Origin of the sequence: Streptomyces sp. NRRL S-455 (assembly GCF_000717875.1) — a bacterium.
Classification (GTDB): Bacteria; Actinomycetota; Actinomycetes; order Streptomycetales; family Streptomycetaceae; genus Streptomyces.
The window spans coordinates 452,230-679,003 of the sequence record NZ_JOCT01000004.1 but is presented as its reverse complement, the minus strand read 5'-3'; the positions used below and the strand labels follow the sequence as shown (position 1 = coordinate 679,003).

Sequence of the window (226,774 nt, the reverse complement as noted above, 5' to 3'; positions counted from 1 at the left end):
CTTGGCCAGGGTGGTCTTCAGGAACTTCGGTGACCGGCCGCGCAGCACCGACTCGTACGTCTCGTAGCCCTTCTCCACGTCGATGACGAAGGTGGCGTGCTTCTCCGCCGCGTACCGGACGAAGAGCCGTTGCCCGTCCTCCAGGTTGTCGAAGGCGAAGCTGGACGCCGCGCAGGCCCTCAGCAGTTCGTCCGTGGTCAGGTCAAGGCCCGGCCGCAGGATCGCGCCCTGCGCGTCCGAGACGCCGAGTCCGATCGCCCGGCCCTGCCCCCACCGGCCGCGCTCGTAGGGCAGGAAACCGGCCGGTTCCAGCCCCTCGTACACCACCGCGACACGTGCCTGCGGCCTCACCAGGCCCACGGCATCGGTGAACTCCGGTTCCATGAAAGGGTTGCGCGGTGCCACCGAGGCCGCGCGCAGCGCGCGCCAGCGCTCCCTTTCAACCTCGCCGAGCTCCCCGGCCCCGGCCACACGAATGCGCCCACTGCTCAACCTGACCCCCCGATCAAGTCCCCCCTGGACACTTGGAAGGTACCGCCCGAGACGGCCCCTCGGGTAGGTAGCGGACCATGTTGTTGCCAACCGGTGCAGAGGCCGTGCGGCGGCCCTCAACCGGGCAATCGGCGCCCGCCGGGAGGTGAAACGAACCGGCGTGGTGTCCGTATTCTCTGATCATGGCCGCACCCCTCGCATATGCACTCATCGCCACCGACCTGGACGGGACGCTGCTGCGCGGCGACGACACCCTCTCCGACCGGTCCCTCGCCGCGCTCGGGCGGGTGGCTGACGCCGGTGCCCAGCACCTCGTGGTGACGGGCCGGCCGGCGCCGAGGGTGCGGCCGCTCCTGGACGACCTCGGAACCACGGGGCTCGCGGTGTGCGGGCAGGGCGCACAGGTGTACGACGCCGGCGCGGACCGGCTGCTGTGGTCCATCACCCTGGACCGGGAACTGGCGGAGACCGCCCTCGGCAAGATCGAGGCCGAGGTGGGTGAGGTGTACGCGGCGGTCGACCAGGACGGGGTGGACGGGCTCACGCTCATCGAGCCGGGCTATCTCATGCCGCACCCGACCCTGCCCGCGGTACGGGTCGACCGGCGTGACGACCTGTGGGGCGAGCCGATCAGCAAGGTGCTGCTGCGCCACCCCAGCCTGACGGACGACGAGCTGGCGGCGACGGCCCGCTCGGTGGTCGGCTCACTGGCGACCGTGACGATGTCGGGGCCGGGCACGGTCGAGCTCCAGCCGTGCGGCGTCACCAAGGCGACGGGCCTGGCGCTGGCCGCCGAGCACCTGGGGCTCCGGCCGGCGGACACCATCGCCTTCGGCGACATGCCCAACGACATCCCGATGTTCGACTGGGCCGCCCACGGTGTCGCCATGGCCAACGCCCATCCCGAACTCAAGGCGGTGGCCGACGAGATCACGCTGTCGAACGAGGACGACGGCATCGCCGTCGTCCTCGAGCGACTGCTGGGCCAGTCGGCTCAGTACGGGCCGTTGACGTTGTCGATCGAGCCGTAACGGTCGGCCGCGTAGTTGCAGGCCGCCGTGATGTTGGCGACCGGGTCGAACGGGTCGTAGGGGGTGCCGGGCACGTGGTAGGCGGCGAACGTCGGGTCGATCACCTGGAGCAGGCCCTTGGACGGGGTGCCCTTGGCGGCGTTCGAGTCCCAGTTGTTGATCGCCTGGGGGTTGCCGGACGACTCACGCATGATGTTGCGGTAGATGCCGTCGTACGACCCCGGAATGCCCTTCTGCGCCATGATGTCCAGCGCCTCGCGGATCCACCCGTCGAGGTTGTTCGCATAGGTCTTCGCGGAGGCCTGGGTGGCCTGGGCGACGCCGGCGGGCTTCGCGGCCGGCTTCGCGGGCGCGGACGACTTGGTCGCCTTCTTCTGCGCGGTGGCGGCCTCGGTGGTCTTCACCTTCAGCTTCAGACCCGGGTGGATCAGCTTCGGGTCGTCGCCGACGGCGGCGCGGTTGTCCTTGTAGAGCTGCTTCCAGCCGCCCGAGACGTCGTACTTCTCCGCGATGCCGTAGAGCGTGTCGCCCTTGGCCACCGTGTACGTGACGGACTTGGCGGGCGGGTTCGCCTGCGGTACGGCCTCCGCGGCGGCGCTCGCGTGGGTGGCCCCGAGGAGCGGAAGGGTGAGGGCCGCTCCGCCGGTGCCGACGGCTACGGCACTCCGGATCAGCGGGTTGGTTCTGGGGCGACGGTGCTTGCCTCGTCCGGGCATGGTGATGTCCTCTCCGGCGCCTGCGAGGTGAGCTGTCGGGTTCGGGCCGGGAGGTGCCCGGCCGCGTACGGCGGCGCTGTGCTGCCGTACGCGGCTTCACCCCGAGCCGTTCCGCTGTGCGGACCGGCGACGTACCTGGGTCCCCCGCTCCTGCCCTGCGTGGATGAGTCGGTGTGTGGGGAGTCCGGGCGGTGGCAGGATTCGGCGTCCGCCGGACAGGCCGGGAACGTATGCGAGAGCACATGCCGGGAACAAGCACCGGAGTCACATATCGCGCCGGTTGACCTTGGTCTGGGCGTTATGGACCGCTTGATCCTTCGCGGGAGCCAAGGCTCAACTGTCTTTCGGCGGAAGGGGGTACGGGCCGGTGCCGCGAGGGGGCGCCAAAGGGGTTAACGTGACTGAACTCACTGATCAAGAGCCTGTGGGGCAATATGCACCAAGGGGAATTTGCTTATCAAATATGGCAAATCGTGTATATCTAGCTACCTCCCGGTTAGTCGATATATGTCTGTTCTTATGGGCTGATCGAAAACATGGAGGTCGTGATCGGATACCACCCGGCCTGTAATCATGGGCGCTGGCGGTGATCGAAACGTGACCGGATACGCTGACTCGAGTGATGGCAGCGACCTATCGACAAACCGCGTAATCACCGGCAGACACAGCAGACAGGAGACCCCTCGTGACCGACGTCGGGCCGTTCGGGCTGAGCGTGCGGGACCAGGCTCTGGAAGCCGATGTCCAGGCCGGGTTGGCGGCTGTCGAGGAAGGCTTGTTCGAGGCCACCAAGAGCGAGGTGCCCTTCATCACGGAGGCCGCCCAGCACCTGGTGCGGGCCGGCGGCAAGCGGTTCCGCCCGCTGCTCGTGATGCTGTCCGCCCAGTTCGGTGACCGGCACGCACCCGGGATCGTGCCGTCGGCCGTGGTCGTGGAGCTCACCCACCTCGCCACGCTCTACCACGACGACGTGATGGACGAGGCCTCCGTGCGCCGCGGGGTGGCCAGCGCCAACACCCGCTGGGGCAACTCCGTCGCGGTCCTCACCGGCGACTTCCTCTTCGCCCGCGCCTCGCACATCCTGGCCGACCTCGGCCCGGAGGCGGTCCGGGTGCAGGCCGAGGCGTTCGAGCGGCTGGTCACCGGGCAGATCCTGGAGACCGCCGGACCGCAGGACGGCCGGGACCCCGTCGAGCACTACCTGGACGTGCTGGGCGGCAAGACGGGCTCGCTGGTGGCGGTGTCGTGCCGGTTCGGCGCGATGATGTCCGGCGCCGACGAGTCGGTCGTGGACGTCCTGACCCAGTACGGCGAGCGGCTCGGCGTCGCCTTCCAGCTCGCGGACGACGTCCTGGACATCGCCTCCGACTCCCACGAGTCCGGCAAGACCCCCGGAACCGACCTGCGCGAGGGCATCGCCACCCTGCCGGTGCTGCGGCTGCGCGAGCGGGCGGCCCGGCTCGGGCTCGCGGACGACGTCGCCCTGTGCGAGCTGCTGGACTCCGACCTCACCGACGACGCCCGGCACGCCGAGGCCCTGCGCCTGCTGCGAGCCCACCCGGCGCTGGAACACGCCCGCCGGGACACCGTCCGCTACGCCCAGGACGCCCGCTCGGCCCTGGCACCCCTGCCGGAGTGCGCCGCCAAGGCGGCCCTCGTGGAACTGTCCGACGCCGTGGTGCACCGGGCCGGCTGACCGCTTGCCTCCTCCCGCGACCCCTACGGGTCGGGGGAGGAGCCGTCCTCCCATGTCATACCGCAGCAGTACGCGGAGTTGAGCCCGAGGTCTGACGTATCTCCGTGGCCGATTTGGTCAGATAGAGACCACGGAAAAACACCACTCCTCACCTGTTCGGGTGAGAATGGCGGCTCAGGGACGAGTGCGTGGACGACACGGACAGCCGCCGCCGACCACGGAGGTAGGGCACACATGGCACCGTACGCATCCGACGACAACACGACCGCCGGGGAGGCCGACGAGCAGGGCTCCGGGCGGCGCAAAGCCGCGCGGTACGTCGTCCCGGTCACGGTGATGGGGGTGGCGGCCGCGACGATCGGCCTGGTCCCCGCGCTCGCCGACTCCGGTGACCCCGACCTCCCGAAGATCACCGCGCAGCAGCTCATCGAGAAGATCGGGAAGTCGGACGTCCAGCAGCTGTCCGGCACCGTGAAGATCAGCACGGATCTCGGACTGCCGGACCTCGGCGGGCTGGAGAGCAGCCTGATGTCCGGTGCCGCGAGCCCGGACGAGGACGGTTCCTCCGCCGACCCGACGGCCAAGCTCACCCAACTCGCCTCCGGCACGCACACCCTGCGCGTCGCGGCCGACGGCCCGGACAGGCAGAAGCTGTCGCTGCTGGAGAACGCCGCCGAGTACAGCATCGTCCACAACGGCAAGGACGTCTGGGGCTACGACAGCAAGTCGAACGAGGTCTACCACGGCACCGCCCCGGAGAGCCCGGAGCACGAGAAGCGGCAGCCGCCGGCCACGCCGAAGGACTTCGCCGAGGAGGCCCTGAAGGCCGTCGACGACACGACCTCCGTGACCGTGGACGGCACCGCCCAGGTCGCCGGCCGGGACGCCTACAAGCTGCTCATCAAGCCGAAGCAGTCCGGCTCGACGGTCGGTGCGGTCACCGTCGCCGTGGACGCGAAGACCGGCATGCCGCTGAAGTTCACGCTCACCCCGGCCGCCGGCGGCGCCGCCGTCGTCGACGCGGGCTTCACGCAGGTCAGCTTCGCCAAGCCGGCCGCGTCGACCTTCGACTTCACCCCGCCGAAGGGGGCGAAGGTCACCGAGGAGAAGGACGTCCCCGCCGACGTCCCCGCCGACGTCCCCGGCAAGGCGGACCGGGCGCCGGAGCGGGCTCCCAAGTCGGGGAAGGACCTCGGCAAGGACCACGACGGCCACGAGGGCCCCGACGGCATGAAGACCATCGGCGAGGGCTGGAGCACCATAGCCACCTTCGACACCGGCGGCGAGGGCATGCCCTCGGGCGAGGCCGGCGGCGACCTCGGCGGTTTCGTGAACTCCCTCGGCGACAAGGTCACCGGCAAGTTCGGCTCGGGCACGGTCTTCTCGACCCGCCTGGTCAACGCCCTGATGACGGACGACGGCAAGGTCTACGTCGGCATGGTCACCAAGGACGCGCTGGTGAAGGCGGCCAACGCCGCGAACTAGGTCCCGTATCCGTACGAGACCTCGGAAGAACGAGGAAGCCGATGGGTGAACCGTCCGCCGCGGAGCCGGAGCAGCGGGGCGAGCAAACCGGGGAGCCGGTCATCGCCACCCGTGGGCTCACCAAGCGCTACCGCGGCGGACAGCTCGCCGTCGACGGTCTGGACCTGACCGTCCCGGCCGGCAGCGTCTTCGGCTTCCTCGGACCCAACGGTTCCGGCAAGACCACCACCATCCGCATGTTGATGGGCCTCATCGAGCCCACCTCCGGCACGGCGCGGGTGCTCGGGCAGCCCATGCCCCGGGCCACCCGCGCCGTGTTGCCGCACGTCGGCGCCCTCATCGAGGGTCCGGCCCTCTACGGCTTCCTCTCCGGCCGCGACAACCTGATCCGCTACGACTCCGCCGACCCGGCCGCCGACCCGCGCACCCGGCGGACCCGGGTCGCCGCCGCCTTGGACCGGGTGGGCCTGACGGCCGCCGCCGGCAAGAAGGCCAAGGCGTACTCACTGGGCATGAAACAGCGCCTGGGCCTCGCTGCCGCGCTGCTCCACCCACGCAGGCTGCTGGTCCTCGACGAGCCGACCAACGGCCTCGACCCGCAGGGCATGCGCGAGATCCGCACCCTGATCCGCGAACTGGCCTCGGACGGCACGACCGTGTTCCTCTCCTCCCACCTGCTCGACGAGATCGAGCAGGTCTGCACGCACGCGGCCGTGATGGCGCAGGGCCGCCTCATCACCCAGGGCGCGGTCGCCGAGCTGGCCGCCGGAGCACGCGGCCGGCTGGTGGTGACCACGCCGGATCCGGCGGAGGCGGCCCGGGTGCTCAAGGAGCAGGGCGTCGCCGATGTCGTCGTCACCGACGACGGGGTGACCGGTGAACCACCGGACCGCGACCTCGCCGACGTGAACGCCGCGCTGGTCACGGCGGGAGTCCGGGTCCGCGGCCTCACGGTCGAACGGGCCTCGCTGGAGGACGCGTTCGTGGCGCTCACGGGGGAGGGCTTCGATGTCGCGGGCTGAAGTCGTGCGGAGCGCACGCCCGTCGAATCCGCTGTGGACCTTCGGGCTGCTGCGCAACGAGCTCGTCACCACCTTCCGCCGCTGGCGCACCCTCGCACTGCTGGCCGTGCTGGCGGGCGTGCCGGTCCTGGTCGGTATCGCCGTCAAGATGGAGACGGGCGACGGCTCGTCACCCGGCGGTGGCGGCGGAGGACCGGCCTTCGTCTCGCAGATCACCAACAACGGCCTGTTCCTCGTCTTCACCGCCCTGGCCGCCACCCTCCCGTTCTTCCTGCCCATGGCGGTCGGCGTCGTCGCGGGCGACGCCATCGCCGGGGAGGCGAACGCCGGCACCCTCCGCTACCTGCTGGTCGCCCCGGCCGGCCGCAGCCGTCTGCTGCTCACCAAGTACGCGACGGTCGTGCTGTTCTGCCTGGCCGCCACCCTGGTCGTCGCCGTCTCGGCGCTGACGGTGGGCGCGTTGCTGTTCCCCCTGGGCGATCTGACGACCATCTCCGGCACCCGGATCGGCTTCGCCGAGGGCCTGGGCAGAGCCCTGCTGATCGCCCTGGTCGTCGCCGCGTCACTGATCGGCGTCGCGGCCCTCGGCCTGTTCGTCTCGACCCTCACCAGCAGCGGCATCGCGGCCATGGCGACCACGGTCGGCCTGCTGATCACGGTCCAGATCCTCGACCAGATCCCGCAACTGCACGCCCTCCAGCCGTACTTCTTCTCGCACTACTGGCTGTCCTTCGCCGACCTGATGCGCGAGCCGGTGTACTGGGACGACCTGACGAAGAACCTCGGCCTGCAGGCCCTGTACGCGGCGGTGTTCGGCTCGGCGGCGTGGGCGCGCTTCACGGCGAGGGACATCACCGCCTAGAAAATCCTCGGGCTCACTCCTCGTACAGGAAGCGGGCGAGCGGAGCCTCCTGCTCGAAGAACGTCTTCGCACGGGCCAGCGCCTCGGTGTCGTTCAGCACGTCACCGGGCTTGCTGCCGTTGCCGAGCAGCACGCCGCCGAAGCGCATCCCCATATACGCGGCCGAGTTGTTGAGGGTCCCGACCAGCGGGTCGGCCACCACCTGCTCCGTGTGCGCGAGCGCGGTGACGCCCCACAGGGTGCGCCCGGCCAGGGTCGCCTTGAAGTCGAGGCCGGGGGTGCGCAGCCAGCCGGACCAGTGGTCCAGGTAGCGCTTGGTGTGCGCGGAGACCGAGTACCAGTACAGCGGCGAGGCGATCACGATGTCCGTGGCCGCGAGGGTGGCGTCGAGCAGGAGTGCCAGGTTGCCCTCGGTGGGCCGGACGTGGTCGCTGTCGTGCCGCAGGTCCTCGAAATCGGGAATCGGGTGCTCGGCGAGGTCGATCCACTGCTGTTCGACGTCCGGCGGCAGTTGCTCGGCGGCCCGGCGGGCGAGGAGTTCGGTGTTGCCGTCGGAGCGGGCGCTGCCCAGGACGAAGAGGAAACGGCGGGCCATGGGATCCCCCAGAAGATAGGCGCACATCAATTACACGCGCTTGCATCATATGCGTACGCATGCATCTTCGCCAGGGGTCCGTTCAGTTCTCGACGTGCGCCTCCGCCTCCCGGGCCACGGCCAGCAACAACGCCTCCCGCCCGGGTGGCGCCACCAACTGCAGCCCGGCCGGGCAGCCATCACCGCCGAAGCCCGCGGGGAGGCTCAGCGCCGGATGCCCGCTGAGGTTGAACGCCCAGGTGAGTGAGGTGGAGTAGCGGTCGCCGGGCCCCTCGTGGCCGTGCGGCGCGGTGGGTGCCGTCGGCGTCAGCAGCAGCTCGGCACCGGCGAACAGCCCGGCCAGTCGCCGGTCGTTCTCCTCCCGGACGCGGTGGGCGCCGGCCGGATCGGCACCGGGTGTGCGCAGGGCGAGCCAGGCGGGCCCGGCGTCGATGAGCCGCAACGGCACCTCCGGCCGTACGAGGCGCACGACACCCGCCGCCTCGAGCCGTTCCACCGCCGCCCGGGCGAGAGCCACGGGCTCCGGGTCGGGCTCGGCGAAACCGAGGTCGGGGGACCACAGGGCGGTGACGGGAAGGGGCGTGCGGGGCGCCACCGCCTCCCGCGACACCACCTGCCACCAGCTCGTCGCGTCCGACGCCGAGCGGGCGAGCACGCCGGGGACGGCAAGGCCCGTACGGTCGGCGGAGGGCAGTCGTCCGCGCGTCGTCTTCAGACCGACCACCCCGCACCACGCCGCCGGGATCCGCACCGACCCGGCGCCGTCGCTGCCCGTCGCCAGCGGCACCAGCCCGGCCGCCACCGCCACCGCGGCCCCGGCCGACGAGCCGCCCGGCGTACGGTCGGCCCGCCACGGGTTGACCGTCCGGCCATGGGCACCGAGCCCCCAGGTCTGCCAGGGCGTTCCAGGCCCGGGCACGGAAGTCGCTCCCACGGCGACACAGCCGGCCGCGAGCAGCGGCCCCGCCGCGCGTAGCCCGTGCCGCCCCTTCACGGCGACGGGAACGCCGGCCAGCGGCAGCGACCCGCTTCCCACGGGACGCGCGGCCTCCCTCGTACGAGTGATATCCCGGGGCACCACCCCGCGCCCGCCGAAGCTCTCGGCGCCACGCTCGTGAGGGACGGCCCCGGAACGCCGATCCAGTCGCGCGTCCACCTCACCCGCCCGCCGCAACGCCTCCTCGCGCCACACCTCGACGAACGCGCACAGCTCCCGGTCGGCCCGCTCGATCCGCTCCAGCGCCGCCGCGACGACGTCGACCGCGCGCAGCTCCCGGGCCCGTACTCCCGCCGCGATCTCCCCGGCCGACGGAGCCGCGGCCGTCAGCGCGACGCTCCCGTCAGGCGGGCCAAGTCCGCGGTCTCGCGCGGCGGACGGCCCAGCTCACCGAGCCGCCAGGACGGCACCCACGGCACCCGGTACACGTCGACCACCGACTCCAGGGACTTGACCCGCTGGGCGAGCGGACGCGGCAGGCGGCCCGGAGCGTCCGCCACGAGGACGACGCCACCGAGGTCGAGCCCCGGCGGAGCCTGACCACGCCGGAAGATCTCCACCGCGCCGGCCACCGCGTCCAGTCCGGCCGCGTGCGTCCGCGCGACCAGCAGCACCGACGGGGGACCGCCCGCCCCGGGCCAGGCGCGACCGCTGTCATGGCCGCCGTACACCGCGGCGAGGGTGGAAACGCCCGCGCCGCCGTGCGTGCCGACCCAGGAGAAGCGCCGTGCAGCGGCGTGGGCAGGGGCGGGTGACGGCGGTGGCCCCGGCTCCGGGCCGGTCACCGGTCCGCGGAGCCAGATCTCCGGTCCGTGTCGCATGCCTGTGCGCATGCACCTCTCCTCCCTCGTGTTCCCGATCTTCATGCAGTACGGAACGATGGCACGGGGCATACGGCCCTTGGGACGAGCCTGTGACACCGCGGTGACGTGAGAAACGGAAGCGAGCGGACACACTCGACCGTAGGTGTACGACGCCGAGTGAGGGGACGATGTCTCGACTCAGCCGCGAGAAGAAGCGGGAACAGAAGCAGGCCGCCCACGCGGCGACCCCGGCGGCGCCGATCGACGTCCAGGTAGGGGGCGCGTCCGACGGGGCGTCGGTCGGCGGTGTCCCGGTCTTCGCGGCTCCCGGCGAGGAGATCCAGCAGGCCGTCCTGAACCGCCTTCACCACATCGCCCTCGCCACCGGCCACCCCGTCCTCGCCACGGTCCACGACGAGCGCATCGGCTACGTCGTCCCGCTCCAGGTCGACCCGGACGGCTCCAGCCGCTTCACGGCCGAGCCGGTCCGTACGGCACCGCCGGAGGACGCTGTCGCCGCCGCACGTCCGCCCGCGGCGGATCCGGTGCCGGAGCCGCCCGCTCCGGCGCCGGGGCCCATGCCGCCCGCCTCGGAGCAACAGCACCCGCAGAGCGACAGGGCCACGCACATCCTGCGTCCCGTAACGGAGTCGGGCCGTGGGGCGTCGTCTACCTTCCCGCTGCGTGCGGTGTCCGAGTCCGAGCCGGAGCCGGTCGACGGGCCCGTACCGACGTCCGAGCCGCGAGCCGTACAGGAGCCGTCGGAACCCGCACCCGAAGCCACGCCCCCGACCCGGGGCGCACCCTGGGCCCCGGTCGCGCCCACCGGCGCGGACATGCCGCCGGGCGCGGGTTCGCCTCCCGGTACGGGTGCATCGGCGGGGACAGGTGCGTCGGCGGGTACGACCGCGTCCCCGGACCCGGCCACACCATCCGGCCCGGCCACATCCCCAGGCCCGTCCTCGTCATCCGGCCGGCCCACGCCACCCGGCCCGCCCACGCCACCCGGCACCGTCGCGCCGCCGACCGGCCAGTTCGGCCCGCCTCCGCCCATGGACGCGCAGCCGCTGCCCGTCCCCGAAACCCGCCCGGCGCCGAAGGGCCGCCCGGCTCCCGAGCCGCTGTCCGAAGCGGAGCTGCTCACCGCCGACCCCGACCCCAAGCCGGCTCCGGTCCGCGGCTTCGACGCCGTCGCGGAGGCCGTGCTGGGCGACGAACCGTTCGGCGCCCCGGGCGACTCCACCGCACCGCCTCTCCTCGCGGAGCCGGTCGCCCGGATCGGCGAGGCCGTCAAGGAGGGCAGGATCGACGCGGCCGCCGGACTGGCCGACCAGACCCTCGCCCAGGCGTCGGGGACGCTGGGGCCGGAGCACCCGGAGGTGCTCCGGGTCGGTGAACTGACCGCCTACGTCGCCTACCTGGCCGCCGATCCGGTCCGTGCCTTCCGCCTGTCGCTCGACCTGGCCGGTGCCCACCACCGCGCGGGCGACGCGGAGGCCGCCTACGGCAACGTGCAGAGCGCGGCCACCGCCTGGCGTGCGGTCCGTGACCCGGCGCTGGGACTGGAGCTGGGCCACGAGCTGATCGGCCTGTGGACGGACCTCGCCGCCGGGGACGGCCCCGCCGCCGAGGAGATCGAGCGGCTGGAGGCGGCCCGCGCTCGCATGGGCCGCCTCACCGAACGCGCCCGCACCCGGTAGGTCCTAGTCCGACAGCTCCCACACCGCGTACGCGAGGGCGTCGCTGTTGCGGTCGAGGGCCGTGTCGTTGATGTTGGCGGTGGTGTCGCAGGAGGAGTGGTAGCAGCGGTCGAAGGCCTGCCCCGCCGTACCGCCCCACTTGGCCACCTGGGCCGCCGTCTTGGCGCGGCTGGCCCCCGTGAACAGGCCGCCCACCGGCACACCCGCGCTCTTGAAGGGCGCGTGGTCGGACCGGCCGTCGCCCTCGGTCTCGATCTCCGTCGGGACGCCGATGCCGCTGAAGTACTCCTTGAAGGTCTTCTCGATCGCCGGGTCGTCGTCATAGACGAAGTAGCCGGCGTTCGGGGAGCCGATCATGTCGAAGTTCAGGTAGGCGCTGATCCGCGAACGGTCGCCGGTGGCCAGCCGGTTGACGTAGTAGCGGGAGCCGACCAGACCGAGTTCCTCCGCGCCCCACCAGGCGAACCGCAGGTGCTTGGTGGGCTTGTACTGCGCCCGGGACACCGCGAGGGCCGCCTCGAGGACGGCGGCCGAGCCGGACGCGTTGTCGTTGATGCCGGGCCCGGAGGAGACGCTGTCGAGGTGCGAGCCGGCCATCACGACCTGGTTCGCGTCGCCGCCGGGCCAGTCGGCGATCAGGTTGTAGCCGGTGCGGCCGGAGGCGGTGAACTGCTGGACGGTGGTGGTGTATCCGGCCGCGTCCAGCTTGGCCTTCACGTAGTCGAGGGAGGCCTTGTATCCGGCCCGGCCGTGCGCGCGGTTGCCGCCGTTGGCGGTGGCTATGGACTGGAGTTGGGAGAGGTGGGCCTTGACGCCCGCCAGGGGTATGTCGGGCGCGGCGGCGGCTCTCCGGGGAGTCGACGCGGCGTCGGCCACGGCACCGCCGGCCAGCAGCATGGTGGTCGCCATGCCGGCTGCCGCCAGGGCTCGCGCGGAAACGGGGAGCTTCATGTGGGGGCTCCGGATTCCTTCGGGTGGCCCGTGGGGGTGGCCACGGGCAGCCCACAGTGAATGGGGTGCCTGGATGGTGAAGCTGCTACTGACTCTCCGTCAAGCCTCTTAATCGGCCAGGGCGTTGTGAGGGGCCGCCCCGTGTCATTGCACGCAGAACTCGTTCCCCTCCGGGTCCGCCATCACGACCCACTCGCCGCCCTGCTCCGCCACCCGCCGCAGCACACTCGCCCCGAGCCCCTCCAGCCGGGCGACCTCCTCCTCGCGACGTCCCTCGCCCGCGTGCACATCGAGATGGAGCCGGTTCTTCCCCGACTTCGCCTCCGGTACCCGCTGGAACAGCAGCCGCCGCCCCAGCCCCGTTCCGCTCTCCTCCTCGAACGGGTCCTCCGGGTGCCGTACGGCGATCAGGTCCCGGAAGGCGCGACGCCCGTGGAACTCGACGGTGAGCTCCTCCGGCACGGCGCCGAAGCCGAGCAGCTTCTCGACGAGCGCGCTGTTGTCCTCGACCTCGTACCGGAGGGCGGCGGCCCAGAAGTCGGCCTGCGCGTGCGGGTCGTTCGCGTCGATGACGATCTTCCAGTGCAGCGGGGCGGGTTGCGCCGGCGTCTGTGTCATGTAACCACTTATACTGGTTAGGTGAGTGGACGCGCAGGAGAAACGCCGGACCGAACACCCGGGCTGACGCTGGTCTCGTCCCAGGGGAAGTCGTTCCGCTTCGATCCCGGCGCCCTGTGCCTGGAGTTGCTGACGACCGGCGGCCCGGGCGCCTTCGCGCGCTGGGAGATACTGCACGAGCCCGCCGACCTGATCGCCTGGGCCGGACGCAGCCGTCTGCCGGACGGGCTGGATCTCGCCGTCTCCGTCAAGGAGCTGGAGCAGGTCCGCACCCTGCGCGACGCCCTGTTCCCGCTCGCCGCCGACCGCGCCCACGACCGCCCCCTGCGGGCGGCCCACCTGGACGTCCTCAACGCCGCCGCGGCAGGGCCCCCGCTCGTCGCCCGCATCGCACCGGACGGCACTCGTGCCTGGGCCCCGGGCGCCACCGGCACCCACCTGCTCGCCACGGTCGCCCGCGACGCGATCGACCTCTTCACCGGGCCCTACGCCCACCGCGTCCGCGAGTGCGGTGCCCACAACTGCTACCTGCTCTTCGTCGACACCTCCCGCCCGGGCCGCCGCCGCTGGTGCTCGATGGGGCACTGCGGGAACCGCGAGAAGGCCCGGGCGCACCGGGCACGGCAGGAGCTCTAGGAAGCCGTAGCCTTCGCGGTCGGCGCCCCGCGGGCGTCTACGCGGTACGGACCGCCGCGATCTCGCCCTGGCGCACCTCCGGGCAGGTCGCCAGGGGCTGGAGCCCTGGCCGGAGGGCTGCCGCACACCGCCACGCAGTTCGGCGCCGCGACCGGCATCTCGGCGGTGGCCGCGGTCTACGGCCTGGCGTCCACCGGGTCCGGCCCCGGGGCGACGTTCTCGGCGTCCCGGCCGGCGCCGGGCGTACCGGTCGCCCTGGTGGTGCCGGGCACGCTGATCTCGTCGGTGAGCGCACGGGAGGCCCGGCGGGCGGTGCGCAGGGCGTCCCAGGTGAGCAGTGCCAGCGCCAGCCACACCAGCGCGAATCCGGCCCAGCGCTCGGGCGGCATCGCCTCGTGGAAGTAGAGGACGCCGAGCAGGAACTGGAAGACCGGCGTCAGGTACTGGAGCAGGCCGATCGTGGACAGCGGCACGCGGATGGCGGCGGCCCCGAAGCAGACCAGCGGCAGTGCGGTGACGATCCCGGCCGAGGCGAGCAGCGCCGCGTGCCCGGCGCCCTCGGTGGTGAAGGTGGAGCCCCCCTGCGCGGTCAGCCACGCCAGGTAGGCGAGCGCGGGCAGGAACTGGACCGCGGTCTCGGCGGCCAGCGACTCCACACCGCCGAGGTTCACCTTCTTCTTCACCAGCCCGTACGTGGCGAAGGAGAAGGCGAGGGCGAGCGAGATCCACGGGGGCCGGCCGTAGCCGACCGTCAGCACGACGACCGCCGCGCAGCCGGTCCCGACCGCCGCCCACTGCACCGGCCGCAGCCGCTCCTTGAGCAGCAGTACGCCCATCGCGATGGTGACCAGCGGGTTGATGAAGTACCCGAGTGAGGCCTCGACGACGTGCCCGGAGTTCACGGCCCAGATGTACAGGCCCCAGTTGATGGTGATGACCGTCGCCGCGATCGTGATGAGGCCCAGTTTGCGCGGCTGCCGCAGCAGCTCACCGGCCCAGGCCCAGCGGCGCAGCAGGAGCAGGGCGGCGCCGACGAAGACCAGCGACCACACCATCCGGTGAGCGAGGATCTCCACCGCCCCGGCGGGCTTCAGCAGGGGCCAGAACAGCGGGACGAGCCCCCACATCCCGTAGGCCGCGAAGCCGTTCAGCAGTCCTATGTGCCGCTCACCCCTCGGCTTGCCGGTCACGGGCGCCCCTCCTCCGCATATGTCGTTCCGCGGCCTCGACGGTAACGCCGGGCACCCCCGGCTGTCATGCCCGTATCGGCATACGGTCATGACAGCCGGGGGTGGGGTGGCTCAAGGGCCCGCCGGGGGAGTTCAGCCCTTGAGGGCGGCGGCGATGGCCTCGGAGAGCGGAGTGGTCGGGCGGCCGGCCAGCCGGGAGAGGTCGCCGGTGGAGACGACCAGCTCGCCCTTCTCGATGGAGGCGTCCACGCCGGCCAGGATCTGGGCGAACGGCTCGGGCAGGCCCGCGCCGGTCAGGATGCCGACGAGGGCGTCGGGGGAGACGGGGCTGTACGCGATCTCCTTGCCCGTCTGCCGGCTCAGCTCGGCCGCGTACTCGGCGAAGCTCCACGCCGTGTCGCCACCCAGCTCGTACGTCTTGTTCTCGTGCCCCTCGCCGGTCAGCACGGCGACGGCGGCGGCGGCGTAGTCGGCGCGGGAGGCGGAGGAGACCTTGCCCTCACCGGCGGCGGCGACGACCGCGTTGTGCTCCAGCACCGGGGCGAGGTTCTCGGTGTAGTTCTCGTGGTACCAGCCGTTGCGCAGCAGCGCGTAGGGCACGCCGGAGTCCAGCAGGATCTCCTCGGTGCCGCGGTGGTCGTCGGCGAGCGCGGCGGTCAGGCTGCCCGGGGCGCTGGTGTAGGCGAGCAGGGCGACCCCGGCCGCCTTGGCGGCGTCGATGACGACCTTGTGCTGCTGCACGCGGCCCTTGTCGAACTCGTTGCCGGAGATCAGCAGCACCTTGTCACCGGCGGAGAAGAGGCCGTCGAAGGACGCGGGAGTGTTGTAGTCGGCCGTCGCGATCTTCACGCCGCGGTCCGCGAAGTCCGCCGCCTTCTCCGCGTTGCGGACGACCGCGGTGATCTGCTCGGCGGGGACCTTGTCCAGCAGCTGCTCCACGACGTGGCGGCCGAGCTGTCCGGTGGCTCCGGTGACGATGATGCTCATGGGATTGGCTCTCCTTGTGGGGTTCGATGTCACTAACCCTAAGGGAGGCGCTAACTCTTGGAAAGTACCCACTTTGAAGTAAGGTACTGGCATGGGAGTAAGTGATGCTGAGGCCCTCTGCCCGTACCGGCTGGTGCTGGAGCACGTCACCAGCCGCTGGGGTGTTCTGGTCCTGATCGAGCTGCTGGACCGCCCGTACCGGTTCAGCGAGCTGCGCCGGGCGATCGGCCGGTGGGGCGGCCGGGGTGTCAGCGAGAAGATGCTCACCCAGACGCTCCAGACCCTGGAGCGCGACGGCCTCGTCCACCGCGACGCCAAGCCCGTGATCCCGCCCCGCGTCGACTACTCCCTCACCGACCTGGGCCGCGAGGCCGCCGAGCAGGTACGGGCCCTGTCGCAGTGGACGCACGACCGCATGGACGACGTGGAGAAGGCCCGCCGCACGTACGACGAGACCCGGGCCGCCGCCTCCTAGCGGACCCGGGCCTCGGGGTGTGCCGTCCGGAAGGTCAGCCGACGACCGTCCAGGTGTCGCCGCCCGCCAGCAGCGCGGCCAGATCGCCCTTGCCGCCCTGCTCGATCGCCTGGTCCAGCTGCTCGGCCATCTGGGTGTCGTAGACGGGCCGGCCGACGGAGCGGAGGACGCCGATGGGGGTGTGGTGCAGGGTGTCCGGGTCGGCGAGGCGGGACAGCGCGAACGCCGTGGTCGGGGACTCGGCGTGCGCGTCGTGGACGAGCACCTGGTCCTCGTTCTCCGGCGTCACCGCGACCACCTTCAGGTCACCGGTCACCTGGTCCCGTACGACACCCTTGGCCAGGTCGCTGCCGAAGCGGATCGGCTTGCCGTGCTCCAGCCGGATCACGGCCTCCTCGGCCTGCTGCTTGTCCTTGAGGGCGTCGAAGGCGCCGTCGTTGAAGATGTTGCAGTTCTGGTAGATCTCGATCAGCGCCGTGCCCTCGTGGGCGGCGGCCTGGCGCAGCACCTCCGTCAGGTGCTTGCGGTCGGAGTCCACCGTCCGGGCCACGAACGACGCCTCCGCGCCGATCGCCAGCGACACCGGGTTGAACGGCGCGTCCAGCGAACCCATCGGCGTCGACTTGGTGATCTTCCCGACCTCGGAGGTCGGCGAGTACTGGCCCTTGGTCAGGCCGTAGATCCGGTTGTTGAACAGCAGGATCTTGAGGTTCACGTTGCGGCGCAGCGCGTGGATCAGGTGGTTGCCCCCGATGGACAGCGCGTCGCCGTCACCGGTGACGACCCACACCGACAGATCCCGGCGCGAGCTGGCCAGACCGGTGGCGATGGCCGGGGCACGGCCGTGGATGGAGTGCATCCCGTACGTGTTCATGTAGTACGGGAAACGGGACGAGCAGCCGATGCCCGAGACGAAGACGATGTTCTCCTTCGCCAGCCCCAGCTCGGGCATGAAGCCCTGCACCGCGGCGAGGATGGCGTAGTCGCCGCAGCCCGGGCACCAGCGCACTTCCTGGTCGGACTTGAAGTCCTTCATCGACTGCCTGCCCTCGGCCTTGGGGACCAGGGAAAGCGCCTCGACGGTGCCGGTGCCTTGCGTGGACGTCTCAGCCATCGATGGCCTCCTTCAGAGCCGCGGCGAGCTGCTCCGCCTTGAACGGCATGCCGTTGACCTGGTTGTACGAGTGGGCGTCGACCAGGTACTTCGCCCGGATGAGCGTGGCGAGCTGCCCGAGGTTCATCTCGGGGATCACCACCTTGTCGTAACGCTCCAGCACGGAACCCAGATTCCGCGGGAAGGGGTTGAGGTGGCGCAGGTGCGCCTGCGCGATCGACTCCCCGGCCCTGCGCAGCCGCCGCACTGCCGCCGTGATCGGCCCGTACGTCGAACCCCAGCCGAGGACCAGGGTCCTGGCACTGCCCGGGTCGTCCACCTCGATGTCCGGGACGTCGATGCCGTCGACCTTGGCCTGCCGGGTGCGCACCATGAAGTCGTGGTTGGCCGGGGCGTAGGAGATGTTGCCCGTGCCGTCCTCCTTCTCGATGCCGCCGATCCGGTGCTCCAGACCCGGCGTGCCCGGGATCGCCCACGGACGGGCCAGGGTCTGCGGGTCGCGCTTGTACGGCCAGAACACCTCGGTGCCGTCGTCGAGCGTGTGGTTCGGGCCCTGCGCGAACCGCACCCTGAGATCCGGCAGCTCCTCCAGGTCCGGGATCCGCCAGGGCTCGGAGCCGTTGGCCAGGTACCCGTCGGAGAGCAGGAACACCGGCGTGCGGTACGTCAGCGCGATCCGGGCCGCCTCCAGCGCGGCGTCGAAGCAGTCCGCCGGCGTGCGGGGCGCCACCACCGGCACCGGCGCCTCACCGTTGCGCCCGTACATCGCCTGCAGCAGGTCCGCCTGCTCCGTCTTGGTCGGCAGACCGGTCGACGGGCCACCGCGCTGGATGTCCACGATCAGCAGCGGCAGCTCCAGGGAGACCGCCAGGCCGATCGTCTCCGACTTCAGCGCCACACCGGGGCCGCTCGTCGTGGTCACGGCCAGCGAACCGCCGAAGGCCGCGCCCAGCGCCGCCCCGATACCGGCGATCTCGTCCTCCGCCTGGAAGGTCCGCACGCCGAAGTTCTTGTGCTTGCTCAGCTCGTGCAGGATGTCCGACGCCGGAGTGATCGGGTACGAGCCCAGATACAGCGGCAGATCCGCCTGCCGGCTCGCGGCGACCAGCCCGTACGACAGGGCGAGGTTGCCGGAGATGTTGCGGTAGACACCCGGCGGGAACGCCGTCGCCGCCGGGGCGACCTCGTAGGAGACGGCGAAGTCCTCCGTGGTCTCGCCGAAGTTCCAGCCGGCCCGGAACGCGGCGATGTTGGCCGCCGCGATGTCGGGCTTCTTCGCGAACTTCGACTTCAGGAATTTCTCCGTGCCCTCCGTGGGCCGGTTGTACATCCAGCTCAGCAGACCCAGCGCGAACATGTTCTTGCTGCGCTCGGCCTCCTTGCGGGTGAGGTCGAACTCCTTCAGCGCCTCCACGGTCAGCGTGGTCAGCGGCACGGGGTGGACCTGGTAGCCGTCCAGCGACCCGTCCTCCAGCGGGGAGGTCCCGTAGCCCACCTTCTGCATCGCCCGTCTGGTGAACTCGTCCGTGTTGACGATCACCTCGGCGCCGCGCGGCAGGTCGCCGATGTTCGCCTTCAGCGCCGCCGGGTTCATCGCCACCAGCACGTTCGGCGCGTCACCGGGCGTCAGGATGTCGTGGTCGGCGAAGTGCAGCTGGAAGGACGACACACCCGGCAGGGTTCCGGCGGGTGCCCTGATCTCGGCCGGGAAGTTCGGCAGCGTCGACAGGTCGTTGCCGAACGACGCGGTCTCCGAGGTGAAACGGTCGCCGGTGAGCTGCATACCGTCACCCGAGTCCCCCGCGAACCTGATGATCACCCGGTCCAGACGGCGGACGCCCTTCGCGTCCCCCGCTTCGCGCTGCTCTCCTGCGACTGCTCCGTCGGCGTGCTCCGCTGGGCTACTGACCTGGCTGGTCACTGAACTGGACCTCCCTAGAGGCGGCTGTCCGGGACAGGCCTTCCCACAGGCCCTCCCAGATCAACCCTACGACCGCGAGGGTCGCCTTCTGCGGGTCATTCGCATGTTGGACACGACTTTGGGACGATCGAGCACCCCGACTCGTATGCCGGGAATTTCAGGAATTGAGGTAGGTCAGCACGGCCAGGACCCTGCGGTGGTCCCCCTCGCTCTGGGACAGCCCGAGCTTCAGGAAGATGTTGCTGACGTGCTTCTCGACCGCTCCGTCGCTGACCACGAGCTGCCGGGCGATCGCCGAGTTCGTCCGCCCCTCGGCCATCAGCCCCAGCACCTCCCGCTCGCGTGGAGTGAGCCCCGCGAGCACGTCCTGCTTACGGCTGCGGCCCAGCAGCTGCGCCACCACCTCCGGGTCCAGGGCCGTACCGCCCCCGGCCACCCGCACCATCGCGTCCACGAACTCCCGCACCTCGGCCACCCGGTCCTTCAGCAGATAGCCGACGCCCCGGCTGGACCCCGCGAGCAGCTCCGTGGCGTAGCGCTCCTCCACATACTGCGACAGCACCAGCACACCCAGATCCGGGTGCGCCTTGCGCAGCCGCACCGCCGCCCGCACGCCCTCGTCGGTGTGAGTCGGCGGCATCCGCACGTCGGCGACCACGACATCCGGCAGCAGAGCCTGTGCGTCCAGCTCCGCGATGGTCTTGATCAGCGCCTCGCCGTCCCCGACCCCGGCGACGACCTCGTGCCCCCGGTCGGTCAGCAGCCGGGTCAGGCCCTCCCTGAGCAGCACTGAGTCCTCGGCGATGACCACCCGCACCCTGTCCTCCACGATGTTCCGGACCCCCACAGCCCCACGCCGCCCGTCCGCAGGCCACAACGGCTCCGCGCCCACCCGTGCGACGGGTCCAGCATTTCAGGATCGGGGGGTGGATGGGGGAGGGACCGGCTTCTTGTTCGACCGTGTCGGGTGGTGGACGGGCGAAGGCCGGGGCCCAGGGGGAGCCCCGGCGGGGTCACAGGGCCAGAGACCCCGCACCAGCCCCCGACCGGAGGTCACCGCACATGAGCCCCACGCCAAGGCAACTCCGCGGTCACCCGGGTAGGCCCCCCGGCCGGAGAGTCCACCACCAGGATCCCGTCCACCGCGTCGAGCCGCTCAGCGAGCCCCGCCAGCCCGGACCCCTGGGACACCTCGGCCCCACCCACACCGTTGTCCACGACCTGCAGCATCAGCCGGTTCTCCGTCCGCCACACCTCCACGCCCGCCCAGGTCGCCCGCGCGTGCTTGCTGATGTTCTGCAGGAGCTCCGACACCGTGAAGTACGCGATCCCCTCGATCGCCGGCGCCGGCCGCTCCGCCAGGTCGACCTCGACCCGCACCGGCACCGTGCACCGCGACGCCACCGCCGACAGCGCCGCGTCCAGCCCCCGGTCCGTCAGCACCGCCGGATGGATCCCCCGGGCCAGGTCCCGCAGCTCCTGAAGCGCCGTCTTCACCTCACCGTGAGCCTCGTCCACCATCCGCACCGCAGCCTCGGGATCCTCCTGGAGCTTCTCCTTCGCCAGCCCCAGATCCATGGCCAGCGCCACCAGCCGCGCCTGCGCCCCGTCGTGGAGATCCCGCTCGATACGCCGCAGGTCGGCCGCTGCCGTGTCGACGACGACTCCACGGTCCGACTCCAGCTCCACCACCCGCGAGGCCAGCCGCGACGGCCCGAGCAGCCCGTGCACCAGCAGCCGGTCCACCATCGTCAGCGCCCGCACGATCCACGGCGTGGCCATCGTGAACAGCAGACCCACCAGCGCCGTCACCGTGATCTCGAAGGGGTTGTCGAGATAGACGCGGTGTGTCTCGTCGCCGTAGAGCTGGATCCCGTCCTGCCCGGCGTACATCGGGAACACCCAGAACCACAGCGGGTACGTCAGCAGCCCCCAGCCCAGCGCCCACACGTTCACGGCGACGACGAACGAGAACACCGCCCAGGGCAGATGCAGCACCGAATACAGCAGGGCACGCCACGAGGCGCCGCTCTTGAGGACGGCACCCATCCACGCCATGGCGCCCGGCTTCCTCATCCGCAGCGGCTCGGGATCGGCCACCTCCAGGCCCAGCAGCGCCCGCGCCCGCATCCGCTCCAGTGCCCCGAAGCCACGGCACCCGGCCAGCGCCGCCGCCAGCACCGGCACACCGAGGAACGTCACCAGCAGCCCCGCCCCCAGCGACACCATCGTCACCGCGTAGGTGAACAGCAGGATGCTGACCGGCAGGCCGATCAGCACGTGACCCAACTCGCGCCACGTGCGACCCTCGACCGGCGCCCGCAGGACGGCGGGCAGCCGGTGCCGCCGCTCGTCGCCCCCGGCGAACCCGGGCCCGCCGTCGAACCCGTACCCCTGTCCGTACTCCGTGGCCATCGGCGTCGTCCCTCTCCTCGTCCCGCGGCTGTGCTCTCGTACCCCCACCCTGCTCCGCCGCAGGTCGGCGGACCATGGAGTCCGTCGGTGTCCTGAACGGGGGGTTTTCCCTACCCGGGGACCTCGGACCGGTCGCGCCAGGGCAGCTCCGCCGTGACCGTCGTCGGGCCGCCCTCGGGCGACTCGAGGACGAACACCCCGTCGACGGCGTCCAGCCGCTCGGCCAGGCCCTTCATCCCCGTACCGCCGTCGAGACTCGCGCCCCCGCGGCCGTCGTCCCACACCTGGATGAGCAGCCGGTCGGCCGTGCGCCACACGTCCACCGACGCCGACCTCGCCCCACTGTGCTTGCTGACGTTCTGCAGCAGCTCCGAGACGGTGAAGTAGGCGATCCCCTCGATGGCCGCGGCCGGCCGCGTAGGCAGGTCGACCGTCACCTTGACCGGGACCGTGCAGCGCGTGGCGACCGAGGACAGGGCCGCGTCCAGCCCCCGGTCCGTCAGCACCGCCGGATGGATACCGCGCGCCAGGTCCCGCAGCTCCTGCAGCGCCAGCTTCACCTCGCCGTGTGCCTCCGCGACCATCGCCGCCGCCGCGTCGGGGTCCTCCAGCACCTTCTCCTTGGCCAGGCCCAGCCCCATCGCCAGATTGACGAGCCGGGCCTGCGCCCCGTCGTGCAGATCCCGCTCGATGCGCCGCAGATCGGCCGCGGCCGTGTCGACCACGACCCCGCGGTCCGTCTCCAGCTCGGCGATGCGCCGCTCCAACTCGTCGGAGGGCGACAGCAGCCCGCGCACCATGGCCCGGTCGGCGTTGGCCAGGCCCCGCGCGATGAACGGCAGCACCGGCCACAACACGAACAGCGAGGTCAGCGCCACGGTGAAGGTGATAATGCCCCACGGCAGCCGTATGAACTCATAGAGCACCGCACGCCAGCTCACCGGGTCCTTCAGCGACATCCACAACCGCGGCAGGAAACCGCCCGAGCCGCGCAGCGGCAGCCGGCTCGGCTCGTCCACCCGCACCCCGAGCAGCGCCCTGGCCCGCGCCCGCTCCATCCTGCCCAGCTGCCGCGCGCCCATCAGCCCCCCCGCGAGCAGCGGGAACCCGACCACCGTGACGGTCAGCCCGAAGCTGGTGAACAGCACCGTCACGACGTAGGTGAAGCCGAGCAGCGAGGCCGGAAGGTTCGCCAGCAGGTGCGCGATCTCCTTCCAGGTGTGCCGGTCGTAGGCGAAACGGGGCGGCGGCGGGCGGTCGTCCTGCCCGGCCGCCGGCGCGGCCGCGCTCGTGTCGGGCGACGGGATACGTTCGGTCATACGCGTCAGCGTGCCCGGCGGCGGGCGGCCGCGCCATGAGGCGGACCGGCCAGGATCGACTGAGGAAAACCCCACCCCCGCACGCCCGCACAGGACGGGCTGCTTACCCTGCCTTTATCAGGGCCTAGACTCCCGTGCGTACAGATCGTCGAACAGCGGCGTCCGTGGTACCCGACCGGACCAGGGAGCCCCGCTGGATCGCCGCAAGGGCCAGTCCGAGTTTCAGGGAGCGAGGGACGGACGTGCCGGAACCGACCGTCGTCACCACGACCGTCGTCGCGGCGGACTACTTCCAGTCCTACTCGGTCGTCGGACTGCTCGCCGTCGTCGGCGTGCTGTTCGTCGCCGTCGCCTTCGGGGCAGGCCGCCTGCTGCGGCCCGTGGTCCCCACCCCCGAGAAGCTCCTGACGTACGAGTGCGGCGTCGACCCCGTCGGCGAGGGCTGGGCCCACACCCAGGTCCGCTACTACGTCTACGCCTTCCTGTACGTGATCTTCGCCGTCGACTCGATCTTCCTGTTCCCCTGGGCGACCGTCTTCGCCGCACCCGGCTACGGCGCGGCCACCCTGGTGGAGATGTTCATCTTCCTCGGCTTCCTGGCCGTGGGCCTGCTCTACGCATACAAGAAGGGCGTCCTGGCATGGACGTGAACCCCTCGGTGTCCGAGCCCGTTCTGCTGCCCGAGCCGAAGCGGCTCGGCGCCCTCGCGCGCCTCGCGCCCGAGCCGATGAAGGTGATCCTCAACTGGGGCCGCCGCTACTCGCTCTGGGTCTTCAACTTCGGCCTCGCCTGCTGCGCGATCGAGTTCATCGCCGCGTCGATGGCCCGCCACGACTTCATCCGCCTCGGCGTCATCCCGTTCGCGCCGGGCCCCCGCCAAGCCGACCTGATGGTGGTGTCCGGCACGGTCACGGACAAGATGGCGCCGGCGGTGAAACGCCTCTACGAGCAGATGCCGGAGCCGAAGTACGTCATCTCCTTCGGCGCGTGCAGCAACTGCGGCGGCCCTTACTGGGACTCGTACTCCGTCACCAAGGGCGTCGACCAGATCATCCCGGTGGACGTGTACGTGCCGGGCTGCCCGCCGCGCCCGGAGGCGCTCCTGCAGGGCATCCTCAAGCTCCAGGAGAAGATCGCCCGCGAGTCGCTGGGGGAGCGGTACGGCACGGGCACGACCCGCCCGTCCGCCGCGGCGTTGCAGAGCGGCCTGGTGCAGCCGCCGGCCCCGGCCCCCTCTCAGGCGCCCGGCACCCACTCGCCGGGGGAGGGGCGATGACCGCCGTCGGCTGGCTGCCCGCCGATGTCGAGGAACTCTTCGGCACGGACGCCGCGGCCGAGCAGTCGTACGAGGTCCTGACGGTCGACGTACCGCCGGCGACCTGGATCTCCGCCCTCGAAACCGCCCGCGACCGGCTCGGCTGCACCTACTTCGACTGGCTGAGCGCGGTCGACGAGCCGGGCACGGGCTTCCGCGTCACGGCACACGTCGCCGCACTGTCGCCCCTACGCCGTCTCCTCCTGCGCACGACGGTCCCGCACGAGGCCGCCGCGCTGCCCTCGGCGGTCGGTGTCTACGCGGGCGCCGCCTGGCACGAGCGCGAGACCTACGAGATGTTCGGCATCACCTTCGAAGGCCACCCGGCGCTGGACCACCTCCTCCTGCCCGAGAACTTCGAAGGCCACCCCCTGCGCAAGGACTTCGTCCTGGCTGCCCGCGTCGCCAAGGCCTGGCCCGGCGCGAAGGAACCCGGCGAGCCGGAACACGGCGGCCCCAAGCGCCGCCAGATGCTCCCGCCCGGCGTCCCCGACCCCAACGAGTGGGGCCCCCTCAAGGGCCAGCTCCCTCCGGCCCCGGCCCGCCCGGCCCGAGGCGCGGGACGCGCGGCGGGCGAACGCCCGGCCCGCCCGGCGGGGGAGCGCCCCGTGCGGCGCACTCGCTCAGCGGCGGAAGGCTCAGCCAGCCAGACCACCACCGGCGACGAGCCCACTCCCGCCCCAGCAGCCCCGCGCCGTACCCGGACGGCCGCGGAAGGGTCGGCGAGCCAGTCCGCGTCCGGTGAGCCGGCTGCTGAGGCTCCGGCGGCTCCGCGCCGTACCCGGACGGCCGCGGAAGGGTCGGCGAGCCAGTCCGCGTCCGGTGAGTCGGCTGCTGAGGCTCCGGCGGCTCCGCGTCGCAACCGATCGGCAGCACAGGGGTCGGCCAGCCAGGCCGCGACCGACGACACGACGACCTCGAAGCCGACCACCCCACGGCGTGCCCGCACAGCGGCGGATGGCTCGGCTAGCCAGCGTGCCACCGACGACGAGTCCCCGTCGGGTGACGCCAAGTCCCCGTCGGGTGACGCCGAGTCCACGGCGAACGGTTCCGACTCGGCAGCGACCGGGGCCGAGTCGCCGCCGAGCGGTCCCGGCAGGCCTTCGCGAACCCCGCGCAGCTCGGACGCCCCCTGGCACCACGCTCGCCCGGCCTTCGAAGAGCCGGAGCCCGAACCGTCGCCCGGGGCCGGACCGGTCCCTCCCCCCGCACCCGCAGCTGACTCGGGAGCCGAGGAGACCCCTGGGCCCCGCGACAACCCCCAGTCTCAGGACACTCCCCACACTCAGGCACCCGACACCGGGGCAGCTGACACCCCCGAAGACCCCGCAGGAGGCCCGCGGTGAACGACGCGCTCGACGTCACCCTGCGACTCCTGGTCGTCTTCGTCGTCTTCCTCACCTTCCCCCTGGTCATCGGCCAGACCGAGCACAAGGTCATGGCCCACATGCAGGGCCGCCTCGGCCCCATGTACGCAGGCGGCTTCCACGGCTGGGCCCAGCTGATCGCCGACGGCGTGAAGTTCGCGCAGAAGGAGGACGTCGTCCCCGCGGGCGCCGACCGCCGCATCTTCCAACTGGCCCCCGCCGTCGCCCTCCTGCCCTACCTCCTCGTCCTGCTGGCCATCCCCATCGGCCCGGACGAGGGAGCCGTCGGCCAGGTCATCGACGCGGGCGTCTTCTTCGTCCTGGCCGTCATGGGCGTCGGCGTCCTCGGCTCACTCATGGCCGGCTGGGCGTCCGCGAACAAGTTCTCCCTCCTCGGCGGCCTCCGCACCGCCGCCCAGCTCCTCGCCTACGAACTGCCGATGCTGCTGACCGCCGCCTCGGTGGCGATGGCGGCCGGTACCGTCTCCCTCCCCGGCATCCTCGAGGCCTTCGAGTGGTGGTGGCTGCCCTGGCAGATCGTCGGCGCGATCGTCTTCTTCGTGGCCGGACTCGCCGAACTCCAGCGCCCGCCCTTCGACATGCCCGTCGCCGACTCGGAGATCATCTTCGGCGCGTACACCGAGTACACCGGTCTCCGCTTCGCCCTGTTCCTCCTCGCCGAGTACGCCGGGATCGTCGTCCTGTGCGGTCTGACCACCGTCCTCTTCCTGGGCGGCTGGCACGGCCCCTGGGGCGCCGACGGCCTCGGCTGGGTCTGGACCCTGCTGAAGACCGCCGTCCTCGCCTTCCTCGTGATCTGGCTGCGCGTCACGTACCCCCGCCTCCGCGAGGACCAGCTCCAGAAACTGTCCTGGACTCTCCTCGTCCCCCTCTCCCTCGCCCAGATCGCCCTCACCGGCATCGTCAAGGTGGTGATCCAGTAACCATGGCCCCCATCCCCGGCTCGGGCCTGGCCAAGGGCCTGGCCGTCACCCTCCGCACGATGACGAAGAAGTCCGTCACCGCGCAGTACCCCGACGCCCAGCCCGACCTCCCGCCCCGCACCCGCGGCGTGATCGGCCTGTTCGAGGAGAACTGCACGGTCTGCATGCTCTGCGCCCGCGAATGCCCGGACTGGTGCATCTACATCGACTCCCACAAGGAGACGGTCCCGGCGGCGACCCCCGGCGGACGCGAACGCAGCCGCAACGTCCTCGACCGCTTCGCCATCGACTTCGCCCTGTGCATGTACTGCGGTATCTGCATCGAGGTCTGTCCTTTCGACGCCCTGTTCTGGTCCCCGGAGTTCGAGTACGCCGAGACCGACATCCGCGACCTCACCCACGAGCGCGACAAGCTCCGCGAGTGGATGTGGACCGTCCCGGCCCCGCCGGCCCTCGACCCCGGCGCGGAGGAACCGAAGGAACTCGCCGCGGCCCGCAAGACCGCCGACAAGCTCGCCGCCCAGCAGACCCCGCCGGCCACCGAGCCGCATGCCGACGAGCAGGCCCGGGCGTCGGAAGAGCCCACCCGCCCCCAGGGCGACTCCAAGCAGCAGACTGACCAGCCGGAGCCGGGTCAGGAGGGCCGGGGATGACCCTCGCCGCAACCGCCGGCCTCCTCGCGGCAGGCCCGGTCACCGGGGCCGCCGCCGAGACCCGCGGCTTCCTCTCCCCGACCGGCGTCGAGATCGCCTTCCTCCTCGTCGGCCTGGTCACCTTCGGCGCCGCGATCGTCACCGTCACCACCCGGCAGCTGGTGCACGCGGCCCTGTGGCTGGTGGTGGCCCTCGGTGGTCTGGCCGTCGAGTACCTCCTGCTCACCGCCGAGTTCATCGCCTGGGTGCAGGTCCTCATCTACGTCGGCTCCGTCGTCGTCCTCCTCCTGTTCGGTCTGATGCTCACCAGGGCCCCCATCGGCCGCTCGCCGGACGCCGACTCCGGCAACCGCTGGGCCGCCCTCACCGTGGCCGTCGCCGCGGCCGCCGCCCTGGTCTGGGTCGTCGTCGACGCCTTCCGCACGACCTGGATCGACCTGGACGGCCCCGCCGCCGGTTCCACCGAGGCCACCGGCGCGAGCCTCTTCCAGAACTGGGTCCTCCCCTTCGAGGCCCTCTCCGTCCTCCTCCTCGCCGCTCTGGTCGGCGCGATCGTCCTGTCCCGCAAGGCGAAGGCCGAGGCCGCGACCGCGGCCGAGAGCAGCCCGGCCACCCGGAGCGAGAAGGAAGGGACCCGCTGATGCACCTCGCCTATCCCGCCGTGCTCTCCGCCCTCCTCTTCTGCACGGGCCTGTACGGGGTCCTCGCCCGCCGCAACGCGATCCTGGTCCTGATGTCGGTCGAGCTGATGCTCAACGCCGTCAACCTCAACCTGGTCGCCTTCGACGTCTGGCTGAGCAAGACCGCCGAGGAAACCCTGCACTCCGGACAGGCCCTGACCCTGTTCACCATCGCCATCGCCGCCGCCGAGATCGGCATCGGCCTGGCGATCGTCCTCGCCGTCCACCGCAACCGCGGCACCTCGGACGTCGACAAGCTCCGCGACACCGCCGAACGGCACGACCCCGACGGTGACGACACCGACGGCCCCCACCACGACGCCCTCACGGCCGAAGAGACCGAGAAGGCTGAGGCCACCGCGTGACCACGACCACCCTCGCCGTCCTCGTCCCCCTCCTGCCGTTCCTCGGCGCCGTCGCAGGCCTGCTCCTGGGCCGCACGGCCCCCGGCTTCGTCCGCCCCCTCGCCGTCCTGCCGACACTCACCTCCCTGGTGCTCGCCGCGCTGGTCGCCGCGCGCCAGGGCGGTGACGCGGCCGTCAACGCGGCCACGGAACTCACCCCCACCGGCTCCGTCCCGATCGAACTCGTCCTGCACATCGACGGCTTCGCCGCCCTCGTGGCCGTCCTGGTCGGCCTCGTCGCCACCTGCGTGCAGATCTACTCGACGGGCTACCTGCGCGACGACCCGCGCTACCCCTCATACGCCGCCCTCGTCTCCCTGTTCACCTCCGCGATGTTCCTGGTCGTCTACTCCGGCGACCTGATCGTGCTGCTGGTCGGCTGGGAAGTCATGGGCATCTGCTCCTACTTCCTGGTCGGCCACTACTGGGAGACCCCGGAGGCCCGCGCCGCCTCCCTCAAGGCCTTCCTGGTCACCAAGCTCGGCGACGTGCCCTTCCTGATCGGCTTGTTCGCCCTCGCCACCGACGCCGGCTCCTTCCGCATCACGAAGGTCCTCGGCGCCGTCGCCAGCGGCGCACTCGACCACCCGACGCTGATCGCCCTGCTGCTCCTCGCGGGCGTGGCCGGCAAGTCGGCGCAGTTCCCGCTGCACACCTGGCTTCCCGACGCGATGGCGGGCCCGACCCCGGTCTCCGCGCTGATCCACGCCGCGACGATGGTCGCCGCCGGTGTCTACTTCATCGCCCGCCTCCTCCCGGTGTTCGAGGCCTCCCAGGCCGCGATGGTGGTCCTCGCCGTCATGGCCGCCGTCACGATGGCCGGCTCTGCCCTCGCCGCGCTCGCCCAGGACGACATCAAGCGCGTCCTCGCCTACTCGACGATCGGCCAGCTCGGCTACATGACCGGAGCCCTCGCCGTCGGTGACCGCGGAGCCGCCGTCTTCCACCTCCTGTCCCACGGCGCCTTCAAGGCGCTGCTGTTCCTCGCGGCCGGCGTGATCATCCACGCCGCCGGCACCAACTCGCTCGCCGCCATGTCCCGCATGCGGAACCTGCGCGACCGCATCCCGGACGCGTACTGGACGATGACCGTGGCACTGCTCGCGCTCGCCGCCATCCCGCCCTTCAGCGGCTTCTTCTCCAAGGAGGCCGTCCTCGGTGCCGCCGAGCACGTCGTCACCGGGCACACCGAGCACGCCCCCGCCGCCGCGGGCTGGATCGTCCTCGTCGCCGGTCTCGTCACGGCCCTGCTCACCGCCGCCTACGCGACGCGCCTGTGGCTGCTCGCCTTCCGCGGCCGGGGCGCCGAAGCCCCCGACCACGGCAGGCAGCCGCTGACCATGACCGTCGTGCTCTGGGTGCTGGCCGCCCCCTCCCTGGCCTTCGGCGCATTCGCGTTCCGCCTGCTGCCCGACTGGTTCGACGGCCGCGACCTCGGCCCGACCCTCACCACCTCCGTGCTCGGCACGGGCGTGGCCCTGGTCGGCGGCCTCGTCACCTACGGCGCCTGGCGGCACACCACCGCGCTCGCCGCCCGTGTCCCGCTGGGCGCGGTCGCCGCCCACCCCGAGGGCGACGCCGCCCAGGTTGAGGCGGAGGCCATCGCCACCCACGAGCCGGCCTACGGCGACATCGCCTACGCCCCCGATCCCGCCGACCCCGGACGGCTCCTGCTCGGCCCACTGCACCGCCACGCGGCCGCCGGCTTCCACGTCGACGCCGTGTACACGGCCCTCTTCGTCCGCCCGGTCCAGGCCGGAGCGAGCCTCGTCCGGTTCCTCGACCGCGAGGTCGTCGAGACCTACGTACGCGGTGCGGGTGCGCTGCCCCGCTGGCTCGGCGCCGCCGTACGCAGCGCCCAGACCGGCAACGTCCAGACCTATGTGAGCGCGCTGCTCGCCGGCACCGTCGTCCTCGTGGTCGCCGCCGTCCTCGTCGCCACGGGAGCGTGAGCAGGCGTGATCGATATCAGCGAGTCCGTGATGCAGTTCCTTCTGGCATTCATCGTCGTCGGCCCGCTCCTCGGCGCCGTCGCGGCTCTTCTGCCGGCCCCGCCCGGGCTGAAGGGGAAGTCACCCGAGCAGGCCGTGCTCCGGCACGGCGTCACCGTCACCGGCGCCGTCCTCATCGCGGCGATCGTCCTGGCACTCGGCTTCGACCACGACCAGCCGTCGAAGATGCAGGCCAGCACGGACATCAGCTGGATCCCCGCACTCGACGTGCGCATCCACCTCGGCATCGACGGCATCTCCCTCCCCCTTCTGGTCCTGACCGCGCTGCTGACCTTCCTCTGCGCGCTCTACTCGTACTTCAAGATGCCTGCGGGGCCGGGCCCCAAGGCCTTCGTCGCCCTGCTGCTCGTCCTCGAGTCCGGCACGCTGGCAACCTTCGCCGTCCTCGACCTGCTGCTGTTCTTCCTCGCCTTCGAGATGGTCCTCATCCCGATGTACTTCCTCATCGCCCGCTGGGGCGGCGAGGGACGAGGCCAGGCCTCGTGGCGGTTCATCCTCTACACGCTGCTCGGCTCCGTGGTCATGCTGCTCGGCCTGCTCCTGATCGGAATCAAGGCGGGCACGTTCGACATGATGGCACTCGCCACTGACAACGGCCGGTCGCTGACCGCATCGGTGCAGGTCATCGCCGTTCTGGCGATCGGCCTCGGGCTCGCGGTCAAGACGCCGATGTGGCCCCTGCACAGCTGGCTGCCCGACGCCCACACCGCCGCGCCGACCGTCGGCTCGGTCCTCCTGGCCGGTGTCCTGCTGAAGATGGGTACGTACGGATTCGTCCGGATCCTGCTCCCCATCGCGCCGGACGGCTTCCGCACCTTCGCCCCCTACCTCGCGGCTCTCGCCGTCGTCGGCATCATCTACGGATCCCTCGCCTGCCTGGCCCTCGCCAAGCAGGGCGCGAAGGGCGACCTCAAGCGCCTCATCGCCTACTCCTCCGTCGGCCACATGGGCTTCGTCCTGCTCGGCATCGCCACCATGACCCCGACCGGTGTGAACGGCGCCCTCTTCGCCAACATCGCCCACGGCCTGATCACCGGCCTCCTCTTCTTCCTGGTCGGCGCGCTGAAGGACCGCACCGGCACCACCGACCTGGAGACCCTCGCCGGGGAGACGGGCGCCGCCCTCTACGGCAAGGCCCCGCGTCTCGGCGGCCTGCTCGCCTTCGCCGCGGTGGCCTCGCTCGGTCTGCCGGGCCTGGCCGGGTTCTGGGGCGAGATGCTGGCCCTGTTCGGCGCGTTCCAGCCCGCAGAGGGCCTCAGCCGCCCGGCCTTCCTCACCTTCATGGCGATCGGCGCGTTCGGGACGCTGCTGACGGCCGCGTACCTGCTGATCGTGGTCCGCCGCGTCTGCATGGGAGCCCTTCCCCCAGACGCCCCGGCACTCCCGGACGTCCGCTCGTACGAGTTCGCGGCCTGGACCCCGCTCGTCGCCCTCACCGTCGTCGGGGGTCTATGGCCCAAGGCCCTGCTCGGCCTGAGCGACCCGGCCGTCCAGCAGCTCCTCGCAGGAGGCACCCGATGAGCTCCCCGGCTCAGCCCCTGGCCGCGTCACTGGTCCAGTCCGTCGACTGGCTCGCGATCGCGCCGCCCACCCTCGCGGCGGTCGTCGGACTCGTCGTCCTGGTGGCCGACCTGTTCGTCGCCGAGCACCGGAAGCCGCTGCTCGGCTGGACGTCGGTGGCGGGGCTCGCCGTCGCCACAGCGCTGCTGCTGCCCCTCCTGGACGGCGACCGCAGCACCTTCTGCCTGACCGGCGACGCCGCCGTCTGCAGCTACACGGCCGACCGCTTCACCCTGGTCATCCAGTTCCTGGTCCTCGGCGGCGCCCTCCTCGCCGCCCTCCTCTCGGTCACCGCCCTGAAGGACGCTCGCAAGGAGCTCCCCGAAGGGGAGTACTGGTTCCTGCTGCTGTCCTCCGCGGCCGGCGCCGCCCTGCTGCCCGCATCCCGCGACCTCGCGACCCTGATCGTCGCCCTCGAAGTGGCGTCCCTTCCGGCCTTCGCCCTGGTCGGCCTCAGGTACGGCGACCGGAAGTCCTCCGAAGCGGCCCTGAAGTTCTTCCTGTCCTCGGTCACCGCCACGGCGGTCAGCCTCATGGGCATCAGCTTCGTGTACGCCTCCACCGGCACCCTCTACCTCACCCAGGTCGCCGACCGCATCCAGACCGTCGACGGGCAGCTCGACACCCTCGCCCAGACCGGCGTCGTCCTCACCCTCGTCGGCTTCGCCTTCAAGACGGCCGCCGTGCCCTTCCACTTCTGGGTGCCCGACACCTACGTGGGCGCGCCCCTCCCGATCGCCGCCTACCTGTCGGTCATCGGCAAGGCGGTCGGCTTCAGCGGTCTGATCCTCGTCACGGTCGTCGCCCTCCCCTCGTACGCCGACGTCTGGGGACCCGCCCTCGCGGTCCTGGCCGCGCTGACCATGACCGTCGGCAACGCCGGAGCGCTGCGCCAGCAGGCCACGCGCGCCTACAGCGCGGTCCGCCTGCTCGCCTGGTCCTCCGTCGGCCAGGCCGGCTACCTCCTGGTCCCCATCGCGGCCGCCGGGTACTCCGGGGACGCCGAGAAGTCGATCGGCTCCACCGTCGCCTACGCCCTCATGTACGGTGCCGTGAATCTGGGCGCCTTCGCCGTGGCCGCCCTCGTCGGCCGGACGAAGCCCCTCAACCGCGTCGCCGACTACCGGGGCCTGTACGCGTCGAGCCCTGTGACCGCACTGCTCCTGGCGTTCTTCCTGCTCTGCCTCGCCGGACTGCCGCCGGGCATCATCGGCCTCTTCGCCAAGGTCACCGTCTTCTCGGCCGCCGTCGACGCCGGCCTCGGCTGGCTGGCCGTGATCATGGCCGTCAACGTCGTGATCGCGCTGTTCTACTACCTCCAGTGGACGGCGCTGCTCTTCCGCGCCGCCCCCGAAGGCGAACCGGAGAAACACCCCGTCCCCGCCCCCCTCACCGCCGCGATCGCCCTGACCGGCGTCCTCGGCATCGCCCTCTCGGGCGCACCCCAGCTGGTCCTGCGCTTCACCGACACCGGGCTCTTCTGAACAACCACACACGCTTCTGGCGAGCCGGCGCCACGGCACACCGGCCGCTTTCACCACGCGCGCGTGGGGCACTCGCCTCCCACGCGCGCGTGCCGCTTCCCGGCGCCGTCACCCGTAAGGGCCCACACTCCGCGCCGCGCGCACAAGGGAACTAGAGCCTCCCGCCTGGCGTTGACCAGTACGGGAGGGTCCACCGGACGTGACACCACGGCACCGGTGGCACCGCAGATCAGCAAGCGAGGGTCCCCTGCCGCACCACTTGGAGGGCGTACCGTGCACCGCCGGCACAACGGGCTCAGGACCGCAGTCCTCCTCGGGGGACTGTCCGCCGTCATCATCGTCATCGGCAGCTTTTTCGGCCGCATGGGGCTCGTCATCGCCGTACTGGTAGCACTGGCCACCAACGCGTACGCGTACTGGAACAGCGACAAGCTGGCACTCCGCGCGATGCGTGCCCGCCCGGTGAGCGAGTTCGAGGCCCCGGCGCTGTACCGCATGGTCCGTGAGCTCTCCACCCAGGCCCGCCAGCCCATGCCCCGCCTGTACATCTCGCCGACCGAGGCACCCAACGCGTTCGCCACGGGCCGCAACCCGCGCAACGCCGCCGTGTGCTGCACAGAAGGCATCCTGCGACTCCTGGACGAACGCGAGCTGCGCGGGGTCATCGGACACGAACTCAGTCACGTCTACAACCGCGACATCCTCATCTCGTCGGTCGCCGGCGCGCTCGCGTCCGTGATCATGTTCCTGGTCAACTTCGCCTGGCTGATCCCGATCGGACGATCCGACGACGATGACGGCCCCGGCCTGCTCGGCATGCTGCTGATCATGATCCTGGGCCCGCTCGCCGCCTCGCTCATCCAACTGGCCATCAGCCGCTCCCGGGAGTACCAGGCGGACGCGTCGGGCGCCCACCTCACCGGCGACCCACTTGCCCTGGCCAGCGCCCTGCGCAAGCTCGAACTCGGCACCAAGCAGCTGCCGCTGCCGCCGGAGCCGCGCATCGAGACGGCCAGCCACATGATGATCGCGAACCCGTTCCGGCCCGGCCAGGGCCTCTCGAAGATGTTCTCCACGCACCCGCCGATGGCGGACCGCATCGCCCGGCTCGAGAAGATGGCAGGTGGGAACCAGTGAAGACTGTCCTGAACGTCATATGGCTCGTCCTCAGCGGCTTCTGGCTGTTCCTCGCCTACATGGCCGCGGGGCTGCTCCTCTGTATCACCATCATCGGCATCCCGTTCGGCGTCGCGGCGTTCCGTATCGGTGTCTACGCCCTGTGGCCCTTCGGGTACACCACGGTCGAGCGGCGTGACGCGGGTGCGCCGTCCTGCGTGGGCAACGTCCTGTGGCTGGTGCTCGCGGGCTGGTGGCTGGCCCTCGGCCACATCGCCACCGGCCTCGCCCTCTGCATCACGATCATCGGCATCCCGCTCGGCATCGCCAACTTCAAGCTCATCCCGGTCTCGCTGCTCCCGCTGGGCCGCGACATCGTACGGACGGACGAGCCGTTCGCCGTGCGCTGACGGCGGGGCGACGCTGCCTGCTTCCAGAGGGCAGGCACCCCTGGTTCTCCACAGGCCGGGGTTTATCCACAGGCCGGCACGGCTGTCAGCGGTGGCCTGCATGATGAACCCATGACCGCGACCGAGCAGTTGCCGACACGAGTAGCGCCCGAGACCCTCAACACCCGCGCTCGTGGGAGGGTTTCCCACCTACGGCGAGGACCGGGCAGAAAGCCCGGAAGGTGCTACGCCCTCCCACCCCCGGTCGGTGCCCACCGCCGCCGTACCCCGTACGCCACCGCCCCCAGCACCAGCACACCCGCGCCCACGACCACCGGAACCACCGGCAGCGAGAACGCCAGGGTCACGCACCCGACCAGCCCCACCACCGGCACCACTCGCGCCGCCGGCGCCGAATCCAGCGTCCAGGCCGAAGCGTTGGCCACGGCGTAGTACGCCAGCACACCGAAGGAGGAGAACCCGATCGCGCCCCGGACGTCCACCGTGGCGGCCAGGACCGCGACCACCGCACCCACGGCCAGCTCCGCCCGGTGCGGCACCTGGAACCGCGGATGCACGGCCGCCAGGGCGCCCGGAAGATGCCGGTCCCGGGCCATGGCCAGCGTGGTCCGCGAGACACCCAGGATCAGGGCGAGAAGTGACCCCAGCGCGGCCACGGCAGCACCGACCCGCACCACCGGCACGAGCCAGGGCGCCCCGGCCTCTCCCACCGCGTCGGCCAGCGGCGCCGAAGCGTCCCCGAGCCCCTCGGGACCGAGAACCGAGAGGACGGCCACCGCCACGCACGCGTACACCACCAGCGTGATGCCCAGTGCGAGCGGGATGGCGCGCGGAATCGTGCGCGCCGGATCCTTCACCTCCTCGCCGAGCGTCGCGATCCGGGCGTACCCCGCGAACGCGAAGAACAGCAGACCGGCCGCCTGAAGCACCCCGCCCGCACCGTCCGAGACCCCGATGTCCAGCCGGCCGGCGTCGGCCTCACCGGACACCAGACACGCGACCACCACGGAAGCGAGGACAGCCAGAACCACAGCCACGATCACCCGCGTCAGCCACGCGGACTTCTGGATACCGCCGTAGTTCACCGCGGTCAGCCCCACCACGGCCGCGACCGCCACCGCGTGCGCCTGCTCCGGCCAGACGTACGTGCCCACGGTGAGCGCCATCGCCGCACAGGAGGCCGTCTTGCCGACCACGAACGACCAGCCCGCGAGATATCCCCAGAACTCCCCGAGCCGCTCGCGCCCGTACACGTATGTCCCGCCCGAGGCCGGATACAGGGCGGCGAGGCGAGCCGACGACATGGCGTTGCAGTAGGCGACCACGGCGGCGACGGCGAGCCCGAGCAGCAATCCGGACCCGGCCGCATGGGCCGCGGGCCCGAGGGCGGCGAAGATCCCGGCTCCCACCATCGAGCCGAGTCCGATGACGACGGCATCCCCCACTCCGAGGGTGCGGCGCAGTCCTGAACTGGAGGCTGACATGCCTCGCACCCTACTGATCAGTGCAACCGCCGGGCGCAGCCAGGACGTCCTCCCCACCAACACGGCGTGAACGCGCGCGGTCAGGGCGACGCACGCGGGCGCCCGACGTACGACGCACGAGCACGACCCGCCGCAAGCAAGATCACACGGCCGGACAGTGCGGGCACAGCGTGAAAGGGCAGGTTCACGGCATGACCATCATCAGCTGGATCATCCTGGGACTGTTGGCCGGAGCCATCGCGAAGTTCCTGCTGCCGGGGCGCGACCCGGGCGGCCTCATCGGCACGACCCTGATAGGCATCGCGGGCGCGTTCATCGGCGGCTGGATATCGGCCCGTTGGATGGACCACCCGATCACCAAGGACTTCTACGACGGCACGACCTGGGCCGCGGCGATCGGCGGGTCGCTCGTCCTCCTGATCGCCTACCGCCTCCTGTTCGGCCACTCGCGCGACTGACCGCGCCACCGACCGCGTGCGTCAGGACCCACCGACCGCAGCCGACAGCCGAGAAGGGCGGGCACCAGCAGGTGCCCGCCCTTCGTACCGCGTGCGGATCGGGAGCGCGGAGGCCGATGGGCCTACCGGTAGTTCACGAACTGCATCGCGAAGTCGTAGTCCTTGCCCTTCAGCAGCGTGATGACGGCCTGCAGATCGTCACGGCTCTTCGAGCTGACCCGCAGCTCCTCGCCCTGCACCTGGGCCTTCACGCCCTTGGGGCCCTCGTCGCGGATGGTCTTCGCCACCTTCTTCGCGTTCTCCTGGGAGATGCCCTCCTTGATCGACGCGAAGATCTTGTACTCCTTGCCGGAGAGCTGGGGCTCGCCCGCGTCCAGAGCCTTCAGCGAGATGCCGCGCTTGATCAGCTTGGACTGGAAGACGTCGAGGACAGCCTTCACCCGGTCCTCGGAGTTCGCCTCCATGAGGATCTGCTCGCCGGACCACGAGATCGAGGCACCCACGCCCTTGAAGTCGTAGCGCTGCGAGATCTCCTTGGCGGCCTGGTTGAGTGCGTTGTCGACCTCCTGCCGCTCGACCTTCGAGACGATGTCGAAACTGGAGTCGGCCATGTCCTGTGGCTCCTTGTATCAGGGTGCGTATCGTGCGTACCGGCGTACGTGGCGGCCGCCGGGCCCGTTCAGGTCCCTGGCCGCATCCGGACAAGCCTAGCCACCCCCCGCCGTCCGGGCGCCGATCAATCGGGTGGCGAAGCACCCCTCCGCATCAGGTATTGTTTACGTCGTTGCCACGGAGCACCACCGCAAGGCGGTGCGTCAGGCAGCAACCCAGGCGGTGTGCCCGAGCGGCCAAAGGGAGCAGACTGTAAATCTGCCGGCTCAGCCTTCCCAGGTTCGAATCCTGGCGCCGCCACACTGGGTAAGTTGATTCGAGACCCCCTCTGACCAGGGATATAACCTGGTCGGAGGGGGTTTCTCGTTGATCACCTCTGTTCGACTTGCTGTGGACGGGGCGTGGACGTGTCTCACCTCGTACCGCCCACATCCCACCGTTGATCAGTGCGTGTCCCCCAGGCGTCCCCCGGCGGTGAGCATGATCACTCGGGCTCGTTCCACTCCCGTAGGGCTGCGTCGATCCGGTCGTTCGCCCGCTCCCGCGTCTGGTCGAGCACCTTGGCGTACACCTTGTGCAGCACCGCGATGCTGTGCCCGGCACGGCGGGCGCACTCCATCGCATCAACCCCGGAACTGATCCAGAAGGACACCCCTGCATGCCGGAGGTCGTAGGGGCGGCGGGCCAGCAGTGAGGCCGTTTCCGCCTCACTCAGCGCGTCCTTTCGGGCCTTCGCCCACACCTCCCCATAGCCGGTCTCCTGTAGCAGGCCATCGCGGTTCGTTCGGAAGAGCCGGCCGTCGGATGCCGTGCCGTGCGTGGCGATGTGCTGCCGAGCAGGCGGACGAAGTGCGGCGGGATCGGCACCGGACGGGAGTCGTTCTTGGCACGGGCTTTGAGATGGCGCGTCTCATGCGCCGTCCCGTCATCAGTCCAGCTCCGACCGGCCCGGACGACCCCTTGCCGCAGGGTAAGCATCCCCCACCCCGTCTCAGGAAGGTGGCACTGGCTCACCCGCAGTCCGGCAGCCTCAGCGGGACGCATGGCCGCGTAGTACAGGCACCCGAAGAACGCTTCCAGATGCCGCCCACGCGGGCCCTGCTCACGCACCCCGGCCAGCAGCGAAGTACTGCTCTTCCACGGCGAGCCCGAGAACGTCACTCAGGCAGGCTCGCTTGCGCTTCGCGGTGCGCGGCGATGCCTCCTTGCCGTCCATCCGTAGGGACAGCGCGTCAAGGGCGAGACGTACGGTCGCCGGGTCCTCCAAGGCGGACACCGGCATGGAGTGCTTGGAGATCCAGGCGAGGGCGCGAGCCACATCGTCCGGCGGGGTCGCCTCCCAGCGGTTCCGGTTGTACGCCCACCCGTACAGCGCGCGCCGCATCAGCGCGGGGTCGGGCATCCCTGTCTTCGTCTTCACGAGCGCAGGGGTGATTGTCGCCAGAGCATCGGCATAGTTCTTCCGCGACTTCGCCGGCGCCAGTGCCCACTTGCGGTCGATGTACGCGCGGCTGTGCTCGTACCACGTGATGGAGCCCTGCTTAGCTCGCAGCTCGGATACGGGCAGGCCGGTCTCTTCGTCGAACTGGTCGCCACGTCGCACGGCGGACATAAGTTCAGAGCGGCGTCCCTCGGCCTGCACTTTGAGTTTGTAGCTCTTGGAGTGCTTGCGTTCCCCGACCAGCCAGCGCACACGGTAGGGCTTGGGGCGGTCCTTGCGGACCTCGATGGAGTAGAGCCGAACGTCGTAGGTCAGTGCCATATGAACTCCAGGAGGGCCCGCCGGAAGCGGGCCCTCGTGTCTCGTATGCGGGAGGCGGTCAGGCGGCGTCTTCCATGGACGACCACCACGCGTCGAGGTCGGCGCGGCGGCAGCGGAGTTGACCGTTCGGGAGCTTGATGAGCTTGGGGGCCTGGCCACGGGCGCGCATGCGGTAGAAGGCCGCGCGGCTCCTCGATCTCTTCGAGGACTTCGGGGAGCTTGAGTATCTTGGTGCCAGCCAAGGTGATGACTCCTTCTCGGGTGAGGCGTCCAGGGGCCTTCTAAGGGCCGCTACTTCCGCTACCCGCCGCTACCGCGCAGGTCAGAGGCCTGTGCGAGGTAGCGGGAAGGGGTAGCGGTAGCGGATGGGTAGCGCGTTTGTGCTGGTCAGGCTGCCTTTTCGGTGCCGGGTAGCGGAGGTAGCGGACTTTCCGGGGGAGGGGGGCAGTAGCGGGACCATGCATCCCGGAGATCGGCGGCGTAATAGCCCTTGAGCACGCTCCCTGCGGCCTTGATGTTGCGGGAGGTGATGGGCTCGTTGTCGGCCGTCATGTACTCGGCGAGCATCCGCGACAGGCGCCGGGTGCCGAGCGGCTTGCCATACAGGTCCGCCAACGGGGCGTCGTCGAGCGCGTTGAGCCGGTCGAGGATGGCGACGGTGGGCAGCCGGTCGATACCGACCATGACGTGGTCGCGCAGGTCGGTCGGTCAGCAGCCGAACGCCCAGACTGCCCCTTGTCGTTGGCCTTGGAGGCGGTCACCAGCGTCACGCAGGCCGCGCGTGCCCGCTCGGGCCAGTCCCCACCGACAGCGTCGGCGACGGCGAGCAGCGGTTCCCACACGTCTGCCGGCCGGTCGCTCACCCCGTCCGGCATATAGGGCCACGCCCCCAAGACGAACCCGCGTGCCTGCTCTGCCCACGTGGCGAGCCGGTCACGGAGCTTGCGCTACTACGAGCGTCTCGGCTTCCGGCACGTGCGAACTGAGACGCCGTCACACAGGCGCTCGGGATGGCTTGCCCAACGGCCGGTGGACAAGCTCGTCATGCCAGACGATCCGTTGCTGGTTCTTCCCGGCGAGGGGGAGCACGGAGACGCGGCCTCACGCGCCGGGTTACCGGTTCAAAGGCGAGAGACGCAGCCTGAGCGCCCTTGATCCCCCATGTGCCCCCGAGAGTGGCCTTAAGGAAGGAAAGCGCAGCTCAAAGTTGCCGAACCCGTCCCTCAGTAAGTCTGCCAAGGCACTTCGACGGAAGGTCTCGCTGAGAGTGAGGAGGTCACCGACCCCGGCGTTGGAAGCCGGGGCGGTCCGGTACCGGTCCACCTGGGCATGTTTCCGCCCGGCGTTGGGGCAGTGGCTCAGCAGCTCGGAGAGCATGGCTGGTTGTGTCGATTGGGATGCCTACCGCTGGCCGTCCTGCATCCAGGACAGAACTCGCAGGGACTGTACGAGGGCCGCCCGATGTATCTCGGGGTGTTTCGCGGCCAGCTCGCGGCGGAGGGTGACGGCTTCCTCGATGGCGGTCAGTGCATCCTCACGCCGCCCCAGCTCCCCGAGCCAGACGGAGAGGTTGTTCAGGCTGCTGGCGAGGTCGGGCAGGAAGGCGTCGGGACGTGCCGCGGCCAGCTCGCGGTAGAGGGTGACGGCTTCCTCGATGGCAGTCAGTGCATCCTCACGCCGTCCCAGCTGCCACAGATCGGCGGAGAGGTTGTTCATGCCGCCCCAGCTCTCCCAGATCGGCGGAGAGGTTGTTCAGGCTGCCGGCGAGGTCGGGCATGAAGGCGTCGGGACGTGCCGCGGCCAGTTCGCGGTAGAGTCATGCCGCCCCAGCTCTCCCAGATCGGCGGAGAGGTTGTTCAGGCTGCCGGCGAGGTCGGGCATGAAGGCGTCGGGACGTGCCGCGGCCAGTTCGCGGCGGAGGGTGACGGCTTCCTCGATGGCGGCCAGTGCATCCTCACGCCGCCCCAGCTCCCCGAGCCGGACGGAGAGGTTGTTCAGGCTCATGGCGAGGTCGGGCAGGAAGGCGTCCGGTCGCGTGGCGGCCAGCTCGCGGTAGAGGGTGACGGCTTCCTCGATGGCGGCCAGTGCATCCTCACGTCGCCCCAGCCCCCCGAGCCGGACGGAGAGGTTGTTCAGGCTCGTGGCGAGGTCGGGCAGGAAGGCGTCGGGTCGCGTGGCGGCCAGCTCGCGGTAGAGGGTGACGGCTTCCTCAATGGCGACCAGTGCATCCTCACGCCGCCCCAGCTTCCCCAGATCGACGGAGAGGTTGTTCAGGCTGCCGGCGAGGTCGGGCAGGAAGGCGTCGGGTCGTGTGGCGGCTAGCTCGCGGCGGAGGGTGACGGCTTCCTCGATGGCGGCCAGTGCATCCTCATGCCGCCCCAGCTCCCCGAGCCGGACGGAGAGGTTGTTCAGGCTCGTGGCGAGGTCGGGCAGGAAGGTGTCAGGAGCGGTAGCGGCCAGGGCGCGGTGGTGGTCTGCGAGTCGCTGAGCGAGGTGGGCGGCTGTCTCGGCGAGGTTGTGGCTCGAGTATGGGAGCCGGTTGGAGAGTTGCCGCAGGGTGTCGAGAGCCGTGTCGGGAGCATCGGCAATCCGGGCCAGGGCGTGCAGGAGTGGGGTGGGGGTTTCGGTCTGGGTAGCGACCTCGATCGCTGCTGGCACCAGGGTGTCAGGGTTGCGAAGGCACAGCTCGGTGAGCAGAGGGGCAAGCGAGCCGCGCAGGGGTGGGTGGGCTACGGCCCGCGTGGACACGGTCAGCAGTTGTCGGGCCTGGGCCTCGGTAGCACCGGGCAGGAGGCGATCGGGCAGGTCGGGGTGGGCCAGCAAGTGGCGGCCGGTGAAGCGCTCAGCGAGCCGGTCCGGACGAAGACTGTCCCACACGCCGCCATCGGCCGGGGGATACAGCGCGGTGATCCAGCGGTGCACGCTGTTGCGACGGTCCTCGCTCTGATCAGTAAGCCCAGGAACCTTGGCGAGCAGCCTGTCAGCTTGTTGCCGGTCGCGCGCTCCGAGCAGGAATGCGGCAACCAAAGCATCAGTGAGAGTGTCCATGGTGAGCGCAGGATGAAGGGCCCGCGCGACGGCGGAGTTCTCCCAGTACCGCCTTTCGTGGCGCAGCAGTCGGTCTTCCACACCCGAAGCCGGTCTGCCACTTGTCGCGACATCGGCTGGTTGGGCTGCGTCGAGAAGGTCGGCCAAGGCGGTCATGTGCAGGGTCAGAGCCGTGCCCATGCCCTCCCTGTCGATCGCCGCTGCTGAGATAGTCCGGGAGAGCCGGTGGGCCAGTGCCGGCCAGTCGTGGTGTTGCCAGCCTTGGACGAAGGGGAGTTGCCCGGCGAAGCTGTCGGCCGCCTCCCGGTAGCCGTCCAGCCGGTTCTCAGACCTCGGCTCCAGGGCATCCAGATGGGTGACGGGTGTGCCGTCCAGCAGTTCTTCGGCTGCGGGCGTCTTGGCCTGCAAGGTCTGCCACCAGTCGCCCGCGTTACGGGCCAGCAGTAGGACTTTCACCGCCGTGCCAGTGCCCATGCCGATGTCGTGCCGGGCCAGGGCCTGGCAGAGGGCGGTGAGCTGGCTGGTGCGGGTCTCGGCGTAGTCCACGACGATCAGTGCAGGCCCCGTCGTGGCGGCCACCACGTCCAGGGAGCCGTCGGAGACGTCGGCGCGCAGCCACAGGACGGCCCACGATTTCTGGCTTGCGAGCATGGTGGCGAAGTGGTGGGCGAGGCGGGTTTTGCCCTGCCCGCCAGGGCCGTGGACCAGCCACGCTCCGAAGCCCGGCTGACCAGCCCATGAACACAGTTGGGTGAGCAGGTCCTCGCGTCCGCGGAAGGGGACGACCGACCGCCGGGCCCTCAGCAGTGCTGCGGGCGTTGAAACCGTTCGAGAGCTGGTGGCGTTGAGCGTGTCGGTGTGGTCCGCCAGCCCTTGCAACTCGACCGGCTCCATGCCCGTGCCTGTCTCCGGGGCGTGCAGGGCCAGCGTGTCGCGGAAGGCCTGGTCGTGAAGCAGCACGTACAAAGGAACGGCATGCAAGCCGGCATGAGCCAGTCCTGCCAGGTCGGCAGCGATCACCCCGGTGAGCAGGTTCCCGCAGAAGACAGCCGCGCCGGACAGGCCACCCCAGGGACTCACGTCCGTGGACCGAGGCGGGTGCTCGCCAAGGGTGACGACATGCCGGTTGTCGACACGGCCGGTGACGGGATTGATCGTGCCGGTGGCCTGCCACAACTCCGCCGGCTTCTCGGATCGCTGGACCATGTTCGGCACACCAACGGTCTGGCAGGCGATTCCGGGCCTGCTGGTAACGAGCCGGCCCCACCGGACGGCAGGACTCTGGACGGGTTGCCAGGCCGGGTCGTCTATGAGGAGTAAGGCGGCATCATCCCGGCCGCCCGGAGTGCCGCGCCACACCACTCTGGCCGAGTACTGCAGCGTGCGGCCAGGCTGGAAGAACTCGGCTGACTCACCCAGAGCCGGTGCGACATGAGCCGAGGTCAACACCAAATGATCACTGATCAGATAGCCCGAACCCGGCCCGTCGGCACCGTCGACAGCCACCACGCGTTCGCGATCCATCCCCGCCCCGATATGTCCCATGCCATGGTCAGGCCCAGGATGAAGTCAGTCTTCGATCCTGTCTTCGACGCTTCCCGGGCCCTGCTGCCGATCCGGACGGCCATGAATGAGCAGATCCCCACCCTCCAGCTTCTTCGGAGTCAAGGCGATCTTCACCCGGTGCGTTCGCCCCCGCGCCATTCCGGCCTCCGTATCCGCCGACACCACCCAGGCCTTGAACCCAGCCTTCACCTTGGCGTCAGCCCGCAACTCCACTGCGAACTCCATCTCCACCGGCCCGACTTGGAAAGCTAGATCCTGCCCCGCACCCCGCGCCGCAGCCTCCAACAGCTCATCCCGCAACGCTGCGACCGCATCCGCCAGCTCAATCTCCATACGCCTGCCCTCCGGTCCAAGCGGCACGGCGCCACCGGCCACACCGTCGCATCGCGCCCCGTAGGGCATTGCCCACTTAGAGGGACCACCATCCCACCGCATCAGTTCCACCTGTCACCCAAACGGAGTACGAGCTGCAAGTGATCCCGTACAGCACAGACGGCACGCGACGTAGTAGCGGCTGCCCTTCGTCGCTCGGGGCGGGGCACCGGGTCCCAGACGTCCCCCAGCACGGCCAGGAATGAGAAGAATGCCTCTCAGGCCGACCGTCACCAGCCCGCTGTAAATCTGCCGGCTCAGCCTTCCCAGGTTCGAATCCTGGCGCCGCCACACGGGAAACGAAGGGCCCGTGGCCTGCGATTATCGCAGGCCACGGGCCCTTCGTCATGCGGTCGCGAGATCAGCCCACTGTCTCACTGTGTCTCGTGATCGACCGCCCTTTCTCGGGCTGTGTGGACGGGGCGTGGACGGCGTCCACGGCGATCAGCCGTGCCCGTTCAGGCGCGCTGAGATCTTGGCGTTCGCTGCCTCATCCCCGTCCTTCAGGAACTTGGCGTATACGCGGAACAGCACGGCCACGCTGTGGCCGGCCCTCTCGGCGACAAGCTGAGGCTCGACGCCGGAACTGAGCCAGGTGGACACCGCAGCGTGGCGAAGATCATAAGGGCGCTTGGCCAGCACCGAGTCGAACTCGGCGGCGGTTAAGGCTCGTGTGCGAGCTTCGGCCCAGACCTCGCCGTAACCGGTGTCCTGGATCAGCCCGCCGCGCATTGTCTGGAACACGCGGCCGTCGGGTGCCGTGCCGTATGCCATGAGATGCCATCGCAGCAGGGCGACCAGTTCGGGTGGGATCGGTACGCGTCGCACTGCCTTGCGCGGGCGGTGCTTCAGTCCCCGCTTCTCGTGCGCTTCTCCACTGTCTGTCCAGGCAGTGCCGGAGCGGGGGCGAGTCTCCCGGAGCCGGAGCAGGCCCCATCCGCGGCGCGGCAGGTCACAGTCTTGAAGTCGCAACCCGATGACTTCCGCCGGACGTGCGGCTGCGTAGTACATGCAGCCGAAGAAGGCTACGAGCCGGCGACCGCGCTTGCTCTGGTCTCGAACGGCGTCCAGAAGCTTTGCAGCTTGCGCAGGGTTCGGCACACACGCCGGGTCCACCTCCTCTACGACCTGCTCCGGTGCCTTCCACTTGATGCGGTCAAGTGGGTTGTCGGAGAGCAGCTCGGCGTCCACCGCGTATTCGAGCGAGTTGTAGAAGATCGCACGCTTTCGGCTGATCGTTCCCGCTGCTGCGGGCTTGCCGTCCAACTTCTTGGAGAGAGCGTTGAGGGCGGCCCGAACAACCAGGCGGTCAGACAGTGCGGACACGGGAAGTGACTTGCGCTGGAACCAGTCCAACACCTTGGCCACGTCGGGAGGTACTTCCGCGTTCCAGCGGTTCTTGTTGAACGCCCAGCTATAGAGGGCGCGCCGGACGGTCCTGGCGTCCGGCATCCCCTTGGTGTCCTTCACGAATGCGGGCGTCACGGTGGCCATGGCCTCAGACAGCGTGCGACGCGTGTTGCCGGGGGAGTCGTCCCACTTCATCTCGATGTAGTTGCGCGCGTGTTCGTACCACGAGATATCGCGCTCCTTGTCGACCATGGACTTCGGCAGGCCGCTGTCCACATCGAACGGCTCACCCTCGCGAGCGGCGGTAATGAGCTGGGCCCGGCGACTCTCCGCCAGGCCCATGGTCAGGAACGACTCCGAGTGAGGGCGGGTGCCCACCTTCCAGCGGAGTTGGTAGGGCTTCCGGTAATCGCGCTTCCGGATAGCCCAGATCTTGACGGTGTAGCTCCAGTCGGTCACGCGGCTTCCAATTCGTCCTTGAAGGCGTCCAGGACACTTCGGCGTACGCAGATGCGGCCGGACGGCGTGCGCCGTGCCTCCGGTGCGTAGCCCTGGTTGCGCCACCGGTACCAAGTGGCGCGGCTGATGCGGAGTTCTTCCAGTGCCTCACTCAGGGGCACCAGTTCGTCCTTCGGCGGACGGCGCCGACGGGTAGGGGTGCTCATGCGGAGATCTCCTTGGGGTGAGGAGAGCAGGGCTCGGGTGTGGTTGGCGTCACAATGCTGTGGGTCGCGACCCATCGCGGCCCAAGCCTGTGACCTGCGGTTTTGCTTGGGGGTTTTGCGGCCCATCGCGGCCCATGCTGTGCGTCGGGCGGGCCGCGATGGGCAGCCGTGACCGGTGCGGAAAGGTGCAGGTCAGGGGTGGTGGGCCGCGATGGGCCGCGACCCGGGAGATTCTGGGGTCAACCGGTGACGGCGATCCCGTGGTACGTCGCGATCCGCTCGCCGGAGGGCGCCCGGGGGCGGGTCCGGTTGAGCTGGGGGACGACGGAGAGCAGGTTGCGGCCGAAGACCTGCTTGGTTCCGGGCTTGACGTTGTTGTCCTCAGCCCACTCCCGCCAGACGGCCCACAGGGTGTCTACGGGCACGGTGCACGCGGGTCCGGTGGTGCAGCGTTCGCGGATGAATGCGCTGGTGGGTGAGGCGGTGTCGCGCATGGTGGTGATCGCTTCGCGGCTGGTTGCCGGTTCGGTGATGCGGCCGGCGCGTTCCAGGCGGGCGAGTCCTTCCAGGGCCCAGTTGATGATGCCGGGCATTTCGGCGATGAGCCGGTCGGTGAGGGTGGAGTCTTCCTTGCCCAGCCACGACAGGCGGGTGCTGAGCAGGATGAACCGGTTGGCGATGACGCCGGAGGAGTCGCCGAAGTGCGGCAGTTCGTTGGACAGGATCATCAGCCGGGTGGGCAGCTTGCCCGTCCAGACCGCGCGGTACTTGCGGTCCACGTCGATCGTGTCTTCACCGGAAATCGTCAACAGCCGCTCGACTACTTGGCTGTTGTCGTTGCCGGACAGGCGAGCGTCGGAGATCACTGCGAGGGGTTTGCCGACCAGGGTGGACAGGCCGAAGTTCGTCCCGAGTCCGGCGAGGGTCGGTCCGGCGAGGTTCTCCTTGCCGACCAGCGCTTTCAGTACGCGGGCGATGGTGCCTTTGCCGGAGCGGGAGGGGCCGACCATGAGCAGGATCTTCTGCTGGTCGGTCCGGCCGGAAATGACGTAGCCGAACCACTCCTGAAGTGCGGTTAGGGAGTCGGGGTCGTCCGGCCAGAGCTGCGACAGGAACCCTTCCCACGTCGGTGCGGTGGCGTCCGGGGCGTAGGAGAACGGCACGGAGACGTGGTTGAAGAACTCCGGGGTGTGCGGCAGAAGCGTGCGGTCCCGGATGCGTAGCAGCCCGTTCTGGCAGGCCACGATGGGGCCGTGGTCCTGTCCGGTGTCTCCGTGGTCGTCGATCCAGGCGGGGGCGTCTGTGTCGGTGGGCAGGAGGGTGATGGCGCTCATGGCGTCGAGCAGGTTGCTGATCTTCGGTTTCGTGGGTGCCCAGTCGCGTTCCTCGGTCTCGCCGTCCTTGCCGGGTGCCTGGTAGACGGCGTGCTCAAGCCGCTCGTACAAGGTCTTGCGGACCTGGGCTTCGTCCAGCTCGCGCCAGCAGGTGCCGTTCCAGCGCATCCATGACCCGCGCCAGCGCCGGACGATCAAGCGTCCATCGGCCTGCCAGGCGGGCAGGAGTCGCCGGGCGACGGCGAGCGGGTTGGAGGGTGGGGGCAGTTCTTCCGTGCCGGTCATGCGGCGGGCCTCCCTTCCTGGGAGTTGCGGAGCGGGCAGGTGTCGCGGTGTGCTGCGTGGTCTTCGGTCAGGGCGAGCACGCGGCGTTGGCCGAACGCACGCAGGTGCCGGCCGCACTCGCACGTGGACAGGGCGCTGGGCTGTGCGCCGTACGGGGCCCTGATGTGCAGCCACCCCGTGATGCGGCGGTTGTCCTCCCGCTGCGGGTCAGGGCGAAGAGCAGTTCGGACGCCCTTGCGGGCGGCCCCTTTCGGCTCGCCCACGGCCGTCGCGTCCGCAGGCTGTGGAGCGGCGATCGGCTGGGAGGTGGCGGCGGTGAGGCTCTTAGTGGGCGGGGGATTGGTCATGCCGCTCGCCTGCCGGAGGGGTTGTGGGCGATGGACCAGTCCAGGCCCCGGCTGATGACGTCGTCGTAGTAGCGCTGGGACTGGGTGGCGTTGCCCGCTGCCGCCCTACTAAGAGCCTGCTCAACCTCCGCCCGGTCGAGGTCGCCGGACGCGACCAGCCGTCCGAGTGCGCGTGCGGCCCGCAGGAGTGTGGCGTTGCGGGTGCCGTCGGCAGCCGTGGCGACGTTGTGCACTTCACCGCGCAGCGCGGCGGCGGCGTACCCGTCCGCACGGGCCACGATGGGCCCTGCGGGGGCCCGTGTGGGCCGCTGAGGGGGTTTCAGGGCCTCGTGCAGCCAAACGGGCAGCGGTGCGGGGTTACGGTCGTCCAGGACGGTGTACGTGCCGTCGGGGGTGGTGCTGCCGGGGGCGACGACGTACCCGCCCCAACCCCGGGTATCGATCTTCTTCGCCAGCCGTCCGGCGGTGTTGTGCAGCCGGGCGCCGGGCGGTTGGGTGAAGTACAGGTGCTCGCCACCGCGTGCGGTCCGCACCCGGTAGGTGGCGGGGACGGTCTGCCTGGCGCGCTCGCAGAGCGCTTGGAAGTTGGCGGCGCCGTCAGGCGTCCCTTTCGGCTCTTGGGGCTTGAGCGTGTCGAGGTCGACCACGAGCAGCCCGGACGGGCCGGTAGCGATCCCGACGTTGTACGGCTGGTGCGCCCATGCGGCGATGAGCAGCTCGGTGTCCGTGGTGGCGCGCTGCTCGGGGGTCTTGTGCCCGTCGGCGCAGCGGCCGGTGCCGGGGCAGAGCCGTTCGGCGTGGCCGGCGGGCCGCTTGTCCATGGGGCGCAGCGGAATGACCGCCCAGTTCCGGCGGGTGGCCTCCAATGCCCAGGCCAGCAGGCCCAGCCGGGTCAGGTCGGTGCTGGGGAGCATGGTCACGCGGCCACCTCCAACGCGGGCGCGAGGGCGGCGAGGTAGGCGCGGCCGATCCACTCGGTGTAGGCGGGAGGGAGTGCCTCCCGCAGCCGAAGGTGGTCGGTGGACCAGTCGATGCCCTTGGCCGCGCGGATCTCGTCCACGGTGGCCTTACCGCCGCCCTTGCCGTACGCGGCGACGTAGGGGCCGTCGAAGTACTGGCCGTGTCGGTAGCCGCGCACGCGGCCCCGGTGCTGAGGGTGGAACGGCTGTAAGGCTGTCCAGCCGCCCAGTTCGAAGTAGCGGTGCATGATCACGGAAAGTCCGAACTGTTCGCCGCACAGGCGTATATCCTTGCGGACTTCCGAGCCGGCCACGTTCTCGATCACGTACGGCCGGCCGGTGGCCTCCAGCGCTTCGCGGGCGGGACCGATGAGGCGGGGATAGGTGCGACCGATCGCTGCGTTACGGGCCTTGTTCGTGCCCTTGGTCGGGGCGCCCTCGCCCTGGCAGGGCGGGGAGATGTGGATGAAGTCGAACTCGTGGCCGTGGGCGCGGATGAACTCGATGGCGTCGCCCTGGTGGAAGGCGTCGCCCCGGTAGTCGGGTTGGGGCTCGATGTCCACGCCGGTGATATGGCAGTAGGGGCCGAACGCGCGCCGGTATCCCTCGGTGCCGCCGCCGATGCAGCAGCACCCGTCCAGCACTCGGAAGGGCCGGGCCGGGGTGAGTAAGGCGAGCGCTCGCCGGATGTCGGTGGGTTGCGTCATGCTGGTAGGCCTCCAACAGGTCTGATGAGGACGGGTTGGACAAGGGCGGCCCCGGATCTTTGGCGAGATGAGGGGGCCGCCCTTGGCGTAGCTAGAAGGGCGGTTCGTCGCTGTAGTGGGACGGGGTGCGGCGGAACCAGTAGGGCAGGGGCAGCAGGACCCAGCGGCGGACGTCGTCCCAGCAGGTGCAGGGCTCCCAGTTGGTGCCGGCGTACTCGCCGGTCTCGGGGTCGCCGTAGTGGTGACCTATGCCGCCGTCACCGTCGCACCGCGGGCACTTCGGGTTGGGAGTGTCGGTCAGGACGAGGGCCCGGCGGGGCCAGTGGGTGAGCTGGACACGCAGTCGCATCACGGTCTCCCTCAGCTATGGAAGTGGTTGCGTTTGAAGACGGCTTTGCGGATGTTGAAGGTGTTGTCGCCCTTGTTGCTGCTCGCGGTGAACACCTGCACGGCGATCCAGCCGCCGAAGATGACGGCGGCGAGGGTGATGAGCTGGGTGACGAGTGCGGTCAGGGCGGTGATGAACGTGGTGAGCAGCAGCAGGCCGCCGCACACGGCGAGGAATCCGATGCCCCCGAGGGCGACGTTCACCGCCGCGCGGGAAACCGGCGGCTTGGCGGCGACCCGTTCGGGCTTCGCGGGCTCGACGGAGTAGCCGGTGACGATGCGGCCGTCGGGCAGGACGACGCTCGCCACGGTGGGGATGGTGCCTGGCTGCACGGGCACGATCGGGGTGGGGTGGTGGACTTCCACGGCGGCTGTCTCGTGCCTGGCCGGGCGGTTGTAGGCGGTGGGTTCGTTCACGGCGGGTCTCCTCAGTTGCCGAGGGCGGTCAGGGCGTCGGCGGATGCCTGCACGAGGTTGTGGATGGGCTCGTAGGCGCCGGTGCCAGCGGCGAAGAAGCCGAACAGGAACAGGACGATGGCGGCGCCGCCGCCGGCGGACTTGGTCTTGACGGCGAGGAAGGACGCGGCGCCGAACAGCAGCACGGCGGAGATGTTGAGCATCATCGGGTGCCTCCCGGGCGGGGGGTGTCGGTGCCGGCGCGGTAGATGCGCGCCCAGCGGTTGTAGAGCCAGCGGCCGGCGCGGATGCGCTTGCCGGTCGCCTTGCAGCGGCGGCAGTCCTTGCCGCGCTTGAGTCGCCCTTTGCGGTCGTGCTTGAGGGCGTGGCCCATGCCACGGCACTTGCGGCAGTCGCCGAACGGCGAGGCCGCACACAGCCCGCCGTAACCGACTGTGATGGCTATCAGGCAGGCGATAGTAAGGAGAGTGGGGGTCATCTGGGGCCCTCCGGGCGGGTTTTCGGGGGTTTCCGCAGGTGGGGTGCTATCCGCTAGTGGGCTGGTGGGAGCGGGTTTGGTGTGCTAGCGGGGGTGCTACCGGTAGCAGGCGTACCTGCTACCGGTAGCAGCGAGTGGGCGCTATGCGGCGCCCGGTTTTCCGTCACGCTCCGCAATCGCCTTGAGGAGGTCGGCGCGGACGATGCCGCGCCGTGTGGTGCGGGTTCCGTCGTCGGTGGTGCCGGCGACGTCGCGGGTGCGGATGCCGTGGGGCTTGAGGGCGGAGGTGACGTTCTCGCCCTTCCACCCGCCGTAGATCTCGGGGCGGAGTTCGGCGAGACGGGCGGCGATCCGCTCGTTCCACACCCGCTCCTCCTTCTCCGACACCACCGCGGCGACGTCGGCGAGCAGGTCGTAGGCCGGCCCGGTGGCCTGCTCAGGTGTCTCGCCGAGGGCGTAGCCGGACAGGAGTCCGGCCTTTTCGCGCACGGTGCGGGCGCGGGCGGCGATGGCTTCGGCGCCCGGTGCGTCCACGAACGCGGCGGAGACGATCCGGGCGTCGGCGCCCTCGCCGACGAAGTAGTGCAGGCCCTTGTCGCCCCAGGCGAACATGGTCGCGCGCACGCCGCGCTTGTAGCTCGAGGTGCCGAGGACCATGTCGTTCTCGGTCTGGCCCATGACCTTCAGGCACCAGCGGGCGCCGGCGTTCGCAGAGATGCCGGTGGGTAGGGACTTTGCGTCCGGGCGCTGGGTGGCCAGCAGCAGCACGATCCCGGTGGCCGGGCCGCGCTTGACCAGGTCGGTGGCGATTTCCTCGAACTCCTTGCCGTGTTCGGCGTGCTCGAAGAGGACTTGGCACTCATCCACGGCGATCACGATCGGGTGCAGGCCCAGGGAGCGCTTGTCGGCAAGGGCGCTGGTCACCTTGGACTCGGGGCAGATGTCCCGGGGAAGTGAGCGGATCACTTTGGTGCGGCGGCGGAGTTCCTCGCGCAGGGCGCGGAAGTCGTTCAGCGCGTACTGGATCGTCTCGTTTTCCTCGCCGACGCCGTGCCGGTGGGAGACCTTCTCGCCGACCGGGTCGAGGTCGCCGGTGCCCTTCATGTCGTAGCTGTGCAGCTCCGCACGCGGGTCAAGTGCGGCGATGAGCAGCAGCAGCCGCAACAGGAACGTCTTGCCCATGCGCGGGATGGCGCCGATGACACCGGCGATGAACATGAGCGTGACTTCAACCCAGCGTCCGCGCTGATCCGTGCCGTAGGGGACGGGCTTGAACAGGTCCACGGTGCCGGACTTCAGCAGCGGCCACGCGGGCTTCGGCGCGGACTTCAGGTCCTGGTCACCGACCCACAGCACCAGGCGCCCGGTGTGCTCATCGGAGACGGCCTCAGGCCACACACACCCCAGCGGCCGACGCAGACCCGACGCGAGCCGCTCCCTGCGTTCGATCACGTCGGTGACGGTCACGCCGAAGGGGAGATTTCCTTCCGCGCGCCAGCCGGGGCCGTCGCGGGTGATTGGGGCGGTGAACTCGAACCCGTCCCCACCCTTGGCCTGCGCCTGATTGATCGCCGGGATACCCAGCGAGCCGAGGGCCCGCAGCACGATGTCACTGGTGAGCTTGGACGCCTTGGGGACCTCCACCGCCCGGTGAATGACCGGGGCGTCGGCCTTGCGGCCGTTGACGCCCAACGCCAGCACCAGGGCGCCGACGGACAGCACTTGCAGCCAGTCCGGGGCCAGCACATACAGGGCGATGGCCAGGCCGAGACCGACGAACATGCCCAGCACCGCAACCAGGGTCCGCAGCCTCACGCGGCCGTCACGCTGCCGGGACAGCTTCAGGTACTCGGCCGCGTCCTCGCGGCGCACGGCCGCCAGGCGGACCGGTTCGCCCTCGCGGTCGGCCATCCACCGCATGGTGCCGCCCACGAACCGGGCCAGCCCCGTCGGGGCCTGCATGGTCAGGCGGGCGGCGTAGACCGGTGAGCGCAGGGTGTGGTAGCCGATGGTGTGCGCGTAGTGGCGGGCCACCCACGCCGACGCGGTCTTGAGTTCCGCCACCGACCGCAGCCACAGCGGGACGACCGGGCGCCGCTTGGCCGCAGCGAGCCGACCCAGGTATCCGGGCCCCGCCTTGGCCGTGCCGGGCTTGTCGACCATGACGGGCGTGGCCGGGTCGCCGGACTCGGCGTCGGTCGGAGCGGGTTCGCGGGCAGCACGGGCCTTGTCCAGGTCGACCACATCGGCCCCGCGGTCGGCTGCCATCTCGGCTTCCATCCGGTTGAACAGTTCGTTGTCGTCGTCGGGATGCTTCACTGAAGGTCCTTCCAGTGGGAGGGATGAGCGGGCCCGGTCGGCGCTGTGGAAGGTGAGCGGCCGGGCCCGTTACGTGATCAAGCTGCGCGCTGCGCGTCGGCATAGGCACAGGTCACGCACATGCCGAGCGAGGTGGGGATGACGTAGCCCGCATCTCGACCGCATTCGGGACAGGTGCGGCGGGCGGTGTTGGCCTTCTCCAGCGCCGCCCACTTCGCCGGCGTCATCGGCCGCACGGGCTTGGCGTCTTGGATGCGGTAGAGGTAGGCGACCAGCGGCTCCCGCCGTCGGCGTGGCCGTTCGAGTTGGGCGGCCACGTCCTGGCCGCCGGGGCGCAGACCTTGTGCGCGGAGTTGGCGGCGGGTGGCGTATCCGTCCGGGGCCACGCGCCACCGGTACACCGGCAGCGCCCCCATCAGGCCACGCGCTTCCAGGCGGCCCGCAGGCGGACCTCGGAGGCGGAGTGGCCAGCAGCGCGGAAGCGGGCGGCCATCTCGCGGTAGGACAGGGCTGGCGTCTCGCTGTGACGGATCTGGTCGACGAGGGTGTCAAGGGCCTCGTCGGTGAGGGCGGGTGCCGTCTCCAGCACGGGAACCGGCTCCGTGGGTCCCCACACGGGGAGTTCCCAGCGGGGCGTGACGCCGGGCGTGACGCGGCTCGTCACGCTGGTCAGCGCCCTGCCTGTGTCCTCACCCTGCCGCGTGGTCTCCAGCGTCGACCACGCCCGCGAGAGGGTTCGTGCGGTCTTGGCCTGGACGCGTGCGACGCGGGCGCCGGCACCCGTCACGGCCGTCAACCGGGTCTCCTCGGTGACCGCCTCGGCCCGCAGCCGGGCCCGGGCCACGGCCGCCTCGTCGCGGGCCTCCTGCTGGATACCTCGGATGGCGTCCAGCGCCCCGGGGGTGAGCGCGGTGCGCTCCCACAGCCCGTGCACCAGCCACAGCGCCTTTGCCGCGACGGGCAGCCACGCCACGGCCAGCCACGCGCCGGCCGATTCCTCGGTGGTGAGGGCGTGGGCTACCAGGACACCGGTTGCGACCAGGCCGAAGAACCAGCCCACGCCGGTCACGGCAGGGTTGTGGTCGCCCTGCGCGGCAAGGCGCCGTTCGTAGGCGAGGGTGGTCAGCCATCCGCCATCGATCCCGAGGCCGACGACCAGGGCGACCGGCCACGGCACCGACGTGCCGAGCCACATCATGACCACGGCCAGGGTGAGCACCATGGACACGGCCGTCATCGCGACGGCCGGCAGAACGGTCTTGGCGCTCATGGGGTGGCCCCTTCCTGCTCGCGCACGTCCACGGCCGCGATCAGGACGACCGGCGTGCCGGCGTCGCCGTGCTTCTGGCTGTCCTCAATCCAGGACCACTCGGCACCGGGCGCCACCTCGTAACCGAGGTAGGCCAGTGCCTCCCGGCGCTCCGCCACGGTGGGCACCTGGCCGGACTCCCACCGGACAGTCGGCCACTCGGTCTCGCTGTACAGGACGTCGGACAGGCGCCACGGCCCGCCATCGCTCGACATATGCGCGGTCAGCGTGTTCACAGCGCGCCACCCGCCGTGATCAAGGCCGCAAGGATGAGCAGCGCCCCGCCGGCGCAGGTCAGGTCGACCGCACGGCGCAGGCACGTGAACTTGGCGACTGCCAGCCGGGACAGTCCGGCGATGTCGGCAGCAAGGTCGGTCGCGACGGCGTCGGTGATCTCCTCAGCCGTGAGCGTGGCCCACAGCGGGAACCCGTGCCGGCCGCGCACGTTCGGCCGGGTCGAGTGCAGCAGCAGACCGGCCGCCGCGACCAGCAGCGCGATACCGGCCCCACCCGCGAGGTAGGCGGGCAGGTTCAGCGGCAGGTCCCGGGCGACCGTCCACGCGCCGGCGAGCACCGCGCCGACGAACGCCAGCAAGAGACCGGTCTTGGTGTCGGTCCGCGTGATCTCCGCCTTCACTTCCGCATGCGCTGCGGTCAGGCTCCGTGTGGTGGCGCTCATGCGGCACCCCCGGACAGGGTCGCGGCGTCAGTGCGGTTGGCCACGGCGAGACGCGCGGCCAGCGCCCGGCGGCGGGCCCGGCGGAGACGCCGGTTGTCCAGCTCGGTCGGGATGCGGTCCAGGGTGATGATCTGCGCGTCCAACAGGTCAACGTCCGCCAGGATGACGGGCATCTCCTGCTCGATCGCGTCCAGCTCAGCGTCCGTCGGCTCGGTCCAGTCGGCGAACGCGGTAACAGCGTCCTGAACAGTGACGATGTGGTTCATTGGGTCGTGTTGTCCTCTCACAGGTGAACGGCCCGAACCGTGCCCCCGGTGTTCGAGCACCGGGGGCACTTGCCGTTGAAGTCGGAACATCCGGCTCCCCTCAGCGCTGCTCGTACGAGACGAGCAGCGGAGGCAACCGGCCGCAGCAGGCGTAGAGGGCGCTGCGGAGGATTGAGCGCAGTCCGTTACCGCGCGATCCGTCTTTTCGACTCGGGGAGACGGGGCCCACCTATGCAGTTCTCAAGGAACGACCAGCTCAGGGCCCACCCGGAAGCGAGCCATCCCGAACCGACACGGCCGCGAAGGGCCGCTGTTTGCACACCGCAAATCGGGAGTGACCCTTCATCTGGTGCGCACCAGCAGATTGGCATCTGGTGCGCACCAGAGTCAAGGTGGTTCGCCGATTCGATCGGTGAACGCCCCTTGCGGTGCATCTCCAGGAGACAGTTCGAGGTGGGGGTGTCGGTAGCCAACAGGGCTTAACTCTCGGCCTGTTAACCCCTGTTGACCTGCGGCGATGTGAGGCACCATGGGAAAGGCAGTGATCGGAACTAACGCCGGGCGGTGGCCTGTGAGTTCAGGACTTCGGAGTGCGCGGACTGCGCGCGGCTGGTCTCAGGAGCGACTGGTTCGCGAGATCGAGCGGTATGCCCGCCAGCACGTCACTGACGTTGCCTCCACCGCGAGTTTGCGGGTGTACGTGTCCGAGTGGGAGAACGGCAAGCGCACCATCTCCGACCGCTATGCCGAGATCCTGCGACGCCTCCTCGGAGTCACGGACTCCGAGCTGAGAGGAGGTGTGGATGCCGGTGCCGTGCTGCCCGTGGTCGACGGCTACGACGAGCTGTTGAGCAGGATCGATTCAGCCAGCAGCGTCAGTGGGTCCATGGTGAAGGCGTTCAACGACCAGACCGAGGTGCTGCGCACCATGGACCGTCAGATGGGAGCGTCCGGCCTTGTGGACCAAATGACGGGCCACCTTGCCCGTCTGGAAGACGCGCTGAACTTCGCGGTGCTGCCCAGCACGCGTCGACCTGTGGCCCTTGCGCTTGCGGGGGCCTCGACCCTGGCGGCGTGGCAGGCGATCGACTCCGGTGCGGTCGAACGTGCTTGGCGGCACTACGAGACGGCGAAGCGGGCGGCACACGACGCTGAGGCCCCGATGTATCTGGCGCATGCCATGGCAGAGCAGGCCTACGTGCTGTGTGAGGCTGGTCGGCCGGCACTCGGCGTCGAGCTGGTTCGCGACGCGCAACGCACCCTGGGGCAGGCGGGATCGCCCCGTCTCCGGGCATGGCTACATGCCGCAGAGGCGGAGATATGCGCTCACGTGCCGGGAATGGCGGACGACAGCCGACGTGCGCTCGATGCTGCGATGGCGAGCATTCCGCCAGGCCCCGAAGACCGTGACCCGGACATGCTGAGCATCTTCCTCAACAGTGCCCACCTGACTCGGTGGCATGGCAACGTCTTGGCTCTGCTGGGCGACGAGGGCGCGGTGACGAGCCTCTATGACGCCCTGGAAGTCGTCGACCCGACGTTCGTGCGTGCGCAAGCCGGCCTGCATGCAGACCTGGTCCAAGCTCACTTGGTGCGAGCCGAGTATGACGACGCACATACTCACCTGCGCCAGGCGCGGTTGCTGGCGAGCCGCACCGGCTCGGTGCGGCAACGCCGTCGAGTCGACTTGCTCAGTGCGCGGCTGTGAGCCCCTTCTTGCCGCGATTCGCCAGGATGTGGAGCAGAGCTACAAGCGTCCCGGAGCCCATCAGCTCACCACGGGCCATGAGTCCCGGGATGTCGACCAAGGGGACCCACTCGATGTGGCCGGCCTCTTCAAGGTCAGTCGGCGAACCGACCTGCTCAGCCCCGTGACCCACGAAGATTTCGTGAGGCGAGTCGACCATGCCGACCATCGGCTGATAGGTGACGACGTGCTCAAGTGACTTCGGCCGCCAACCCGTCTCTTCCACGACTTCCCGAAGCGCCGTCTCGGCCGGGTCCTCGCCCTCGTCGACGATGCCGCCCGGGAGTTCCCAGCCGAACTGCTGCGGGACGAAGCGGTACCGCCACATCATCAACACGCGGTCCTGGTCGTCCAGCACCGCCGTAATGGCCACGTGGTGCAGCCTCACCACATGATGCTCGAACCGCTCCACGCCGGGCGGCTCGACATCCCAGAGCTGAAGCTTGACCCACCGATTGTCGTAGAGATCGCGTTCCCCGTGGATGCGCCAGGGCTCCAACCCGTCAGGAGCCTTGACGCTCACCCCGCCAGGTACCCGGTACGAACTACGGCCCCGAACCTCCAGAGCGCCCTCTGTCACGAGACGGGCGAGGACTTGCCGGAGTGCCGTTCGACCGATGCCGAGTTCTTCCGTCAGGGTGCGTTCCGAGGGGAACTTGTCACCGGGCGCGTACTGACCCGAGGCGAGCCGTTCGCGGAGCGTCTCGTAGACCTTGGTCGTCTTCGGTCCCATTCGCGGAACACTCTCCGTTCTGCAGTGGTGCGTACCAGCGTAGCGGGCAAGAGTCGCACCGCCCCGGTTGGTGAGAACCTCCGAACGCGACGAGTCATTCGACTATCACGCGGAGTCCAAGGAGTCCTCTTCGAATCGGAGCGCCATTTCCGCGCGGTCCAATAAATCCTCATAGGTCAGGACCTGAATCCGACTGAGATGAGAATTGAACGTGCGAATGATTTGATCTATTTGCTTCCTGCTGTAGTCCGGCACGTGTTTCGAATGGCCGATCACCACCGTTCCGCAGAGGCGACTCATGTCGTACTCGACGCCATGCTCGTTACGGAAAGCCTGCTCCATGGCGGCGCCTTGCTGATCGAGTTGTTTGATGTAGTTCATCAATTGGCCGACCGCCAGATGTACATCGTTTCCAACAACCTGGTGATTCCGGTGCTTCTTGACTAGGTCCTTGATGTTCGGACCTTTTAGTTCCACGACGTGGAGAGCCCCGGTCGCCTCAACGAGAGGGATGTCATACTCGTCGAGCATCGTGAGATTTCTTCGATGGGCGATGCCAACGTATTGACCACCGAAGATCCAGGTATGCCCTTCGAGGGCGCCCTGCATATCTCTTTCTGTGGTTCTTGGGTCGACGGCCCTTTGTTTGAGGTCTGCAAGGATTCCTCGCCTGCGAGCGATAACGGCGGCCTCAACGGCACTGAGGCCGGACGCGGACGCGGTAAGAGCCTTGACGACGGAGGCGAGATCCTCGTGCCCTGCCAAAGCTGCACCCAATGCTCCTGGGTCGAGATCACCGCTGTCCAAGAGCGAGAGTATTGTGGCGGATGCAGAGGCTGCGTCAATGAGGCGGTATTTACCTGCCGTGCTGAATGCTCCGGACAGGAAGGCTGCCAGCGTTTCGATCTCCCCGTTTTCGCAGTACCAGCGCGACTTGGGGTTCTCGAAGTCGAATTCATTAGAGCCGGGTATGCGTCCGAAGGACTCCAGGCTAAGTTGTTCGCTCCTGATCTCGCCAGTCAGTGGATTCCCGAAGCGGGAAATTGTGGCCTTCTTGAATACATCCCGACCATTCTTGATGGTTACATTTATCGCCCCAAAGCGTCCCTCTTCTTCGCTTGGAGCCAAACTCCAAGCAGTTACATCTTCTGTCGACATGAGCCCCCCAGGTGCATGGCGTACGGATCGAAAGGGTGACACACGTGACCGTGTGTTAGCTAGAGAAAGCCACGTCGTCTTAGGCGAATCGAACAAATGGCTGATTGCCTGAGACCGCGTTTGAGATCTGCCGTGTCCCGTCGCTGAGGCGCTGGTTGAACTCACCGTGAGCGGTGTTGGGGGTGGGTATCCGTCGGACCTGACGGATGAGCCGTGGGCGCTGGTGGAGCCGTTGCTTCTACGTGGTGCGAATCGGGTGTCGACTCGCAGTCCGTCCGTACTGCCGACACCGTCCCCGCTGCCACCAGGGCTTCGATGCGGGCAAGAAATTGAAGGGCCGCAAGCGGTTCACCGTCACCGACACCCTCGGCCTGCTCCTGTCCGTCCACGTCGTCGCGGCGAGCATGCAGGGTCACGACGGAGCGAAGCCCGTTGCTGTGGACCAGGCTCGATCACCCCGGCGTCAAGAAGGTCTGGGCCGACCAGGGCTTCGCCGGCCGCCTAGTCGAGTGGGCCGCTCAGATTCTCGGCCGAGACCTGGAGATCGTCCGCAAGGACCCCGACCAGCGCGGCTTCCAGGTCCAGCCCAGCCGGTGGGCAATGGAGCGCACCTTCTCGTGGCTCTCCGTCCACCGGCGCCTCGCCCGGGACTACGAGATCAGCCCGGCCCACTCCGAGACGATGATCCGATGGGCCATGATCGGCATCATGGTCCGCCGGCTCACCCGGGGCGGTGCTGCGACGCGCCCCGGCCCACGACCGCTTGTGCAGCAACCTTTGTAGACAGTCCGCCAGCCCCTCGCCGACGGCAGCCGTTGTCGGCGCTTCGCCCCAAATAGGCCCAGGTGCCGATCCGGCGCAGGTGCATGCTCTGCCGTTGGGGTGCAAGCTGGAAGAAGATCCAGCTGGAGTCGAATCGGCTGCGAGGGATGGAAATGTCTAGGTTGAATCCATCAACTCGAGAAAATTCCCTAAGTGCGAGCGATGTGGCCCAGCGGCAATTGGATACCTATAGGCACCTTTATCGAGAGGCCCCGTCACTCTCCGATACATTTCAGGTGAATAGTGCGGCGTTCGAATACTGTCGCCGAGTGAGGCACTTCTCCCTGATCATTCCATATACGATCGACCATAGAATCCTGGTCGAGAGGATATTTCTGAATGAAGGCATATTGTGGACTCTTTTGGGTGAGGGTCTAAGGCAGGATGCGCAAGAAGACTTCATCGTTGCGGCCAATGAGATAGCTCAGGAGGCATTGTCGGGCATCCAGTTGGCCGATATTGTTCCTATTGCTTTCTTGTCTCATGCCTTTCAGTGCAACGGGCGTGAGTGGACCCATAAAGGCATTGCCTTCATGGGTAGGATACGGGGTCGAGACACCGATCAGAAGTTGCTAAGCGTGAAGCGAACTCGCGCTCAGCTCATCGATATCGACACCCCTCTCGGTTCGGTCACTCCGTCTCAGAACGCGAAGGTTTTGAGTGTGGCGCAAGAGCACCTGGCAAGTAAAGAGAGGGGCCAGATTCCATTCCATGACAATGAAATATCCCAGAATGAGCTATATCGAGGCCGGTATCAATTTCATGACATGGTCATCAAGCCAGTCATGCGCGCTGCATCCAAATATGTGTGCGAGCAGAGTCTTGGTGATGTGGCCAGAGTGACTGACGAGGCCATACGGGAAGTTAATCCGCATTCGATAATTGATGTAGCATGCGGCGAGAATAGGCTATGTAATGCACTGGCAGAGAGGGGAGATATTCCAATCGTGGTCGGAAACGATGTGGCGTGGAGTCAGATCGAATTGATTCGGAAAACGCGCAGCTCGCCCCACCCTGCATCCTCGCTGCTTTATACGAACCACGACGCCACGGTTCTCCCTTTTGCTGACAAGACATTCTCCGTTGCCATCTGCAAGAATGTTTTGCATCACATGGCTTCAGCGGAGGCTGTGAGGGAATTGATTGGTGAGTGTGTCAGAATTGCCCATCGGGCGATAATTATCGAAGTTGCGGATCCAGCCGCCGAGCATTTGGGGAGTCGAATCATGCGCCACTACTATATTGACTTCCTCAGGGATGGAGCGGTCAAGTTCTATTCGAGACGGGAGCTTGAAGAGTTCACGGATAGAGATGAGCTTCGTGAGCGATTCCTCATGTCGACCGTTCAAGGCGTATATCAATTTGCCGTATTTGACTCTTAGGCCGTCCGGCAGATACCCGCCCCCAGAACCACTCACGCGGGGCTCAATGACCCCACCAGCCCCGGGATGCGGCAGATCTCAAACGCGGTCTGAGTGTCGCGCGCTGACTGAGGTGCGAAGCCCTGCGCTGGGGGCCGACTCGGCCTCTCTGAACCAGAGAGAGCGGGACAGGCAGTGCGGGCTCGGTTGTGAGGATGTGCGTTCGCCTGAATGCAGGTGTGCGCAGTTGCGATGATGTGGCCATGCCGACGCTCGGAACGCCTCTACCAGCTGCACTCATCCCCGACTGCACCGAACCGGAAGCTCACCACGCGGCCTACAGAAGCGCCAAGAACAACGACGCGATCTTCGTAGGCATCGCTCGTCAGGGCCGACGGTGGAAGGTGGAGCTTGACGCTATGTCCAGCAGCGGGCCCACCATCCCGGACGAAGCAGTGACAGTCTTGCGGTCAGCAGCTGAGGCTTTGGTACTCACCGACACGGTGACGCAGGCCAACATTGCGCCTGACTACATCTCCATGTGGGCGATCGAGACTGAGCAGAGGGCGCGCGAGATCGCGGCTGCGTTCCATGCCGCTCTGCACGGTCTCCGGCAGCTATACATCGCCGTTCCGAGCCGGCGCTGAAGGGCCTGGCCGGTAGCGTCTGGACGAGACGTGGACGGCTGAGGCTAAGTCTGCTCTCGCCTAACTCATCTGCGCTGGTCACAGCAGGTCAGAAAGCCTGTTCCTGAGTGGACTGTAAATCTGCCGGCTCAGCCTTCCCAGGTTCGAATCCCGGCGCCGCCACCCTGGGGAAGACCCCCTCGCATCTGCGGAGACGTAGACGCAAGGAGGTCTTCGTCTTTGTCGTCGACGGGCACCGCCCTGGCAAGTGATCCACATCACCTGACCTGACCGGGGTGTCGAGACGCCGCTGACAAGAACTCATCCCTTTCCGCGGATGAGCGGCCTGGGGATACAGAGCGACAGAGCGACTGCATTCTGCATAAGTGGGCACATGCCGTGGTCGAGCCGCGCGGTAATCCGCCGGGACGTTAACACTGCATGCCGCACCGCAATGCAATAACGCGGCGCCCCGGTGGATGTCACGCGCAGGCCGGTTGCGGGCCCCATCCCGCTCGGCGCGCATGCCCACTCCGAGCAGATGTCATCGCAGCTCAGGGGCCTGATCTGAGGTCGACCACGGCGGCGGATCCTTCCGCGGCGGATGCGCGTAACCCCAGGGAAATAAGCGTCCAAGACCTGACGCAAAAAGAAAGGCAAGGAACTCTCTCCTTGCCACTCTCAACTTATAGCACGAGGGGGGCCTTGCGGCAAGCCCCCCCCTCGTCCCGCAGAATCACCGGCCGAAGCGGAAATTCGCGGGGATTTGGGGGATGAGATGTTCGACGTGATCGTGGTCGGCGGGGGACCCACCGGCATGATGCTGGCCGGCGAGCTTCGGCTGCGCGGTGTGCGGGTGGCCGTGCTGGAGAGGCTGGCGGAGCCGACCGGGCAGTCCCGCGCGCTCGGCATCCATGTGCGCAGCATCGAGCTGATGGACCAGCGCGGTCTGCTGGAGCGTTTCCTCTCACACGGCAAGAAGTACGAGACCGGCGGGTTCTTCGCCGCCCTGGGCACGTCGTGGCCCAGCCGGATGGACACCGCGCATTCCTACGTCCTCGGCATCCCGCAGAGCACCACCGAGCGGCTGCTGACCGAGCACGCCACCGAGCTCGGCACCGAGATCCGGCGCGGCTGCGAGCTGGTCGGGCTGGGCCAGGACGAAGACGGTGTGACCGCCGAGCTGGCCGACGGCACGCGGCTGCGCTCGCGCTACCTCGTCGGCTGCGACGGCGGCCGCAGCACCGTGCGCAAGCTGATCGGCGTGGACTTCCCCGGTGAGCCCGCCAGGATCGAGACGCTGCTGGGCGAGATGGAGCTGGCCACGCCGCCGGAGGAACTGGCGGCCATCACGGCCGAGGTGCGCAAGACCGAGTGGCGGTTCGGCTCCATGCCGCTCGGGGAGGGACGGTACCGCGTCATCGTGCCCGCCGAGGGGCTGGCCGAGGACCGTTCGGTCCCGCCGACCCTCGAGGAGTTCAAGGAGCGGCTGCGGCACTTCGCCGGCACGGACTTCGGTGTGCACTCGCCGCGCTGGCTGTCCCGGTTCGGCGACGCCACCCGGCTGGCCGAGCACTACCGCGTCGGCCGCGTCCTGCTGGCCGGCGACGCGGCGCACATCCACCCGCCGACCGGCGGACAGGGCCTCAACCTCGGTATCCAGGACGCGTTCAACCTCGGCTGGAAACTCGCCGCCGAGGTGCGCGGCTGGGCACCGGAGGGCCTGCTGGACAGCTACCACTCCGAACGGCGCCCGGTCGCCGCCGCCGTGCTGGACAACACCCGTGCGCAGACCGAACTGCTGCGCTCCGAACCAGGGCCGCGGGCCGTGCGCCGACTGGTCGGGGAGCTGATGGACTTCGAGGAGGTGAACCGGTACCTGATCGAGAAGATCACCGCGATCGCGGTCCGCTACGACTTCGGTGAGGGCCACGAACTTCTCGGCCGGCGCCTGCGGGACGTGCCTCTGAAGCGGGGGCGCCTCTACGAGCTGATGCGCACCGGCCGCGGGGTGCTGCTCGACCAGACCGGCCGGCTGTCGGTGGCCGGCTGGGCGGATCGGGTCGACCACGTCGTCGACGTCAGCGAGGAACTCGACGTGCCCGCGGTGCTCCTGCGGCCCGACGGCCATGTGGCCTGGGTCGGCGAGAACCAGCAGGAGTTGCTCAGCCGCCTGCCGAGGTGGTTCGGCACGGCAACCGGCTGAGCCCGGTGTGGTCCCCCGGCCTGGAGGCCGGGACGTCGCGAGGGGGGGCGGGAATTCATCAGGCCGTCGAGCTTCGGCAACTGACGTCACGTCACAGTGGGCGGTCGTCATCTGCGCCAGGACTCACCGGCCACCGCACTGGCCGTCGACGTACCGATGGGGACCTCGTGAGTACCGATGGGGACCTCGTGAGCGGCAGGAGGAGGACAGGGGCGGCATGCCCGGGCCGCTCGCGCGGCACACTGGCTCCATGTCCTCCCGCCGCAGAACCTGCCCCGAGTGCCGCCGCGAGATCGCCGTCGTCGCCGGGCGGTACGCGCGCCACGACCCGCCCGGCGCACGGGAGCACGGCGAACTCACCTCATGCCCGGGCTCGCGCCGCCAGGCCAGGCCCGGCCCGGAGCAGCCGTCCCTCGACGGCTACGCGGTACCGGACTTCCCGGGCCAACTGCCCTTGTTCTAGGCCGCTCCCGGCGCCCGGACATCCATCCATGCCACCAGCCCGGGCGCTGAACCGCTGCACATGCCGGCGGTCTCCAGTCGCACGAGGGGATGCCCGGCGTGCGCCCGCCTCCGGCATGCTCAGTTGCCCGCCACCGACTTCACGGCCACGGGCACCGGCGCGGGTCCGCTGATCAGCTCGAGAGTGAGCCCGGCCGTCGCGGGGGTGTCCACCAGCTCCGCCAGTACGGCGGCCACGTCGTCGCGCGGGATCGGGCCGCGGCCCGTGTGCGCCTCCAGGCGTACGAGGCCGGTGCCTGCGTCGTCGGTGAGCTGGCCGGGGCGCAGGATCGTCCAGTCGAGGGCGTTCAGGCCACGCACGTAAGCGTCCGCCTCGCCCTTGGCGCGCAGGTACGCGTCGAAGACCTCGTCGCCCTCGTGCCGCGGGTCGGCGCCCATGGACGACACGACCACGAAGCGCTGTACGCCCGCCTCCACCGCCGCGTCCGCGAAGAGGATCGCCGCGGCCTTGTCCACCGTCTCCTTGCGGGCCACCCCGCTGCCCGGACCCGCGCCGGCCGCGAACACCGCCGCGTCGGCACCCCGCAGCCGTTCCGCGACCTCGTCCACGGACGCCGACTCCAGGTCGAGCACGACCGGTTCGGCACCGGCCTCCCGCAGATCGTCGGCCTGTTCGGCCTTACGGATGATCCCCGCTACCTCGTCTCCGCGCGCGGCGAGCAGCCGCTCCAGCCGCAACGCGATCTGACCATGACCACCAGCGATGACAATGCGCATGCTTTCGACCGTACGCCCGGACGCCCCCATCCGCCGCACGACGCCGGCCCCGCCCCCGAAGCCCCACCGTCCGACGGCGTCATGACATTTCCCCCCGCCCCTGTCGCGGCAGCCCCAGCTCCACCGAGGTGGCCGAACTGCAGTACTCCCGCACCGCGCTGGTCCGCGCCACCACGCGCCCCTGGTGCACCACCACCCGGCTGTACCCCAGCGACAGCGCCCCGGCCAGCCGGTCCCCGCGCACCGCGAGCAGCTCAGCCGGGAAGCCCGCCTCCACCCGTACCTCGGGCAGCCCCAGCACCGCCCGCGCCGACCCGCTGACCGCGTCGTACGCCTCCTCCGGGGACAGCCCGTTGCGCGAGGCCAGCAGGAACGCCGCCTCCAGCGGGTCGCCGCGCCCCACCGGGTTCGACACGTCCCGCAGCGCCCCGCTTCCGGCGGCCACCCGGACCCCGGCCGCGCGCAGCAGCCGCACGGGAGCCGCACCCCGCCGGTCCACACCACCGCAGCCCCCCTGCGGCAGGCACACCACCGCCACCCCGGCCGCCGCGAGCTGGTCCGCGATGCGCGAGGCCACCTCGGAAGGCAGCCGGCCGAGATCACCGCACGGGCTGAGGGTCACTCCGGAACGCAGCCCGCCCGCCATCGCCGCGAGCCGGGCCAGCCGTGCCGGATCCCCGGCGTCCGTGTGCAGGTCGACCGGACAGCCGTGCTCGGAGGCCACCTCCAGGACCGCCTCCACGTATCCCGTCGGATCCGGGTCGAGATCCGGCCGGCCGCCCACGACCGAGGCGCCCATCTTCACCGCGTCCCGCAGCATCGCCAGCCCGTCCGCCCCGGCCACCCCGGTCAGCACCCGGGGCATCGCCGCCGTGGTCAGCTCGGCCAGCCCCCGCAGCGCCCGCCGGGCCTGCAGCACGGCCTCCAGCGCGCTCAGTCCCTGGACGTCCCCCACACGCACGTGGGCCCGCACCGCCGTCGCGCCGTGCCCGAGCTGGAGCAGCGCTGCCTCGGTCGCCCGGCGCTGGACGTCCCGGGGCTCGTGGGAAACCGGCCCCTCCAGGTCGGCCGACAGGGCCGTGTCGGCGTGGGAGTGCGGCTCGGCCGGGGCCGGCAGCAGCAGATAGCCGCCGAGATCCAGCCGCGCCCCGCCCGAGCGTGTGCCGCCCGTGGCCAGGCTGCCGGCCGTGCCGACCGCCTCGATACGTCCGCCGCTCAACCGGACGTCCACGGTCCGGCCGTCGGTGAGCCGCGCCCCGCACAGCAGCAGCGACGACGGGTCGGCCGGACCCGGGGCGGGCGAGGGGGGTGGCGGTGGCTGCGGCTGGCTGTCGGGCATCGCGCTCCAGAGGCTCGGGCTGCGCATGCGAGGACGCATGATCACTCAGAGTGAGTCGAGCCTAGGACGGCCGTACGCCGGTGTCGGGGAGGAGCGCAATAGTCGTACCGGTGTGGTCCGCCGCGTTGAACGTGACACGGACGAGGCGGCTGGGAGGACGGTCCATGCGTCCGGGGCGGGTGCCTCGAAACGGATTTGGGCGAACGGCGGCGGAGCGTGTAATGTCTTCATCGCTCGCCCCAATAGCTCAGTCGGCAGAGCGTCTCCATGGTAAGGAGAAGGTCAACGGTTCGATTCCGTTTTGGGGCTCTGGTGTGAACGGTTCCCGTCGCGAGACGGGGTCCGATCGCATCGCAGCGGTGTAGCTCAGTCGGTAGAGCAAGCGGCTCATAATCGCTGTGTCACCGGTTCAAGTCCGGTCACCGCTACTGACAGTAGCCGATTGCGGGGTCGGTCCTTCGATCGGCTACTCTTTCTTGCGTTAAACCATTCCATCCGTTCGTCAAGGAGCACTCACGTGGCTGCCACCGACGTCCGCCCGAAGATCACGCTGGCCTGCGTGGAGTGCAAGGAGCGGAACTACATCACCAAGAAGAACCGGCGTAACAACCCGGACCGTCTTGAGATGAAGAAGCACTGCCCGCGTTGCAATGCGCACACCGCGCACCGCGAGACGCGATAAATCAGGCTCGTACGCGAGGCCGTCCCCGAGTGTCGGGGGCGGCCTCGCGTCGTTGAGTCACCCGTACCGTTCAGTAGCGCAATCAGGAGGTGCCGGGCCATGGCGCTCGACCAGTCCTTCGTGGGGCGGACGTATCCGCCCACCGAGCCCTACGAGGTGGGCCGGGAGAAGATCCGTGAGTTCGCCGAAGCGGTCGGGGACACCAACCCGGCGTACACGGACGCGGAGGCCGCCAAGGCGCTCGGCCACCCCGACGTGATCGCTCCGCCGACCTTTGTCTTCTCGATCACATTCAAGGCCGCCGGGCAGGTCGTCCAGGACCCGCAGCTCGGTCTGGACTACAGCCGGGTGGTGCACGGCGACCAGAAGTTCGCCTACCGCCGCCCCGTCCGCGCCGGCGACCGGCTCACGGTCACCTCGACCATCGAGGCCGTCAAGTCCCTCGCGGGCAACGACATCCTGGACATCCGTGGTGAGGTGCACGACGAGGCCGGCGAGCACGTCGTGACCGCCTGGACCAAGCTCGTGGCCCGCGCGGCCGAGGAGGCGTGAGCGATCCGATGACGGCGAAGATCTCCTACTCCGACGTCGAGGTCGGCACCGAACTGCCCGCCCAGACCTTCCCCGTGACCCGCGCGACCCTCGTGCAGTACGCGGGTGCCTCCGGCGACTTCAACCCGATCCACTGGAACGAGAAGTTCGCCAAGGAGGTCGGCCTGCCGGACGTCATCGCGCACGGCATGTTCACCATGGCGGAGGCGATCCGCGTCGTCACCGACTGGGTCGGCGACCCGGGCGCGGTCGTCGAGTACGGCGTCCGGTTCACGAAGCCCGTCGTCGTCCCGAACGACGACCAGGGAGCCGTGATCGAGGTCGCCGGCAAGGTCGCGGCCAAGCTCGACGACAACACGGTCCGCGTGGACCTGACGGCGACGAGCGCCGGGCAGAAGGTGCTGGGCATGTCGCGGGCGGTCGTACGGCTGGCCTGAGAACAGCGATGCGAGGTGAGGGGGCGCTCTTCATTACGGGGCGCTCCCTCACCCGTATCAGGGGCGGCCCCTGACCGTAGGAATTTCCGGCACCCGCTTGACGCAGTTAGTGATTGAGTACTAACTTACTTGCATGGTCAGGATGAGTGCGGAGGAGAGGCGCGAGAGTGTCATCCACGCGGCGATGACCGAGTTCGCCCGCGGCGGCTACCACGGCACGTCGACCGAGGCGATCGCCCGGCGCGTCGGTGTCTCGCAGCCGTACCTCTTCCGGCTCTTCCCGGGCAAGAAGGCGATCTTCCTGGCGGCGGCCCAGCGGTGTGTGGAGGAGACCATCCGCACCTTCGCGGAGGCCTCCGAAGGGCTCGAGGGTGAGGAAGCCCTGCACGCCATGGGGAACGCGTACACCAAGGTCATCGAAGAGCGGCCCGAGCGGCTCCTGATGCAGATGCAGATGTACGTCGCCGTGAGGGCCGCCGAGGAAGAGGGCGACCACGAGTTCGGCGAGTCGGTGCGCGCCGGCTGGATGCGACTGTGGGACACCGTCCATCTGCCGCTGGGGGCCGACATCGGCGAGACGACGACCTTCATGGCGTACGGGATGCTCATCAACTGCCTGGCGGCCATGGGCTTCCCGCCCGAGCACCGGGTCTGGGAGGGGCTGTACCCGTCGGCGCGGCTCAAGGGCCGGCTGGAGCACTGAGAAGACGAGGCGAGGGCTTGCGCCCTTTTATGACCGCGAAAGTTAGTAATCAATAACTAATCGATCAAGCGAATCACTCACTCCTGGGGGAGCGATGTCAGAGCAGACCGCACGTCGCGGAGGAGCCGCCTGGGCCCTCGTCATCACCAGCGTCGCCGGATTCATGGCGGCTCTCGACAACCTCGTCGTCACCACCGCCCTGCCCTCCATCCGTGAGGACCTCGGCGGAGGCCTGCACGACCTGGAATGGACCGTGAGCGCCTACACGCTCACCTTCGCCGTCCTGCTGATGTCCGGCGCGGCCCTCGGTGACCGCTTCGGCCGCCGCCGGCTCTTCATCGCCGGACTCACCGTCTTCACCGGCGCCTCCGCGGCGGCGGCCATGGCGCCCGGCATCGACTCCCTCATCGCCGCCCGCGCCGTCCAGGGCGCCGGCGCCGCCGTGATGATGCCGCTGACGCTCACCCTGCTGACCGCGGCCGTGCCCGCCGCCAAGCGAGGCATGGCGTACGGCATATGGGGAGCCGTCAACGGACTCGCCGTCGCCTCCGGACCCCTGGTCGGCGGCACCCTCACCGAACACATCTCCTGGCAGTGGATCTTCTGGCTGAACGTCCCGCTGGGCCTGGCCCTGCTCCCGCTGGCCCGCCTCCGCCTCGCCGAGTCGCACGGCACCGGAGCACCGCTCGACATCCCCGGTACCCTGCTCGCCAGCGGCGGCCTCTTCGGCATCGTCTACGGCCTGGTCCGCGGCCCCGTCGACGGCTGGACCGGCACCCTGGTCCTGCTGGCCCTGTTCACCGGCTCCGCGCTGCTCGTCGCCTTCGTCCTCTACAGCATCCGTGCCAAGAACCCCATGCTCCCGATGCGGCTCTTCCGCTCCCGGGCCTTCGCCGGCATCAACGCGGCCAGCCTGCTGATGTTCCTCGGCATGTTCGGCTCGATCTTCCTGCTCAGCCAGTACATGCAGGGCGTCCTCGGCTACTCGCCCACCGAGGCGGGCCTGAGGATGCTGCCCTGGACCGGCATGCCGATGCTGGTCGCCCCGATCGCCGGCATCCTCGCCGACCGCATCGGCGGCCGCCCCGTCGTCGCCGCGGGCCTGTTCCTCCAGGCACTCGGCCTCGGCTACATGTCGGCCGTCGCCACGGCCGACGCCTCCTACGCCGCCCAACTGCCCGCCCTGATCGTCAGTGGTGTCGGCATGGCCCTGTTCTTCGCCCCTGCCTCGCACCTGGTGATGTCCAGCGTCCGAACCCAGGAGCAGGGAATCGCCTCCGGAGCCAACAACGCCCTGCGCGAGGTGGGCGGAGCGCTCGGCATCGCCGTCATGGCGTCGATCTTCGCGGCCCAGGGCGGATACGAGACCGGCCAGACCTTCGTCGACGGCATGCGGCCCGCGCTGATGACGGGCTCCGCCGTGGTGGCCCTGGCGGGAGTCGCGGCCCTGGCCATCCCGACCCGGCGACGCACCGAGCGGCGGACCGCCCCCACCGAACCGACGCCTGTACTCGAGACCGCCGCCCACTGACCCCGACGAACCGGCAACCAGACCGACGACCCGCAGGAGGAACGGCCGTGCCCACCCTTCCCTGGACCGTCCCCAACCCCCCGCCCCGCGACACCGAGGTGCACGTCTTCGCCTCTCGCTTCGAGACCCGCACCCTGTGGGGAGCGCTGAAATTCCTCGCCGGTACCCCCGCCGTCTGGCGGCAGGTGCGCAACAGCCCGGGCGCCTACGGAGCGACCCTGAAGGCGAAGCCGTTGCGACGGACCTTCTGGACGCTGTCCGCCTGGGAGTCGAAGGCCGCGCTCGCCACCTTCGTCCACTCGGGCGCCCACAAGCCGGTCGCCCGGGGCCTCGCTCCCCAGATGAAGGACGCGACCTTCACCACATGGCAGGCGAAGAGCGACGATCTCCCGCTCTCCTGGTCCGAGGCGTTCCGGCGCCTGCCCTGACAGCCCGCCCCCGTGCGGCCCCGTTCTTCACGAACGGGGCCGCACACACGCGTGCCGAGGAGCGTCAGTGCCGTCTCGTACTCTTGAGCCCGTGCAGGAACTCCACGACGCCCCCCTCGCCCCACTGACCACCTTCCGGCTGGGCGGCCCCGCCACCCGGCTGGTCACCGCGACGACGGACGACGAGGTGATCGCCGTCGTCCGTGAAGCCGACGAGGCGGGCACCCCACTGCTGCTCATCGGCGGCGGTTCGAACCTGGTCATCGGCGACAAGGGCTTCGAGGGCACCGCCCTCGTCATCGCCACCAAGGGCTACTCCCTCGACGGCACGAGCCTGGAGCTGGCGGCCGGCGAGGTGTGGACCGACGCCGTCACCCGCACGGTGGAGGCGGGCCTGGCCGGCATCGAGTGCCTGGCCGGCATCCCCGGCTCAGCGGGCGCCACCCCCATCCAGAACGTCGGGGCGTACGGCCAGGAGGTCTCCTCGACGATCACCGAAGTCGTCGCCTACGACCGCCGCACCGGCGAGACGGTCACCCTCGCCAATGAGGACTGCGCCTTCTCCTACCGCCACAGCCGCTTCAAGTCCGACCCCGAGCGATACGTGGTCCTGCGCGTCCGTTTCCGGCTGGAGGACGCCGACGGCCTCTCAGGCCCCCTCAAGTACGCCGAGACGGCCCGCGCCCTGGGTGTCGAACCCGGCGACCGCGTCCCGCTCGCGTCCGCCCGCGACACCGTGCTCAAGCTGCGCGCGGGCAAGGGCATGGTGCTCGACTCCGAGGACCACGACACCTGGTCGGCCGGCTCCTTCTTCACCAACCCGATCCTCACGGACACCGACTTCGACACGTTCCGCACGCGCGTGAAGCAGCGCCTCGGCGCCGAGGCCGAGCCCCCCGCGTACCCGGCGGGGGAGGGCCACACCAAGACCTCCGCCGCCTGGCTGATCGACAAGGCGGGCTTCACCAAGGGCTACGGCGACGGCCCCGCCCGCATCTCCACCAAGCACACCCTGGCCCTCACCAACCGGGGCACCGCGACCACGGAGGACCTGCTCGCCCTGGCCCGCGAGGTCGTGGCCGGAGTCCGCGAGGCCTTCGGGATCACGCTGGTCAACGAGCCGGTGACGGTCGGGTGCGCAGCCCGGCGTGGCGGGGTGCCTCCCCCAAGTTCGTGTCGGGGGGTGTCCGCCCGCAGCTGGTTGGCGCGTCAACGGACAGTCAATTGGTCTCCGACCCCATCGCGCCGTTCCGAGGACGGACACCCCCCGGCACGGCCCCGACCCACCACGAAACCGCAGGCGCTACGACAGCAACCAGTCGTCCACGCCCGCCAGCAGCTTCGCCTTCACATCCTCCGGCGCCGCCGACCCCCGCACCGACTGCCGCGCCAGCTCCGCCAGCTCCTCGTCCGTGAACCCGTGATGCTGCCGCGCGATCTCGTACTGCGCGGCAAGCCGAGAGCCGAACAGCAGCGGATCGTCCGCGCCCAGCGCCATCGGCACCCCCGCCTCGAACAGCGTCCGCAGCGGCACGTCCTCCGGCTTCTCATACACCCCCAGCGCCACGTTCGACGCCGGGCACACCTCACACGTCACACCCCGCTCAGCCAACCGCCGCAGCAGTCGCGGATCCTCCGCCGCCCGCACCCCGTGCCCCACCCGGTGCGCCCCCAGGTCGTCCAGACAGTCCCGCACCGACGACGGCCCGGCCAGCTCACCCCCGTGCGGCGCCGACAGCAGCCCGGCCTCCCGCGCGATCGCGAACGCCCGGTCGAAGTCCCGCGCCATGCCCCGCCGCTCGTCGTTGGACAGTCCGAAGCCGACGACCCCCCGGTCCGCGAACCGCACCGCCAGCCGGGCCAGCGTGCGCGCGTCCAGCGGATGCTTCATCCGGTTCGCCGCCACCAGCACCCGCATCCCGAGCCCCGTCTCCCGCGACGTCGTCTCCACCGCGTCCAGGATGATCTCCAGCGCGGGGATCAGCCCGCCCAGCCGCGGCGCGTACGACGTCGGGTCGACCTGGATCTCCAGCCACCCCGAGCCGTCCCGGACGTCCTCCTCCGCAGCTTCCCGCACCAGCCGCTGGATGTCCTCCGGCTCCCGCAGACATGAGCGCGCCGCGTCGTACAGCCGCTGAAAGCGGAACCAGCCCCGCTCGTCCGTCGCCCGCAGTCTCGGCGGCTCCCCACCGACCAGCGCCTCGGTCAGCGACTCGGGCAGTCCCACCCCGTGCTTGTCGGCCAGCTCCAGCACGGTCGTGGGCCGCATCGACCCGGTGAAGTGCAGGTGCAGATGGGCTTTCGGCAGCTCAGAGACATCACGTACACGCTCCATCCCAAGATCCTGCCGTACGCCTCAGCCGTCCCGGTAGCTGTTTGCCCGAACGTGGTCTTGCTCGCACGCGCACACGAGAAAGCGGGCCGCTCCCCGAAGGGGAACGGCCCGCTCCGAACTACTCACGTGAGTAGTCAGTCCCTGGCCTCCGCCAGCAGCTTCTGGATCCGGCTCACGCCCTCGACGAGATCCTCGTCACCCAGCGCGTACGACAGCCGCAGATACCCGGGCGTACCGAACGCCTCACCCGGCACCACCGCGACCTCGGCCTCCTCCAGGATCAATGCGGCCAACTCGACCGTGTTCTGAGGCCGGCGCCCTCGGATCTCCTTGCCGACCAGCTCCTTCACCGACGGGTACGCGTAGAACGCGCCCTCCGGCTCCGGGCACACCACGCCGTCGATCTCGTTCAGCATCCGCACGATCGTCTTGCGGCGCCGGTCGAACGCCTCGCGCATCTTCGCGACGGCGTCCAGGTCGCCGGAAACCGCGGTCAGCGCAGCCATCTGCGCGACGTTGGACACGTTCGAGGTGGCGTGCGACTGCAGGTTCGTCGCGGCCTTGATCACGTCCTTCGGGCCGATGATCCACCCGACCCGCCAGCCGGTCATCGCGTACGTCTTCGCGACACCGTTCACCACGACGCACTTGTCGCGCAGTTCGGGGAGCACCGCCGGCAGCGACACGGCGGAGGCGTCGCCGTAGACCAGGTGCTCGTAGATCTCGTCGGTCATGACCCACAGGCCGTGCTCGACGGCCCAGCGGCCGATCGCCTCGGTCTCCTGCTCGCTGTAGACCGCGCCGGTCGGGTTCGAGGGAGAGACGAACAGGACGACCTTCGTCTTCTCCGTACGGGCCGCTTCCAGCTGCTCGACGGTCACCCGGTAGCCGGTCGTCTCGTCGGCGACGACCTCCACCGGGACACCCCCGGCCAGCCGGATCGACTCCGGGTACGTCGTCCAGTACGGCGCGGGCACGATGACCTCGTCGCCCGGGTCGAGGATCGCGGCGAAGGCCTCGTAGATGGCCTGCTTGCCGCCGTTGGTGACGAGGATCTGCGAGACGTCGACCTCGTAGCCCGAGTCACGCAGCGTCTTCGCGGCGATCGCGGCCTTCAGCTCGGGGAGGCCGCCGGCCGGCGTGTAGCGGTGGAACTTCGGGTTCTTGCAGGCCTCGATGGCGGCCTCGACGATGTAGTCCGGCGTCGGGAAGTCGGGCTCACCGGCGCCGAAGCCGATCACCGGCCGCCCGGCGGCCTTGAGGGCCTTGGCCTTGGCGTCCACGGCGAGGGTGGCGGACTCGGAGATCGCGCCGACTCGGGCGGAGACCCGGCGCTCGGTGGGAGGGGTTGCAGCGCTCATGGGCCCCATCGTTTCAGACCGGAAACACACGTGGCACGGGGGTTTCACAGACTGAACAACGTCGGGCAAATCCCAGAACAACAGTCCGGATCGGCCCACGACCTGGACGATCTTCAGGCGGATCCCGGAGCTCCGTCCCCTTCCCGCCCGGCGGTCTTCGGCCAACGAGCCCTCCCGCGAGCCGTATCTGTTCGACGACCGGCCGCAGAGCACGTACACTCTCACCTCGTCGGCCTTCAGCGGCCCGCGCCCATTCGGTGCACACCAAGCATCCGGATGAATGCGGTACGTTGGGGGGCACACAAAGGGTCGTAGCTCAATTGGTAGAGCACTGGTCTCCAAAACCAGCGGTTGGGGGTTCAAGTCCCTCCGGCCCTGCTACACACACCTTCGCCAGGATGTGTGCGCATGTACGTACAGCAATGCACCGCCGTGCGGCTCAGACCGGGCGCGGCACGGCCACGACCCGGAATCAGGTGAGGACGAGTGACGGACGCCGTGGGCTCCATCGACATGCCTGATGCCCAGGACGAGGCGCCGGAGTCCAAGAAGACCCGCAAGGGCGGCAAGCGCGGCAAGAAGGGCCCGCTGAAGCGCCTTGCCCTCTTCTACCGCCAGATCGTCGCGGAGCTGCGCAAGGTCGTCTGGCCTTCCCGCAACCAGCTGACGACGTACACGACCGTGGTGATCATCTTCGTCGTCATCATGATCGGCCTGGTCACCGTGATTGACTATGGACTCAGCAACGCCGCCAAGTACGTGTTCGGCTGAGCCGTCAGCGAAGAGCGCCGAGGTACCCGGCGCTCCTTTCGCATGTTCCACCCCTATGTATCCAGGAAGAAGCAGCCACCGTGTCTGACCCGAACGTGAACGACGCCATCGAGCCTGTCGAGTCCGTCGAGGACGAGCTCGACATCGTCGAGGGCGCGGACAGCGAGGACACCGACGCCTCCGCCGAGGCCGAGGCTGCCGACGCCGCCGCTGACGACGCCGCCGAGGCGGAGACCGAGGCCGACGAAGAGGCCGCTGAGGAGCCTGCGGAAGAGGTCGAGGACGACCGCGACCCGATCGAGAAGCTCCGCGAGGAACTGCGCGGTCTGCCGGGCGAGTGGTACGTCATCCACACCTACGCGGGCTACGAGAAGCGCGTGAAGGCCAACCTGGAGCAGCGTGCCGTCTCGCTGAACGTCGAGGACTTCATCTACCAGGCCGAAGTGCCCGAGGAAGAGATCGTCCAGATCAAGAACGGCGAGCGGAAGAACGTCAAGCAGAACAAGCTCCCGGGCTACGTCCTGGTCCGCATGGACCTGACGAACGAGTCCTGGGGCGTCGTCCGCAACACCCCCGGTGTCACCGGCTTCGTGGGGAACGCGTACGACCCGTACCCGCTGACGCTCGACGAGATCGTCAAGATGCTCGCCCCCGAGGCCGAGGAGAAGGCCGCCCGCGAGGCCGCGGAGTCCGAGGGCAAGCCGGCTCCGCAGCGCAAGGTCGAGGTCCAGGTGCTGGACTTCGAGGTCGGCGACTCGGTCACCGTCACCGACGGCCCGTTCGCCACGCTGCAGGCGACCATCAACGAGATCAACCCGGACTCGAAGAAGGTCAAGGGCCTCGTCGAGATCTTCGGCCGCGAGACCCCGGTCGAGCTCTCCTTCGACCAGATCCAGAAGAACTAGTTTCTTCCGGACCCACCGCTTCCGCGCAGGTCAGGCGATCGCTCGAGCGTCCGCCTGACCTGCGCGGTTTTTGGCCGCGCATCTATACCCGTTATCGTTGTGCGGTATGCCTGCATCCGGGTGGTCCCCGTATGCGGGCAGGACCCGAACCGAAAGGACCCGGAGAGCCATGCCTCCCAAGAAGAAGAAGGTCACGGGGCTCATCAAGCTCCAGATCCAGGCCGGTGCCGCCAACCCGGCCCCGCCGGTCGGCCCCGCGCTGGGTCAGCACGGCGTCAACATCATGGAGTTCTGCAAGGCCTACAACGCCGCGACCGAGTCGCAGCGTGGCTGGGTCATCCCGGTGGAGATCACGGTCTACGAGGACCGTTCCTTCACCTTCATCACCAAGACCCCGCCGGCCGCCAAGATGATCCTGAAGGCCGCGGGCATCGAGAAGGGCTCCGGCGAGCCGCACAAGACCAAGGTCGCGAAGATCACGCGTGACCAGGTCCGCGAGATCGCCACCACGAAGATGCCCGACCTCAACGCCAACGACCTGGACGCCGCCGAGAAGATCATCGCCGGCACCGCCCGTTCCATGGGCGTCACGGTCGAGGGCTGAGCCCCAACCTCCATCAGCAGAAGTGGCAGGGCCTGCTCGGCCCGGACCACGACTCCTAAGAACCCACAGGAGCAGTAGTGAGCAAGCGCAGCAAGTCCCTTCGCGCTGCGGACGCCAAGGTCGACCGGGAGAAGCTCTACGCCCCGCTCGAGGCCGTCCGTCTCGCCAAGGAGACCTCCACGACCAAGTTCGACGGCACCGTCGAGGTCGCCTTCCGCCTGGGTGTCGACCCGCGCAAGGCCGACCAGATGGTCCGTGGCACCGTGAACCTCCCGCACGGCACCGGTAAGACCGCCCGGGTCCTGGTCTTCGCGACCGGTGACCGTGCCGAGGCCGCGCGTGCCGCGGGCGCCGACATCGTCGGCGCCGACGAGCTGATCGACGAGGTGTCGAAGGGCCGTCTGGACTTCGACGCCGTCGTCGCCACCCCGGACCTCATGGGCAAGGTCGGCCGCCTCGGCCGCGTGCTCGGTCCGCGTGGTCTGATGCCGAACCCGAAGACCGGCACCGTCACCCCCGACACCGCCAAGGCCGTCACCGAGATCAAGGGCGGCAAGATCGAGTTCCGCGTCGACAAGCACTCGAACCTGCACTTCATCATCGGCAAGACGTCGTTCGACGACAGCAAGCTGGTGGAGAACTACGGCGCCGCGCTGGAGGAGATCCTCCGTCTGAAGCCGTCCGCCGCCAAGGGTCGTTACATCAAGAAGGCCGCCATCACCACCACGATGGGCCCCGGCATCCCGGTCGACCCGAACCGCACCCGCAACCTCCTCGTCGAGGAGGACCCGGCCGCGGTCTGAGCCTGACGGCTCACCCAACCGGTCACGGGCCCCGCACCTCTCACAGGTGCGGGGCCCGTTCCCTGTTCCGGTACGTGCGCCGGTGGCCTGGGTCAGCCTGCAGGCACCGCAGGCGAACGGGGACGCATGCGGGGCACGACCGTGCGCCGTGCGGGTCTGGCACACGCGGTGGCGACGGCGTTGCCTGGACTGGCCGCCTGCTCCGCCTGCTCCTCCCCGGAGACCTCCGACCGCCCCGGCAAGGCGCCCGTGAATCCGGATAGATCACTTGTGCCCCTCTGGGATAGGCTCACGGCCTTGCTGTGACGCAATCTTGTATTCCTTGGGGGGAATCCATGAGGACATCCATACCTGTCGCCGGTCTGGGCGCTCTGCTGCTCGCCGCCGGCGCGGTCTCCTGCGGGTCCGAGCAGTCGCCGGAGATGACACCGGCCGCCGCCGTCGCCAAGGCGGCGAAGAACACGGAGGACATCACGTCCATCCGCTACCGCATGAACGGCACCGTGCCGGAGTCGGGCAAGGTCGAGGCCGAGGCGTCGATGCGCCTGAAGCCCACGATCGCCATGAGCATGAAGGTCAAGGCGTCCGGCCAGGCGGCAACCGCCGGCGAATCGGAGATCCGCCTCGTCGACAAGGCCATGTACATCGGTGGGGGAGCCGATATGGCCAAGGAGATGGACGGCAAGTCCTGGATGAAGTTCGACCTCTCCGGCTCCGAGGCCGGAAAGGACCTGGGCCGGATGGGCTCCACGAGCCAGGCCGAGAAGAACCCGGCGGCGGAGTCCACCTTCCTGACCGGCGCGAAGGACGTGAAGAAGGTCGGCTCCGAGAAGGTCGACGGCGTCGAGACGACCCACTACACGGGCACGGTCACGCTCAAGGACCTCCGCGCGTCCCTCAAGGACGAGAAGGCGGCCACCCGCGAACAGCGCGAGAAGAGCATCGAGCAGTACGAGAAGCTCGGCGCGGACAAGCTCACGATGGACATGTGGGTCGACGGCGAGGACCACACCAAGCGGTTCCGCATGAAGGGCGACACCGACAAGGGGCCGCTCGACATGACCATCACCTTCGTCGACTACAACAAGCCGGTGACCATCGAGGCGCCCCCGGCCAAGGACGTCGCGGACCTGGCCGACATGTTCAAGGGACTGGACGAGAGCTGATCCGTCGTACGGGCGGATTTGCTTGACAGCGATCCGTTCCCGTACCCTCCTACAGAAGCCAAAGACCGCTGGTCGTTACCGCGCGCTCGTACGAGGGCGCGGTGGCCGAAGGATCCGCTGAACGGCGGACGGCCCGCGCAGGTGACACAGGAGAAGCTCCCGGATTCCGCGCCCCGTGCGGGTGTGAAACCGGTCGAGCTACGCCCCGTGCGCTTGCGCCGGGGCGTTTCGTTTTCCCCAGTCCTCCTTCGGGTCCGCGCGGTCCGAATCACCCGGAAGGAGGCCGAGGCTCATGGCGAGGCCTGACAAGGTCGATGCCGTCGTGGAGATGCGGGACAAGTTCCGTAACTCCAACGGCGCCGTCATCACCGCGTACACCGGTCTCACCGTGGCGCAGCTTCAGCAGCTGCGTCGTTCACTCGGTGAGAACGCTCAGTACCGTGTGGCGAAGAACACGCTGACCAAGATTGCGGCCAACGAGGCCGGGATCAACACGATCGACGATCTCTTCACGGGTTCGTCGGCCGTCGCCTTCGTGACCGGTGACCCGGTCGAGGCGGCAAAGGGTCTCCGTGACTTCGCCAAGGACAACCCCAACCTGGTCATCAAGGGCGGCGTCCTTGACGGCAAGGCGTTGTCCGCAGACGAAATCAAGAAGCTTGCGGACCTCGAGTCCCGCGAGGTTCTGCTCTCCAAGCTGGCCGGTGCCTTCAAGGCGAAGCAGTCCCAGGCTGCCTCCGTCTTCCAGGCGCTGCCGTCGAAGCTCGTCCGCACCGTGGACGCGCTCCGTGCCAAGCAGGACGAGCAGGGCGGTGCCGAGTAACTCGGCTCGCATCCCGGCCCCCGCTGCCTGAACGCGGAGGCCGTCGCGGGCCAGTAGTACGCCCGCCTCACATGTACATCCGGCACCTGCCGATTTAGTGGAAGGACCGCCATCATGGCGAAGCTCAGCCAGGACGACCTGCTCGCGCAGTTCGAGGAGATGACCCTCATCGAGCTCTCCGAGTTCGTGAAGGCCTTCGAGGAGAAGTTCGACGTCACCGCCGCCGCTGCCGCGCCGGTCGTCGTCGCCGGTGGTGCCGCTGGTGGCGCCGCTGCCGAGGCCGCTGAGGAGAAGGACGAGTTCGACGTCATCCTCACCGGTGCCGGCGACAAGAAGATCCAGGTCATCAAGGTCGTGCGCGAGCTGACCTCCCTCGGCCTGAAGGAGGCCAAGGACCTGGTCGACGGTGCGCCGAAGCCGGTTCTGGAGAAGGTCAACAAGGAGGCCGCCGACAAGGCGAAGGAGTCCCTCGAGGGCGCCGGTGCCTCCGTCGAGGTCAAGTAAGACCTCCCGGATCCGCCAGGATCCACCCCACGTCCACCTGGGCGTGTAACGCGTAAGCGCTGGGGAGCGATCATCCATCCGGGTGGTCGCTCTTCGGCGTTCCCGGGGTCCGGCCACGGTTGCTTGCACCCTCGGAGGCGGGGGGTATGGTGATCTTCGTCGTGTCTCTGGGCGGCCCCCGGTTCGGGCAGGGGGGCCTTGACGAACCGCACGCAGCGCGCAATTCTCAGGACGCGTCGTCACAAGGATCCGAATCCGAGGCATGGATCGGCGACGAAGAGGGCAGTATCAACGTGCGTTGAGGGCAGGGCCTTGTCGCAGGAGTGGAACAACGAGGTCAACACGGGTATCGAAACCCGCACTGGACATCAGTGTGCCGAGTGGCTACACTGACCCTTTGCGCTGCCTGTTAGCTGTCCCCTGCCCGTCACCAGGGGTCTGCCCTCGCCCGAGCATCGACGACAAGATCCGCCCGACCTGGCCTTATCGCCGGATGGACACAGCTTGTCTCCGTGTACGGGAGAGGGGCCGGTACGCGCGTAGTGAGTCCGAGCCCTCGGAAGGACCCCCTCTTGGCCGCCTCGCGCAACGCCTCGACCGCGAATACGAACAACGCCGCCAGCACTGCCCCGCTGCGCATCTCTTTTGCAAAGATCAAGGAGCCTCTCGAGGTTCCGAACCTGCTCGCGCTGCAGACCGAGAGCTTCGACTGGCTGCTCGGTAACACCGCCTGGCAGAGTCGGGTCGAGGAGGCTCTGGACAACGGTCAGGACGTCCCCACCAAGTCCGGGCTCGAGGAGATCTTCGAGGAGATCTCCCCGATCGAGGACTTCAGCGGGTCGATGTCGCTGACCTTCCGCGACCACCGCTTCGAGCCGCCGAAGAACTCGATCGACGAGTGCAAGGAGCGCGACTTCACGTACGCGGCCCCGCTCTTCGTCACCGCCGAGTTCACCAACAACGAGACCGGCGAGATCAAGTCCCAGACCGTCTTCATGGGCGACTTCCCGCTCATGACGAACAAGGGCACCTTCGTCATCAACGGCACCGAGCGTGTCGTGGTGTCGCAGCTGGTCCGTTCGCCCGGTGTCTACTTCGACTCCTCGATCGACAAGACGTCCGACAAGGACATCTTCTCCGCCAAGATCATCCCGTCCCGGGGTGCCTGGCTGGAGATGGAGATCGACAAGCGCGACATGGTCGGTGTCCGCATCGACCGCAAGCGCAAGCAGTCCGTCACCGTCCTGCTCAAGGCGCTCGGCTGGACCACCGAGCAGATCCTCGAGGAGTTCGGCGAGTACGAGTCCATGCGCGCCACCCTGGAGAAGGACCACACCCAGGGCCAGGACGACGCGCTGCTCGACATCTACCGCAAGCTGCGCCCGGGCGAGCCCCCCACGCGTGAGGCCGCGCAGACGCTGCTCGAGAACCTCTACTTCAACCCCAAGCGCTACGACCTGGCCAAGGTCGGCCGCTACAAGGTCAACAAGAAGCTGGGTACGGACACCCCGCTGGACGCCGGGATCCTGACCGTCGAGGACATCATCGCGACGATCAAGTACCTGGTGAAGCTGCACGCCGGCGAGACCGAGACGGTCGGTGACAACGGCACCTCCGTCGTCGTCGAGACCGACGACATCGACCACTTCGGCAACCGCCGCCTGCGCAGCGTCGGCGAGCTCATCCAGAACCAGGTCCGCACGGGTCTGGCGCGTATGGAGCGTGTCGTCCGCGAGCGGATGACGACCCAGGACGTCGAGGCGATCACGCCGCAGACCCTGATCAACATCCGGCCGGTCGTCGCCTCCATCAAGGAGTTCTTCGGCACCAGCCAGCTGTCCCAGTTCATGGACCAGAACAACCCGCTGTCGGGTCTGACGCACAAGCGGCGTCTGTCCGCGCTCGGCCCGGGTGGTCTGTCCCGTGAGCGGGCCGGCTTCGAGGTCCGTGACGTGCACCCGTCGCACTACGGCCGCATGTGCCCGATCGAGACCCCTGAAGGCCCGAACATCGGTCTGATCGGCTCGCTCGCCACCTACGGCCGTGTGAACGCGTTCGGTTTCGTCGAGACCCCGTACCGCAAGGTGTTCGAGGGCCAGGTCACCGACCAGGTCGACTACCTCACGGCCGACGAGGAGGACCGCTTCGTCATCGCGCAGGCCAACGCGCCGCTGACGAACGACCTCCGCTTCGCCGAGGCCCGCGTGCTGGTCCGCCGTAAGGGCGGCGAGGTCGACTACGTCGGCGGCGAGGACGTGGACTACATGGACGTCTCGCCGCGCCAGATGGTGTCGGTCGCGACCGCCATGATCCCCTTCCTCGAGCACGACGACGCCAACCGTGCCCTCATGGGCGCGAACATGATGCGTCAGGCCGTGCCGCTGATTAAGTCCGAGTCCCCGCTCGTCGGCACCGGCATGGAGTACCGCTCCGCGGTCGACGCCGGCGACGTGGTCAAGGCCGAGAAGCCCGGTGTGGTCCAGGAGGTCTCCGCGGACTACATCACCACCGCCAACGACGACGGCACGTACATCACGTACCGCCTGGCCAAGTTCGCCCGCTCCAACCAGGGCACCTCGGTCAACCAGAAGGTCATCGTCAGCGAGGGCGACCGGATCATCGAGGGCCAGGTCCTCGCCGACGGTCCGGCCACCCAGAACGGCGAGATGGCGCTCGGCAAGAACCTGCTCGTGGCGTTCATGCCGTGGGAGGGTCACAACTACGAGGACGCGATCATCCTGTCGCAGCGCCTCGTGCAGGACGACGTCCTCTCCTCGATCCACATCGAGGAGCACGAGGTCGACGCCCGTGACACCAAGCTCGGCCCCGAGGAGATCACCCGGGACATCCCGAACGTCTCCGAGGAGGTCCTCGCCGACCTCGACGAGCGCGGCATCATCCGCATCGGCGCCGAGGTCATCGCCGGTGACATCCTCGTCGGCAAGGTCACGCCCAAGGGTGAGACCGAGCTGACGCCCGAGGAGCGCCTGCTGCGCGCGATCTTCGGTGAGAAGGCCCGTGAGGTCCGTGACACCTCGCTGAAGGTGCCGCACGGCGAGACCGGCAAGGTCATCGGCGTCCGCGTCTTCGACCGCGAGGAGGGCGACGAGCTTCCCCCCGGTGTGAACCAGCTGGTGCGCGTCTACGTCGCGCAGAAGCGCAAGATCACCGACGGTGACAAGCTCGCCGGCCGTCACGGCAACAAGGGCGTCATCTCGAAGATCCTGCCGATCGAGGACATGCCGTTCCTGGAGGACGGCACCCCGGTCGACATCATCCTCAACCCGCTCGGTGTGCCGTCCCGAATGAACCCGGGACAGGTTCTGGAGATCCACCTCGGCTGGCTCGCCAGCCAGGGCTGGGACGTCTCCGGTCTCGCCGACGAGTGGGCCCAGCGTCTGCAGGCCATCGACGCCGACCAGGTCCCGCCGCGGACCAACGTCGCGACGCCGGTCTTCGACGGTGCCCGCGAGGACGAGCTGGCCGGTCTGCTCAACCACACCATCCCGAACCGCGACGGCGAGCGCATGGTGCTCCCGTCCGGCAAGGCCCGGCTGTTCGACGGCCGCTCCGGCGAGCCGTTCCCGGACCCGATCTCGGTCGGGTACATGTACATCCTCAAGCTGCACCACCTGGTCGACGACAAGCTGCACGCGCGCTCGACCGGTCCGTACTCGATGATCACCCAGCAGCCGCTGGGTGGTAAGGCCCAGTTCGGTGGCCAGCGGTTCGGCGAGATGGAGGTGTGGGCGCTGGAGGCTTACGGCGCCGCGTACGCCCTCCAGGAACTGCTGACCATCAAGTCCGACGACGTCACCGGCCGCGTGAAGGTCTACGAGGCCATCGTCAAGGGCGAGAACATCCCCGAGCCCGGCATCCCCGAGTCCTTCAAGGTGCTCATCAAGGAGATGCAGTCCCTGTGCCTCAACGTGGAGGTGCTGTCCTCGGACGGCATGTCCATCGAGATGCGCGACACCGATGAGGACGTCTTCCGCGCTGCGGAGGAGCTTGGCATCGACCTGTCCCGGCGTGAGCCGAGCAGCGTCGAAGAGGTCTGACGGGAGTCCGGCGGCCTTCATGACGAAGGCCGCCGGCCCCAGGACCCCCGTATCAGACCCCATGACTTACAACCCTGAGAGGGATTGACGCATAGTGCTCGACGTCAACTTCTTCGACGAGCTCCGGATCGGTCTGGCCACCGCTGACGACATCCGTCAGTGGAGCCACGGCGAGGTCAAGAAGCCCGAGACGATCAACTACCGCACGCTCAAGCCCGAAAAGGACGGACTCTTCTGCGAGAAGATCTTCGGTCCGACCCGGGACTGGGAGTGCTACTGCGGCAAGTACAAGCGCGTCCGCTTCAAGGGCATCATCTGTGAGCGGTGTGGCGTCGAGGTCACCCGCGCCAAGGTGCGCCGTGAGCGGATGGGCCACATCGAGCTGGCCGCGCCCGTCACGCACATCTGGTACTTCAAGGGTGTCCCGAGCCGTCTGGGCTACCTGCTCGACCTGGCTCCCAAGGACCTCGAGAAGGTCATCTACTTCGCGGCGTACATGATCACGTACGTCGACGAGGAGCGCCGTACGCGCGACCTGCCCTCGCTGGAGGCCCACGTCTCCGTCGAGCGCCAGCAGATCGAGCAGCGCCGCGACGCCGACCTGGAGGCCCGCGCCAAGAAGCTCGAGACCGACCTGGCCGAGCTGGAGGCCGAGGGTGCCAAGGCCGACGTGCGCCGCAAGGTGCGCGAGGGTGCCGAGCGTGAGATGAAGCAGCTGCGTGACCGTGCGCAGCGCGAGATCGACCGTCTCGACGAGGTGTGGAACCGGTTCAAGAACCTCAAGGTCCAGGACCTCGAGGGCGACGAGCTGCTCTACCGCGAGCTGCGTGACCGCTTCGGCACGTACTTCGACGGTTCGATGGGTGCCGCGGCGCTGCAGAAGCGCCTGGAGTCCTTCGACCTCGACGAGGAGGCCGAGAAGCTCCGCGAGATCATCCGTACCGGCAAGGGCCAGAAGAAGACCCGTGCGCTCAAGCGCCTGAAGGTCGTCTCCGCGTTCCTGCAGACCAGCAACAGCCCCAAGGGCATGGTGCTCGACTGCGTGCCGGTCATCCCGCCGGACCTGCGTCCGATGGTGCAGCTGGACGGTGGCCGCTTCGCGACCTCCGACCTGAACGACCTGTACCGCCGTGTGATCAACCGGAACAACCGACTGAAGCGCCTTCTCGACCTCGGTGCGCCCGAGATCATCGTGAACAACGAGAAGCGCATGCTCCAGGAGGCCGTCGACGCGCTGTTCGACAACGGCCGCCGTGGCCGTCCGGTCACCGGTCCCGGTAACCGCCCGCTGAAGTCCCTCAGCGACATGCTGAAGGGTAAGCAGGGCCGCTTCCGTCAGAACCTGCTCGGTAAGCGTGTGGACTACTCCGCGCGTTCCGTGATCGTCGTCGGTCCGCAGCTGAAGCTGCACCAGTGCGGTCTGCCGAAGGCGATGGCGCTGGAGCTCTTCAAGCCGTTCGTGATGAAGCGTCTGGTCGACCTGAACCACGCGCAGAACATCAAGAGCGCCAAGCGCATGGTCGAGCGCGGCCGCACGGTCGTGTACGACGTGCTGGAAGAGGTCATCGCGGAGCACCCGGTTCTGCTGAACCGTGCGCCCACGCTGCACCGCCTCGGCATCCAGGCCTTCGAGCCGCAGCTGGTCGAGGGCAAGGCCATCCAGATCCACCCGCTCGTCTGCACCGCGTTCAACGCGGACTTCGACGGTGACCAGATGGCCGTGCACCTGCCGCTGTCCGCGGAGGCGCAGGCCGAGGCCCGCATCCTGATGCTGTCCTCGAACAACATCCTCAAGCCGGCCGACGGCCGCCCGGTGACGATGCCGACCCAGGACATGGTCCTCGGTCTGTTCTTCCTCACCACCGACGGCGAGATGCGCGACCTCAAGGGCGAGGGCCGTTCCTTCGCCTCGGTCGCGGAGGCGATCATGGCCTTCGACGCGGGCGAGCTGTCGCTCCAGTCGAAGATCGACGTCCGCTTCCCGGTCGGCACCATCCCGCCGCGCGGCTGGACCCCGCCGGCGCGCGAGGAGGGTGAGCCCGAGTGGCAGCAGGGTGACAGCTTCCGGCTGAACACCACCCTGGGCCGCGCGCTCTTCAACGAGCTGCTGCCCGAGGACTACCCGTTCGTCGACTACGAGGTCGGCAAGAAGCAGCTCTCCGAGATCGTCAACGACCTCGCCGAGCGCTACCCGAAGGTCATCGTGGCGGCGACGCTCGACAACCTGAAGGCGGCCGGCTTCTACTGGGCCACCCGTTCCGGCGTCACCGTCGCCATCTCCGACGTCGTCGTTCCCGAGGCGAAGAAGGAGATCGTCAAGGGCTACGAGGCGCAGGACGAGAAGGTCCAGAAGCAGTACGAGCGCGGTCTGATCACCAAGGACGAGCGCACGCAGGAGCTCATCGCGATCTGGACCAAGGCGACCAACGAGGTCGCCGAGGCGATGAACGACAACTTCCCGAAGACCAACCCGATCTTCATGATGGTGAACTCGGGTGCGCGAGGCAACATGATGCAGATGCGTCAGATCGCCGGTATGCGTGGTCTGGTGTCGAACGCGAAGAACGAGACGATCCCGCGTCCGATCAAGGCGTCCTTCCGTGAGGGCCTGTCCGTGCTGGAGTACTTCATCTCCACGCACGGTGCCCGTAAGGGTCTGGCGGACACCGCTCTGCGTACCGCCGACTCGGGTTACCTCACGCGTCGTCTGGTCGACGTCTCCCAGGACGTCATCATCCGCGAGGAGGACTGCGGCACCGAGCGCGGTCTGCGTCTGAAGATCGCCGACCGGAACCCGGACGGCGGGCTGGTCAAGACGGAGGACGTCGAGACGTCCGTGTACGCGCGCTGCCTCGCCGAGGACATCGTGGTCGACGGGCAGGTGCTGGCCCCGGCCGGCACCGACCTGGGCGACGTCCTCATCGAGGAGCTCGTCTCCCGCGGCGTCGAGGAGGTCAAGACCCGCTCGGTCCTGACCTGCGAGTCCGCCGTCGGCACCTGCGCGATGTGCTACGGCCGTTCGCTCGCCACCGGCAAGCTGGTCGACATCGGTGAGGCGGTCGGCATCATCGCCGCCCAGTCCATCGGTGAGCCCGGTACCCAGCTGACGATGCGTACCTTCCACACCGGTGGTGTGGCCGGTGACGACATCACCCAGGGTCTGCCGCGTGTCGTCGAGCTCTTCGAGGCCCGTACCCCGAAGGGTGTCGCCCCGATCTCCGAGGCCCAGGGCCGCGTCCGGATCGAGGAGACCGAGAAGACCAAGAAGATCGTCGTCACCCCGGACGACGGCAGCGACGAGACGGCCTACCCGATCTCGAAGCGTGCCCGGCTCCTGGTCAGCGAGGGCGAGCACGTCCAGGTGGGCCAGAAGCTCACCGTGGGTGCCACCAACCCGCACGACGTGCTGCGCATCCTGGGTCAGCGTGCCGTCCAGGTCCACCTGGTCGGCGAGGTCCAGAAGGTCTACAACTCGCAGGGTGTGTCGATCCACGACAAGCACATCGAGATCATCATCCGGCAGATGCTGCGCCGCGTGACGATCATCGAGTCCGGCGACGCCGAGCTGCTGCCCGGCGAGCTGGTCGAGCGCTCGAAGTTCGAGCACGAGAACCGTCGTGTGGTCCAGGAGGGCGGTCACCCGGCCTCCGGTCGTCCGCAGCTCATGGGTATCACCAAGGCCTCGCTGGCGACCGAGTCCTGGCTGTCGGCGGCGTCCTTCCAGGAGACGACCAGGGTCCTCACGGACGCGGCGATCAACGCCAAGTCCGACTCCCTGATCGGCCTCAAGGAGAACGTCATCATCGGTAAGCTCATCCCGGCCGGTACGGGTCTGTCCCGCTACCGCAACATCCGGGTCGAGCCGACCGAGGAGGCCAAGGCCGCGATGTACTCGGCCGTCGGCTACGACGACATCGACTACTCGCCGTTCGGCACGGGCTCCGGCCAGGCCGTGCCGCTGGAGGACTACGACTACGGTCCGTACAACCAGTAAGCGAGTCGCTTGAGTTGAAGGGCGGTCACCCTGCGGGGTGGCCGCCCTTCGGCGTGCCTACGGCGTACGCGCGGGCGGCGGGCCCCCGGACGCCTCTGGGCTCCCCGAGGCCCGCCCCTCCGGCCCCGGGGCTCCAGCGCCCGGGCAGCGGCCGCTCTGAGGGCCGCCGGGAGCACGCGGCGGCACCGGCCGCCCGGCCGACACACGCCCCCTGCGGGGACGCACCCGTGCCAGAAAGCCGGCTTCGGCGCATCATGGAAGCATTCCACCTCCGGGGAGGTGCTCCGTGTCGCAGCCGCCTTATCCGTCCTGGCAACCCTGGCCGGGCCACAGCGCCCCGTCGATGCTCGCCTCGCACGCCGATCGGGAGCGTGCCGTGGACGTGCTCAGAGCCGGGTACGGCGAGGGGCGGATGGAGCACGCCGAGTTCGAGAAGCGGGTGGCGCGGGCGTACGCGGCGCGGACCGTGGGGGAGCTGGCGCTGCTCGTCGCCGACCTGCCGCAGGGGCCCGTGGCGCAGTCGGCCTCGTACGCGCCCGTGCCGCGGACGTTCCTGCCCGTGCCGCCGCGGCCCCAGACGAACGGGAAGGCGGTAGCGGCGGCCGTGTGCGGGCTGCTGTGCGTGCCGACGATGGGGCTGACCGGGATTCCGGCCGTCGTGCTGGGGCATGTGGCGCGGGCCGAGATCCGCAGCCGCGGGGAGCTGGGGGACGGGCTCGCGCTGACCGGGCTCGTCCTCGGGTGGTTGTCCACGGTCGGCTGGGCACTCGTCCTGGTGTTGCTGACGGTGGTGTCCGTCGTAGCATCTTGAACGTATGCAAAGCGGACACTCGCCGTCGAATTGAAGATCGACAACGGCCGGGGGGCTTGACATGTCCCGCGTGGCGATGCGGGCGGTGCCCATTTGTTTTGACCGCAGCGAATGCGATAGGTACGCTCAGACCTTGTGCCTGGGGTGTGCCCTGGCTCTCGTGTGTGCCATCAACCGCACGGCGAGCTGACACCGGCCACCGTAATCCGCGCTTAATTCTGCCTCGCGGCGGGAGTCCGCGGGATTCGACACACCCGACCGCGTGGGTCGGCGACGTTCCAGGTTAGCTGTACCCATCGGCACACAGAAACCGGAGAAGTAGTGCCTACGATCCAGCAGCTGGTCCGTAAGGGCCGGCAGGACAAGGTCGAGAAGAACAAGACGCCCGCACTCGAGGGTTCCCCTCAGCGTCGTGGCGTCTGCACGCGTGTGTTCACGACCACCCCGAAGAAGCCGAACTCGGCCCTCCGTAAGGTCGCGCGTGTGCGTCTGACCAGCGGCATCGAGGTCACGGCTTACATTCCGGGTGAGGGACACAACCTGCAGGAGCACTCCATCGTGCTCGTGCGCGGCGGCCGTGTGAAGGACCTGCCGGGTGTTCGCTACAAGATCATCCGCGGTTCGCTCGACACCCAGGGTGTCAAGAACCGCAAGCAGGCTCGCAGCCGTTACGGCGCCAAGAAGGAGAAGTAAGAATGCCTCGTAAGGGCCCCGCCCCGAAGCGCCCGGTCATCATCGACCCGGTCTACGGTTCTCCTCTGGTGACCTCCCTGATCAACAAGGTGCTGCTGAACGGCAAGCGCTCCACCGCCGAGCGCATCGTCTACGGCGCCATGGAGGGCCTGCGCGAGAAGACCGGCAACGACCCGGTCATCACGCTGAAGCGCGCTCTCGAGAACATCAAGCCGACCCTCGAGGTCAAGTCCCGCCGTGTCGGTGGTGCCACCTACCAGGTTCCGGTCGAGGTCAAGCCCGGCCGTGCCAACACCCTGGCGCTGCGCTGGCTCGTCGGTTACTCCCGCGCCCGTCGCGAGAAGACCATGACCGAGCGTCTGCTCAACGAGCTCCTCGACGCCAGCAACGGCCTGGGCGCCGCTGTGAAGAAGCGCGAGGACACGCACAAGATGGCCGAGTCCAACAAGGCCTTCGCGCACTACCGCTGGTAGTCGCAGACCCCATCGAGACCGAGAGAAGACTGAAGCCTTATGGCTACCACTTCGCTTGACCTGGCCAAGGTCCGCAACATCGGGATCATGGCCCACATCGACGCGGGCAAGACGACCACCACCGAGCGGATCCTGTTCTACACCGGCGTGTCGTACAAGATCGGTGAGGTCCACGACGGCGCTGCCACCATGGACTGGATGGAGCAGGAGCAGGAGCGTGGCATCACGATCACCTCTGCTGCCACCACCTGTCACTGGCCGCTCGAGGACAACGACTACACCATCAACATCATCGACACCCCGGGTCACGTCGACTTCACCGTCGAGGTGGAGCGCTCCCTGCGCGTGCTCGACGGTGCCGTGACGGTGTTCGACGGTGTCGCCGGCGTCGAGCCGCAGTCCGAGACCGTGTGGCGTCAGGCGGACCGCTACGGCGTTCCGCGTATCTGCTTCGTCAACAAGCTCGACCGGACCGGTGCCGAGTTCCACCGTTGCGTCGACATGATCTCCGACCGCCTGGGCGCGCAGCCGCTGGTCATGCAGCTGCCGATCGGCGCGGAGGCGGACTTCAAGGGCGTCATCGACCTCGTGACGATGAAGGCCCTGGTCTGGTCGGCCGAGGCGACCAAGGGCGAGATGTACGACACCGTCGACATCCCGGACACCCACGCCGAGGCTGCCGAGGAGTACCGCGGCAAGCTGCTCGAGGCCGTCGCCGAGAACGACGAAGAGCTGATGGAGCTGTACCTGGAGGGCACCGAGCCCACCGTGGAGCAGCTCTACGCCGCGATCCGCCGTATCACCATCGCGTCCGGCAAGGGCGGCGGCACCACCGTCACCCCCGTGTTCTGCGGCACCGCGTTCAAGAACAAGGGCGTTCAGCCCCTGCTCGACGCGGTCGTGCGCTACCTGCCCACCCCCCTGGACGTCGAGGCCATCGAGGGCCACGACGTCAAGGACCCGGAGCAGGTCATCGCGCGCAAGCCGTCGGAGGACGAGCCCCTCGCCGCGCTGGCGTTCAAGATCATGAGCGACCCGCACCTCGGTAAGCTCACCTTCGTCCGTGTGTACTCCGGCCGCCTGCACGCCGGCACCCAGGTGCTGAACAGCGTGAAGGGCAAGAAGGAGCGCATCGGCAAGATCTACCGCATGCACGCGAACAAGCGTGAGGAGATCGAGTCGGTGGGCGCCGGTGACATCGTCGCCGTCATGGGCCTGAAGCAGACCACCACCGGTGAGACGCTGTCCGACGACAAGAACCCGGTGATCCTGGAGTCCATGGACTTCCCGGCGCCGGTCATCCAGGTCGCCATCGAGCCCAAGTCGAAGGGCGACCAGGAGAAGCTCGGCGTCGCGATCCAGCGCCTGGCCGAGGAGGACCCGTCCTTCCAGGTCCACTCGGACGAGGAGACCGGCCAGACCATCATCGGCGGCATGGGCGAGCTGCACCTCGAGGTGCTGGTCGACCGTATGCGCCGTGAGTTCAAGGTCGAGGCCAACGTCGGTAAGCCGCAGGTCGCGTACCGCGAGACGATCCGCAAGGCCGTCGAGAAGGTCGAGTTCACCCACAAGAAGCAGACGGGTGGTACCGGCCAGTTCGCTCGCGTCATCATCGCGATCGAGCCGATCGAGGGCGGCGACGCCTCGTACGAGTTCGTCAACAAGGTGACCGGTGGCCGTGTGCCGAAGGAGTACATCCCTTCGGTGGACGCCGGTGCGCAGGAGGCCATGCAGTTCGGCATCCTCGCCGGTTACGAGATGACCGGTGTCCGCGTGACGCTGCTCGACGGTGCCTACCACGAGGTCGACTCCTCCGAGCTCGCGTTCAAGATCGCCGGCTCGCAGGCCTTCAAGGAGGCCGCGCGCAAGGCCAGCCCCGTGCTGCTCGAGCCGATGATGGCCGTCGAGGTCACCACGCCCGAGGACTACATGGGTGAGGTCATCGGCGACATCAACTCCCGCCGTGGCCAGATCCAGGCCATGGAGGAGCGGGCCGGTGCCCGCGTCGTGAAGGGCCTCGTGCCCCTCTCGGAGATGTTCGGCTACGTCGGCGACCTGCGCAGCAAGACGTCCGGCCGTGCGAGCTACTCCATGCAGTTCGACTCCTACGCCGAGGTTCCGCGGAACGTCGCCGAGGAGATCATCGCGAAGGCCAAGGGCGAGTAACGCACCGCGTCTACACGCCGTAGGCTTGACTCCGGAGCCTTGAGGGGCATTCCGCCGCAATCGTGGTGAGAATGCCCCGGGGATCCGGGCTTTCCAGCAAAGATCACCTGGCGCCGATGAGTAAGGCGTACCAGAACCACTCCACAGGAGGACCCCAGTGGCGAAGGCGAAGTTCGAGCGGACTAAGCCGCACGTCAACATCGGCACCATCGGTCACATCGACCACGGTAAGACGACCCTCACGGCCGCCATTACCAAGGTGCTGCACGACGCGTACCCGGACCTGAACGAGGCCTCGGCCTTCGACCAGATCGACAAGGCTCCTGAGGAGCGCCAGCGCGGTATCACCATCTCCATCGCGCACGTCGAGTACCAGACCGAGACGCGTCACTACGCCCACGTCGACTGCCCCGGTCACGCGGACTACATCAAGAACATGATCACGGGTGCGGCGCAGATGGACGGCGCCATCCTCGTGGTCGCCGCCACCGACGGCCCGATGCCGCAGACCAAGGAGCACGTGCTCCTGGCCCGCCAGGTCGGCGTTCCGTACATCGTCGTCGCCCTGAACAAGGCCGACATGGTGGACGACGAGGAGATCCTGGAGCTCGTCGAGCTCGAGGTCCGTGAGCTCCTCTCCGAGTACGAGTTCCCGGGCGACGACGTTCCCGTCGTCAAGGTCTCCGCTCTGAAGGCCCTCGAGGGCGACAAGGAGTGGGGCAACTCGGTTCTCGAGCTCATGAACGCCGTCGACACGGCGATCCCGGAGCCCGAGCGTGACGTCGACAAGCCGTTCCTGATGCCGATCGAGGACGTCTTCACGATCACCGGTCGCGGTACGGTCGTCACCGGCCGTATCGAGCGTGGTGTCCTCAAGGTCAACGAGACCGTGGACATCATCGGCATCAAGCAGGAGAAGACCACCACCACGGTCACCGGCATCGAGATGTTCCGGAAGCTCCTCGACGAGGGCCAGGCCGGTGAGAACGTCGGTCTGCTCCTCCGCGGCATCAAGCGCGAGGACGTCGAGCGCGGCCAGGTCATCATCAAGCCGGGCTCGGTCACCCCGCACACCGAGTTCGAGGCGCAGGCCTACATCCTGTCCAAGGACGAGGGTGGCCGCCACACGCCGTTCTTCAACAACTACCGCCCGCAGTTCTACTTCCGCACGACGGACGTGACCGGCGTGGTGACCCTCCCCGAGGGCACCGAGATGGTCATGCCGGGTGACAACACCGAGATGAAGGTGGAGCTCATCCAGCCCGTCGCCATGGAAGAGGGCCTGAAGTTCGCCATCCGTGAGGGTGGCCGGACCGTGGGCGCCGGCCAGGTCACCAAGATCAACAAGTGAGTCTTCGGACTGGCTTGAGGGTCTACTGACCTGAGTGGCTCGAAGGGGCCCGTACGACTTCGGTCGTGCGGGCCCTTTTGCTGTTCCCGATGCCCGTTCACGACGGCTGGGCAGCCGTCCCGGACGGTCCGAGGGCCAGGAGAACCAGGACCGTCACCCGCACGATGACGCCGCCGAGCAGGGCGGCGAGGAAGCCGTCGACGTGGAGGCCGTACTCCATGTCGGAGCCGAGCCAGGAGACGAGCAGCCAGATCAGGGTGTCCTGAGCGATGCCGACCACCCCCAGGAGCAGCAGGAGGATCGGGGGAGCCGTCCTGATGTCGTTCGGGTAGCTGTAGATCAGCTGGTTCACGATGAGGAAGACCGCGCCGGCGAGGACCACCTCCCACGGGGGTGAGTCGAGGATCGGGCTGATGCCGGGTAGGAGCACGGTGGCCAGTGTGACCCCGAGAAAGGTGCCGAGTACGCGTCGTCGCTTGTCCATGGTGCGGATCATGACTTAGGGCATGTCCGGCAACAAGGTCGCGGCGTGCGCGGGTTCTCGTCCAGGACGGCGCTCAGTGCCGCGGAAGACGCCGACCTGGTGGCGGAGTGGCGGATGGCGGAGCCTGCGTGGCAGACCTTCTTCGTCGCGTCGCAGTTGACTCGCGCCGTCCGGATCCGGATGCGGCTGGTCCCGGAGGACCATGAGGTACGCGTTCTCGAGGGAAGCTGGGAGGTCACCCGGGTCGGTGATCCGCCGCAGTTGAAGATCTCAGGGGCGTACTCGCGCGGGCCGGACAGGACCGTCTCCAGCCGCTACAGGGTCGAGCGCGGAGACAGTGGTGGCCTTGAAGCGACGGAGATATTCCGCTTCGACAGCTCGGAGCTGCGCGACCCCCTCCAGAGCGTCGTCCTGAAGTCGGGCTGGACCTGGCGCAGCGTCATCCTGGGCAAGCTCTGAGCCGGGAGTTCATGCCGCCATGTAGGTGTCCAGGCCCGCGTCGCGGCAGTCACGGCAATAGGAGCCGGGTGTGGGTGTTCTGATCGCGCGCTCGCAGCCCTCGCAGTTGTGGAAAGGGGGAGGGGGCGGGGGAGCGTGGGTGTCGTCGGACGGTGCGGGAGGCGCGGGAGGCGCCTCGGGTGGCAGGAGTTCGGTGAGGCGGTAGGCGATCAGGGACACCGGGCGGCGGGGATTGCTCGGGAGGTTCGACGTCAGGGCGTGGCGTACGGCTTCGGGGCGTGCGCCGCGTTCCAGCCAGGCGGCCACGGCGGGGGCGAGGCGGTGGACGTCGCGTTCGGAGAGGAGCAGACGGGGGTCGTGGTGGTGGAGGGTGGCGAGGAGGGTGGTGGCTGTGCGGTGACGGTCGAGGTCGGGGGTTCGAGGTTCGGGGAGTGGGGGCTCGGGGGCCTGCTTCGGCTCGGCTGCGGGCCCGGGTTGGGGCTCGGTTCCGGCCTCCGGTTCGGCGGGCTGCGACAGCGCCGGTGGGGGAGTGACAGGTGGTGCGGGAGGCGGGGTGGCGTTCGCCTCGCGGTGTGGCGTCTCCGTGGCCAGTGGCTGGTTGTACGAGACCGTGTGCGTGACGATCCGGCCGCTGGGGAGACGCTCGCGGGTGCGGGCCAGGTAGCCGTGGGTCTCCAGTTCGCGCAGGGCGGCGGCGATGCGGGTCTCGCCCTCGGTGAAGCGGGCGGCGAGGGTCTTGATGTCGACGCGGGCCCCTGAGGGCAGCGACTGGATGTGGCAGGCCAGGCCGATCGCCGTGAGGGAGAGCCGACGGTGCTGGGTGAGGTGGTTGCCGACGACCGTGAAGCGGGTCGTGTGCTTGGTGTTGATGTGGGTGATGCCGCGCGGATTCAGCGGCTGGGCGCATGCGGGCGCGCTAAGGTGCTGGGTATCCATCGGGAAGGCCCTAACTTCCTCGGTGGTCAGGCCCTCGATCGGGATGCCAGTCCCGGCCGGGGGCCGTCGCATGTCTGCGGTTGTGGTCGCGGCGAGCATATGCCCGGGAACCGGGCCGAGATCCAGCCCAGTTGGGCAGCGCCACTCTTCCGGGTGACGGGCTTGCCGGGGGCGCAGCGGGGAGGTGGGTGGGGTTGGGTTTGGTCGGTTCTCACCACCCGGTTTCGGAAAAGCTTTGATCACGCGTTGCGTCGGGTCGTGAGTTACCGGGGCGGGACGGTCCGCGATCCGGTGTCCCCGATCTTCACTTCTGCCCAGACGGTCTTGCGTGGCCTGGGCCCGTGGGCCACTCCCCAGCGGTCAGCGAGGGCTTCTACGAGGACGAGGCCACGGCCTGACTCGCTGTCGGCGGTGGTGGGTTCACGGTGCGGCAATCGGTCGCCTCTGGTGTCGGTGACCTCGATGCGGAGGGTGTCGCCCACGACGTACAGCGTGAGCCGGAAGTCCCGTCCCGGGACGCGGCCGTGCGTGACGGCGTTGGCCGCCAGCTCGGCCACGATGTGCTCCGCAGGGGCCGGCGGGAGTCCCCAGGTGCGGAGTTGCTCGGTCGCCAGCAGGCGGGCGAGGCGGGCTCCCCGTGGTGTGGAGGACAGCGGCACGCTGAAGTTGCGGATGCGGTCGTGCAGTTCGGTTCCGGGTTCGGCGATTTCCTGATTCACATCACTCAGCGTGGCGGTCGGCGCTTACCGTGAACAGTGACGAACCCGATACGTACGGTGACTGTCGGGTGCTTGTCCGGTCGTGTCCGGGCTTGTCAGGAGGGCCGTACGGGGGCGGGGCGTCGAAGTGCGGCGATACGACAGAGGGGCGGTGCGATGACGGTCGACGGGGAAGCGGTGCGGCTCAAGAGCGAGGCGGACGAGCCGGGTTGGGAGGTGGATGCCGACGATGAGTGGGGTCTGGCGGTCATCGCCACCGTGGGGCGGCAGCTGAAGCTGCGGCGGGAGGCGGTGGGGCTGCGGGCCGGCGAGTTCGGGACGGCGGTCGGGTACGGGGAGGACCTCGTCTACAAGATCGAGGGTGGGAAGCGGATCCCTCGGTTCGAGTATCTGGACAAGGCCGACGAGGTGTTGAACGCCGGTGGGCTCATCGCGGCGATGAAGGAGGACGTGAAGAAGGTCCGGTACCCGAAGAAGGTGCGGGACCTGGCGCAGATGGAGGCGCGAGCGGTCGAGATCGGCGTGTACGTGTGCAGCAGTATCGCTGGCCTGTTGCAAACGCCCGAGCACGCCCGAGCCCTTTTGGAGTCGTGGCAGCCCGCCTACTCGCCCGAGGACCTGGAAAGGCGGGTGGCCGCCCGTATGGCCCGACGGGCCGTCTATGAGCGGTCACCTGCACCCGCGCTCAGCTTCGTCCTGGAAGAGGCGACGCTGCGCCGCAAGGTTGGAGGCACAATGGTGAGGCGACTGCAGTTCGAACGCCTACTGGAGGTGGGGCGATTGAACCACGTCACACTCCAGGTGATGCCGATGGACAGCGCGCCCCATCCCGGCATGAGCGGCAGGATCGAAGTGCTGAAGTTCGAGGACGGAACGGCCGTAGGGCGATCCGACGGCGCGTTCAATGGGCGCCCGATCACCGACCCAAGGCAGCTCCGCATCCTTGAGCTGCGGTATGGCACCATCCGGGCGCAGGCTCTACCCCCAGGCGAGTCGCTGGCCTTCATCGAGAAACTGCTGGGAGAAACATGATCCGCAAGTCCACTGCTGGGGATGCCTCCGAACTGGCGTGGTTCAAGAGCAGCTACAGCGACGGCCCCGATGGCGACTCATGTCTCGAGATCGCCGTAGCCTCCGACGCCATCCACGTCCGTGACTCAAAGGACGCCGCGGGGCCGCAGTTGGCACTCACGCCCGAGGCATGGTCGGGCTTCGTTACGTACGCCTCTGGGCACTGACTCGTCGCCCCCGGCACCCCACCCGAGGTCGGAGCCTCGCGTGGGGTGCTCCACAGTGGCGGCTCAGACGGCGTCTTCGATGATGTCGAGCGGCGGGAGGTGCTTGACAATCTCGACGGTGGCGAGGCTGACCGTCACGATGCGCCTGAGCAGGTCGACGACGTACCGCGGGTCATCGGACCAGTCGTTGGGGTCGTTGACGATGCCGGACTTGGGGTCGGTCTTCACCTGGTACCGGTCGATGATCCACTCGATCGCGGAGCGCGCCCCGAGCTGGTACTCATAGGCCTCCTCCGGGATGTTCTCCAGGGTGATGTGGTTGTTGTAGACGATCCGCGTCCGGTCCTGGATGCCCTTCGTCTTCGGGATCTTCATCTTGGTCACCCGGTACAGCTCGGCCTCGGGCATGTCTGGGCGGGTGTTGCTGAGTGACACCACGATGCCGCCGAAGGGCTTTGCGGACTCGTAGCCGATGTGCAGCTGGGAGAGCTGACGGCCGGCCTCCGCAAACGCCCGGAAGTCGCGCACCTTGGGGATACGCGGCAGGGACTTCTTCAGGTCGGCGGCGTAGGCCTCACGGTACGCGGGGGAGTGCAGCAGCCCGTAGACGTAGAAGAAGATGTCGTCCTTGGTGAGGCCGGGAACCTTGTCGGCGTACGTCTTGCGGTACGCGGCGAGGGTGGCATCGGTGATGTTGTCGACGCGTTCGTATGCGGCACCCCCGTCTTCGCCGCCGAAGTCGAAGCCCCCTTCCACGGTGAGCTCGCGGTAGGTGTAGCGGGGGAAAAACTGGCCACCGCTGCCTGCGCCCGTAACGTGCAGGTCAGGGAGGCAATCCAGCATGAGCACCGAGAAGGGGACTGTCGATCCATTGCCGACGTTGTAGAAGCCGAAGTTCTCGTGCTCCGGCGTCGGGAACAGCTGCGGCATCTTGCCAGGACGATGGATGAGATCTCGCTCGAAATACACCGCTTGGCGGTTGAAGGGACGGTACAGGCCCGTGACAACGTGATCAGACGCGTACTTCACTCGTTTCCCCTGCGCCAGCTTCGAGATCAGGCTCGTCGTCCAACTGATTCGCTCAGCATCACGGTCGATATAGCGGTTCGCATCTGCGGCTTGGGGGTCGATACTGCCCAAGGTCCTGCAATGTTCTTGGAACCCAGTTGCCTGCTCGTTGTAGAAGTCCACCATCGATTCCACATTTTGGCGGAGCTGTTGTCCGGAGAAGTTGTAAATCCATGAGTCTCGGCCCGTCTCAAGCCCACGGGAGAACAGCCTGAAGATGCCCTTTTCGATAGCGGACTTATCCGTCTCGCCGATCGGTTGGAACGTCCCAAACCGCTCGTCCCGCTGGTTGATCCAGTCCCCGTCCGCGTTCGGCGAGATCCGTTGCCACTCCACCGAGTCCAGGCTCTGCCCGCGGATGATGCCGAGCTTGTCCTCGCGGCTGAGGTAGTCGCCGATGTCCCGGTAGAACAGCCCGCGCGGCGCATCCGTACGGCCACCCTTGACCAGGACAATCACGGCCACCGTGTTACGACTGCCGGAGCCGAAGATCTTGCCCCCCTCCCTACGGGAGAGTTCCCCGGCCGTGCGCTGGTTGCCCCGCAGGTTGTAGCAGTACACGGTGTCGAATTCGCCCGTCAGAGACTTGCGCACGCCGTCAGCCGTGTTTCCATCGATGTAGCCGCCGTTGGAGACGAACGCCACGACGCCCTCGTCCTTGATCCGGTCCGAGGCCCAGCGGAAGGCGCGGAGGTAGGAGTCGTACAACGAGTTCTTGTTCTTCGCTGTCGACCTGGCCGCGTAGGTCTCCTGGATACGGCCGTCCAGCACCTCGTACTTGAGGTTCTGGTTGTCGTCGTTCTGGCTGTCCTGTCCTACCGAATAAGGCGGATTTCCCAGCACGACCCGGATGTCCTGCCCCATCTGCTTCCGAGCCCGCTCGCTGTTCCCAGACAACACGTCCCCGAACAGCCGCCCCTCCCCGCTCTCCGCGAGCTGGAACGTGTCCGTCAGCACGATGCCCTCGAACGGCACGTACGCATCCGGACCCGCGGCACCCACGCCGCCGGCGGCCTCCGCGTACAGATCGTGGAACGCTGCCTCGATGTTGACCGCCGCGATGTAGTACGCGAGCAGCACGATCTCGTTGGCGTGCAGCTCCCGCGTGTACTTGCGCAGCAAGTCTTCCGATTTGATCAGGCCGGACTGGAGCAGCCGCACCACGAAGGTACCCGTGCCCGTGAACGGATCGAGGACGTGCACGCCTTCGTCCGACAGCGAACGCCCGAAGTGCCGCTCCAACGCCTGGTTGACCGACCGCAGGATGAAGTCGACGACCTCCGTCGGTGTGTAGACGATGCCGAGCGCGTCCGCCGTCTTGGGCAGCGCCGTCTTGAAGAACTTTTCGTACAGCTCCGTGATGACCCGCTGGCGGCCCTCGTGGTCGGTGATGCCCTCCGCCCGTACCCGCACGGACTCGTAGAACCCCTGAAGGGTCTTTGCCTCAGCCGAGATGGTGTCGTCGTCCAGGACGTCCAGCATCCGCTGCATCGCCTGCGAGACGGGGTTGTGGTCGGCGAACGCGTAGTCCTGGAACAGCGCGTCGAAGACGGGCTTGGTGATCAGGTGCTGGGCGAGCATGTCGATGGCGTCGGAGTCGGTTACGCCGGGGTTTATGTTCGACCGCAGTTCCTCGACGAACTCGCTGAAAGCATCAGCCTTCTGCGGGTCAGTCAGGCCCGCCTCGATCCGGGCGACGTGCCGCTCGGCGATCAGCGCGATGTCCTTGGCCCACTGCTCCCAGTAGGTGCGCTCGCCGACCTTGTCGACGATCCGGGCGTAGATGGCCGTACGCCACGCCTCATCGAACTCCAGGCGGTCCTGGATGTACTGGGCGGACTGCTGCTCCTTGTCCTTCTTCGCCTGCTCGCTCGCCTCGGTGCTGCTGCCGTCCTGGTCGCCGACCGACTCGTCCCCGGCACCGATCGTGCCGATTCCGATGGTGTTCGGCGCCTTCTTGTTGAGCTCGATCTGGTTGACGGACGCGTTGAACCGGTCGTCGTGGGCGCGCAGCGCCTGAAGGACCTGCCAGACGGTCTTGAAGCGGCGGTTGTCCGCCAGGGCCTCCTCCGGGGACATCCCGGCGGGCACGGCGACCGGCAGGATGATGTACCCGTAGCGCTTGCCCGGTGCCAGGCGCATCACACGGCCGACGGACTGCACGACGTCGACGACGGAGTTGCGCGGCTGGAGGAAGAGGACCGCATCCAGGTTCGGGACGTCGACGCCCTCGGACAGACAACGGGCGTTGGACAGGATGCGGGCGTTGTTCGGGCCGGGGTCCTGCTTGAGCCAGTCGAGCAGGTCGTTGCGGCGCAGCGTGTTGAACGTGCCGTCGATGTGCTCGACCTCGCAGTTCAGCAGCTCGTCGTCCGCGTCCTCGTACGAGGAGACGATCGCGTTGAAGTGGTCCGCGATGGCCTGGGAGTCCTTGATGGAACGTGCGAAGGCGACAGCCCGGCGCATTGGCTCCTCGCCGGGCTCGAAGTGCGTGCCGTCCCCGAAGGTGCCGGTGCGCTTCGCCAGGCCGTTCCAGCAGCCGATGATCTTGGCGGCGTCGTCGAGGTTCAGTTCGGAGCCGCCGGCCGCCAGGCCCTGCTGGTAGGACTTGGCGACCACGTTCTGGTCCACGGTGAGGATGAGGACCCGGTAGTCGGTGAGCAGCCCCTGCTCCACCGCCTTGCCGAAACCGAGCCGGTGGAACTCCGGCCCGTACAGACTCTCGTCGTCCATGGAGGCCAGCACGGCGGAGGCGTCCTTCGCGTCCGCCTTGGTGTCCTCGTTGTAGATCCTCGGGGTCGCCGTCATGTAGAGACGGCGGGCGGCGCGGATCACGTCGTTGTCATGGACCCGGACGAAGTTCGACTCGTCGTGGCCCGCGAGCGTGACGCCCGTGGTGCGGTGCGCCTCGTCGCACAGGACCAGGTCGAAGGCGTCAAGCCCCATCTCCTGCGCCTTGGCGATCGTGCCGATCGACTGGTACGTCGAGAAGATCACGGTCAGACCGGCGGGCACCGGGCCCCCGTCGCCGGACATCTGGGCAAGGAGCCGGGCTGGGTCCGTGGTGGCGGGCATCGCCAGGTCGTGCGTGGACATGTCCAGGTCGTCGGCGTCGACACGGCCGCGCGAGACCTTCACGTCGGAGCAGACCGCGAAGGCACGCATCGGGGTTCGAGTCTCGTACCGCCACTCGCGCAGTGTCTGCGACAGGAGAGCGATGGACGGGACGAGGAACAACACCGTGGTGTGCTCACCCTGGCCGCCCGCGGTGCGCTCCGCTGCGAGCCGCTCCACGATCTTCAGGCCCGTGAACGTCTTGCCCGTTCCGCACGCCATGATCAGCTTGCCGCGCTCGTGCTCCTCGAAGCCGCGGAACACCGCGTCGATGGCCTCAAGCTGGTGGGAGCGTGGGGTCTTCTTGCCCTTGAGTGACAGCTCGACCTGAGCGGCGTCACCGCTGGCGGGCAGCCGCCACTCGACACGGCTTGCCGCGATGTCCGACAGACCGAGGCGCTGCACAGGGATCTGCTGGTCGTGCAGAGCCGCCTCGGCGTTCGGCCCCCACTTGTCCGTGGTCGAGATGATCAGGCGGCGAGCGAAACCGCCCTGTCCGGAGGCGGTGAAGAAGGAATCGATATCGGACTTCTGGACCGTGTGGTCCGATTCATAGAACTTGCACTGTATCGCCCAGAGGATTCCGGTCTCGCGTTCCTGCGCCACCAGGTCGATGCCGAGGTCCCGCTGGTTACCGGCCGCGCCCGGCCACTCGCCGTACATCCAAACCCGGCTGAACTGCTCGCTCCACAGCGGGTCCGTACTGAGAAAGCGCACCATGAGCCGCTCGAACGCGGTTCCGAGCTCGCGGTTGGTCGTCGACTTCTCGCGGATGACTCGAAGGACGTCGTGCACGGTGGTGGTCACAAGGGCTCGCTCTCTGCTCAGCGCGCTTGGCGGGAGACAGCGCCTTGAACGCAGGCGCCCAAGAACAGTAGACCGGGCCACTGACACAGGCGGCGCGAGTGGCCCGGACCTCAGTGCGTGACGTCGGCGGTGCCGGCACTCCGAGGGGCCGGAATAGTGCTGTCGGCAACCAGCTCAGCCACGGCCTCGCTGTGGTTGCGGACCAGGTAGTCCATGGCGTGCTCGGTCGAGGACTGGTACTCCAGTTGCGCGCTGTGGAAACGCAGGCGCTCCTGACAGTCCTCGATGATCTCGCCCCACGTCTTCACCATGATCCGAAAACGCGGGGTGGACACCGCGCAGCCGGGGACCCGGTCGACCTGGTGGGCGAGCTGTCGTAGCGCTTTGTCCATGGCGTTACCCACGAGCCAGAAATCCCACGTCACAGTGGGTTCACGGAACCGGTCGTCGGACATGACGGCTTCCGCGTAACTGCTGATCTGGCTGAACTCCGCCATGCCCAGAACCACACTGGGGCGTTTGAGCTCGACCACGAGGTGGTGCCGTTCGCCCTTCCTGTGCCGTGCGGCCCGGGACAGCATCAGGTCGACCCTCCCGGAGCGTCCGTCCTCCCGCAGGACCGGTTCCGGCGTGGGAGCGCGGCGCCCGAGCAATTGGCAGTGCTGGGCGAGTACCGCGTTGAGGCTGCGGTCGCTGACGTGCAGCGCGTACTCCTCGCCGAATACCCAGCACTGGTCCTCGAGAATGCGATGCAGTTCGTCCCGTTCCGTGACACGTGGCTTCACGTCGGGTGCGAAGACTAGGTGCTCCAGGGCTGTGAGGAAGTCGATGCGGTTCGCTGCCGCCGTGGAGGCCTTGATCAAGGCCGAGAGCGTGGTGCGCTGCAGAAGCCGGTTGAGCTCCTCCCTCTCCTGCTTGGAGAGCGAGAACAACTCGTCTGCGATGCGCAGCACATCCGAGGGTTCGTGCGCGAGGACCGACCGGAGAAGCGCGAATGTGGTTCGGCGTGTGCCCTGAGACCTTGGGAGGTGCCGGAAGACAGTGGTCGCCACGGCGTCGAAGGTCTCGCGCTCCGCTCGCTCCTTCTCGTCCGAGGCGTCACCCGCATACGGGTAGATCCCTTCGCGCTGCCATTCAGCGACCTGTTCCCGTCGGCGCTCGTCCACGCGGGCACGGAAGTGGGCTTTGAGCTGGTCCCGGGCTGTGGCGAGCACCTCGGCGAGCGGTCCGGAGGGAGCCCAGTCGGTGAAGACCAGGTCCTCGGCGTCGACATCGTCGAAACCGGCCCAGGTCAGATGCGCGGTGAACTCGAAGCCCGGAGCCTGAATGCCCGGCTTGAGGTGAGCCCGGGACATTCCCTGGCCGTCGCACAAGAAGAGCGCCCTGGTGACGGGCTTGCGCCACTCCACGACCTTCAGGCGTGCGGGCTCGCCGCTCCATCCGGAAGGCGGGGGCAGGACGTAGTCGCGTACGTGGAGCTGCTCTGCGGCAGGGTCGAGGTCCTGGCCGTCGTACTCGATACGGACGTCCGGGTATTTCTCCAGGTAGGTGGCGAAGGCCGTGGTGAGTGATGACCTGGCGCGCTCGTCAGCGAGCGGGTTCAGCTGCTCGTCACCGCCGAACGCCTCAAAGAGCGTGCCCGTGGGCTCGTCGGTCGGTTCCGGGTCGCCGATATCGAACTCGTCCATGGAACGCCGGTCGGCCTCGATCACCAGCTGCTGCCGGCCCTCCAGGGCGTCACTGACGCTGGTCCAACGGACCTGGGTGCCGAGCGCGAACGCACGTACTCTGCCTCGCCCGTTCTTCCCATGCAGAGCGCGCTTCTTCACAGGACTGCCCTGAGCACGCTTCTTCCAGGAGGCGCCGATGGGCCGGAAATACTCCTCGCAGTGCTCTGGCGACATCCCGCTGCCATCGTCCTGGACCCGCACCCTGTCCACGCCACCCAGGTCGTTCCGCTCCAAAATGACGACCACGCGTTCGGCATCCGCGTCGACGGCGTTCCAGACCAGCTCCTCGACAGCGCCGACGGGATCCCGTAGGCGTGCGAGTTCGGCGACGTGCTCACGGCTGGTCTCAAGCCGTACCTTGACCATGACGTGGGGACCTCCTGCCCTGTGTGCCCTGATCAAGGACGCAAACTAGCGTGTCGTGGGGGTGCGGGAAGTGCGGAACCGCAGGGAATCGCTGGGCTGGGTGCGCTTGGAACACCGCTCGCGTTTGACCTACGTCACCCCCGGGGTATTCTCTCCGGCTCGATTGGCGTAGCCCCCGCCCCATATGGCAGACTGTCCGAGTTGCTCGGTCGAGTGTTGATGCTGCGCGCCTCCCGCCGGGGGGACCGGAAGCGAGTCCCACAGTACTCGTCGCCCTAACTGCCACACGGCAGCGCTGGGGCGGACGTACGGGAATCTTTCGGGAAGTGTCAGCGCGGCACCGGCCAGGCACCCGGTGGGCCTTCGCCCCCGGCCTGCGGTTCCGGAAGGGCCGTGTGCAATCCCGCAGGGATGTTCGAACAAGGGACATCCATGTCAGCGAGAGTGCGACACGCCCGACCGCGTGGGTCGGAGGAACGAAGGCAGCAGAAGGAATCCGCCGGGTTCCAGAGCGTAAGAGAGACAGGACTACTGAGTAGCCATGGCGGGACAGAAGATCCGCATCCGGCTCAAGGCCTACGACCACGAGGTCATCGACTCCTCGGCGAAGAAGATCGTCGAGACGGTGACCCGCACTGGTGCGTCGGTCGCGGGCCCGGTGCCGCTGCCCACTGAGAAGAACGTGTACTGCGTCATCAAGTCGCCGCACAAGTACAAGGACTCGCGCGAGCACTTCGAGATGCGGACGCACAAGCGCCTGATCGACATCCTCGACCCCACCCCCAAGACCGTTGACTCTCTGATGCGACTCGACCTCCCGGCCGGTGTCGACATCGAGATCAAGCTCTGAGGCCGGTGATCTGAGAGATGGCTAAGCAGATCAAGGGCATCCTGGGCGAGAAGCTCGGCATGACGCAGGTGTGGGACGCGAACAACCGCGTCGTCCCGGTCACCGTCGTCAAGGCCGGCCCCAACGTCGTCACCCAGGTCCGTACGAACGATGTCGACGGCTACGAGTCCGTCCAGATCGCTTTCGGCGAGATCGACCCGCGCAAGGTGAACAAGCCCCTCAAGGGCCACTTCGCCAAGGCCGACGTCACCCCCCGTCGTCACCTCGTCGAGATCCGCACCGCGGACGCCTCCGAGTACACGCTGGGCCAGGAGATCACCGCTGAGGTGTTCGAGGCCGGCGTGAAGGTCGACGTGACCGGCAAGAGCAAGGGCAAGGGCTTCGCCGGTGTCATGAAGCGCCACAACTTCCGTGGCCTCGGCGCCGGACACGGCACCCAGCGCAAGCACCGCTCGCCGGGCTCGATCGGTGGCTGCGCCACCCCGGGCCGTGTGTTCAAGGGCCTCCGCATGGCGGGTCGCATGGGCAACGAGCGGGTCACCACCCAGAACCTGACCGTCCACGCCGTTGACGCGGAGAAGGGTCTGCTGCTCATCAAGGGCGCGGTTCCCGGTCCGAACGGCGGCCTCGTCCTGGTCCGCACCGCGGCCAAGGGGGCCTGAGGTAATGAGCACTGTTGACATCCTTTCGCCGGCGGGCGACAAGGCCGGTTCCGTCGAGCTCCCCGCGGAGATCTTCGGCGTTGAGAAGGTCAGCATCCCGCTGATCCACCAGGTCGTCGTCGCGCAGCTGGCCGCGGCCCGTCAGGGCACGCACAAGACCAAGACCCGTGGCGAGGTCCGCGGCGGTGGCAAGAAGCCGTACCGCCAGAAGGGCACCGGTCGCGCCCGTCAGGGTTCGACCCGCGCGCCGCAGTTCGCCGGTGGTGGCGTCGTGCACGGTCCCGTGCCGCGTGACTACTCGCAGCGGACCCCGAAGAAGATGAAGGCTGCCGCTCTGCGTCACGCCCTCACCGACCGGGCCCGCCACAACCGCATCCACGTCGTCTCCGGCGTCGTCGAGGGTGAGAACCCGTCGACGAAGGCCGCCAAGACGCTGTTCGGCAAGATCTCGGAGCGCAAGAACCTGCTCCTGGTCGTCGACCGCGCCGACGAGGCCGCGTGGCTGTCCGCCCGCAACCTGCCCCAGGTCCACATCCTGGAGCCGGGCCAGCTGAACACGTACGACGTTCTCGTCTCGGACGACGTGGTCTTCACCAAGGCTGCTTTCGAGTCCTTCGTGTCGGGCCCGAAGGCCAATGACACCGAAGGGAGCGAGGTCTGATGGCCATCCGTCACCCCGCTATCGCCTCGAAGGCCGCGAAGAAGGCCAAGGAGGCCCGCGTCAAGAAGGCGCGTCGCCACGCCACCGAGGGCAAGAACACCGTCGAGACCCCGCTGAGCAAGTCCTTCACGGACCCCCGTGACGTGCTGCTCAAGCCGGTCGTCTCCGAGAAGAGCTACGCGCTTCTCGACGAGGGCAAGTACACGTTCATCGTCGACCCGAGCGCCAACAAGACCCAGATCAAGCAGGCCGTCCAGGCGGTCTTCTCGGTCAAGGTCACCGGGGTCAACACGATCAACCGCCAGGGCAAGCGCAAGCGGACCCGCACGGGCTTCGGCCAGCGCGCGTCCACCAAGCGCGCGATCGTGACCCTCGCCGAGGGCGACCGTATCGACATCTTCGGCGGTCCGACCGCCTGAGGGCGGTCCGGATCGTCCGATATCGGACGAGGACTGAGAAATGGGAATCCGCAAGTACAAGCCGACTACGCCGGGCCGTCGCGGCTCCAGCGTCGCCGACTTCGTCGAGGTCACGCGGTCCACGCCGGAGAAGTCGTTGGTCCGCCCCCTGCACAGCAAGGGTGGCCGTAACAACTCCGGTCGTGTGACCGTCCGCCACCAGGGCGGTGGCCACAAGCGCGCCTACCGCGTGATCGACTTCCGTCGTCACGACAAGGACGGCGTGCCGGCGAAGGTCGCGCACATCGAGTACGACCCCAACCGCACCGCGCGCATCGCGCTCCTGCACTACGCGGACGGCGAGAAGCGCTACATCCTCGCGCCGCGTGGCCTGAGCCAGGGCGACCGCGTCGAGAACGGTCCCGGGGCCGACATCAAGCCGGGCAACAACCTCGCCCTGCGCAACATCCCGGTCGGTACCACGCTGCACGCCATCGAGCTGCGTCCGGGCGGCGGCGCGAAGTTCGCCCGCTCCGCCGGCGCCTCGGTGCAGCTGCTCGCGAAGGAGGGCTCGATGGCCCACCTCCGCATGCCGTCCGGTGAGATCCGCCTGGTCGACGTGCGCTGCCGCGCCACCGTCGGCGAGGTGGGCAACGCCGAGCAGAGCAACATCAACTGGGGCAAGGCCGGCCGTAAGCGGTGGCTGGGCGTTCGCCCGACCGTCCGTGGTGTGGTCATGAACCCGGTTGACCACCCGCACGGTGGTGGTGAGGGCCGGACCTCCGGTGGTCGCCACCCGGTGTCCCCGTGGGGCAAGAAGGAAGGCCGTACTCGTTCGCCCAAGAAGGCGTCGAACAAGTACATCGTCCGCCGCCGCAAGACGAACAAGAAGCGCTAAGGACGGGTTGAGATGCCTCGTAGCTTGAAGAAGGGGCCCTTCGTCGACGACCACCTGATGAAGAAGGTGGACGCCCAGAACGAAGCGGGCACCAAGAACGTCATCAAGACCTGGTCCCGTCGCTCCATGATCGTGCCGGCCATGCTCGGCCACACGCTCGCGGTGCACAACGGCAAGACCCACATCCCGGTGTTTGTCACCGAGTCGATGGTCGGCCACAAGCTCGGCGAGTTCTCGCCGACCCGCACCTTCCGGGGCCACGTCAAGGAAGACCGGAAGTCGAAGCGCCGCTAGTCAGCGGGGTGCGAATGACCATGACAAACATCGAAGGGACAACCATGGAAGCCAGGGCCCAGGCGCGGTACATCCGCGTCACGCCCATGAAGGCCCGCCGTGTGGTGGACCTCATCCGTGGCCTGAACGCCACGGAGGCTCAGGCGGTCCTGCGTTTCGCCCCGCAGGCCGCGAGCGTGCCGGTCGGCAAGGTGCTGGACAGCGCCATCGCCAACGCCGCGCACAACTACGACCACACCGATGTCGACAGCCTCTACATCTCCGAGGCCTACGTCGACGAGGGCCCGACCCTGAAGCGGTTCCGGCCGCGCGCCCAGGGCCGTGCCTACCGGATCCGCAAGCGGACCAGCCACATCACCGTGGTCGTCAGCAGCAAGGAAGGAACCCGGTAATGGGCCAGAAGGTAAACCCGCACGGGTTCCGGCTCGGTGTCACGACCGACTTCAAGTCGCGTTGGTACGCCGACAAGCTGTACAAGGACTACGTCAAGGAAGACGTCGCCATCCGTCGGATGATGACGTCCGGCATGGAGCGCGCCGGCATCTCCAAGGTCGAGATCGAGCGCACCCGTGACCGTGTGCGTGTGGACATCCACACCGCTCGTCCGGGCATCGTCATCGGCCGCCGTGGCGCCGAGGCCGACCGCATCCGCGGTGACCTCGAGAAGCTCACTGGCAAGCAGGTCCAGCTGAACATCCTCGAGGTCAAGAACCCCGAGACGGACGCTCAGCTCGTGGCCCAGGCCGTCGCCGAGCAGCTCTCCTCCCGCGTCTCCTTCCGCCGTGCCATGCGCAAGAGCATGCAGTCGGCGATGAAGGCCGGCGCCAAGGGCATCAAGATCCAGTGCGGTGGCCGCCTCGGTGGCGCCGAGATGTCCCGCTCGGAGTTCTACCGCGAGGGCCGTGTGCCCCTGCACACGCTCCGCGCGAACGTGGACTACGGCTTCTTCGAGGCCAAGACGACCTTCGGCCGCATCGGTGTGAAGGTCTGGATCTACAAGGGCGACGTCAAGAACATCGCCGAGGTCCGCGCCGAGAACGCCGCCGCCCGTGCGGGTAACCGCCCGGCCCGCGGTGGTGCCGACCGCCCGGCCCGTGGTGGCCGCGGTGGCGAGCGGCGCGGTCGCAAGCCGCAGCAGGCCGCTGGTTCCGAGGCCCCCAAGGCCGAGGCTCCCGCGTCCGCCGCTCCGGCTGAGAGCACCGGAACGGAGGCCTGACCGACATGCTGATCCCCCGTAGGGTCAAGCACCGCAAGCAGCACCACCCCAAGCGCAACGGCATGTCCAAGGGTGGCACGCAGGTTGCGTTCGGCGAGTACGGCATCCAGGCGCTGACCCCGGCGTACGTGACGAACCGTCAGATCGAGGCAGCTCGTATCGCCATGACGCGTCACATCAAGCGTGGTGGCAAGGTCTGGATCAACATCTACCCGGACCGCCCCCTCACCAAGAAGCCGGCCGAGACCCGCATGGGTTCCGGTAAGGGTTCGCCGGAGTGGTGGGTGGCCAACGTCAAGCCCGGACGCGTGATGTTCGAGCTGTCGTACCCCAACGAGAAGATCGCGCGCGAGGCCCTGACCCGTGCGGCTCACAAGCTGCCGATGAAGTGCAAGATCGTCAAGCGCGAGGCAGGTGAAGCGTGATGTCGGCCGGTACCAAGGCGTCCGAGCTGCGCGAGCTGGGCAACGAGGAGCTTCTGGCGAAGCTCCGCGAGGCCAAGGAAGAGCTGTTCAACCTCCGCTTCCAGGCGGCGACGGGCCAGCTCGAGAACCACGGTCGGCTGAAGGCCGTCCGTAAGGACATCGCGCGGATCTACACCCTGATGCGTGAGCGCGAGCTGGGCATCGAGACGGTGGAGAGCGCCTGATGAGTGAGAGCAACGTGACTGAGCAGACTGCAGAGGCCCGCGGCTTCCGCAAGACCCGTGAGGGTCTCGTCGTCAGCGACAAGATGGACAAGACCGTCGTCGTCGCCGTCGAGGACCGCGTCAAGCACGCGCTGTACGGCAAGGTCATCCGTCGTACCAGCAAGCTCAAGGCCCACGACGAGCAGAACGCCGCAGGCGTCGGCGACCGCGTCCTCCTCATGGAGACCCGGCCGCTGTCCGCCACGAAGCGCTGGCGCGTCGTCGAGATCCTCGAGAAGGCCAAGTAATCCCTCCTAGGGGGACCCCCTAGGAATCGTTCCGCCAGGCTCGGGGCGGGGTCGCGTGTGCAAGTGTGACCCCGCCCCGGGAACCGGCAGACAACCAGGAGATAGACGTGATCCAGCAGGAGTCGCGACTGCGTGTCGCCGACAACACGGGTGCGAAGGAGATCCTCTGCATCCGTGTGCTCGGCGGCTCCGGTCGCCGCTACGCGGGTATCGGTGACGTCATCGTCGCCACCGTCAAGGACGCGATCCCCGGTGGCAACGTGAAGAAGGGTGACGTCGTCAAGGCGGTCATCGTTCGCACCGTCAAGGAGCGCCGCCGTCCGGACGGCTCGTACATCCGCTTCGACGAGAACGCCGCTGTCATTCTGAAGAACGACGGCGACCCTCGTGGCACCCGTATCTTCGGCCCGGTCGGCCGTGAGCTGCGCGAGAAGAAGTTCATGAAGATCATCTCCCTCGCGCCGGAGGTGCTGTGAGCATGAAGATCAAGAAGGGCGACCTGGTCCAGGTCATCACCGGCAAGGACAAGGGCAAGCAGGGCAAGGTCATCGCGGCCTTCCCCCGCGAGGACCGTGTTCTGGTCGAGGGTGTCAACCGGGTCAAGAAGCACACCAAGGCCGGTCCGACGGCTCGCGGTTCGCAGGCCGGCGGCATCGTCACCACCGAGGCGCCGATCCACGTCTCCAACGTCCAGCTGGTCGTGGAGAAGGACGGCAAGAAGGTCGTGACCCGCGTCGGTTACCGCTTCGACGACGAAGGCAACAAGATCCGCGTTGCCAAGCGGACGGGTGAGGACATCTGATGACGACCACCACCACTCCGCGCCTGAAGCAGAAGTACCGTGAGGAGATCACGGGCAAGCTGCGTGACGAGTTCAAGTACGAGAACGTCATGCAGATCCCCGGTCTCGTCAAGATCGTGGTCAACATGGGTGTGGGCGACGCCGCCCGCGACTCCAAGCTGATCGAGGGTGCCATCAAGGACCTCACCACGATCACCGGTCAGAAGCCGGCCGTCACCAAGGCCCGCAAGTCCATCGCGCAGTTCAAGCTGCGTGAGGGCCAGCCGATCGGTGCCCACGTCACGCTCCGTGGCGACCGCATGTGGGAGTTCCTGGACCGCACCCTGTCGCTCGCGCTGCCGCGCATCCGCGACTTCCGCGGCCTGTCCCCCAAGCAGTTCGACGGCCGTGGCAACTACACCTTCGGTCTCACGGAGCAGGTCATGTTCCACGAGATCGACCAGGACAAGATCGACCGCGTCCGGGGTATGGACATCACCGTGGTGACCACGGCGACCAACGACGCTGAGGGCCGCGCGCTCCTTCGTCACCTCGGCTTCCCCTTCAAGGAGGCGTGAGCGAGATGGCGAAGAAGGCTCTGATTGCCAAGGCTGCTCGCAAGCCCAAGTTCGGTGTGCGTGGCTACACCCGCTGCCAGCGCTGCGGCCGCCCGCACTCCGTGTACCGCAAGTTCGGCCTGTGCCGCGTGTGCCTTCGTGAGATGGCTCACCGTGGCGAGCTGCCGGGCGTGACCAAGAGCTCCTGGTAATCCCCCTAATAAGGGATTCGCAGGGCTCTCGGTAAGCATCTGGGGCGGCGGGACGTCCAGCTCACATGCCTTAGGCTTGTGGGGTTGGGCGTCTGCCGCCGCCCTTACGACTTACTACGCCGTAGGTCCACCGCGCCGCACCCGTCCCGTCTCGGATCGGGGAGAGGGATGGCGCACCAGGAAACCCCGGCGAGAGAGGCCGAAGGCCAATTCATGACCATGACTGATCCGATCGCAGACATGCTGACGCGTCTGCGGAACGCGAACTCGGCGTACCACGACTCCGTGGCGATGCCGCACTCGAAGATCAAGTCGCACATCGCGGAGATCCTCCAGCAGGAGGGCTTCATCACGGGCTGGAAGGTCGAGGACGCCGAGGTCGGCAAGAACCTCGTCCTGGAGCTGAAGTTCGGCCCCAACCGTGAGCGCTCCATCGCGGGCATCAAGCGGATCTCCAAGCCCGGTCTCCGGGTGTACGCGAAGTCCACCAACCTGCCGAAGGTCCTCGGCGGCCTGGGCGTGGCCATCATCTCCACGTCCCACGGTCTCCTGACCGACAAGCAGGCGCAGAAGAAGGGCGTGGGTGGGGAAGTCCTCGCCTACGTCTGGTAGTTCGGGAACGGAGGAGAGACAGCAATGTCGCGTATCGGCAAGCTCCCCATCCCGGTTCCCGCCGGCGTGGACGTCACCATCGACGGCCGTACGGTCGCGGTCAAGGGCCCCAAGGGCGAACTGACCCACACCGTCATCGCGCCGATCGACATCGCCAAGGCCGAGGACGGCACCCTTCAGGTGCTCCGGCCCAACGACGAGCGGCAGAGCAAGGCCCTGCACGGCCTGTCCCGCACGCTGGTGGCGAACATGATCACCGGTGTGACCCAGGGATACGTCAAGAAGCTCGAGATCAGCGGTGTGGGTTACCGCGTCGTGGCGAAGGGCTCCAACCTGGAGTTCTCCCTCGGCTACAGCCACCCGATCCTGGTCGAGGCCCCCGAGGGCATCACCTTCAAGGTGGAGTCCCCGACCCGTTTCTCGGTCGAGGGCATCGACAAGCAGAAGGTCGGCGAGGTTGCGGCCAACATCCGCAAGCTGCGCAGGCCCGACCCGTACAAGGCCAAGGGCGTCAAGTACGAGGGCGAAGTCATCCGCCGCAAGGTCGGAAAGGCGGGTAAGTAAGCCATGGCATACGGGCAGAAGATCCTGAAGGGCGACGCCTACAAGCGCGCCGCGATCAAGCGCCGTCACATCCGGATCCGCAAGCGGATCAACGGTACGGCGGAGCGTCCCCGTCTGGTCGTGACCCGCTCCAACCGCCACATCGTGGCGCAGGTGATCGACGACCTGAAGGGCCACACCCTGGCGTCGGCGTCCACCCTGGACAGCTCGATCCGCGGTGGCGAGGGCGACAAGTCCGCGCAGGCCAAGCAGGTCGGCGCCCTGGTCGCCGAGCGTGCCAAGGCCGCCGGTGTCGAGGCCGTCGTGTTCGACCGTGGTGGTAACCAGTACGCGGGGCGCATCGCCGCCCTGGCGGACGCCGCCCGCGAGGCCGGGCTCAAGTTCTGAGCCGGTTCCGTAGCTAGCGGAAACAGAGAGAGGTAATTCCAATGGCTGGACCCCAGCGCCGCGGTGGCGGTGCCGGTGGCGGCGAGCGGCGGGACCGGAAGGGCCGTGACGGCGGCGCTGCTGCCGCCGAGAAGACCGCGTACGTTGAGCGCGTCGTCGCGATCAACCGCGTCGCCAAGGTTGTGAAGGGTGGTCGTCGCTTCAGCTTCACCGCGCTGGTCGTGGTGGGCGACGGTGACGGCACCGTGGGTGTCGGTTACGGCAAGGCCAAGGAGGTGCCGGCCGCCATCGCCAAGGGCGTTGAGGAGGCCAAGAAGCACTTCTTCAAGGTCCCCCGGATCCAGGGCACCATCCCGCACCCCATCCAGGGTGAGAAGGCTGCCGGCGTCGTGCTGCTCAAGCCCGCGTCGCCCGGTACCGGTGTTATCGCCGGTGGTCCGGTGCGTGCCGTGCTCGAGTGCGCCGGTATCCACGACGTGCTGTCGAAGTCGCTCGGCTCCGACAACGCGATCAACATCGTGCACGCGACCGTGGAGGCCCTGAAGGGTCTGCAGCGTCCCGAGGAGATCGCGGCCCGCCGTGGTCTGCCCCTCGAGGACGTCGCCCCCGCGGCCCTGCTGCGTGCGCGTGCCGGGGCGGGTGCGTAATCATGGCGCAGCTCAAGATTACGCAGGTCAAGTCCTACATCGGCAGCAAGCAGAACCACCGTGACACCCTGCGCTCCCTTGGTCTCAAGGGCATCAACACGCAGGTCGTCAAGGAGGACCGCCCCGAGTTCCGCGGCATGGTGCACACCGTCCGCCACCTCGTGACGGTCGAGGAGGTCGACTGATCATGGCGGAGCAGAACCCGCTCAAGATCCACAACCTCCGTCCCGCCCCGGGCGCCAAGACCGCCAAGACCCGTGTCGGTCGTGGTGAGGCGTCGAAGGGTAAGACGGCTGGTCGTGGTACCAAGGGCACGAAGGCCCGCTACCAGGTTCCGGAGCGCTTCGAGGGTGGCCAGATGCCCCTCCACATGCGTCTCCCGAAGCTGAAGGGCTTCAAGAACCCGTTCAAGACCGAGTACCAGGTCGTGAACCTCGACAAGCTGGCCGCGCTCTACCCCGAGGGTGGCGAGGTCACCGTCGAGGGTCTGGTGGCCAAGGGTGCCGTTCGCAAGAACGCGCTCGTCAAGGTCCTCGGCCAGGGCGAGGTCTCCGTGGCGCTGCAGGTGACGGTCGACGCCGTCTCCGGCTCCGCCAAGGAGAAGATCACCGCCGCCGGCGGTACCGTCACCGAGCTCGTCTGAACCTCACAGGCGTCTCGATGACCTGAGCGATCCCGACCGGGGATACCCCACAAAATGGGGTATCCCCGGTCGGTCGTTCCTAGGGCGGCAGTCTCGCCGGTAAGGTGGCCTGCACTGCCCTCTTTACACAGGGTGCTGCACTTCCGGCACTCTGAGCGGCAGTTGACCGTTACCTATTCGTCGAACCTCAAGACCGTCACCCTTGACGCAGTTGCGCGGGGGTCGCAGGAGGCACCGTGCTCACCGCGTTCGCCCGGGCGTTCAAGACGCCCGACCTGCGCAAGAAGCTGCTCTTCACGCTCGGCATCATCGTGGTCTACCGGGTCGGTACGCACATCCCGATCCCAGGCGTCGACTACCGGAACGTCCAGACCTGTATCGACAACGCCCAGGCCAACCAGGGTCTCTTCGGCCTGGTCAACATGTTCAGCGGTGGCGCGCTGCTGCAGATCACGATCTTCGCGCTGGGCATCATGCCGTACATCACGGCGAGCATCATTCTGCAGCTGCTGACCGTGGTGATCCCGCGCCTGGAAGCCCTGAAGAAGGAGGGCCAGGCCGGTACGGCGAAGATCACCCAGTACACGCGTTACCTGACGATCGCCCTCGCCATCCTCCAGGGCACCGGCCTCGTCGCCACCGCCCGCAGCGGCGCCCTGTTCCAGGGCTGCCCGGTGGCCAGCCAGATCGTCCCCGACCAGTCGATCTTCGTCACCATCACCATGGTCATCACCATGACCGCCGGTACGGCCGCCGTCATGTGGCTCGGTGAGCTCATCACCGACCGCGGCATCGGCAACGGCATGTCGATCCTGATGTTCATCTCGATCGCCGCCACGTTCCCGTCCGCGCTGTGGGCCATCAAGCAGGAGGGCTCCCTGGCGGGCGGCTGGATCGAGTTCGGCACGGTCATCCTGGTCGGCTTCGCCATGGTCGGCCTGGTGGTCTTCGTCGAGCAGGCCCAGCGCCGCATCCCGGTCCAGTACGCCAAGCGCATGATCGGCCGTCGCTCCTACGGCGGTACGTCCACCTACATCCCGCTCAAGGTGAACCAGGCGGGTGTGATCCCCGTCATCTTCGCCTCGTCGCTGCTCTACATCCCGGCGCTGATCGCTCAGTTCGCGGGAGGCACCTCGGGCTGGAAGACCTGGATCGAGCAACACTTCGTCAAGGGCGACCACCCGTACTACATCGCAACGTACTTCCTGCTGATCGTTTTCTTCGCGTTCTTCTATGTGGCGATCTCCTTCAACCCCGAAGAAGTCGCCGACAACATGAAGAAGTATGGTGGCTTCATCCCGGGCATCCGGGCTGGCCGACCGACCGCTGAGTACCTGAGCTACGTACTCAACCGGATCACCTGGCCGGGTTCGCTGTACTTGGGACTGATCGCTCTCGTGCCGACGATGGCGTTGGCAGGGTTCGGGGCAAACCAGAACTTCCCCTTCGGCGGGACCAGCATCCTGATCATCGTGGGTGTCGGTCTCGAGACGGTGAAGCAGATCGAGAGCCAGCTCCAGCAGCGCAATTACGAAGGGTTCCTCCGCTGATGCGAATCGTCCTCGTCGGTCCGCCGGGTGCCGGTAAGGGAACGCAGGCCGCGTTCCTGGCCAAGAACCTGTCGATCCCGCACATCTCCACGGGCGACCTGTTCCGGGCCAACATCAGCCAGCAGACGGAACTCGGCAAACTGGCGAAGTCCTACATGGACGCGGGCAACCTGGTGCCCGACGAGGTCACCATCGCGATGGCGAAGGACCGCATGGAGCAGCCGGACGCCGAGAACGGCTTCCTGCTGGACGGCTTCCCCCGCAACGTCTCCCAGGCCGAGGCGCTCGACGAGCTGCTCGAGACCGAGAACATGCAGCTCGACGCGGTGCTGGACCTGGAGGTCCCGGAGGACGAGGTCGTCAAGCGGATCGCCGGCCGGCGCATCTGCCGCAACGACTCCTCGCACGTCTTCCACGTGACGTACAAGCAGCCGGCCAAGGAGGGCGTCTGCGACGTCTGCGGCGGCGAGCTGTACCAGCGGGACGACGACTCCGAGGAGACGGTCCGGACGCGGCTGGAGGTCTACCACACCCAGACCGAGCCGATCATCGACTACTACAAGGCGCAGGGCCTGGTGGTCACGATCTCGGCGCTCGGCAAGGTCGAGGACGTCACGACGCGCGCCATGGAGGCGCTGGGGCGTGGCGAGGACGGCAAGTAGCCGTTCGTGCGCAGCTACGGCCGCGGTTCCCCGTTCGGGGGCCGCGGCTGCTGCGTGGACGGGGCCGGTCGCGAGGCCCCGTATCGTTGAAGGCGTTCGTACCCGCCGAAGGTCCAGAAAGGCCGTAGCCCCCATGGTGCAGATCAAGAGCCCCGAGCAGATCGCCAAGATGCGTGAGGCGGGGCTGGTCGTCGCCGCCATCCACGCGGCGACCCGTGAAGCCGCCGTGCCGGGGGCCACGACGAAGGATCTGGACCAGGTCGCCCGCAAGGTGCTCGCCGAGCACAACGCCAAGCCGAATTTCCTGGGGTACGGCGGCTTCCCGGCGACGATCTGCACCTCCGTGAACGAGGTCGTCGTCCACGGCATCCCGTCCGACGAGGTGGTCCTCAAGGACGGGGACATCATCTCCATCGACTGCGGCGCGATCATCGACGGCTGGCACGGCGACGCCGCCTACACGGCCTTCGTGGGCTCCGGCCACGCCCCGGAGCTGGTCGAGCTCTCCCGGGTGACCGAGGAGTCGATGTGGGCCGGCATCGCGGCCATGAAGCAGGGCAACCGGTTGGTCGACGTCTCCCGGGCCATCGAGACGTACATCCGCCGCCAGCCCAAGCCGGGCGGCGGCAAGTACGGGATCATCGAGGACTACGGCGGGCACGGCATCGGCACCGAGATGCACATGGACCCGCACCTGCTGAACTACGTCGACCGGCGGCGTGGCAAGGGCCCGAAGCTGGTGCCGGGCTTCTGCCTGGCGATCGAGCCGATGGTGTCCCTGGGGACGCCGAAGACCGAGGTCCTCGAGGATGACTGGACGGTCATCACGACGGACGGCACGTGGTCGTCGCACTGGGAGCACTCCGTCGCGCTGACGGAGGAGGGGCCGCTGGTGCTCACGTCTCCCGACGGGGGGAAGGCGAAGCTCGCCGAGCTGGGGATCGTCGCCGCGCCGGATCCGCTGGGCTGAGCGTCTTCCGGGGTGGGCCGTTCTGACCGTCGGCGGCCGCGGGCCGTGGGGGTCGTTCGCGCAGTTCCCCGCGCCCCTGTCGGGGCGCTTAAAGATCTGTCCGATGGGGCAGACTCCCTCGATTCGTGTTTCCGAGGGCCCTGACGTAGACTGACTCGTCGGCTCTTGTGTACCCGCATGTCTGCATGCGCTCGCACGGAGTCGATCAAGGTAGTCGATTCGAAGGGCGAAGCGTGGCCAAGAAGCAAGGTGCCATCGAGATCGAGGGCACTGTCGTCGAGTCTCTGCCGAACGCCATGTTCAAGGTCGAGCTCCAGAACGGCCACCAGGTCCTGGCACACATCAGCGGCAAGATGCGTATGCACTACATCCGCATCCTCCCTGACGACCGGGTCGTGGTGGAGCTGTCTCCGTACGACCTGACGCGTGGCCGGATCGTCTACCGCTACAAGTAGATCTTGCCCGCATCCCGCTTCCGGCGGGGTGGTGGCACTGACCCGGAGAACCTCACCTAATGAAGGTCAAGCCGAGCGTCAAGAAGATCTGCGACAAGTGCAGGGTGATCCGCCGTCACGGCCGGGTCATGGTCATCTGCGACAACCCGCGCCACAAGCAGCGCCAGGGCTGACGCACGACCGATCCCTCTGCATCCATCGCAGGGATTCGCGCGACGCGAGCTGAATATGTTCATACGCAGGACCCAAGCCGGCAACGGCTTGACACCCCCGGTTCGGAGGCCGGGGACCCAGTTCGTACCTCGTACGGCGGCTGGGAAGCGGTCCTGTGGAAGACCTCCGACAAGTAACTGGAGCCATTGAATGGCACGCGTTTCCGGTGTTGACATCCCGCGCGACAAGCGCGTGGAGATCGCCCTCACCTACGTGTTCGGCATCGGCCGGACTCTGTCCCAGCAGACGCTGGCCGCCACCGGCGTGGACCCGAACACTCGTGTTCGTGACCTCTCCGAGGAGCAGCTGGTCGCGATCCGCGAGTACGTCGACAACAACATCAAGACCGAGGGTGACCTCCGTCGCGAGATCCAGGCCGACATCCGCCGCAAGGTCGAGATCGGTACCTACCAGGGTCTGCGTCACCGTCGCGGTCTGCCCGTCCGCGGTCAGCGCACCAGCACGAACGCCCGCACCCGCAAGGGCCCGCGTCGCGCCATCGCCGGTAAGAAGAAGCCGGGCAAGAAGTAGTCCTCAGCGGACGCTCGTCAGCGGTCTTCGCTGCAGGACCGACCACCTCCCGTAGGAGTTATAGATGCCCCCCAAGGGTCGTCAGGGCGCTGCCAAGAAGGTGCGCCGCAAGGAAAAGAAGAACGTCGCTCACGGCCACGCGCACATCAAGAGCACGTTCAACAACACGATCGTCTCGATCACGGACCCGTCCGGCAACGTGATCTCCTGGGCCTCCGCCGGCCACGTCGGCTTCAAGGGCTCCCGGAAGTCCACGCCGTTCGCCGCGCAGATGGCCGCCGAGTCGGCTGCCCGCCGCGCCCAGGAGCACGGCATGCGCAAGGTCGACGTGTTCGTGAAGGGCCCGGGTTCCGGTCGTGAGACCGCGATCCGCTCCCTGCAGGCCACGGGCCTCGAGGTCGGCTCCATCCAGGACGTCACCCCGACCCCGCACAACGGCTGCCGTCCGCCGAAGCGCCGCCGCGTCTGACGCGACGCCTTCGGGCTCACGGTTTCCGGGCGGTACGGCTCTTTCGGGCCGTATCGCCCGTACCCTTGCAGTACCCGTCCCTTTCCGTCGGGGACGGTTCAAGTCGGGCGTCAAATAGCGGGCGCCCCCGACTGAAGGATCTGATCCACACATGCTGATCGCTCAGCGTCCCTCGTTGACCGAAGAGGTCGTCGACGAGTTCCGCTCCCGGTTCGTGATCGAGCCGCTGGAGCCGGGCTTCGGCTACACCCTCGGCAACTCCCTGCGCCGGACCCTCCTCTCCTCGATCCCGGGTGCGGCGGTCACGTCCATCCGCATCGACGGCGTGCTGCACGAGTTCACCACCGTGCCGGGCGTCAAGGAGGACGTCACCGACCTGATCCTCAACATCAAGCAGCTGGTCGTCTCCTCGGAGCACGACGAGCCGGTCGTGATGTACCTGCGCAAGCAGGGCCCGGGTCTGGTCACCGCCGCCGACATCGCGCCCCCGGCCGGTGTCGAGGTGCACAACCCCGACCTGGTCCTCGCCACGCTCAACGGCAAGGGCAAGCTGGAGATGGAGCTCACGGTCGAGCGTGGCCGTGGCTACGTCTCCGCCGTGCAGAACAAGCAGGTCGGCCAGGAGATCGGCCGGATCCCGGTCGACTCGATCTACTCGCCGGTGCTCAAGGTCACGTACAAGGTCGAGGCCACGCGTGTCGAGCAGCGGACCGACTTCGACAAGCTGATCGTCGACGTCGAGACCAAGCAGGCGATGCGTCCGCGTGACGCCATGGCGTCGGCCGGTAAGACCCTGGTCGAGCTGTTCGGTCTCGCCCGCGAGCTGAACATCGACGCCGAGGGCATCGACATGGGTCCGTCCCCGACGGACGCCGCGCTGGCCGCCGACCTGGCGCTGCCGATCGAGGAGCTGGAGCTCACCGTTCGGTCGTACAACTGCCTCAAGCGTGAGGGCATCCACTCCGTGGGTGAGCTCGTGGCGCGTTCCGAGGCCGACCTCCTCGACATTCGCAACTTCGGTGCGAAGTCCATCGACGAGGTCAAGGCGAAGCTGGCGGGTATGGGCCTGGCGCTCAAGGACTCCCCGCCCGGATTCGACCCGACCGCTGCGGCGGACGCCTTCGGGGCGGACGACGACGCGGACGCCGGGTTCGTGGAGACCGAGCAGTACTGATCGCTCAGCGGGGAGGCCGTACTGCGTCTGCGGGCCGGTCGTGGCTGGTCGCGCAGTTCCCCGCGCCCCTTCCAGGCCCCTTCGGGGGCCTGGATCTCCGACGGGCAACCGCTCGCTCGGATACTGACCCCGGTACCTGATACGGCCGGGGCAGACACCTAGGAGAAACACCATGCCGAAGCCCACCAAGGGTGCCCGTATGGGCGGCAGCGCCGCGCACGAGAAGCTGATGCTCGCGAACCTCGCGAAGTCGCTGTTCGAGCACGGTCGTATCACCACCACCGAGGCGAAGGCCCGCCGCCTGCGTCCGTACGCCGAGCGTCTGGTCACCAAGGCGAAGAAGGGCGACCTTCACAACCGCCGTCAGGTGCTCCAGGTCATCACGGACAAGAGCGTCGTCCACACGCTCTTCACCGAGATCGGCCCGCGCAACGAGAACCGTCCGGGTGGCTACACCCGCATCACCAAGATCGGTAACCGCCGTGGCGACAACGCGCCCATGGCCGTCATCGAGCTGGTCGAGGCGCTGACGGTGGCGCAGGAGGCGACCGGCGAGGCCGAGGCCGCGACGAAGCGTGCCGCCAAGGACGCCGAGGCTTCCGAGGCTCAGGTCGACACGACCAAGGCCGAGGACGCCGAGGAGTCCAAGGACGCGTAAGCGTTCTGCCGGGGGCTGTGCGCTTGCGGCCGCGGGTTCGTGGTGGCTTGTCGCGCAGTTCCCCGCGCCCCTTCAGGGCGTTGGCGGGTCCGTTCCCTTTTGGGGGCGGGCCCGCTTTTGTGTTGCTGAGAGGATCTGTACGTGAGTGATGAAGCAGCGGCTGGTTACGTTCGTGTCCGTCTTGATCTGTCGTACGACGGGAGCGAGTTCTCCGGGTGGGCCAAGCAGGCCGGGGGGCGGCGGACCGTGCAGGGGGAGATCGAGGACGCCCTGCGGACCGTGACGCGGTCGCGGGAGACGTACGAGCTGACCGTGGCGGGGCGTACCGACGCGGGGGTGCATGCCCGGGGGCAGGTCGCTCACGTCGATCTGCCGCGTGAGGTGTGGGCCGAGCACCACCAGAAGCTGCTCAAGCGGCTCGCCGGGCGGCTGCCGCGGGACGTACGGGTCTGGGCCCTCAGGGAGGCGCCCAGCGGGTTCAACGCGCGGTTCTCGGCGGTGTGGAGGCGGTACGCCTATCGGGTCACCGACAACCCCGGGGGCGTCGACCCGCTGCTGCGCAACCACGTGCTGTGGCACGACTGGCCACTCGACGTGGAGGCCATGAACGAGGCCGCCCACGGCCTGCTGGGGGAGCACGACTTCGCCGCCTACTGCAAGAAGCGGGAGGGCGCGACCACCATCCGTACGCTCCAGGAGCTGAGCCTGGTCCGGGGTGAGGACGGGATCATCACCGCCACCGTGCGGGCCGACGCCTTCTGCCACAACATGGTGCGGTCGCTCATCGGGGCGCTGCTGTTCGTGGGGGACGGGCACCGGCCCGCCGACTGGCCCGGGAAGGTGCTGGCGGCGGGCGTACGGGACTCGGCCGTGCATGTCGTACGGCCGCACGGGCTGACACTGGAGGAGGTCGGCTACCCGGCCGACGAATTGCTGGCCGCGCGCAGCAAGGAGGCTCGGAACAAGCGGTCTCTGCCGTCGGCGGGGTGCTGCTGACCGGCTTCCGGCGTTCCTCACCGGTCTGCGGTGTTCCAGTTCATCAGCAGTTCGGAGAGGGCCCTGGCGGTGTCCTTGGCATCGGTGCCGCCGCCACGCGCGCTGGGGGAGAGCTCGACGTGGAGGAACCTGGCGTGGTGGCGCTGGGCGGCCCTGCCCTGGACGTTGGTGGTGCCCTCCAGGGGGCAGCGGGCCGACCAGCCCCGGCAGACCCGCAGTCCGTCGGCCTGCATGCCGTCGGCCAGGGCGACGGCCTCATCGATGGTGTTCCACGCGGCTCTGGCGGAGAGGACGGCCTCGTAGGGGCGGTGCGACTCCTTGGCGAAGCCGTGCAGTTGGACTCCGGGCACGTCGCGCTTCTGGAGTTCCACGACGACGGCGTGGAACATGCTGTCCTCCCGGTGGGAGACGTCGGCGGCGTCCCCGCGGCCCGCCTCGCGGTGCGCGCCGGCCAGGACCAGCGAGCCGCCGGGGTTGTCCTCCAGGAGCCTCACGCCGAGGCGTTCCGTGTCCCGGTCGGAGACCGGGTGCGGTACCTGCGCGTTCCAGCGGACGTCGGAGTCGGCGGTCAGGTAGAGGCGTCCCCATCGTTCGGCCCTGCCCGGGCGTGCGGCGGCGATCTCGTCGTACCTGCGGCCGGACTCGGTGTCGGTGAGGCGGGTGAGCTTGAGGCCGACGGGGGCGAGCAGTCGTTCGGCCTTGGTGGTGTCGCCGTCCAGGAGGTGGCCGACGCTCTCGGCGACGCGCTCGCGCTGGGTGTCGTCCGGTGGGGTGTACGCGTCGTCGGGCTCCAGTTCCGCCGTGTACGTGAGGATCCTGCTGCGGAGGTCCACCAACTCCCGGGCGTGCGGAGTGACATCGTCCGTTGACCGGTCCGGTGCCGACTGACAGCTGGACAAGGCCAGGATCAGTCCGATTAGGGTCAGAATGCGAGTCAAATGTGACTTCCTTGTGACGGTTACGTCCGTGGTGCATGTGTGGTTCATGTGAATATGATGGGGTGACACTTCGTGAACCTCTCCGGATCGCTCGGGCGGTAATCGCTTTCTCGGTCATCGCCGTGACGGCTGCGTGCACTTCTGCGGCCTCCGCACCGCAGGTGAAGCCGGGCGGGCGTTCCTTCACCGTCGCCGCCACCGGTGACGTGCTGATCCACCCCGAGCTGGTGGACCAGGCCGCCAAGGACGCCGAGGAGACCGGCGAGGGAGAGGCCGGGCTGGACTTCCGGCCGATGCTCGCCGGGGTGAAGCCGGTCATCAGCAAGGCCGACCTGGCCATCTGTCACATGGAGACGCCCGTCGGCAAGCCGCGGGGACCCTTCGAGGGATACCCGGAGTTCCTCGTCCCGCCGCAGATCCTGACGGCGCTCAAGGATGTGGGCTACGACACCTGCTCGACGGCCTCCAACCACACCTTCGACCACGGCCTGGGGGCCGTGCGGCGCACCTTGAGCGCCATGGACAAGGCCGGCCTCGGACACACGGGATCCGCCGGCACCCCCAAGGAAGCGGAACGGGTCAACATCCGTGACGTCAGCGGCGTCAAGGTCGCCCACCTGTCCTTCTCCTGGGAGTCGTTCGTCCACCCGACGCCCGAGAAGCAGAAGTGGGCGTTCAACAAGCTCGGCACGGACGCCGTCAAGGAGGCGGAGGCCAAGGCCCGGAAGAAGGGGGCCGAGGTGGTGATCCTCTCGGTCCACTGGGGGGCGGAGCACCACAACGAACCGGGCGTCGGACAGCTGCGGCTGGCGGAGCGGCTCACCACGGAGACCGGCATCGACCTGGTGATCGGGCACCACGCGCACGTGGTCCAGCCGATCCAGAAGGTGAACGGCACGTGGGTCGCCTACGGCCTCGGCAATCACGTGGCACGCCACTCCTCGCCCAGCGGGCTCACCGAGGAGGGCGCGATCGGCTGGTTCGAGTTCCGTGAGACGACGGACGGATGGGACGTCTCGGCCCGTTACGCCACGACGCTGGTGGACATCCCGGCCGAGGTGGAGGCCGGTGAGAAGGCGCCCGACGGCGCGGTCACGGACCACCGGGTGGTGGACGTGCGGCGGACCCTCGACGAGCCGGGGGACCTCTCGGAGGAGCGGCTCGCCCGCTACCGGCTGGCGGCGGAACGGACGCGGGGCTTCCTGTACAACCGCGGGGCGCCGGGGGGCGACGGCCTGAAGGAACTCGCACTGGAGCGTGACTAGCGCCACAGCGCACCACGGGGCGAGAGAAGCAACCTCGGCGCTCCTCAGAAGTCTCATTACTGACGGCTTGTCATGCCCCCGCGTCCAGGCGGTGTGATCGGCAGACGCCGTCACCCGTAGCGGTCGGAGGAGACCACCGGTGACATCAACTCGTGCCGCACGCCCCGTGAAGGGCGGGCGGCGGCGCAGCCGCAGACGAGCGGACATGCCGCTCCTGGGCGGCATCCGTCCCCCGATCGCACTGCTCTGCGTGCTGGTGCTCGCCCTGGCGGGCCTCACCGCCAAGGTGCTCGGCCCCGCCGGCGAGCAGGTCGTGCCGGAGGCCGTGCAATCCTCCCAGCAGCACTTCGCGGAGGACGGCGCCATCGCGCTGCGGGCCTCGATCGACGAGCGGGTCACCGACCTGAACCGCACGGCCGCCGCGCTGAACGCCGGCTCACCGGTGGAGCCCGAGGCCGTCCTGTCCGACCTGGGGAAGACGTACCAGAAGTGGACGGGTACCACCATCCTGGACCTGGACAGCGGCAAGGTGCTGGCCGCCAGGGGGGAAACGATTCCTCTCGCCTGGCTGGACAAGGAGGTCCTCACCGGGGACAAGGCCCTCAAGCCCCGCATGGTGCGGCTGAAGACCGGTGACGTGCGCCTGATGACCATGGCGGTCATCGACCCCGAGGAGGGGCCGCAGCAGCTGCTGATCGCGTCCAACAGCCTGTCCGTGCCCGCCATCAACCTGGGCCAGTTCCGCACCATGGCCGTCGTCGCCACCGGCGGGGAGATCCTCGCCACCGCCGGCTTCGAGCAGTCCGAGGCGCTCAACTCGGACCAGGGCCGCAAGGAACTGTCCTGGCTCCAGAAGCAGATGAGCGAGCTGTCCGCCCGGGCGGCCGTGGAGACCGAGCAGGACCCGGTCAGCGCCAGGGAACCAGGCTCACGCGGCTATCCCGGTGTCAGCGGAACCCTGCTCGGCGAGAGCTACAACGGCCGTACCGCCACAGCCGGGTACGCCTCCCTCGCCTCCTCGGACCCCGAGGAGAAGAAGAGCGTCGGCGCCGGGCTCGGGCTCACCGTCGTCGCCCTGCTGCCCGTGGTCCAGCAGCACGCCGCCGCTCCCAGCCGGGAACTGTACGGGCTGCTGGCGGCCGGAGCCCTGGTGGTGCTCGGACTGCTCGCCGCCGCCGTGCTGTGGGCGACCGTGCAGCGGCCGCTGCTGCGGCTCTTCCTGGAGTCCCGCCGACTGGCCCGCGGCGACCTCACCCGCCCGGTGTACGTGCCCCGCTGGGGCGAGGCCGCGCGGGTCGGCTCCGCCCTGGAGAGGCTGCGCACGCAGCTGGGCGGCACGACCGGTGATCCCGGCGGGCGTCAGCGCGTCAAGGGACGGTTCGGGGTACGCGGGCCGCTGGCGCTGACCGCCGTACTGCTGCTGCTGTGGTGCCTGCCCGTCGGTCTCCTGCTGAACCGCACGGACGACTCGGTCAGCATCCCGGCCAGCATGGTCAACGACCAGCGTGACCGCACCGACCTGGTCGCCGACCGGGTGCGGCGGGCGCTCAACGAGGCGCAGGCGGACCTGGTCTCCACGTCCCGGCTGATCGCCCCGGACGACGCCGACGCCACCGCCAAGGTGCTCGAGACGGCCCTGCGCGAGCACACCCGCTACCAGACCCTGTACGTCCTCTCCGAGGACGGAGAGGTCGTGGCCCGGGCGGGTGAGGAGCCGAACTCCGACTGGAGCGACGACGAGGACCTCCCGCTCGTGCGGGTGTCCGGCAAGGGCGACAAGAAGCCGGTCGTCCAGGTCGGGGCTCCTGTTCCGGACAGCAAGGGAGAGACCGTCGTCGGCGAGGTCAGGATCGAGTTCCTCAACTCGCTGCTGAAGCGGCCCGGGCTCGGCGAGGTGCGCGTGGTCAACTCCGAGGCGGAGACGATCGCCGCAGGCGACGGCTTCCTGGCCTTCGAGGAGCTGCCGCGCGACGCGCTCGCCGACCTCGTCCGGGCCGGCAGCGTCCACGTCGGCGCCGGTCCCGTCGAGAACGGCCTGCTGATCCGCGAGGGACGCGGCGTCACCGTCGCCGCGGCGGCCCCGTTCTCCGGCGGCGGTGTGGCGGCCGACATCGGCTGGACCGTGGTCAGCTGGCAGAACGCCAAGGACTTCCAGATCACCCCGTACCAGCGTGAGGACCGCAGCGTCCTGGCCGGGCTGCTCGGTCTCGCCCTGATCGTCGTCTGCCTCGGCTGGGTGTTCCTGGTCGTGGCCCGGCCGATGCGGGCCCTCGCGGCCAGTGCGGAGAAGCTGGCCGACGGCGACCTCAAGTCCGTGCTCTATCCGCGCTACCAGGACGAGGTGGGCGCCGTCGTACGCAGCCTCGAACTGCTGCGTCAGCAACTCCAGGCCCGTAAGCAGACCCAGGCGCGCCGGCTCGCTGAGCCGGAAGCCGGCGTTCGGGGAAGGTGACCCAGCCGTGCTCTATCTGTACTTCGTCCTGCTCACCGGCAGTGTGCTGCTGCTCGTGGCGGGGATCGTGGAACAGCGCCGGCACTACGCCAGCCTGCACAGCATCCCGTCGCGTGTGCTCGTCAACGGCATCCGCGGCAAGTCCTCCATCACCCGGCTGTGCGCCGGGGCGCTGCGCGGCGGCGACCTGGTCACCGTGGCGAAGACCACGGGAACGGCGGCCCGGTTCATCCACCCCGACGCCACCGAGGAGCCGGTCTACCGCAAGTTCGGCATCGCCAACGTGGTGGAGCAGATCGGCATCGTGCGCCGGGCCGCCACCTACCGGCCCGACGCCCTCGTCATCGAGTGCATGGCCGTCATGCCGGCCCTGCAGGAGGTGAACCAGAGCAAGCTGATCCGCTCCACGATCGGCGTGCTGTGCAACGTCCGCGAGGACCACCTCGCCGAGATGGGCCCCACCCTCGACGACGTGGCGCGCTCGCTGTGCCGCTCCATGCCGGAGGACGGCATCTGCGTCACCGCCGAGAAGGAGCGCTTCCACATCCTCCAGGAAGAGGCCGACGCCCGTAACTGCAAGCTGATCTACGCCGACCCGGAGACCGTCACCGACGAGGAGCTGCGCGGCTTCAGCTGGTTCACCTTCAAGGAGAACGTCGCGATCGCCCTCGTCGTGGCCGAACTGCTCGGCGTCGAACGGCGGGTCGCCCTGCAGGGCATGTACGACGCCCCGCCGGACCCGGGCGTGCTGTCCGTCGAGCGTTATGTGACGCCCGAGGGCAAGAAGCTCGCCTTCGCCAACGTCTTCGCGGCCAACGACCCCGAGTCGACGCTGATGAACATCAACCAGCTGCTCGACCTCGGAGCGATCCACCGGCCGCTGAACGTCGTGATCAACTGCCGGCCCGACCGCGTGGAGCGCAACGGGCAGATGGGCGAGATCATCCCCGACCTCGAGCCGGACAACGTGTTCGTCATCGGTCACCCCGCCAAGAGCGCCATCGACGCCATCCCGGCCGAGTGGCGCGACCGCGCCGTCGACCTCGGTGGTGAGCGGCGGTCGGCCGACGAGTTCATGCCGGCCCTGCTGGAGCGCATGGCGGCCGACTCCTCCCTCGTCGCCATCGGCAACATCCACGGCCAGGGCGAGGAACTCCTCGAGTACCTGGCCGAACTCCCGGCGGACGACTCCGCGCCCGCGGAAGCGGACCGGAGCTCGGACGGCCCGGTGCCGCCGCCCCAGCCGTCCCGCCTGGACCCGTACGCCTCGTACCCCGTGGCCTACGAGGAGCGCTACCAGGCCACGCAGACCCAGGAGATCCCGGTGGTCCGCATCCCGGCCCAGCAGCGCCAGCCGTCGTGGGCCCAGCAGCACGCCGCTCAGCACCAGGGCCAGTACGGCCAGGGGCAGGGCCAGTACGCCGCCCCGGCCCAGGAGACCTGGCCGTACGGCGACGACGCGGGCGGCGGCCATCCGTATCCGGCGGCCGACGGCGGTGGGCAGCATCCGCGCCACTGACCTCCGCGGGCGGGGACCGCACCCAGCGCCCGCACGCCTGAACCGACCGCCCCGCACCACGACCCGCACCCGTGCCCGGAGACCCCGTTGACCACCGCCGCCCTGACCCCCGAGATGGCCGCCCTCGGCATCGCCATCGGCCTGTTCTTCTCGTTGCTGTGCTACCTGACCACCAACCTGTCGCCCGGCGGCATGATCACGCCCGGCTGGCTCGCCCTGACCCTCATCGAGGACCTCCAGCGGGCGGCCATGGTGGTCGGCGTCACCGCCCTCACCTACGCGGGCACCAAGGTCATGCAGCGGCTGGTGATCCTCTACGGCAAGCGGCTGTTCGCCGCGGTGGTCCTGCTGGGCGTGCTGCTCCAGGCCACCGTGATGATCGTGCTCTCGATCGAGTTCCCGCTGCTCTACGGCAACCAGACCCTCGGCTTCATCGTGCCCGGTCTGATCGCGTACCAGATGGTCCGCCAGCCCAAGGGGGCGACGCTGCTGGCGACCGGCACCGTCTCGCTCATGGCCTACATCGTCGTCGCCGCCGGACTGCTGCTCGGCATCATGCCCACCGTCTGAGAACCGGCGACCCGCCAGACCGACACACCAGGAGAGAACTCATGGCAGGGAAGAAGAAATCGCGGCCGGTCCTCTCCGGCCTCGTGGTGCTGGCGCTCGTCGCCACCTCCGGCTACCTCACGGTGGAGCTCCGCAAGCAGGAGGAGGCGGGCGTCCCGGAGATCACGAACGTCGGCGTGCTGGACGGCTCGGACCGGGCCGGCGGCGCGAGCAAGGCCATGGGCAAGGCCCGGGACAAGGGCGGCGAGAGCTGGTCCCGGCTGGAGAACCCGGCCCGCTCCGTGCTGCGCGGGTCCGACGGCCAGGTCAGGGCGGTGTTCACGGACGGGGCCCGCACCGCGACCCTGACCGGGCCGGCCCGCACCTTCGCCGAACCCTCGTCGACGAGCTCCAAGGTCTCCACGACCGACTGGGTGCGCCTCATGCCCGAGCCCTGGAAGAAGGGCGCCGACCAGCAGAAGTGGTTCAAGGACTGGTACGCCGAATACGAGACCAGCAAGGAGGACGACCTCCTGGCCATCGCCTTCCAGTACGTGGCGGGCGCCAAGCAGAAGAAGGACCAGCAGGGCACCGTCTACGCCGGTGACGCCAACTTCGGTCCCCTCAACGCGAACGGGGAGGAGGGCGGGGACCTGCGCCTGGAGCAGTCCGACTTCTACGACTACCTCGGCGTCCCGTACCCCTTCCGGGACGGCGTGATCGGGCAGCCGGAGACGATCCGCGCCCGGTCGATCGACTGCTCGGGATACATGCGGATGGTGTTCGGCTACCGCGCCCGCTACCCGCTCATGTCCTCGGACGCCTCGGGCGACGGCCTGCCGCGCACCGCCAACGGCATGGCCCGCTCCGACCGGGGGGCCGACATCCTGCCGCTCACCGGCATCTCGGCCAAGGACCGGCCCACCGGCATCGACCAGCTCCAGCCCGGTGACCTCGTCTTCTTCAAGCTCGACACCCGGACGAAGCAGCGCCTTGACCACGTCGGCATGGTGCTCGGCTACGACACCGAGGGCCACCTGCTCTTCGTCTCCAGCCGTGAGGAGGTCAACGGGCCGACCATCGGTGACGTCGGCGGAGTCTCCCGGCTGGACGGCAACGGCTACTACGCCAAGACGCTGCGCAGCGCCAAGAGGCTCTGACCGGGCGCGCCGCGGGCATGACCGGCCGCGTGGCCGCGGCCGGTCACCCGCCGGCCGCGGCCGAGGCCTGGGCCTGGCCGCGGCGGTGGATCTGGCGGAACGTGAACAGGTTCAGGTTGTCGCCCGTGGTGAACACGGCGGTGTCGTTGTCCGTCACGTTCTTGCCGCTGGTGAAGCCGGCGTTGGTGAAGTAGGCGTAGCGGCCGTAGGAGTTGCTGGTGGTGCGGCAGACCCCGGACTCGCAGAAGGGCTTCACGCCGCCGCCGGAGAGCGACTTCACGAAGCTCTTCTTGTTGGTCTCGCCCTTGGCCTTGGCGGCCTGGGCCTCGGTGTCGAACACCGCCACACCGACCGTCACCGCGATGCCGTCCTTGGAGTAGGTGACGCGGATCAGACGGGTGCAGTCGTTCGCGGTGAGGATCTTGGAAAGGGTGCCCCCGGACGCCGAGGCGCAGTTCCTCGTGTCAGCGGTCGGGCCCTTCTTGTAGACCGTCTCGCCCATGGTCAGCTGGGTGCCGGGGAAGAGGGTGTCCGGACTGAGCGGAGCCGTGTCCTTCTTCGCGCTGGCGACGAAGTCCTTCGGGTCCAGCGGCGGAGGAGCGCTGGTCGGGGCGAACGACGGTGCCGAGGCGGTCTGGCTCGGGATGTCGGCCGAGGGCGACTGGGAGGTCGGGCTGTTCGCCTGGTTGTCACCGCCCGCCGAGACCACGGCCACAGCGACGGCGGTCCCGATCGCGACGGTGGCGAACGCGCCACCGCCGACCAGCAGCAACCGACGTCGTTTATTGCGGGTCTCGGACGCCTCGGCGAGCGCCGCCCAGTCCGGGGACTGGCCGCCCCCGCTGTTCCAGGGCTGCTGCGACTGCGGTTTCCAAGGGTCCCACTGGGACTGAGGTCCCCCCTGCCCAAAGCTCATGGGGCGCATCTTAGACGGGACATGGGGTGTGCTGGTCCGACTGGAAGGGCTCCGGAAGCCCTAGCGTTCCTCCCATGCGGACGGGCAAAGGCGACATCTCCGGGTGGTTGGGGCGACTCGTGAGCCGGTGTCTGCGGGTGGGGTTCACGGCGGCGCGGGTGCTGGTGGTCGTGGGACTGCTGGTGGGCCTGTGGTCATGGCCCTCGGTCGCTGTCGCTGTCGCCGCCGGGGCGCTGCGGGTGTACCGCCGTCCGCGCGGCGCCCGGTCCGTGCTCAGGTTGTGCGCCGGGGTGGTCTGCGACGTGCTGCTCTCGTCGGTGTTTCCGTACGTACGGCCCGTGCGGCGGCGGACGCTGCGGAGGGCCGTCACGCTGTGTGCCGGCCTGTGCGGGTCCGTGGCCGGTCGTCGGCGGTGATCCCGGCGACCCGCGTTTTGACCCTTGTCGTGAGCCCCGGTATTCTGCTTGTTCGTTGTGTATTGGCTTGCTCATTCTCACGGGACGGGCCCTTACACCGGTCCACCGGGCCGATGACCAGCGACCCCACGTACGCGGTATGCGTCGCCGCCGTGCGGTCTAGGCTGTCGTGATCGTTTCGGTGACCTGTTATGGACCATTCACTCGAAGCGAAGGCTACGAACCGTGCGTACGTACAGCCCCAAGCCCGGCGATGTGACGCGCCAGTGGCACGTCATTGACGCTCAGGACGTCGTCCTGGGCCGTCTCGCCTCCACCGCGGCCACCCTTCTGCGGGGCAAGCACAAGCCGATCTACGCGCCGCACGTCGACGCTGGTGACTTCGTCATCATCATCAACGCCGACAAGGTGCACCTCTCCGGCAACAAGCGGATCCAGAAGATGGCCTACCGCCACTCCGGCTACCCGGGTGGTCTGCGCTCCGTCCGTTACGACGAGCTGCTGGACAAGAACCCGGAGAAGGCCATCGAGAAGGCCGTCAAGGGCATGCTCCCGAAGAACTCCCTGGGCCGTCAGATGCTCTCGAAGCTGAAGGTCTACAAGGGTGACCAGCACCCGCACGGCGCGCAGCAGCCGCAGCCGTACGAGATCACCCAGGTCGCGCAGTAAGTCCGGCCACCCCCTAAGACTGAAGAGAATCTGAGGAGAATCGTGGCCGAGACCACTGCCGAGCAGCCGCTCGAAGAGCTTGACATCGACAGCTACACCACCGAGTCCGACGTTCCGGTGGAGGGTGAGTACACCTCCGAGTCGCTCGGTTCGCGTTTCGGCGAGCCCCAGCCGGCCGCCGGCCTGGGCCGTCGCAAGAACGCCATCGCCCGTGTCCGGATCATCCCGGGCACCGGCAAGTGGAAGATCAACGGTCGCACCCTCGAGGACTACTTCCCGAACAAGGTGCACCAGCAGGAAGTGAACGAGCCGTTCAAGGTTCTCGAGCTCGAGGGCCGCTACGACGTCGTCGCCCGCATCGCCGGTGGCGGTGTCTCCGGCCAGGCCGGTGCGCTCCGTCTCGGTGTCGCCCGCGCGCTGAACGAGGCGGACGTCGACAACAACCGCGGCCCGCTGAAGAAGGCCGGCTTCCTCAAGCGCGACGACCGTGCGGTCGAGCGCAAGAAGGCCGGTCTGAAGAAGGCCCGCAAGGCCCCGCAGTACAGCAAGCGCTAAACGCGTCGCCCGTCCTTGCGACTGGCTTCGCAACGATCGCCCCGGCGGCACGGACTGTGCTGCCGGGGCGGTTCGTTTACACAACCCCTACCGCCCCCGGACAGTGTCAGGGGGTACTTGGGGAGTGAGCCGCACTCTCTTCAGCAATTCGGAGGACACCACAGTGGGACGACTCTTCGGCACGGACGGAGTGCGCGGTGTCGCCAACGCGGACCTGACGGCGGAGATGGCGCTGGGCCTCTCCGTGGCCGCGGCGCACGTGCTGGCCGAGGCGGGCACCTTCGAGGGGCACCGGCCGACCGCGGTCGTCGGGCGTGACCCGCGCGCGTCCGGGGAGTTCCTCGAGGCCGCCGTGGTCGCGGGCCTGGCCAGCGCCGGTGTGGACGTCCTGCGGGTCGGTGTGCTGCCGACGCCCGCGGTGGCGTACCTGACCGGATCGCTCGGTGCCGACCTCGGTGTGATGCTCTCCGCGAGCCACAACGCCATGCCCGACAACGGCATCAAGTTCTTCGCCCGCGGCGGGCACAAGCTCGCCGACGAGCTGGAGGACCGGATCGAGTCCGTCTACGAGGAGCACCGCACCGGCGCCCCGTGGGACCGGCCGACCGGGGCCGGGGTGGGCCGCGTGCGGGAGTACGAGGAGGGCTTCGACCGCTACGCCGAGCATCTGCTGGGTGCCCTGCCGAACCGGCTCGACGGGCTGAAGATCGTCCTGGACGAGGCGCACGGCGCCGCCGCCCGGGTCTCGCCGGAGGCGTTCCAGCGGGCCGGGGCCGAGGTCGTCACGATCGGTGCCGAGCCGGACGGGCTCAACATCAACGACGGGTGCGGGTCCACGCACCTGGACAAGATCAAGGCCGCCGTCGTCGAGCACGGGGCCGACCTGGGCATCGCGCACGACGGGGACGCCGACCGGTGCCTCGCCGTGGACCACACCGGCGAGGAGGTGGACGGGGACCAGATCCTCGCCGTTCTCGCCCTGGCGATGCGGGAACGCTCCGCGCTGCGGTCCGAGACGGTCGTGGCCACGGTGATGTCCAACCTCGGCTTCAAGCTCGCCATGGAACGTGAGGGCATCCGGCTCGTGCAGACGGCCGTGGGTGACCGGTACGTGCTGGAGGAGATGAAGGAGCACGGGTTCGCGCTCGGGGGCGAGCAGTCCGGGCACGTGATCATTCTCGACCATGCGACGACGGGTGACGGGACGCTGACCGGGCTGATGCTGGCGGCTCGCGTCGCCGGGAGCGGGCGGTCGTTGCGGGAGCTGGCGGCCGTCATGGAGCGGCTGCCGCAGGTGCTGATCAACGTGCCGGACGTGGACAGGTCCCGGGTGGGGACGTCCGCGGAGCTGGCTTCGGCGGTCGCCGACGCGGAGCGGGAGCTCGGGGCGACGGGGCGGGTGCTGTTGCGTCCCTCCGGGACCGAGCCGCTGGTTCGGGTGATGGTGGAGGCCGCTGACATCGAGCAGGCTCGGTCTGTCGCGGGGCGGCTTGCCGACGCCGTGAAGTCCGCGCTGGGCTGAGGAGCGGGGAGGGGGTGGGGGCTGCGGTTCGTTGCGGGCTGACCGTCCGTCGGGGCTGGTCGCGCAGTTCCCCGCGCCCCTCAAGGCTTGCCGTTCCGCCGGCGTTGTGCGGTCCAGAGCCACTTCTGGGTCAGTAGGGTCAGGGTGCCCGCGATGATGATGCCCAGCAGGTTCAGCAGGAGCTGCTCCGTCGATCCCCAGGTCTGCTTCGTGTCGCCGTAGCTCAGGGCCACGGCCGCGTTCGCGGCGGCCGGGACCGTGGTGACCGAGATGGCCACGCCGACCAGGGCACCCGACTTGGACGAGGTCAGGGAGAGCATGCCGGCGGTGCCGGCCAGGACCGCCACGACGAAGGAGAACCAGTCCGGGGCGTAGATGAAGCCCGTGTTGGGGCGGTCCGCCCTGAGCCGTTGCTCGCTGAACAGGTCGACGGAGTCCATGAAGAGGCTGAAGCCGACCGTCACGGCCATGGCCACCGCGAAGCCGACGAGCAGGGCGATCATCGAACGCACGGCCAGGCGCGGGCGGTGCTGCACGATCGCCGTGCAGACGCCGGCCAGGGGACCGAACTCGGGGCCCACCGCCATGGCGCCCACGATCAGGATCGCGTTGTCCAGGACCACACCGCAGGCCGCGATCATCGTGGCGAGCGTGATGAACGCGAGATAGGTGATCGAGAGGGTCGACTCCTCGTGCGTCGCGTCGCCCAGGTGCTCCCACAGGACCGCGTCCGCGGCCTCGCCCGGGGCGTCGGCCTCGGCCTTGTCGGCCCGCTCGGACAGCGACAGATCGATGGACTCGACGGCGATGGAACCGCTGGTGTCGATGCCCAGCTCCCGCAGGCCGGCGAGCAGTTCGTCGCCGGCCTCCCGCGCCACGTCGCACATCACCACGTCCCCGGCGGGGTCGCGGGCGGCGTCCGGCAGCACGACGAGGTGGGCTGTGCCGACCGTTCTCTCGACCAACCGCACCACCTCGCCGGTCATTTCGGACGGCGTGATCAGGCGCAGATGAAGCATGGCGACCATCTAACCCGCTTTTCCCCACGCGTCACAGCTTGCGCAGGCTGAGCCGCTGCACGGTGTGGTCCGGGCCCTTGCGCAGGACGAGGGTGGCCCGGCCGCGGGTCGGGGCGATGTTCTCCACCAGGTTGGGCCGGTTGATCGTGCGCCACATCGTCCGGGCGTAGTCCAGGGCCTCCGCCTCGGAGACCTGCGTGTACTTGCGGAAGTACGAGGACGGGTTCTGGAAGGCGGTCGCGCGCAGCTTGCGGAAGCGGTCGAGGTACCAGCGCTCGATGTCCTCGACGCGGGCGTCGACGTACACGCTGAAGTCGAAGTAGTCGGCGAGGCCGACCCGGGTGCGGCCGTCCTTGCCGGGCAGAGCGGGCTGGAGGACGTTCAGGCCCTCGACGATCAGGATGTCGGGGCGGCGGACGGTGAGCCTCTTGTCCGGGACGATGTCGTAGATCAGGTGGGAGTAGACGGGCGCCGTCACCTCGTCCTTGCCGGCCTTGATGTCGGCGACGAAGCGGGTCAGCGCACGGCGGTCGTAGGACTCGGGGAACCCTTTCCGCGACATCAGGCCGCGGGCCTGGAGCTCCTTGGTGGGCAGCAGGAAGCCGTCGGTGGTGACCAGCTCGACGCGCGGGTGTTCCGGCCAGCGCGAGAGGAGGGCCTGGAGGAGGCGGGCGACCGTCGACTTCCCCACGGCGACCGAGCCGGCGACCCCTATGACGAACGGGGTGCCGGACTGGGAGCCCTGCTCGCCCAGAAAGGTGTTGAGCGCACCTCTCAGGCCGTCCGTGGCGCCGACGTAGAGGTTGAGAAGTCTGGACAGCGGGAGGTAGATGTCCCGCACCTCGTCGAGGTCGATGACGTCGCCGAGGCCGCGCAGCTTCTCGACCTCCTCGGCCGTCAGCGGCAGCGGCGTCTTGTCGCGCAGCGCGCTCCACTCGGCACGGGTGAGGTCGACGTAGGGAGTCGCCTCCGGCCGCTGCCGGTGGGCGCTCCGGGGCATCGAGGAGACCGGAGAGATCACAGTCCATTGTTACGGGCGCACGAACGGACCGTGAGGTGGGATCCGTCACGCAGGGTCGCCGGCATCTCCCATTCGGGAGAAAGGTGAGCAAGGGGAGGAATGTCAGTGGTGTGCGTCACAGTTGTGGGAGAAGTGGACCCAGCCCGGGGTTCACGAACGCCGAGGGGTGACCCATGACGTATGCAATAGAGGCGGAAGGCCTGGTCAAACGGTTCAAGGGGACCGAGGCGCTGGCCGGTGTCGACCTAGGGGCCCGCAAGGGCACGGTGCTCGGACTGCTGGGTCCCAACGGCGCGGGGAAGACGACCGCCGTGCGGATCTTCGCGACGCTGCTCCGGCCCGACCGGGGCAGAGCCCACGTGGCCGGGCACGACGTGGTCCGGGATGCCGGAGTGGTGCGGGCCATGGTCGGGCTGACCGGCCAGTACGCGGCGGTCGACGAGAACCTGACCGGCACGGAGAACCTGCTGCTCATCGGCCGGCTGCTGGGCCTGCCGAGGCGGGAGGCGAAGGCGCGGGCGGGTGAGCTGCTGGAGCGGTTCCAGCTGACCCAGGCGGCCGGGCGGGCCGCCAAGACCTTCTCGGGAGGCATGCGCCGGCGCCTGGACCTCGCGGCCAGCCTGGTCGGCCGGCCCAGCATCCTCTTCCTCGACGAGCCGACCACCGGCCTCGATCCACACAGCCGCGGTGAGCTGTGGGACCTGCTCCGCGGCCTGGTCGCGGACGGTGCGACCGCCCTGCTGACCACGCAGTACCTGAACGAGGCCGACGTACTGGCCGACGACATCGTGGTGATCGACAAGGGCCGGGTGATCGCCGAGGGCACACCGGACCGGCTGAAGGCCCAGGTCGGCGGGCAGGTGCTGGAACTCCGGCCGATCCTCGGGCAGGACCTCGCGCGGGCGCACGCGCTGGTGGCCGGGGCCGCCGGCCCCGAGGCCCGGATCGAGGGCGAGATGATCACCGCGCCGGTGAAGGACCCCGAGCTGATGCCGGCCGTGGTGCGTGCGCTGGACCGGGAGGGGATCGCGGTGGGCGAGCTGGCCCTGCGCCGTTCCTCGCTCGACGAGGTCTTCCTCGCCCTGACCGGCCACCGTGCCGAGCCGGGCGAGCCGGAGGAGGACGGCGGCTCGGCCGTCCGGGGCGACGACGAGCTGGAGAAGGCGGTGAGCCGGTCATGACCGCCACCACGATCACCGCGCCGGTCACGGGCTCGGGCCGGGTGCCGCCCCTCGCCGGGCTGCGGCAGACCTTCACGATGGCCTGGCGGAGCCTGGTCGCCGTCAAGCACAACCCGCTGGAACTGGTCGACTACAGCATCACGCCGATCATGTTCGTGTTCCTGTTCACCTATGTGCTGGGCGGGCAGATGGCCGGATCGCCCGACGCGTACCTGAGGTACGCGCTGCCCGGGATCATCGTGCAGAACACCCTCTTCATGACGATGTACACGGCGATGGCGCTCAACACCGACCTCACCAAGGGCGTCTTCGACCGGCTGCGCAGCCTGCCGATCGCCCGCTCCGCCCCGCTGATCGGACGCATCACCGCCGACCTCGCGAAGCACGTGTGGGCGATGCTGCTGATGATCGGCCTAGGACTGGCCCTCGGCTTCCGCGTCACCGGTGGGTTCGGTGGGTTCCTGCTCGGTGTGCTGCTGGTGGTGGTGTTCGCGGCGGCCGTGTCCTGGTGCGCGGTCCTGATCGGGATGCTGGCCGGCGACGCGGAGAAGGTGCAGGCGTTCGCCTTCACACTCATCTTCCCGATCACCTTCACCAGCAGCGCGTTCGTCGTGGTCGACACCATGCCGGGCTGGCTCCAGGCGTGGAGCGACGTCAATCCGGTCACCCATCTGTCCGACGCGTTCCGGGGGCTGCTGCTGGGTGGGGCGGTCGCGGAGCCGGTGATGTGGTCGTTGGTCTGGGCGGCGGGGATCGCGGTGGTGTTCTACCCCCTCGCCATGCGGGCTTACCGGGCGAAGGTGTGAGTCACGCCGGGGGGCACAACCGCCCCGTGCCCTGAACCGTGTTCGTTCCCCGGTGGGAATTTCCGATTTCGGGCACGCGGAAGGGCTTTCGGTGCGGGGTCGGCCCGTAGGCTTGCGCCTCATGTGCGGAATCGTGGGATACGTGGGGCCGCAGTCGGCGCTCGAGGTCGTGATGGCCGGGCTGAAGCGGCTGGAGTACCGGGGCTACGACTCGGCGGGTGTCGCCGTGCTGGCCGACGGCGGCCTGGCGACGGCGAAGAAGGCCGGGAAACTCCTCAACCTGGAGAAGGAACTGGACGGCCGGCCGCTGCCGACCGGCACGACGGGCATCGGACACACCCGGTGGGCCACGCACGGCGGACCGACGGACGCCAACGCCCACCCGCACCTCGACAACGCGGGCCGGGTCGCCGTCGTCCACAACGGCATCATCGAGAACTTCGCCCTGCTGCGGGCCGAGTTGGAGGAGCGCGGCCACGAGCTGGCCTCCGAGACGGACACCGAGGTCGTGGCGCATCTGCTCGCCGAGGAGTTCTCCTCGTGCGCCGACCTCGCCGAAGCGATGCGGCTGGTGTGCCGGCGGCTGGAGGGCGCGTTCACCCTGGTCGCCGTACACGCCGACGAACCCGACGTGGTGGTGGGCGCCCGGCGGAACTCGCCGCTGGTGGTCGGCGTCGGCGACGGCGAGGCCTTCCTCGCCTCGGACGTCGCCGCGTTCATCGAACACACACGGTCGGCGATCGAGCTCGGGCAGGACCAGGTCGTGGAGCTGCGCCGGGACGGCGTGGTGGTGACCGGATTCGACGGCCGCCCGGCCGACGTCCGTTCCTACCACGTCGACTGGGACGCGTCGGCCGCCGAGAAGGGCGGCTACGACTACTTCATGCTCAAGGAGATCGCCGAGCAGCCCAAGGCGGTCGCCGACACGCTGCTGGGCCGGATCGACGGCTCCGGTTCGCTGACCCTGGACGAGGTGCGGATCCCTCCGGGGGTGCTGCGGGAGGTCGACAAGGTCGTCATCGTCGCCTGCGGTACGGCCTTCCACGCCGGGATGATCGCCAAGTACGCCATCGAGCACTGGACACGCATCCCGTGCGAGGTGGAACTGGCCAGTGAGTTCCGCTACCGGGACCCGATCCTGGACGCGCAGACCCTGGTGATCGCGATCTCGCAGTCCGGCGAGACCATGGACACGCTCATGGCGCTCCGCCATGCCCGTGAGCAGGGCTCCAAGGTCCTGGCCATCTGCAACACCAACGGCTCGACGATCCCGCGCGAGTCGGACGCGGTGCTGTACACGCACGCCGGGCCGGAGGTGGCCGTCGCGTCCACCAAGGCGTTCCTGACGCAGCTCGTGGCGTGTTACCTGGTCGCCCTGTACCTGGGGCAGGTCCGGGGCACCAAGTGGGGCGACGAGATCGGGGCGGTGGTCCGCGACCTGTCCTCGATCGCCGGTGCGGTGGAGCAGGTCCTCGGCACCATGGAGCCGGTGCGGGAGCTGGCCCGTTCACTCGCCGCCAAGAACACGGTGCTGTTCCTGGGGCGGCACGTCGGCTATCCGGTGGCCCTCGAGGGCGCGCTGAAGCTCAAGGAGCTGGCCTACATGCACGCCGAGGGGTTCGCCGCGGGGGAGTTGAAGCACGGGCCGATCGCCCTGATCGAGGAGGACCTTCCCGTGGTCGTCGTGGTGCCGTCGCCGCGAGGGCGGTCCGTGCTGCACGACAAGATCGTGTCCAACATCCAGGAGATCCGGGCGCGGGGTGCGCGGACCATCGTGATCGCGGAGGAGGGTGACGAGGCGGTGGTTCCGTACGCCGACCACCTGATCCGCATCCCGGTCACTCCGACGCTGCTTCAGCCGATGGTGGCGAGCGTGCCGTTGCAGGTGTTCGCGTGCGAGCTGGCCACGGCCCGGGGCAACGAGGTGGATCAGCCTCGGAACCTGGCGAAGTCGGTGACGGTGGAGTAGCGGGAAGAGGGGCGAACGGCGACAGTCGTTCGCCCCCCTGTGCGGCTGGTGACTACCTGTTGGCGCAGTTCCGGAGTCTCGTCACGTCAGTCGGCGACGCGCGCACCGATGGCCCGGGCGCGGCGGCGGGCCTCGGGGCTGAGGCCTTTGCGGCGGGGGGAGGTGCGGGGGTTATAGGCGGTTGGCTGGGCAAGGTAGCCAAGGTCACTCGGGCCAGGAGGCTTGGAAACCACGCAGGCGAACCGCGGATCACCCGCATACCAGAGTTCCTCGTCGTACTCCTTGAGGGCCTCGTGGCTCCAGGCCCGGAAGAGCCCGGCAGACACCTTCAGCGACACCGATTTCTCCGGGTTGTCAGGGTCGGGCAGCACGAAGACCGCATCCTTGCCCTTGGTGACCCGGACAGCACCGGACTGCTGACGCCAGGGATAGACGGTGAGGATGCGCCGCATTCGCCACCCCAATGCGAGCCGGCCGAGGGCTACCACCGCCAAGACCCCGATCACAAGAAGGACCAAAGCCATGGGAACCGACGCTTCCACGGGCAGCAGGAGGGTCAAGAACAACGCCCCCCACCACAGCGCCACCCAGCCGAGCGACTTGGCCAGGTGACGCACCGTCCGGCGACGGAAGGCACGTCGGGTGCCCGGTGTGTCCCACGCGGCAGGGCCGTGGAAGCCGTGTGTGTCGAAGTTCAAGGTCATTCACACATCCCGGGTCATCCGAAGTCGGAGGCGATGTCGTCCGCGATGCTGTTGGTACCGTCCGCTGCCTCGTTGCGCACGGCGCGCTCGATCTCCGGCAGCGGATCGTGGAAGGACACCGTGTGCGCGATGCCTTCCATCATGTCGCGGTAGTGCTTCCGGGAGTCCACGGCCGTACTGCTCAGCGTCAGAACGCCCAACTGCGTGCCTGAGGGGGCCGGGATGTACAGATTGCACTGGTAGACGTCCTGGCTTGGCACTCCTGCAAGGGCGGGCATGGTGATCACGGTGTCGGAGACCGACGCCGGACGGCCGCCCGGCAGCGTCAAGAGCCCCACGTTCTCAGCACATTCACGCAGGGAGACCGCGCGAACCGCCGTGATCTTGGCCGGGGCCCACTCGATGTCTCTGAGCGCCACCGTGAACACGGACGACGCAGACGACCCGTCGTCCGCGTAGTGCATACCGAGGGAGCAGGCGATGACGCCTTCGTTCCGCATCTGGGCAGCCATGAACCGAACGTCCCGCAGTGTGCCGGTGTACTGGTCACGCTGATCGTCGGGCACGAGGTCCAGGACCAGCGCCAGTGCCTGTTCGAGGTGCGCTGCCTGCTCCGAGCCCGGTTCGGGGTCGAGGACGTCGATCGGAACGCCGAAGAACCCGGCCGGCAGTGCGTACCAGATCTTCGAGCTCGGGTCTCTGGCCGTGTCGTCGATCACCAGACGGATCGGAGACTCTGAGGCTTCCTGTGTCATCGCAGCGCCGCCGCAGTGTTGCGCACGATGGAGAAGGCCGCAGGGCCGTCGAACAGGCCCGCGCGGGCCGCGTCGACCCCGGTCGCGGTGTTCTTGCCGGCGTCGCTGTCCAGCGCGTCGATGTTCTCGGCAGCAAGGCCGTAGCTCGAGGTGAGAACACCCGCGACCGGCGAGACATAGTCCATGCCCACTCTGACCGCCTGGCTGCCTCCCGCTGCTTGCGCCACCCAGTTTCCGACCGGGTTGTAGGAACCCGCGGTCGTGATCCTGTTCGCGGCCGTGACGGTGTCGTCGGCGAACCTGCCCAGGAACTGCCCCGCACTCACCGCTTCGGATGCGTTGATCGTCGACCGAATGGCGCCGTTGAGCCCGCGCGACACGGCCCCTAGACCGGGCACCGCCCCCAGGAAATCACCGGCGAGCCCCACCGAGTTCTCCCAGAAGTCCGCATCGAACTCACCTTTCGTGACCCCGTCCTTGAGCGACTCCCGCACCTTGGGGTCGGAGAGTCTGGACGCCATCGTGGCCAGACTCAGGGCACCGGCCGCCAGCAGCATCGCGATACCGAACGGCCCCGTGCACAGCAGCGCCAGTAGTCCCGCGACCGCCGCCAGCACACTGAGGATGTTGGTGAGGTTGTCCCCGATCCAGCTGAGCGCTTTGCTCAGCCACCCCGGTTCCTCCGGTGCCAGGTTCTTCGTCGAATCCTTCAGCGCCGTCGCGAGGGCCCGCGCCTCCGCCTCGTGCGTCCCCTCCAGTTCGCGCGCCTTGCGCATCACGGCATCCAGGGCGCCCTGGGCGTTGTTGACGGCGGTCACGGCATCGCTGAGCCGGTCGTTGGCCGCGTTGAGGCGAGCCTGAGCGGCCTCCAGTTCGGGGCCTTCGGTGAACGTCCGGCCCGCGAGCTTCAGGTCGGGGTCCTTCTGTGCCGCCTCGTGCCGGGAGTTGGCGGTCTTCAGGTCACCCTTGTGGTCGGCCGCCTCGGCGTCGTACTTGTGCGCCAGCTCCCTGCGGCTGGTCAGCCCGTCGTGCCATGTGCCCAGGTGACCGGCGGCCTGGGTCAGCGACGTGTGGGCATCCTTCATGTACTTCGGCAGGTCACCGTCGAGGGCCTCCCGGAAGCCGACGGCGGCGTCACCCTCCCAGAAGCTGGACTCGCCGAGCAGCTTGTCGATCTTCTCGTACGCCGTCTGCAACGCGTTCGCCGAATTGGCGAGCTGGGTACGGAGCTTCGCGACTTCGCCCGGCTGCCCCGGCACCGGGTTCCACCCGAGGTGCACATACGGATTCTGTGCCACCGTCATCACTTCCCCGCGGCCGCGGCGCGTTTGAAGCTCTCCTCCAGGGACGTCTCCACTTCGCGGTAGTTGTCCGTGTTCTGCTGGAGACCTTCGGTGAGCTTGTCGATGCGCTCCTTGATCTGCTCGTTGCCGTACTTCCACCGCTCCTGGAACTCATCGCACGCCTCGTCCAGCTCCGGCGTTCCGATCTGGTCGGTCCGCACATGCTGCAGCGCGGTCCGCACCCGCTCAAGGCAGTCGTTGGCTCCCTTGAGGTCCCTGGTGAAAGTGGCGAGCTGATCAATATCGGTCTTGAAGTGGTCTCCCACACGGGCCTCCCGTTCGCGCATCGACGGGCGCATCGGCAACGACACCGGCGACAACTGTCAGTCGAACGGGCCGATCATTTCATGGAACGGCAAGCACACCGCCGGGCGGCACAGAACCCGCACGGGCCGGCTTGACGGGTCGTCGGCATGTGGTGCCAACCGGCCGTTGCGTGAAGGGCGTCAGCACGAGAAGCACCAGGGGTTCGGCGGTCTGGGGCTGTACGGGAGCTTGGTCCAGCCGTCGGGGGTCACGCGGTAGAAGTCCCCGTTGTCGCCGTCCATCCGGGAGCTGCCGTGCACGTGCACGATGTCCTCGTGGAGGCGGTAGTGGAAGCCGCCCATCATGCCGACCACCCGGAAGAAGATCCGCACGTCCAGGCCCTCCGTCAGTGGGGACAGCGGTGGCAGCAGGTGCTCGATCTCGTCGAAGCAGCTGCCGGTGCGCTCTCGCAGCAGCGCGTGGAAGTGGTGCTCCAGCGCATCGGACGGGGAGGGAAGCTGCCGCACCGCGACCGGTTCCAGGAGTTCCAGCAGATGCGTGTGCCCCCGCTCCCTGGCGATGTCCACGGGGCGCCGTCCGTCCCGGGCGCGCTGCGTGCGCCAGGCACCGTGCGCGATCAGCCGGGAGACGATCGCGATGCCGGCGCCGTGCCAGGCCGCTTGGTGCAGCGGGGCGAATCCGCTGCGGTTCCCGGGCCGGGCGAGGTTGATCCACCGGGGGTTCTTCCCCAGCTCCCCGAACAGGCCGTCCCAGTCGGCATCCCGGGCCCGGTCCGAAAACCGGTCCCGGTCCTTCCGGTACCAGTCCCCGTAGCGCTCCCGGTCGGTGATGCCGTCCCAGTCCATGTCGATCATGCTAAGTGCTGTCCAAAGATGGTGACTCGGCTGCGCCGAAGAACAGCAGGGCCGCAGCTCCTCGAACTCCTCGGCCTTGTTCACTCCGCTCCTCCTGAAGTCTTCCCACCCGGCCGTGTTTCGCGGCGCGAGCACGTTCTGGTGATCTTGTGGTCCTTCGGCGGGGTTGTGCAACGCCCCGTGCCCCGGGCCTGTGACAGCGCCCCGGGCCGGTCATGTCCGTTCAGCAGCACTTGCGAGGAACCCCAGGGCTTCAGCCCTGGGAGGAATCGCATCCTCGTGGTCGTTGCGCGGAGGGCCGCGATATCGCTCGTGCGTGCTCGGCCGCGAAGCGGCCGGTTCCGTGTCCGGTCGGAGCCGGTGCTGCGTCCACGTGGTGGCGCGTTCACTCGGTCGGGTGGCCCGTGATGAACGCACGGTGGGCAGTCGTATACGTGCGTACGTTTGATGATCGTGAAGTTGATCGTGCAGGTGAGGCTGTTGCCGACGCCCGTGCAGGCGAAGGTACTTGAGGCGACCCTGCAGGCGTGCAACGAGGCTGCCACCTGGTGCAGCCGGGTCGCCTTCGACAAGGACGTGAAGCGCAACTTCGCCTTGCGGGAGCACGCCTACGGCGAGATCAAGGCCCGGTGGAATCTGGGGGCGCAGGCCGCCCAGCATGTGATCAAAAAGGTGTGCGACGCGTACGCGACGCTGAAGGCGAACCTGAAGGCCGGGAACCTGGGCAGGCCCGGCTCCAGGCGCTACCGCCGGGCCACCGAGAAGCCGATCGCCTTCCGGACCGAGGGTGCGCAGCCCTACGACGACCGGATGCTGTCCTGGCGGATTCCCGAGCGGCGGGTCTCGATCTGGACGGTGGCGGGCCGGGTCAAGGACGTGGCCCTCACCGCGTCGCCGGAACAGCTGACCATGCTGGCCCTGTACCGCAAGGGCGAGTCCGATCTCGTGTGCCGCGACGGCATGTGGTTTCTGCTGGCCACCTGCGAGGTCCCCGAGGCACCGCCGAACACCGATCCGGTGGACTTCCTCGGCATCGACTTGGGCATCGTCAACATCGCCACCACCAGCGACGGCGAGATCATGGCCGGACGCGACCTCAACCGCGCACGGCTGCGGGAACGCACGCTGCGGACCAAGCTGCGCAAGAAGAACACCCCGTCTGCCAAACGCCGCCTGAAGAAGCGGCGGCGCAAGGAAGCACGGCGGGCGAAGGACATCAACCACAAGATCGCGAAGCATGTGGTGGCCGAGGCAGAACGCACCTCGCGCGGAATCGCCCTGGAAGACCTGACGGGCATGCGTGAGAGGGTACGGCTTCGAAAGCCCCAACGGGCCACCCACTCCAGCTGGGCCTTCGCCCAGCTGGGGCAGTTCATCGCGTACAAGGCCCGCCGGGCGGGGGTCCCGGTGGTGTATGTCGATCCGGCGTACACCTCGCGCACCTGCGCCGAGTGCGGGCACGTCGACAGGGCGAACCGGGTCTCGCAGGCCTGGTTCGCGTGCCGGGCCTGCGGATTCGTTGATCACGCGGACCGGAACAGCTCCCGCAACATCCGCGCCCGTGCGCGGGAGTTGTGGCGATGCGGGGCCCAGTCAACGGTCCCTGCCCCACCACCGCGCCAGCGGGACCGGGCTGGACGCAAACGCAGCATCACACCCAGTGATGCCCGTTGTGCAAGCCCGTCGCTCTAGCGACGGGTAGTTGACTCGCGCGTCCATTGCGTTCTCCTCCGTACTCGTCGGTGGCTACGTCCCCTTGGGCGAGACAGCCCGACGCCCTGTGACAGGGAGGCCTGTGACCCACGTCTGCCTGAACCGTCTGCCTGACATCCGGCGCGCTGACCATGCGCCTCCGCCGTGGCGAGAGAGTGACGAGCGCGGGCGGCCTGATCGACCTCGCCCTGGCCCTCTTCCTGGCGTGGGGCCGCTTCGGCCCCGAGTCCTTCACGGGCTGACCACAATCAAGATCACTCACGGGCATCTCTCAGGCGCCGCGAGGGAAACGCACACACGCCGCACTAGGGTGCTGGGCATGAGCATCATCGGGGTCGGGATCGACGTCGCCGAGATCGAGCGGTTCGCGGCGTCTCTGGAGCGTACGCCCGCGCTGGCCGAGCGGCTGTTCGTGGAGCGGGAGTTGGTGCTGCCCAGTGGGGAACGGCGGGGTGTCGCCTCCCTGGCCGCCCGGTTCGCCGCCAAGGAGGCCCTGGCCAAGGCGCTCGGTGCACCGGCCGGGCTGCTCTGGACCGATGCCGAGGTGTGCGTCGAGGACAGTGGGCAACCCCGGCTGCGCGTGAGCGGGACGGTGGCCGCGCGGGCCGCCGAGCTCGGTGTGCGGTCCTGGCACGTGTCCCTGAGTCATGACGCCGGGGTGGCCTCGGCCGTTGTCATCGCGGAGGGGTGACGGGGTGACACGGGGTGGTGCGTCAGTACATCGCCCACAGGAGCGTGAAGGTGCCGATGAAGCCTGCCGCGCCCAGCACCGTGCCCGTCGCCGCCGTCCACAGCCGGCCCATGCCCTTGCGGGCGTAGTGCAGGCCCATCACGCCGAACGTGACGGCCAGCGCCCCGGCCAGCACCGTCCAGGGGAACAGGAACGCCCATGTGCCCACGGCGGAGAAGGCGCCGAGGACGAGTGCCGTGGGGCCAAGGGCGGTGGCCGGCGTGTCGGTTGCGGTGGAGCTGGTGGATCCGGCCATGGTCTGGCCTCCCCCTTTTGAACGACCTACGAGCGATCTTCGAGTGGTCTTCCAGCGATCTTCGAGCGATCTTCGAGCGACCGTTTTGAACGAGTTCAAATCGTGGGTCGATCATAGCGGACCTTCAGGAGGCACAGCATGGTCATGGTGAAAGGCGTCGACACCCGTGGCGCGCAGCACTGCGAGACGACAGCACTGGGACTGCTGCTGCGGCACCAGGGCATCGACCTGTCCGAGCCCATGCTCTTCGGCCTCGGCTCCGGACTGTCCTTCGTCTACTGGGACAGCAAGAACATGGACTTCCCGTTCCTCGGAGGGCGGGTCAAGCCCTTCGAGCTCACCAGGAACCTGGCCGGAAGACTCGGGCTGGAACTCGTGGTGCGGGAGACCGGATCCGCCCGCAAGGGGTGGGAGAACGTGGCGGCGGCCATCGACGCCGGGCACCCCGTCGGGCTGCAGCTCGACAGCTACCACCTGGACTACTTCACCTCGAAGGTGCACTTCGGCGGCCATGTCGTCGCCCTGTACGGCTATGACGAGCGGAACGCCTACCTCGTGGACACCGAGCAGCAGGGCGGCGCGGTGTCCACCAGTCTGGCCGGCCTCGCCCGGGCCAGGGCCGCGCGCGGGCCGATGACCGCCCGGCACCGGTCCTTCACCCTCACTGCTCCGGCCGAGCCGCCCGCCCCACGGGACCGGATCGTTCCCGCCATCACCGCCTGCGCGGACGCCTTCCTCCACCCGCCCATCGCCAACCTCGGCCACCGGGGCATCGAGAAGGCCGGGAAGCTCGTGCCAGGCTGGCTCCAACGCACCGACGACCCGCGCCGGGATCTGCCGCAGGCCGCCCGCCTGATGGAGAAGGCCGGCACCGGTGGTGCCCTGTTCCGCAACCTCTACCGCGACTTCCTCGCCGAGTGCGCCCAGTGGCTCGACAGCGGCCATCTGCGCACCGGGCACGGGCTGTACTCGGAGGCGGCCGCCCTGTGGACGGAGGTCGCGGCGCTGATCGCGACAGCCGGTGAGTCGGGTGAGGGGCAGGGCCTCATGCGGGCGGGTGCCGTCCTCTCCGACATCGCGCGCGTCGAGCGCGAGGCCATGCAGGCGCTGAGCCGGCTGGGCGGCGAAGCCCCCGCCGGCTGAGGGGCGAGGGCTTCGAGGGGCGCGGGGGCGTCAGCAGATCGACTGGCTGCTGTTCACCCGTGTGATGTTGCGGAACGTCGTGTTCTCACCACACGGGTTCTCCCTGATGGCCGAGTTGGTGACCGTCAGGTTCTGGATGGTGATGTCCTTGTTGTTGGGGAACTCCGAGCGCGCGGCCAGGCGCAGCTCGCCGCCGCCCGTGATCGTGCCGCTCTGGGCCGCAAGGCTGACGTTGTAGCAGTTCTCGATCAGGACCGAGTTGTTGCCGGTGTTGGAGAGAGTCACCTTGTTGATCGTCGCCCCGCCGCTCTCGGAGACGCAGAACACGCCGCGCCCGCCGCCCCGGGCGATGACCTCGCCGACGCGGATGTTGGTGGGGTAGCCGCTGCCGACCCGGCCGTTGCGGTTGGCCATCCGGAAGGCCGCGTAGCCGGTGCCGGTGCCCGCGTTCTCCGCGTCCACCTTGGTGACGCTCGCGTTGATGGTCTGGTTGAGCAGCAGGCCGGACTCGCCCACGTTGCGGGCGGTGACCGTGCCGATGGTGAGGCCGTCGACACCGTAGGTCTCGACCGCGTGGCTGGACGCGCCGGAGACGTGGACGTTGTCGATACGGACGTTGCGCGTCCACTGACTGGTGTCGCCGCGGTTGTCGATGCGGACGCCCAGGCCGCGGGAGAGGCGCATGTCGATCTGGCCGAGCACCACGTTCTGGACGTTGCGCAGGAAGATCCCGTACAGCGGTGTGCCGGTGAGCTTGAGGTTCTGGACCTCGACGTCGCGGGTGCCGCGTGAGTAGACCGGCGCCTGGTCGCCCGAGCCGCTGCCGGTGACGTCGATGGTGCCGCAGACGTCGAGGACGGTGTAGCTCGGCAGGGAGATGCGGGATCCCGCCGGAATCGAGCCCGAGCCGCGGACCACGACCCGTTCCTTCGCGGTGCGTCCCGCGGTGAGGCCGTTGACTGCCGCCTGGACGGCGGCGCGCATGTCGGTGCCGGTGTAGAGCGTGCTGCCGCCGCGCCGGGCGGTCCAGGTGCTGCCGTTCTGCACGGCCTCGGCCTGGTAGGAACCGTCTCCGCAGGCCGCCGCTCGCGTGGGGGCGGCGGTGGCGGGAGCGGTCAGGGTGCCGGCGGCGGTGAGGAGGGCGGTTGCGCCGGCGGCGGCGAGTAATGCGGCTCTGCGTCCCATGGGGGCCTCGGTTTCTTCGGACGTGGGGGGTGTGCAATCGCGTGGGCCCTCGCGCGCAAGGTGAGGGCAAGCGCTTTCTGTGCGATCGGGGAGTCTGGCAAAGGGTTCGCAAAGCGTCAATGGGTGCGGTGCTGCCGGGAGTTGCCGGAGGTGCGACACGGTCCGGAGTCGTGCGCGATACAGGGGAGTGGTCCGGCGGTCGTACGGGAAACTCGACCGCATGCGTAGTGCGTACAGCGTGGAGACGGTCAGGACCGCAGAACGGGAGCTGATGGCGCGGCTGCCGGAGGGGGCGCTGATGCAACGCGCCGCCGCCGGACTCGCCGCCGCCTGCGCCGACCTGGTCGGGCGGGTGTACGGGAGCAGGGTCGTACTGCTGGTCGGCAGTGGTGACAACGGGGGTGACGCGTTGTACGCCGGTGCCCGGCTGGCGAGGCGCGGGGCCGGTGTCACGGCGGTGCTGCTCGCGCCTGAGCGTGCTCACGCAGGGGGGCTCGCGGCGCTTCGGCGGGCCGGGGGGCGCGCCGTGGACGCCGGTGCGGCCTTGGGCGGCGGTGGCGTCGAGGAGCTGATCGAGCGGGCCGATCTCGTCGTGGACGGCATCATCGGGATCGGCGGGAAGGGCGGCCTGCGGCCGGACGCGGTGCCGCTGGCCGCCGCCGCCGAGCGGTCACGGGGCGCCGTCGTCGCCGTCGACCTGCCGAGCGGGGTCGAGGCCGACACGGGCGAGGTGCGCGGGGCGGCCGTACGGGCGGATCTGACGGTGACGTTCGGGACGCACAAGCCGGGTCTGCTGATCGACCCCGCGCGGGAGTACGCGGGGTCCGTGCGGCTCGTCGACATCGGGCTGGAGCTGCCGGCCGAGCCGGAGCTGGAGGCGTTGCAGCACGCGGACGTGGCGGAGCTGCTGCCGGTGCCGCGGGCCGAGAGCGACAAGTACCGGCGGGGGGTGGTGGGAATCGCCGCCGGGTCGGCGCGCTACCCGGGCGCCGCGGTGCTCGCCGTCGCGGGAGCGCTGCGGGGCGGGGCCGGGGCCGTGCGGTACGTCGGGCCCGCCGGGGACGCCGTCATCGCGCGGTATCCCGAGACGCTCGTGTCGGACCGGGGGCCGAAGCACGCCGGGCGGGTGCAGGCGTGGGTCACCGGGCCGGGGGCCGGGGACGACGCGGCGACGGTGGGGGAGGTGCTGGCGGCGGACGTGCCGGTGCTGGTCGATGCGGACGGGTTGCGGTTGGCCGACGCGGCGGTCGTGCGGGCACGCAGGGCACCGACGCTGATGACACCGCACGCGGGAGAGGCGGCGGCGCTGCTCGGGGTGGAGCGGCGGGAGGTCGAGGGGGCCCGGCTGGCGGCGGCGCGGGAGCTGGCGGGGCGGTACGGGGCGACCGTGCTGCTGAAGGGGTCGACGACGTTGGTGGCGGACCCGGGAGGTGGGGCGGTGCGGGTGAACCCGACGGGGACGTCCTGGCTGGCCACGGCGGGGAGCGGGGACGTGCTGTCGGGGCTGGCCGGGTCGTTGCTGGCGGCGGGGCTCTCGGCGGTGGATGCGGCGAGTGTGGGGGCGTATGTGCATGGGCTGGCCGGGAGGCTGGCGGCGGAGGGGGCGCCGGTGGGGGCGCACGATGTGGCGGACGCGGTTCCGGAGGCTTGGCGGAATGTGCTCGGCTGATTGAACCGGTGAGTGCGCCGGCGGTGAGGGGGGCTGTGAGGCGGGTCGCCCCCTCCGCCCCTTCCCGTCCCGAGTCCGGGGGCTGGCGCCCCCGGGCCCCCGCTTCGGCCTGGACGGCCTCGTCCTCAAGCGCCGGGCGGGCGCAGAGCACATGCGCCGGGCGGGCGCAGAGCACAAACGCGGGACGGGCAGAGCGCAGGGATCGGCCGGGTTCGGGGCCTCAAGCTCCGGGCGGGTTAGGGGGCTCAGGTGTCGGCCGAGTTCGGGGGCTCGAGCGTCGGGCGGGTTCGGGAACTCAACCTCCGGGCCGGTTCGGGGCCTCAACCTCCGGGCGGGTTCGGGGCCTCAAGCTCCGGGCGGGTTCGGGGCCTCAAGCTCCGGGCGGCAAGCTCCGGGCCGGTTCGGGGTCTCGAGCTCCGGGCGGCTTCGGGCCTCGAGCGCCGGTCAGGTTCGGGAGCTCGAGCGCCGGGGGCGGGATCGAGAGCTCAAGCTCCGGCCGGGTTCGAGAGGTCAAGCGCCGGGTGGGTTCTGAAAGGTCGGGCCCCGGACGGGCCGAGAAGGCTGAGCCGGGTCCTCCGGCCCGGGGCGGGACCCTCTGAGACACTGGGCGCGATGAGCGAGAGAACAGCCCCGCGGACCGCGCCCCTGCGGGCCCGTGCGGAGATCGACCTGGCCGCCCTGCGGGCCAACGTGCGGGCCCTGCGTGCCCACGCGCCGGGCGCGGCCCTGATGGCCGTGGTGAAGTCCGAGGCGTACGGCCACGGGGCTGTGCCGTGCGCCCGCGCGGCCGTCGCCGCCGGGGCGGACTGGCTGGGCACGGCCACGCCCGAGGAGGCCCTCGCCCTGCGGGCCGCCGGGCTGCCGGGCCGCATCATGTGCTGGTTGTGGACGCCCGGCGGGCCCTGGCGGGAGGCGATCGAGGCGGACCTCGACGTGTCCGTCAGCGCGATGTGGGCCCTCGGCGAGGTCACCGAGGCGGCCCGGCTCGCGGGACGGCCCGCACGGGTGCAGCTCAAGGCGGACACGGGACTCGGACGGGGTGGCTGCCAGCCCGGTGACGACTGGGCCGAGCTGGTCCGCGAGGCGCTGCGTGCCGAGGCCGAGGGGCTGCTGCGCGTCACGGGACTGTGGTCGCACCTCGCCTGTGCCGACGAACCCGGCCATCCTTCCATCGCCGCCCAGCTCGGCCTCTTCCAGGAGATGGTCGCGTACGCCGAGGAGCGGGGCGTCCGCCCCGAGGTCCGGCACATCGCCAACTCGCCGGCCACGCTCACCCTGCCCGAGAGCCACTTCGACCTCGTCCGGACCGGCATCTCCCTCTACGGCATCTCGCCCAGCCCCGAACTCGGCACCCCGGCCGACTTCGGGCTGCGTCCCGTGATGACGCTGTCCGCCTCGCTCGCCCTGGTCAAGCGCGTGCCGGGCGGACACGGCGTGAGCTACGGCCACGGGTATGTGACGCCCGGCGAGACCACCCTCGGCCTCGTCCCGCTCGGCTACGCGGACGGCATCCCGCGGCACGCCTCCTCCGCCGGCCCGGTCCTGGTGGAGGGCAAGTGGCGCACGATCGCCGGGCGCGTCGCCATGGACCAGTTCGTGGTCGACCTGGGCGGTGACGAGCCCGAGGCGGGCGCCGAGGCGGTCCTCTTCGGGCCGGGGGACCGCGGCGAGCCCACCGCCGAGGACTGGGCCCAGGCGGCCGGAACCATCGCCTACGAGATCGTGACCCGGATCGGAACGCGCGTTCCTCGCGTCTATGTGAATGAGGAACAGGACGGGTAACTCGGACGGGGTACTCGTCACGGGAAGCACGACCGTCACGTGAACCACAGCTGCAGCCACTGCAGCATTTGGCACCTGAAACCAACACCAGCAACGACATTCCGATCAGCGGCCCGGCGAAGAGGAGCGGTACGTGAGCGAGAGCAGTGCGGAGGCCGTCGCGCACGCCGCCAGCGCGGCCGTCGCGGCCTCCGCCGCGGGGGCGGCGGGAGGCTGGCGCCGGGCGACCGGCATCGCGGGCGTCGCGATAGGCGTGGTGGCCGCGGGCGCGGCCGCCGGTGTCGCCCTGGAGCGGATGACGGTCGGCCGCGGCATGCGCCAGAAGGCGCGGCTCGCGCTCGACTCGGCGGGACCCTACGGCTCGCTGCGCGGCATGCCCGGCAAGGCGTTCGCCGACGACGGCACGGAGCTGTACTACGAGGTCGACGACGTCGACCCGGAGGCCGCCCCCGCAGCCATCGGCCCGCGCCGCCGGAGGCTCTTCGGTCGCAAGTCACCCGCCCCCGTCACCGTCGTCTTCAGCCACGGCTACTGCCTCAGCCAGGACTCCTGGCACTTCCAGCGGGCGGCGCTCAGGGGCGTCGTACGGACCGTGCACTGGGACCAGCGCAGCCACGGCCGGTCCGGGCGAGGTGTGGCCCAGGCACGGGACGAGGCGGTCACCATCGAGCAGCTGGGCCGCGACCTGAAGGCCGTCATCGACGCGGCCGCGCCCGAGGGGCCGATCGTGCTGGTCGGGCACTCCATGGGCGGCATGACGGTGATGGCGCTGGCCGACCAGTACCCCGAGCTGATCCGGGAGCGGGTCGTCGGGGTCGCCTTCGTGGGGACGTCGTCGGGGAAGCTCGGCGAGGTCAACTACGGGCTCCCGGTCGCCGGGGTCAACGCGGTGCGGCGGGTGCTGCCCGGAGTGCTGAAGGCGCTGGGGCAGCGGGCCGAGCTGGTGGAGAAGGGGCGCCGGGCCACCGCCGACCTGTTCGCCGGGGTCATCAAGCGGTACTCGTTCGCGTCGCGGGACGTCGACCCGGCCATCGCCCGGTTCGCCGAACGCATGATCGAGAGCACGCCGATCGACGTGGTCGCCGAGTACTACCCGGCGTTCAACGACCACGACAAGACCGAGGCCCTCGTCCACTTCGCCGACATGCCGGTCCTCGTCCTGGCAGGGGTGCAGGACCTGGTCACGCCCAGTGAGCACAGCGAGGCGATCGCCGACGTCCTGGCGGGCGCGGAGCTGGTACTGGTGCCGGATGCCGGGCACCTGGTCATGCTGGAGCACCCGGCGGTCGTCACCGACCGCCTCGCCGATCTGCTCGCCCGTACGGGGGCGATGCCCGCCACGGCTACCGTGAAAGGCTGTGACTCCGCCTCCTCCTGACGGAGGGTGGCTGCCGGTACTACTGCTAGTGAGTGGCGATGGAAGAAACCGCAACACCGCGCGAATCCGTGAGCTCCGGCTCCGGCTCCGGCTCCGTGAACGTCACCGTCACCTCCCCCGAGCAGATGCGGGAGCTGGGCCGCCGACTCGCGAAACTGCTGCGCGCGGGGGACCTGGTGATGCTCAGCGGGGAACTCGGGGCGGGCAAGACGACGCTGACCCGTGGGCTGGGCGAGGGGCTCGGCGTGCGCGGGGCCGTCACCTCGCCGACGTTCGTGATCGCCCGGGTGCATCCGTCGCTGGGCGACGGGCCGCCGCTGGTCCACGTCGACGCCTACCGGCTCTCCGGCGGGCTGGACGAGATGGAGGACCTCGATCTCGACGTCTCGCTGCCCGAGTCCGTGGTCGTCGTGGAGTGGGGCGAGGGCAAGGTCGAGGAGCTGACGGAGGAGCGGCTCCAGGTCGTCATCCACCGGGCGGTGGGCGACACGACCGACGAGGTCCGGCAGATGACGATCACCGGTCTGGGGGAACGCTGGGCGGCGGCCGACCTGAGCGCGCTCGCGGCGTAGACCCCGCCGCTCGCGGAGCACGTGGCGTTTTGATGAACGTTCCGACATCGCGTCGGCAAGATGTTGCGTTCGGCGTCTTGTCCGTGGTCACATGGTATCCAGTCCGTAGTTAGGTCTGCCTAACTACGTCCGCCCCCGCCCTTCAGGAGGCGTCCATGTCGGCCATACAGAGCAAGGGGCAGCCGCTGCCGTTCGCGGGCGCCGGGGTGTCCATGCGCGAGCTGCTGGCGGCGGGCGAGGCGGCGGTGCTGATCTCCACGCCCCCACGTGCTCCCGAGCCGGACCTCTCCGAGCCGGCCGAGGACCACCGCGAGGCCGCGTAGCCGTTCCGCCGGCCGAGGACCACCGCGAGGCCGCGCAGCCGTTCCGCTAGCCGACGACCACGACCTTGCGGCCGATCGTCGCGAACGTCCACATCGCGTCGCCGTCCACGCGCGACTCGCGGATGCCGCCCGTACGCACCTGCCCGCCGGGCGCGGCGGTCGAGCCGCTCACGGCCGCGCTGAAGCCGATCACCACGCCGTCCACGCTGGTGAAGCGCACGACGTGCTCGACCGGCACGCCGTCCGAGCCGGTGATCGTGTTCGAGCGGGACGTGACCGTGTAGCTGCCCGGGGCCGGGTCCACCTGGCTCGGATAGACCTTGAACGTGCGGCTGACCGCCTCGTCGGCGGCGACCAGCCACACCCGGTCGGCGCGCAGGGAGTACACCACCCGCGCGCCCGTGCCGGACCCGCTGGGCAGCGCGGTCGGGTCCGTCCTGACCTGGGGCGCCTTCGAGGGACCGACCGCGGGTGAGACCCCCGGCTGCGGCCTGCCCAGACCGGCCGGGACGGTCTGCGAGGCCTGGTGGGCGAGGTAACCGACCGTCGCGAGGGCCGCGGCGGTCAGCCCGGCCACGATCCCCGAGCTGCTGACTGCCACCGGCACCCACCTCCGCGTCGTACGTCCCTTGTCGTGCACGCCCTGTCCGCCCGGCCGTGACGGAAGGTGACGGTAGCAGCAGGTGACTGCCCGCCAGGTACGTCCGACACGGGCTGCGGGGAGCCGTAGGCTGTTTGCGTGCTCTTGCTCGCTCTGGATACCGCCACACCCGCCGTCACCGTCGCGCTGCACGACGGACGCGACGTCATCGCCTCGTCGAGTCAGGTGGACGCGCGACGGCACGGGGAACTGCTGCTGCCGGCGATCGACCGGGTGCTCGCCGAGGCCGGCCGGGGGCTCGACGCCGTCACCGGGATCGTCGCCGGCATCGGCCCGGGCCCGTACACCGGGCTGCGCGTCGGACTGATGACCGCCGAGACCTTCGGCCTCGCGCTCGGCGTCCCCGTGCACGGCGTGTGCACCCTGGACGGACTCGCCTGTGCCACCGACCTCGAGGGCCCCTTCGTGGTAGCCACCGACGCCCGCCGCAAGGAGGTGTACTGGGCGCGCTACGCCGACTCCCGCACCCGCGTCACCGACCCGGCCGTCGACCGGCCCGCCGACATCGCCGAGCAGGTCGCGGGCCTGCCCGCGGTCGGCGCGGGCGCGCTGCTGTACCCGGACACCTTCCCCGAGGCGCACGAGCCCGAGCACGTGTCCGCCGCAGCCCTCGCCCGGCTGGCCGCCGAGAGGCTCGCGGCGGGCGAGGAACTCCCCGCGCCCCGGCCGCTGTACCTGCGCCGCCCCGACGCCCAGGTCCCCAAGAACTACAAGGTGGTCACCCCCAAGTGACCGATCCCGTGACGTGTGTGCTGCGCGAGATGCGCTGGTGGGACATCGACCCCGTGCTGGAGCTGGAGCGGGACCTGTTCCCCGACGACGCCTGGTCGCGGGGCATGTTCTGGTCCGAGCTGGCCCACGCCCGCGGGCCGGAGGCGACCCGGAGGTACGTCGTGGCCGAGGCGGGGGAGCGGATCGTCGGCTACGCCGGTGTCGCCTCCTCCGGCGAACAGGCCGACATCCAGACCATCGCCGTCACCCGGGACCAGTGGGGGACGGGGCTGGGCGGCCGTCTCCTCACCGAACTGCTGCGGGCCGCGACCGCCTTCGAGTGCGCCGAAGTGATGCTGGAGTGCCGCGTGGACAACGTCCGCGCGCAGAAGCTGTACGAGCGTTTCGGCTTCGAGGCCATCGGCTTCAGGCGCGGCTACTACCAGCCGGGGAACGTGGACGCCCTGGTGATGCGACTGACCGACTTCTCTTCCGTACAAGGAACCCAGATCAATGGCTGACTCACGCGACGAGCCGCTCGTCCTCGGCATCGAGACCTCCTGCGACGAGACCGGCGTAGGCATCGTCCGTGGCACCACCCTGCTCGCCGACGCCGTCGCCTCCAGCGTCGACGAGCACGCCCGCTTCGGCGGCGTCGTGCCCGAGGTCGCCTCCCGTGCGCACCTGGAGGCGATGGTGCCCACCATCGACCGCGCCCTGAAGGAGGCCGGGGTGAGCGCGCGGGACCTGGACGGCATCGCCGTCACCGCGGGTCCCGGGCTCGCGGGCGCCCTGCTGGTCGGCGTCTCCGCGGCGAAGGCGTACGCCTACGCGCTCGGCAAGCCCCTGTACGGCGTCAACCACCTCGCCTCGCACATCTGCGTGGACCAGCTGGAGCACGGCGCGCTGCCGGAGCCGACCATGGCGCTGCTGGTGTCCGGCGGACACTCCTCGCTGCTGCTGTCGAGCGACATCACCTCGGACGTCCGCCCCATGGGCGCGACCATCGACGACGCGGCAGGTGAGGCCTTCGACAAGATCGCCCGCGTGTTGAACCTGGGCTTCCCGGGCGGCCCAGTCATCGACCGGTACGCACGCGAGGGCGACCCGGACGCGATCGCCTTCCCGCGCGGACTGACCGGTCCGCGCGACCCCGCCTACGACTTCTCCTTCTCCGGGCTGAAGACGGCCGTGGCGCGCTGGATCGAGGCGAAGCGGGCGGCGGGCGAGGAAGTACCCGTACGGGACGTGGCGGCCTCCTTCCAGGAGGCGGTCGTGGACGTGCTGACCCGCAAGGCCGTCCGGGCGTGCAAGGACGAGGGCGTGGACCACCTGATGATCGGCGGCGGTGTGGCCGCCAACTCCCGGCTGCGCGCCCTGGCCCAGGAGCGCTGCGAGGCGGCCGGGATCCGGCTGCGCGTGCCGCGGCCCAAGCTGTGCACGGACAACGGGGCGATGGTCGCCGCGCTCGGCGCCGAGATGGTGGCCCGGAACCGGACCGCGTCGAGCTGGGACCTGCCGGCGGACTCCTCGCTGCCGGTGACGGAACCGCACGTCCCGGGCGACCACGGCCACGACCATGTGCACGAGGTCAGCAAGGAGAACCTCTACTCATGACGGTCGCCCTGATGTGGGAGGCGCGGGCGGTGCCCGGGCGCGGCGAGGAACTGCTCGCCTGGGCGCGGGCGCAGCGGCTCCCCCGGGAGCCCCTGCGCCGGGAGATCCTGCGCGCCCCTCAGGACCGCGTCCTCGTCATCACCTGGTGGGACGCCCCGTACGACGCCGAGCTGCCCGAACTTCCGGAGCCGGCGGGGGAGCTGGTCACCCGGGCGGTGCACCGGTGGCGGTTCGAGTCGGTGGGCACGGGCTGACCCGGCCGGTCAGTCCGCGCTCCGCACCTCCGTCTCGCACCGCAGCCGCCGGTCCGGGCCCAGCACCCGGGCCGGCCCCGTGAGGTTCAGCCGGGCCGTGTGGCGTACGTCCGTGCTGGACGCCGCCAACCGCAGTTCCAGGGCGCCGGGTTCGACCACCCGGCGGCCCGAGCGGTCGGTGAAGGACGACAGGTCCGGGTGGAAGCGGAACGTCACCCGGGCCGCCTCGCCCGGGGCCGCCGTCACCCGCTGGTAGCCGATCAGGCGCATGTCGGGGCGGGTCACCGAGGCCACCGGGTCGTGCAGGTACAGCTGCACGACCTCCGCGCCCTCGCGGTCGCCCGTGTTGCGGACGGTCACCGACACGTCGTACGTCCCGTCCGTGCCGAGCTCCACCGGCTCCGCACCGCCCGTGCCGTCCTCCCACGCGAACGTCGTGTACGAGCGGCCGTGGCCGAAGGCGTAGAGCGGCGTCGGGTCCAGGTTGCTGACCTCGCCCGCGAGGCCGAGCGGCGGCTGGAGGTACGTCCAGGGCTGGCCGCCGGGGAGTAGCGGGACGCTCACGGGGAGGCGTCCCGAGGGATTCACGCGGCCCGACAGCACTCCCGCCACCGCCGGGCCGCCCTCCTCCCCCGGGAAGAAGGCCTGGACGACCGCGCCCAGACGGCCGTGCCAGCGGCCCAGGGCGTACGGGCGGCCGGTCAGCAGCACCAGCACCACGGGCACGCCCGTGGCCACCAGGGCGTCCAGCAGCTCGCCCTGGGCGCCCGGGAGGCTCAGGTCCGTCGCGTCGCAGCCCTCGCCGGAGGTGCCGCGGCCGAACAGGCCCGCCCGGTCGCCGAGGACCGCCACGCACACGTCCGCCTCGGCGGTCCGGGCGATGGCCTCCTCGAAGCCCGCGGTGTCCGGGTCGGTCACGTCACAGCCCCGCGCGAACGTCACCTTGGCGTCCGGCAGTTCGGTGCGCAGGGCGTCCAGGACGGTCGGGATCTCGATGCCGACCGGCACGTCCGGGTGGTGGGTGAGGACGTGGGACGGGAAGGAATAACAGCCCAGCATGGCCAGGGCGTCGGCGGCCCGGGGGCCGACCGCCGCGATCCTGGTGTCGGGGGCCAGCGGGAGCAGCCCGTCGGGGTTGTCGAGCAGGACGACGGACTCCTCGGCCAGGCGGCGGGCCAGGATCCGGTTGCCCGTCGAGTCCAGCTCGATCGCCGTGGCCGGCTCGGGGGTCCAGTCCTCGTCGAGCAGGCCCAGTTCGCACTTCTGGAGCAGGACGCGGCGGGCCGCGCGGTCCACGAGCTCCTCGGGGACCTGCCCCGAGCGGACCGCGTCCAGCAGCGGCTGCCCGTAGCACTTGAGCGTGGGCAGTTCGACGTCGATGCCGGCCGCGAGCGCCGCGTGGGCCGCCTCGGCGGGGGAGCCGGCGACCCGGTGGAGGGTCTGCAGGAAGCCGATGCCGAAGTAGTCCGCGACCACCGTGCCGGTGAAGCCCCACTCCTCGCGCAGGATCCGGGTCAGCAGCTCGGGGTCCGCGGAGGCCGGGACGCCGTCGGTCTCGGTGTAGGCGGCCATCACCGAGCGGGGCCTGCCCTCGCGCAGCGCCATCTCGAAGGGCGGCAGGGTGACGTCCGCGAACTCGCGGACGCCGGCCCGGACCGGGGCCAGGTTGCGGGCGCCGGCCGAGGCGGCGTACCCGGCGAAGTGCTTGAGCGTGGCGACGATCCCGGCCGACTCCAGGCCCCGCACGTAGGCCGCGCCGACCGTGCCGACCAGGTACGGGTCCTCCCCGATCGTCTCTTCCACGCGCCCCCAGCGCGGATCGCGTACGACGTCCAGGACCGGCGCGAGGCCCTGGTGGACTCCGGCCGAGCGCAGGTCGTCGCCGATGCGGCGGGCCATCTCCTCGACCAGCGGGGGGTCCCAGGTCGCGCCCCAGGCCAGCGGGACCGGGTAGGCCGTGGCCTGCCAGGCGGTGAAGCCGGCCAGGCACTCCTCGTGCGCGACCGCCGGGATGCCGAAGCGGCCGGCCTCGGCGATACGGCGCTGGGCTCGGGCGAGGGCCCGGGCCCCGAGCGCCGGGTCCACCGGGGCGGTGCCGAAGGAGCGGGTGAGCTGGCCCAGACCGTGGGTGATCAGCTCGTCCCATGCTTCTTCGGAGTAGTCGACGGTCATGTCGTGCTGGTGCGGAGCGACTCCGTCGCCGTCCGTCGCGGCACCCACCCACACGCCGTACAACTGGGCGGTCTTCTCCTCCAGGGTCATCCGGGAGAGCAGGTCGTCGACGCGGGCGGTGGCGGGCAGGGCGGGGTCACGCCAGGGCGCGGTGGTCATGAAGCTCCTGTCGGTGGACGGGACGGCCCTCTCACGAATGTTTCGACATGCACTTCGAATGTTCCGGGAACCTATGGCGCCCCAGGGACTTCGTCAAGGGGGCCCGCAGGGATACGATCGCCGCCATGACTTCCCCGGAGCCCGTTGAAAGCCGGACACAAACCCGGACGCAGGGGCGCACCGCGCAGACCGCGACGCTCGCCGAGATCGCCCGAGAGGCCGGCGTGTCGGCGCCGACTGTTTCGAAGGTCCTCAACGGGCGGGCCGACGTCGCCCCCGCCACCCGGGCCCGCGTCGAGGAACTGCTGCGCGCCCACGGCTACCGGCGCCGCCGAGCCGAGGCGACCCGCTCGCCCCTGATCGACCTGGTCTTCCACGAGCTGGAGAGCGCCTGGGCGCTGGAGGTCATCCGGGGGGTGGAGAACGTGGCCCGGGACGCCGGGCTGAGTGTCGTCCTGTCGGAGAGCGCGGGGCGGCTCACGCCTGGCCGGACCTGGGCCGACCAGGTCGCCGCCCGCCGTCCGCACGGCGTGATCCTGGTCCTGTCCGGGCTCGACGAGTCGCAGCGGGCGCTGCTGACCAGCCGCTCCATCCCGTTCGTGGTGATGGACCCGGCCGGTGACCCGGGGGCCGACGTGCCGTCCATCGGCGCGACCAACTGGCAGGGCGGTCTCGCGGCCACCCGGCACCTGGTCGAGCTCGGGCACCGCCGGATCGGTGCGATCAGCGGCCCGACGCAGATGATGTGCAGCCGCGCCCGCGTCGACGGCTACCGGGCCGCGCTGGAGACGGCCGGGCTGCCGGTGGACCCGGCCCTGATCGTGAACGGCGACTTCCATCACGAGGCCGGCTACCGGCTGGGCCTGGAACTGCTGCGCCGGCCGGACCGGCCGACCGCCGTCTTCGCCGGGAACGACCTGCAGGCGCTCGGGCTGTACGAGGCCGCGCGCGAGCTGGGTCTGCGCGTCCCGGAGGACCTGAGCGTGGTCGGCTTCGACGACCTGCCGGTGGCTCCGCTGGTCGGTCCGCCGCTGACGACCGTACGGCAGCCGCTGACGGAGATGGCCGAGGCGGCGGCCAAGCTGGTCCTCGACCTCGGCCGTGCGGAGGGGGCGCCCGCGGCGACCCGGGTGGAGCTGGCGACCAGCCTGGTGGTGCGCAGCAGTACCGCGGCGCCCGTGGCCGGAAGTTGACGTACTGACGGGTGGGGCGGGTGTCTCCGCACTCCATCGAAGCCATCGGCTGCACTGCCGAAAGTTTCGGATGGGCCGCAATGAGATCCTTGAGGTCGGGCTGGTCCGCATCCTTGCCGGCCGGAGCCGTGGCGGCCGGTTCCTGCCGACCGCGGCTCCCGCGTCGCAGGCCGCCACGCCCGCTGCGTGACCTCGCCGAGGCCAAGGGCGAGCTCATGGGCACCAGCGACACCGGCCTGGACTCCCGACTCCATCGCCGAACAGACGGCTCGATCCCGACCGGGTGGTGACCGAGGAGCCTCAGATCCGGGAGCTGTGGGAGTCGCCGCGCCGGCCCGCGCAGGGGTGCCCGATGAGCATCGCCGGTGCTCCCGCGACCCGCGTCAGGAACACCGTGGCCGCGTGCGGGCCCTGCGGTTTGACCTTCTTGCGGAGTTCCTCCGGCTCGACCGCCGAGCCCCGCTTCTTCACGGTGAGGTTGCCGACCTCGCGCTCCCGCAACAGCGCCTTCAGTTTCTTGACGTTGAAGGGGAGGTGGTCGGTGATCTCGTAGGCGGTGGCGTACGGGGTCGGACGCAGGGCGTCGGAGGTGACGTACGCGATGGTCGCGTCCAGGAGGCCGCCGTCGAGTTCACGGGCGACCTCGGCGACCAGGTGGGCGCGGATGACGGCGCCGTCGGGCTCGTACAGGTAACGGCCGGGCGGACGGACGTCCGGGTCGGGCAAGCCCCGGGAGAGCAGGGTGCGGGGACCCGGCAGCAGGGTGGCCCGCACCGCCCCCGGCTCGGTGCCGAACCACAGCACCGCCTCCTTCACGTCACCGCCGTCGGAGATCCACTCGGCCTCGGCGTCCTCGGGGACCGCCTCGTGCGGGACGCCGGGGGCGATCTTCAACGCGGCGGCCCGGGGGGCGCGGCGGGCGGCGGACACCGCCCAGGACAGGGGCGGTGAATACGCCTCCGGGTCGAAGATCCGGCCCCGGCCGCCGCGCCTGGCGGGATCGACGAACACGGCGTCGTACCCGGCCGTGTCCACCTCCGTGACATCCGCCTCCCGCACCTCGATCAGGCCGGCCAGCCCCAGCGCGTCGGCGTTCGCCCGCGCCGCCGCGGCCGTCAGCGGGTCCCGGTCCACGGCCAGCACCCGGATCCCGGCACGGGCCAGCGCGATCGCGTCACCCCCGATGCCGCAGCACAGGTCGGCGACCGAGGTCACGCCCAGCTCCGCGAACCGCCGCGCCCGGTAGGCCGCCACGCTCGCCCGGGTCGACTGCTCCACCCCGTTCGGCGTGAAGAACATCCGCTCCGCGTCCTCGGCCCCGAACTTCACCACCGCCCGCTGCCGCAACCGCGCCTGGCCCAGTGCCGCCGACACCAGCTCGGCGGGGTGCTCACGGCGCAACCGGGTCGCGACGGCCAGCTCCCGCGCCGGGTCGGTGTCCCGCACCTCATCGAGGAGGGCACGGCCTTCGGAGGTGAGGAGGAGAGCGAGGTCGTTCACGGGTTCATTGTCGGCCACGGCGTCCGGAGGGCGGTGTGTGGGCCACTCGGTGGACGGTGTGCCGTCGGCCGCGGTGTCGGGGCGGATCCGGGACGGTCGGCTGCGAGGATCCGGCACCATGCGAGCAGTCGTACAAAATGACAAAAGCCGGGCATCGGGCGGTGTATGGATCGGCGTGGCCGTGCTCGCCCTCGCCGCCATCGCCTCGGGCTGCACGGAGGGCGGTGACCGGGTCACCCCGGCCGGCGGCCAGCAGCCCCTCGACGCGCCCGCGGCCCGCGCGCTCGACTCCTACGCCTCCAGGCTGCGCGCCGCGCACGCCGCCCGGGTCGCCGCCGCGCGCCACTGGGGGCTGAGGAAGGTCCCGCTCACCGCCCCGCCGGCCCCCGCGAAGAAGCGGAGGATCAAGACCCGCGAGGGCTTCGAGGTGGACGGTCACCGGAGACTGGGCCTCCCGCCCGTCTTCACCACGGTCCCCACCCGGGACAAGGTCGTCTTCCTGACCATCGACGACGGCGCCGAGAAGGACCCCGCGTTCCTGCGGATGATGAGCGACCTGAAGGTCCCCTACAGCGCCTTCCTCAGCGGCTACCTGGTCAAGGACGACCACCGCTACTTCGCGAGGATGCACGACCGCGGAGTGGTCCTGAACAACCACACCCTCCGCCACCGCTACCTGCCGAACCTGTCGTACCGCGCGCAGAGGCGCGAGATCTGCGGCATGCAGCGATTCCTCGAGAGGCGCTACGGCACCCGCCCCACCCTCTTCCGCCCGCCCTACGGCAGCTACGACAGGGCGACCCTGCGCGCCGCCAAGTCCTGCGGCATCGAGTACGTGCCCCTCTGGAACGAGGAGGTCTTCGCCGACCACTGGGAGTACCGCGAGGGGGACCGCGAACTGCGTCCGGGCGACATCGTCCTCACCCACTTCCGGGGCCGTGACGAGTGGAAGGGCACGATGCCGGACATGATCCGCCGCTTCCTGAACAAGGTCACGGCCGAGGGGTACGCGGTGGGGCGGCTGGAGGACTACCTGTGAGGCGGTGGCCGGCCGCCGTCGTGGCGTGCGCGGGAGTGATCCTGCTGGCCGGTTGCGCCGGGGCGGACGGGCGGCGGGCGGAGCCGGACAGCCGGGGCCGGTCCCCGACGCCCGCCTCGAGCCACGCCCGGACCCCGCACCGGGACAGCCTCCCGCCCGTCGTGGACCACGTCCCCACCCGCGACCGGGTCGTCTTCCTGACCTACGACGACGGCGCCGGACGCGACCCCCGCTTCGCCGCCCTCGTCCGCGAGCGGCGGCTTCCGGTCAGCCTGTTCCTCACGGACACCGTCGCAGGACCCGGCTACGGCCACTTCGCCCGGCTCCGCGCGGTCGGCGCGTCGATCCAGAACCACACCCTCAACCATCCCGCCCTGAGGGGCCTGCCCTACGCCGGCCAGCGCGCCGAGATCTGCGGCCAGCAGCACGGACTGCGCTCCCGCTTCGGCATCCGCCCCCACCTCCTCCGCCCGCCCCACGGCACGTACGACACGACGACCCTGAGCGCCGCCGCCGACTGCGGCATCACGGCGGTCGTCCTCTGGCGGGCGTCCCTGGGAGCCGACGGCGACCTCACCTACACACGCGGCGCACCGGCCCTCCGACCGGGTGACATCGTCTCCGTACCGTCGGACGGCTTCACGCCCCTGACGCTGACCGAACGGACGGCCCGGCTGCTGCGCGAGATCGAGGAGCGCGGGCTGCGCGTAGGGCGCCTGGAGGACCACCTCTGACGTACGCGGACACGGACTCCCGGCCGACGCGCCGCCGGCAATTAGCAGTCCGCTTGACCGAGTGCTAATCACGGTCATAGTCTCGGCTCTGGCACTCCCCACTGGAGAGTGCCAACACAGCGACGGGCAGGTCCGGCACCCGCGACGACGGATCCACCTGGTCGCCACCTCAGACAGTTAACCCCGTGAGATCTCCGAAGGGGGAGGTCGGATCGTGACGACCACCAGCTCCAAGGTTGCCATCAAGCCGCTCGAGGACCGCATCGTGGTCCAGCCGCTCGACGCCGAGCAGACCACCGCCTCTGGCCTGGTCATCCCGGACACCGCCAAGGAGAAGCCCCAGGAGGGCGTCGTCCTGGCCGTGGGCCCGGGCCGCTTCGAGGACGGCAACCGTCTTCCGCTCGACGTCTCTGTCGGCGACGTCGTGCTCTACAGCAAGTACGGCGGCACCGAGGTGAAGTACAACGGCGAGGAGTACCTCGTCCTCTCGGCCCGCGACGTGCTCGCGATCGTCGAGAAGTAATTCACCCCAAGCACCTTGCTTTGAACTGCGCCCCTGGCCCCCGCGATCGCTAAGAAGCCGGGCGCCCGGGGCGCAGTGCCGTTATCCCAGATTCCGGAAGAGGGCTCACGCTCCCATGGCGAAGATCCTGAAGTTCGACGAGGACGCCCGTCGCGCCCTCGAGCGCGGCGTCAACAAGCTTGCCGACACGGTCAAGGTGACGATCGGCCCCAAGGGCCGCAACGTCGTCATCGACAAGAAGTTCGGCGCCCCCACCATCACCAACGACGGTGTCACGATCGCCCGCGAGGTCGAGGTCGAGGACCCGTACGAGAACCTCGGCGCGCAGCTGGTCAAGGAGGTGGCGACCAAGACCAACGACATCGCGGGTGACGGTACGACCACCGCGACCGTGCTGGCCCAGGCGCTCGTCCGCGAGGGCCTGAAGAACGTCGCCGCCGGTGCCTCCCCGGCCGCCCTGAAGAAGGGCATCGACGCCGCTGTCGCCGCCGTTTCCGAGGACCTGCTCGCGACGGCCCGCCCGATCGACGAGAAGTCCGACATCGCCGCCGTCGCCGCGCTGTCCGCCCAGGACCAGCAGGTCGGCGAGCTCATCGCCGAGGCGATGGACAAGGTCGGCAAGGACGGTGTCATCACCGTCGAGGAGTCCAACACCTTCGGTCTGGAGCTGGACTTCACCGAGGGCATGGCCTTCGACAAGGGCTACCTGTCGCCGTACTTCGTGACGGACCAGGAGCGCATGGAAGCCGTCCTGGACGACCCGTACATCCTCATCACGCAGGGCAAGATCTCCGCCATCGCGGACCTCCTGCCGCTGCTGGAGAAGGTCATCCAGGCCAACGCCTCCAAGCCGCTGCTGATCATCGCCGAGGACGTCGAGGGCGAGGCGCTCTCCACCCTCGTCGTGAACAAGATCCGCGGCACCTTCAACGCCGTCGCGGTCAAGGCCCCGGGCTTCGGCGACCGCCGCAAGGCGATGCTGCAGGACATGGCCGTCCTCACCGGCGCCACGGTCGTCTCCGAGGAGGTCGGCCTCAAGCTCGACCAGGTCGGTCTGGACGTCCTCGGCTCCGCCCGCCGCGTCACCGTCACCAAGGACGACACCACGATCGTCGACGGCGCCGGCAAGAAGGACGACGTGCAGGGCCGCGTCGCCCAGATCAAGGCCGAGATCGAGACCACCGACTCCGACTGGGACCGCGAGAAGCTGCAGGAGCGCCTCGCCAAGCTGGCCGGCGGCGTGTGCGTCATCCGCGTGGGTGCCGCCACCGAGGTCGAGCTCAAGGAGCGCAAGCACCGTCTGGAGGACGCCATCTCCGCGACCCGCGCCGCGGTCGAGGAGGGCATCGTCTCCGGTGGTGGCTCCGCGCTCGTCCACGCCGTCAAGGTCCTGGAGGGCAACCTCGGCAAGACCGGCGACGAGGCCACCGGTGTCGCCGTCGTGCGCAAGGCCGCCGTCGAGCCGCTGCGCTGGATCGCCGAGAACGCCGGCCTGGAGGGCTACGTCATCACCTCCAAGGTCGCCGAGCTCGACAAGGGCCAGGGCTTCAACGCCGCCACCGGCGAGTACGGCGACCTGGTCAAGGCCGGCGTCATCGACCCGGTGAAGGTCACCCGCTCCGCCCTGGAGAACGCCGCCTCCATCGCCTCCCTCCTCCTCACGACCGAGACCCTGGTCGTCGAGAAGAAGGAAGAGGAGGAGCCGGCCGCCGCGGGCCACGGCCACGGCCACGCCCACTGAGGCACCCGCCTCGTAGGAGAAGCCCCCGTTCCGCCTGGTGCGGTACGGGGGCTTCTCCCGTGTTCGGGTGCTTGTGAGCTCCTCACAACTCCAGCGGGTCGAGCGCCCCGAGCTGCTGCATCAGCCCCAGCCGGTCGTACTGCCACCAGCCCTCGGCGATCTTCCCGTCCGGCGTGCACCGGTGGACGGTCGTCCCGGTCATGGTGACGTGCTTCCCGGTCGGCGGGATCCCCAGGAACTCACCCTTGTGGTGCCCCTTCCAGGTCCACCGGGTGCACACCCGGTCCTCCTGGGCGATCTGGTCCTCGATGGTGAACGAGAAGTCGAACCCGCCCCGCCACACCTCCACCTCGCGCCGCATCGCGTCCAGCCCGATGACGTCCTGCACGTTGGCGGGGTCGTGGTCGTGGTAGTCCTCGATGAACACGTCGTTGAACGCCGGCGCCGCGCCCTGACCGGGCGCGAGTTCGAAGAACCTGCGCGCGGTGGCCGCGTACAGCTGCTCGTCCCGCACCACGTCCAGATCGGTGAAGACGGGCTCCTCGTCGCAGAGCGCGACCATCTCCCGGAAGATCCGGTCGGTCTCCGGGAGCCCGGAGTTCCGCATCGCCTCCTCGTACGACGGGAACTCCACGATCTCGACGACGTGCGACGCGTCGGCACGGTCCGTCGCCACCACACTGTGCGTCGCGGTCCGCTTCCCCTTGGTCTGCTCGACCCACCTGTCCATCAGCCGGTTCATCTCGTCGAGCCGGCTGGTCCTGCATTCGATGAGCTGTACAAAGGTCATGGCCTCGCCTCCGGCCCCCCTGGGTCCGGCTGAACAGCTCCATCATCCCAAGCGGGACGCCCTGGTGCCTCCCGGCTCCGGCCCGGGAGGGGAGCGGGCGAGCCGGCCGCACGCCGCGCGGCCGGACCGACCGGTCTGCCTACTGCGGCCCGTACTTCCGGCCGGTCCTCGACGAGATGGCGCCGAGCATGCCTCGGGGCACCAGCTTCGTCGCCCCCATCAGCGCCTTGTAGCGCGGGTCCGGGATGGACAGCGTCTTGCCCCGGGCCAGGTCGTGCAGTGCCGCCGCCACCAGCTTGTCCGCGTCGAGCCACATCCAGCCCGGGATGTTGTCCGTGCCCATGCCCGCCCGCTCGTGGAACTCGGTGCGCACGAAACCGGGGCACAGCGCCATCAGCCGTACGCCGCTGCCGGCCAGGTCCCGCGCGGCACCCTGGGTGAACTGCACGACCCAGGCCTTGGACGCGCCGTAGGTGCCCCGGGGGACGAACGCGGCCACCGACGCGACGTTGACGACGCCGCCGCGCCCGCGCTCGCGCATCGCCTCGGTCGCCGCCGACGTCAGCCGCAGCACCGCCTCGCAGTGCACCTTCAGCATCCGCAGCTCGTCGGCCATGGGGACGTCGAGATAGCGCCCCTTGTTGCCGAAGCCGGCGTTGTTGACCAGGAGGTCGACGGGGTTCCTGCGGTCGCCTAGCCGGTCGGCCACCGTCTCGATGCCCTTGTCCTCCGCCAGGTCGGCCGTCAGCACCTCCGCCTCGATGCCGTGCCGGTCGTGCAGTTCGGTCGCCTGTTCCCGCAGCCGCTGGGTGTCGCGCGCCACCAGCACCAGGTTGTGCCCGTCGGCCGCCAGTCGCCGCGCGAACGCGGCCCCGATGCCTGCCGTCGATCCCGTAATCAGAGCCGTTGTCATGGCAGAAGGTTAGTGACCCGGACTGCATGCGTCCGTTTCATGAGCGCCCGTCACCCTCCGTACTTGTCCACGTACTTCCGGGCCCACTCCCGCACCTCCGGATGCAGCGCCGCGCCCGCCGCCAGCAGCCGCGGCTGCAGCTCCCGCTCGGTGGTCACCGCCCGGAACGCCAGGGCCACCGTCACCTCGTGGTCCGGACGGTGGAGAATCTCGACCGGGTCCCCGGCACGGATCTCGCCCGGCTCGATCACCCGCAGGTACGCACCCGGCGCCCCCTTCGCGGTGAACCGCTTCACCCAGCGCTTCTCACCCATGTGACCCTGGAAAGTGGCGCACGGGATCCGCGCGCTGGTGATCTCCAGCACCACTCCGGACCCGATGCGCCAGCGCTCGCCGATCAACGCACCCGAGACATCGATGCCCCGCGTCGTGAGGTTCTCCCCGAACGCGCCGTTCGCCAGCGGCCGCCCCAGCTCCGCTTCCCAGTGGTCGAGATCCTCGCGCGCCACCACGTACACGGCCTGGTCATCGCCGCCGTGGTGCTCCTTCGTGCACACCGCGTCCCCGGCCAGCCCGCTCCCTCCGACGCCCTTGGGCCCGGGCGCCGACACCCGCACCGGGCCGTCCACCGGCTGCTTGTCGATCCCGGTCACGCCCTCCGGGTTGTCCGTATACGACACAGCCTTGGCACGGCCCAGATTCACCGATAAAAGCCTCATGCCCGCACGGTAGAGCAGCGGCCCCCAAAGCGTCGACGCATTATCCGAAGAAGGGTAAAAGGGTCGCTTATCCTCGAAGGGTGATCGAAGCTCGTCATCTCCGCGTCCTGCGCGCCGTCGCCGCCACCGGCTCCTTCTCCGCCGCGGGGCGCGAGCTGGGCTGCACCCAGCCGGCCGTCAGCCAGCAGATGAAGGCCCTGGAAGCGTCCGTCGGCACCCCCCTGCTGATCCGCACGGGACGTGAGATGCGCCTGACCCAGGCCGGCGAGGCCCTGGTGCGGCACGCCGCCGGGATCCTCGCCGGACTCACGGCCGCGGAGGAGGAGGTCGCCGCCATCGCCGGGCTGCGCGCGGGCCGGGTCCGGCTCGTCTCCTTCCCCAGCGGCAGCTCCACCCTCGTGCCGACGGCCCTCGCCGCCCTGCGCGACGCCCACCCCGGCACCCGCGTCTTCCTGGAGGAGGCCGAGCCGCCCGCCTCGGCCGGCATGCTGCGCGAGGGTGACTGCGACGTGGCTCTCGCCTTCCGCTACGAGGGGGCGGCGGGTGCCGAGGAGTGGGAGGACCTCGTCGTACGGCCGCTGCTGTCGGACCGGCTCGTCGCCCTCGTGCCGGAACGGCACCGGCTCGCGGGCGCGGCGTCCGTCGCCATCGGTGAACTCGCGCGGGAGCCGTGGATCGCGGGCTGCCCGCGCTGCCGCGGCCAGTTGGTCGAGGTGTGCGCGGCGGCCGGCTTCACCCCCCGCATCGACTTCGCGACCGACGACTACCCGGCGGTCGCCGGCCTGGTCGGCGCCGGGCTGGGCGTGGCCGTCCTGCCCCAGCTGGCCGTCGAGTCCGTCCGGCCGCGGGGCGTGCGGACCGTGACGCTGGAACCGGCGGTTCGGCGGGAGATCGTCGCGCTCACCCTGCCCGACCTCGCCCAGGTCCCGGCGGTGGCGGCGACACTCGACCAGCTGACGCGGGCAGCGAGCCGCTGACGCCGGCGGCCCCGCTGCCAAAAACCAACGGCACGCATGCGCGTGCCTCTCTAGCAGAAACGTTCCTTCAGGTGTTCGAGGCGGCGTGCCCGCTGGATGTCGACGTCGACACCAGCCGGTTGCGCGCCCGTCCCATGAGCTCTTCGCGCTCGTCCTCGGTCAGCCCGCCCCACACGCCGTACGGCTCACGTACCGCGAGCGCGTGGGCGGCGCACTCGGCGCGTACCGGGCACCTCATGCAGACCTCTTTGGCCGAGTTCTCGCGAGCGCTCCGAGCCGCACCGCGCTCACCCTCCGGATGGAAGAAGAGTGAGCTGTCCACCCCGCGACAGGCAGCCAGCAGCTGCCAGTCCCACAGGTCCGCGTTCGGTCCGGGAAGGCGGGAGAAATCTGCCATTGCGTGACCCCTTGTAGCCGTTCTGAGCGGATCTGGTGTCCACGACCATGCAACTGCGATCTAAGGAGATGAAAATATGACTCATTGCGAATCTAGCTCTAGACACTGGCAAAGTCGAAGAAATGGGTCTAAATAGGGCATAGCTTGTGATGAAAGTTCGAGGGCCCGCTGTTCATATCTGCACCGTGTCCGCCCCCTCACGTAGAGTGCCGAAGATGGCAGCCGACCCCGTAACTCTTTCGAGTGACCGTCGTTGAGAGTGCGAGGCGGTTGAAGGAACCAGCGCTCGGACGGGCGTCCGAGACGGTCGACCGCACAGGTGACGATTTCGTACCAGCCTGGAGGCTCAAGGTGACGCGCATCAGCTGCGGAGGGCGGTCATGACTTCCGTCCTCGTCTGCGACGACTCCCCGCTTGCCCGAGAGGCGCTCCGTCGCGCGGTCGCTACCGTGCCCGGCGTAGAGCGCGTGACGACGGCGGCCAACGGCGAGGAAGTCCTCCGCCGCTGGGGGGCCGACCGCTCGGACCTGATTCTGATGGACGTACGCATGCCCGGCCTGGGCGGCGTCGAGACGGTCCGGCGGCTGCTGTCCGCCGACCCCGGTGCGCGCATCATCATGCTCACCGTCGCCGAGGACCTGGACGGTGTGGCCCTCGCGGTCGCCGCCGGTGCCCGCGGCTATCTGCACAAGGACGCCTCCCGCGCGGAGCTCCGCGCGACGGTGACGCAGGCCCTGGCCGACCCGACCTGGCGGCTCGCCCCGCGACGGCTGCGCTCGGCCGAGATGGGTGCCGCGCCGACGCTCACAGCGCGTGAGATCCAGGTGCTCGAAGGCATGAGCCACGGCCGCTCCAACGCGGAGATCGGCCGCGAGCTGTTCCTCTCCGAGGACACCGTCAAGACGCACGCCCGGCGCCTGTTCAAGAAGCTCGGCGCCTCGGACCGGGCCCACGCCGTGGCGCTCGGCTTCCGGTGGGGTCTGGTGCGGTAGGGCCTGTCGTCCGGATCGGGTCGCAGGAACCTGGCGGCATCTTGTCGGCGCTGGTGAGCGGGGGCACGTGGATGCCCCCGCGCGAGCCGGACGCACGTGTGTGCGGGCCGACGGTCCACGGCGACGCCGGTGGGCGTCTTCCCCTGCCCGCGTGTCGTCGGGAGCCCGGGAGGACGCACCCGGGGAACCGTATGGGAACCCGCGTCGCCGGGATGATCGGAACGGCAGGCTCCAGGTGTGACCACTTGTGTCACGGCGGTCGCGGTGGTCACGGCGGTCGTGACGGGGCCAGGGAATGCCAGGTGAGCGGGTGCGAGCCGGGGGTCCGTCGGGTGCCCGCTGCTCGTTTCGCGGCTGATGCCGCATCCTTGAGGGTGTGGAGTTCCTCGGGGACGAGTCGGTCGAGCGGAAGGGGAGGGCGCAGGGGATGAGTTCCGGCGCACCTGCTCATAACGCTTCGGTGCACAACAACGGGCGTGGTGCCACGGGCCCGACGGCCGCAAGGCACCATGGACCGATGCGCGACGACGAGGCGGTCCATGCCCAAGGGGCGATCGGCGCGCTCGTCCACCGCGCCGTCGACGGGGACGAGCAGGCCACGCACGATCTGCTCGCCCACGTCCACCCCTTGGCACTGCGCTACTGCCGCACCCGTCTGTCCCGTCTCCCGGGCGACGCCCGGCACTTCGTGGAGGACCTGGCCCAGGAGGTCTGCGTGGCGGTGCTCCTCGCGCTGCCCCGCTACCGGGACACCGGGCGCCCCTTCGAGGCGTTCGTCTTCGCCATCGCCGCCCACAAGGTCGCCGACCTCCAGCGCGCGGCGATGCGCCACCCCGGCTCGACGGCCGTCCCCTCCGACGAGATGCCGGAGCGGCCCGACGACTCCCTGGGGCCAGAGGAGCGCGCCCTGCTCAGCAGCGACGCGGAATGGGCCAAGAAGCTGCTGGCCAACCTGCCCGAGAACCAGCGGGAGCTGCTGCTGCTGCGCATCGCGGTGGGTCTCACGGCCGAGGAGACGGGCCAGATGTTGGGAATGTCACCCGGCGCGGTCCGGGTGGCGCAGCACCGGGCGCTGAGCCGGCTGCGGGCCCTGGCCGAGCAGTAGCGCTCGCTTGGGGATCCCCTCAGTTGAACAGGCGGTGCGCCGCTTCCGTACGAACATACGAAGCCCGGAGCCGGGCGGAACCGTGGAATGAGACAGCCACGCTTCCCGTTAGCATGGACATCCGCACCGATCAAGGCCATTTGGGGAAGGTGTCATGACTGCCAACGTCGACGGAGTGCCCGGTAAATTCGCGACACTCGGGCTGACCTACGACGACGTGCTGCTGCTGCCGGGTGCATCCGAGGTGCTCCCCAACGCGGTCGACACCTCGTCCCGCATCTCCCGCAACGTCCGGGTGAACATCCCGCTGCTCTCCGCGGCGATGGACAAGGTGACCGAGTCCCGCATGGCGATCGCCATGGCCCGCCAGGGCGGCGTCGGTGTGCTGCACCGCAACCTCTCCATCGAGGACCAGGTCAACCAGGTCGACCTGGTGAAGCGCTCCGAGTCCGGCATGGTCACCGACCCGATCACGGTGCACCCCGACGCGACGCTGGCCGAGGCCGACGCCCTGTGCGCCAAGTTCCGCATCAGCGGCGTCCCCGTCACCGACGGCAACAAGAAGCTGCTCGGCATCGTCACCAACCGTGACATGGCCTTCGAGACCGACCGCACCCGTCAGGTGCGCGAGGTCATGACGCCGATGCCGCTGGTCACCGGCAAGGTCGGCATCTCCGGCGCCGACGCCATGGAGCTGCTGCGCCGGCACAAGATCGAGAAGCTTCCCCTGGTCGACGAGGCGGGTGTCCTCAAGGGCCTCATCACGGTCAAGGACTTCGTCAAGGCCGAGCAGTACCCGAACGCCGCGAAGGACGCCGAGGGCCGGCTGCTCGTCGGCGCCGCCGTGGGGGCCAGCCCCGAGGCCCTGGAGCGCGCCCAGGCGCTCGCCGGTGCCGGTGTGGACTTCCTCGTCGTCGACACGTCGCACGGCCACAACAGCAACGCCCTCAGCTGGATGGCGAAGATCAAGTCGAGCGTCGGCGTCGACGTGATCGGCGGCAACGTCGCCACGCGTGACGGCGCCCAGGCGCTGATCGACGCCGGCGTCGACGGCATCAAGGTGGGTGTGGGCCCCGGCTCGATCTGCACCACCCGCGTGGTCGCCGGCATCGGTGTCCCGCAGGTCACCGCCATCTACGAGGCGTCCCTCGCGGCCCGGCCGGCGGGCATCCCGCTGATCGGCGACGGCGGCCTGCAGTACTCCGGCGACATCGGCAAGGCCCTGGCCGCCGGCGCCGACACCGTGATGCTGGGCAGCCTCCTCGCGGGCTGTGAGGAGTCCCCGGGCGAGCTGCAGTTCATCAACGGCAAGCAGTTCAAGTCGTACCGCGGCATGGGCTCGCTCGGTGCGATGCAGTCCCGCGGCCAGGCCAAGTCGTACTCCAAGGACCGCTACTTCCAGGCCGAGGTCGGCTCCGACGACAAGCTCGTGCCCGAGGGCATCGAGGGCCAGGTGCCCTACCGCGGTCCGCTGGCCAACGTCCTGCACCAGCTCGTCGGCGGTCTGCGCCAGACGATGGGCTACGTGGGCGCCGCCTCCATCGAGGAGATGGAGACCAAGGGCCGCTTCGTCCGCATCACGTCGGCCGGCCTCAAGGAGAGCCACCCGCACGACATCCAGATGACGGTCGAGGCGCCGAACTACAGCCGCAGCAAGTAGCGGCCCGGCCTTCCAGGGCGGCCCCGGAGCATCCGGGGCCGCCCTCGTCGTGCCCGTCGGCGATACTGGAAGACGCTGAAACGCATCAGGGAAAGGCCACCAACGTGACTGAGATCGAGATCGGGCGCGGCAAGCGCGGCCGCCGGGCGTACGCCTTCGACGACATCGCCGTCGTCCCCAGCCGCCGTACGCGGGACCCGAAGGAGGTCTCGATCGCCTGGCAGATCGACGCCTACCGCTTCGAGCTGCCGTTCCTGGCCGCTCCCATGGACTCGGTCGTCTCCCCGGCCACCGCGATCCGCATCGGCGAGCTCGGCGGCCTCGGGGTGCTCAACCTCGAGGGTCTGTGGACGCGCCACGAGGACCCGCAGCCGCTGCTCGACGAGGTCGCCGAGCTGGACGCGGAGACCGCGACCCGGCGCCTGCAGGAGATCTACGCCGCGCCGATCAAGGAGGAGCTGATCGGGGCCCGCATCAAGGAGGTGCGCGACTCGGGCGTGGTCACGGCCGCCGCGCTCTCCCCGCAGCGCACGGCCCAGTTCTCCAAGGCCGTCGTGGACGCGGGCGTGGACATCTTCGTCATCCGCGGCACGACGGTGTCGGCGGAGCACGTCTCCTCCTCGCACGAGCCGCTGAACCTGAAGCAGTTCATCTACGAGCTCGACGTCCCGGTGATCGTCGGCGGCTGCGCCACGTACACCGCCGCCCTGCACCTGATGCGCACCGGCGCGGCCGGTGTGCTGGTCGGCTTCGGCGGCGGCGCCGCGCACACCACGCGCAACGTGCTGGGCATCCAGGTCCCGATGGCCACGGCGGTCGCCGACGTGGCCGCGGCCCGCCGTGACTACATGGACGAGTCCGGAGGCCGGTACGTGCACGTGATCGCGGACGGCGGTGTCGGCTGGTCCGGCGACCTGCCCAAGGCGATCGCCTGCGGCGCCGACGCGGTGATGATGGGCTCCCCGCTCGCCCGTGCCACCGACGGCCCGGGCAAGGGCCACCACTGGGGCATGGAGGCGGTGAACGAGGAGCTGCCGCGTGGCAAGAAGGTCGCCCTCGGCACGGTCGGCACCATCGAGGAGATCCTCACGGGCCCGTCCCACACCCCCGACGGCTCGATGAACTTCTTCGGCGCCCTCCGCCGTGCCATGGCCACGACCGGCTACAGCGAGCTCAAGGAGTTCCAGCGGGTCGAGGTGACGGTGGCGGACTCGCAGCACCGGCGGTAGACCTCAAGGCCGGAAGGGCCGGTCACTCCCCTACGGGTGGGGTGACCGGCCCTTTTGCGTGCCCGGGGGTGCGGTTGGCGGGGCGTGTTGTGGGGGAGGGGCGCGTGGTTGCGTTCGAGGCGAATGTGGGCCGAACGGGCGTAGCGGGACGGTAATGTCCGTGATCAGCGACCCAGTTCTCTGGGGCGCCCCCTTCCAAGGACACGGTTCCGGACCCCGCCCTCGGGGCCCGGCCCGAACTCCAGCGTGCTGCCTACCGGGCCAATGGGTGGCGTCGTGGAAGGGGGCGCGCCCATGGGCCGTCACCGCAAGCCCACCCGTCGGGACCGCATTCGGCTTCAGCTGGCTCAGTACTGGCTGCGGCTCGTGAAGTTCCGGAGGAGGTGTGTCTTGTGGATCTACGGGCGATGAGCGGCCACCCCTACAAGAACTAGGGGTGGACACTCCGTGAATCGCCCGGAGCCCGCTGCAGTGGCCTCTGCGGTGGGCTCCACCTGCTTCCGTACGGTACCGGCGTTGCGCGCCGCATGCCACCAGTCCAAGGTGGTCACGCACCATGCGCGCCCCCCTTCACAACCGATGCGCCGCCCCCGTGGGCGTCGCCCCCCGTGTGTCCAGCAGCAGCTGCGCCTTCACCGACAGGCCCTGGAGGTCGTACGTGCGGTGCTGCTGGAGCAGGATGGTCAGGTCCGCGTCGGCGGCTGCCTCGTAGAGGGAGTCCGCGCGGGGGATGGGGCGGTCGAGGACGCTCCAGGCGGGGACGTGGGGGTCGTGATAGCTGACCGAGGCGCCCAGTTCCATCAGGCGCAGCGCGACCTCCTCGGCCGGGGTGCCCTGGAGATCGGCGAGGTCGGGCTTGTAGGTGACGCCCAGGAGGAGCACGCGGGCGCCCCGGGCCGACTTGCCGTGCTCGTTGAGGAGGGTGGCGGCGCGCTGGACGACGTAGCCGGGCATGCGGTTGTTGACCTGCTGGGCGAGTTCCACCATGCGCAGACCCCGGCCGCCGTGATGGGTGAGGTCCTGGGGGACGGTGTGGCCACCGACGCCGGGGCCGGGGCGGAAGGCCTCGAAGCCGAACGGCTTGGTCTCCGCGCAGCGGACGACGTCCCACAGGTCGACGCCGAGGTCGTGGCAGAGCATGGCCATCTCGTTGACGAGGGCGATGTTGACGTGCCGGTAATTGGTCTCCAGCAGCTGCACGGTCTCCGCTTCCCGGGGTCCACGCGCGCGTACCACCTTGTCGGTGAGCCGTCCGTAGAAGGCGGCGGCCGACTCGGTGCAGGCCGGGGTGAGGCCGCCGATGACCTGGGGGGTGTTGGCGGGGGTGAAGTCCCGGTTGCCGGGGTCGACCCGGCTGGGGGAGTAGGCCAGGTGGAAGTCGCGGCCCGCGCGCAGCCCGGAACCCTCTTCGAGGAGCGGACGGAGGAATTCCTCCGTCGTCCCCGGGTAGACGGGGGACTCGAGGATCACCGTGGTGTGCGGGCGCAGATGAGCGGAAAGGGTACGGCCGGCCGCCTCCACCTGGGCGAGGTCTGGCCCGCCGTCCGTGCCCCGCGGGGTCGGTGCGCAGATGACCGCGGTACGCACCCGGCCGAGTTCGGCGGCGTTCGTGGCAGGCCGGAAGCCGCCCGAGAGCATCCGGCGCTGTTCGGCGGGGCTCAGCGAGCCGGCCTCCGGGCCGGTCCGGTAGCCGATGGTGGGGATGCCGGCGGCGACGGCGGCCTGGGCCAGGGGCAGGCCGTACGGGCCGAGTCCGATGACGGCGAGATCTGCGGGCATGGCGTGGCCGTCCTTCCCGATAGCCGAAGTGGGACAGGTGCGCAAGCCCTGTGGACAGGACGGGCGAGCGCAATGTCAGACTAGGAGTAAATATGACCGTTATGCGGGATTGCCTGGCCGAGTTTCGGTGAGTGTTCCGTGCGCGTTGTCCACAGGCTGTCGGCCCGTGGTGGCTGAGATCGGGCAACCCGGTCAGAATTTGGGCATGGGGGATACGGACGGGGTCTCACCCGACGGGTGCGGCCGGCGCGACCGATGAGCGGGAGGCAGCGGTGAGGACAGCGACACTCGGGCCGGCGCAGCGCGCCGAGTCACTCGCATCTATGGCCGAGCGCGAACTGGACGTGCTGGTGGTGGGCGCGGGCGTGGTCGGTGCGGGCACCGCCCTCGACGCCGTGACCCGGGGCCTGTCCACGGGCCTGGTCGAGGCGCGGGACTGGGCGTCGGGGACCTCCAGCCGGTCCAGTAAGCTGATCCACGGCGGCCTTCGCTACCTGGAGATGCTCGACTTCGCGCTCGTCCGGGAGGCCCTCAAGGAACGCGGCCTGCTGCTGGAGCGGATCGCCCCGCATCTGGTGAAGCCCGTGCCGTTCCTGTACCCGTTGCAGCACAAGGGCTGGGAGCGTCTGTACGCGGGGTCGGGCGTGGCGATGTACGACGCCATGTCCATGGCGCGCGGCCATGGCCGGGGCCTGCCCACGCACCGCCACCTGACCCGCTCTCACGCCCTGCGCGTGGCGCCCTGCTTGAAGAAGGACGCGCTGGTCGGGGCCTTGCAGTACTACGACGCCCAGATGGACGACGCCCGCTACGTGGCGACCCTGGTGCGCACGGCGGTGGCGTACGGGGCGCAGGCGGCCAACCGTGCCCGCGTGACGAGCTTCCTGCGCGAGGGTGAGCGGGTCGTCGGCGCGCGGGTGCAGGACGTCGAGGGGGGCGGGGAGTACGAGGTCCGCGCCAAGCAGGTCGTCAACGCCACCGGCGTGTGGACGGACGACACACAGGCCATGGTCGGTGAGCGCGGCCAGTTCCACGTCCGGGCGTCCAAGGGCATCCACCTGGTCGTGCCGCGCGACCGCATCCACTCCACGACCGGGCTTATCCTGCGCACGGAGAAGTCCGTGCTGTTCGTCATCCCCTGGGGCCGGCACTGGATCGTCGGGACGACCGACACCGACTGGGACCTCGACAAAGCGCACCCGGCCGCGTCCAGCGCGGACATCGACTACCTGCTGGAGCATGTGAACTCGGTACTCGCCGTGCCCCTCACCAGGGACGACGTCGAGGGCGTGTACGCCGGTCTGCGGCCCCTCCTCGCGGGTGAGTCGGACGCCACCAGCAAGCTGTCGCGCGAGCACACCGTGGCGCATCCCGTGCCCGGGCTGGTCGTCGTGGCGGGCGGCAAGTACACCACGTACCGGGTCATGGCCAAGGACGCGGTGGACGCGGCGGTGCACGGGCTCGACATGCGGGTCGCCGAGTGCGTCACCGAGGACGTCCCGCTGCTGGGCGCCGAGGGCTACCGGGCGCTGTGGAACGCGCGGGCGCGGATAGCCGCCCGGACCGGGCTCCATGTGGTGCGGGTCGAACATCTGCTGAACCGGTACGGGGCGATGGCCGAGGAGGTGCTCGAGCTCATCGCCGACGACCCGTCGCTGGGTGAGCCCCTGCCGGCGGCCGACGACTACCTGCGCGCCGAGATCGTGTACGCGGCCTCGCACGAGGGGGCGCGGCACCTGGACGACGTGCTGACCCGGCGGACCCGCATCTCGATCGAGACCTTCGACCGGGGCACGCGCAGTGCCCGCGACGCGGCCGGGCTGATGGCACCGGTCCTCGGCTGGGACAAGGACCAGATCGAGCGCGAGGTCCAGCACTACGAGAAGCGGGTCGAGGCCGAACGGGAGTCGCAGCGCCAGCCGGACGACCTGACGGCGGATGCGGCGCGGTTGGGGGCGCCGGACATCGTGCCGCTCTAGACGAGTTGTCGGGCGTGCTGACCGGGTTCCTGCGCGGGCTCCCCGGACGTCACTCGAACGAGTGTCGTGAAGCGGGATCTTCGTTCGGAACCCGGTCGTTCTGCGAGGTGCGGGGGCAGAACTCGGCGGCGAGCACCGCGGGTTCGAGCCCGGGGTCCGCGATCGCGTCCGTGTTCACGCGGAAGGTGAGGACACGCCGGCCGTCGACGGTGGCTGCGGTGCGCACGTAGCTGCCGGATATGTGTCCGTTGTGCCCCCACACCGTGGTGCCGCACGGAAGTTTTTCGGGCAGCAGCCCCATGCCGTACGCGCCGTGGGCCGCACGGGTGTCGCGCATCTCGCGCAGCCAGCGCGGGGGCAGCAGACGGCCGCCCAGCAGGGCCGCGTAGAAGCGGTCCAGATCGGCGAGTGTGGTCACCAGCTCGCCCGCGGCGCCGGCCACCCGCGGGTCGAGTTCGGTGACGTCGGTTCCGTCGGCGGCGTAGGCGCGGCCATGCGGGGAGGGCAGGGAGGAGCGGGAGCCGGGGAAGGAGGTGCCCGTCAGACGCAGCGGAGTGAGGATGCGGCGCTCGGCCTCGGTGGCGTACGAGCGGCCGGTGACCTGCCGGATGACCAGGCCGAGCAGGACGTAGTTGGTGTTCGAGTAGGAGAAGCGGCCGAGTTCGGCCGGAGGGTGGGTGAGGGCGATGCGTACGGCCTGACGGGGTGTGACGGGTGCGGTTCCGCCGGTGTCCGCGGTGAAGTCGTACAGGCCGCTGGTGTGGGTGAGCAGGGAGCGCAGGGTCAGCGAGCGGCCGTCGTTGCCCGCGCCCCGCACCAGGCCGGGCAGATGCTGCTCGACCGTGTCGGACAGTGACAGCCGGTGCTCGGCCGCCAGTTGCAGCACGACCGTCGCGATGAACGTCTTCGTGACGCTGCCGGCGCGGAAGTGGTCCGACCGGGCGATTCCCTGCCCGGCGTGGGCATAGCGGGTGGCGGTTCCCTCCCGGGTCAGGAGGGCCGCGGCGGTTTCCGCGTCCCGGGGCACCAGCAGGGGGAGCACCGCGTCCGCGGGCGGCGGCGAGAGGGCCGAGGAGTCGGCCGGGGGCAGTCCGAGGAGGGCGACTGCCACGGGCAGGGCCGGCAATGTCCGAAACGGCGGCATGCGGGCTCCTCCCAGTTCGGGGCCCATCATGCAGGGTGGCGCGAGGCGGGACGCACCCGGGTTCCCGTCGGGGCCGGACCGCGCGGGGGCGGCAGGGGGCCCCTGGGCGCTGGGCACTTGTCGGGTGAGAGACAATGGAGACTCTGTCAGGGCGGGTTGTATGAGGGGACGCATGTCGGAGGCGGAGCGGGCGGGCACATCTCGTCAGGACACTCGTCAGGACAACAGGGAGCGTCTCCTCGCGGGGCGTTACCGGCTGGGCGACGTGCTCGGCCGCGGAGGCATGGGCACGGTGTGGCGGGCCCAGGACGAGACCCTGGGGCGCACGGTCGCCGTCAAGGAGCTGCGGTTCCCGTCGAACATCGACGAGGAGGAGAAGCGGCGGCTGATCACGCGGACACTGCGCGAGGCCAAGGCCATCGCACGGATCCGCAACAAGAGCGCCGTGACGGTCTTCGACGTCGTCCAGGAGGACGACCGCCCCTGGATCGTGATGGAGCTCGTCGAGGGCAAGTCGCTCGCCGAGGTCATCCGGGAGGACGGCCTGCTCGAGCCCAAGCGGGCCGCGGAGGTCGGGCTCGCCGTCCTGGACGTGCTGCGGTCCGCGCACCGCGAGGGCATCCTGCACCGCGACGTGAAGCCGTCGAACGTGCTGATCGCCGAGGACGGCCGGGTCGTGCTCACCGACTTCGGGATCGCCCAGGTCGAGGGCGACCCGTCCATCACCTCGACCGGCATGCTCGTGGGCGCGCCCTCCTACATCTCCCCGGAGCGGGCGCGCGGGCACAAGCCGGGCCCGGCGGCCGACCTGTGGTCGCTCGGCGGTCTGCTGTACGCGGCGGTGGAGGGCGCTCCGCCGTACGACAAGGGGTCGGCCATAGCGACTCTGACGGCGGTGATGACCGAGCCGTTGGAGGAGCCCAAGAACGCGGGCCCGCTGAAGGACGTCATCCACGGTCTGCTCACCAAGGATCCCGCCAAGCGGCTCGACGACGCGGGCGCCCGCGCGATGCTGAACTCGGTCCTGCGCTCGGCCGAGCCGGACGAGCCGGAGCCGATGGACGCGACGAAGGTGGTGCCGTTGCCGGCCCAGCCGGACGAGTCCTCGGGCAAGGGCAGTTCGGCGGGGGTCAAGGGCAAGCGGGGCGAGGAGGCCGGCGAGCGGTTGCGCGGGGCGTTGCGTTCCGTGCGCAAGGCCGCGGCGGGGACGGCCGGGGCGTCGGCCGCCGCCCGCACCGAGCCGGACGAGGAAACGGCCTCCTCCGGGCCGGACGACGAGACGACCCCGGCCGGAGACTCGGGAGCGTCCGCGTCGAAGAAGCCGGGCACGGGGCCGGCCGCAGGGGCGGCTGCCGGGGCCGGTGAGCGGAACGGGCAGGGGACCAAGGCGGCGCCCGGGGGGCGGAGTTCGGGATGGCCCGTGGTGCCGCCGCCGGACCTGCCGCCGAGGCCCGCGCCGAGGGCGCCGCTCACCGACGTGGTGCCGCGGCGCACCCTGATGATCATCGCGGTGGTCGTGGCGCTCGCCGTGATAGGAACCGTGCTCGCCATCGCGTTCAGCGGGGACGGCAAGGGCTCGAAGGGAGCCGCACCCGGCGAGAGCGGCGGAAAGACCGTCGCCACCGCCTCGGGCAGCGCCGACACCAAGGGCGACGAGAGCGACAGCACACGCACCGACAGCACGGCGAAGCAGCCCGCGCCGTCCGGCCCCGCCTCGAACCCCACGCCGACGGGCGGCTCCTCGGGAGCCGCGGACGGCGGAGCCGCCGGGAAGGGCACCGCGGCACAGTCGACGCACCAGGGCAGCCAGGGCTACTCCATCGGACTCCCCAAGGGGTGGAGGTACCAGTCCACCGGCGCCGCGGGCGACCGGTTCACCGGGCCCGACGGGCAGAAGCTGCTCATCGCCTGGACGTCCACGCCCAAGGGCGACCCGGTGGCGGACTGGAAGAACCAGGAGCGCTACATGCAGCGCGCGCAGTACAAGAAGATCCGCATAGAGGAGGTGGACTACCGCGGCTGGAACACAGCCGACTGGGAGTTCACCTATGTCGAGGGCGGCACCAAGTACCGGACCATAGACCGCGGTTTCGTCGTCGACGACCGGCAGGGCTACGCGCTGATGTACACGGCGAAGGCGGCCGACTGGGACGGTCAGCTGCGCAAGCAGACGTGGCGGACGCTGACGAAGACCTTCGAACCCAAGTCCTGAGCATGAGCGCTCCCGGGTTTGGGGAGCCAGATCTGGCATCCTCACGATGTGGGTTGCCTGCGGCACGTATCGTGAATATTTACGGACCGTGCGCAGCCGGAACGGACCGTGGGGCGAACGGATGTGACCGACCAGGCTGCCGGGGGAGGCATCGTGGACGACTACGCGGGACGGGTTCTCGCCGACCGCTACCGCCTGCCGCTTCCGCCGTCCGACGAGTACGAACTCACCGAGAGCCGGGCCTTCGACACCTACAGCGGTCAGGAAGTCCTGGTCAGGCAGGTGCCGTTGCCGGAGGTGGTCGAGGCGGAGGTCCTCGACGCGGAAGGGCTGCCCGACGGATTCACGGCACGTGACGCCGGCGCGCGGCGGCCCGGCGGGCGTCCGGGCACCCGTCGGCCCACGGATCCGGTGGTACGGCGCGCGGTCGAGGCCGCCCAGGCCGCGGCGGCCATTCCCGACCATCCGCGACTCGACCAGGTCTTCGACGTGTTCGCCGAGGGTGGTTCGCTGTGGATCGTCAGCGAGCTGGTGGCCGCTCGCCCGCTGGCGGCGCTGCTCGCCGAGAAGCCGCTGACGCCGTACCGGGCGGCCGAGGTGGCCTCCGACGTACTCATGGCGTTGCGGGTGCTGCACGCCCATGGCTGGGTGCACCGCAACGTCACCGCCCGGACGGTGCTCGTCTGCGACGACGGCCGGGTCATGCTGACCGGGCTGGCGGTGGGCGCGGCGGAGGAGGCGCTGTGCGGATACGACCCGGTTCCGGTCCCCGCCTTCGACGAGCCCGGCGGACAGGGGACGGGTACGGAGAGCGTTCCCTCCGGGCCGGTCAACGGCGTCGGTGGCCCGGGCGGCGTGGCTGGTTCGGCCGACCCCGAGGCCGCGCGGCGTGCCGCCATCGAGGCCCGCGAGTCCCGGGGGCTGCCGGGATCCGGGAGCGGCACGGCGGGTGGGGGCCCAGCCGTCCCGGCCCGACGGAACGCGGACGACAGCGATGACCCACGGGCCGCGCGGGCCGGGGCCATCGCGGCATACCGGGCGGGTGCCCGGGCCGCCGCCCGGGTGCAGGAGGCACAGCAGAGCGACCGGGCGCTGCCCGGTGCCCGTCCCGCCCCGGACAACGGGCCCGCGCCGTACGGCAGCGGCTCGGCCCAGTCGCCGTACGTCCCGGGGCAGGGCACGGGGTCCGGTGGCCCGCCGGGACAGATAGCCGACCCCTACGGCGTGCGCGGCGCCCCCGGGACGACCGCCTGGCACGGCGCCACACCGCGGGGCGGGCCCGCGCCACGGAGTCAGGAGCAAGCGGCCCTCCCCCCGGCCTCGGACACCACCGACCAGGAGTCGCCCACCCGGTGGGACGACCTGGTCGCCCACACCCCCGCACCCCGGCGCGGCCCGGCCACGGCGCTCGCCGCCGAGCGGGCGCGGCAGGCGCGGATGGCCGTGGTGGGGCCCGTGACGGAACGCTGGGCACCGGAGCAGGCCGGGCCCGTGCACGAGAACTGGCAGCTGGCCGCGCCGATCGGTCCCGCGACCGACCTGTGGGCGCTCGGCGCGCTGCTCTTCCGGGCCGTACAGGGGCACGCACCCTACCCGGAGGAGTCGACGGCCGAACTGGTGCAGATGGTGTGCGCCGAACCGCCCGCGTACGCCGAGGAGTGCGGGCCGCTCAGGCCGGTCGTGGAGTCGCTGCTGCGCCAGGACCCCACCGAACGCCCCGACTTCGAGGAACTGCGCGGCTGGCTGCGCTCGCTCGTACGGTCGGCGCCCGAGCCGGAGGCCGGTGTGCACGTCGTCGCCGCGCCCCCCGCCGACGCGAGCCGGCTGCCCGTCGTACGCCGCCGGGGCGAGCTCGTGCGCAGGCGGCGGGCCGGGCTGCCCGCGCACCACGGGCGGCACAAGCGGGCCAAGGAGTCCCGGTCGCCGCACCGCCTCGGCCGCACCCTGCTCCTGCTCGTCCTGCTCGCGATGGCCGCGGCGATCGCCTACGCCATGCTCTTCATGCCCAAGTCGGGGACCGACGGCGCCAACGGCACGGACCGGACCGGGGCCGCCGGTGAGGTCAGCCAGGCGCCCGAGCCGGACGCGAGCAGCGAGCCCCGGCCCGACCAGACGTCGCCCGAGCCGGAGGGGAGCCCGTCGAGCTCGACCGGTTCCACCGAGACGCAGACCACCGGCCCCGAGATCGCCGGGGGCTTCACCCTGCGCAAGGACTCGGCGGGCTTCCAGGTCGCCGTCGCCAAGGGCTGGGACCGCACCCCGCGGAACGCGAGCGGCCAGGTCGTCTACGCCAAGGGCGACTTCGAGCTCATCGTCGTGCCCGGCCGGGACAGCGCGTCGGAGTACGGCAGCGATCCGATGGCATACCAGCGGGAGAGGGAACGCGAGCTGCAGCCCTACCGCGACTCCAGCTGGGCCACCTCCACCGGGCTGAAGACGATCCAGGTCGGCGGACGGACCATGGCCGAGGGACAGTTCACCTGGACCGGCGCCGACGGGGGCGAACTGTACGTGCGCAACCTCGCGATGCTCGTCGACGGGCGGTACCACGTGGTCCAGCTGCGCGGTCCGGAGGCCGAACGGGACGAGGTGACAAGGCTGTACGAGCAGGCGGCGGCGACCTACAAGGCGACCCGCTGAGCATCCGGCGCGCCGACGGTACGCGGTAGTTCAACAGCTGGTCGCCTCCCGTCCCGGCAGACGACAACCGTCACAGTGCGGTCACCGTGGCACCCCGCTTGTTCCCTGAGGGAGGGCAGGTCCTTACGCTGACCCTGTCAAGACCATTGCGGGGCAACGTGAATCAGATGCAGGGCCAGCTCGTCGCGGGCCGCTACCGGCTCGCCGACTCCATCGGCAGCGGCGGCATGGGCCGGGTGTGGCGCGCCCATGACGAGGTGCTGCACCGGTCCGTCGCCATCAAGGAGTTGACGGCAGCCCTCTACGTCTCCGAGAGCGAGCAGGCGATCCTGCTGGCGCGCACCCGGGCCGAGGCGCGGGCCGCCGCGCGGATCAACCACTCCGCGGTCGTCACCGTGCACGACGTGCTGGAGCACGACGGCCGCCCCTGGATCGTGATGGAGCTGGTCGAGGGCCGCTCCCTGGCTGACGCGGTCAAGGAGGAGGGGCGCGTCGAACCGCGCGAGGCGGCGCGCGTCGGCCTCTGGGTGCTGCGGGCCCTGCGCGCCGCGCACACCGCCGGCGTCCTGCACCGCGACATCAAACCGGGCAACGTTCTCCTCGGCCGGGACGGACGGGTCCTGCTCACCGACTTCGGCATCGCCCAGATCGAGGGCGACACGACCATCACCCGGACCGGAGAGGTCGTCGGCTCGGTCGACTACCTGGCGCCCGAGCGTGTGCGCGGCCACGACCCGGGCCCGTCCTCCGACTTGTGGGCGCTCGGCGCGACGCTCTACACGGCGGTCGAGGGCCGCTCGCCGTTCCGCCGGACCACACCGCTGACCACCATGCAGGCCGTGGTCGAGGAGGAAGCCGCCGAGCCGCGGCACGCCGGTCCGCTCACACCCGTCATCACGGCCCTGCTGCGCAAGGACCCGGCCACCCGGCCCGACGTCTCCGAGGCCGAGCAGATGCTCGCCGAGGCGGCGGAGGGGCGGCGGCCGAGCGGGGCGCAGGCGTATGTGCCGACGCAGTACGGAGGAACGCCGTACCGGAACGTCCACAGCGGCACGGGTACGGCCGGTACGGGTACGGCCGGTACGGGTACGGCCGGTACGGGTACGGCCGGTACGGGTACGGCGGGCGCCGGCGCGGCCGGTACGGGTACGGCCGGTGCCGGTGCGGTCGGCACGGGCACGCTCGGCACCGGGTCGGGATCGCACACCGGGACGCCCCTCCCGCCGCTGGCCGGCACCCCGGCGGCGGGGACGCCGACGACCGGTACCCACCTGAGCGGCACTGCGACGGCTTCGGGCCCCGTGCCCCAGGTGACCGGCCCCACCACGGTCGGCCCGACGGCGACGGGTGCCCAGCCGGCCGGCCCGGGCCGGCGCCGCCGGCTTCGGAGCCTCGCCCTGGTCGTCGCCCTCGCGGCCATCATCGGCGGCGGCACCGCGGTGGTGCTCCAGCGGTTCGACCGGGACCACCAGCCGCAGGCCGGCCCCTCCGGCTCGCCGAGTTCCGCGAGCGCGCAGCGGCCGGGGGGAACGGTTCCCGCCAGCTGGACCCGCCACGACGACCCCGCGGGTTTCAGCCTCTACCTGCCCAAGGGCTGGAAGCGCAAGGTCTACGACGGGGAGGGCGAGCTCAAGCAGATCGACTACACGCCCGACGGCGGCCGGCACTTCGTCCGGATCGCCGTCGACACCTCCCCGGACTTCGCCGACCCATACGCCCACCAGCTCGACCTGGAACAGCAGCTCCAGCGGCTGGTCGACTACCAGCGGGTCACCCTCGAGCGCAACGTCTACCGTGACCGGGAAGGCGCTCAGTGGGAGTACACCTGGACCGCGCAGGCGAAGGACACGAGGTTCCCCGGTCCACGCCGGGCCATCGAGGAGACGTACGTCGCCCGCGACGGCACCGAGTACGCGCTCTACATGTCGTCACCCGCCCGGGACTGGGCCGAGGCACGCAAGCAGTTCACGTCGCTGCTGCAGGGCTGGCACGAGAAGACCCCCTGACCCGGCGGCACTCCTGACGAGGGACTGTCTGTTTCGGCCACCCGCGCGTCGGCGCCCCGGAGCCGGTCCGTCCGGTGGGGCATGATGGCCGCATGGGGACCGAGAGACACAACACGCGTGTCATCGCGGGCCGCTACCGGCTCGAGGCCAGACTCGGGCGTGGTGGCATGGGCGTGGTCTGGCGGGCGACCGACCAGCTGCTCGGCCGGGGCGTGGCCGTCAAGGAGCTCCCCCTCGACGAGACGCTCTCCGCGGCGGACGCACGCCGGCAGCGGGACCGTACGCTGCGCGAGGCCCGGGCCGTCGCCCAGCTCAGCCACCCGCACATCATCGTCGTCCACGATGTCGTCGAGGACGACGAACGCCCTTACATCGTCATGGAGCTGATCGAGGGCGGCTCGCTCGCCGACCGTATCGCCGGCCATGGTCCGGTCGACGCCGCCGAAGCCGCCCGCATCGCCGTCGACCTGCTCGGCGCGCTGCGTGCCGCCCACGCGGCCGGGGTCCTGCACCGCGACCTCAAGCCCGACAACGTGCTGCTGGAGGCCGGCACCGACCGGGTCGTCCTCACCGACTTCGGCATCGCCCAGGTCGCCGGGGCTCCCACACTCACCGAGAACGGCTCCTTCGTCGGCTCGCCCGAGTACACCGCGCCCGAGCGGATGTCCGGGGCCAGGACGGGCCCCGAGTCCGACCTGTGGTCGCTGGGCGCGCTGATGTGCGCGGCCCTCAGCGGCGAGTCGCCGTTCCACCGCGACTCGCTGGGCGGCATCCTGCACGCGGTCGTCGTCGGCGACATCCGGCCACCCGCCGAGGCCGCGCCGCTCCTGCCCGTCGTACAGGGCCTGCTGGAACGCGATCCGGACCGGCGGCTGGACGCGGACCGGGCGGAGAGGATGCTCCGGGCGTTCCTCGACACGGGGCGTACGCCGGGGGTTGCGCCGCCCGGGTACGCGCCGGTGGAACGGGACGCGCACGGTGGACGATCCCAGGACGTCACTGATCGCGAACCGCCGGCGCCGGTGGGTGTGCCCGGCCCGGACCACCAGGACGAACCGTTCTTCCGCCAGCCCGGACGGCGCGTGCTCGTGGCGGCGCTGCTGGTCGCCGCGATGGCCGGGGCCGGTGTGTCGGCGGCGGCGCTGCTCATGGACGAGGGCGGCGGGGAAGGTGGCCGCACGCCGCCGAGTTCCGCGCCCCGGACGTCCACGGCCGGACCGTCCGCCCAGGGCACACGCACTCCGAGCACTCCCGTGCCCACGACCGTCACCGGCTCGGCCTCTCCCTGACCGCACCCGGCGGCAACTCGCTTCGACAAGGCCCCGTTTTGCGGGGTACTGATGGGTCATGAGTAACGACGGGGGCGGAACAGGCGTTGTCCAGGGCCGGATGGTCGGCGGGCGGTACCGGCTGGTCGAGCGCATCGGTTCCGGCGGGTCGGGCACCGTCTGGTGGGCGCACGACGAGCTCGTGCGGCGCGAAGTCGCCGTCAGGCAGCCCCGGTTGCCGGGTGACCCGGAGGACGACAGCCATCGCCGGGCGGCGCACCGGCTGTACCGCGAGGCCCGCGCCGCCGCCCGGGTCGACCATCCCGCCGCCGTCACCGTCCACGACGTGGTCGTCGAGCCGGTACAGCAGGGCGAACGCCTGGGTCTCCAAGGCCCCGACGAGCTCGACGCGACCGAGATGCTCGACGGACTCCCTTGGATCGTCATGGAGTTGGTGCGGGGCGAGTCGCTGCACGAGAGACTCCGGCGCGGCCCTGTCGACCCGCGGGAAGCGGCCCGTATCGGGCTTGCCGTCCTCGGTGCCCTGCACGCCGCGCACTCCGTGGGCATCGTGCACCGGGACCTGAAACCCGCCAACGTCCTGCTGGGCCCGGACGAGCGGGTCGTCGTCACGGACTTCGGCATCGCCCAGGTGCGGGGGGAGGCCCCCACCGCGGACGGGGCGTTCGGCGGTTCGCCGGAGTTCGTCGCTCCGGAGCGGATGTCCGGCCGTATCGCCGGGCCCGCCTCCGACCTGTGGTCGCTGGGCGTCCTGCTGTACGCCGCCATCGAGGGCGAGACGCCGTTCCGCCGTACGGCGCCCCGGTCCACCCCGGCCGCCGCGAGCCCCGCCGCCGAGTCGCCTCAGCCACGGCAGGCAGGGCCCCTCGGGCCGCTGATCGCACGACTGTTGACGCCGGACCCCGAACGGCGGCCGGACGCCGAGGAGGTCATGAGGGAGCTGGAGGCGGTGGCGGGACCACTGCCCCTCGCGCCCGCGGAAGAGATATCCACGGGAGGTCAAGAGGCCGAAGAAGCCGGGAAGCCGGCGGAGGAGTCCGGCTCCGGCCCCGGCCCCGGCCCTGGAACACACGCGGACGTGGCCGACGGGCCACCGGAGCCGCCGAAACGCCACAGCCTCCTGCACCCCGCACCCCTCGCCCTCCTCAGCGCGCTGCTGGCCGGTGGCGTAGGGGCCGCCACCCATCTCGACGGCACCGGCAGCGCTGAGTCCGCCGAACAGGCCGCCGGGGCAACGGACACCTGGATCCCGCATCCCGAGCCGGACATGGCGGCCGTGCTCCACCTCCCGCGCCACTACCGCCCGCTCGACAGGTCGGGCAGTGCGACCGACCAGCCCCGCACGGCGCTCTACGGCGACGAACGGGGCGGCACGGTCCAGGTCCGCCTCCTTGTCTGGGACAAGGCCCCCGGCTCGCCGATGGACCAGGCCGGGAAGGCGCACCCACGGCCCACCCGCACCACCGTCCAGGGCCACGAAGCCGCCCTCGCCGACACCGTGCACCAGCGTGACGGAGCCCCCAGGCGGGTCATGCGGGCGGTGATCCGCACCGACGACGAGCGCATGTACGAACTGCGCGTCGACATGCCCAAGGGCACGCCGGAGGAGAGGGAGGGCACCTCGGTGTTCCGGGGCGCCCGGGACCGGCTCGGGATGGTAAAAGGCCGAATCACACCAACTGGCCACCGAACAACGCCCTGATCAGGCCATTCGTTGCCAGCAGCCACTGGCGGCGTGTGTGTACTCCGTGAAGCCGTATTACCGACGGGTACCCAAAGGCTCCGCCGCGGCATACCCTGCGCTCCATGACGGACGCGCACGCCCCGGAGAAGCCCGGCACGGCACAGGCCGGCACCAACCCCCTCGCCCCCGCCCCTCAGGGCGCCCGCACCGCCGCCGACGTGGTCACCCCCGAGCTGGTCGCCCAGCTCACCAAGGGCGTGGCCGGCTCCGGACGGACGGCCAACCACACGCCGTTCAGCGGTGAGAAGCTGGCCGACCTCCCCGAGTCGACGCCCGAGGACGTGGCGAAGGCCTTCGACACGGCCCGCGCCGCCCAGGCCGTGTGGGCCCAGACCCCCGTACGGCAGCGCGCCGCCGTCCTGCTCCGCTTCCACGACCTGCTGCTGGAGCGCCAGGCCGAGGTGCTCGACCTGATCCAGCTGGAGACCGGCAAGGCCCGGCTGCACGCCCACGAGGAGGTCCAGGCCGTCGCGGTCGCCGCCCGGCACTACGGCCGCAAGGCCCCCGCCTACCTCCGCCCCAAGCGGCACGCCGGCGCCATGCCGACCCTCACCAAGGTCACCGAACTGCGCCACCCGCGCGGCGTCGTGGGTCAGATCGCCCCCTGGAACTACCCCCTGGAGCTGTCGGTCGGCGACGCGCTCCCGGCGTTCGTCGCGGGCAACGCGGTCGTCATGAAGCCGGACACGGAGACCTGCCTGACCGCCCTGTGGGCCCGTGACCTGCTCATCGAGGCCGGCCTGCCCGCCGACGTCTTCCAGGTCGTCCTCGGCGACGGCCCGGTGGTCGGCCCCGAGGTCGTCCGCCACGCCGACTACGTCTCCTTCACCGGCTCCACCCGCACCGGCCGCGAGGTCGCCCAGGGCGCCGCCGCCCGGCTTGTCGGCGTCTCCCTCGAACTCGGCGGCAAGAACGCCATGCTGGTCCTTCAGGACGCCGACATCGAGAAGGCCGCGGCCGGAGCGGTCCGCGCCTGCTTCTCCTCCGCCGGCCAGCTCTGCATCTCCATCGAGCGGCTCTACGTCCACGAGTCGGTCGCGGACGCCTTCCTGGAGCGCTTCGCCGCCCGCACGAAGGCCATGCGCCTGGGCACGTCCCTGGCCTACGGCGCCGACATGGGATCCCTGGTCGGGGAACGCCAGTTGGAGACCGTCACGCGGCACGTCGAGGAAGCCGTCGCCAAGGGTGCGAAGGTCCTCGCGGGCGGTGTGGCGCGCCCGGACATCGGCCCGTACTTCTTCGAGCCCACGATCCTCGACGGCGTCGGCACGGACATGTCCGTCTGCGCGGAGGAGACCTTCGGCCCGGTCGTCTCGGTCTACCGCTTCAAGGACGAGGACGAGGTCATCGAGCGCGCCAACGCCACGGCGTACGGCCTGAACTCCTCGGTCTGGACGAAGAACGCCCGCCGTGGCCGGGAGGTCGCCGCCCGCCTGCGCACCGGCACGGTCAACATCAACGACGGCTACGCCCCCGCCTACGGCAGCGCCCAGGCCCCCATGGGCGGCATGAAGGACTCCGGCCTCGGCCGCCGCCACGGCTCCGAGGGCATCCTCAAGTACACCGAGGCCCAGACCATCGCCCACCAGCGAGTCCTCCCGATGGCCCCTTCCCTGGGCATGGACGACGAGAAGTACGCCGAGTTCATGAGCAGGAGTCTCCGCCTGATGAAGGCGATGAGGTTCCGGTAACCGACCTTCTTCCCAGGGAACACTCAACGAGGAGAACACGTGCCTCAGGACGCTTACGACTACGACGTCATCGTCGTCGGCTCCGGCTTCGGCGGCTCGGTAACCGCCCTGCGCCTCACCGAGAAGGGTTACCGCGTCGGCGTCCTGGAGGCAGGCCGCCGCTTCACCCGGGAGTCCCTCCCCAAGAACTCCTGGGACCTGAAGAACTACCTCTGGGCGCCGAGACTCGGCATGTACGGCATCCAGCGCATCCACCTGCTCGGCAACGTCATGGTCCTGGCGGGCGCGGGCGTCGGCGGCGGTTCCCTCAACTACGCCAACACCCTCTACGTCCCTCCCGAGCCGTTCTTCGAGGACCCGCAGTGGCGGGACATCACCGACTGGCAGGAGGAGCTGAAGCCGTACTACGACCAGGCCCGTCGCATGCTCGGCGTACGGCTCAACCCGACCATGACCCCCTCCGACGTCCATCTGAAGGCCGCCGCGGAGCGGATGGGCTGCGGCGACTCCTTCCACCTCGCCCCGGTCGGCGTCTTCTTCGGCGACGGCGAGGACGCCGACGGGACGGCGAAGGCGAAGCCGGGCCAGGAGGTGCCCGACCCGTACTTCGGCGGGGCGGGACCGGCCCGCAGGGCCTGCGCCGAGTGCGGCGAGTGCATGACCGGCTGCCGTCACGGCGCGAAGAACACCCTCAACGAGAACTACCTGTACCTCGCCGAGAAGGCCGGAGCGGTCGTCCACCCCCTGACGACGGTCGTCTCCGTCACCGACGACTCGCGGGGCGGGTACGCGGTCGCCACCCTCCCCACCGACGACCGCCGGGGGGCGAAGGGCCGGACCTACACCGCCCGCAAGGTCGTCCTCGCCGCCGGCACGTACGGCACCCAGACGCTGCTCCACCGCATGAAGACGGGCGGCCAGTTGCCGTACCTCTCGGACAGACTGGGCGAGCTGACCCGCACCAACTCCGAGGCCCTGGTCGGCGCCCAGACCGACGACCGGCGCTACCGCAAGGCCCACGGCGCCCCGAAGGCCGACTTCACCCGGGGCGTGGCCATCACGTCCTCGATCCACCCCGACGAGAACACCCACATCGAGCCGGTCCGCTACGGCAGGGGCTCCAACTCGATGGGCGGCCTGTCCATCCTCCAGGTCCCCTACGCCGGCAGCGGCTCGGGCAGCTCACGGGTCCTGGGCTTCCTCGCCCACGCGGCGAAACACCCCTTGCTGGTGCTGCGTTCCCTGTCCAACCGCCGCTGGTCGGAGCGGACCATCATCGGCCTGGTGATGCAGTCGCTGGACAACTCCCTGACGACGTACCTGAAACCGTCGGGAATCGGCCGGGGCCTGCTCACCGCCCGCCAGGGCCACGGCGCCCCCAACCCCAAGCAGATCAAGGCCGCCACTCAGAGCGCGTCGGCCCTCGCCGCCGAGATCAACGGCTTCGCGGGCTCGAACGTCGGCGAACTGATGGGCACCCCGCTGACGGCCCACTTCCTGGGCGGCTGCCCGATCGGTGCCTCCCGCGAGACCGGCGTGCTCGATCCGTACCACCGCCTCTACGGCCACCCCGGTATCTCGGTGGTCGACGGCGCCGCGGTCTCGGCGAACCTGGGCGTCAACCCGTCCCTCACCATCACCGCCCAGGCCGAGCGGGCCATGTCGTTCTGGCCCAACAAGGGCGAGCCCGACCCGCGACCCGTGCAGGGCGCGGCCTACGAGCGGCTCCAGCCGGTCGAGCCCAAGTCCCCGGCGGTTCCGGCGGACGCGTTCGGCGCGCTGCGGCTGCCGTTCCTGGGGATGCCCGCGGTGCCGCCGAAGAAGTAACCGAAATTGGCACACAGAAGAGGGACCTGCGCCCCCCTCCGAGCGCAGGTCCCTCTTCTTCTTGCGTGAAGCTCAGGTCGATCAAGCCCTACGGGGCGTCTTACGCCTCCGCACCGGCCTTACGACGGCGCACCACGAAGATCGCACCGGCACCGGCGACGACCGCGGCACCACCGACGAGGCCGATCATCGGCAGGGCGGAGCTGGAGCCGGTCTCGGCGAGGTTGCCGGTGACCTCCGGCGTGTTGCTGCTCGGCTTCTCGTCGGTGACGGGCGCCTTGCCGCCTTCCTGCGGCTTGGTGCCCTCGGTGTCCGTACCGGCGGAGACGATCTGGAACTTGTAGGAGATCTGACCGAAGCCGGTGCACTCGCCGTCGCTGTCGCCGTAGATGGTCGCGCCGAGCGAGAAGCCGGCGCCGACCGGGGCGGACTTCTTGACGTTGAGGCGCAGCGGGATGTCGACCTCGTAGTCGGGCTTCAGCTCGTCGGTGTAGCCGACGTAGCCGACCGCGTAGCCGCCCGCATTGAGGTCGACCCAGATCTTGTCCTGGGGGTCCCAGGCCTGGAGCTGGACCTGCTTGCTGGTGAACAGCTCCTCGCCGTCCTTGTCGGCGGAGGCCCCGGCGAAGAAGTCGAGGTCGTTGAGCGTGGAGTCGGAGTTGTTGAGCACGTTCAGCGAGAACTTGCGCCAGCCGCTGCCCGCCGAGATCTTGCCGGGCAGGCCGGTGATGCTGACGTCGACCTTGGAGTCCTTGCACGCGGACGGCTCGGGCTCCGGGGACTCCGACTCCTCCGGCTCGGACGCGCTGGGCGCCGGGGAGGAGGGGCTCGCGGACGTGCTGGGCGAGCTCGACGTCTCGGGAGCGGACTCGCTCACGGACGCGCTCGGAGTCGGCGTCGTCTCGGGCTGGGACTCGGTCACCGACGGCGAGGGCGAGGCGGACGTCTCGGGAGCGGACTCGCTCACGGACGTGCTCGGCGTGGGCGACGTCTCGTCGGTCGCGTACGCGGCCGGTGCCGCGAGCAGGGCGACCGGGGCTATGACCGCCGTGGCGGCCGCTGCTGCCATGGCGCGGCGAAGCTTCATGAAGACCTCGGAAAGTCCGGTGTACCGCGGGCTGCGGTACGAACGTTGGGGGAGGCCTCCGCGTGTGGGGCGCGGGTGTGGCCCTTGGTTCGCCAGGTTTGATCAGTGAAACCTGTGAATGGTTGTGCTGGCATTAACAGGATTCTTATGTGTGCTGGGTCACATCCTTGACCTTCTTGTGAAGGCGCTTACCACTCGCTTAGATGTGTGCTTCGTGTCTGACAAGCCGTCCGATGATCAACCATCGGCCTCGGAGATCCCCGACGACGTCTGGGAGCAGTTCACCCGCGACACCGAGCGGGACATCCGTACCTCCGCCCCGAAGGAACCCTCCGCGCGGGCGCGCATGGTGACCGAAAGACTGCGCGAGCAGGATGCCAGGGGCGAGGTGCCTCCTGGGTGGCGCACCGGTCCCGCCCCGGAGTTGAACGGACGCGCCGCCCGGCGCCGCAAGCTGTGGGCCGTGCTCGGCGTGCCCGTCGCCGTAGCCGTGGCGTTGGTCGCGCTGAAGCCGTCGCTGCTGCCCGGCAACCCCTTCGGTATCGGTGAACCCCAGGCCGCCGAAGCCTCACCCCTGCCCGCCGAGACGGCCGCACCGACCGCCCCGCCCGGGGCGTCGGACGCCGAGACGCCCACCCTGGACGAGCCGTTCGCCGGTTCGCCGGCGCTGCGCTGGGCCGACGGCGAGGCCGGCATCGTCCCGCCCGAGGCGGAGGCCGTAGGAGCGGTCTCCAAGGACCGGGTGGAGCAGGCGCTGAAGCTGACGAAGAAGCTGCTGGTCGCCGCCAACCTCGACCCGGGGACGGTGCGTGGCGAACGCCCCGAGGGCGCCCTCTCCGTGCTGGACCCCGAGCAGCCGAAGATCCTCGACCGTTTCGACACCGCACTGCGGTCACCCAGCAGGGACAACGACCCGGTGACCCTGTTCAGCCGGTTCGACCCCGACGAGATACGCCTGGTCGGCGACGTGATCAAGACGCGGGGGCGCATGATGTTCGAGAAGGGCTCGCACGGGGGCGTGGCCGTGCACGCCGACTACACCTTCGTCTACCCGGTCAGCCGCGCGGACGGTTCCACCGAGGTCACCCGCACCATCGTCCGCCGCGTCCTGGACGTCGAACTCGCCGACCCCGCCCGCTACCGGACCACTCCCGGCCGGCTGGTCGTCCTGAAGTACGACGAGGAGATCGGCAACTCCTCCTGCGACGTCCACGACGGCTACCTGCACCCGAAGTTCCCGTCGAGCCGGGACCAGGGGCCCGATCCCGCCGGCCCGACGACCGACCCGTACGACCGCAGCCGGAGCGTCGACGAGAGCCAGGCCTGCGGGACGGTGACCCGCATCTGAGCAGAACGAAGAGCCCCGCGGGATGGGCCGCGGGGCTCTTCGTGTGGTCAGCACCGACGTCAGGGCAACACCGGTGCCGGGAAGGCGGCGCCGGGGGGCCGCGCCGCTGGTCTCGGCCTCTGACGGTCGGGCCTGCGATGTCCGCCGGTCGGCCCCGGGCGTCCCCGGAGCCGACCGTTCTCTTGGGTGACCGGGCTGCTGTCCCCTGCCGTCCGGTCACTTTCCTGGAGTGAGGTCCCACGACGCACGGCACGATCCGTACGTCTCATCACTCCAGCGAGCCACGCGTGGTTCTCTCGGGCCCGCGCCTGGCTGGCACGGACAACGGGACCAACGAGGGGGTCCGGGGGCGGTCACGCGCCGTACGGGTGAGAAGGGGGCGTACTCCTGTGCCGCGAACACGGGTTCAGATCCTGCCGCGGCACAGCTCCAGCAGGGTCATCGCGAGGGCGGTGCCCGGCTTGCCCAGCGCCTCCCTGTAGTGGCCGAGGACCTCCATCTCGCGGGAGAGGTTCACCCGCCGGCCGCCGGAGCCGATCCGTGCCTGCTGGATCACGGCGGAGACGGCCGCCCGCTCCTGGATCAGGCCGATGATCCGGTCGTCGAGCGCGTCGATCCGCTCGCGGGCTCCGGTGATCACGTCGGCGGCCTCGGCGGTACGGGCGCCGGTCAGGTCGGTGGCGGTCGGGCCGGTGGCGGTCAGTTCGGTGGCGGTCATGGGAGGGGCTCCTCGTCGTCGGGAGGTGCCCCGGTCCGGCAAGGCCCCGACGACGGCAGACGCCCCGGGCCTTGTCGGCCCGGGGCGCCTGGGAAGTCGCTTGTCAGTTGCTCAAGCAGCACGACCATGGCAGCCGGCGGGCCGGGTGCCATAGGTAAAGACGAACGTCTGGTGCGTGAGCATGGGGCAAGTATGCCCCGCGCCCCGGAGGTGTCCAACGCGGCTCGCATCCTGAGACGACCTCGATCCCCGGCGCCCGGAAGGCGCCCGGTGACACCCCGGTAGAATCAGGTGGCACAAGACCCCCGCCCCACCGCCGGAAGGCACCCCGTGTCATCAGCGACTCCCGCTGCCAGCGCCGCCGAGACCGTTCTGGTCGTCGACTTCGGCGCGCAGTACGCCCAGCTCATCGCCCGTCGCGTCCGCGAGGCGCGGGTCTACAGCGAGATCGTGCCGAGCACCATGCCGGTCCAGGAGATGCTCGCGAAGAACCCCGCGGCGATCATCCTCTCCGGCGGCCCCTCGTCGGTGTACGAGAAGGGCGCCCCCCGCCTGGACCGCGAGCTCTTCGAGGCCGGCGTCCCCGTCTTCGGCATGTGCTACGGCTTCCAGCTGATGGCGCAGACCCTCGGCGGCACCGTCGACAACACCGGCGCCCGCGAGTACGGCCGCACCGACCTGCACGTCTCCAAGTCGTCCTCCACCCTCTTCGAGGGCACCCCCGCCGAGCAGGCCGTCTGGATGTCCCACGGCGACGCCTGCTCCGCCGCCCCCGAGGGCTTCTCCGTCACGGCCTCCACGGACGTCGTGCCGGTCGCGGCCTTCGAGAACGACGAGAAGAAGCTCTACGGCGTCCAGTACCACCCCGAGGTGATGCACTCCACGCACGGGCAGCAGGTGCTGGAGCACTTCCTGTACCGGGGCGCGGGTCTCACGCCGAACTGGACGACCGGCAACGTGATCGAGGAGCAGGTCGCCGCCATCCGCGAGCAGGTCGGCGACCGGCGCGCCATCTGCGGGCTGTCCGGCGGTGTGGACTCCGCCGTCGCCGCCGCCCTCGTCCAGAAGGCCATCGGCTCCCAGCTGACCTGCGTGTACGTCGACCACGGCCTGATGCGCAAGGGCGAGACCGAGCAGGTCGAGAAGGACTTCGTGGCCGCGACCGGCGTGCAGCTGAAGGTCGTGGACGCGGAGGAGCGGTTCCTGACCGCTCTGAAGGGCGTCTCGGACCCCGAGGAGAAGCGGAAGATCATCGGCCGGGAGTTCATCCGGGTCTTCGAGCAGGCCCAGGCCGAGATCATCGCCGACCAGGGCCCGGCCGTGGAGTTCCTCGTCCAGGGCACCCTCTACCCGGACGTGGTCGAGTCCGGCGGCGGCACCGGTACCGCCAACATCAAGTCCCACCACAACGTGGGCGGCCTGCCCGAGGACCTCGAGTTCAAGCTGATCGAGCCGCTGCGCAAGCTGTTCAAGGACGAGGTCCGCATGGTCGGCCAGGAGCTCGGCCTGCCGGACGAGATCGTCCAGCGCCAGCCGTTCCCCGGCCCCGGCCTCGGCATCCGCATCGTCGGCGAGGTCACCAAGGAACGCCTGGACCTGCTGCGCGAGGCCGACGCCATCGCCCGCGAGGAGCTGACCGCGGCCGGCCTCGACCGTGACATCTGGCAGTGCCCGGTGGTCCTGCTCGCCGACGTCCGCAGCGTCGGCGTCCAGGGCGACGGCCGCACCTACGGCCACCCGATCGTGCTGCGCCCCGTGTCGTCCGAGGACGCCATGACCGCCGACTGGTCGCGCCTGCCCTACGACGTGCTCGGGCGGATCTCCACCCGGATCACCAACGAGGTGCGGGACGTCAACCGCGTCGTCCTCGACGTGACCTCGAAGCCGCCGGGGACGATCGAGTGGGAGTGACGACCCCTGGCTAGGTGCGCTTGACGGTGCGCAGGGGATTGCCGGGCGTCCAGATCTGGACGACGAGGTACTTGTCGTCCTCGACGTAGGTGCGGACGACCTCCGTCAGCTCGGTGCGGAAGAGGTGGAACGGCTCCGGCGGTTCCACCTCTCGGACGTATCCGGCCTTGGTCTCCACGTCGTCGACCTCGATCGCCCGGCCGCTGATCCGGACGTCGCCGCCGCCCATGCCGGTGCCCTCGCCCGGGTTCGCCTGGAGCGCGAAGCGCGGGTCGCGGCGCAGGTCGAGGGCCTTGAGCGAGCCCGACATCATGCCGAGCCACAGTTCGCCGCCCAGGATCCTCACCTCCAGGCCGCTCGTGCGGGGCGAGCCGTCCTTGCGGAGGGTGGCGAGGACGTGGTGCGTGTAGCCGCCGAAGCGCTTCTCGACGGTGCCGGCCAGGTCGGGTTCGGCGGTGGCGAAGGCCGCCCAGTTCGCTGTCATACGGAGAGTGTGGCGCCGAAACCCGACATCCACTGTCGGCTATTCGTGGGGTACGGGAGACCGAGGCGAAAAGGGGTGCGCACAGGTGCGCACAGGCGCCCGTGGGGCACTCGCCCCATCTTCACGAGATGGTTCTGTTCTTCCCCGCCCGACCGGCGGTAGCTTCCGCCCCGTACGAGGAACCAGCGCTGGAGGACCTATGCACGGGCCCACCCCGCCCCTGCCGCTGCCCACCGACCAACTGCGGTTCGCGATGCCGCCCATGCACGAGTCGGTCGAGGACGAACGCCGGCACCGCAAGGAACGGCTCGCGGGCGCCCTGCGGCTCTTCGGGCGGCTCGGCTACGAGGACGGCGTGTCCGGCCACATCACCGCCCGCGACCCCGAGTACACCGACTGCTTCTGGGTCAACCCGTTCGGAATGCCCTTCCGGCACGTCACCGTGGGCGACCTCGTCCTGGCCAACCAGGACGGTCAGGTCGTCGACGGCGCCTACCACGTCAACCAGGCCGCGTTCACCGTGCACGCGCAGGTCCACGCCGCCCGTCCCGACGTGGTCGCGGTCGCTCACTGCCACTCGGTGCACGGACGGGCGCTCTCGGCCCTCGGTGACCTGCTGGAGCCGATCACGCAGGAGAGCTGCGCCTTCTACGAGGACCACGCCCTCTACGACTCGTACACCGGCGTCGCCGTAGACGCCGAGGAAGGGCGGCGCATCGCCGCCGTGCTCGGCTCCCGCAAGGCGCTCGTGCTGCGCAACCACGGCCTGCTGACCGTCGGCGACTCGGTGGACGCGGCGGCCTGGTGGTTCGTGTCGATGGAACGGTGCTGCCAGGTACAGCTGACCGCCCAGGCCGCCGGGCGGCCGGTCCGGATCGACCATCGGATGGCGGTGGCGACGCGGGAGCAGCTGGGCGGCGACCTGGTGGCGTGGATCAACTACCAGCCGATGTGGCAGGAGGTCAGCCGGAGTGAGCCGGATCTGCTGAACTAGCGCCCCCGCTCCGCGGCCAGGTCAACACGGCGCGCCGAAGTTCACCCATGTTGACCGGAGAGGGCGGACGTGGACCGGGTTGCATAGGGCACAATTCGCTGTCATCGCAGGGGAGTTGCACAGCGGTGTTTCCGGGGTCCGGAAGGCCGACGGTGGTTGGGTCGCGGGAAGGCGGGCGTCGGGCGTGGCGGTGCGCGAGGCGGGACAGAGCGGCGCGGACGCGGGAGCGTACGCGGATGTGGGCGCGGATGCGGGTGCTTATACAGGTCGGTACGCCGGTGGGCGTGCCGGCGGGTACTCAGGTGGGGCTGTGAGCGGCTGGGCGGGCGGGCATGACGGTGCGCACGGGGGCGGGTGCGCCTGTGGGGACTGTCCGCACGGGGCGCGTGAGGGGCACCGGAGGGCCGTCGCCGCGTTCCTGCGCAGGCGCGACGAGTTCGCGGCCGGCCAGGGGCTGCCGGCCGCTGTGGCCCACTCCGCCTCGGCCTCCCGCCAGTGGGTCTCGGAGGAACTGGCGCAGTCCGCGGGACTCGTCGCCGAGCGCGGACGCGCCGAGGGCCAGGCCTGGCTGACCCGGCTGTGGCGCCGCACCACCGGTGTGGTCTGGGCGGCGGTCGTGCTGCTGCTGCTCGGGCAGGCCCTCACGGCGGTCGGTGCGGGCTGGACGGTGGCGCGGACGGCCGGCCTGGCCGCGGCGCTGGTCGTGGCCGGTGCGCTGACGGCGGCGTCGTGGTTCCACCGGGCGAAGGGTGGTGCGCTCGCACCCGTGATCGGTGAGGACAACCGTCTGTCCACCTCCCGTGCGGTCGCCGCGGCATGGGTGCTCTTCGTGGCCTACTCGGTGCTCGTGCTGGCGGGACGGCTGGCCGCCGCCTCCCGGCCCGAGGAGCGCGACACGCTCATCTCCGGGCTGGAACTCGCCCGGGGGGCCGGGGTCGTGACCGTGCTCGCCGTGGTGTGCGGGATCGCCGTCCTCGTGCGGCGGGTGGTCGGGGTGCGGGTGCTGGGGCAACGCCTGCAGAAGGTGCGCGCCGACCGGCCGCGAGCGGCCGACCTGCTGACCGACGACGCGGGGCGCGGCACCTTCGCCGACATCCAGTACGTCGTGATCAGCGGTGCCGCCCTTGTCTTCGCGGCGGTACGACTGGCCCGGAGGCCGGACCAGTTGCCGGACCTGCCGTGGGGGCTGGCGGTGGTGGTCCTGGTGTCGGCCGTGACGTACCTGGCCGGCAAGTACGCGGAGGGCGGCCGACCGGTCATCCTCTCCGTCGTGCGGTCGCGGGAGGCCGGCGACCTGGACGCGCCGATCCGCACGGGCGACGACATCGAGATCCGGGGCGCCGGTTTCGTGCCGCCGGGCGCGCAGGGCGCCGACCGGCTGGCCCGGATGATCGTCCGGGTCGGTGCGGTGCACGTCCACGTGCCGCTGGTGCCTGTCCCCGGCGGCTTCAGCAACCCGACGGACACGCTGCTGACGGTGCCGGTGCCGGCGGACGTGGAGCCGGGGCGGGTGGAGGTGCAGGTGGTCACGGCGGCCGGAGTGGAGACGAACCGGTATGCAGTTGATGTGGCGGACTGACCACTGACGGTCCGGTCGGTCAGCTCGGCACACGCGACGCGACAGGGCAAGTCGGAAAAAAGCCGTCGCAACGGGGTTGAGCCGGTTTCGGTTGTCGTACGTATGGTCTGTTGAGGGGGTCTCGGCACCGGCGGGCGAGAGGCGGCTACCAGCGATGACTCACGGTATGCGAACGGACACGTACACTCCCCACTACCGTGGTGACGGAGGGTGGCGGGATACCGTCGGCCGCTACGCCCTCCTTCCTCTGCGCGTCTTCCTCGGCGTCACCTTCATCTACGCCGGCCTGGACAAACTCACCGACAGCGCCTTCATGAAGGAAGCCGGTCCGGGATCGATCGGCGACATGATGCGTGCCGTCCGCGACTCCTCCGCCATTCCCGCCCTGGTCGACCTCTCCCTGAAAAACCCCGTCGGCTTCGGCTACGCCATCGCCTTCGGCGAACTGGCCGTCGGCATCGGCACCCTGCTCGGTCTGCTCGCCCGACTGGCCGCACTCGGCGGCGCCCTGATCTCCCTCAGCCTGTGGCTGACCGTGAGCTGGGCGTCCGACCCGTACTACTACGGCAACGACCTCGTCTACCTCATGGCCTGGATCCCCCTCGTCCTCGCGGGCGCCCCCCTGCTTTCCCTGGACGCCGCCCTGCGGTCACGACGACGGCAGCGGGCAGCGGATTTCCGGTAGCGGCAACGGGCTGGGTGGTGGGCGGGTCCTGCCGGACGAGCGGGCGGGCGGGCGTGGCGTGGCGTGGCCGGCCGTCAGAAGGTCAGGTCCGGGCCCGGTTCATCGGTGGCCGTGCGGCCCGCCTCGCGCCGCCGGTGTACGCGGCCCGTGACGAACGCCACCGCACCGGCCAGGCACAGCCCGCCCGCGACGAGGGGTATCGCCACGAACCACGGTGTCTCCCAGGCGCCGCCCGCGTCACCGGCGTAGAGGACGCCCACCAGAGTGAGGACCGCGCCCCCGAGCAGCTTTCCGGGCTGGAATTCATGACGCAGCACGGGTCACCTCCGCCTGTCCCATGCCGACCTGGAGGTCCAGGTCGACGGTCCCGGACTTTCTGACGTTCCCGGCGGGGGAGAGGGTTATCTCCTTGTGCCGGCCCGGTTTCACGTCCACGTCCTTCGGGTCGTCACCCGGCAGCTGGAGATCTCCGACCCCTACGTCGACCCTCAGCCGCACGGTCACGTCCTCGGGCACGAGCACCTTCACCCGGCCCACGCCCACCGCCGCCCGGGTCGTCACGGTCTGTTTCCCGGTCAGGTCCAGCCGGGTCAGGTCCAGGGTGCCGACGCCGGTGCCCAGGTCGTACTGGTGCCGTACCTCCGCCACCGCGGCGGGCCGCCAGGTCGTGCGGTTCCACTGTGTGCCGATGTCCTTGGGCAGCGCCGCCGATCCGGCGAGCAGTCCGGCCGTGACGACCGCCAGGAGTATCGAGCCCGCGCCGGTCCGTCCCAGGAAGGCGCTGACCGCTATGCCCAGGCCCAGCACGGTGAGCGAACAGGCCAGGCCGGTCTGCAGGCTGGTGCCGAGCGGGTGTCCGTCCCAGGTGAGGCTCGTGCCCAGGACGCCCGCGAGCATCGCCAGCAGGAAGACCCAGCCTCCGATCCAACGGGGGCCGCGCGGCTTGGGCGGCCGGGCGCGCGGGACGGGCACGTCCTCACGGTCGCCGCGCACGACGCCGCGGCTGATGTTGATGGCTGCCGCGGCATCCACGTCGCGGTAGTCGCGGGGGCCCCACAGGTAGCCCGTGCCCCCGACGGACGCGCCGTCCTTGACGACGGGGTCACGCCACCAGGAGGGGAACGCGGCGGGCACCGGCGGGGCCTGCGGCTCCGGTGGTGCGTCGGCGGCCGCCTGGGCGGCGATGGGGACTCCCCTGCTAGAGCGCGGCCGAGAGCCTGGGTCAGGACCGGGGCCGGGGGCGCCGCGTCGCCGGGACCAGGTGCCGGCGCCGGCGAGGAGGAGGGAGAGGACGACGGCGAAGGCCAGCACCCCGCCGTTGTTCAGCATGGTCAGGAACACCCCGCAGCCGACCAGGGCGAACAGCACGGCGGCCAGTGCCTGGCCGTCGACCCGGCCGGTCAGGAGCCTGCGCACCTCGTTCTCGTCCTCGTCGTCGTACGGGACGAAGAGCCAGGCGAAGCCGTAGAAGAGCAGGCCTATGCCGCCGGTGGCGGAGAGCACCGCGAGGGTGATCCGGAAGATCACCGGGTCCATGTCGCACTGCCGCCCGAGCCCGGCGCAGACGCCGGCCAGGACCTTGAAGCGGCGGTCGCGCCGGAACCTGTGGGGCGGCCCGGGCGGGGTGGCTTCCCCGGCCGGACCGGCCGCGTCGGAACTTCCCCTCCCCTCTCCCGCGGCGGGCGCGGCATCCTGCGGCCCGGCGCCCGGCGTGGGGCGCGGGCCGGAGCCGGGTCCCGGACCCGTCGCGGCGTGCTCGTGATCGGTCATGGGTCCATGGTGACGGGCGCGGTGGCGCGGCGGCAGTCGGAATGACCCTGGCCGGACCCTGATATCGGCCCTGAGGGACCGCTCGGGAAGCGTTCGACGGGCGGGCTCGCGAAGATCAGGGGAGTCTCCGGGGCCGACCCTGATGCTCCCGTCCTCCGGCCGTGTGACCATCAGTGGCATGTCGGAAGCCGCAGCAGCGCCACTCGCCGAACCGCGGCCGCCGCGCAAGCTCTACCGCAGCAGTGACGGACGCTGGCTCGGTGGAGTGGCGCGGGGGCTCGCGGGGCACCTCGGGCTTCCCGTGATCTGGCTGCGGCTCGTCTTCGTCGGCCTCTTCATGGCCGACGGCCTCGGTGCGCTGCTGTACGCCGCGTTCTGGTTCTTCGTCCCGCTCGGAGTCGGCGGGGTCGAGGCGCAGAAGCCGCCGTCGCTGGTCGCCACGGAGACCGCACCGGACGGCCGCCGCAGGCTCGTCGCCCGCAGGCCCGACAAGGGCCAGATCGTGGCCCTGCTCCTCATGGTCGTCGTGGCCATGATCTTCGTGGGCAACGTGAACTTGAGCGGCGGCGCCAGGGCGTACCTCTGGCCGGCGGTGCTGGTCGGCGCGGGTGTCGCCCTGGTCTGGCGACAGGCGGACAACTCCCGCCGGGCCCGCTGGGTCGAGGTCGGCAGCCGCCGGCGCACGGTCACGTTGCTGCGCGCCGTGGGCGGGGTGCTGCTGGTGACGGCCGGGGTCTCCGGCATCTTCGTCATGCAGGGCTCCGTGGCTCACCTCGGCTCCGTGCTGCAGGCGGCTCTCGCGGTCCTCGTCGGCATAACCCTGCTCGCCGGGCCGTATCTGGTGCGCATGACGCAGGACCTCTCCGAGGAGCGGCTGATGCGTATCCGTGCCCAGGAGCGCGCGGAGGTCGCCGCCCATGTGCACGACTCGGTCCTGCACACCCTCACCCTGATCCAGCGCAACGCGGAGAACGCGAACGAGGTGCGCCGCCTCGCCCGCGCCCAGGAGCGCGACCTGCGCACCTGGCTGTACAAACCCGAGGGCACCGGCAAGGACGAGGCCGACGAGCCCAACACGCTCGCCGACGCGGTGCGGCGCAACGCGGCCGAGGTGGAGGACAAGCACGGCGTGCCCATCGAGGTCGTGGTCGTCGGTGACTGCCCGCTCGACGAGGGGATCGGCGCACAGATGCAGGCCGCGCGTGAAGCGATGGTGAACGCCGCCAAGTACGGTGGCGAGGGCGGCGCCGTACAGGTCTATGCCGAGGTCGAGGGGAAGACGGTGTTCGTGTCCGTCCGGGACCGCGGCCCCGGCTTCGACCTCGACTCGATACCCGCCGACCGGATGGGTGTCAGAGAATCGATCATCGGCCGCATGGAGCGCAACGGCGGCACGGCGCGGCTGCGCGCGGTGCCGGACGGCGGCACGGAGGTCGAGCTGGAGATGGAGAGGGCGGAGAAGACGTCATGAGCGACCCGACCGAGGCGAACGGTACGGCGGGACCGGCGGGGGCGGCCGGGCCCGCGGAGTCGGGCGGCGGCACCGGTGGGCGTCGCGTGCGCGTGGTCCTCGTGGACGATCACCGCATGTTCCGTACGGGTGTCCAGGCCGAGATCGGGCAGACCGAGCAGACCGGTGTCGAGGTCGTCGGCGAGGCCGCGGACGTCGACCAGGCGGTCACGGTCATCACCGCGACCCGGCCCGAGGTGGTCCTCCTCGACGTGCATCTGCCCGGGGGCGGCGGTGTGGAAGTGCTGCGCCGTTGTGCCGCGTTGATGGCCGACACCGAGCGGCCCGTCCGCTTCCTCGCCCTGTCCGTGTCGGACGCGGCGGAGGACGTGATCGGCGTGATCCGCGGCGGCGCCCGCGGATACGTCACCAAGACGATCACCGGCACGGATCTCGTCGACTCCGTCTTCCGCGTCCAGGAGGGCGACGCCGTCTTCTCCCCGCGGCTGGCCGGCTTCGTCCTCGACGCCTTCGCCTCCACGGACGCGCCGCCGGTCGACGAGGACCTGGACCGCCTGACCCAGCGCGAGCGCGAGGTGCTGCGGCTCATCGCCCGCGGCTATGCGTACAAGGAGATCGCCAAGCAGCTGTTCATCTCCGTGAAGACGGTCGAGTCGCACGTCTCCGCGGTCCTGCGCAAGCTCCAGCTCTCCAACCGGCACGAGCTGACGCGCTGGGCGACGGCTCGCCGGCTGGTGTGATCCCGGGGCCGTGAGCTACTCGGCCGCGCCGCGAGCGACAACCATCCCGGCTGTTCCGTAGCTGTAGATCCAGTCGAAGCCGTCGTATCCCTCGGTGTCGAGATGCTGCGCTCGGCTGAGCCCGGCGCGTATCGCCACGCGCTGAGAAGCGACGTTGGCTGGTCGAACGCGGGCGATCAGCGGAAGGTCGGGCAGGTGATGGGACGCCCAGGTGACAACTGCGGCTGCGGCTTCACCGGCGAAGCCTCGGCCCCAGGCTGAGGTGGCGAAACGGTAGAAGAGATTCAGGACGGGGGTCTCGTGCAGTTCCATGGGCTTGATTCCGCAGAATCCAAGCTGCTGAGCGGAACCGTGGAGCCGGACAACCCAGTACCCGTAGCCGTACCGCTGCCACTGGTCGTCCCAGCGCTGGTAGAGCGCCTCTGCTTCCTCGAACCGGGTGAGCGCGTCGGACGGGTTGTGGGTACAGGTCTCAGGATCGCGGTGGACGGCGAAGATCGCATCGATATCGGCTGCGGTCGGGCGTCTCAGCAACAGCCGGGCGGTCCGCAGCTCAACGGCTGCCGGGCTCCGGTCACTCATGTCAGACCTCTTCACCGGTGCGGAAGATTCGGTTCAGGTGGTGGTTCAGCACGGTGGTCGCGGACTCCGGGCTTCGCTGGCCGACGAGGATACTGGTGCCGAGTCCCGCAGACATGGCAAACAGGCCGGCTGCCTCCAACCACGGTCCACGCCGGGCTCGAGCAGTGCCGCTTCTTGCGCCTGCCGGAGGAGTTCGGTCAGGGCGTCTTCGGCGGCATCAGGGTTCCCGATGAAGGGCTGGGCTGCGAGCGTCGGGTCGTTCACGGCCAGAATTGCGTAGGGCGTGTAGCGGTTGGGGAAGGTGCGGCTCTCGTCGTCTGTCGGCAGCGCCGCCATCAGCAGCGCCTCGGCCACCGCGCGCGGACCTGGACTGTCCCCGGCGTTCCGTACACGGGCGGACACCCGCTCCCGAATCTCTCCGCCAGACGCTCGAGCCCGAAGAGCAGCAACTTCTCCTTGGTCTGGAGACAGCCCTCAGCCCTCACACCACCCGCGTCGCGCCCACGAACGGCATCTCGTCGAGCGGGGCCACCCGTACGGGGGCGGAGGGGTTCGGGGCGTGGATCATCCGGCCGTTGCCCACGTAGATGCCGACGTGGCTGATGCCGGCGTAGAAGAACACCAGGTCGCCGGGGAGAAGCTCGGAGCGGGAGACGCGGCGGCCGGCGTCGATCTGGGAGTAGGTGGTGCGGGGCAGGGAGACGCCCGCGGAGCGGTACGCGGCCTGGACGAGGCCCGAGCAGTCGAAGGCGTCCGGGCCGGTCGCGCCCCACACATAGGGGCTGCCGAGCTTCTGGTAGGCGTAGGACACGGCGGCGGCCGCGCGGGAGTTGGGTGCCTGCGAGCCGGCGGACCCGGGGGCGGCCAGGCCGTCACGCACAGCCGTCGAGCGTGAGGCGCGGTCCGTGCCCGGCGCGTCGCCGAAGGCGGCACGTTCCTGCACGGTGAGCCGGGACAGCAGCCGGCGTGCGGAGCCCAGCTTGCCGGTGATCGTCTTCTTGTGCCGCCGCAGCTCCGTCTGCCGCGACTTCAGGGAGGTCAGCTCGATGTGCGCGGCGCCGCGCAGCTGCTCGATCTCCCGGAGCTGCTCGCGTACGCCCGCGACGGCGGACCGCTGCCGGTCGCCGGTTCGCTCGACGAACTCGGCGTTCTGCAGGTACCGGTCGGGATCGTCGGAGAGGGCGAGCTGCAGTGCGGGGTCGATGCCACCGGCGCGGTACTGCGCGGCGGCGACGGAACCCAGGGCGTCGCGGGCCGTGTTGAGCCGTTCCTCCTTGCGGGCCGCCCGGTCCTGGAGCGCCGTCAGGCGTTCCCGGGCGTGCTCGGCCTTCTCCTTCGCGCCGTTGTACTTCTCGGTGGCGACCTCCGCCTCCTGGTACAGCTCGTCCACCTTGGCCTTGACCTGACCGGGGGTGAGCTGTGGTTCGGCGTGTCCGGTGCCGTCGAGACCCGTCGCGGTCGCCGCGCCGGCGAGGGCGATCGTGGCGGCCGTACGGGCCGTGTTGCCGCTCGCGGAGCGCCGGCGGGGCTTGCGGTGCGCTGCCACCTAGGGGCCACGTCCTTTCCTCGACCGCCTGTGGTGCGTAGGCCGCCTGGGGAGCGGACGGGCGGCCTGGGCATCCGGCGACGGCCCGCACAGGGGAAGCGGACCGCCGCCGGACCTTCTCGGCGGTGGTGTCCGACTGCCGCCCCTGGCCCGGGCGGCGGTGGGGAGCCGGTCACCTGGGGGAGGACGCTAAACCTCGCCGTGGCGGGGCGGCGGCGGGTGCGCGGAACTGTCCCGAGAGGACCGGCGGTGACCGTATGTGGCCGCGAGTCCGCCCTGGCGGCGTCGGCTTGACTCAGTGTGATGACCGATGCGCCGAATCATGCGCGGGGGACGGCGGCCGGGTGCTATGGGGCGCATATATGTGCATGAGGCGGGCCGGTGTCGGGGGGCGCCGAAGCCCCTCATAGGCTCCGGCCTCATGGACGTACTCATCCACCTCTTCGTCGGCCTTCACATCATCGGTATCGCGTCGCTCCTGGGCGGTTTCCTCACCCAGATGAAGGCGATGGGCGACGGCACCGCCCGCTACACCCCCGCGATGCTGCACGGCGCGCTGACGATGCTGGTCACCGGTGTGATCCTGGTCGGCCTCAACCAGGCCGACGACCAGTCGGTGAACAACATAAAGATCGGTGTGAAGCTGGCCCTGCTGATCGTGATCCTCGGCCTGGTCTATGTGAAACGGGACGACGAGAAGGTGGACAAGGGCCTGTTCGGCCTGGTCGGGGCGCTGACCACGGCCAACGTCTTCATCGCCGTGCTCTGGACCTGACCGGACCGGGCCGGACGCCGGCCCGCACGGCGGTGACCGCCCGGGCGGCGGCACAGAGCCAGCCGGCCACCGCGACCCACAGCAGCGCCTCTCCGGGGCCGTCGAGCCACCCGACGTCGAGGGCGGCCGCGACGGCCAGTGCCGCCACCCCCGAGACGGCCCAGGTGAAGACGGTGGCCCAGCGGCGGATGTCGGTGCGGGGCCGGGGCCACACGAACTCGGCGGCGAGCAGGACGGCGTACCAGGCCAGCGCGAGCACGAGCAGGGTGACGGTCGCGGTGCGCAGGACGCCGAGGGCGTCGTCGTTCCACAGGTACAGACGCGCGCTGTCGGCGGTGAGCAGCTGCGCCCCGGCCAGGGCCGAGAGGGCGAGCGCACCGCCCGCGAGCCAGTGGTCGCCGAGCCCCTCGGCCACCTGCCGCACATCGAAACGGGCCAGGGCGAGGACGTACAGCACGAGCCCCAGCCAGAACAGCACCAGCGCCCCGTGCGCGAGCCAGGCCGCCGACTCGGCCGCGGCGAGAGCGGCGCCGAGCACGGCGAGCCCCTGCGTGGCCACGCAGCGCGCGAACACCGTCCCGGGTCTTCGCCGCTCCCCGTCCTGCGCGGGGAGGGCGAGCGGCACCGGCCAGAGCAGTACCGCCGGCACCAGCAGCGTCGCGGCCAGGGACGGCGAGCCGGCCGCCGAGAAGCCGGTGCCCAGGACGGCCGTCGCGGCGACGGTGGTGAGAGCGGCCGCCGCCATGCTGTCGAGGACGGACGGCATCCGCACCTGGACCCGCCACCTCGCCCCTGCCCGCAGCAGCCGCAGGGTGAAGTCCGCGGCGAGCATCAGCCAGGCCGCGCAGCCCAGACCGAGGAAGACACGGGAGAGGACCTCGTACCCCGCCAGATCCAGACCGACGGTCAGCGTGCAGGTCGCCAGCGCGGCGGCACTGGCCGCCGGCGCACGCTGTTCCCACCAGGTGGCGAAGGAGGAGGGGGCGGGCATGGGGCCGATGCTAGGAGGCACCGCGCGCGTTCCGAGCGGGGCACGCGCGCGGTGCACCCGAAAAACGCGCGAGCGCCCCTACGCGCGCGTGCACCTCATCCGGGGACGAGATCCGGGGACGAGACCTTTCAGGCCGGCCGCACCACGCTGTGGATCGACGACTCGCCGTCGTAGTAGACCGACTCCTCGCGGACGTAGGTGCCGGGCTTCGGGGCGTGGATCATCATGCCGTTGCCGATGTAGATCCCGACGTGGGTGACGTCGTCGTAGAAGAAGACCAGATCACCGGGGAGCGCCTGGGATATGGGGACGGTGGTGCCGGCGTTGACCTGGTCGTAGGTGGTGCGCGGCAGGGTGACACCCGCGGCCTTCCAGGCGGCCTGGGTGAGGCCGGAGCAGTCGTAGGAGCCGGGGCCGACGGCGCCCCACACGTACGGCTTGCCGATCTGGGCACGGGCGAAGGCGAGCGCCTTTTCGGCCTTGGTGGCGTAAGAGGAGTCGGCCGGGGCCGATGACGAGGCGGACGAGCCCGAAGGCGAGGAGGAGCCGCTCTCCTGCTGCTGGGCGGCCTCGGCCTGCGCCTGCTGCTGCTCGGCCTGCGCCTGCTGCTCGGCCTGCTGGCGGGCCAGCTCGGCGGCCTTGCGGGCCGCCTCCTCCTGCTTCTCCTTCTCGATCGCCGCGAGCCGTGCCTTCTCCTCGGCGGTCAGCTTCGACAGCAACTCGCGCGCGTCGGCGAGTTTCCGCTGGACGGTGGCCTTGGCCGTCTTCAGGTCGCCCTGCGACTCGGTGAGCGTCTCGAGGCTCTCGGCGGCCTCCTGACGCATCTCCATCGTCTCGGCCTGCTGCGTGACGTAGTCGTCGACGGCGACCTTCTGACGGCCGGTCATCCGGTCCATCAGCTGGGTCTGGTCGAAGTAGTCCTGCGGGGTGTCCGCGAGCAGGAACGTCGCGGTGTCCGGGGCGGAGGCGCCGGTGCGGTACTGGGCGGCGGCGAAGGAACCCAGCTCCTCCCGCGCCTCGTTGAGCTTCTGCGTGCGCTGGGCCACGTCGTCGAGGAGGGTGTCGACGCGCTTGCGCTGCTTCGCGGTCTTCTCCTTGGCCGCGTTGTACTTCTCGGTCGCCGACCCGGCCTGGCGGTACAGGTCACCGACCTTCTTCTCGACTTCCTCGAGGCTGGGCTTGTCGTCGGCCTCGGGGGCGGCGTTGGCCGACTGGGACAGCAGTGCCACGGAGGTGAGGGCCGCCGTTGCCAGGGCGGGGGTCCGTATGCCTGCCACGCGCGAACCCGTAGGACGCGACTTGCGGTGCGACGCCAAGGGAGGCGACTCCTTCCATGTTCCGCCTACCGGGTTAGCTGTCGGGTTCGGGCGGGTGGTTCGGAAGGGTTGCCCTACGGCCGTGTCCCGAAGGGAGTCGGGCCGATTCACCCCAAGGTCTCGGTTGGGTCCCCGGCTCCGGCTGCCGCTGCGGCACGCCGGACTCGGCGGAGACCGCGCGGCCCGGCGACGTTCGCCGGTGGGGGTCGTGCGGTCTGCCCGCACGGTAGCCAACTCGTGTGGCCCCTGTGAAGGTTGATGGGTGAAATGTCCGATACATTTCCGTGACCTTCTCCTGGAGCGTCACCGAGGGTGATCATTCGAGAAGAGTTGATCACGAATCGTCCGTGATTGTGATGGTCGTTGCGGGGTGTGACAGTCCGATTCTGCGTAGTGACGAGGGTCTTGTTCGGCGATGTTCTCAGGGCGGCGGCGAGCTGTCAGTGGGGCGCCCTAGACTCGGAGAGCGATGAGCAGCCTCTTTGACGACAACTTCCTGGCGAGCCTCCAGGCCCAGCGGGGCCCCGCGGACGAGCCCCCGCCGCCACCCGAGGACGATCACGTTCCGGAGCCGATCCCGGACGATCTGTTCGGCGGGAAGTTCGACGTGCCGCCGGACCGGGACGCCCACTACCGCGACGGCGCCCCGCGCCCGGTGGTGGACACCGCCGCCCTCCTGGAGGGGCTGAACGACAACCAGCGCGCCGCCGTCGTCCACTCCGGTTCCCCGCTGCTCATCGTGGCCGGCGCCGGCTCCGGCAAGACCCGTGTGCTCACGCACCGCATCGCCCACCTGCTCGCCGAACGGGACGTGCACCCGGGCCAGATCCTCGCGATCACCTTCACCAACAAGGCCGCGGGCGAGATGAAGGAGCGCGTCGAGCAGCTCGTCGGCCCGCGCGCGAACGCGATGTGGGTGATGACCTTCCACAGCGCGTGCGTGCGCATCCTGCGCCGGGAGAGCAAGAAGCTCGGCTTCACGTCGTCCTTCTCGATCTACGACGCCGCCGACTCCAAGCGCCTGATGGCCCTGGTCTGCCGCGACCTGGACCTCGACCCCAAGCGTTTCCCGCCCAAGTCGTTCAGCGCCAAGATCAGCAACCTGAAGAACGAGCTGATCGACGAGGAGGACTTCGCGGCCCAGGCCACGGACGGCTTCGAGAAGACCCTCGCCCAGGCCTACGCGATGTACCAGTCGCGCCTGCGCGAGGCGAACGCCCTCGACTTCGACGACCTGATCATGACGACGGTCAACCTGCTGCGCGCCTTCCCCGACGTCGCCGAGCACTACCGCCGCCGCTTCCGCCATGTGCTGGTGGACGAGTACCAGGACACCAACCACGCGCAGTACGCCCTCGTCCGCGAGCTCGTCGGCACCTCCGAGCACCCGGTCGACGTCCCGCCCGGCCCGGACGACGTGCCGCCCGCCGAGCTGTGCGTGGTGGGCGACGCCGACCAGTCGATCTACGCCTTCCGCGGTGCGACGATCCGCAACATCCTCCAGTTCGAGGAGGACTACCCGGACGCGACGACGATCCTGCTCGAGCAGAACTACCGCTCCACGCAGACCATCCTGAGCGCGGCCAACGCCGTCATCGAGCGCAACGAGTCCCGCCGCCCCAAGAACCTGTGGACCAACGCGGGCACGGGCGCGCAGATCACCGGGTACGTCGCCGACACCGAGCACGACGAGGCGCAGTTCGTCGCCGACGAGATAGACCGCCTGACCGACGCGGGCGAGGCGAAAGCCGGCGACGTCGCCGTCTTCTACCGCACCAACGCCCAGTCCCGTGTCTTCGAAGAGGTCTTCATCCGCGTCGGCCTGCCCTACAAGGTCGTCGGCGGAGTCCGCTTCTACGAGCGCAAGGAGGTCCGGGACGTCCTGGCCTACCTGCGCGTGCTCGCCAATCCGGAGGACTCGGTGCCGCTGCGCCGGATCCTCAACGTCCCCAAGCGGGGCATCGGCGACCGGGCCGAGGCGATGATCGACGCCCTCTCCCAGCGCGAGAAGATCAGCTTCCCGCAGGCGCTGAAGCGCGTCGACGAGGCGTACGGCATGGCCGCGCGCTCCACCAACGCCGTCAAGCGGTTCAACACGCTGATGGAGGACCTCCGCACGATCGTCGAGTCCGGCGCCGGACCGGCCACCGTGCTCGAGGCCGTCCTGGAACGCACCGGGTACCTCGCCGAGCTGCAGGCCTCCACCGACCCGCAGGACGAGACCCGGATCGAGAACCTCCAGGAGCTCGCCGCCGTCGCCATGGAGTTCGAGCAGGAGCGCGGCGAGGGGGAGCAGGGCACGCTGGCCGACTTCCTCGAACAGGTCGCGCTGGTCGCCGACTCCGACCAGATCCCCGACGAGGAGGACGGCGACGGCGTCATCACGCTGATGACCCTGCACACCGCCAAGGGCCTCGAGTTCCCCGTCGTCTTCCTCACCGGCATGGAGGACGGCGTCTTCCCGCACATGCGCGCCCTCGGCCAGACCAAGGAGCTGGAGGAGGAGCGGCGCCTCGCGTACGTCGGCATCACGCGTGCCCGGGAGCGGCTGTATCTGACGCGGTCGACGATGCGCAGTGCCTGGGGCCAGCCGTCGTACAACCCGCCCTCCCGGTTCCTGGAGGAGATTCCGCCCACCCATGTGGAGTGGAAGCGGACGGGAGCGACCACCCCGGCGTCCTCCGGGCCGGTCTCGGCGGTGGCGGCTTCGCTGTCGTCGTCCCGTTCGCGTTCGTCGGCGTCGGGCGCGTCCGGGTTCGCCACCCGCCGGACCGCCGAGAAGCCGGTCGTGGCGCTGGCCGTCGGGGACCGGGTCACTCACGACCAGTTCGGTCTCGGGACGGTCGTCGCCGTCAAGGGCACGGGTGCGAACGCCGAGGCGACGATCGACTTCGGAGACACCAAGCCGAAGCGGCTGCTGCTGCGGTACGCGCCGGTGGAGAAGCTCTAGCGAGGAGGGCGGCCGGCCCCCGCTCGCGCGAGCGGCGGGGGCGCCGTGACGCTACCTCGGGTCGATGCCGTGGCTGAGCAGCCACGGGAGCGGGTCGATCGGCGAGCCGCCGGCCGGGCGTACCTCGAAATGCAGATGAGGACCGGTCGAGTTGCCGGAGTTTCCGGAGCGCGCGATCGGATCGCCGGCCTTCACGGTCGTGCCGGAGGGGACCGTGTAGGTGGAGAGGTGGCAGTACCACGTCTCCGTGCCGTCCTTCGCGGTCAGGATCAGCATGTTGCCGTACGCGCTGTTCCACTGGGTGCGGACGGTGCCGTCGGTCGCGGCCATCACGGTCGTGCCGTACGAGACGGGGAAGTCGATGCCGGTGTGCAGGGACATCCAGTTGATACCGGACTGGCCGTACTGTGCGCTGAGTCCGTGACGGGCGACCGGCAGGGCGAACTTCGGGCGCAGCCGCTCCTTGCGGGCCGCCTCCTCCGCCGCCCGCTTCCGCTCGGCCGCCTGCTGGGCCTTGAGGTCGATGCGCTCCTGGGTCCGGCTGGCCCGGTCGGCGAAGTCATCGGCGCCGGCGGCGAGGCTCTGCAGCTGGGTGTCGAGCTTGTTGTTGGCGGCGGCCGGTTTGACCGGCTCCGCGTCCGCCGCGGTCGTCTGCGCCTCCGCGGCACCGTCGTCGGTGAGGCTGCCGACGGAGGCGGCGGCGATGCCCGCGACGCCCATCACGCACGCGGAGGGCACCGCGATGGTCATCAGTGCCGAGCGCTTGGGGGGCGTACGGCGACGGGAACGGGACCCGGCGCGCGAGGCCGCCCGGGAGGGCGCGGGCGGGGCGCTCTCCTCCTGGCCGTCCAGGAGCGGGGCCACGGTGGGCAGTTCACCGGTGCCGGCGGGCTCACCGCCGTCCATGCCGGCGTCCATGCCGACGTCGTGGAAGGCGGCCCCGGTGGAGTCGTCGAACGCGACCTGCTCGAACGTCGAGGTCTCGTGCCGGCCGAAGGATTCGGCGTGCTGCTCGTACGCCTCGGGGGCCGGTGCGGCGGTGCCGTCGGCATTCCACTGCGTGGCGTCGTAGGTACCGGTGTCGAGGGTCTGGGTACCCCATTCCCAGTGCTGGGTATGGTCGGCCGGGTCGCCCGACTGGTCGGGCAGGTGCCAGGCGCCGGTGTCCCACTGCCCGGTCGCGTCCGGGGAGGTGGCCTGCGGCGGGATGACCGGGAGCGGCTGCCCGGTCGTCCAGCTCGTCGTGTCGTACACACCCGTGTCGTAGACGGCGGCGTGGTGCTGGGCCGCGTACGCGTCGTAGTGCGGGTTCTCGTGGGTGCCGGTGGGCCAGTGGCCGGTGTCGTAGGTGCCCGTGTCGTGGTGGCCGCTGTCCGGCATGTCGCCGAAGAGGGGGTCGGTCGCGAAAGTGGCGGTGGCGTGACCGGTAGGGCCGAAACCGGCGCCGTCGGTGCCGGTGGCGTCAAAACCGGTGGCGGCGTAGTCGCCGTACGTGGTGAGGTCGCCGTACTGGGCTTCCTGGGTGCCGTACGACGCATAGTGCGCCGAGTCGGCGTCGGAAGCCGAAGCCGGGGGCAGGGTCCCCGACGGGTGACGGTCGTTCACCAACTTCTCTTTCGCCTCGACAACAGGGGCTGCCAGAGCAGTGCGGCGACTGTACCCGGCGGTACGCGGGCACGACAATCTTCGGCAGGTTTCGCCCACGCAGGAAACGGGCAATCGGCCGTGTTTTGGCGGACTGCGGGCGCGGGTTTGGCCTTGTGTTCGAAGTTTGTTCGAGGCTGAATGGGGCTACGGCGCGGTGCGTCGGTTGTATGAGGAGTCGGCGGGCCGGGGAGTGGCCGGTTTCAGGCCACGGTCAGGCCGTCGGCGCGGCCGGCGGACGGTTCGCCCGCGCGGGCCGTGTCGAGGACCTGTCGTATTCCGTTGGCGACGGTGGGGTGTACCGGCAGTGCGAGATGGCCGATGCCGGTCACCCGCACGTTCTGGGCCGTCAGATCGGGATGGTCGATACGGGCCGTCTCCACGGGGTCCATCACGGTGTCCAGGTCGCTCCAGAAGCCGACGAAGTGCGTCCGGCAGCCCGGGGCCGGTCGTGTGAGCTCCTCGAGCACCGGTGAGCCGGGGCGCATCTGGCGCACGATGGGGTGCGCGTCGGCCAGCGGCGCTACTCGGGTGCCGGAGTGCGGCGTGCCGAGCGTCACCAGGGTCCGGACGCGGGCGTCGCCGCCGAGGCGCTGTACGTAGTAACGCGCTATCAGGCCGCCGAGGCTGTGCCCGACGACATCCACCTGCTCGGCCCCGGTGCGTTCGCAGACCTCCTCGATGTGCCGGCCGAACGACTCGGCCGCGGCGCGTATGTCGCAGGTCAGTGGCGAGTAGTTGAGCGACTCGATCTGCTGCCTGCCGTGCTGGGCGAGACTGCGGCGCAGCAGGACGAAGACCGAGCGGTTGTCGATGAAGCCGTGCAGCAGGACGACCGGGGGCTTGGCCTCCCTGGGCAGTTGGGCGGCGCCGTCAGGCGGCAGTGCGGGGGCGGGGACCCGTCGCTCCTGTGTGATGCCGGAGGGATAGAGGAGGAGATGCCCGGCCAGGATCGCGATCTCCAGGGCGGTGGCCTTCAGCAGCGCCACGGAGAGTCCCGCCAGCCGGCTGGGCAGCAGGCGCCGGCAGGACGGAAGAAAGGGCAGAGCGACCCCGGTGACCTTCATGGCCGACCTCCTGTCGGCACGCGGGAGGACGACCGCCCCCCGGGTGCCCTCGTGGAAAGCAACTGCGAAGACGGCCGGCGACAACCGCGTGAGCTCCGTGAGCCGCGGGGACGGAGCGCGACGTGGGGCCGGTGTGACGTCAGTGCTGCGACGGGACTCCCCGTCGCAGCGACGACGAAGCTCCCCGCTGGTGCGCCGTGCCTGCCCTGCGTGCTGTGCGTGCCCTGCGTGTCCCGCGTGTCCTCGCCGAAGTGCCGTACCGCCGCTGTGCGTGCTGGGCGAAGCGGCGGTACGGCGACCTCGTCGCGGCTCCCCTTGCGCTTGGTTCCGCCGCGGCCTGAGCACCGAACAAGCGTGCGGCGCTCAGGCCGCGAAAGCTCGGAACGGTGCGCGGCGAACGTGTCCCACCGTGTGATTTCCCCCTCGCTCCACGCCGCGAAACTGCCGGTGGCGGGATGCTGGAGATAACGTTCGTTCACTTGCCCGGACGGTTCGGAGCGGGGTGTCCGTGCGGTGCGGCGTGTACGGCGCGCGTGATGTGTGCGGTACTTGTCGGGACGGATGGATGTAGTCGCTTCATGGAGGCAGTGATGGGTGTGGCAGCCGGTCCGATCCGCGTGGTGGTGGCCAAGCCGGGGCTCGACGGTCACGATCGCGGGGCCAAGGTGATCGCGCGGGCCCTGCGCGACGCCGGTATGGAGGTCATCTACACCGGACTCCACCAGACTCCGGAGCAGATCGTGGACACCGCGATCCAGGAGGACGCCGACGCGATCGGGCTCTCCATCCTCTCCGGCGCGCACAACACGCTCTTCGCGGCGGTGATCGACCTGCTGAAGGAACGGGACGCGGAGGACATCCTGGTGTTCGGCGGCGGAATCATCCCCGAGGCGGACATTCCGCTGCTGAAGGAGAAGGGCGTCGCGGAGATCTTCACGCCCGGTGCGACAACGGCGTCGATCGTGGACTGGGTCCGCGCGAACGTACGCCAGCCGGCTGGGGCGTAGGCGCCGTCGCGACCACAGGTCGGCGGTGGGCGGTGCGGCAGGGCCGTGGCCGGCAAGGGCGGCGGGCCCGGGGCCGACCGGGCCCACCGCGCGTGTGCGGCCGGCGCCCCCGCTGTGGCCGGCCGGGGTTGGTGGCGTACCGGATTCCCTGCCGCTCGTCGCCACCGGAGGGCGACCGGCGGGTGGCCGGCACCTCGTCTCGCCGGTCAGGCCGCCGCGGACGCCGTTGGAGGCGCCGGAAGGAGCTACGGCGCTCGCAGCTCCTCGGTCATCGCAGCGCGCAGGCGCAGCGTCGTGGACAGACGCAGGAAGGACTCCGCCCAGTAGCCGCCGGCGCCGGGTGACGCGTTCTCCGGTTCGTCCGGTACGGCCAGCAGCGCGTCGAGACGGCCGGCTTCGGAGGGGTCCAGGCAGCGCTCGGCCAGGCCCATGACTCCGCTGAAACTCCATGGATAACTCCCCGCGTCCCGAGCGATGTTGAGCGCGTCCACCACAGCCCGGCCGAGTGGCGCCGCCCACGGCACCGCGCACACCCCGAGCAGTTGGAAGGCCTCGGACAAGCCGTGCGTCGCGATGAAACCGGCGACCCACCCGGCCCGCTCATCGGCGTCCAGCGTGCCGAGCAGCTTGGCGCGTTCGGCCAGGGACACCGCGCCCGGACCGCCCGCCTCCGGTGCCGACGGCTCTCCCAGCAGTGCGCGCGACCACTCGGCGTCCTGCTGACGCACCGCGGCCCGGCACCACGCCGCGTGCAGTTCGCCCTGCCAGTCGTCCGCCACCGGCAGCGCCACGATCTCCCGGGGCGTCCGCCCACCCAGCCGTCGCGACCAGGTCCCGAGCGGTGCCGCCTCCACCAACTGGCCGAACCACCACGACCGCTCGCCCCGGCCCGCGGGCGCCTTCGCCACGACACCGTCGCGCTCCATGCCCGGATCGCACTCGTGCGGCGCCTCGACGACGATGGCCGGCGTGCTCTGGGTACGGTCGACCGCCACGCACGCCTCGGCCCTGACCGCCATCCGCGCGGCGAGCGCCGAACCGGGCAGCGCCGACAGGAGCTCCGCAGCCGTCGCCCGGACGTTGCGGCTGCGGTCGGCCAGGGCTTGTTCCAGGAACGGCTCGTCGCCGGGTCCCAGACCCGAGCGCAGGGAGTCGAGGAACATCAGCCGGTCCTCGGCCCGCTCCGTCGCCCATGTCGTCTCCAGCAGATCCCGCGCGGCGGACGGTTCGCGGGAGCGCAGGGCGGTCAGGAGGGCGACCCGTTCGGCGAACAGGCCCTCCTGCCACAACCGCCGGATCCTGTCCGCGTCCTCGAGGCGCGGCAGGGCCGCTCCACCGCCCGGCGCCGAGCGCAGGGCGAACCGCCAGTCCTGGTTCAGCCGCGCCAGCCACAGGGCCCGTGGACCCGCGAACTCCAGCACCGCCGGGCGCAGGTCCGTACGTCCCCGGGCCGCGTCCAGCAGCGCGGGCAGGACCTGCGGGGGCGGCGCGAAACCACGGGCGTTCGCCGTCGCGAGCCACTGCGGCAGCAGCTCCATCAGGTCGGGCGCGGCGCCCCGGCGTCCGCCGCCGGACGCGCCGGGGCGGTCGGCCAGCAGCATCGCCAGTCTGCGGGCGGCCGCCTCGGGCAGCGGCGGCCGCGGATCCTCCGGAGCCGGTTGCGGACGCTCCGCGGCCCGTGCCGGGCGCAGACCGGCGCGTCGTCGTACGGTCTCCACGGCCGCCGCGTCCAGCAGCGCGACCGGCGCCTCCGGCCCTGGCCCGGCGCCCGGAGTGGGGCGCCGGTCCGTGCCCAGCAGTGCCGTGGTGACCAGCCCCTCCCAGGCGCCCGCGGCGGGCGCGTCCACAGGAGCGGAAGTCCTGTTCATGCGGGTCCTTTCCACGGGACACCCGGGGGTGGTTGAAGACTCACCCTGATCGGTTGTCCCGTGTTGCCTGAAAAATGCGTGGATTCGTGAGAAGGACGAGTTGGGGCGGAGGCGCGGGACCGCCGCCTGCTCAGCACAACGCCACCGCCTCGCCCGGGCCGTCGGGCCAGGCCGTCAGCGGGGTGAAGCCCTGGTGGCCGCATTCGCCGAAGACCCTGACCGGGGCGCCGCCCGACAGGGCGACGAGCCGCCACAGACCGGGCCGGGAACGCGCGGCGGGGGTGAGCGGAAGCGCCGTGTCCTCGTCGGCGTCCGCAAGCTGCCACGAGTCGCCGTCGGGGATGGGGACGACCCGGTCCAGCGTCACCGGGACGGACTCCAGCCATGGATCGTCGCGCAGGGCGTCGCCGTAACGAGCCGCCGCCCGGGACGTCGTCACCCCCGGCGGACGTGTCTCCGCCGGCGCGGGCGGGGCGAACTGTTCGCCCAGGGCCACCCGCGGCTGCCCCGCGCCCGGATAGGAGGACACCTCCGCATCCAGGGTCAGCCCCACCGGCAGCGCCAGCTCCGGGGCCCGGCCGGCCGCGCCGTAGGAGAGGAGCAGCACCGTGCGTCGGGAGTCGGCGCCGTAGAGCCAGATCCGGCGGGTCGTCAGGCGAGCGTCCGTCGTGTCGTACTGGGCGAGCACCTGCCAGCGGTCCCGCACCGGCGGGCCGTCCGCGGAGGCCGGCAGGCCGATCCGGGAACGGACCGTGGCGGCGAGCCCGTCCGGCAGCCGCTCGCGGCGCAACCAGCCCTGGCCGAGCAGATGCAGCAACGCGCACTCCTCCAGCAGCCGCACCGGCCAGCCCGGCCCCGTGGACGGGATGGCCCCCAGCTCCCGGACCCGGCCGGCGAAGCCCTGTGCCTGGGCGTCGACCATGCGAGCGGCCGTCTCCTCCCAGAGGCCGTAGCCGGACTGCTCCGCGGTCGCCAGACCGCCGCGCAACAGATCGGCCAGACGCTGCTCGAGCTCCACCGCACCCGCCGTGACCCGCTCGGCCCGGCGCTCCGCCCGGCGCCGCGCCGCCTCCGGATCAGCGGACCCGGACGGCGCACCCGGGCTGCCCCCGGCCCTCTTCTCCCCGGCGCGCTCCCGCCGGCCCGTTATCCACTGCGCGGCCCACTCCGGTGCCTCCCCCTTCGGCACCGCTCCCTCGCCGCCCGCCCAGAGCAACAGCAGCCCGAGAGCGTGCTTGCACGGGAACTTGCGGCTGGGACAACTGCACTTGTACGCGGGCCCGGAGGCGTCCGCGATGTCGACGACCGTCTGATACGGCTTGCTTCCGCTGCCCTTGCACAGCCCCCACACCGTCCCCTCGTCGGAACTCCCCGCCTCGGACCACGGCCCCGCCGCGCCGAGTTTGCTTCCGGCTTTGCGTGATGCGGCGTCAGGCGCCAGTGCCAGCACCTGGTCCGCGGTCCAGCGCACCCCCTGCTGAGTCATGCCACCGAAGGTAGATCCCACCACTGACAATCGGGTCCGCGAGCGGTCTCGGCGGGGCGTTTGCGCAGGTCGGAACGGATTGTCAGTGGCGTGGTGCAACGTGGACGCCAGATCCGAACCGGCCGAGCTGGAGGGGGACCTTGCCATGACTGTGTCCGTTGAGCCGACCACCGCCCAAGCGGGGGAGACGGAGTCGGACCAGGCGTTGCGACCGCACGCCGAGGACGCCTTCGCCCACGAACTCGCCGCGCTGGCCGCGCAGGACGACCGTCCGCGCCCGGCCCGCTGGAGGCTGTCGCCGTGGGCCGTCGCGACGTACCTGCTCGGTGGCGCACTGCCGGACGGCACGGTGATCACACCGAAGTACGTCGGCCCGCGCCGTATCGTCGAGGTCGCCGTCACCACGCTCGCCACCGACCGCGCTCTGCTCCTGCTCGGCGTCCCCGGCACGGCGAAGACCTGGGTGTCCGAGCACCTGGCCGCAGCGGTCAGCGGCGACTCCACGCTGCTGGTGCAGGGCACCGCCGGCACACCCGAGGAGGCCATCCGCTACGGCTGGAACTACGCGCAGCTGCTCGCCCACGGCCCGAGCCGTGACGCCCTCGTGCCCAGCCCGGTCATGCGGGCCATGGCCGAGGGCATGACGGCCCGCGTCGAGGAGCTGACCCGCATCCCGGCCGACGTGCAGGACACGCTCATCACGATCCTGTCCGAGAAGACGCTGCCGATACCGGAGCTGGGTCAGGAGGTCCAGGCGGTGCGCGGCTTCAACCTGATCGCCACGGCCAACGACCGGGACCGCGGCGTCAACGACCTCTCCAGCGCCCTGCGCCGCCGATTCAACACGGTCGTGCTGCCGCTGCCCGAGAGCCCGGAGGCCGAGGTCGACATCGTCTCGCGCCGTGTCGACCAGATCGGCCGCTCCCTCGACCTGCCGGCCGCGCCCGACGGTCTCGACGAGATCCGCCGAGTCGTCACGGTCTTCCGCGAGTTGCGCGACGGGATCACGGCCGACGGGCGCACGAAGCTGAAGTCGCCCAGCGGCACGCTGTCCACGGCCGAGGCGATCTCCGTCGTCACCAACGGACTCGCCCTGGCGGCCCACTTCGGCGACGGCGTGCTGCGGCCGGGCGACGTCGCCGCGGGCATCCTCGGCGCGGTGGTCCGCGAACCGGCGGCGGACCGCGTCATCTGGCAGGAGTACCTGGAGACGGTCGTCCGTGAGCGGGACGGCTGGAAGGACTTCTACCGGGCCTGCCGGGAGGTGAGCGTGTGAGCGATACGGGGCCGGGGGCTCTGGGCGGCGGGACGGTGGCCGCTCACGGTCTCTGCTGGGACGTCGAGGCTGAGAGGGGGATGAAGTGACGGGCGTGACAAGCGTTGTGGGCCGGGGGGCCGGGGCAGGGCCGTTGTTGCTCGGGGTGCGGCATCACGGGCCGGGCTCCGCGCGAGCCGTGCGGGCGGCGCTGGAGGAAGCCCGGCCGCGGGTCGTGCTGATCGAGGGGCCGCCGGAGGCCGATGCCCTGATCCCGCTCGCCGCCGACGAGGAGATGCGGCCACCGGTGGCGCTGCTCGCCCACGCCGTGGACGAACCCGGACGCTCGGCTTTCTGGCCGTTGGCCGAGTTCTCCCCCGAGTGGGTCGCCATCCGCTGGGCCCAGGACCACGGTGTCCCGGCCCGCTTCATCGACCTGCCGGCCACGCACACGCTGGCCTGGGGGAGCCGGGAGGGCGAGGCGGGCGTGGCGGACGAACGCCCCCTGGACACCGGGACCGCCGGGGATTCCCCGCCCGTGCCGGACCCCGGCCCGGATTCCGGTCCGGGCCCCGATTCCGCCGACGTGCGGATCGACCCGCTCGGTGTGCTCGCCGAGGCCGCCGGTTACGACGACCCGGAGCGTTGGTGGGAGGACGTCGTGGAGCATCGCGGCGCGGGGAAGGGGGACGCGCTCGCGCCGTTCACCGTGCTCGAGGAGGCCATGGGGGCGCTGCGGGAGACCTACGGCAGCGGGGGACACGACCGTGACCTGGTGCGGGAGGCGTACATGCGGCTCCAGGTACGGACCGCGCAGCGGGAGTTCGAGGACGGCGTGGCCGTCGTGTGCGGGGCCTGGCACGTGCCCGCGCTGCGGCGGAAGACGACCGTCGCCGCGGACAAGGCGCTGCTGAAGGGGCTGGCCAAGGTCAAGACGGACATGACCTGGGTCCCGTGGACCCACCGCCGGCTGTCGAGGTTCAGCGGATACGGCGCGGGCATCGAGTCGCCGGGCTGGTACGGGCACTTGTTCAGCGCCCCGGACCGGCCGGTCGAGCGGTGGATGACCAAGGTGGCGGGGCTGTTGCGCGCCGAGGACCGGATCGTCTCCTCCGCGCACGTCATCGAGGCCGTGCGGCTGGCCGAGACGCTCGCCGCGATGCGTGGCCGTCCGCTGCCCGGCCTGAGCGAGACGACCGACGCCGTGCGGGCGGTGATGTGCGACGGCTCGGACGTGCCGCTGGCCCTGGTTCAGGACCGGCTGGTCGTGGGCGACGTGCTGGGGGAGGTGCCGTCGGCGGCGCCGGCGGTTCCGCTGCAGCGGGACCTCGCCCGTCTGCAGCGCCGGCTGCGGCTGAAACCGGAGGCGCTCGAGCGGGAGCTGGAGCTCGACCTGCGTAAGGAGAACGACGCCGCCCGCAGCAGACTGCTGCACCGGCTGCGGCTGCTCGGGATCGCCTGGGGTGAACCGGCCGCCTCACGGGGCAGTACCGGCACGTTCCGGGAGACGTGGCGGCTGCGCTGGGAGCCCGAGCTGTCGGTGCGGGTCGCCGAGGCCGGGGTGTGGGGGACGACCGTACGGACCGCCGCGACCGCCAAGGCCGAGGCGGACGCGGTCGCCGCGCAGCGACTCGACGACGTCACCGCGCTCGCCGAGCGCTGCCTGCTGGCCGAACTGCCCGACGCTCTGCCCACGGTGATGCGGATCCTCGCCGACCGTGCGGCCCTCGACGCGGACATCGGTCACCTCGCCCAGGCGCTGCCGGCCCTGGTCCGCTCCCTGCGCTACGGCGATGTGCGCGGTACGGACACCGGGGCTCTGGCAGAGGTCGCCGCCGGTCTGGCCGAACGGGTCTTCGTCGGCCTCCCGCCCGCATGCGCCGCGCTCGACGCGGACGCGGCGGAGGAGATGCGGGGTCATGTGGACGCCGTGCACGGTGCCGTGGGACTGCTGGGGGACGCCCCCGCGACCGGCCAGGGCCACTTGAGGGGCCGGTGGCGGTCGGTGCTGCGGGTGCTGGGCGCGCGGGACACCGTGCCCGGGGTGATCCGGGGGCGTGCGGTGCGGCTCCTGCTCGACGACGGGGAGCTGGCGCAGGAGGAGGCGGCGCGGCTCATGGGGCTCGTCCTCTCCCCGGGCACGCCGCCCGCGGACGCCGCCGCGTGGATCGAGGGCTTCGTCGGAGGAGGCTCCGGGGGCGGGATGCTCCTGGTGCACGACGAGCGGCTGCTCCGGCTGGTCGACGCGTGGCTGACCGGCGTACCGGCTGAGGCGTTCACGGACGTGCTGCCCCTGCTGCGGCGGACGTTCTCGGCGTACGAGCCCGGCGTGCGCCGCACCCTCGGCGAACTGGTCCGGCGCGGGCCGGGACCGGCGGGCGGGGCGACAGCGGCCGGTT

The 226,774-nt window shown here is 69.9% G+C and carries 214 protein-coding genes, 4 tRNA genes, 5 pseudogenes and 2 riboswitches (2 of these 225 running past the window's edge); of the genes and pseudogenes, 140 read left to right on the top strand and 83 right to left on the bottom strand.

The window, feature by feature from the left end; all coding sequences use genetic code 11:
* Positions 1-492 carry the 5' end (the start) of a GNAT family N-acetyltransferase gene (locus tag IE97_RS0108815; RefSeq protein ID WP_037836145.1) on the bottom strand. Its footprint begins 594 nt before the window's first position, so 492 of the gene's 1,086 nt are visible here — the first part of the coding sequence; its start codon is at positions 490-492; the stop codon falls past the left edge of the window.
* Positions 493-674: 182 nt separating this feature from the next.
* On the opposite strand from IE97_RS0108815, the gene IE97_RS0108810 reads away from it, so the two are divergent.
* Positions 675-1,523: a Cof-type HAD-IIB family hydrolase gene (locus IE97_RS0108810; protein ID WP_030234206.1), complete on the top strand. Its 849-nt coding sequence runs from the start codon at positions 675-677 to the stop codon at positions 1,521-1,523.
* Here IE97_RS0108810 and IE97_RS0108805 read toward each other — a convergent pair.
* On the bottom strand, positions 1,487-2,239 hold the full coding sequence (locus IE97_RS0108805; protein ID WP_030234201.1) for a transglycosylase SLT domain-containing protein: 753 nt from the start codon (positions 2,237-2,239) through the stop codon (positions 1,487-1,489). The two genes, IE97_RS0108810 and IE97_RS0108805, sit on opposite strands and share 37 nt — an antisense overlap.
* A gap of 2 nt (positions 2,240-2,241) precedes the next feature.
* Positions 2,242-2,423: riboswitch (cyclic di-AMP (ydaO/yuaA leader) on the bottom strand.
* A gap of 501 nt (positions 2,424-2,924) precedes the next feature.
* Here IE97_RS0108805 and IE97_RS0108800 point away from each other — a divergent pair.
* From IE97_RS0108800 to IE97_RS0108785, 4 genes are all read left to right on the top strand, one after another.
* Positions 2,925-3,935, top strand: a complete 1,011-nt coding sequence (locus tag IE97_RS0108800; protein ID WP_030234199.1) for a polyprenyl synthetase family protein — start codon at positions 2,925-2,927, stop codon at positions 3,933-3,935.
* Positions 3,936-4,169: 234 nt separating this feature from the next.
* A complete protein-coding gene (locus IE97_RS0108795) occupies positions 4,170-5,420 on the top strand; it encodes a LolA family protein (RefSeq protein ID WP_030234185.1) in 1,251 nt (416 codons plus the stop codon).
* 41 nt (positions 5,421-5,461) lie between these two features.
* On the top strand, positions 5,462-6,442 hold the full coding sequence (locus IE97_RS0108790; protein WP_030234180.1) for an ABC transporter ATP-binding protein: 981 nt from the start codon (positions 5,462-5,464) through the stop codon (positions 6,440-6,442).
* Positions 6,429-7,304: an ABC transporter permease gene (locus IE97_RS0108785; RefSeq protein ID WP_030234176.1), complete on the top strand. Its 876-nt coding sequence runs from the start codon at positions 6,429-6,431 to the stop codon at positions 7,302-7,304. Before IE97_RS0108790 ends, IE97_RS0108785 begins: the two co-directional genes overlap by 14 nt.
* 13 nt (positions 7,305-7,317) lie before the next feature.
* On the opposite strand, the gene IE97_RS0108780 is transcribed toward IE97_RS0108785, so the two are convergent.
* The 3 genes from IE97_RS0108780 to IE97_RS0108770 form a co-directional block, all read right to left on the bottom strand.
* Positions 7,318-7,899 (bottom strand): flavodoxin family protein, encoded by a 582-nt coding sequence (locus tag IE97_RS0108780; protein ID WP_030234171.1) that lies wholly within the window; start codon positions 7,897-7,899, stop codon positions 7,318-7,320.
* An 82-nt stretch (positions 7,900-7,981) separates the two neighbouring features.
* On the bottom strand, positions 7,982-9,226 hold the full coding sequence (locus IE97_RS0108775) for an amidase (protein WP_030234166.1): 1,245 nt from the start codon (positions 9,224-9,226) through the stop codon (positions 7,982-7,984).
* A complete protein-coding gene (locus IE97_RS0108770; RefSeq protein ID WP_030234162.1) occupies positions 9,223-9,729 on the bottom strand; it encodes a DUF6668 family protein in 507 nt (168 codons plus the stop codon). Before IE97_RS0108770 ends, IE97_RS0108775 begins: the two co-directional genes overlap by 4 nt.
* 158 nt (positions 9,730-9,887) lie before the next feature.
* Here IE97_RS0108770 and IE97_RS0108765 point away from each other — a divergent pair, with 158 nt between their 5' ends.
* Positions 9,888-11,399 (top strand): hypothetical protein, encoded by a 1,512-nt coding sequence (locus IE97_RS0108765; protein WP_030234157.1) that lies wholly within the window; start codon positions 9,888-9,890, stop codon positions 11,397-11,399.
* 3 nt (positions 11,400-11,402) lie between these two features.
* Here the strand turns inward: IE97_RS0108765 and IE97_RS0108760 are convergent, their stop codons facing one another.
* Complete coding sequence (locus tag IE97_RS0108760; RefSeq protein ID WP_030234153.1) at positions 11,403-12,350, bottom strand: M28 family metallopeptidase; 948 nt, start codon at positions 12,348-12,350, stop codon at positions 11,403-11,405.
* Between the two features lie 144 nt (positions 12,351-12,494).
* Entirely contained in the window at positions 12,495-12,968 is a 474-nt protein-coding gene (locus IE97_RS0108755) for a VOC family protein (RefSeq protein ID WP_030234150.1), read from the bottom strand.
* Positions 12,969-12,989: 21 nt separating this feature from the next.
* Between IE97_RS0108755 and IE97_RS0108750 the strand changes: the two genes are divergently transcribed.
* Positions 12,990-13,604, top strand: coding sequence for a CGNR zinc finger domain-containing protein (locus tag IE97_RS0108750; protein WP_234310439.1), 615 nt, complete (start codon positions 12,990-12,992; stop codon positions 13,602-13,604).
* Positions 13,605-13,780: 176 nt separating this feature from the next.
* Here the strand turns inward: IE97_RS0108750 and rarD are convergent, their stop codons facing one another.
* Entirely contained in the window at positions 13,781-14,731 is a 951-nt protein-coding gene (rarD, locus tag IE97_RS0108745) for an EamA family transporter RarD (protein ID WP_420706068.1), read from the bottom strand.
* Positions 14,732-14,926: 195 nt separating this feature from the next.
* Positions 14,927-15,781 carry an SDR family oxidoreductase gene (locus IE97_RS0108740; protein WP_030234139.1) on the bottom strand — a complete coding sequence of 285 codons (855 nt, stop codon included), beginning with the start codon at positions 15,779-15,781 and terminating at the stop codon, positions 14,927-14,929.
* 91 nt (positions 15,782-15,872) lie between these two features.
* Between IE97_RS0108740 and IE97_RS0108735 the strand changes: the two genes are divergently transcribed.
* Positions 15,873-16,256 (top strand): winged helix-turn-helix transcriptional regulator, encoded by a 384-nt coding sequence (locus tag IE97_RS0108735; protein WP_030234135.1) that lies wholly within the window; start codon positions 15,873-15,875, stop codon positions 16,254-16,256.
* Between the two features lie 34 nt (positions 16,257-16,290).
* Here IE97_RS0108735 and IE97_RS0108730 read toward each other — a convergent pair whose 3' ends face one another.
* From IE97_RS0108730 to IE97_RS0108710, 5 genes are all read right to left on the bottom strand, one after another.
* Complete coding sequence (locus IE97_RS0108730; RefSeq protein ID WP_030234132.1) at positions 16,291-17,370, bottom strand: 2-oxoacid:ferredoxin oxidoreductase subunit beta; 1,080 nt, start codon at positions 17,368-17,370, stop codon at positions 16,291-16,293.
* Entirely contained in the window at positions 17,363-19,291 is a 1,929-nt protein-coding gene (locus tag IE97_RS0108725) for a 2-oxoacid:acceptor oxidoreductase subunit alpha (RefSeq protein WP_030234127.1), read from the bottom strand. The genes IE97_RS0108730 and IE97_RS0108725 overlap by 8 nt, the downstream gene beginning before the upstream one ends.
* A 157-nt stretch (positions 19,292-19,448) precedes the next feature.
* A complete protein-coding gene (locus tag IE97_RS0108720) occupies positions 19,449-20,108 on the bottom strand; it encodes a response regulator transcription factor (protein WP_324608009.1) in 660 nt (219 codons plus the stop codon).
* 236 nt (positions 20,109-20,344) lie between these two features.
* On the bottom strand, positions 20,345-21,706 hold the full coding sequence (locus tag IE97_RS0108715; RefSeq protein WP_030234119.1) for a sensor histidine kinase: 1,362 nt from the start codon (positions 21,704-21,706) through the stop codon (positions 20,345-20,347).
* Between the two features lie 110 nt (positions 21,707-21,816).
* Positions 21,817-23,025, bottom strand: a complete 1,209-nt coding sequence (locus IE97_RS0108710; protein ID WP_030234115.1) for a sensor histidine kinase — start codon at positions 23,023-23,025, stop codon at positions 21,817-21,819.
* A 242-nt stretch (positions 23,026-23,267) separates the two neighbouring features.
* Here IE97_RS0108710 and IE97_RS0108705 point away from each other — a divergent pair, with 242 nt between their 5' ends.
* The 12 genes from IE97_RS0108705 (at position 23,268) to IE97_RS0108650 (ending at position 34,970) form a co-directional block, all read left to right on the top strand.
* Positions 23,268-23,675, top strand: a complete 408-nt coding sequence (locus tag IE97_RS0108705; RefSeq protein ID WP_030234112.1) for an NADH-quinone oxidoreductase subunit A — start codon at positions 23,268-23,270, stop codon at positions 23,673-23,675.
* Entirely contained in the window at positions 23,666-24,301 is a 636-nt protein-coding gene (locus IE97_RS0108700; RefSeq protein WP_030234108.1) for an NADH-quinone oxidoreductase subunit B, read from the top strand. The genes IE97_RS0108705 and IE97_RS0108700 overlap by 10 nt, the downstream gene beginning before the upstream one ends.
* A complete protein-coding gene (locus IE97_RS0108695; RefSeq protein ID WP_030234105.1) occupies positions 24,298-25,686 on the top strand; it encodes an NADH-quinone oxidoreductase subunit C in 1,389 nt (462 codons plus the stop codon). Before IE97_RS0108700 ends, IE97_RS0108695 begins: the two co-directional genes overlap by 4 nt.
* Positions 25,683-26,651 (top strand): complex I subunit 1/NuoH family protein, encoded by a 969-nt coding sequence (locus IE97_RS0108690; RefSeq protein WP_030234102.1) that lies wholly within the window; start codon positions 25,683-25,685, stop codon positions 26,649-26,651. Before IE97_RS0108695 ends, IE97_RS0108690 begins: the two co-directional genes overlap by 4 nt.
* Before the next feature lie 2 nt (positions 26,652-26,653).
* On the top strand, positions 26,654-27,304 hold the full coding sequence (locus tag IE97_RS0108685) for a 4Fe-4S binding protein (protein WP_030234099.1): 651 nt from the start codon (positions 26,654-26,656) through the stop codon (positions 27,302-27,304).
* A complete protein-coding gene (locus IE97_RS0108680) occupies positions 27,301-27,945 on the top strand; it encodes an NADH-quinone oxidoreductase subunit J (RefSeq protein ID WP_030234096.1) in 645 nt (214 codons plus the stop codon). Before IE97_RS0108685 ends, IE97_RS0108680 begins: the two co-directional genes overlap by 4 nt.
* Positions 27,945-28,349, top strand: a complete 405-nt coding sequence (gene nuoK, locus IE97_RS0108675) for an NADH-quinone oxidoreductase subunit NuoK (RefSeq protein WP_030234093.1) — start codon at positions 27,945-27,947, stop codon at positions 28,347-28,349. Before IE97_RS0108680 ends, nuoK begins: the two co-directional genes overlap by 1 nt.
* Entirely contained in the window at positions 28,346-30,340 is a 1,995-nt protein-coding gene (locus IE97_RS0108670) for an NADH-quinone oxidoreductase subunit L (protein ID WP_030234091.1), read from the top strand. The genes nuoK and IE97_RS0108670 overlap by 4 nt, the downstream gene beginning before the upstream one ends.
* A gap of 6 nt (positions 30,341-30,346) precedes the next feature.
* Positions 30,347-31,921, top strand: a complete 1,575-nt coding sequence (locus IE97_RS0108665; RefSeq protein ID WP_030234087.1) for a complex I subunit 4 family protein — start codon at positions 30,347-30,349, stop codon at positions 31,919-31,921.
* A complete protein-coding gene (locus tag IE97_RS0108660; RefSeq protein WP_030234082.1) occupies positions 31,918-33,444 on the top strand; it encodes an NADH-quinone oxidoreductase subunit N in 1,527 nt (508 codons plus the stop codon). The genes IE97_RS0108665 and IE97_RS0108660 overlap by 4 nt, the downstream gene beginning before the upstream one ends.
* 273 nt (positions 33,445-33,717) lie before the next feature.
* Positions 33,718-34,581: a zinc metalloprotease HtpX gene (gene htpX, locus IE97_RS0108655; protein WP_030234078.1), complete on the top strand. Its 864-nt coding sequence runs from the start codon at positions 33,718-33,720 to the stop codon at positions 34,579-34,581.
* On the top strand, positions 34,578-34,970 hold the full coding sequence (locus IE97_RS0108650; protein ID WP_030234075.1) for a YccF domain-containing protein: 393 nt from the start codon (positions 34,578-34,580) through the stop codon (positions 34,968-34,970). Before htpX ends, IE97_RS0108650 begins: the two co-directional genes overlap by 4 nt.
* Positions 34,971-35,194: 224 nt before the next feature.
* Here IE97_RS0108650 and IE97_RS0108645 read toward each other — a convergent pair whose 3' ends face one another.
* On the bottom strand, positions 35,195-36,454 hold the full coding sequence (locus IE97_RS0108645) for an APC family permease (protein ID WP_030234072.1): 1,260 nt from the start codon (positions 36,452-36,454) through the stop codon (positions 35,195-35,197).
* A 191-nt stretch (positions 36,455-36,645) separates the two neighbouring features.
* Between IE97_RS0108645 and IE97_RS0108640 the strand changes: the two genes are divergently transcribed.
* Positions 36,646-36,912 carry a GlsB/YeaQ/YmgE family stress response membrane protein gene (locus IE97_RS0108640; RefSeq protein ID WP_030234067.1) on the top strand — a complete coding sequence of 89 codons (267 nt, stop codon included), beginning with the start codon at positions 36,646-36,648 and terminating at the stop codon, positions 36,910-36,912.
* Positions 36,913-37,034: 122 nt separating this feature from the next.
* On the opposite strand, the gene IE97_RS0108635 is transcribed toward IE97_RS0108640, so the two are convergent.
* Complete coding sequence (locus tag IE97_RS0108635) at positions 37,035-37,523, bottom strand: YajQ family cyclic di-GMP-binding protein (RefSeq protein ID WP_030234060.1); 489 nt, start codon at positions 37,521-37,523, stop codon at positions 37,035-37,037.
* Positions 37,524-37,742: 219 nt separating this feature from the next.
* Between IE97_RS0108635 and IE97_RS0108630 the strand changes: the two genes are divergently transcribed.
* Positions 37,743-37,824, top strand: a tRNA-Tyr gene (locus tag IE97_RS0108630).
* A 184-nt stretch (positions 37,825-38,008) separates the two neighbouring features.
* Here IE97_RS0108630 and IE97_RS38315 read toward each other — a convergent pair.
* From IE97_RS38315 to IE97_RS0108525, 22 genes and pseudogenes are all read right to left on the bottom strand, one after another.
* Positions 38,009-39,286 (bottom strand): annotated as a pseudogene (locus IE97_RS38315) (tyrosine-type recombinase/integrase).
* Between the two features lie 58 nt (positions 39,287-39,344).
* Positions 39,345-39,528 (bottom strand): annotated as a pseudogene (locus IE97_RS38310) (helix-turn-helix transcriptional regulator).
* Between the two features lie 145 nt (positions 39,529-39,673).
* Positions 39,674-40,230 (bottom strand): annotated as a pseudogene (locus tag IE97_RS38305) (DUF3631 domain-containing protein); the annotation flags it as partial.
* 457 nt (positions 40,231-40,687) lie between these two features.
* Positions 40,688-41,002, bottom strand: coding sequence for a tetratricopeptide repeat protein (locus IE97_RS0108610; protein WP_030234056.1), 315 nt, complete (start codon positions 41,000-41,002; stop codon positions 40,688-40,690).
* Between the two features lie 36 nt (positions 41,003-41,038).
* The gene (locus tag IE97_RS38300) at positions 41,039-43,879 is read right to left on the bottom strand and encodes a tetratricopeptide repeat protein (RefSeq protein ID WP_051704882.1); all 2,841 of its coding nucleotides are present in this window, start codon (positions 43,877-43,879) and stop codon (positions 41,039-41,041) included.
* A 24-nt stretch (positions 43,880-43,903) separates the two neighbouring features.
* Positions 43,904-44,233 carry a trypco2 family protein gene (locus tag IE97_RS0108600; protein ID WP_030234052.1) on the bottom strand — a complete coding sequence of 110 codons (330 nt, stop codon included), beginning with the start codon at positions 44,231-44,233 and terminating at the stop codon, positions 43,904-43,906.
* Between the two features lie 483 nt (positions 44,234-44,716).
* Positions 44,717-46,081, bottom strand: a complete 1,365-nt coding sequence (locus IE97_RS0108595) for a tyrosine-type recombinase/integrase (protein ID WP_030234049.1) — start codon at positions 46,079-46,081, stop codon at positions 44,717-44,719.
* Positions 46,078-46,287: a helix-turn-helix transcriptional regulator gene (locus IE97_RS0108590; RefSeq protein WP_030234046.1), complete on the bottom strand. Its 210-nt coding sequence runs from the start codon at positions 46,285-46,287 to the stop codon at positions 46,078-46,080. Before IE97_RS0108590 ends, IE97_RS0108595 begins: the two co-directional genes overlap by 4 nt.
* A 239-nt stretch (positions 46,288-46,526) precedes the next feature.
* Positions 46,527-47,906 carry a DNA primase family protein gene (locus IE97_RS0108585; RefSeq protein ID WP_051704881.1) on the bottom strand — a complete coding sequence of 460 codons (1,380 nt, stop codon included), beginning with the start codon at positions 47,904-47,906 and terminating at the stop codon, positions 46,527-46,529.
* Positions 47,903-48,253: a hypothetical protein gene (locus IE97_RS40005; protein WP_078603134.1), complete on the bottom strand. Its 351-nt coding sequence runs from the start codon at positions 48,251-48,253 to the stop codon at positions 47,903-47,905. Before IE97_RS40005 ends, IE97_RS0108585 begins: the two co-directional genes overlap by 4 nt.
* Positions 48,250-49,167: a bifunctional DNA primase/polymerase gene (locus tag IE97_RS0108580; RefSeq protein ID WP_030234039.1), complete on the bottom strand. Its 918-nt coding sequence runs from the start codon at positions 49,165-49,167 to the stop codon at positions 48,250-48,252. The genes IE97_RS40005 and IE97_RS0108580 overlap by 4 nt, the downstream gene beginning before the upstream one ends.
* Before the next feature lie 2 nt (positions 49,168-49,169).
* Positions 49,170-49,919, bottom strand: coding sequence for an SAM-dependent methyltransferase (locus IE97_RS0108575; protein WP_030234036.1), 750 nt, complete (start codon positions 49,917-49,919; stop codon positions 49,170-49,172).
* A gap of 91 nt (positions 49,920-50,010) precedes the next feature.
* Positions 50,011-50,268, bottom strand: a complete 258-nt coding sequence (locus IE97_RS0108570) for a hypothetical protein (protein ID WP_030234033.1) — start codon at positions 50,266-50,268, stop codon at positions 50,011-50,013.
* A gap of 11 nt (positions 50,269-50,279) precedes the next feature.
* Entirely contained in the window at positions 50,280-50,723 is a 444-nt protein-coding gene (locus IE97_RS0108565; RefSeq protein ID WP_030234030.1) for a hypothetical protein, read from the bottom strand.
* Positions 50,724-50,734: 11 nt separating this feature from the next.
* Entirely contained in the window at positions 50,735-50,929 is a 195-nt protein-coding gene (locus IE97_RS0108560; RefSeq protein ID WP_030234027.1) for a hypothetical protein, read from the bottom strand.
* On the bottom strand, positions 50,926-51,201 hold the full coding sequence (locus tag IE97_RS0108555; protein WP_030234024.1) for a hypothetical protein: 276 nt from the start codon (positions 51,199-51,201) through the stop codon (positions 50,926-50,928). Before IE97_RS0108555 ends, IE97_RS0108560 begins: the two co-directional genes overlap by 4 nt.
* Before the next feature lie 141 nt (positions 51,202-51,342).
* Positions 51,343-53,520 (bottom strand): cell division protein FtsK, encoded by a 2,178-nt coding sequence (locus IE97_RS0108550; RefSeq protein WP_030234021.1) that lies wholly within the window; start codon positions 53,518-53,520, stop codon positions 51,343-51,345.
* Positions 53,521-53,597: 77 nt separating this feature from the next.
* Positions 53,598-53,936, bottom strand: coding sequence for an RRQRL motif-containing zinc-binding protein (locus IE97_RS0108545; protein ID WP_030234018.1), 339 nt, complete (start codon positions 53,934-53,936; stop codon positions 53,598-53,600).
* Positions 53,936-54,790 carry a hypothetical protein gene (locus IE97_RS0108540; protein WP_030234015.1) on the bottom strand — a complete coding sequence of 285 codons (855 nt, stop codon included), beginning with the start codon at positions 54,788-54,790 and terminating at the stop codon, positions 53,936-53,938. The genes IE97_RS0108545 and IE97_RS0108540 overlap by 1 nt, the downstream gene beginning before the upstream one ends.
* Positions 54,787-55,065, bottom strand: coding sequence for a DUF6303 family protein (locus tag IE97_RS0108535; RefSeq protein ID WP_030234012.1), 279 nt, complete (start codon positions 55,063-55,065; stop codon positions 54,787-54,789). The genes IE97_RS0108540 and IE97_RS0108535 overlap by 4 nt, the downstream gene beginning before the upstream one ends.
* Positions 55,062-55,508, bottom strand: coding sequence for a Pycsar system effector family protein (locus IE97_RS0108530; RefSeq protein WP_030234010.1), 447 nt, complete (start codon positions 55,506-55,508; stop codon positions 55,062-55,064). The genes IE97_RS0108535 and IE97_RS0108530 overlap by 4 nt, the downstream gene beginning before the upstream one ends.
* A complete protein-coding gene (locus tag IE97_RS0108525) occupies positions 55,505-55,774 on the bottom strand; it encodes a DUF6284 family protein (protein ID WP_030234006.1) in 270 nt (89 codons plus the stop codon). The genes IE97_RS0108530 and IE97_RS0108525 overlap by 4 nt, the downstream gene beginning before the upstream one ends.
* Before the next feature lie 694 nt (positions 55,775-56,468).
* On the opposite strand from IE97_RS0108525, the gene IE97_RS0108520 reads away from it, so the two are divergent.
* On the top strand, positions 56,469-57,482 hold the full coding sequence (locus tag IE97_RS0108520) for a helix-turn-helix domain-containing protein (RefSeq protein ID WP_030234003.1): 1,014 nt from the start codon (positions 56,469-56,471) through the stop codon (positions 57,480-57,482).
* Here the strand turns inward: IE97_RS0108520 and IE97_RS0108515 are convergent.
* Positions 57,466-58,254, bottom strand: a complete 789-nt coding sequence (locus tag IE97_RS0108515; protein ID WP_078603133.1) for an NUDIX domain-containing protein — start codon at positions 58,252-58,254, stop codon at positions 57,466-57,468. The genes IE97_RS0108520 and IE97_RS0108515 overlap by 17 nt on opposite strands.
* A gap of 105 nt (positions 58,255-58,359) precedes the next feature.
* Positions 58,360-59,412, bottom strand: a complete 1,053-nt coding sequence (locus tag IE97_RS40000; protein ID WP_078603132.1) for a Shedu anti-phage system protein SduA domain-containing protein — start codon at positions 59,410-59,412, stop codon at positions 58,360-58,362.
* Between the two features lie 432 nt (positions 59,413-59,844).
* Here IE97_RS40000 and IE97_RS38295 point away from each other — a divergent pair, with 432 nt between their 5' ends.
* The 5 genes from IE97_RS38295 to IE97_RS0108485 all read left to right on the top strand — a co-directional run bounded on the left by IE97_RS38295 (position 59,845) and on the right by IE97_RS0108485 (position 64,890).
* Positions 59,845-60,195 carry an IS5/IS1182 family transposase gene (locus IE97_RS38295; protein WP_051704879.1) on the top strand — a complete coding sequence of 117 codons (351 nt, stop codon included), beginning with the start codon at positions 59,845-59,847 and terminating at the stop codon, positions 60,193-60,195.
* A 308-nt stretch (positions 60,196-60,503) separates the two neighbouring features.
* The gene (locus IE97_RS39995; RefSeq protein ID WP_158708257.1) at positions 60,504-61,616 is read left to right on the top strand and encodes a class I SAM-dependent methyltransferase; all 1,113 of its coding nucleotides are present in this window, start codon (positions 60,504-60,506) and stop codon (positions 61,614-61,616) included.
* A gap of 242 nt (positions 61,617-61,858) precedes the next feature.
* Positions 61,859-62,242 carry a hypothetical protein gene (locus IE97_RS41995; protein ID WP_030233999.1) on the top strand — a complete coding sequence of 128 codons (384 nt, stop codon included), beginning with the start codon at positions 61,859-61,861 and terminating at the stop codon, positions 62,240-62,242.
* 757 nt (positions 62,243-62,999) lie between these two features.
* The gene (rox, locus tag IE97_RS0108490) at positions 63,000-64,427 is read left to right on the top strand and encodes a rifampin monooxygenase (protein ID WP_030233997.1); all 1,428 of its coding nucleotides are present in this window, start codon (positions 63,000-63,002) and stop codon (positions 64,425-64,427) included.
* A 250-nt stretch (positions 64,428-64,677) separates the two neighbouring features.
* The gene (locus IE97_RS0108485; RefSeq protein ID WP_020275027.1) at positions 64,678-64,890 is read left to right on the top strand and encodes a hypothetical protein; all 213 of its coding nucleotides are present in this window, start codon (positions 64,678-64,680) and stop codon (positions 64,888-64,890) included.
* 119 nt (positions 64,891-65,009) lie between these two features.
* On the opposite strand, the gene IE97_RS0108480 is transcribed toward IE97_RS0108485, so the two are convergent.
* Both IE97_RS0108480 and IE97_RS0108475 read right to left on the bottom strand, forming a co-directional pair.
* Positions 65,010-65,666, bottom strand: a complete 657-nt coding sequence (locus IE97_RS0108480; protein ID WP_030233991.1) for an SDR family oxidoreductase — start codon at positions 65,664-65,666, stop codon at positions 65,010-65,012.
* A 79-nt stretch (positions 65,667-65,745) separates the two neighbouring features.
* Positions 65,746-67,005, bottom strand: coding sequence for an amidohydrolase family protein (locus IE97_RS0108475; RefSeq protein ID WP_030233988.1), 1,260 nt, complete (start codon positions 67,003-67,005; stop codon positions 65,746-65,748).
* Between the two features lie 236 nt (positions 67,006-67,241).
* On the opposite strand from IE97_RS0108475, the gene IE97_RS0108470 reads away from it, so the two are divergent.
* From IE97_RS0108470 to IE97_RS0108430, 9 genes and pseudogenes are all read left to right on the top strand, one after another.
* Positions 67,242-67,314, top strand: a tRNA-Thr gene (locus tag IE97_RS0108470).
* A 46-nt stretch (positions 67,315-67,360) separates the two neighbouring features.
* A tRNA-Met gene (locus IE97_RS0108465) sits at positions 67,361-67,433 on the top strand.
* An 89-nt stretch (positions 67,434-67,522) separates the two neighbouring features.
* On the top strand, positions 67,523-67,687 hold the full coding sequence (gene rpmG / locus IE97_RS0108460; protein ID WP_003948671.1) for a 50S ribosomal protein L33: 165 nt from the start codon (positions 67,523-67,525) through the stop codon (positions 67,685-67,687).
* A gap of 99 nt (positions 67,688-67,786) precedes the next feature.
* Complete coding sequence (locus IE97_RS0108455; protein WP_030233985.1) at positions 67,787-68,239, top strand: MaoC family dehydratase N-terminal domain-containing protein; 453 nt, start codon at positions 67,787-67,789, stop codon at positions 68,237-68,239.
* A gap of 8 nt (positions 68,240-68,247) precedes the next feature.
* A complete protein-coding gene (locus IE97_RS0108450) occupies positions 68,248-68,676 on the top strand; it encodes a MaoC family dehydratase (RefSeq protein ID WP_030233973.1) in 429 nt (142 codons plus the stop codon).
* 133 nt (positions 68,677-68,809) lie between these two features.
* Positions 68,810-69,379 (top strand): TetR/AcrR family transcriptional regulator, encoded by a 570-nt coding sequence (locus tag IE97_RS0108445; RefSeq protein ID WP_030233969.1) that lies wholly within the window; start codon positions 68,810-68,812, stop codon positions 69,377-69,379.
* A gap of 94 nt (positions 69,380-69,473) precedes the next feature.
* Positions 69,474-70,910 carry a DHA2 family efflux MFS transporter permease subunit gene (locus tag IE97_RS0108440; protein WP_030233966.1) on the top strand — a complete coding sequence of 479 codons (1,437 nt, stop codon included), beginning with the start codon at positions 69,474-69,476 and terminating at the stop codon, positions 70,908-70,910.
* A 47-nt stretch (positions 70,911-70,957) separates the two neighbouring features.
* A complete protein-coding gene (locus IE97_RS0108435; RefSeq protein ID WP_030233963.1) occupies positions 70,958-71,338 on the top strand; it encodes a DUF3291 domain-containing protein in 381 nt (126 codons plus the stop codon).
* 91 nt (positions 71,339-71,429) lie between these two features.
* Positions 71,430-72,473 (top strand): annotated as a pseudogene (locus tag IE97_RS0108430) (UDP-N-acetylmuramate dehydrogenase); the annotation flags it as partial.
* A gap of 168 nt (positions 72,474-72,641) precedes the next feature.
* Here the strand turns inward: IE97_RS0108430 and IE97_RS39985 are convergent.
* Positions 72,642-73,673, bottom strand: a complete 1,032-nt coding sequence (locus tag IE97_RS39985) for an adenosine deaminase (protein WP_030894579.1) — start codon at positions 73,671-73,673, stop codon at positions 72,642-72,644.
* 134 nt (positions 73,674-73,807) lie between these two features.
* Entirely contained in the window at positions 73,808-75,034 is a 1,227-nt protein-coding gene (locus IE97_RS0108425) for a pyridoxal phosphate-dependent aminotransferase (RefSeq protein ID WP_030233957.1), read from the bottom strand.
* A gap of 305 nt (positions 75,035-75,339) precedes the next feature.
* On the opposite strand from IE97_RS0108425, the gene IE97_RS0108420 reads away from it, so the two are divergent.
* The 15 genes from IE97_RS0108420 to tuf all read left to right on the top strand — a co-directional run bounded on the left by IE97_RS0108420 (position 75,340) and on the right by tuf (position 94,156).
* Positions 75,340-75,412, top strand: a tRNA-Trp gene (locus tag IE97_RS0108420).
* Between the two features lie 108 nt (positions 75,413-75,520).
* A complete protein-coding gene (gene secE, locus IE97_RS0108415) occupies positions 75,521-75,805 on the top strand; it encodes a preprotein translocase subunit SecE (protein ID WP_030233953.1) in 285 nt (94 codons plus the stop codon).
* Between the two features lie 80 nt (positions 75,806-75,885).
* Positions 75,886-76,710, top strand: a complete 825-nt coding sequence (gene nusG, locus IE97_RS0108410; protein ID WP_030233950.1) for a transcription termination/antitermination protein NusG — start codon at positions 75,886-75,888, stop codon at positions 76,708-76,710.
* Between the two features lie 169 nt (positions 76,711-76,879).
* The gene (gene rplK / locus IE97_RS0108405; protein ID WP_003992325.1) at positions 76,880-77,314 is read left to right on the top strand and encodes a 50S ribosomal protein L11; all 435 of its coding nucleotides are present in this window, start codon (positions 76,880-76,882) and stop codon (positions 77,312-77,314) included.
* Positions 77,315-77,391: 77 nt separating this feature from the next.
* Positions 77,392-78,117, top strand: a complete 726-nt coding sequence (gene rplA, locus IE97_RS0108400; RefSeq protein ID WP_030233947.1) for a 50S ribosomal protein L1 — start codon at positions 77,392-77,394, stop codon at positions 78,115-78,117.
* A 335-nt stretch (positions 78,118-78,452) separates the two neighbouring features.
* On the top strand, positions 78,453-79,283 hold the full coding sequence (locus IE97_RS0108395) for a hypothetical protein (protein ID WP_030233944.1): 831 nt from the start codon (positions 78,453-78,455) through the stop codon (positions 79,281-79,283).
* Positions 79,284-79,575: 292 nt separating this feature from the next.
* Complete coding sequence (rplJ, locus tag IE97_RS0108390) at positions 79,576-80,106, top strand: 50S ribosomal protein L10 (protein WP_030233940.1); 531 nt, start codon at positions 79,576-79,578, stop codon at positions 80,104-80,106.
* 114 nt (positions 80,107-80,220) lie between these two features.
* A complete protein-coding gene (rplL, locus tag IE97_RS0108385) occupies positions 80,221-80,610 on the top strand; it encodes a 50S ribosomal protein L7/L12 (protein WP_030233938.1) in 390 nt (129 codons plus the stop codon).
* Positions 80,611-81,182: 572 nt separating this feature from the next.
* On the top strand, positions 81,183-84,668 hold the full coding sequence (gene rpoB, locus IE97_RS0108380) for a DNA-directed RNA polymerase subunit beta (protein ID WP_030233935.1): 3,486 nt from the start codon (positions 81,183-81,185) through the stop codon (positions 84,666-84,668).
* A gap of 94 nt (positions 84,669-84,762) precedes the next feature.
* Positions 84,763-88,662, top strand: coding sequence for a DNA-directed RNA polymerase subunit beta' (locus IE97_RS0108375; RefSeq protein WP_030233932.1), 3,900 nt, complete (start codon positions 84,763-84,765; stop codon positions 88,660-88,662).
* Positions 88,663-88,948: 286 nt separating this feature from the next.
* A complete protein-coding gene (locus tag IE97_RS0108370) occupies positions 88,949-89,473 on the top strand; it encodes a DUF1707 and DUF4190 domain-containing protein (protein WP_030233929.1) in 525 nt (174 codons plus the stop codon).
* Positions 89,474-89,794: 321 nt separating this feature from the next.
* Complete coding sequence (gene rpsL / locus IE97_RS0108365) at positions 89,795-90,166, top strand: 30S ribosomal protein S12 (RefSeq protein ID WP_003948652.1); 372 nt, start codon at positions 89,795-89,797, stop codon at positions 90,164-90,166.
* 2 nt (positions 90,167-90,168) lie between these two features.
* Positions 90,169-90,639, top strand: coding sequence for a 30S ribosomal protein S7 (gene rpsG / locus IE97_RS0108360; RefSeq protein WP_003998848.1), 471 nt, complete (start codon positions 90,169-90,171; stop codon positions 90,637-90,639).
* A 39-nt stretch (positions 90,640-90,678) separates the two neighbouring features.
* A complete protein-coding gene (fusA, locus tag IE97_RS0108355) occupies positions 90,679-92,805 on the top strand; it encodes an elongation factor G (protein ID WP_030233927.1) in 2,127 nt (708 codons plus the stop codon).
* Between the two features lie 157 nt (positions 92,806-92,962).
* Complete coding sequence (tuf, locus tag IE97_RS0108350) at positions 92,963-94,156, top strand: elongation factor Tu (RefSeq protein ID WP_030233924.1); 1,194 nt, start codon at positions 92,963-92,965, stop codon at positions 94,154-94,156.
* Between the two features lie 97 nt (positions 94,157-94,253).
* Here the strand turns inward: tuf and IE97_RS0108345 are convergent, their stop codons facing one another.
* Positions 94,254-94,640, bottom strand: a complete 387-nt coding sequence (locus IE97_RS0108345) for a phage holin family protein (protein WP_037834846.1) — start codon at positions 94,638-94,640, stop codon at positions 94,254-94,256.
* A 45-nt stretch (positions 94,641-94,685) separates the two neighbouring features.
* On the opposite strand from IE97_RS0108345, the gene IE97_RS0108340 reads away from it, so the two are divergent.
* Positions 94,686-95,099 (top strand): hypothetical protein, encoded by a 414-nt coding sequence (locus tag IE97_RS0108340; RefSeq protein ID WP_030233917.1) that lies wholly within the window; start codon positions 94,686-94,688, stop codon positions 95,097-95,099.
* A 9-nt stretch (positions 95,100-95,108) separates the two neighbouring features.
* On the opposite strand, the gene IE97_RS0108335 is transcribed toward IE97_RS0108340, so the two are convergent.
* Positions 95,109-96,035 (bottom strand): helix-turn-helix domain-containing protein, encoded by a 927-nt coding sequence (locus IE97_RS0108335; RefSeq protein ID WP_030233914.1) that lies wholly within the window; start codon positions 96,033-96,035, stop codon positions 95,109-95,111.
* 263 nt (positions 96,036-96,298) lie between these two features.
* Positions 96,299-96,754, bottom strand: coding sequence for an ATP-binding protein (locus IE97_RS0108330; RefSeq protein WP_037844056.1), 456 nt, complete (start codon positions 96,752-96,754; stop codon positions 96,299-96,301).
* 156 nt (positions 96,755-96,910) lie between these two features.
* Here IE97_RS0108330 and IE97_RS0108325 point away from each other — a divergent pair, with 156 nt between their 5' ends.
* Together IE97_RS0108325 and IE97_RS0108320 are read left to right on the top strand one after the other, a co-directional pair.
* Positions 96,911-97,786 carry a helix-turn-helix domain-containing protein gene (locus IE97_RS0108325; RefSeq protein ID WP_030233905.1) on the top strand — a complete coding sequence of 292 codons (876 nt, stop codon included), beginning with the start codon at positions 96,911-96,913 and terminating at the stop codon, positions 97,784-97,786.
* Entirely contained in the window at positions 97,783-97,992 is a 210-nt protein-coding gene (locus IE97_RS0108320) for a DUF397 domain-containing protein (protein ID WP_030233902.1), read from the top strand. Before IE97_RS0108325 ends, IE97_RS0108320 begins: the two co-directional genes overlap by 4 nt.
* Positions 97,993-98,055: 63 nt before the next feature.
* Here IE97_RS0108320 and IE97_RS0108315 read toward each other — a convergent pair whose 3' ends face one another.
* Both IE97_RS0108315 and IE97_RS0108310 read right to left on the bottom strand, forming a co-directional pair.
* The gene (locus tag IE97_RS0108315; protein WP_030233899.1) at positions 98,056-102,981 is read right to left on the bottom strand and encodes a DEAD/DEAH box helicase; all 4,926 of its coding nucleotides are present in this window, start codon (positions 102,979-102,981) and stop codon (positions 98,056-98,058) included.
* Between the two features lie 110 nt (positions 102,982-103,091).
* A complete protein-coding gene (locus IE97_RS0108310; RefSeq protein WP_030233894.1) occupies positions 103,092-105,077 on the bottom strand; it encodes an ATP-binding protein in 1,986 nt (661 codons plus the stop codon).
* A 541-nt stretch (positions 105,078-105,618) separates the two neighbouring features.
* On the opposite strand from IE97_RS0108310, the gene rpsJ reads away from it, so the two are divergent.
* The 31 genes from rpsJ (at position 105,619) to truA (ending at position 123,073) form a co-directional block, all read left to right on the top strand.
* Positions 105,619-105,927, top strand: a complete 309-nt coding sequence (gene rpsJ, locus IE97_RS0108305; RefSeq protein ID WP_003948644.1) for a 30S ribosomal protein S10 — start codon at positions 105,619-105,621, stop codon at positions 105,925-105,927.
* Positions 105,928-105,944: 17 nt separating this feature from the next.
* Positions 105,945-106,589 (top strand): 50S ribosomal protein L3, encoded by a 645-nt coding sequence (gene rplC, locus IE97_RS0108300; protein ID WP_010036739.1) that lies wholly within the window; start codon positions 105,945-105,947, stop codon positions 106,587-106,589.
* Between the two features lie 4 nt (positions 106,590-106,593).
* Positions 106,594-107,250: a 50S ribosomal protein L4 gene (gene rplD, locus IE97_RS0108295; RefSeq protein ID WP_030233889.1), complete on the top strand. Its 657-nt coding sequence runs from the start codon at positions 106,594-106,596 to the stop codon at positions 107,248-107,250.
* Positions 107,250-107,669 (top strand): 50S ribosomal protein L23, encoded by a 420-nt coding sequence (gene rplW / locus IE97_RS0108290; protein WP_020272643.1) that lies wholly within the window; start codon positions 107,250-107,252, stop codon positions 107,667-107,669. Before rplD ends, rplW begins: the two co-directional genes overlap by 1 nt.
* 40 nt (positions 107,670-107,709) lie before the next feature.
* Positions 107,710-108,546 carry a 50S ribosomal protein L2 gene (gene rplB, locus IE97_RS0108285; RefSeq protein ID WP_010036731.1) on the top strand — a complete coding sequence of 279 codons (837 nt, stop codon included), beginning with the start codon at positions 107,710-107,712 and terminating at the stop codon, positions 108,544-108,546.
* Between the two features lie 12 nt (positions 108,547-108,558).
* The gene (rpsS, locus tag IE97_RS0108280; RefSeq protein WP_030233885.1) at positions 108,559-108,840 is read left to right on the top strand and encodes a 30S ribosomal protein S19; all 282 of its coding nucleotides are present in this window, start codon (positions 108,559-108,561) and stop codon (positions 108,838-108,840) included.
* Between the two features lie 44 nt (positions 108,841-108,884).
* Positions 108,885-109,232, top strand: coding sequence for a 50S ribosomal protein L22 (gene rplV / locus IE97_RS0108275; RefSeq protein WP_010036727.1), 348 nt, complete (start codon positions 108,885-108,887; stop codon positions 109,230-109,232).
* On the top strand, positions 109,232-110,056 hold the full coding sequence (gene rpsC, locus IE97_RS0108270) for a 30S ribosomal protein S3 (protein ID WP_030233882.1): 825 nt from the start codon (positions 109,232-109,234) through the stop codon (positions 110,054-110,056). The genes rplV and rpsC overlap by 1 nt, the downstream gene beginning before the upstream one ends.
* Before the next feature lie 5 nt (positions 110,057-110,061).
* The gene (gene rplP / locus IE97_RS0108265) at positions 110,062-110,481 is read left to right on the top strand and encodes a 50S ribosomal protein L16 (protein WP_004984526.1); all 420 of its coding nucleotides are present in this window, start codon (positions 110,062-110,064) and stop codon (positions 110,479-110,481) included.
* Positions 110,481-110,705: a 50S ribosomal protein L29 gene (gene rpmC, locus IE97_RS0108260; RefSeq protein ID WP_003974259.1), complete on the top strand. Its 225-nt coding sequence runs from the start codon at positions 110,481-110,483 to the stop codon at positions 110,703-110,705. The genes rplP and rpmC overlap by 1 nt, the downstream gene beginning before the upstream one ends.
* Positions 110,705-110,992, top strand: coding sequence for a 30S ribosomal protein S17 (gene rpsQ, locus IE97_RS0108255; protein ID WP_030233870.1), 288 nt, complete (start codon positions 110,705-110,707; stop codon positions 110,990-110,992). Before rpmC ends, rpsQ begins: the two co-directional genes overlap by 1 nt.
* Positions 110,993-111,099: 107 nt before the next feature.
* Positions 111,100-111,468, top strand: a complete 369-nt coding sequence (gene rplN, locus IE97_RS0108250) for a 50S ribosomal protein L14 (RefSeq protein WP_003998823.1) — start codon at positions 111,100-111,102, stop codon at positions 111,466-111,468.
* A gap of 2 nt (positions 111,469-111,470) precedes the next feature.
* A complete protein-coding gene (rplX, locus tag IE97_RS0108245) occupies positions 111,471-111,794 on the top strand; it encodes a 50S ribosomal protein L24 (RefSeq protein ID WP_010036713.1) in 324 nt (107 codons plus the stop codon).
* Entirely contained in the window at positions 111,794-112,351 is a 558-nt protein-coding gene (rplE, locus tag IE97_RS0108240) for a 50S ribosomal protein L5 (RefSeq protein WP_030233867.1), read from the top strand. Before rplX ends, rplE begins: the two co-directional genes overlap by 1 nt.
* Before the next feature lie 5 nt (positions 112,352-112,356).
* Entirely contained in the window at positions 112,357-112,542 is a 186-nt protein-coding gene (locus tag IE97_RS0108235; RefSeq protein WP_003948630.1) for a type Z 30S ribosomal protein S14, read from the top strand.
* A 213-nt stretch (positions 112,543-112,755) separates the two neighbouring features.
* Entirely contained in the window at positions 112,756-113,154 is a 399-nt protein-coding gene (gene rpsH, locus IE97_RS0108230; protein ID WP_003992367.1) for a 30S ribosomal protein S8, read from the top strand.
* A 24-nt stretch (positions 113,155-113,178) separates the two neighbouring features.
* Complete coding sequence (gene rplF, locus IE97_RS0108225; RefSeq protein ID WP_010036705.1) at positions 113,179-113,718, top strand: 50S ribosomal protein L6; 540 nt, start codon at positions 113,179-113,181, stop codon at positions 113,716-113,718.
* Between the two features lie 3 nt (positions 113,719-113,721).
* Positions 113,722-114,105, top strand: a complete 384-nt coding sequence (rplR, locus tag IE97_RS0108220) for a 50S ribosomal protein L18 (protein WP_010036704.1) — start codon at positions 113,722-113,724, stop codon at positions 114,103-114,105.
* A gap of 41 nt (positions 114,106-114,146) precedes the next feature.
* Positions 114,147-114,752, top strand: a complete 606-nt coding sequence (gene rpsE / locus IE97_RS0108215; protein ID WP_009190144.1) for a 30S ribosomal protein S5 — start codon at positions 114,147-114,149, stop codon at positions 114,750-114,752.
* Between the two features lie 2 nt (positions 114,753-114,754).
* Positions 114,755-114,937 (top strand): 50S ribosomal protein L30, encoded by a 183-nt coding sequence (gene rpmD / locus IE97_RS0108210; RefSeq protein WP_003974250.1) that lies wholly within the window; start codon positions 114,755-114,757, stop codon positions 114,935-114,937.
* Positions 114,938-114,939: 2 nt separating this feature from the next.
* On the top strand, positions 114,940-115,395 hold the full coding sequence (gene rplO / locus IE97_RS0108205; protein ID WP_030233862.1) for a 50S ribosomal protein L15: 456 nt from the start codon (positions 114,940-114,942) through the stop codon (positions 115,393-115,395).
* A gap of 236 nt (positions 115,396-115,631) precedes the next feature.
* Complete coding sequence (secY, locus tag IE97_RS0108200; RefSeq protein ID WP_030233859.1) at positions 115,632-116,945, top strand: preprotein translocase subunit SecY; 1,314 nt, start codon at positions 115,632-115,634, stop codon at positions 116,943-116,945.
* A complete protein-coding gene (locus IE97_RS0108195) occupies positions 116,945-117,607 on the top strand; it encodes an adenylate kinase (protein ID WP_030233856.1) in 663 nt (220 codons plus the stop codon). The genes secY and IE97_RS0108195 overlap by 1 nt, the downstream gene beginning before the upstream one ends.
* Positions 117,608-117,740: 133 nt before the next feature.
* Positions 117,741-118,577, top strand: coding sequence for a type I methionyl aminopeptidase (map, locus tag IE97_RS0108190; RefSeq protein ID WP_030233852.1), 837 nt, complete (start codon positions 117,741-117,743; stop codon positions 118,575-118,577).
* A gap of 233 nt (positions 118,578-118,810) precedes the next feature.
* The gene (infA, locus tag IE97_RS0108185) at positions 118,811-119,032 is read left to right on the top strand and encodes a translation initiation factor IF-1 (RefSeq protein ID WP_003948620.1); all 222 of its coding nucleotides are present in this window, start codon (positions 118,811-118,813) and stop codon (positions 119,030-119,032) included.
* Positions 119,033-119,091: 59 nt separating this feature from the next.
* On the top strand, positions 119,092-119,205 hold the full coding sequence (gene rpmJ / locus IE97_RS0108180; RefSeq protein ID WP_003974245.1) for a 50S ribosomal protein L36: 114 nt from the start codon (positions 119,092-119,094) through the stop codon (positions 119,203-119,205).
* A gap of 190 nt (positions 119,206-119,395) precedes the next feature.
* Positions 119,396-119,776, top strand: a complete 381-nt coding sequence (gene rpsM, locus IE97_RS0108175; protein ID WP_010036675.1) for a 30S ribosomal protein S13 — start codon at positions 119,396-119,398, stop codon at positions 119,774-119,776.
* A gap of 64 nt (positions 119,777-119,840) precedes the next feature.
* The gene (rpsK, locus tag IE97_RS0108170) at positions 119,841-120,245 is read left to right on the top strand and encodes a 30S ribosomal protein S11 (RefSeq protein ID WP_003956432.1); all 405 of its coding nucleotides are present in this window, start codon (positions 119,841-119,843) and stop codon (positions 120,243-120,245) included.
* Between the two features lie 151 nt (positions 120,246-120,396).
* Positions 120,397-121,419, top strand: a complete 1,023-nt coding sequence (locus IE97_RS0108165) for a DNA-directed RNA polymerase subunit alpha (RefSeq protein ID WP_003966937.1) — start codon at positions 120,397-120,399, stop codon at positions 121,417-121,419.
* A 172-nt stretch (positions 121,420-121,591) separates the two neighbouring features.
* Complete coding sequence (gene rplQ, locus IE97_RS0108160; RefSeq protein WP_030233847.1) at positions 121,592-122,077, top strand: 50S ribosomal protein L17; 486 nt, start codon at positions 121,592-121,594, stop codon at positions 122,075-122,077.
* Positions 122,078-122,218: 141 nt separating this feature from the next.
* Positions 122,219-123,073, top strand: a complete 855-nt coding sequence (gene truA / locus IE97_RS0108155) for a tRNA pseudouridine(38-40) synthase TruA (protein ID WP_030233844.1) — start codon at positions 122,219-122,221, stop codon at positions 123,071-123,073.
* Positions 123,074-123,090: 17 nt separating this feature from the next.
* Here truA and IE97_RS0108150 read toward each other — a convergent pair whose 3' ends face one another.
* Positions 123,091-123,906 carry a hypothetical protein gene (locus IE97_RS0108150; protein ID WP_030233841.1) on the bottom strand — a complete coding sequence of 272 codons (816 nt, stop codon included), beginning with the start codon at positions 123,904-123,906 and terminating at the stop codon, positions 123,091-123,093.
* A 227-nt stretch (positions 123,907-124,133) separates the two neighbouring features.
* Here IE97_RS0108150 and IE97_RS0108145 point away from each other — a divergent pair, with 227 nt between their 5' ends.
* The 5 genes from IE97_RS0108145 to IE97_RS0108125 all read left to right on the top strand — a co-directional run bounded on the left by IE97_RS0108145 (position 124,134) and on the right by IE97_RS0108125 (position 130,956).
* Positions 124,134-125,276 carry a CapA family protein gene (locus IE97_RS0108145; protein ID WP_234310440.1) on the top strand — a complete coding sequence of 381 codons (1,143 nt, stop codon included), beginning with the start codon at positions 124,134-124,136 and terminating at the stop codon, positions 125,274-125,276.
* Positions 125,277-125,481: 205 nt separating this feature from the next.
* Positions 125,482-127,728 (top strand): HAMP domain-containing protein, encoded by a 2,247-nt coding sequence (locus IE97_RS0108140; RefSeq protein WP_030233832.1) that lies wholly within the window; start codon positions 125,482-125,484, stop codon positions 127,726-127,728.
* Between the two features lie 7 nt (positions 127,729-127,735).
* Positions 127,736-129,247 carry a poly-gamma-glutamate synthase PgsB gene (gene pgsB, locus IE97_RS0108135; RefSeq protein ID WP_030233828.1) on the top strand — a complete coding sequence of 504 codons (1,512 nt, stop codon included), beginning with the start codon at positions 127,736-127,738 and terminating at the stop codon, positions 129,245-129,247.
* Between the two features lie 87 nt (positions 129,248-129,334).
* A complete protein-coding gene (locus IE97_RS0108130) occupies positions 129,335-129,817 on the top strand; it encodes a poly-gamma-glutamate biosynthesis protein PgsC/CapC (RefSeq protein WP_020276280.1) in 483 nt (160 codons plus the stop codon).
* A 41-nt stretch (positions 129,818-129,858) separates the two neighbouring features.
* Entirely contained in the window at positions 129,859-130,956 is a 1,098-nt protein-coding gene (locus tag IE97_RS0108125; RefSeq protein ID WP_030233821.1) for an NlpC/P60 family protein, read from the top strand.
* A 43-nt stretch (positions 130,957-130,999) separates the two neighbouring features.
* Here IE97_RS0108125 and IE97_RS0108120 read toward each other — a convergent pair whose 3' ends face one another.
* The gene (locus tag IE97_RS0108120; RefSeq protein WP_030233818.1) at positions 131,000-131,872 is read right to left on the bottom strand and encodes a hypothetical protein; all 873 of its coding nucleotides are present in this window, start codon (positions 131,870-131,872) and stop codon (positions 131,000-131,002) included.
* 74 nt (positions 131,873-131,946) lie between these two features.
* Here IE97_RS0108120 and IE97_RS0108115 point away from each other — a divergent pair, with 74 nt between their 5' ends.
* The 4 genes from IE97_RS0108115 to glmM all read left to right on the top strand — a co-directional run bounded on the left by IE97_RS0108115 (position 131,947) and on the right by glmM (position 135,034).
* On the top strand, positions 131,947-132,288 hold the full coding sequence (locus tag IE97_RS0108115; protein ID WP_030233814.1) for a hypothetical protein: 342 nt from the start codon (positions 131,947-131,949) through the stop codon (positions 132,286-132,288).
* Positions 132,289-132,513: 225 nt separating this feature from the next.
* Positions 132,514-132,957, top strand: a complete 444-nt coding sequence (gene rplM, locus IE97_RS0108110; RefSeq protein ID WP_030233811.1) for a 50S ribosomal protein L13 — start codon at positions 132,514-132,516, stop codon at positions 132,955-132,957.
* Positions 132,958-132,999: 42 nt separating this feature from the next.
* Complete coding sequence (gene rpsI, locus IE97_RS0108105) at positions 133,000-133,512, top strand: 30S ribosomal protein S9 (RefSeq protein WP_030233807.1); 513 nt, start codon at positions 133,000-133,002, stop codon at positions 133,510-133,512.
* A 163-nt stretch (positions 133,513-133,675) separates the two neighbouring features.
* On the top strand, positions 133,676-135,034 hold the full coding sequence (gene glmM / locus IE97_RS0108100) for a phosphoglucosamine mutase (protein ID WP_030233803.1): 1,359 nt from the start codon (positions 133,676-133,678) through the stop codon (positions 135,032-135,034).
* Positions 135,035-135,114: 80 nt separating this feature from the next.
* Here the strand turns inward: glmM and IE97_RS0108095 are convergent, their stop codons facing one another.
* Entirely contained in the window at positions 135,115-136,053 is a 939-nt protein-coding gene (locus IE97_RS0108095; protein WP_030233798.1) for a DUF389 domain-containing protein, read from the bottom strand.
* A 31-nt stretch (positions 136,054-136,084) separates the two neighbouring features.
* A complete protein-coding gene (coaA, locus tag IE97_RS0108090) occupies positions 136,085-137,053 on the bottom strand; it encodes a type I pantothenate kinase (protein ID WP_030233794.1) in 969 nt (322 codons plus the stop codon).
* A 194-nt stretch (positions 137,054-137,247) separates the two neighbouring features.
* Between coaA and IE97_RS0108085 the strand changes: the two genes are divergently transcribed.
* The 3 genes from IE97_RS0108085 to glmS all read left to right on the top strand — a co-directional run bounded on the left by IE97_RS0108085 (position 137,248) and on the right by glmS (position 141,030).
* Positions 137,248-138,255, top strand: coding sequence for a daunorubicin resistance protein DrrA family ABC transporter ATP-binding protein (locus IE97_RS0108085; protein WP_030233792.1), 1,008 nt, complete (start codon positions 137,248-137,250; stop codon positions 138,253-138,255).
* Positions 138,252-139,061, top strand: coding sequence for an ABC transporter permease (locus IE97_RS0108080; protein WP_030233787.1), 810 nt, complete (start codon positions 138,252-138,254; stop codon positions 139,059-139,061). Before IE97_RS0108085 ends, IE97_RS0108080 begins: the two co-directional genes overlap by 4 nt.
* A gap of 121 nt (positions 139,062-139,182) precedes the next feature.
* Positions 139,183-141,030 carry a glutamine--fructose-6-phosphate transaminase (isomerizing) gene (glmS, locus tag IE97_RS0108075; RefSeq protein WP_030233783.1) on the top strand — a complete coding sequence of 616 codons (1,848 nt, stop codon included), beginning with the start codon at positions 139,183-139,185 and terminating at the stop codon, positions 141,028-141,030.
* Positions 141,031-141,116: 86 nt separating this feature from the next.
* Here the strand turns inward: glmS and IE97_RS0108070 are convergent, their stop codons facing one another.
* The 5 genes from IE97_RS0108070 to IE97_RS0108050 form a co-directional block, all read right to left on the bottom strand.
* Positions 141,117-141,734, bottom strand: coding sequence for a hypothetical protein (locus IE97_RS0108070; protein WP_051704876.1), 618 nt, complete (start codon positions 141,732-141,734; stop codon positions 141,117-141,119).
* Between the two features lie 14 nt (positions 141,735-141,748).
* The gene (locus tag IE97_RS0108065) at positions 141,749-142,453 is read right to left on the bottom strand and encodes a hypothetical protein (RefSeq protein WP_030233775.1); all 705 of its coding nucleotides are present in this window, start codon (positions 142,451-142,453) and stop codon (positions 141,749-141,751) included.
* A 32-nt stretch (positions 142,454-142,485) separates the two neighbouring features.
* Positions 142,486-143,787 (bottom strand): hypothetical protein, encoded by a 1,302-nt coding sequence (locus tag IE97_RS0108060; protein ID WP_158708256.1) that lies wholly within the window; start codon positions 143,785-143,787, stop codon positions 142,486-142,488.
* 5 nt (positions 143,788-143,792) lie between these two features.
* Complete coding sequence (locus IE97_RS0108055; protein WP_234310442.1) at positions 143,793-144,143, bottom strand: hypothetical protein; 351 nt, start codon at positions 144,141-144,143, stop codon at positions 143,793-143,795.
* 135 nt (positions 144,144-144,278) lie between these two features.
* Positions 144,279-144,953, bottom strand: a complete 675-nt coding sequence (locus tag IE97_RS0108050; protein ID WP_030233763.1) for an ankyrin repeat domain-containing protein — start codon at positions 144,951-144,953, stop codon at positions 144,279-144,281.
* A gap of 453 nt (positions 144,954-145,406) precedes the next feature.
* On the opposite strand from IE97_RS0108050, the gene IE97_RS0108045 reads away from it, so the two are divergent.
* Both IE97_RS0108045 and IE97_RS0108035 read left to right on the top strand, forming a co-directional pair.
* On the top strand, positions 145,407-146,645 hold the full coding sequence (locus IE97_RS0108045) for an RNA-guided endonuclease InsQ/TnpB family protein (RefSeq protein ID WP_030233758.1): 1,239 nt from the start codon (positions 145,407-145,409) through the stop codon (positions 146,643-146,645).
* 340 nt (positions 146,646-146,985) lie between these two features.
* Complete coding sequence (locus IE97_RS0108035; RefSeq protein WP_030233753.1) at positions 146,986-147,357, top strand: holo-ACP synthase; 372 nt, start codon at positions 146,986-146,988, stop codon at positions 147,355-147,357.
* A gap of 22 nt (positions 147,358-147,379) precedes the next feature.
* Here the strand turns inward: IE97_RS0108035 and IE97_RS0108030 are convergent, their stop codons facing one another.
* Positions 147,380-147,652, bottom strand: coding sequence for a hypothetical protein (locus IE97_RS0108030; RefSeq protein ID WP_030233750.1), 273 nt, complete (start codon positions 147,650-147,652; stop codon positions 147,380-147,382).
* 138 nt (positions 147,653-147,790) lie between these two features.
* On the opposite strand from IE97_RS0108030, the gene IE97_RS0108025 reads away from it, so the two are divergent.
* Entirely contained in the window at positions 147,791-148,795 is a 1,005-nt protein-coding gene (locus tag IE97_RS0108025; protein ID WP_030233745.1) for a BtrH N-terminal domain-containing protein, read from the top strand.
* Positions 148,796-148,825: 30 nt separating this feature from the next.
* Here the strand turns inward: IE97_RS0108025 and IE97_RS0108020 are convergent, their stop codons facing one another.
* Positions 148,826-149,980 carry a hypothetical protein gene (locus IE97_RS0108020; RefSeq protein WP_030233741.1) on the bottom strand — a complete coding sequence of 385 codons (1,155 nt, stop codon included), beginning with the start codon at positions 149,978-149,980 and terminating at the stop codon, positions 148,826-148,828.
* Positions 149,981-150,200: 220 nt separating this feature from the next.
* On the opposite strand from IE97_RS0108020, the gene IE97_RS0108015 reads away from it, so the two are divergent.
* The 5 genes from IE97_RS0108015 to IE97_RS42430 all read left to right on the top strand — a co-directional run bounded on the left by IE97_RS0108015 (position 150,201) and on the right by IE97_RS42430 (position 155,704).
* Complete coding sequence (locus IE97_RS0108015) at positions 150,201-151,649, top strand: bifunctional ADP-dependent NAD(P)H-hydrate dehydratase/NAD(P)H-hydrate epimerase (RefSeq protein ID WP_030233737.1); 1,449 nt, start codon at positions 150,201-150,203, stop codon at positions 151,647-151,649.
* A gap of 612 nt (positions 151,650-152,261) precedes the next feature.
* Positions 152,262-153,431 (top strand): alanine racemase, encoded by a 1,170-nt coding sequence (alr, locus tag IE97_RS0108010; RefSeq protein ID WP_030233734.1) that lies wholly within the window; start codon positions 152,262-152,264, stop codon positions 153,429-153,431.
* A 133-nt stretch (positions 153,432-153,564) separates the two neighbouring features.
* Entirely contained in the window at positions 153,565-154,809 is a 1,245-nt protein-coding gene (locus IE97_RS0108005) for an alpha/beta fold hydrolase (RefSeq protein WP_030233730.1), read from the top strand.
* A gap of 38 nt (positions 154,810-154,847) precedes the next feature.
* Entirely contained in the window at positions 154,848-155,381 is a 534-nt protein-coding gene (gene tsaE, locus IE97_RS0108000) for a tRNA (adenosine(37)-N6)-threonylcarbamoyltransferase complex ATPase subunit type 1 TsaE (RefSeq protein ID WP_267881706.1), read from the top strand.
* 155 nt (positions 155,382-155,536) lie between these two features.
* A complete protein-coding gene (locus IE97_RS42430) occupies positions 155,537-155,704 on the top strand; it encodes a hypothetical protein (protein ID WP_158715544.1) in 168 nt (55 codons plus the stop codon).
* A gap of 46 nt (positions 155,705-155,750) precedes the next feature.
* Here the strand turns inward: IE97_RS42430 and IE97_RS0107990 are convergent, their stop codons facing one another.
* Complete coding sequence (locus tag IE97_RS0107990) at positions 155,751-156,305, bottom strand: hypothetical protein (RefSeq protein ID WP_030233722.1); 555 nt, start codon at positions 156,303-156,305, stop codon at positions 155,751-155,753.
* A 138-nt stretch (positions 156,306-156,443) separates the two neighbouring features.
* Here IE97_RS0107990 and tsaB point away from each other — a divergent pair, with 138 nt between their 5' ends.
* The 4 genes from tsaB to IE97_RS0107970 are packed head-to-tail and all read left to right on the top strand — an operon-like array spanning position 156,444 to position 158,947.
* On the top strand, positions 156,444-157,097 hold the full coding sequence (gene tsaB, locus IE97_RS0107985; protein WP_030233718.1) for a tRNA (adenosine(37)-N6)-threonylcarbamoyltransferase complex dimerization subunit type 1 TsaB: 654 nt from the start codon (positions 156,444-156,446) through the stop codon (positions 157,095-157,097).
* The gene (gene rimI, locus IE97_RS0107980) at positions 157,094-157,597 is read left to right on the top strand and encodes a ribosomal protein S18-alanine N-acetyltransferase (RefSeq protein WP_030233715.1); all 504 of its coding nucleotides are present in this window, start codon (positions 157,094-157,096) and stop codon (positions 157,595-157,597) included. The genes tsaB and rimI overlap by 4 nt, the downstream gene beginning before the upstream one ends.
* Complete coding sequence (gene tsaD / locus IE97_RS0107975; RefSeq protein WP_030233710.1) at positions 157,590-158,693, top strand: tRNA (adenosine(37)-N6)-threonylcarbamoyltransferase complex transferase subunit TsaD; 1,104 nt, start codon at positions 157,590-157,592, stop codon at positions 158,691-158,693. The genes rimI and tsaD overlap by 8 nt, the downstream gene beginning before the upstream one ends.
* Positions 158,690-158,947, top strand: a complete 258-nt coding sequence (locus IE97_RS0107970) for a hypothetical protein (protein ID WP_030233707.1) — start codon at positions 158,690-158,692, stop codon at positions 158,945-158,947. The genes tsaD and IE97_RS0107970 overlap by 4 nt, the downstream gene beginning before the upstream one ends.
* Positions 158,948-158,956: 9 nt before the next feature.
* Here IE97_RS0107970 and IE97_RS0107965 read toward each other — a convergent pair whose 3' ends face one another.
* Complete coding sequence (locus tag IE97_RS0107965; protein WP_030233703.1) at positions 158,957-161,278, bottom strand: glycoside hydrolase family 3 N-terminal domain-containing protein; 2,322 nt, start codon at positions 161,276-161,278, stop codon at positions 158,957-158,959.
* 125 nt (positions 161,279-161,403) lie between these two features.
* Between IE97_RS0107965 and IE97_RS0107960 the strand changes: the two genes are divergently transcribed.
* A complete protein-coding gene (locus IE97_RS0107960) occupies positions 161,404-162,471 on the top strand; it encodes a LacI family DNA-binding transcriptional regulator (RefSeq protein ID WP_030233698.1) in 1,068 nt (355 codons plus the stop codon).
* A gap of 300 nt (positions 162,472-162,771) precedes the next feature.
* Here IE97_RS0107960 and IE97_RS0107955 read toward each other — a convergent pair whose 3' ends face one another.
* Entirely contained in the window at positions 162,772-163,971 is a 1,200-nt protein-coding gene (locus tag IE97_RS0107955) for a THUMP-like domain-containing protein (RefSeq protein WP_051704895.1), read from the bottom strand.
* A gap of 118 nt (positions 163,972-164,089) precedes the next feature.
* Between IE97_RS0107955 and IE97_RS0107950 the strand changes: the two genes are divergently transcribed.
* From IE97_RS0107950 to groL, 4 genes are all read left to right on the top strand, one after another.
* Positions 164,090-165,010 (top strand): polysaccharide deacetylase family protein, encoded by a 921-nt coding sequence (locus IE97_RS0107950; RefSeq protein ID WP_199809797.1) that lies wholly within the window; start codon positions 164,090-164,092, stop codon positions 165,008-165,010.
* The gene (locus IE97_RS0107945; protein WP_030233688.1) at positions 165,007-165,744 is read left to right on the top strand and encodes a polysaccharide deacetylase family protein; all 738 of its coding nucleotides are present in this window, start codon (positions 165,007-165,009) and stop codon (positions 165,742-165,744) included. Before IE97_RS0107950 ends, IE97_RS0107945 begins: the two co-directional genes overlap by 4 nt.
* 214 nt (positions 165,745-165,958) lie before the next feature.
* The gene (gene groES / locus IE97_RS0107940; RefSeq protein WP_003974211.1) at positions 165,959-166,267 is read left to right on the top strand and encodes a co-chaperone GroES; all 309 of its coding nucleotides are present in this window, start codon (positions 165,959-165,961) and stop codon (positions 166,265-166,267) included.
* 115 nt (positions 166,268-166,382) lie between these two features.
* A complete protein-coding gene (gene groL / locus IE97_RS0107935) occupies positions 166,383-168,008 on the top strand; it encodes a chaperonin GroEL (RefSeq protein ID WP_030233683.1) in 1,626 nt (541 codons plus the stop codon).
* Positions 168,009-168,090: 82 nt separating this feature from the next.
* Here the strand turns inward: groL and IE97_RS0107930 are convergent, their stop codons facing one another.
* The 3 genes from IE97_RS0107930 to IE97_RS0107920 all read right to left on the bottom strand — a co-directional run bounded on the left by IE97_RS0107930 (position 168,091) and on the right by IE97_RS0107920 (position 170,430).
* Entirely contained in the window at positions 168,091-168,798 is a 708-nt protein-coding gene (locus IE97_RS0107930; RefSeq protein WP_030233678.1) for an ester cyclase, read from the bottom strand.
* Between the two features lie 139 nt (positions 168,799-168,937).
* Positions 168,938-169,711, bottom strand: a complete 774-nt coding sequence (locus tag IE97_RS0107925; RefSeq protein WP_030233674.1) for an SDR family NAD(P)-dependent oxidoreductase — start codon at positions 169,709-169,711, stop codon at positions 168,938-168,940.
* Between the two features lie 50 nt (positions 169,712-169,761).
* On the bottom strand, positions 169,762-170,430 hold the full coding sequence (locus tag IE97_RS0107920; RefSeq protein WP_030233669.1) for an MOSC domain-containing protein: 669 nt from the start codon (positions 170,428-170,430) through the stop codon (positions 169,762-169,764).
* An 80-nt stretch (positions 170,431-170,510) separates the two neighbouring features.
* Here IE97_RS0107920 and IE97_RS0107915 point away from each other — a divergent pair, with 80 nt between their 5' ends.
* Positions 170,511-171,407, top strand: coding sequence for a LysR family transcriptional regulator (locus IE97_RS0107915; RefSeq protein ID WP_030233666.1), 897 nt, complete (start codon positions 170,511-170,513; stop codon positions 171,405-171,407).
* 67 nt (positions 171,408-171,474) lie between these two features.
* Here the strand turns inward: IE97_RS0107915 and IE97_RS0107910 are convergent, their stop codons facing one another.
* On the bottom strand, positions 171,475-171,804 hold the full coding sequence (locus IE97_RS0107910; protein ID WP_030233661.1) for a WhiB family transcriptional regulator: 330 nt from the start codon (positions 171,802-171,804) through the stop codon (positions 171,475-171,477).
* A gap of 380 nt (positions 171,805-172,184) precedes the next feature.
* Here IE97_RS0107910 and IE97_RS0107905 point away from each other — a divergent pair, with 380 nt between their 5' ends.
* From IE97_RS0107905 to IE97_RS0107890, 4 genes are all read left to right on the top strand, one after another.
* Entirely contained in the window at positions 172,185-172,796 is a 612-nt protein-coding gene (locus IE97_RS0107905; RefSeq protein ID WP_003948568.1) for a response regulator transcription factor, read from the top strand.
* A gap of 517 nt (positions 172,797-173,313) precedes the next feature.
* The gene (locus tag IE97_RS0107900) at positions 173,314-173,901 is read left to right on the top strand and encodes a sigma-70 family RNA polymerase sigma factor (RefSeq protein ID WP_030233658.1); all 588 of its coding nucleotides are present in this window, start codon (positions 173,314-173,316) and stop codon (positions 173,899-173,901) included.
* 154 nt (positions 173,902-174,055) lie between these two features.
* On the top strand, positions 174,056-175,561 hold the full coding sequence (gene guaB / locus IE97_RS0107895) for an IMP dehydrogenase (RefSeq protein ID WP_030233653.1): 1,506 nt from the start codon (positions 174,056-174,058) through the stop codon (positions 175,559-175,561).
* Between the two features lie 104 nt (positions 175,562-175,665).
* Positions 175,666-176,790 carry a GuaB3 family IMP dehydrogenase-related protein gene (locus IE97_RS0107890; RefSeq protein ID WP_030233649.1) on the top strand — a complete coding sequence of 375 codons (1,125 nt, stop codon included), beginning with the start codon at positions 175,666-175,668 and terminating at the stop codon, positions 176,788-176,790.
* Positions 176,791-177,360: 570 nt separating this feature from the next.
* On the opposite strand, the gene IE97_RS0107885 is transcribed toward IE97_RS0107890, so the two are convergent.
* Entirely contained in the window at positions 177,361-178,569 is a 1,209-nt protein-coding gene (locus IE97_RS0107885) for a nucleotide sugar dehydrogenase (protein ID WP_030233646.1), read from the bottom strand.
* Between the two features lie 272 nt (positions 178,570-178,841).
* On the opposite strand from IE97_RS0107885, the gene IE97_RS0107880 reads away from it, so the two are divergent.
* Positions 178,842-180,548, top strand: coding sequence for a glycerol-3-phosphate dehydrogenase/oxidase (locus tag IE97_RS0107880; protein ID WP_030233642.1), 1,707 nt, complete (start codon positions 178,842-178,844; stop codon positions 180,546-180,548).
* Positions 180,549-180,597: 49 nt separating this feature from the next.
* On the opposite strand, the gene IE97_RS0107875 is transcribed toward IE97_RS0107880, so the two are convergent.
* Positions 180,598-181,692, bottom strand: coding sequence for a serine hydrolase domain-containing protein (locus IE97_RS0107875; RefSeq protein WP_037844051.1), 1,095 nt, complete (start codon positions 181,690-181,692; stop codon positions 180,598-180,600).
* 172 nt (positions 181,693-181,864) lie between these two features.
* Between IE97_RS0107875 and IE97_RS0107870 the strand changes: the two genes are divergently transcribed.
* The 7 genes from IE97_RS0107870 (at position 181,865) to IE97_RS0107840 (ending at position 195,101) form a co-directional block, all read left to right on the top strand.
* A complete protein-coding gene (locus IE97_RS0107870) occupies positions 181,865-183,904 on the top strand; it encodes a serine/threonine-protein kinase (protein ID WP_030233625.1) in 2,040 nt (679 codons plus the stop codon).
* A 123-nt stretch (positions 183,905-184,027) separates the two neighbouring features.
* Positions 184,028-186,544 (top strand): protein kinase, encoded by a 2,517-nt coding sequence (locus tag IE97_RS0107865; protein ID WP_420706062.1) that lies wholly within the window; start codon positions 184,028-184,030, stop codon positions 186,542-186,544.
* Between the two features lie 167 nt (positions 186,545-186,711).
* Positions 186,712-188,550, top strand: coding sequence for a serine/threonine-protein kinase (locus IE97_RS0107860; protein ID WP_030233618.1), 1,839 nt, complete (start codon positions 186,712-186,714; stop codon positions 188,548-188,550).
* Between the two features lie 92 nt (positions 188,551-188,642).
* Complete coding sequence (locus IE97_RS0107855; RefSeq protein WP_037834798.1) at positions 188,643-189,839, top strand: serine/threonine-protein kinase; 1,197 nt, start codon at positions 188,643-188,645, stop codon at positions 189,837-189,839.
* A gap of 58 nt (positions 189,840-189,897) precedes the next feature.
* Entirely contained in the window at positions 189,898-191,541 is a 1,644-nt protein-coding gene (locus IE97_RS0107850; RefSeq protein WP_051704873.1) for a serine/threonine-protein kinase, read from the top strand.
* A 104-nt stretch (positions 191,542-191,645) separates the two neighbouring features.
* Entirely contained in the window at positions 191,646-193,274 is a 1,629-nt protein-coding gene (locus IE97_RS0107845; RefSeq protein WP_030233606.1) for a succinic semialdehyde dehydrogenase, read from the top strand.
* Positions 193,275-193,313: 39 nt separating this feature from the next.
* Entirely contained in the window at positions 193,314-195,101 is a 1,788-nt protein-coding gene (locus IE97_RS0107840; RefSeq protein ID WP_030233603.1) for a GMC family oxidoreductase N-terminal domain-containing protein, read from the top strand.
* Positions 195,102-195,201: 100 nt separating this feature from the next.
* Here IE97_RS0107840 and IE97_RS42425 read toward each other — a convergent pair whose 3' ends face one another.
* Complete coding sequence (locus IE97_RS42425) at positions 195,202-196,188, bottom strand: LAETG motif-containing sortase-dependent surface protein (protein WP_030233600.1); 987 nt, start codon at positions 196,186-196,188, stop codon at positions 195,202-195,204.
* Positions 196,189-196,402: 214 nt separating this feature from the next.
* On the opposite strand from IE97_RS42425, the gene IE97_RS0107830 reads away from it, so the two are divergent.
* Positions 196,403-197,536, top strand: a complete 1,134-nt coding sequence (locus tag IE97_RS0107830) for a hypothetical protein (protein WP_030233596.1) — start codon at positions 196,403-196,405, stop codon at positions 197,534-197,536.
* A gap of 406 nt (positions 197,537-197,942) precedes the next feature.
* On the opposite strand, the gene IE97_RS0107825 is transcribed toward IE97_RS0107830, so the two are convergent.
* Entirely contained in the window at positions 197,943-198,254 is a 312-nt protein-coding gene (locus tag IE97_RS0107825; protein ID WP_030233592.1) for a chorismate mutase, read from the bottom strand.
* Between the two features lie 330 nt (positions 198,255-198,584).
* Between IE97_RS0107825 and guaA the strand changes: the two genes are divergently transcribed.
* Complete coding sequence (gene guaA / locus IE97_RS0107820) at positions 198,585-200,165, top strand: glutamine-hydrolyzing GMP synthase (RefSeq protein ID WP_030233589.1); 1,581 nt, start codon at positions 198,585-198,587, stop codon at positions 200,163-200,165.
* A 10-nt stretch (positions 200,166-200,175) separates the two neighbouring features.
* On the opposite strand, the gene IE97_RS0107815 is transcribed toward guaA, so the two are convergent.
* Positions 200,176-200,649, bottom strand: coding sequence for a pyridoxamine 5'-phosphate oxidase family protein (locus IE97_RS0107815; RefSeq protein ID WP_030233585.1), 474 nt, complete (start codon positions 200,647-200,649; stop codon positions 200,176-200,178).
* Positions 200,650-200,848: 199 nt separating this feature from the next.
* Here IE97_RS0107815 and IE97_RS0107810 point away from each other — a divergent pair, with 199 nt between their 5' ends.
* From IE97_RS0107810 to IE97_RS0107800, 3 genes are all read left to right on the top strand, one after another.
* A complete protein-coding gene (locus IE97_RS0107810; protein WP_030233580.1) occupies positions 200,849-201,643 on the top strand; it encodes a class II aldolase/adducin family protein in 795 nt (264 codons plus the stop codon).
* A gap of 310 nt (positions 201,644-201,953) precedes the next feature.
* Entirely contained in the window at positions 201,954-203,222 is a 1,269-nt protein-coding gene (locus tag IE97_RS0107805) for a hypothetical protein (RefSeq protein ID WP_030233577.1), read from the top strand.
* A 154-nt stretch (positions 203,223-203,376) separates the two neighbouring features.
* Positions 203,377-203,907 carry a DoxX family membrane protein gene (locus IE97_RS0107800; RefSeq protein ID WP_030233574.1) on the top strand — a complete coding sequence of 177 codons (531 nt, stop codon included), beginning with the start codon at positions 203,377-203,379 and terminating at the stop codon, positions 203,905-203,907.
* 74 nt (positions 203,908-203,981) lie between these two features.
* Here the strand turns inward: IE97_RS0107800 and IE97_RS0107795 are convergent, their stop codons facing one another.
* The gene (locus IE97_RS0107795) at positions 203,982-204,224 is read right to left on the bottom strand and encodes a hypothetical protein (protein WP_030233571.1); all 243 of its coding nucleotides are present in this window, start codon (positions 204,222-204,224) and stop codon (positions 203,982-203,984) included.
* Positions 204,211-205,677 (bottom strand): PspC domain-containing protein, encoded by a 1,467-nt coding sequence (locus tag IE97_RS0107790; RefSeq protein WP_030233568.1) that lies wholly within the window; start codon positions 205,675-205,677, stop codon positions 204,211-204,213. The genes IE97_RS0107795 and IE97_RS0107790 overlap by 14 nt, the downstream gene beginning before the upstream one ends.
* A gap of 178 nt (positions 205,678-205,855) precedes the next feature.
* On the opposite strand from IE97_RS0107790, the gene IE97_RS0107785 reads away from it, so the two are divergent.
* Together IE97_RS0107785 and IE97_RS0107780 are read left to right on the top strand one after the other, a co-directional pair.
* A complete protein-coding gene (locus tag IE97_RS0107785; RefSeq protein ID WP_030233563.1) occupies positions 205,856-207,148 on the top strand; it encodes an ATP-binding protein in 1,293 nt (430 codons plus the stop codon).
* The gene (locus tag IE97_RS0107780) at positions 207,145-207,888 is read left to right on the top strand and encodes a LuxR C-terminal-related transcriptional regulator (RefSeq protein WP_030233559.1); all 744 of its coding nucleotides are present in this window, start codon (positions 207,145-207,147) and stop codon (positions 207,886-207,888) included. The genes IE97_RS0107785 and IE97_RS0107780 overlap by 4 nt, the downstream gene beginning before the upstream one ends.
* 15 nt (positions 207,889-207,903) lie before the next feature.
* Here the strand turns inward: IE97_RS0107780 and IE97_RS0107775 are convergent, their stop codons facing one another.
* The 3 genes and pseudogenes from IE97_RS0107775 to IE97_RS0107765 all read right to left on the bottom strand — a co-directional run bounded on the left by IE97_RS0107775 (position 207,904) and on the right by IE97_RS0107765 (position 210,016).
* Positions 207,904-208,470 (bottom strand): GNAT family N-acetyltransferase, encoded by a 567-nt coding sequence (locus IE97_RS0107775; RefSeq protein WP_030894699.1) that lies wholly within the window; start codon positions 208,468-208,470, stop codon positions 207,904-207,906.
* Between the two features lies 1 nt (position 208,471).
* Positions 208,472-208,934: pseudogene (locus tag IE97_RS38275) on the bottom strand (TetR family transcriptional regulator C-terminal domain-containing protein); the annotation flags it as partial.
* Positions 208,935-208,951: 17 nt separating this feature from the next.
* Complete coding sequence (locus IE97_RS0107765; RefSeq protein WP_030233551.1) at positions 208,952-210,016, bottom strand: C40 family peptidase; 1,065 nt, start codon at positions 210,014-210,016, stop codon at positions 208,952-208,954.
* Between the two features lie 421 nt (positions 210,017-210,437).
* On the opposite strand from IE97_RS0107765, the gene IE97_RS0107760 reads away from it, so the two are divergent.
* Positions 210,438-210,791: a hypothetical protein gene (locus tag IE97_RS0107760; RefSeq protein ID WP_030233547.1), complete on the top strand. Its 354-nt coding sequence runs from the start codon at positions 210,438-210,440 to the stop codon at positions 210,789-210,791.
* Here IE97_RS0107760 and IE97_RS0107755 read toward each other — a convergent pair.
* On the bottom strand, positions 210,769-211,782 hold the full coding sequence (locus tag IE97_RS0107755) for a membrane protein (RefSeq protein WP_030233544.1): 1,014 nt from the start codon (positions 211,780-211,782) through the stop codon (positions 210,769-210,771). The two genes, IE97_RS0107760 and IE97_RS0107755, sit on opposite strands and share 23 nt — an antisense overlap.
* 128 nt (positions 211,783-211,910) lie before the next feature.
* On the bottom strand, positions 211,911-213,098 hold the full coding sequence (locus tag IE97_RS0107750; RefSeq protein WP_030233541.1) for a C40 family peptidase: 1,188 nt from the start codon (positions 213,096-213,098) through the stop codon (positions 211,911-211,913).
* A gap of 8 nt (positions 213,099-213,106) precedes the next feature.
* A riboswitch (cyclic di-AMP (ydaO/yuaA leader) is annotated at positions 213,107-213,278 on the bottom strand.
* Positions 213,279-213,567: 289 nt separating this feature from the next.
* Here IE97_RS0107750 and pcrA point away from each other — a divergent pair.
* Positions 213,568-216,048 carry a DNA helicase PcrA gene (pcrA, locus tag IE97_RS0107745; protein WP_030233536.1) on the top strand — a complete coding sequence of 827 codons (2,481 nt, stop codon included), beginning with the start codon at positions 213,568-213,570 and terminating at the stop codon, positions 216,046-216,048.
* A gap of 51 nt (positions 216,049-216,099) precedes the next feature.
* Here pcrA and IE97_RS0107740 read toward each other — a convergent pair whose 3' ends face one another.
* On the bottom strand, positions 216,100-217,653 hold the full coding sequence (locus IE97_RS0107740) for a M23 family metallopeptidase (protein ID WP_030233532.1): 1,554 nt from the start codon (positions 217,651-217,653) through the stop codon (positions 216,100-216,102).
* 242 nt (positions 217,654-217,895) lie between these two features.
* Positions 217,896-218,759 (bottom strand): esterase/lipase family protein, encoded by an 864-nt coding sequence (locus IE97_RS0107735; protein ID WP_030233529.1) that lies wholly within the window; start codon positions 218,757-218,759, stop codon positions 217,896-217,898.
* Positions 218,760-219,349: 590 nt separating this feature from the next.
* On the opposite strand from IE97_RS0107735, the gene IE97_RS0107730 reads away from it, so the two are divergent.
* Positions 219,350-219,766: a cobalamin B12-binding domain-containing protein gene (locus IE97_RS0107730; protein ID WP_030233524.1), complete on the top strand. Its 417-nt coding sequence runs from the start codon at positions 219,350-219,352 to the stop codon at positions 219,764-219,766.
* Positions 219,767-220,011: 245 nt separating this feature from the next.
* On the opposite strand, the gene IE97_RS0107725 is transcribed toward IE97_RS0107730, so the two are convergent.
* The gene (locus IE97_RS0107725) at positions 220,012-221,634 is read right to left on the bottom strand and encodes a DUF5691 domain-containing protein (protein ID WP_030233520.1); all 1,623 of its coding nucleotides are present in this window, start codon (positions 221,632-221,634) and stop codon (positions 220,012-220,014) included.
* Positions 221,635-221,764: 130 nt separating this feature from the next.
* Positions 221,765-223,120 (bottom strand): SWIM zinc finger family protein, encoded by a 1,356-nt coding sequence (locus IE97_RS0107720; RefSeq protein WP_030233517.1) that lies wholly within the window; start codon positions 223,118-223,120, stop codon positions 221,765-221,767.
* 145 nt (positions 223,121-223,265) lie between these two features.
* On the opposite strand from IE97_RS0107720, the gene IE97_RS0107715 reads away from it, so the two are divergent.
* Together IE97_RS0107715 and IE97_RS0107710 are read left to right on the top strand one after the other, a co-directional pair.
* Positions 223,266-224,396 carry an ATP-binding protein gene (locus IE97_RS0107715; RefSeq protein WP_030233512.1) on the top strand — a complete coding sequence of 377 codons (1,131 nt, stop codon included), beginning with the start codon at positions 223,266-223,268 and terminating at the stop codon, positions 224,394-224,396.
* Positions 224,397-224,490: 94 nt separating this feature from the next.
* Positions 224,491-226,774: the 5' portion of a DUF5682 family protein gene (locus IE97_RS0107710; RefSeq protein ID WP_037834785.1), read on the top strand. It continues 137 nt past the right edge of the window; 2,284 of the gene's 2,421 nt are visible here — the first part of the coding sequence; the start codon lies at positions 224,491-224,493; the stop codon falls past the right edge of the window.

Excerpts from the sequence above, each read along its gene's own strand:
- IE97_RS0108810 (WP_030234206.1), top strand. The coding sequence starts at position 675 with ATGGCCGCACCCCTCGCATATGCACTCATCGCCACCGACCTGGACGGG.
- IE97_RS0108805 (WP_030234201.1), bottom strand. The coding sequence starts at position 2,239 with ATGCCCGGACGAGGCAAGCACCGTCGCCCCAGAACCAACCCGCTGATC.
- IE97_RS0108795 (WP_030234185.1), top strand. The coding sequence starts at position 4,170 with ATGGCACCGTACGCATCCGACGACAACACGACCGCCGGGGAGGCCGAC.
- IE97_RS0108790 (WP_030234180.1), top strand. The coding sequence starts at position 5,462 with ATGGGTGAACCGTCCGCCGCGGAGCCGGAGCAGCGGGGCGAGCAAACC.
- IE97_RS0108785 (WP_030234176.1), top strand. The coding sequence starts at position 6,429 with ATGTCGCGGGCTGAAGTCGTGCGGAGCGCACGCCCGTCGAATCCGCTG.
- IE97_RS0108780 (WP_030234171.1), bottom strand. The coding sequence starts at position 7,899 with ATGGCCCGCCGTTTCCTCTTCGTCCTGGGCAGCGCCCGCTCCGACGGC.
- IE97_RS0108770 (WP_030234162.1), bottom strand. The coding sequence starts at position 9,729 with ATGCGCACAGGCATGCGACACGGACCGGAGATCTGGCTCCGCGGACCG.
- IE97_RS0108765 (WP_030234157.1), top strand. The coding sequence starts at position 9,888 with ATGTCTCGACTCAGCCGCGAGAAGAAGCGGGAACAGAAGCAGGCCGCC.
- IE97_RS0108760 (WP_030234153.1), bottom strand. The coding sequence starts at position 12,350 with ATGAAGCTCCCCGTTTCCGCGCGAGCCCTGGCGGCAGCCGGCATGGCG.
- IE97_RS0108755 (WP_030234150.1), bottom strand. The coding sequence starts at position 12,968 with ATGACACAGACGCCGGCGCAACCCGCCCCGCTGCACTGGAAGATCGTC.
- rarD (WP_420706068.1), bottom strand. The coding sequence starts at position 14,731 with ATGTGGGGGCTCGTCCCGCTGTTCTGGCCCCTGCTGAAGCCCGCCGGG.
- IE97_RS0108740 (WP_030234139.1), bottom strand. The coding sequence starts at position 15,781 with ATGAGCATCATCGTCACCGGAGCCACCGGACAGCTCGGCCGCCACGTC.
- IE97_RS0108735 (WP_030234135.1), top strand. The coding sequence starts at position 15,873 with ATGGGAGTAAGTGATGCTGAGGCCCTCTGCCCGTACCGGCTGGTGCTG.
- IE97_RS0108730 (WP_030234132.1), bottom strand. The coding sequence starts at position 17,370 with ATGGCTGAGACGTCCACGCAAGGCACCGGCACCGTCGAGGCGCTTTCC.
- IE97_RS0108715 (WP_030234119.1), bottom strand. The coding sequence starts at position 21,706 with ATGGCCACGGAGTACGGACAGGGGTACGGGTTCGACGGCGGGCCCGGG.
- IE97_RS0108710 (WP_030234115.1), bottom strand. The coding sequence starts at position 23,025 with ATGACCGAACGTATCCCGTCGCCCGACACGAGCGCGGCCGCGCCGGCG.
- IE97_RS0108700 (WP_030234108.1), top strand. The coding sequence starts at position 23,666 with ATGGACGTGAACCCCTCGGTGTCCGAGCCCGTTCTGCTGCCCGAGCCG.
- IE97_RS0108695 (WP_030234105.1), top strand. The coding sequence starts at position 24,298 with ATGACCGCCGTCGGCTGGCTGCCCGCCGATGTCGAGGAACTCTTCGGC.
- IE97_RS0108685 (WP_030234099.1), top strand. The coding sequence starts at position 26,654 with ATGGCCCCCATCCCCGGCTCGGGCCTGGCCAAGGGCCTGGCCGTCACC.
- IE97_RS0108680 (WP_030234096.1), top strand. The coding sequence starts at position 27,301 with ATGACCCTCGCCGCAACCGCCGGCCTCCTCGCGGCAGGCCCGGTCACC.
- nuoK (WP_030234093.1), top strand. The coding sequence starts at position 27,945 with ATGCACCTCGCCTATCCCGCCGTGCTCTCCGCCCTCCTCTTCTGCACG.
- IE97_RS0108660 (WP_030234082.1), top strand. The coding sequence starts at position 31,918 with ATGAGCTCCCCGGCTCAGCCCCTGGCCGCGTCACTGGTCCAGTCCGTC.
- IE97_RS0108645 (WP_030234072.1), bottom strand. The coding sequence starts at position 36,454 with ATGTCAGCCTCCAGTTCAGGACTGCGCCGCACCCTCGGAGTGGGGGAT.
- IE97_RS0108640 (WP_030234067.1), top strand. The coding sequence starts at position 36,646 with ATGACCATCATCAGCTGGATCATCCTGGGACTGTTGGCCGGAGCCATC.
- IE97_RS0108635 (WP_030234060.1), bottom strand. The coding sequence starts at position 37,523 with ATGGCCGACTCCAGTTTCGACATCGTCTCGAAGGTCGAGCGGCAGGAG.
- IE97_RS0108610 (WP_030234056.1), bottom strand. The coding sequence starts at position 41,002 with ATGAACAACCTCTCCGCCGATCTGTGGCAGCTGGGACGGCGTGAGGAT.
- IE97_RS38300 (WP_051704882.1), bottom strand. The coding sequence starts at position 43,879 with ATGGGACATATCGGGGCGGGGATGGATCGCGAACGCGTGGTGGCTGTC.
- IE97_RS0108600 (WP_030234052.1), bottom strand. The coding sequence starts at position 44,233 with ATGGAGATTGAGCTGGCGGATGCGGTCGCAGCGTTGCGGGATGAGCTG.
- IE97_RS0108590 (WP_030234046.1), bottom strand. The coding sequence starts at position 46,287 with ATGAGCACCCCTACCCGTCGGCGCCGTCCGCCGAAGGACGAACTGGTG.
- IE97_RS0108585 (WP_051704881.1), bottom strand. The coding sequence starts at position 47,906 with ATGACCGGCACGGAAGAACTGCCCCCACCCTCCAACCCGCTCGCCGTC.
- IE97_RS40005 (WP_078603134.1), bottom strand. The coding sequence starts at position 48,253 with ATGACCAATCCCCCGCCCACTAAGAGCCTCACCGCCGCCACCTCCCAG.
- IE97_RS0108580 (WP_030234039.1), bottom strand. The coding sequence starts at position 49,167 with ATGCTCCCCAGCACCGACCTGACCCGGCTGGGCCTGCTGGCCTGGGCA.
- IE97_RS0108575 (WP_030234036.1), bottom strand. The coding sequence starts at position 49,919 with ATGACGCAACCCACCGACATCCGGCGAGCGCTCGCCTTACTCACCCCG.
- IE97_RS0108570 (WP_030234033.1), bottom strand. The coding sequence starts at position 50,268 with ATGCGACTGCGTGTCCAGCTCACCCACTGGCCCCGCCGGGCCCTCGTC.
- IE97_RS0108560 (WP_030234027.1), bottom strand. The coding sequence starts at position 50,929 with ATGATGCTCAACATCTCCGCCGTGCTGCTGTTCGGCGCCGCGTCCTTC.
- IE97_RS0108555 (WP_030234024.1), bottom strand. The coding sequence starts at position 51,201 with ATGACCCCCACTCTCCTTACTATCGCCTGCCTGATAGCCATCACAGTC.
- IE97_RS0108545 (WP_030234018.1), bottom strand. The coding sequence starts at position 53,936 with ATGGGGGCGCTGCCGGTGTACCGGTGGCGCGTGGCCCCGGACGGATAC.
- IE97_RS0108540 (WP_030234015.1), bottom strand. The coding sequence starts at position 54,790 with ATGAGCGCCAAGACCGTTCTGCCGGCCGTCGCGATGACGGCCGTGTCC.
- IE97_RS0108530 (WP_030234010.1), bottom strand. The coding sequence starts at position 55,508 with ATGAGCGCCACCACACGGAGCCTGACCGCAGCGCATGCGGAAGTGAAG.
- IE97_RS0108525 (WP_030234006.1), bottom strand. The coding sequence starts at position 55,774 with ATGAACCACATCGTCACTGTTCAGGACGCTGTTACCGCGTTCGCCGAC.
- IE97_RS0108515 (WP_078603133.1), bottom strand. The coding sequence starts at position 58,254 with ATGGGACCGAAGACGACCAAGGTCTACGAGACGCTCCGCGAACGGCTC.
- IE97_RS40000 (WP_078603132.1), bottom strand. The coding sequence starts at position 59,412 with ATGTCGACAGAAGATGTAACTGCTTGGAGTTTGGCTCCAAGCGAAGAA.
- IE97_RS41995 (WP_030233999.1), top strand. The coding sequence starts at position 61,859 with ATGCCGACGCTCGGAACGCCTCTACCAGCTGCACTCATCCCCGACTGC.
- rox (WP_030233997.1), top strand. The coding sequence starts at position 63,000 with ATGTTCGACGTGATCGTGGTCGGCGGGGGACCCACCGGCATGATGCTG.
- IE97_RS0108485 (WP_020275027.1), top strand. The coding sequence starts at position 64,678 with ATGTCCTCCCGCCGCAGAACCTGCCCCGAGTGCCGCCGCGAGATCGCC.
- IE97_RS0108480 (WP_030233991.1), bottom strand. The coding sequence starts at position 65,666 with ATGCGCATTGTCATCGCTGGTGGTCATGGTCAGATCGCGTTGCGGCTG.
- IE97_RS0108475 (WP_030233988.1), bottom strand. The coding sequence starts at position 67,005 with ATGCCCGACAGCCAGCCGCAGCCACCGCCACCCCCCTCGCCCGCCCCG.
- IE97_RS0108455 (WP_030233985.1), top strand. The coding sequence starts at position 67,787 with ATGGCGCTCGACCAGTCCTTCGTGGGGCGGACGTATCCGCCCACCGAG.
- IE97_RS0108450 (WP_030233973.1), top strand. The coding sequence starts at position 68,248 with ATGACGGCGAAGATCTCCTACTCCGACGTCGAGGTCGGCACCGAACTG.
- IE97_RS0108445 (WP_030233969.1), top strand. The coding sequence starts at position 68,810 with ATGGTCAGGATGAGTGCGGAGGAGAGGCGCGAGAGTGTCATCCACGCG.
- IE97_RS0108440 (WP_030233966.1), top strand. The coding sequence starts at position 69,474 with ATGTCAGAGCAGACCGCACGTCGCGGAGGAGCCGCCTGGGCCCTCGTC.
- IE97_RS39985 (WP_030894579.1), bottom strand. The coding sequence starts at position 73,673 with ATGGAGCGTGTACGTGATGTCTCTGAGCTGCCGAAAGCCCATCTGCAC.
- IE97_RS0108425 (WP_030233957.1), bottom strand. The coding sequence starts at position 75,034 with ATGAGCGCTGCAACCCCTCCCACCGAGCGCCGGGTCTCCGCCCGAGTC.
- rplK (WP_003992325.1), top strand. The coding sequence starts at position 76,880 with ATGCCTCCCAAGAAGAAGAAGGTCACGGGGCTCATCAAGCTCCAGATC.
- IE97_RS0108395 (WP_030233944.1), top strand. The coding sequence starts at position 78,453 with ATGAGGACATCCATACCTGTCGCCGGTCTGGGCGCTCTGCTGCTCGCC.
- rplJ (WP_030233940.1), top strand. The coding sequence starts at position 79,576 with ATGGCGAGGCCTGACAAGGTCGATGCCGTCGTGGAGATGCGGGACAAG.
- rplL (WP_030233938.1), top strand. The coding sequence starts at position 80,221 with ATGGCGAAGCTCAGCCAGGACGACCTGCTCGCGCAGTTCGAGGAGATG.
- rpsG (WP_003998848.1), top strand. The coding sequence starts at position 90,169 with ATGCCTCGTAAGGGCCCCGCCCCGAAGCGCCCGGTCATCATCGACCCG.
- fusA (WP_030233927.1), top strand. The coding sequence starts at position 90,679 with ATGGCTACCACTTCGCTTGACCTGGCCAAGGTCCGCAACATCGGGATC.
- IE97_RS0108345 (WP_037834846.1), bottom strand. The coding sequence starts at position 94,640 with ATGGACAAGCGACGACGCGTACTCGGCACCTTTCTCGGGGTCACACTG.
- IE97_RS0108335 (WP_030233914.1), bottom strand. The coding sequence starts at position 96,035 with ATGGATACCCAGCACCTTAGCGCGCCCGCATGCGCCCAGCCGCTGAAT.
- IE97_RS0108325 (WP_030233905.1), top strand. The coding sequence starts at position 96,911 with ATGACGGTCGACGGGGAAGCGGTGCGGCTCAAGAGCGAGGCGGACGAG.
- IE97_RS0108320 (WP_030233902.1), top strand. The coding sequence starts at position 97,783 with ATGATCCGCAAGTCCACTGCTGGGGATGCCTCCGAACTGGCGTGGTTC.
- IE97_RS0108310 (WP_030233894.1), bottom strand. The coding sequence starts at position 105,077 with ATGGTCAAGGTACGGCTTGAGACCAGCCGTGAGCACGTCGCCGAACTC.
- rpsJ (WP_003948644.1), top strand. The coding sequence starts at position 105,619 with ATGGCGGGACAGAAGATCCGCATCCGGCTCAAGGCCTACGACCACGAG.
- rplC (WP_010036739.1), top strand. The coding sequence starts at position 105,945 with ATGGCTAAGCAGATCAAGGGCATCCTGGGCGAGAAGCTCGGCATGACG.
- rplD (WP_030233889.1), top strand. The coding sequence starts at position 106,594 with ATGAGCACTGTTGACATCCTTTCGCCGGCGGGCGACAAGGCCGGTTCC.
- rplW (WP_020272643.1), top strand. The coding sequence starts at position 107,250 with ATGGCCATCCGTCACCCCGCTATCGCCTCGAAGGCCGCGAAGAAGGCC.
- rplB (WP_010036731.1), top strand. The coding sequence starts at position 107,710 with ATGGGAATCCGCAAGTACAAGCCGACTACGCCGGGCCGTCGCGGCTCC.
- rpsS (WP_030233885.1), top strand. The coding sequence starts at position 108,559 with ATGCCTCGTAGCTTGAAGAAGGGGCCCTTCGTCGACGACCACCTGATG.
- rplV (WP_010036727.1), top strand. The coding sequence starts at position 108,885 with ATGGAAGCCAGGGCCCAGGCGCGGTACATCCGCGTCACGCCCATGAAG.
- rpsC (WP_030233882.1), top strand. The coding sequence starts at position 109,232 with ATGGGCCAGAAGGTAAACCCGCACGGGTTCCGGCTCGGTGTCACGACC.
- rplP (WP_004984526.1), top strand. The coding sequence starts at position 110,062 with ATGCTGATCCCCCGTAGGGTCAAGCACCGCAAGCAGCACCACCCCAAG.
- rpmC (WP_003974259.1), top strand. The coding sequence starts at position 110,481 with ATGTCGGCCGGTACCAAGGCGTCCGAGCTGCGCGAGCTGGGCAACGAG.
- rpsQ (WP_030233870.1), top strand. The coding sequence starts at position 110,705 with ATGAGTGAGAGCAACGTGACTGAGCAGACTGCAGAGGCCCGCGGCTTC.
- rplX (WP_010036713.1), top strand. The coding sequence starts at position 111,471 with ATGAAGATCAAGAAGGGCGACCTGGTCCAGGTCATCACCGGCAAGGAC.
- rplE (WP_030233867.1), top strand. The coding sequence starts at position 111,794 with ATGACGACCACCACCACTCCGCGCCTGAAGCAGAAGTACCGTGAGGAG.
- IE97_RS0108235 (WP_003948630.1), top strand. The coding sequence starts at position 112,357 with ATGGCGAAGAAGGCTCTGATTGCCAAGGCTGCTCGCAAGCCCAAGTTC.
- rpsH (WP_003992367.1), top strand. The coding sequence starts at position 112,756 with ATGACCATGACTGATCCGATCGCAGACATGCTGACGCGTCTGCGGAAC.
- rplF (WP_010036705.1), top strand. The coding sequence starts at position 113,179 with ATGTCGCGTATCGGCAAGCTCCCCATCCCGGTTCCCGCCGGCGTGGAC.
- rplR (WP_010036704.1), top strand. The coding sequence starts at position 113,722 with ATGGCATACGGGCAGAAGATCCTGAAGGGCGACGCCTACAAGCGCGCC.
- rpsE (WP_009190144.1), top strand. The coding sequence starts at position 114,147 with ATGGCTGGACCCCAGCGCCGCGGTGGCGGTGCCGGTGGCGGCGAGCGG.
- rpmD (WP_003974250.1), top strand. The coding sequence starts at position 114,755 with ATGGCGCAGCTCAAGATTACGCAGGTCAAGTCCTACATCGGCAGCAAG.
- rplO (WP_030233862.1), top strand. The coding sequence starts at position 114,940 with ATGGCGGAGCAGAACCCGCTCAAGATCCACAACCTCCGTCCCGCCCCG.
- IE97_RS0108195 (WP_030233856.1), top strand. The coding sequence starts at position 116,945 with ATGCGAATCGTCCTCGTCGGTCCGCCGGGTGCCGGTAAGGGAACGCAG.
- map (WP_030233852.1), top strand. The coding sequence starts at position 117,741 with ATGGTGCAGATCAAGAGCCCCGAGCAGATCGCCAAGATGCGTGAGGCG.
- rpmJ (WP_003974245.1), top strand. The coding sequence starts at position 119,092 with ATGAAGGTCAAGCCGAGCGTCAAGAAGATCTGCGACAAGTGCAGGGTG.
- rpsM (WP_010036675.1), top strand. The coding sequence starts at position 119,396 with ATGGCACGCGTTTCCGGTGTTGACATCCCGCGCGACAAGCGCGTGGAG.
- rpsK (WP_003956432.1), top strand. The coding sequence starts at position 119,841 with ATGCCCCCCAAGGGTCGTCAGGGCGCTGCCAAGAAGGTGCGCCGCAAG.
- IE97_RS0108165 (WP_003966937.1), top strand. The coding sequence starts at position 120,397 with ATGCTGATCGCTCAGCGTCCCTCGTTGACCGAAGAGGTCGTCGACGAG.
- rplQ (WP_030233847.1), top strand. The coding sequence starts at position 121,592 with ATGCCGAAGCCCACCAAGGGTGCCCGTATGGGCGGCAGCGCCGCGCAC.
- IE97_RS0108140 (WP_030233832.1), top strand. The coding sequence starts at position 125,482 with ATGCCGCTCCTGGGCGGCATCCGTCCCCCGATCGCACTGCTCTGCGTG.
- IE97_RS0108125 (WP_030233821.1), top strand. The coding sequence starts at position 129,859 with ATGGCAGGGAAGAAGAAATCGCGGCCGGTCCTCTCCGGCCTCGTGGTG.
- IE97_RS0108120 (WP_030233818.1), bottom strand. The coding sequence starts at position 131,872 with ATGAGCTTTGGGCAGGGGGGACCTCAGTCCCAGTGGGACCCTTGGAAA.
- IE97_RS0108115 (WP_030233814.1), top strand. The coding sequence starts at position 131,947 with ATGCGGACGGGCAAAGGCGACATCTCCGGGTGGTTGGGGCGACTCGTG.
- IE97_RS0108095 (WP_030233798.1), bottom strand. The coding sequence starts at position 136,053 with ATGCTTCATCTGCGCCTGATCACGCCGTCCGAAATGACCGGCGAGGTG.
- coaA (WP_030233794.1), bottom strand. The coding sequence starts at position 137,053 with ATGCCCCGGAGCGCCCACCGGCAGCGGCCGGAGGCGACTCCCTACGTC.
- IE97_RS0108085 (WP_030233792.1), top strand. The coding sequence starts at position 137,248 with ATGACGTATGCAATAGAGGCGGAAGGCCTGGTCAAACGGTTCAAGGGG.
- IE97_RS0108080 (WP_030233787.1), top strand. The coding sequence starts at position 138,252 with ATGACCGCCACCACGATCACCGCGCCGGTCACGGGCTCGGGCCGGGTG.
- glmS (WP_030233783.1), top strand. The coding sequence starts at position 139,183 with ATGTGCGGAATCGTGGGATACGTGGGGCCGCAGTCGGCGCTCGAGGTC.
- IE97_RS0108070 (WP_051704876.1), bottom strand. The coding sequence starts at position 141,734 with ATGACCTTGAACTTCGACACACACGGCTTCCACGGCCCTGCCGCGTGG.
- IE97_RS0108050 (WP_030233763.1), bottom strand. The coding sequence starts at position 144,953 with ATGATCGACATGGACTGGGACGGCATCACCGACCGGGAGCGCTACGGG.
- IE97_RS0108035 (WP_030233753.1), top strand. The coding sequence starts at position 146,986 with ATGAGCATCATCGGGGTCGGGATCGACGTCGCCGAGATCGAGCGGTTC.
- IE97_RS0108030 (WP_030233750.1), bottom strand. The coding sequence starts at position 147,652 with ATGGCCGGATCCACCAGCTCCACCGCAACCGACACGCCGGCCACCGCC.
- IE97_RS0108025 (WP_030233745.1), top strand. The coding sequence starts at position 147,791 with ATGGTCATGGTGAAAGGCGTCGACACCCGTGGCGCGCAGCACTGCGAG.
- IE97_RS0108020 (WP_030233741.1), bottom strand. The coding sequence starts at position 149,980 with ATGGGACGCAGAGCCGCATTACTCGCCGCCGCCGGCGCAACCGCCCTC.
- IE97_RS0108015 (WP_030233737.1), top strand. The coding sequence starts at position 150,201 with ATGCGTAGTGCGTACAGCGTGGAGACGGTCAGGACCGCAGAACGGGAG.
- alr (WP_030233734.1), top strand. The coding sequence starts at position 152,262 with ATGAGCGAGAGAACAGCCCCGCGGACCGCGCCCCTGCGGGCCCGTGCG.
- tsaE (WP_267881706.1), top strand. The coding sequence starts at position 154,848 with ATGGAAGAAACCGCAACACCGCGCGAATCCGTGAGCTCCGGCTCCGGC.
- IE97_RS42430 (WP_158715544.1), top strand. The coding sequence starts at position 155,537 with ATGTCGGCCATACAGAGCAAGGGGCAGCCGCTGCCGTTCGCGGGCGCC.
- tsaD (WP_030233710.1), top strand. The coding sequence starts at position 157,590 with ATGGCTGACTCACGCGACGAGCCGCTCGTCCTCGGCATCGAGACCTCC.
- IE97_RS0107970 (WP_030233707.1), top strand. The coding sequence starts at position 158,690 with ATGACGGTCGCCCTGATGTGGGAGGCGCGGGCGGTGCCCGGGCGCGGC.
- IE97_RS0107965 (WP_030233703.1), bottom strand. The coding sequence starts at position 161,278 with ATGACCACCGCGCCCTGGCGTGACCCCGCCCTGCCCGCCACCGCCCGC.
- IE97_RS0107960 (WP_030233698.1), top strand. The coding sequence starts at position 161,404 with ATGACTTCCCCGGAGCCCGTTGAAAGCCGGACACAAACCCGGACGCAG.
- IE97_RS0107950 (WP_199809797.1), top strand. The coding sequence starts at position 164,090 with ATGCGAGCAGTCGTACAAAATGACAAAAGCCGGGCATCGGGCGGTGTA.
- groL (WP_030233683.1), top strand. The coding sequence starts at position 166,383 with ATGGCGAAGATCCTGAAGTTCGACGAGGACGCCCGTCGCGCCCTCGAG.
- IE97_RS0107930 (WP_030233678.1), bottom strand. The coding sequence starts at position 168,798 with ATGACCTTTGTACAGCTCATCGAATGCAGGACCAGCCGGCTCGACGAG.
- IE97_RS0107925 (WP_030233674.1), bottom strand. The coding sequence starts at position 169,711 with ATGACAACGGCTCTGATTACGGGATCGACGGCAGGCATCGGGGCCGCG.
- IE97_RS0107920 (WP_030233669.1), bottom strand. The coding sequence starts at position 170,430 with ATGAGGCTTTTATCGGTGAATCTGGGCCGTGCCAAGGCTGTGTCGTAT.
- IE97_RS0107910 (WP_030233661.1), bottom strand. The coding sequence starts at position 171,804 with ATGGCAGATTTCTCCCGCCTTCCCGGACCGAACGCGGACCTGTGGGAC.
- IE97_RS0107905 (WP_003948568.1), top strand. The coding sequence starts at position 172,185 with ATGACTTCCGTCCTCGTCTGCGACGACTCCCCGCTTGCCCGAGAGGCG.
- IE97_RS0107900 (WP_030233658.1), top strand. The coding sequence starts at position 173,314 with ATGCGCGACGACGAGGCGGTCCATGCCCAAGGGGCGATCGGCGCGCTC.
- guaB (WP_030233653.1), top strand. The coding sequence starts at position 174,056 with ATGACTGCCAACGTCGACGGAGTGCCCGGTAAATTCGCGACACTCGGG.
- IE97_RS0107885 (WP_030233646.1), bottom strand. The coding sequence starts at position 178,569 with ATGCCCGCAGATCTCGCCGTCATCGGACTCGGCCCGTACGGCCTGCCC.
- IE97_RS0107875 (WP_037844051.1), bottom strand. The coding sequence starts at position 181,692 with ATGCCGCCGTTTCGGACATTGCCGGCCCTGCCCGTGGCAGTCGCCCTC.
- IE97_RS0107870 (WP_030233625.1), top strand. The coding sequence starts at position 181,865 with ATGTCGGAGGCGGAGCGGGCGGGCACATCTCGTCAGGACACTCGTCAG.
- IE97_RS0107860 (WP_030233618.1), top strand. The coding sequence starts at position 186,712 with ATGCAGGGCCAGCTCGTCGCGGGCCGCTACCGGCTCGCCGACTCCATC.
- IE97_RS0107855 (WP_037834798.1), top strand. The coding sequence starts at position 188,643 with ATGGGGACCGAGAGACACAACACGCGTGTCATCGCGGGCCGCTACCGG.
- IE97_RS0107850 (WP_051704873.1), top strand. The coding sequence starts at position 189,898 with ATGAGTAACGACGGGGGCGGAACAGGCGTTGTCCAGGGCCGGATGGTC.
- IE97_RS0107845 (WP_030233606.1), top strand. The coding sequence starts at position 191,646 with ATGACGGACGCGCACGCCCCGGAGAAGCCCGGCACGGCACAGGCCGGC.
- IE97_RS42425 (WP_030233600.1), bottom strand. The coding sequence starts at position 196,188 with ATGAAGCTTCGCCGCGCCATGGCAGCAGCGGCCGCCACGGCGGTCATA.
- IE97_RS0107825 (WP_030233592.1), bottom strand. The coding sequence starts at position 198,254 with ATGACCGCCACCGAACTGACCGCCACCGGCCCGACCGCCACCGACCTG.
- IE97_RS0107815 (WP_030233585.1), bottom strand. The coding sequence starts at position 200,649 with ATGACAGCGAACTGGGCGGCCTTCGCCACCGCCGAACCCGACCTGGCC.
- IE97_RS0107810 (WP_030233580.1), top strand. The coding sequence starts at position 200,849 with ATGCACGGGCCCACCCCGCCCCTGCCGCTGCCCACCGACCAACTGCGG.
- IE97_RS0107800 (WP_030233574.1), top strand. The coding sequence starts at position 203,377 with ATGACTCACGGTATGCGAACGGACACGTACACTCCCCACTACCGTGGT.
- IE97_RS0107790 (WP_030233568.1), bottom strand. The coding sequence starts at position 205,677 with ATGACCGATCACGAGCACGCCGCGACGGGTCCGGGACCCGGCTCCGGC.
- IE97_RS0107785 (WP_030233563.1), top strand. The coding sequence starts at position 205,856 with ATGTCGGAAGCCGCAGCAGCGCCACTCGCCGAACCGCGGCCGCCGCGC.
- IE97_RS0107780 (WP_030233559.1), top strand. The coding sequence starts at position 207,145 with ATGAGCGACCCGACCGAGGCGAACGGTACGGCGGGACCGGCGGGGGCG.
- IE97_RS0107775 (WP_030894699.1), bottom strand. The coding sequence starts at position 208,470 with ATGAGTGACCGGAGCCCGGCAGCCGTTGAGCTGCGGACCGCCCGGCTG.
- IE97_RS0107760 (WP_030233547.1), top strand. The coding sequence starts at position 210,438 with ATGGACGTACTCATCCACCTCTTCGTCGGCCTTCACATCATCGGTATC.
- IE97_RS0107755 (WP_030233544.1), bottom strand. The coding sequence starts at position 211,782 with ATGCCCGCCCCCTCCTCCTTCGCCACCTGGTGGGAACAGCGTGCGCCG.
- pcrA (WP_030233536.1), top strand. The coding sequence starts at position 213,568 with ATGAGCAGCCTCTTTGACGACAACTTCCTGGCGAGCCTCCAGGCCCAG.
- IE97_RS0107735 (WP_030233529.1), bottom strand. The coding sequence starts at position 218,759 with ATGAAGGTCACCGGGGTCGCTCTGCCCTTTCTTCCGTCCTGCCGGCGC.
- IE97_RS0107730 (WP_030233524.1), top strand. The coding sequence starts at position 219,350 with ATGGGTGTGGCAGCCGGTCCGATCCGCGTGGTGGTGGCCAAGCCGGGG.
- IE97_RS0107725 (WP_030233520.1), bottom strand. The coding sequence starts at position 221,634 with ATGAACAGGACTTCCGCTCCTGTGGACGCGCCCGCCGCGGGCGCCTGG.
- IE97_RS0107720 (WP_030233517.1), bottom strand. The coding sequence starts at position 223,120 with ATGACTCAGCAGGGGGTGCGCTGGACCGCGGACCAGGTGCTGGCACTG.
- IE97_RS0107715 (WP_030233512.1), top strand. The coding sequence starts at position 223,266 with ATGACTGTGTCCGTTGAGCCGACCACCGCCCAAGCGGGGGAGACGGAG.